Source organism: Paraburkholderia sp. EG286B, assembly GCF_040965655.1.
In the GTDB taxonomy this organism is placed as follows: domain Bacteria; phylum Pseudomonadota; class Gammaproteobacteria; order Burkholderiales; family Burkholderiaceae; genus Paraburkholderia.
In genome coordinates, this window is sequence record NZ_JBFRCF010000004.1 from 57,218 (window position 1) to 283,073 (window position 225,856).

At 66.5% G+C, this 225,856-nt stretch carries 200 protein-coding genes, 2 tRNA genes, 3 pseudogenes and 2 riboswitches (2 of these 207 cut by a window edge); of the genes and pseudogenes, 102 read left to right on the plus strand and 103 right to left on the minus strand.

Annotated features, from left to right (window positions below; all coding sequences use genetic code 11):
• The 4 genes from AB4Y42_RS09175 to AB4Y42_RS09190 form a co-directional block, all read left to right on the plus strand.
• Positions 1-64: the 3' portion of a ribonucleoside-diphosphate reductase subunit alpha gene (locus tag AB4Y42_RS09175; RefSeq protein WP_368694012.1), read on the plus strand. The gene continues 2,927 nt to the left of window position 1, outside the view; the window shows 64 of its 2,991 coding nt (coding positions 2,928-2,991); its start codon lies off the left edge, out of view; it ends in the stop codon at positions 62-64.
• Positions 65-618: 554 nt separating this feature from the next.
• The gene (locus AB4Y42_RS09180; protein WP_368687520.1) at positions 619-1,842 is read left to right on the plus strand and encodes a ribonucleotide-diphosphate reductase subunit beta; all 1,224 of its coding nucleotides are present in this window, start codon (positions 619-621) and stop codon (positions 1,840-1,842) included.
• Between the two features lie 93 nt (positions 1,843-1,935).
• Positions 1,936-2,262: a hypothetical protein gene (locus AB4Y42_RS09185; RefSeq protein WP_083245612.1), complete on the plus strand. Its 327-nt coding sequence runs from the start codon at positions 1,936-1,938 to the stop codon at positions 2,260-2,262.
• A 28-nt stretch (positions 2,263-2,290) separates the two neighbouring features.
• The gene (locus tag AB4Y42_RS09190; RefSeq protein WP_069268515.1) at positions 2,291-2,869 is read left to right on the plus strand and encodes a histone H1-like DNA-binding protein; all 579 of its coding nucleotides are present in this window, start codon (positions 2,291-2,293) and stop codon (positions 2,867-2,869) included.
• Between the two features lie 261 nt (positions 2,870-3,130).
• On the opposite strand, the gene AB4Y42_RS09195 is transcribed toward AB4Y42_RS09190, so the two are convergent.
• The 10 genes from AB4Y42_RS09195 to AB4Y42_RS09240 form a co-directional block, all read right to left on the minus strand.
• Positions 3,131-3,607: a glycine zipper 2TM domain-containing protein gene (locus tag AB4Y42_RS09195; RefSeq protein WP_368694013.1), complete on the minus strand. Its 477-nt coding sequence runs from the start codon at positions 3,605-3,607 to the stop codon at positions 3,131-3,133.
• A gap of 43 nt (positions 3,608-3,650) precedes the next feature.
• A complete protein-coding gene (locus AB4Y42_RS09200) occupies positions 3,651-4,592 on the minus strand; it encodes a carbohydrate kinase family protein (RefSeq protein ID WP_368694014.1) in 942 nt (313 codons plus the stop codon).
• 101 nt (positions 4,593-4,693) lie between these two features.
• Entirely contained in the window at positions 4,694-5,194 is a 501-nt protein-coding gene (gene tpx / locus AB4Y42_RS09205) for a thiol peroxidase (protein WP_133182953.1), read from the minus strand.
• Between the two features lie 106 nt (positions 5,195-5,300).
• Positions 5,301-6,671 carry a zinc-ribbon and DUF3426 domain-containing protein gene (locus tag AB4Y42_RS09210; protein WP_368694015.1) on the minus strand — a complete coding sequence of 457 codons (1,371 nt, stop codon included), beginning with the start codon at positions 6,669-6,671 and terminating at the stop codon, positions 5,301-5,303.
• A gap of 136 nt (positions 6,672-6,807) precedes the next feature.
• Positions 6,808-7,704, minus strand: a complete 897-nt coding sequence (prmA, locus tag AB4Y42_RS09215; protein WP_342924475.1) for a 50S ribosomal protein L11 methyltransferase — start codon at positions 7,702-7,704, stop codon at positions 6,808-6,810.
• Positions 7,705-7,707: 3 nt separating this feature from the next.
• Positions 7,708-9,075 (minus strand): acetyl-CoA carboxylase biotin carboxylase subunit, encoded by a 1,368-nt coding sequence (gene accC, locus AB4Y42_RS09220; protein ID WP_042270391.1) that lies wholly within the window; start codon positions 9,073-9,075, stop codon positions 7,708-7,710.
• 197 nt (positions 9,076-9,272) lie between these two features.
• Positions 9,273-9,740 carry an acetyl-CoA carboxylase biotin carboxyl carrier protein gene (gene accB / locus AB4Y42_RS09225; RefSeq protein WP_368694016.1) on the minus strand — a complete coding sequence of 156 codons (468 nt, stop codon included), beginning with the start codon at positions 9,738-9,740 and terminating at the stop codon, positions 9,273-9,275.
• A 97-nt stretch (positions 9,741-9,837) separates the two neighbouring features.
• A complete protein-coding gene (aroQ, locus tag AB4Y42_RS09230; RefSeq protein WP_042270394.1) occupies positions 9,838-10,290 on the minus strand; it encodes a type II 3-dehydroquinate dehydratase in 453 nt (150 codons plus the stop codon).
• Between the two features lie 194 nt (positions 10,291-10,484).
• Positions 10,485-11,057, minus strand: a complete 573-nt coding sequence (locus tag AB4Y42_RS09235) for a TlpA family protein disulfide reductase (protein ID WP_368687525.1) — start codon at positions 11,055-11,057, stop codon at positions 10,485-10,487.
• A gap of 11 nt (positions 11,058-11,068) precedes the next feature.
• Positions 11,069-11,713 carry a UDP-N-acetylmuramate--alanine ligase gene (locus AB4Y42_RS09240; RefSeq protein WP_368687526.1) on the minus strand — a complete coding sequence of 215 codons (645 nt, stop codon included), beginning with the start codon at positions 11,711-11,713 and terminating at the stop codon, positions 11,069-11,071.
• A gap of 249 nt (positions 11,714-11,962) precedes the next feature.
• Here AB4Y42_RS09240 and mpl point away from each other — a divergent pair, with 249 nt between their 5' ends.
• The 5 genes from mpl to mtgA all read left to right on the plus strand — a co-directional run bounded on the left by mpl (position 11,963) and on the right by mtgA (position 17,815).
• Positions 11,963-13,354, plus strand: a complete 1,392-nt coding sequence (gene mpl / locus AB4Y42_RS09245) for a UDP-N-acetylmuramate:L-alanyl-gamma-D-glutamyl-meso-diaminopimelate ligase (RefSeq protein WP_368694017.1) — start codon at positions 11,963-11,965, stop codon at positions 13,352-13,354.
• The gene (locus AB4Y42_RS09250) at positions 13,351-13,926 is read left to right on the plus strand and encodes a YqiA/YcfP family alpha/beta fold hydrolase (RefSeq protein ID WP_368694018.1); all 576 of its coding nucleotides are present in this window, start codon (positions 13,351-13,353) and stop codon (positions 13,924-13,926) included. Before mpl ends, AB4Y42_RS09250 begins: the two co-directional genes overlap by 4 nt.
• 80 nt (positions 13,927-14,006) lie before the next feature.
• A complete protein-coding gene (locus AB4Y42_RS09255) occupies positions 14,007-16,133 on the plus strand; it encodes a ribonuclease catalytic domain-containing protein (RefSeq protein ID WP_368694019.1) in 2,127 nt (708 codons plus the stop codon).
• Positions 16,130-17,005 (plus strand): shikimate dehydrogenase, encoded by an 876-nt coding sequence (gene aroE / locus AB4Y42_RS09260; protein ID WP_368687530.1) that lies wholly within the window; start codon positions 16,130-16,132, stop codon positions 17,003-17,005. Before AB4Y42_RS09255 ends, aroE begins: the two co-directional genes overlap by 4 nt.
• 36 nt (positions 17,006-17,041) lie before the next feature.
• Positions 17,042-17,815: a monofunctional biosynthetic peptidoglycan transglycosylase gene (gene mtgA / locus AB4Y42_RS09265; RefSeq protein ID WP_368687531.1), complete on the plus strand. Its 774-nt coding sequence runs from the start codon at positions 17,042-17,044 to the stop codon at positions 17,813-17,815.
• Between the two features lie 81 nt (positions 17,816-17,896).
• On the opposite strand, the gene queF is transcribed toward mtgA, so the two are convergent.
• The 3 genes from queF to ilvA are packed head-to-tail and all read right to left on the minus strand — an operon-like array spanning position 17,897 to position 21,189.
• Positions 17,897-18,721: an NADPH-dependent 7-cyano-7-deazaguanine reductase QueF gene (gene queF, locus AB4Y42_RS09270; RefSeq protein ID WP_368694020.1), complete on the minus strand. Its 825-nt coding sequence runs from the start codon at positions 18,719-18,721 to the stop codon at positions 17,897-17,899.
• A complete protein-coding gene (locus AB4Y42_RS09275; protein ID WP_368694021.1) occupies positions 18,718-19,650 on the minus strand; it encodes a 5'-nucleotidase in 933 nt (310 codons plus the stop codon). Before AB4Y42_RS09275 ends, queF begins: the two co-directional genes overlap by 4 nt.
• 12 nt (positions 19,651-19,662) lie before the next feature.
• Entirely contained in the window at positions 19,663-21,189 is a 1,527-nt protein-coding gene (ilvA, locus tag AB4Y42_RS09280; RefSeq protein ID WP_368694022.1) for a threonine ammonia-lyase, biosynthetic, read from the minus strand.
• Positions 21,190-21,738: 549 nt separating this feature from the next.
• Here ilvA and AB4Y42_RS09285 point away from each other — a divergent pair.
• The 18 genes and pseudogenes from AB4Y42_RS09285 to AB4Y42_RS09370 all read left to right on the plus strand — a co-directional run bounded on the left by AB4Y42_RS09285 (position 21,739) and on the right by AB4Y42_RS09370 (position 44,271).
• The gene (locus AB4Y42_RS09285; RefSeq protein ID WP_368694023.1) at positions 21,739-25,785 is read left to right on the plus strand and encodes a DUF3683 domain-containing protein; all 4,047 of its coding nucleotides are present in this window, start codon (positions 21,739-21,741) and stop codon (positions 25,783-25,785) included.
• A gap of 41 nt (positions 25,786-25,826) precedes the next feature.
• A complete protein-coding gene (locus AB4Y42_RS09290) occupies positions 25,827-26,252 on the plus strand; it encodes an HIT family protein (protein WP_342921248.1) in 426 nt (141 codons plus the stop codon).
• A 78-nt stretch (positions 26,253-26,330) separates the two neighbouring features.
• A complete protein-coding gene (locus tag AB4Y42_RS09295; protein WP_368694024.1) occupies positions 26,331-26,744 on the plus strand; it encodes a gamma-butyrobetaine hydroxylase-like domain-containing protein in 414 nt (137 codons plus the stop codon).
• Positions 26,745-26,834: 90 nt separating this feature from the next.
• Positions 26,835-27,566, plus strand: a complete 732-nt coding sequence (gene ubiE, locus AB4Y42_RS09300; RefSeq protein WP_133182926.1) for a bifunctional demethylmenaquinone methyltransferase/2-methoxy-6-polyprenyl-1,4-benzoquinol methylase UbiE — start codon at positions 26,835-26,837, stop codon at positions 27,564-27,566.
• A gap of 36 nt (positions 27,567-27,602) precedes the next feature.
• Positions 27,603-28,619: a Tim44 domain-containing protein gene (locus tag AB4Y42_RS09305; protein WP_368687536.1), complete on the plus strand. Its 1,017-nt coding sequence runs from the start codon at positions 27,603-27,605 to the stop codon at positions 28,617-28,619.
• A 171-nt stretch (positions 28,620-28,790) separates the two neighbouring features.
• Positions 28,791-29,426 (plus strand): SCP2 domain-containing protein, encoded by a 636-nt coding sequence (locus tag AB4Y42_RS09310; protein ID WP_368687755.1) that lies wholly within the window; start codon positions 28,791-28,793, stop codon positions 29,424-29,426.
• 18 nt (positions 29,427-29,444) lie between these two features.
• On the plus strand, positions 29,445-31,022 hold the full coding sequence (gene ubiB, locus AB4Y42_RS09315; protein ID WP_368687537.1) for a ubiquinone biosynthesis regulatory protein kinase UbiB: 1,578 nt from the start codon (positions 29,445-29,447) through the stop codon (positions 31,020-31,022).
• Between the two features lie 27 nt (positions 31,023-31,049).
• Positions 31,050-31,700, plus strand: coding sequence for a methyltransferase domain-containing protein (locus AB4Y42_RS09320; RefSeq protein ID WP_368694025.1), 651 nt, complete (start codon positions 31,050-31,052; stop codon positions 31,698-31,700).
• A gap of 217 nt (positions 31,701-31,917) precedes the next feature.
• Entirely contained in the window at positions 31,918-32,265 is a 348-nt protein-coding gene (locus tag AB4Y42_RS09325; protein WP_368694026.1) for an FmdB family zinc ribbon protein, read from the plus strand.
• Between the two features lie 96 nt (positions 32,266-32,361).
• Entirely contained in the window at positions 32,362-33,003 is a 642-nt protein-coding gene (locus AB4Y42_RS09330; protein WP_042266455.1) for a DUF502 domain-containing protein, read from the plus strand.
• A gap of 63 nt (positions 33,004-33,066) precedes the next feature.
• Entirely contained in the window at positions 33,067-34,872 is a 1,806-nt protein-coding gene (aspS, locus tag AB4Y42_RS09335; protein WP_368687540.1) for an aspartate--tRNA ligase, read from the plus strand.
• Between the two features lie 148 nt (positions 34,873-35,020).
• Positions 35,021-35,497 (plus strand): dihydroneopterin triphosphate diphosphatase, encoded by a 477-nt coding sequence (gene nudB / locus AB4Y42_RS09340; RefSeq protein ID WP_368687541.1) that lies wholly within the window; start codon positions 35,021-35,023, stop codon positions 35,495-35,497.
• Between the two features lie 103 nt (positions 35,498-35,600).
• A pseudogene (locus AB4Y42_RS09345) lies at positions 35,601-36,893 on the plus strand (phosphatidylserine/phosphatidylglycerophosphate/cardiolipin synthase family protein); the annotation flags it as partial.
• 242 nt (positions 36,894-37,135) lie between these two features.
• Positions 37,136-37,735: a TetR/AcrR family transcriptional regulator gene (locus AB4Y42_RS09350; RefSeq protein ID WP_028206015.1), complete on the plus strand. Its 600-nt coding sequence runs from the start codon at positions 37,136-37,138 to the stop codon at positions 37,733-37,735.
• A 69-nt stretch (positions 37,736-37,804) separates the two neighbouring features.
• Complete coding sequence (locus AB4Y42_RS09355) at positions 37,805-39,592, plus strand: acyl-CoA dehydrogenase C-terminal domain-containing protein (RefSeq protein WP_368694027.1); 1,788 nt, start codon at positions 37,805-37,807, stop codon at positions 39,590-39,592.
• Positions 39,593-39,721: 129 nt separating this feature from the next.
• Positions 39,722-42,163: a 3-hydroxyacyl-CoA dehydrogenase/enoyl-CoA hydratase family protein gene (locus tag AB4Y42_RS09360; protein WP_368694028.1), complete on the plus strand. Its 2,442-nt coding sequence runs from the start codon at positions 39,722-39,724 to the stop codon at positions 42,161-42,163.
• 34 nt (positions 42,164-42,197) lie between these two features.
• The gene (locus AB4Y42_RS09365) at positions 42,198-43,397 is read left to right on the plus strand and encodes an acetyl-CoA C-acyltransferase (RefSeq protein ID WP_368694029.1); all 1,200 of its coding nucleotides are present in this window, start codon (positions 42,198-42,200) and stop codon (positions 43,395-43,397) included.
• Positions 43,398-43,500: 103 nt separating this feature from the next.
• Positions 43,501-44,271, plus strand: a complete 771-nt coding sequence (locus AB4Y42_RS09370) for an enoyl-CoA hydratase (protein ID WP_368687545.1) — start codon at positions 43,501-43,503, stop codon at positions 44,269-44,271.
• Positions 44,272-44,286: 15 nt separating this feature from the next.
• On the opposite strand, the gene fdhD is transcribed toward AB4Y42_RS09370, so the two are convergent.
• Positions 44,287-45,156: a formate dehydrogenase accessory sulfurtransferase FdhD gene (gene fdhD / locus AB4Y42_RS09375; protein ID WP_368694030.1), complete on the minus strand. Its 870-nt coding sequence runs from the start codon at positions 45,154-45,156 to the stop codon at positions 44,287-44,289.
• A 174-nt stretch (positions 45,157-45,330) separates the two neighbouring features.
• Here fdhD and AB4Y42_RS09380 point away from each other — a divergent pair, with 174 nt between their 5' ends.
• Both AB4Y42_RS09380 and AB4Y42_RS09385 read left to right on the plus strand, forming a co-directional pair.
• Positions 45,331-45,813: a nitrate reductase associated protein gene (locus AB4Y42_RS09380; RefSeq protein WP_342921235.1), complete on the plus strand. Its 483-nt coding sequence runs from the start codon at positions 45,331-45,333 to the stop codon at positions 45,811-45,813.
• A gap of 248 nt (positions 45,814-46,061) precedes the next feature.
• On the plus strand, positions 46,062-49,574 hold the full coding sequence (locus tag AB4Y42_RS09385; RefSeq protein ID WP_368694031.1) for an EAL domain-containing protein: 3,513 nt from the start codon (positions 46,062-46,064) through the stop codon (positions 49,572-49,574).
• Between the two features lie 39 nt (positions 49,575-49,613).
• Here AB4Y42_RS09385 and AB4Y42_RS09390 read toward each other — a convergent pair whose 3' ends face one another.
• Complete coding sequence (locus AB4Y42_RS09390) at positions 49,614-50,009, minus strand: acyl-CoA thioesterase (RefSeq protein WP_028206008.1); 396 nt, start codon at positions 50,007-50,009, stop codon at positions 49,614-49,616.
• 279 nt (positions 50,010-50,288) lie between these two features.
• Between AB4Y42_RS09390 and AB4Y42_RS09395 the strand changes: the two genes are divergently transcribed.
• Positions 50,289-52,217 carry an ABC transporter ATP-binding protein/permease gene (locus tag AB4Y42_RS09395; RefSeq protein WP_368694217.1) on the plus strand — a complete coding sequence of 643 codons (1,929 nt, stop codon included), beginning with the start codon at positions 50,289-50,291 and terminating at the stop codon, positions 52,215-52,217.
• Positions 52,218-52,264: 47 nt separating this feature from the next.
• Here the strand turns inward: AB4Y42_RS09395 and murU are convergent, their stop codons facing one another.
• Complete coding sequence (murU, locus tag AB4Y42_RS09400; protein ID WP_368694032.1) at positions 52,265-53,026, minus strand: N-acetylmuramate alpha-1-phosphate uridylyltransferase MurU; 762 nt, start codon at positions 53,024-53,026, stop codon at positions 52,265-52,267.
• Between the two features lie 11 nt (positions 53,027-53,037).
• On the minus strand, positions 53,038-54,111 hold the full coding sequence (locus AB4Y42_RS09405; RefSeq protein WP_368694033.1) for an aminoglycoside phosphotransferase family protein: 1,074 nt from the start codon (positions 54,109-54,111) through the stop codon (positions 53,038-53,040).
• Between the two features lie 247 nt (positions 54,112-54,358).
• Between AB4Y42_RS09405 and AB4Y42_RS09410 the strand changes: the two genes are divergently transcribed.
• From AB4Y42_RS09410 to rsmA, 4 genes are all read left to right on the plus strand, one after another.
• The gene (locus tag AB4Y42_RS09410; RefSeq protein ID WP_368687550.1) at positions 54,359-56,743 is read left to right on the plus strand and encodes an LPS-assembly protein LptD; all 2,385 of its coding nucleotides are present in this window, start codon (positions 54,359-54,361) and stop codon (positions 56,741-56,743) included.
• A 94-nt stretch (positions 56,744-56,837) separates the two neighbouring features.
• On the plus strand, positions 56,838-58,205 hold the full coding sequence (locus AB4Y42_RS09415) for a peptidylprolyl isomerase (RefSeq protein WP_368687551.1): 1,368 nt from the start codon (positions 56,838-56,840) through the stop codon (positions 58,203-58,205).
• 21 nt (positions 58,206-58,226) lie between these two features.
• Positions 58,227-59,249, plus strand: coding sequence for a 4-hydroxythreonine-4-phosphate dehydrogenase PdxA (pdxA, locus tag AB4Y42_RS09420; RefSeq protein WP_368694034.1), 1,023 nt, complete (start codon positions 58,227-58,229; stop codon positions 59,247-59,249).
• Positions 59,250-59,264: 15 nt separating this feature from the next.
• On the plus strand, positions 59,265-60,092 hold the full coding sequence (rsmA, locus tag AB4Y42_RS09425; RefSeq protein WP_368694035.1) for a 16S rRNA (adenine(1518)-N(6)/adenine(1519)-N(6))-dimethyltransferase RsmA: 828 nt from the start codon (positions 59,265-59,267) through the stop codon (positions 60,090-60,092).
• Positions 60,093-60,140: 48 nt separating this feature from the next.
• Here rsmA and panE read toward each other — a convergent pair whose 3' ends face one another.
• Positions 60,141-61,091: a 2-dehydropantoate 2-reductase gene (gene panE, locus AB4Y42_RS09430; RefSeq protein ID WP_368694036.1), complete on the minus strand. Its 951-nt coding sequence runs from the start codon at positions 61,089-61,091 to the stop codon at positions 60,141-60,143.
• Between the two features lie 184 nt (positions 61,092-61,275).
• On the opposite strand from panE, the gene gloA reads away from it, so the two are divergent.
• Positions 61,276-61,662 carry a lactoylglutathione lyase gene (gene gloA / locus AB4Y42_RS09435; RefSeq protein ID WP_368694037.1) on the plus strand — a complete coding sequence of 129 codons (387 nt, stop codon included), beginning with the start codon at positions 61,276-61,278 and terminating at the stop codon, positions 61,660-61,662.
• A 108-nt stretch (positions 61,663-61,770) separates the two neighbouring features.
• Here gloA and AB4Y42_RS09440 read toward each other — a convergent pair whose 3' ends face one another.
• The 12 genes from AB4Y42_RS09440 to AB4Y42_RS09495 form a co-directional block, all read right to left on the minus strand.
• Positions 61,771-62,670 (minus strand): SprT family zinc-dependent metalloprotease, encoded by a 900-nt coding sequence (locus AB4Y42_RS09440; protein ID WP_342921257.1) that lies wholly within the window; start codon positions 62,668-62,670, stop codon positions 61,771-61,773.
• A gap of 169 nt (positions 62,671-62,839) precedes the next feature.
• On the minus strand, positions 62,840-63,601 hold the full coding sequence (locus AB4Y42_RS09445) for a 1-acyl-sn-glycerol-3-phosphate acyltransferase (RefSeq protein ID WP_133182884.1): 762 nt from the start codon (positions 63,599-63,601) through the stop codon (positions 62,840-62,842).
• A gap of 41 nt (positions 63,602-63,642) precedes the next feature.
• A complete protein-coding gene (gene gmhB / locus AB4Y42_RS09450; protein WP_368687556.1) occupies positions 63,643-64,206 on the minus strand; it encodes a D-glycero-beta-D-manno-heptose 1,7-bisphosphate 7-phosphatase in 564 nt (187 codons plus the stop codon).
• 30 nt (positions 64,207-64,236) lie between these two features.
• Positions 64,237-66,336 (minus strand): glycine--tRNA ligase subunit beta, encoded by a 2,100-nt coding sequence (glyS, locus tag AB4Y42_RS09455; protein WP_368694038.1) that lies wholly within the window; start codon positions 66,334-66,336, stop codon positions 64,237-64,239.
• A gap of 16 nt (positions 66,337-66,352) precedes the next feature.
• Complete coding sequence (gene glyQ, locus AB4Y42_RS09460; protein ID WP_368687558.1) at positions 66,353-67,360, minus strand: glycine--tRNA ligase subunit alpha; 1,008 nt, start codon at positions 67,358-67,360, stop codon at positions 66,353-66,355.
• Positions 67,361-67,610: 250 nt separating this feature from the next.
• Positions 67,611-69,302 (minus strand): apolipoprotein N-acyltransferase, encoded by a 1,692-nt coding sequence (gene lnt, locus AB4Y42_RS09465; protein ID WP_368694039.1) that lies wholly within the window; start codon positions 69,300-69,302, stop codon positions 67,611-67,613.
• A gap of 198 nt (positions 69,303-69,500) precedes the next feature.
• Complete coding sequence (locus AB4Y42_RS09470; protein WP_368687560.1) at positions 69,501-70,394, minus strand: HlyC/CorC family transporter; 894 nt, start codon at positions 70,392-70,394, stop codon at positions 69,501-69,503.
• A 179-nt stretch (positions 70,395-70,573) separates the two neighbouring features.
• Positions 70,574-71,263 (minus strand): gamma-glutamylcyclotransferase, encoded by a 690-nt coding sequence (locus tag AB4Y42_RS09475; RefSeq protein ID WP_368694040.1) that lies wholly within the window; start codon positions 71,261-71,263, stop codon positions 70,574-70,576.
• A gap of 9 nt (positions 71,264-71,272) precedes the next feature.
• Entirely contained in the window at positions 71,273-71,734 is a 462-nt protein-coding gene (ybeY, locus tag AB4Y42_RS09480; RefSeq protein ID WP_028205986.1) for an rRNA maturation RNase YbeY, read from the minus strand.
• A 35-nt stretch (positions 71,735-71,769) separates the two neighbouring features.
• Positions 71,770-72,903: a PhoH family protein gene (locus AB4Y42_RS09485; protein WP_368694041.1), complete on the minus strand. Its 1,134-nt coding sequence runs from the start codon at positions 72,901-72,903 to the stop codon at positions 71,770-71,772.
• A gap of 45 nt (positions 72,904-72,948) precedes the next feature.
• A complete protein-coding gene (gene miaB / locus AB4Y42_RS09490; protein WP_368694042.1) occupies positions 72,949-74,322 on the minus strand; it encodes a tRNA (N6-isopentenyl adenosine(37)-C2)-methylthiotransferase MiaB in 1,374 nt (457 codons plus the stop codon).
• Between the two features lie 280 nt (positions 74,323-74,602).
• Complete coding sequence (locus AB4Y42_RS09495) at positions 74,603-75,586, minus strand: LysR family transcriptional regulator (protein ID WP_368687565.1); 984 nt, start codon at positions 75,584-75,586, stop codon at positions 74,603-74,605.
• A gap of 113 nt (positions 75,587-75,699) precedes the next feature.
• On the opposite strand from AB4Y42_RS09495, the gene AB4Y42_RS09500 reads away from it, so the two are divergent.
• The 4 genes and pseudogenes from AB4Y42_RS09500 to ribB all read left to right on the plus strand — a co-directional run bounded on the left by AB4Y42_RS09500 (position 75,700) and on the right by ribB (position 79,480).
• On the plus strand, positions 75,700-76,104 hold the full coding sequence (locus AB4Y42_RS09500) for an extradiol dioxygenase (protein WP_368694043.1): 405 nt from the start codon (positions 75,700-75,702) through the stop codon (positions 76,102-76,104).
• A gap of 57 nt (positions 76,105-76,161) precedes the next feature.
• The gene (locus AB4Y42_RS09505) at positions 76,162-77,349 is read left to right on the plus strand and encodes an MFS transporter (protein WP_368694044.1); all 1,188 of its coding nucleotides are present in this window, start codon (positions 76,162-76,164) and stop codon (positions 77,347-77,349) included.
• A 202-nt stretch (positions 77,350-77,551) separates the two neighbouring features.
• A pseudogene (locus AB4Y42_RS09510) lies at positions 77,552-78,196 on the plus strand (helix-turn-helix domain-containing protein); the annotation flags it as partial.
• Positions 78,197-78,414: 218 nt separating this feature from the next.
• Positions 78,415-78,588, plus strand: a riboswitch (FMN riboswitch).
• A 163-nt stretch (positions 78,589-78,751) separates the two neighbouring features.
• Positions 78,752-79,480, plus strand: a complete 729-nt coding sequence (ribB, locus tag AB4Y42_RS09515) for a 3,4-dihydroxy-2-butanone-4-phosphate synthase (protein WP_368694045.1) — start codon at positions 78,752-78,754, stop codon at positions 79,478-79,480.
• Between the two features lie 116 nt (positions 79,481-79,596).
• Here ribB and AB4Y42_RS09520 read toward each other — a convergent pair whose 3' ends face one another.
• Together AB4Y42_RS09520 and glpK are read right to left on the minus strand one after the other, a co-directional pair.
• Positions 79,597-80,283 carry an HAD family phosphatase gene (locus AB4Y42_RS09520; protein WP_069262876.1) on the minus strand — a complete coding sequence of 229 codons (687 nt, stop codon included), beginning with the start codon at positions 80,281-80,283 and terminating at the stop codon, positions 79,597-79,599.
• Positions 80,284-80,427: 144 nt separating this feature from the next.
• Positions 80,428-81,963 (minus strand): glycerol kinase GlpK, encoded by a 1,536-nt coding sequence (gene glpK / locus AB4Y42_RS09525; RefSeq protein WP_368694046.1) that lies wholly within the window; start codon positions 81,961-81,963, stop codon positions 80,428-80,430.
• A 220-nt stretch (positions 81,964-82,183) separates the two neighbouring features.
• On the opposite strand from glpK, the gene AB4Y42_RS09530 reads away from it, so the two are divergent.
• On the plus strand, positions 82,184-82,561 hold the full coding sequence (locus tag AB4Y42_RS09530; protein ID WP_368694047.1) for a hypothetical protein: 378 nt from the start codon (positions 82,184-82,186) through the stop codon (positions 82,559-82,561).
• 258 nt (positions 82,562-82,819) lie between these two features.
• Here the strand turns inward: AB4Y42_RS09530 and AB4Y42_RS09535 are convergent, their stop codons facing one another.
• Entirely contained in the window at positions 82,820-83,017 is a 198-nt protein-coding gene (locus AB4Y42_RS09535; RefSeq protein WP_028205977.1) for a hypothetical protein, read from the minus strand.
• Positions 83,018-83,647: 630 nt separating this feature from the next.
• Here AB4Y42_RS09535 and AB4Y42_RS09540 point away from each other — a divergent pair.
• Complete coding sequence (locus AB4Y42_RS09540) at positions 83,648-84,481, plus strand: ferritin-like domain-containing protein (protein ID WP_368687571.1); 834 nt, start codon at positions 83,648-83,650, stop codon at positions 84,479-84,481.
• A gap of 66 nt (positions 84,482-84,547) precedes the next feature.
• On the opposite strand, the gene AB4Y42_RS09545 is transcribed toward AB4Y42_RS09540, so the two are convergent.
• From AB4Y42_RS09545 to AB4Y42_RS09560, 4 genes are all read right to left on the minus strand, one after another.
• Positions 84,548-86,221, minus strand: coding sequence for a DEAD/DEAH box helicase (locus AB4Y42_RS09545; RefSeq protein ID WP_368694048.1), 1,674 nt, complete (start codon positions 86,219-86,221; stop codon positions 84,548-84,550).
• 257 nt (positions 86,222-86,478) lie between these two features.
• On the minus strand, positions 86,479-87,099 hold the full coding sequence (locus AB4Y42_RS09550; protein WP_368687573.1) for a hemolysin III family protein: 621 nt from the start codon (positions 87,097-87,099) through the stop codon (positions 86,479-86,481).
• Between the two features lie 270 nt (positions 87,100-87,369).
• Positions 87,370-88,665: a c-type cytochrome gene (locus AB4Y42_RS09555; protein ID WP_368687574.1), complete on the minus strand. Its 1,296-nt coding sequence runs from the start codon at positions 88,663-88,665 to the stop codon at positions 87,370-87,372.
• Between the two features lie 22 nt (positions 88,666-88,687).
• Entirely contained in the window at positions 88,688-89,455 is a 768-nt protein-coding gene (locus AB4Y42_RS09560) for a cytochrome c (protein ID WP_368694049.1), read from the minus strand.
• Between the two features lie 609 nt (positions 89,456-90,064).
• On the opposite strand from AB4Y42_RS09560, the gene AB4Y42_RS09565 reads away from it, so the two are divergent.
• Entirely contained in the window at positions 90,065-90,991 is a 927-nt protein-coding gene (locus tag AB4Y42_RS09565; protein ID WP_368687575.1) for a CopD family protein, read from the plus strand.
• A gap of 17 nt (positions 90,992-91,008) precedes the next feature.
• On the opposite strand, the gene AB4Y42_RS09570 is transcribed toward AB4Y42_RS09565, so the two are convergent.
• Complete coding sequence (locus AB4Y42_RS09570) at positions 91,009-91,308, minus strand: hypothetical protein (RefSeq protein WP_368694050.1); 300 nt, start codon at positions 91,306-91,308, stop codon at positions 91,009-91,011.
• Positions 91,309-91,592: 284 nt separating this feature from the next.
• Positions 91,593-92,741 carry a galactonate dehydratase gene (gene dgoD / locus AB4Y42_RS09575; RefSeq protein ID WP_069262869.1) on the minus strand — a complete coding sequence of 383 codons (1,149 nt, stop codon included), beginning with the start codon at positions 92,739-92,741 and terminating at the stop codon, positions 91,593-91,595.
• A gap of 73 nt (positions 92,742-92,814) precedes the next feature.
• Here dgoD and AB4Y42_RS09580 point away from each other — a divergent pair, with 73 nt between their 5' ends.
• Positions 92,815-93,570: a FadR/GntR family transcriptional regulator gene (locus AB4Y42_RS09580; protein WP_368687578.1), complete on the plus strand. Its 756-nt coding sequence runs from the start codon at positions 92,815-92,817 to the stop codon at positions 93,568-93,570.
• Positions 93,571-93,744: 174 nt separating this feature from the next.
• Complete coding sequence (locus AB4Y42_RS09585) at positions 93,745-94,761, plus strand: diguanylate cyclase (RefSeq protein WP_368694051.1); 1,017 nt, start codon at positions 93,745-93,747, stop codon at positions 94,759-94,761.
• A 99-nt stretch (positions 94,762-94,860) separates the two neighbouring features.
• Here AB4Y42_RS09585 and AB4Y42_RS09590 read toward each other — a convergent pair.
• The 4 genes from AB4Y42_RS09590 to AB4Y42_RS09605 form a co-directional block, all read right to left on the minus strand.
• Positions 94,861-94,937, minus strand: a tRNA-Met gene (locus tag AB4Y42_RS09590).
• 111 nt (positions 94,938-95,048) lie between these two features.
• The gene (locus AB4Y42_RS09595; RefSeq protein WP_368687580.1) at positions 95,049-96,707 is read right to left on the minus strand and encodes an MFS transporter; all 1,659 of its coding nucleotides are present in this window, start codon (positions 96,705-96,707) and stop codon (positions 95,049-95,051) included.
• Positions 96,708-97,027: 320 nt separating this feature from the next.
• Complete coding sequence (locus AB4Y42_RS09600; protein WP_368694052.1) at positions 97,028-98,677, minus strand: sensor histidine kinase N-terminal domain-containing protein; 1,650 nt, start codon at positions 98,675-98,677, stop codon at positions 97,028-97,030.
• Between the two features lie 12 nt (positions 98,678-98,689).
• A complete protein-coding gene (locus AB4Y42_RS09605; RefSeq protein WP_342921200.1) occupies positions 98,690-99,442 on the minus strand; it encodes a response regulator transcription factor in 753 nt (250 codons plus the stop codon).
• A 248-nt stretch (positions 99,443-99,690) separates the two neighbouring features.
• On the opposite strand from AB4Y42_RS09605, the gene recA reads away from it, so the two are divergent.
• The 8 genes from recA (at position 99,691) to AB4Y42_RS09645 (ending at position 108,307) form a co-directional block, all read left to right on the plus strand.
• On the plus strand, positions 99,691-100,767 hold the full coding sequence (recA, locus tag AB4Y42_RS09610) for a recombinase RecA (RefSeq protein ID WP_069262865.1): 1,077 nt from the start codon (positions 99,691-99,693) through the stop codon (positions 100,765-100,767).
• A 32-nt stretch (positions 100,768-100,799) separates the two neighbouring features.
• Positions 100,800-101,708 carry a recombination regulator RecX gene (recX, locus tag AB4Y42_RS09615; protein ID WP_368687582.1) on the plus strand — a complete coding sequence of 303 codons (909 nt, stop codon included), beginning with the start codon at positions 100,800-100,802 and terminating at the stop codon, positions 101,706-101,708.
• A 119-nt stretch (positions 101,709-101,827) separates the two neighbouring features.
• Positions 101,828-102,523, plus strand: a complete 696-nt coding sequence (locus AB4Y42_RS09620; protein WP_324160523.1) for a DUF2889 domain-containing protein — start codon at positions 101,828-101,830, stop codon at positions 102,521-102,523.
• Between the two features lie 50 nt (positions 102,524-102,573).
• Entirely contained in the window at positions 102,574-103,740 is a 1,167-nt protein-coding gene (gene sucC, locus AB4Y42_RS09625) for an ADP-forming succinate--CoA ligase subunit beta (RefSeq protein ID WP_368694053.1), read from the plus strand.
• A gap of 97 nt (positions 103,741-103,837) precedes the next feature.
• On the plus strand, positions 103,838-104,719 hold the full coding sequence (gene sucD, locus AB4Y42_RS09630) for a succinate--CoA ligase subunit alpha (RefSeq protein WP_069262862.1): 882 nt from the start codon (positions 103,838-103,840) through the stop codon (positions 104,717-104,719).
• 186 nt (positions 104,720-104,905) lie between these two features.
• Positions 104,906-105,628, plus strand: coding sequence for a TerC family protein (locus tag AB4Y42_RS09635; RefSeq protein WP_368687583.1), 723 nt, complete (start codon positions 104,906-104,908; stop codon positions 105,626-105,628).
• A gap of 126 nt (positions 105,629-105,754) precedes the next feature.
• Positions 105,755-106,369: a pilin gene (locus AB4Y42_RS09640; protein WP_368687584.1), complete on the plus strand. Its 615-nt coding sequence runs from the start codon at positions 105,755-105,757 to the stop codon at positions 106,367-106,369.
• 144 nt (positions 106,370-106,513) lie between these two features.
• Positions 106,514-108,307 carry a Wzy polymerase domain-containing protein gene (locus AB4Y42_RS09645; protein WP_368694054.1) on the plus strand — a complete coding sequence of 598 codons (1,794 nt, stop codon included), beginning with the start codon at positions 106,514-106,516 and terminating at the stop codon, positions 108,305-108,307.
• A 3-nt stretch (positions 108,308-108,310) separates the two neighbouring features.
• On the opposite strand, the gene AB4Y42_RS09650 is transcribed toward AB4Y42_RS09645, so the two are convergent.
• Together AB4Y42_RS09650 and moaC are read right to left on the minus strand one after the other, a co-directional pair.
• Complete coding sequence (locus AB4Y42_RS09650; protein WP_368694055.1) at positions 108,311-108,661, minus strand: nucleotide pyrophosphohydrolase; 351 nt, start codon at positions 108,659-108,661, stop codon at positions 108,311-108,313.
• A 4-nt stretch (positions 108,662-108,665) separates the two neighbouring features.
• A complete protein-coding gene (gene moaC / locus AB4Y42_RS09655; protein WP_042266308.1) occupies positions 108,666-109,145 on the minus strand; it encodes a cyclic pyranopterin monophosphate synthase MoaC in 480 nt (159 codons plus the stop codon).
• Between the two features lie 168 nt (positions 109,146-109,313).
• Between moaC and AB4Y42_RS09660 the strand changes: the two genes are divergently transcribed.
• Positions 109,314-111,119, plus strand: coding sequence for a M48 family metalloprotease (locus AB4Y42_RS09660; protein ID WP_368694056.1), 1,806 nt, complete (start codon positions 109,314-109,316; stop codon positions 111,117-111,119).
• Between the two features lie 8 nt (positions 111,120-111,127).
• On the opposite strand, the gene AB4Y42_RS09665 is transcribed toward AB4Y42_RS09660, so the two are convergent.
• The 6 genes from AB4Y42_RS09665 to AB4Y42_RS09690 form a co-directional block, all read right to left on the minus strand.
• A complete protein-coding gene (locus AB4Y42_RS09665) occupies positions 111,128-111,766 on the minus strand; it encodes a DUF2946 family protein (RefSeq protein WP_368694057.1) in 639 nt (212 codons plus the stop codon).
• Positions 111,759-112,829 (minus strand): YheT family hydrolase, encoded by a 1,071-nt coding sequence (locus tag AB4Y42_RS09670; RefSeq protein ID WP_368694058.1) that lies wholly within the window; start codon positions 112,827-112,829, stop codon positions 111,759-111,761. Before AB4Y42_RS09670 ends, AB4Y42_RS09665 begins: the two co-directional genes overlap by 8 nt.
• 27 nt (positions 112,830-112,856) lie before the next feature.
• On the minus strand, positions 112,857-113,303 hold the full coding sequence (locus AB4Y42_RS09675; RefSeq protein ID WP_069262853.1) for a nuclear transport factor 2 family protein: 447 nt from the start codon (positions 113,301-113,303) through the stop codon (positions 112,857-112,859).
• A gap of 303 nt (positions 113,304-113,606) precedes the next feature.
• The gene (gene waaF, locus AB4Y42_RS09680; RefSeq protein ID WP_201695308.1) at positions 113,607-114,632 is read right to left on the minus strand and encodes a lipopolysaccharide heptosyltransferase II; all 1,026 of its coding nucleotides are present in this window, start codon (positions 114,630-114,632) and stop codon (positions 113,607-113,609) included.
• 207 nt (positions 114,633-114,839) lie between these two features.
• Positions 114,840-115,034 (minus strand): zinc-finger domain-containing protein, encoded by a 195-nt coding sequence (locus tag AB4Y42_RS09685; RefSeq protein WP_028205950.1) that lies wholly within the window; start codon positions 115,032-115,034, stop codon positions 114,840-114,842.
• 60 nt (positions 115,035-115,094) lie between these two features.
• Entirely contained in the window at positions 115,095-116,018 is a 924-nt protein-coding gene (locus AB4Y42_RS09690; protein WP_368687590.1) for a branched-chain amino acid transaminase, read from the minus strand.
• A gap of 500 nt (positions 116,019-116,518) precedes the next feature.
• Here AB4Y42_RS09690 and AB4Y42_RS09695 point away from each other — a divergent pair, with 500 nt between their 5' ends.
• From AB4Y42_RS09695 to AB4Y42_RS09725, 7 genes are all read left to right on the plus strand, one after another.
• Positions 116,519-117,718 (plus strand): phosphoglycerate kinase, encoded by a 1,200-nt coding sequence (locus AB4Y42_RS09695; protein WP_368694059.1) that lies wholly within the window; start codon positions 116,519-116,521, stop codon positions 117,716-117,718.
• 429 nt (positions 117,719-118,147) lie between these two features.
• Entirely contained in the window at positions 118,148-119,584 is a 1,437-nt protein-coding gene (gene pyk / locus AB4Y42_RS09700) for a pyruvate kinase (RefSeq protein ID WP_368687592.1), read from the plus strand.
• 383 nt (positions 119,585-119,967) lie between these two features.
• Positions 119,968-121,032, plus strand: coding sequence for a class II fructose-bisphosphate aldolase (gene fba, locus AB4Y42_RS09705; RefSeq protein WP_368694060.1), 1,065 nt, complete (start codon positions 119,968-119,970; stop codon positions 121,030-121,032).
• A gap of 231 nt (positions 121,033-121,263) precedes the next feature.
• The gene (locus AB4Y42_RS09710) at positions 121,264-122,154 is read left to right on the plus strand and encodes a phosphoribosylaminoimidazolesuccinocarboxamide synthase (RefSeq protein ID WP_368694061.1); all 891 of its coding nucleotides are present in this window, start codon (positions 121,264-121,266) and stop codon (positions 122,152-122,154) included.
• Between the two features lie 26 nt (positions 122,155-122,180).
• Positions 122,181-122,699 (plus strand): 5-(carboxyamino)imidazole ribonucleotide mutase, encoded by a 519-nt coding sequence (gene purE, locus AB4Y42_RS09715; RefSeq protein WP_028205944.1) that lies wholly within the window; start codon positions 122,181-122,183, stop codon positions 122,697-122,699.
• 56 nt (positions 122,700-122,755) lie between these two features.
• Positions 122,756-123,973, plus strand: coding sequence for a 5-(carboxyamino)imidazole ribonucleotide synthase (locus AB4Y42_RS09720; RefSeq protein WP_368687594.1), 1,218 nt, complete (start codon positions 122,756-122,758; stop codon positions 123,971-123,973).
• Positions 123,974-123,987: 14 nt separating this feature from the next.
• On the plus strand, positions 123,988-125,040 hold the full coding sequence (locus AB4Y42_RS09725) for an L-threonylcarbamoyladenylate synthase (RefSeq protein WP_368687595.1): 1,053 nt from the start codon (positions 123,988-123,990) through the stop codon (positions 125,038-125,040).
• A gap of 106 nt (positions 125,041-125,146) precedes the next feature.
• Here the strand turns inward: AB4Y42_RS09725 and AB4Y42_RS09730 are convergent, their stop codons facing one another.
• The 3 genes from AB4Y42_RS09730 to dacB all read right to left on the minus strand — a co-directional run bounded on the left by AB4Y42_RS09730 (position 125,147) and on the right by dacB (position 129,602).
• Positions 125,147-126,526 carry an acylhydrolase gene (locus tag AB4Y42_RS09730; RefSeq protein WP_368694062.1) on the minus strand — a complete coding sequence of 460 codons (1,380 nt, stop codon included), beginning with the start codon at positions 126,524-126,526 and terminating at the stop codon, positions 125,147-125,149.
• Positions 126,527-126,708: 182 nt separating this feature from the next.
• Entirely contained in the window at positions 126,709-127,683 is a 975-nt protein-coding gene (locus AB4Y42_RS09735) for a sterol desaturase family protein (RefSeq protein WP_368694063.1), read from the minus strand.
• Positions 127,684-128,012: 329 nt separating this feature from the next.
• Positions 128,013-129,602, minus strand: coding sequence for a D-alanyl-D-alanine carboxypeptidase/D-alanyl-D-alanine-endopeptidase (gene dacB / locus AB4Y42_RS09740; protein ID WP_368694218.1), 1,590 nt, complete (start codon positions 129,600-129,602; stop codon positions 128,013-128,015).
• A gap of 512 nt (positions 129,603-130,114) precedes the next feature.
• Here dacB and AB4Y42_RS09745 point away from each other — a divergent pair.
• The 6 genes from AB4Y42_RS09745 (at position 130,115) to AB4Y42_RS09770 (ending at position 135,990) form a co-directional block, all read left to right on the plus strand.
• Complete coding sequence (locus tag AB4Y42_RS09745; protein ID WP_028205939.1) at positions 130,115-130,777, plus strand: response regulator; 663 nt, start codon at positions 130,115-130,117, stop codon at positions 130,775-130,777.
• A gap of 86 nt (positions 130,778-130,863) precedes the next feature.
• Positions 130,864-132,165, plus strand: a complete 1,302-nt coding sequence (locus tag AB4Y42_RS09750; protein WP_368694064.1) for an ATP-binding protein — start codon at positions 130,864-130,866, stop codon at positions 132,163-132,165.
• 136 nt (positions 132,166-132,301) lie between these two features.
• Positions 132,302-133,819 carry a DegQ family serine endoprotease gene (locus tag AB4Y42_RS09755; protein WP_368694065.1) on the plus strand — a complete coding sequence of 506 codons (1,518 nt, stop codon included), beginning with the start codon at positions 132,302-132,304 and terminating at the stop codon, positions 133,817-133,819.
• Between the two features lie 195 nt (positions 133,820-134,014).
• On the plus strand, positions 134,015-134,521 hold the full coding sequence (locus tag AB4Y42_RS09760) for a carboxypeptidase regulatory-like domain-containing protein (RefSeq protein ID WP_368687600.1): 507 nt from the start codon (positions 134,015-134,017) through the stop codon (positions 134,519-134,521).
• A gap of 321 nt (positions 134,522-134,842) precedes the next feature.
• On the plus strand, positions 134,843-135,208 hold the full coding sequence (locus tag AB4Y42_RS09765; RefSeq protein ID WP_368687601.1) for a DUF427 domain-containing protein: 366 nt from the start codon (positions 134,843-134,845) through the stop codon (positions 135,206-135,208).
• Between the two features lie 32 nt (positions 135,209-135,240).
• Positions 135,241-135,990 carry a CoxG family protein gene (locus AB4Y42_RS09770; protein ID WP_368687602.1) on the plus strand — a complete coding sequence of 250 codons (750 nt, stop codon included), beginning with the start codon at positions 135,241-135,243 and terminating at the stop codon, positions 135,988-135,990.
• 48 nt (positions 135,991-136,038) lie between these two features.
• On the opposite strand, the gene AB4Y42_RS09775 is transcribed toward AB4Y42_RS09770, so the two are convergent.
• Positions 136,039-137,025 (minus strand): helix-turn-helix domain-containing protein, encoded by a 987-nt coding sequence (locus tag AB4Y42_RS09775; protein ID WP_368687603.1) that lies wholly within the window; start codon positions 137,023-137,025, stop codon positions 136,039-136,041.
• A gap of 138 nt (positions 137,026-137,163) precedes the next feature.
• Between AB4Y42_RS09775 and AB4Y42_RS09780 the strand changes: the two genes are divergently transcribed.
• A complete protein-coding gene (locus AB4Y42_RS09780) occupies positions 137,164-137,805 on the plus strand; it encodes a cysteine hydrolase family protein (RefSeq protein ID WP_368694066.1) in 642 nt (213 codons plus the stop codon).
• 68 nt (positions 137,806-137,873) lie between these two features.
• On the opposite strand, the gene AB4Y42_RS09785 is transcribed toward AB4Y42_RS09780, so the two are convergent.
• A complete protein-coding gene (locus AB4Y42_RS09785) occupies positions 137,874-138,527 on the minus strand; it encodes a TetR family transcriptional regulator (protein WP_368687605.1) in 654 nt (217 codons plus the stop codon).
• 434 nt (positions 138,528-138,961) lie between these two features.
• Between AB4Y42_RS09785 and AB4Y42_RS09790 the strand changes: the two genes are divergently transcribed.
• From AB4Y42_RS09790 to AB4Y42_RS09800, 3 genes are read left to right on the plus strand one after another with little or no spacing between them, the layout of a single operon-like run.
• Positions 138,962-140,224 carry an efflux RND transporter periplasmic adaptor subunit gene (locus AB4Y42_RS09790; protein ID WP_368687606.1) on the plus strand — a complete coding sequence of 421 codons (1,263 nt, stop codon included), beginning with the start codon at positions 138,962-138,964 and terminating at the stop codon, positions 140,222-140,224.
• A gap of 15 nt (positions 140,225-140,239) precedes the next feature.
• On the plus strand, positions 140,240-143,515 hold the full coding sequence (locus AB4Y42_RS09795; RefSeq protein ID WP_368694067.1) for an efflux RND transporter permease subunit: 3,276 nt from the start codon (positions 140,240-140,242) through the stop codon (positions 143,513-143,515).
• Position 143,516: 1 nt separating this feature from the next.
• A complete protein-coding gene (locus AB4Y42_RS09800; RefSeq protein ID WP_368694068.1) occupies positions 143,517-145,067 on the plus strand; it encodes an efflux transporter outer membrane subunit in 1,551 nt (516 codons plus the stop codon).
• Positions 145,068-145,298: 231 nt separating this feature from the next.
• Here AB4Y42_RS09800 and AB4Y42_RS09805 read toward each other — a convergent pair whose 3' ends face one another.
• Positions 145,299-146,753, minus strand: a complete 1,455-nt coding sequence (locus tag AB4Y42_RS09805; RefSeq protein WP_368687609.1) for a nucleobase:cation symporter-2 family protein — start codon at positions 146,751-146,753, stop codon at positions 145,299-145,301.
• Positions 146,754-147,350: 597 nt separating this feature from the next.
• Here AB4Y42_RS09805 and AB4Y42_RS09810 point away from each other — a divergent pair.
• Positions 147,351-148,829, plus strand: coding sequence for a xylulokinase (locus AB4Y42_RS09810; RefSeq protein WP_368694069.1), 1,479 nt, complete (start codon positions 147,351-147,353; stop codon positions 148,827-148,829).
• A gap of 40 nt (positions 148,830-148,869) precedes the next feature.
• The gene (locus tag AB4Y42_RS09815; RefSeq protein ID WP_368694070.1) at positions 148,870-149,976 is read left to right on the plus strand and encodes an S-(hydroxymethyl)glutathione dehydrogenase/class III alcohol dehydrogenase; all 1,107 of its coding nucleotides are present in this window, start codon (positions 148,870-148,872) and stop codon (positions 149,974-149,976) included.
• A 71-nt stretch (positions 149,977-150,047) separates the two neighbouring features.
• On the opposite strand, the gene AB4Y42_RS09820 is transcribed toward AB4Y42_RS09815, so the two are convergent.
• From AB4Y42_RS09820 to AB4Y42_RS09830, 3 genes are read right to left on the minus strand one after another with little or no spacing between them, the layout of a single operon-like run.
• On the minus strand, positions 150,048-150,830 hold the full coding sequence (locus AB4Y42_RS09820; RefSeq protein WP_028205927.1) for a metal ABC transporter permease: 783 nt from the start codon (positions 150,828-150,830) through the stop codon (positions 150,048-150,050).
• On the minus strand, positions 150,823-151,794 hold the full coding sequence (locus tag AB4Y42_RS09825; protein WP_368687612.1) for an ABC transporter ATP-binding protein: 972 nt from the start codon (positions 151,792-151,794) through the stop codon (positions 150,823-150,825). The genes AB4Y42_RS09820 and AB4Y42_RS09825 overlap by 8 nt, the downstream gene beginning before the upstream one ends.
• Positions 151,795-151,818: 24 nt before the next feature.
• Positions 151,819-152,802: a metal ABC transporter solute-binding protein gene (locus tag AB4Y42_RS09830; protein WP_368694071.1), complete on the minus strand. Its 984-nt coding sequence runs from the start codon at positions 152,800-152,802 to the stop codon at positions 151,819-151,821.
• Positions 152,803-153,128: 326 nt separating this feature from the next.
• Between AB4Y42_RS09830 and AB4Y42_RS09835 the strand changes: the two genes are divergently transcribed.
• The 6 genes and pseudogenes from AB4Y42_RS09835 (at position 153,129) to AB4Y42_RS09860 (ending at position 159,184) form a co-directional block, all read left to right on the plus strand.
• A complete protein-coding gene (locus AB4Y42_RS09835) occupies positions 153,129-153,932 on the plus strand; it encodes an L-iditol 2-dehydrogenase (protein WP_368694072.1) in 804 nt (267 codons plus the stop codon).
• An 84-nt stretch (positions 153,933-154,016) separates the two neighbouring features.
• The gene (locus AB4Y42_RS09840; protein ID WP_342921163.1) at positions 154,017-155,351 is read left to right on the plus strand and encodes a sugar ABC transporter substrate-binding protein; all 1,335 of its coding nucleotides are present in this window, start codon (positions 154,017-154,019) and stop codon (positions 155,349-155,351) included.
• 232 nt (positions 155,352-155,583) lie between these two features.
• Positions 155,584-156,441: pseudogene (locus AB4Y42_RS09845) on the plus strand (carbohydrate ABC transporter permease); the annotation flags it as partial.
• Positions 156,438-157,307 (plus strand): carbohydrate ABC transporter permease, encoded by an 870-nt coding sequence (locus tag AB4Y42_RS09850; RefSeq protein WP_254317055.1) that lies wholly within the window; start codon positions 156,438-156,440, stop codon positions 157,305-157,307. The pseudogene AB4Y42_RS09845 and the gene AB4Y42_RS09850, both read left to right, overlap by 4 nt.
• Before the next feature lie 11 nt (positions 157,308-157,318).
• Entirely contained in the window at positions 157,319-158,005 is a 687-nt protein-coding gene (locus tag AB4Y42_RS09855) for an HAD family hydrolase (RefSeq protein WP_368694073.1), read from the plus strand.
• Positions 158,006-158,074: 69 nt separating this feature from the next.
• A complete protein-coding gene (locus tag AB4Y42_RS09860) occupies positions 158,075-159,184 on the plus strand; it encodes an ABC transporter ATP-binding protein (protein WP_368687616.1) in 1,110 nt (369 codons plus the stop codon).
• 114 nt (positions 159,185-159,298) lie between these two features.
• On the opposite strand, the gene AB4Y42_RS09865 is transcribed toward AB4Y42_RS09860, so the two are convergent.
• From AB4Y42_RS09865 to mutL, 5 genes are all read right to left on the minus strand, one after another.
• Positions 159,299-160,246 (minus strand): sugar-binding transcriptional regulator, encoded by a 948-nt coding sequence (locus tag AB4Y42_RS09865; protein ID WP_368687617.1) that lies wholly within the window; start codon positions 160,244-160,246, stop codon positions 159,299-159,301.
• 43 nt (positions 160,247-160,289) lie between these two features.
• The gene (gene xylB / locus AB4Y42_RS09870; RefSeq protein ID WP_368694074.1) at positions 160,290-161,771 is read right to left on the minus strand and encodes a xylulokinase; all 1,482 of its coding nucleotides are present in this window, start codon (positions 161,769-161,771) and stop codon (positions 160,290-160,292) included.
• Positions 161,772-161,893: 122 nt separating this feature from the next.
• Positions 161,894-163,300, minus strand: a complete 1,407-nt coding sequence (gene dalD / locus AB4Y42_RS09875) for a D-arabinitol 4-dehydrogenase (RefSeq protein WP_368687619.1) — start codon at positions 163,298-163,300, stop codon at positions 161,894-161,896.
• A 256-nt stretch (positions 163,301-163,556) separates the two neighbouring features.
• Positions 163,557-164,537: a tRNA (adenosine(37)-N6)-dimethylallyltransferase MiaA gene (miaA, locus tag AB4Y42_RS09880; protein ID WP_368694075.1), complete on the minus strand. Its 981-nt coding sequence runs from the start codon at positions 164,535-164,537 to the stop codon at positions 163,557-163,559.
• Positions 164,534-166,657, minus strand: coding sequence for a DNA mismatch repair endonuclease MutL (gene mutL / locus AB4Y42_RS09885; RefSeq protein ID WP_368694076.1), 2,124 nt, complete (start codon positions 166,655-166,657; stop codon positions 164,534-164,536). Before mutL ends, miaA begins: the two co-directional genes overlap by 4 nt.
• A gap of 224 nt (positions 166,658-166,881) precedes the next feature.
• On the opposite strand from mutL, the gene AB4Y42_RS09890 reads away from it, so the two are divergent.
• Entirely contained in the window at positions 166,882-167,568 is a 687-nt protein-coding gene (locus tag AB4Y42_RS09890) for a DedA family protein (RefSeq protein WP_368687622.1), read from the plus strand.
• Between the two features lie 100 nt (positions 167,569-167,668).
• On the opposite strand, the gene AB4Y42_RS09895 is transcribed toward AB4Y42_RS09890, so the two are convergent.
• Positions 167,669-168,484 (minus strand): mechanosensitive ion channel family protein, encoded by an 816-nt coding sequence (locus tag AB4Y42_RS09895; RefSeq protein WP_368687623.1) that lies wholly within the window; start codon positions 168,482-168,484, stop codon positions 167,669-167,671.
• A 273-nt stretch (positions 168,485-168,757) separates the two neighbouring features.
• Here AB4Y42_RS09895 and AB4Y42_RS09900 point away from each other — a divergent pair, with 273 nt between their 5' ends.
• Positions 168,758-169,444: a ParB-like protein gene (locus AB4Y42_RS09900; RefSeq protein ID WP_368687624.1), complete on the plus strand. Its 687-nt coding sequence runs from the start codon at positions 168,758-168,760 to the stop codon at positions 169,442-169,444.
• A gap of 100 nt (positions 169,445-169,544) precedes the next feature.
• Here AB4Y42_RS09900 and AB4Y42_RS09905 read toward each other — a convergent pair whose 3' ends face one another.
• Positions 169,545-170,474 (minus strand): LysR family transcriptional regulator, encoded by a 930-nt coding sequence (locus AB4Y42_RS09905; RefSeq protein WP_368687625.1) that lies wholly within the window; start codon positions 170,472-170,474, stop codon positions 169,545-169,547.
• A gap of 118 nt (positions 170,475-170,592) precedes the next feature.
• Here AB4Y42_RS09905 and AB4Y42_RS09910 point away from each other — a divergent pair, with 118 nt between their 5' ends.
• From AB4Y42_RS09910 to AB4Y42_RS09920, 3 genes are all read left to right on the plus strand, one after another.
• Entirely contained in the window at positions 170,593-171,156 is a 564-nt protein-coding gene (locus tag AB4Y42_RS09910) for a cytochrome b (protein WP_368687626.1), read from the plus strand.
• Positions 171,157-171,217: 61 nt separating this feature from the next.
• On the plus strand, positions 171,218-171,805 hold the full coding sequence (locus tag AB4Y42_RS09915) for a YceI family protein (protein ID WP_368687627.1): 588 nt from the start codon (positions 171,218-171,220) through the stop codon (positions 171,803-171,805).
• Between the two features lie 54 nt (positions 171,806-171,859).
• Positions 171,860-172,450, plus strand: coding sequence for a YceI family protein (locus AB4Y42_RS09920; protein ID WP_368687628.1), 591 nt, complete (start codon positions 171,860-171,862; stop codon positions 172,448-172,450).
• 106 nt (positions 172,451-172,556) lie between these two features.
• On the opposite strand, the gene AB4Y42_RS09925 is transcribed toward AB4Y42_RS09920, so the two are convergent.
• The 10 genes from AB4Y42_RS09925 to ydfG all read right to left on the minus strand — a co-directional run bounded on the left by AB4Y42_RS09925 (position 172,557) and on the right by ydfG (position 179,751).
• Positions 172,557-173,003: a hypothetical protein gene (locus AB4Y42_RS09925; RefSeq protein WP_368694077.1), complete on the minus strand. Its 447-nt coding sequence runs from the start codon at positions 173,001-173,003 to the stop codon at positions 172,557-172,559.
• Between the two features lie 161 nt (positions 173,004-173,164).
• A tRNA-Lys gene (locus AB4Y42_RS09930) sits at positions 173,165-173,240 on the minus strand.
• Positions 173,241-173,416: 176 nt separating this feature from the next.
• Positions 173,417-174,166, minus strand: coding sequence for a tol-pal system protein YbgF (ybgF, locus tag AB4Y42_RS09935; protein WP_266231215.1), 750 nt, complete (start codon positions 174,164-174,166; stop codon positions 173,417-173,419).
• A gap of 23 nt (positions 174,167-174,189) precedes the next feature.
• Positions 174,190-174,696 carry a peptidoglycan-associated lipoprotein Pal gene (gene pal, locus AB4Y42_RS09940; protein WP_042266217.1) on the minus strand — a complete coding sequence of 169 codons (507 nt, stop codon included), beginning with the start codon at positions 174,694-174,696 and terminating at the stop codon, positions 174,190-174,192.
• A gap of 18 nt (positions 174,697-174,714) precedes the next feature.
• Positions 174,715-176,007: a Tol-Pal system beta propeller repeat protein TolB gene (tolB, locus tag AB4Y42_RS09945; RefSeq protein ID WP_342921148.1), complete on the minus strand. Its 1,293-nt coding sequence runs from the start codon at positions 176,005-176,007 to the stop codon at positions 174,715-174,717.
• A 136-nt stretch (positions 176,008-176,143) separates the two neighbouring features.
• Positions 176,144-177,142 (minus strand): cell envelope integrity protein TolA, encoded by a 999-nt coding sequence (tolA, locus tag AB4Y42_RS09950; RefSeq protein WP_368694078.1) that lies wholly within the window; start codon positions 177,140-177,142, stop codon positions 176,144-176,146.
• Positions 177,139-177,585 carry a protein TolR gene (tolR, locus tag AB4Y42_RS09955; RefSeq protein WP_324152869.1) on the minus strand — a complete coding sequence of 149 codons (447 nt, stop codon included), beginning with the start codon at positions 177,583-177,585 and terminating at the stop codon, positions 177,139-177,141. Before tolR ends, tolA begins: the two co-directional genes overlap by 4 nt.
• Positions 177,586-177,609: 24 nt before the next feature.
• Entirely contained in the window at positions 177,610-178,287 is a 678-nt protein-coding gene (tolQ, locus tag AB4Y42_RS09960; RefSeq protein WP_028205324.1) for a protein TolQ, read from the minus strand.
• Positions 178,288-178,441: 154 nt separating this feature from the next.
• Positions 178,442-178,936 carry a tol-pal system-associated acyl-CoA thioesterase gene (gene ybgC / locus AB4Y42_RS09965; RefSeq protein ID WP_069262809.1) on the minus strand — a complete coding sequence of 165 codons (495 nt, stop codon included), beginning with the start codon at positions 178,934-178,936 and terminating at the stop codon, positions 178,442-178,444.
• A gap of 68 nt (positions 178,937-179,004) precedes the next feature.
• Positions 179,005-179,751: a bifunctional NADP-dependent 3-hydroxy acid dehydrogenase/3-hydroxypropionate dehydrogenase YdfG gene (gene ydfG / locus AB4Y42_RS09970; protein ID WP_368687631.1), complete on the minus strand. Its 747-nt coding sequence runs from the start codon at positions 179,749-179,751 to the stop codon at positions 179,005-179,007.
• Between the two features lie 160 nt (positions 179,752-179,911).
• Positions 179,912-180,049: riboswitch (ZMP/ZTP riboswitch) on the plus strand.
• Positions 180,050-180,209: 160 nt separating this feature from the next.
• Between ydfG and glyA the strand changes: the two genes are divergently transcribed.
• The 7 genes from glyA (at position 180,210) to AB4Y42_RS10005 (ending at position 184,844) form a co-directional block, all read left to right on the plus strand.
• The gene (gene glyA, locus AB4Y42_RS09975) at positions 180,210-181,457 is read left to right on the plus strand and encodes a serine hydroxymethyltransferase (protein WP_028205321.1); all 1,248 of its coding nucleotides are present in this window, start codon (positions 180,210-180,212) and stop codon (positions 181,455-181,457) included.
• A gap of 15 nt (positions 181,458-181,472) precedes the next feature.
• Positions 181,473-181,952, plus strand: a complete 480-nt coding sequence (gene nrdR, locus AB4Y42_RS09980; protein ID WP_133182723.1) for a transcriptional regulator NrdR — start codon at positions 181,473-181,475, stop codon at positions 181,950-181,952.
• A 157-nt stretch (positions 181,953-182,109) separates the two neighbouring features.
• Positions 182,110-182,646, plus strand: a complete 537-nt coding sequence (locus AB4Y42_RS09985; RefSeq protein WP_368687632.1) for a GspH/FimT family pseudopilin — start codon at positions 182,110-182,112, stop codon at positions 182,644-182,646.
• A complete protein-coding gene (locus tag AB4Y42_RS09990) occupies positions 182,643-183,071 on the plus strand; it encodes a hypothetical protein (RefSeq protein WP_368687633.1) in 429 nt (142 codons plus the stop codon). The genes AB4Y42_RS09985 and AB4Y42_RS09990 overlap by 4 nt, the downstream gene beginning before the upstream one ends.
• Positions 183,068-183,859, plus strand: coding sequence for a PilW family protein (locus tag AB4Y42_RS09995; protein ID WP_368687634.1), 792 nt, complete (start codon positions 183,068-183,070; stop codon positions 183,857-183,859). Before AB4Y42_RS09990 ends, AB4Y42_RS09995 begins: the two co-directional genes overlap by 4 nt.
• On the plus strand, positions 183,856-184,392 hold the full coding sequence (locus AB4Y42_RS10000) for a hypothetical protein (protein ID WP_368687635.1): 537 nt from the start codon (positions 183,856-183,858) through the stop codon (positions 184,390-184,392). Before AB4Y42_RS09995 ends, AB4Y42_RS10000 begins: the two co-directional genes overlap by 4 nt.
• Before the next feature lie 20 nt (positions 184,393-184,412).
• Entirely contained in the window at positions 184,413-184,844 is a 432-nt protein-coding gene (locus AB4Y42_RS10005; RefSeq protein WP_368687636.1) for a type IV pilin protein, read from the plus strand.
• Between the two features lie 29 nt (positions 184,845-184,873).
• Here the strand turns inward: AB4Y42_RS10005 and AB4Y42_RS10010 are convergent, their stop codons facing one another.
• The 3 genes from AB4Y42_RS10010 to AB4Y42_RS10020 form a co-directional block, all read right to left on the minus strand.
• Complete coding sequence (locus AB4Y42_RS10010; RefSeq protein ID WP_368694079.1) at positions 184,874-185,344, minus strand: DUF3318 domain-containing protein; 471 nt, start codon at positions 185,342-185,344, stop codon at positions 184,874-184,876.
• A 15-nt stretch (positions 185,345-185,359) separates the two neighbouring features.
• A complete protein-coding gene (locus AB4Y42_RS10015; RefSeq protein WP_028205315.1) occupies positions 185,360-185,746 on the minus strand; it encodes a phage holin family protein in 387 nt (128 codons plus the stop codon).
• 212 nt (positions 185,747-185,958) lie between these two features.
• The gene (locus AB4Y42_RS10020) at positions 185,959-186,261 is read right to left on the minus strand and encodes a YqjD family protein (protein WP_007584918.1); all 303 of its coding nucleotides are present in this window, start codon (positions 186,259-186,261) and stop codon (positions 185,959-185,961) included.
• Positions 186,262-186,621: 360 nt separating this feature from the next.
• Here AB4Y42_RS10020 and AB4Y42_RS10025 point away from each other — a divergent pair, with 360 nt between their 5' ends.
• Entirely contained in the window at positions 186,622-187,260 is a 639-nt protein-coding gene (locus tag AB4Y42_RS10025) for a peroxiredoxin (protein ID WP_368694080.1), read from the plus strand.
• A 107-nt stretch (positions 187,261-187,367) separates the two neighbouring features.
• Here the strand turns inward: AB4Y42_RS10025 and AB4Y42_RS10030 are convergent, their stop codons facing one another.
• A complete protein-coding gene (locus tag AB4Y42_RS10030; protein WP_254317026.1) occupies positions 187,368-188,558 on the minus strand; it encodes an acyl-CoA dehydrogenase in 1,191 nt (396 codons plus the stop codon).
• Positions 188,559-188,685: 127 nt separating this feature from the next.
• Between AB4Y42_RS10030 and AB4Y42_RS10035 the strand changes: the two genes are divergently transcribed.
• Positions 188,686-189,486 (plus strand): IclR family transcriptional regulator, encoded by an 801-nt coding sequence (locus tag AB4Y42_RS10035; RefSeq protein ID WP_368694081.1) that lies wholly within the window; start codon positions 188,686-188,688, stop codon positions 189,484-189,486.
• A 78-nt stretch (positions 189,487-189,564) separates the two neighbouring features.
• Here AB4Y42_RS10035 and argF read toward each other — a convergent pair whose 3' ends face one another.
• Positions 189,565-190,494 carry an ornithine carbamoyltransferase gene (gene argF, locus AB4Y42_RS10040; RefSeq protein WP_368687640.1) on the minus strand — a complete coding sequence of 310 codons (930 nt, stop codon included), beginning with the start codon at positions 190,492-190,494 and terminating at the stop codon, positions 189,565-189,567.
• A gap of 632 nt (positions 190,495-191,126) precedes the next feature.
• Between argF and AB4Y42_RS10045 the strand changes: the two genes are divergently transcribed.
• Entirely contained in the window at positions 191,127-191,474 is a 348-nt protein-coding gene (locus AB4Y42_RS10045) for a DUF3579 domain-containing protein (RefSeq protein WP_324159890.1), read from the plus strand.
• 141 nt (positions 191,475-191,615) lie between these two features.
• Here AB4Y42_RS10045 and rpsT read toward each other — a convergent pair whose 3' ends face one another.
• Positions 191,616-191,888, minus strand: coding sequence for a 30S ribosomal protein S20 (gene rpsT, locus AB4Y42_RS10050; RefSeq protein WP_069262794.1), 273 nt, complete (start codon positions 191,886-191,888; stop codon positions 191,616-191,618).
• A 421-nt stretch (positions 191,889-192,309) separates the two neighbouring features.
• On the opposite strand from rpsT, the gene murJ reads away from it, so the two are divergent.
• Complete coding sequence (gene murJ, locus AB4Y42_RS10055) at positions 192,310-193,860, plus strand: murein biosynthesis integral membrane protein MurJ (RefSeq protein WP_368687641.1); 1,551 nt, start codon at positions 192,310-192,312, stop codon at positions 193,858-193,860.
• 5 nt (positions 193,861-193,865) lie between these two features.
• Positions 193,866-194,705 carry a SirB1 family protein gene (locus tag AB4Y42_RS10060; RefSeq protein ID WP_035513442.1) on the plus strand — a complete coding sequence of 280 codons (840 nt, stop codon included), beginning with the start codon at positions 193,866-193,868 and terminating at the stop codon, positions 194,703-194,705.
• 75 nt (positions 194,706-194,780) lie between these two features.
• Here AB4Y42_RS10060 and AB4Y42_RS10065 read toward each other — a convergent pair whose 3' ends face one another.
• The 5 genes from AB4Y42_RS10065 to lpxK form a co-directional block, all read right to left on the minus strand.
• On the minus strand, positions 194,781-195,539 hold the full coding sequence (locus AB4Y42_RS10065) for a 3-hydroxyacyl-CoA dehydrogenase (RefSeq protein WP_368687642.1): 759 nt from the start codon (positions 195,537-195,539) through the stop codon (positions 194,781-194,783).
• Positions 195,540-195,738: 199 nt separating this feature from the next.
• Complete coding sequence (adk, locus tag AB4Y42_RS10070; RefSeq protein WP_368694082.1) at positions 195,739-196,401, minus strand: adenylate kinase; 663 nt, start codon at positions 196,399-196,401, stop codon at positions 195,739-195,741.
• A gap of 299 nt (positions 196,402-196,700) precedes the next feature.
• A complete protein-coding gene (gene kdsB, locus AB4Y42_RS10075; RefSeq protein WP_368687643.1) occupies positions 196,701-197,504 on the minus strand; it encodes a 3-deoxy-manno-octulosonate cytidylyltransferase in 804 nt (267 codons plus the stop codon).
• Between the two features lie 160 nt (positions 197,505-197,664).
• Positions 197,665-197,868 carry a Trm112 family protein gene (locus AB4Y42_RS10080; RefSeq protein WP_042266182.1) on the minus strand — a complete coding sequence of 68 codons (204 nt, stop codon included), beginning with the start codon at positions 197,866-197,868 and terminating at the stop codon, positions 197,665-197,667.
• The gene (lpxK, locus tag AB4Y42_RS10085) at positions 197,849-198,928 is read right to left on the minus strand and encodes a tetraacyldisaccharide 4'-kinase (protein WP_368694083.1); all 1,080 of its coding nucleotides are present in this window, start codon (positions 198,926-198,928) and stop codon (positions 197,849-197,851) included. Before lpxK ends, AB4Y42_RS10080 begins: the two co-directional genes overlap by 20 nt.
• Positions 198,929-199,487: 559 nt before the next feature.
• Here lpxK and xseA point away from each other — a divergent pair.
• Complete coding sequence (gene xseA, locus AB4Y42_RS10090; protein WP_368694084.1) at positions 199,488-200,864, plus strand: exodeoxyribonuclease VII large subunit; 1,377 nt, start codon at positions 199,488-199,490, stop codon at positions 200,862-200,864.
• Between the two features lie 388 nt (positions 200,865-201,252).
• On the plus strand, positions 201,253-201,831 hold the full coding sequence (sodB, locus tag AB4Y42_RS10095; RefSeq protein ID WP_042266176.1) for a superoxide dismutase [Fe]: 579 nt from the start codon (positions 201,253-201,255) through the stop codon (positions 201,829-201,831).
• 107 nt (positions 201,832-201,938) lie between these two features.
• Here sodB and AB4Y42_RS10100 read toward each other — a convergent pair whose 3' ends face one another.
• Positions 201,939-202,514, minus strand: coding sequence for an isochorismatase family protein (locus AB4Y42_RS10100; RefSeq protein WP_342921129.1), 576 nt, complete (start codon positions 202,512-202,514; stop codon positions 201,939-201,941).
• Between the two features lie 63 nt (positions 202,515-202,577).
• Between AB4Y42_RS10100 and AB4Y42_RS10105 the strand changes: the two genes are divergently transcribed.
• On the plus strand, positions 202,578-203,228 hold the full coding sequence (locus AB4Y42_RS10105) for a TetR family transcriptional regulator (RefSeq protein WP_368687646.1): 651 nt from the start codon (positions 202,578-202,580) through the stop codon (positions 203,226-203,228).
• 25 nt (positions 203,229-203,253) lie between these two features.
• On the opposite strand, the gene clpP is transcribed toward AB4Y42_RS10105, so the two are convergent.
• Entirely contained in the window at positions 203,254-203,898 is a 645-nt protein-coding gene (clpP, locus tag AB4Y42_RS10110; protein WP_368687647.1) for an ATP-dependent Clp endopeptidase proteolytic subunit ClpP, read from the minus strand.
• A gap of 175 nt (positions 203,899-204,073) precedes the next feature.
• Here clpP and AB4Y42_RS10115 point away from each other — a divergent pair, with 175 nt between their 5' ends.
• The gene (locus tag AB4Y42_RS10115) at positions 204,074-205,186 is read left to right on the plus strand and encodes a sigma-70 family RNA polymerase sigma factor (RefSeq protein ID WP_368694085.1); all 1,113 of its coding nucleotides are present in this window, start codon (positions 204,074-204,076) and stop codon (positions 205,184-205,186) included.
• A gap of 24 nt (positions 205,187-205,210) precedes the next feature.
• Here AB4Y42_RS10115 and AB4Y42_RS10120 read toward each other — a convergent pair whose 3' ends face one another.
• The 3 genes from AB4Y42_RS10120 to AB4Y42_RS10130 form a co-directional block, all read right to left on the minus strand.
• Positions 205,211-206,482 (minus strand): EAL domain-containing protein, encoded by a 1,272-nt coding sequence (locus AB4Y42_RS10120; protein WP_368687649.1) that lies wholly within the window; start codon positions 206,480-206,482, stop codon positions 205,211-205,213.
• A gap of 330 nt (positions 206,483-206,812) precedes the next feature.
• Entirely contained in the window at positions 206,813-208,288 is a 1,476-nt protein-coding gene (mdtD, locus tag AB4Y42_RS10125) for a multidrug transporter subunit MdtD (protein WP_368687650.1), read from the minus strand.
• 98 nt (positions 208,289-208,386) lie between these two features.
• Entirely contained in the window at positions 208,387-209,835 is a 1,449-nt protein-coding gene (locus tag AB4Y42_RS10130) for a PLP-dependent aminotransferase family protein (RefSeq protein ID WP_368694086.1), read from the minus strand.
• Positions 209,836-210,060: 225 nt separating this feature from the next.
• Here AB4Y42_RS10130 and AB4Y42_RS10135 point away from each other — a divergent pair, with 225 nt between their 5' ends.
• A complete protein-coding gene (locus AB4Y42_RS10135) occupies positions 210,061-210,441 on the plus strand; it encodes a DUF2917 domain-containing protein (RefSeq protein ID WP_368687652.1) in 381 nt (126 codons plus the stop codon).
• 14 nt (positions 210,442-210,455) lie between these two features.
• Here the strand turns inward: AB4Y42_RS10135 and AB4Y42_RS10140 are convergent, their stop codons facing one another.
• Positions 210,456-211,706 (minus strand): citrate synthase family protein, encoded by a 1,251-nt coding sequence (locus tag AB4Y42_RS10140; RefSeq protein ID WP_368694087.1) that lies wholly within the window; start codon positions 211,704-211,706, stop codon positions 210,456-210,458.
• Positions 211,707-211,850: 144 nt separating this feature from the next.
• On the opposite strand from AB4Y42_RS10140, the gene AB4Y42_RS10145 reads away from it, so the two are divergent.
• Positions 211,851-213,278 carry a CoA transferase gene (locus tag AB4Y42_RS10145; RefSeq protein WP_368694088.1) on the plus strand — a complete coding sequence of 476 codons (1,428 nt, stop codon included), beginning with the start codon at positions 211,851-211,853 and terminating at the stop codon, positions 213,276-213,278.
• A gap of 21 nt (positions 213,279-213,299) precedes the next feature.
• On the opposite strand, the gene AB4Y42_RS10150 is transcribed toward AB4Y42_RS10145, so the two are convergent.
• On the minus strand, positions 213,300-214,046 hold the full coding sequence (locus AB4Y42_RS10150) for a GntR family transcriptional regulator (protein ID WP_368604054.1): 747 nt from the start codon (positions 214,044-214,046) through the stop codon (positions 213,300-213,302).
• A 158-nt stretch (positions 214,047-214,204) separates the two neighbouring features.
• On the opposite strand from AB4Y42_RS10150, the gene AB4Y42_RS10155 reads away from it, so the two are divergent.
• Positions 214,205-215,050: an aldo/keto reductase gene (locus AB4Y42_RS10155; protein ID WP_368694089.1), complete on the plus strand. Its 846-nt coding sequence runs from the start codon at positions 214,205-214,207 to the stop codon at positions 215,048-215,050.
• Positions 215,051-215,287: 237 nt separating this feature from the next.
• Here the strand turns inward: AB4Y42_RS10155 and AB4Y42_RS10160 are convergent, their stop codons facing one another.
• From AB4Y42_RS10160 to fusA, 8 genes are all read right to left on the minus strand, one after another.
• Entirely contained in the window at positions 215,288-216,169 is an 882-nt protein-coding gene (locus tag AB4Y42_RS10160; RefSeq protein WP_368694090.1) for a hypothetical protein, read from the minus strand.
• 542 nt (positions 216,170-216,711) lie between these two features.
• Positions 216,712-218,808, minus strand: coding sequence for a dipeptide ABC transporter ATP-binding protein (locus AB4Y42_RS10165; protein WP_368694091.1), 2,097 nt, complete (start codon positions 218,806-218,808; stop codon positions 216,712-216,714).
• Positions 218,805-219,689 (minus strand): ABC transporter permease, encoded by an 885-nt coding sequence (locus tag AB4Y42_RS10170; RefSeq protein ID WP_368687658.1) that lies wholly within the window; start codon positions 219,687-219,689, stop codon positions 218,805-218,807. The genes AB4Y42_RS10165 and AB4Y42_RS10170 overlap by 4 nt, the downstream gene beginning before the upstream one ends.
• Before the next feature lie 5 nt (positions 219,690-219,694).
• Positions 219,695-220,717, minus strand: a complete 1,023-nt coding sequence (locus AB4Y42_RS10175) for an ABC transporter permease (RefSeq protein ID WP_368694092.1) — start codon at positions 220,715-220,717, stop codon at positions 219,695-219,697.
• Positions 220,718-220,749: 32 nt separating this feature from the next.
• The gene (locus AB4Y42_RS10180) at positions 220,750-222,438 is read right to left on the minus strand and encodes an ABC transporter substrate-binding protein (protein WP_368687660.1); all 1,689 of its coding nucleotides are present in this window, start codon (positions 222,436-222,438) and stop codon (positions 220,750-220,752) included.
• A 260-nt stretch (positions 222,439-222,698) separates the two neighbouring features.
• Entirely contained in the window at positions 222,699-223,715 is a 1,017-nt protein-coding gene (locus AB4Y42_RS10185; protein WP_368694093.1) for a HoxN/HupN/NixA family nickel/cobalt transporter, read from the minus strand.
• Between the two features lie 34 nt (positions 223,716-223,749).
• A complete protein-coding gene (locus AB4Y42_RS10190; RefSeq protein ID WP_069262769.1) occupies positions 223,750-224,256 on the minus strand; it encodes a cupin domain-containing protein in 507 nt (168 codons plus the stop codon).
• 141 nt (positions 224,257-224,397) lie between these two features.
• A protein-coding gene (gene fusA, locus AB4Y42_RS10195; RefSeq protein ID WP_342948498.1) for an elongation factor G crosses the window boundary here: on the minus strand, positions 224,398-225,856 show its 3' portion. It continues 650 nt past the right edge of the window; the window shows 1,459 of its 2,109 coding nt (coding positions 651-2,109); its start codon lies beyond the right edge, outside the window — the gene reads right to left on this strand; its stop codon occupies positions 224,398-224,400.

The window sequence follows — 225,856 nt, forward strand, 5'->3', positions numbered from 1 at the left end:
CGGTCCGGTGTGCATGATGCGTCCGGGCGACCCCGGCTTCGAAGAGTGCGAGGCTTGCCAGTAAAGCTGGCTGCGCATGATGCGTGCGGTGCAACGCCGCTCGCATCATGCGAGGACCGCAGCATCCGTAGTAAACAGTAGTCGAAGCAGCCGTAGCGAGATGTAACAACGAACGAGGCGCGCGCAATGCGCGCCGACTCTCCCGGCAACTCGCGCCACGCGCGTTGCGCTACGCGAAAGAGGCAACAGGAAGGAATCCCTGGAGTTTCTCGCAGGGACAAGACTCAAGGCCGCGCGAGCTTCCAGCGCCGCGCGCGGCAGGCAGTGAGCGGCGAGTGAAAACGCACTCGCAGCGCGAGCGAAAAACGCGCGGCGAACCCCGTCTTTCACACACGCTCTCGATGTCGCGAAGACCTTCGAAGCACCTCGCACATGCGAAGTGAGCACGACGAATGAGTGCTCTCTACACAGTGCTCACGCGATGCAATCGACACGATGCGATAACAAAGTGTTGTATCGAGGTCGCAACGCGAATCGAAAACAGGATTTTTCGTGTGCGAACCCTTTTATCGCTCACGAAAAGATGGTACAAACCGATCTAAATTGATGGTGACATTTATGCTCAACTGGGATGACGAGATCACGGCCGTAACTCCGTCGAGCGGTGCGCAGCAAAACGCAATGCGCAACCCCGCGGGTCAGGCTGTCCAGGCTGCCGAGGTGCAGTTTGGTCTGCGTTCCGCTCCACAGGCTTCCACGGCGACCAACATCTTCGCCAGCGACTTCGCCGTCGCACCGCCGCCGCAAGCGCCGGTCTCGACCGAAGCGCGCGTGAATGTCGCCGACAAGCGCATCATCAACGGCCAGACCGACGTGAATCAGCTGGTCCCGTTCAAGTACAAGTGGGCTTGGGAAAAATACCTGGCGGGCTGTGCGAACCACTGGATGCCGCAGGAAATCAACATGTCCCGCGACATCGCACTGTGGAAGGACCCGAACGGTCTGACCGAGGACGAGCGCCGCATCGTCAAGCGCAACCTCGGCTTCTTCGTGACCGCCGACTCGCTCGCCGCGAACAACATCGTGCTCGGCACCTACCGGCACATCACGGCGCCCGAATGCCGCCAGTTCCTGCTGCGCCAGGCGTTCGAAGAGGCGATCCACACGCACGCCTACCAGTACATCGTCGAGTCGCTGGGTCTGGACGAGAGCGAGATCTTCAACGCGTACCACGAGGTCAAGTCGATCCGCGACAAGGACGAGTTCCTGATCCCGTTCATCCAGACGCTGACTGATCCGTCGTTCAAGACCGGCACGCTCGAAGCCGACCAGAGCCTGCTCAAGTCGCTCATCGTGTTCGCCTGCATCATGGAAGGCCTGTTCTTCTATGTCGGCTTCACGCAAATTCTCGCGCTCGGCCGCCAGAACAAGATGACCGGCGCCGCGGAGCAATACCAGTACATCCTGCGTGACGAGTCGATGCACTGCAACTTCGGCATCGACCTCATCAACCAGATCAAGCTTGAAAACCCGCACCTGTGGACCCCGGCGTTCCGTGCGGAGATCACCGAACTGTTCAAGCATGCGGTCGACCTCGAGTACCGCTACGCCGAGGACACCATGCCTCGCGGCGTGCTCGGTCTGAACGCATCGATGTTCAAAAGCTATCTGCGCTTCATCTGCAACCGCCGTTGCCAGCAGATCGGTCTCGATCAGCTGTTCCCGAACGAAGAGAATCCGTTCCCGTGGATGAGCGAGATGATCGACTTGAAGAAGGAACGCAACTTCTTCGAGACGCGCGTGATCGAATATCAGACGGGCGGTGCGCTGTCCTGGGAATAACCCGGGCGCACTGCGGTGCAAGTCTTTTGGGGTTGCCGCGAGGCGCCGTGCAGGCGCCTCGACCGGCATGATGATTAGGAGCAGGAACGCCTGATGCAAAGCATGCCCGGAGCCAGGCTGGCTCACCGACGTGACAGGCACTTTGCGAACCCTTCAGAGGGATGGGCAAACTTCCCCCCGGAAAAGCGCGCAGGCTTCGCGTGTCGTGAGGCCGCCGCTTTCAACGAACGTTGCCCGGTGTCGGTAGCCGACGCCGGAATGACCTGGCGCGCTGTGCCTCGTGGCACGGCGCGCCTTACCGCATTCATTAGCGTAAGCGCGCGGGATCAGCGTACGCCGATGAATAGCCCGCTTCGCAGCGTGCGCCGTGAGAAGCGTTCGCGGGAAGCGGGTTTTGACGAAGGGTGTAGTTTGAACTGACTCTCATCTGAACCTGAAGGAGAAAAAAATGGCTACTGCCAAGAAGAAACCGGCGGCTAAGAAGGCCGCAGTGAAGAAGGTTGCAGCGAAGAAGGCAGCTCCGGCGAAGAAGGCCGCAGCGAAGAAGGTCGCGGTCAAGAAGGTTGCAGCCAAGAAAGTCGCCGTGAAGAAGGTTGCTGCGAAGAAGGCAGCACCGGCGAAGAAGGCCGCAGCGAAGAAGGTTGCAGCCAAGAAAGTCGCCGTGAAGAAGGTTGCTGCGAAGAAGGCAGCCCCGGCGAAGAAGGCCGCAGCGAAGAAGGTTGCAGCCAAGAAAGTCGCCGTGAAGAAGGTTGCTGCGAAGAAGGCAGCGCCGGCGAAGAAGGCCGCCGCCAAGAAGGTTGCCGCGAAGAAGGTTGCAGCCAAGAAGGCGCCTGCGAAGAAGGCTGCTGCCAAGAAGGCTGCGCCTGCGAAGAAGGCTGCCGCCAAGAAGGCTGCCAAGAAGGCACCTGCGAAGGCCGCTGCCGCACCTGCTGCCCCTGCTGCGCAACCGTCCGCGCCCGCAGCAACGGTCAAGACTGCCCTGAATCCGGCCGCAGCATGGCCGTTCCCGACCGGCAGCCGTCCGTAAGCAGTCCGAGACGAAGCGCGCAGGCTACGTCGTACGCGCGCTTCGTTGGCCGGGCCGGGCGGCATGATGCGCAAGGCTCGATCCCGATCCCGTCGCTGGGCTGTCCGCGACGGGATTTTTTTCGTCTGGAGTTCGTAATAATCGGTGTGAGGCCACGCGCATGCCGCGCGCGGGCATGAAAAAAGGCGCATGCACAGGGGAGCACATGCGCCTGAGGTTCCGCATCCAGCGCGAGGCGCCGCTGCGGTACAGGGGAAACCGTTAGTGCGTGACGCGCGTCACGCCGCCGCTCGAGAGCAGCCGCACGCGGTCGCCCGCGTTGAAGACTTCGCCGGTCGCGGATTGCGTAATGGCGCGGTAGTCGCCGTTGTCGAGGCGCACCGTGATCTCGAGGCCGTCGCGCATGGCCACGCCGTTCTCGACCGCGTTGCCGGCCACGGCGCCCGCAATGCCGCCGATGATGCCGGTGACGATCGAGCCCGTGCCGCCGCCGATCTGGCTGCCGGCCACCGCGCCGAGCGCGCCGCCACCGATCGCGCCAAGGCCGCTAGGCTGGCCGTTGTTCGAGCTGATCTTTACCGCGCGTACGCTTTCGACCGTGGCCATGCGCACCGATTGCTCGCGCTGCGCCTGCGAGGCCGTGTACACATCGGCGGAACTGCTGTTGTAGGCGCAGCCCGACATCGCGAGCGACCCCGCGAGCATGGCTGCAACAATCAGACGACTTGTTATTTTCATTCCCGTAGCTCCAATGGGCGCCGTTCGTGTGCGGCTCCCGCGTTCAGTTCGGCAGTTCGTAGCCGAATGCCTCCTTGAACCGTTCGTTGATCTGCGCTCGCGTGGGCGCATAGTTTTGCGGACCGAGATGCTCGATCTTGAGCGCGCCCATCAGGCTCGCGAGACGCCCCGTGGTTGCCCAGTCGAGGCCGTTCTCGATGCCGTAGAGCAGGCCGCCGCGGAAAGCGTCGCCGCAGCCGGTCGGGTCGAGCACCTGAGCGGCCTTGACCGGAGGAATCTCCTCGATCTTGCCGCCGTGGTAGATCTGCGAGCCGTGCTCGCCGCGCGTGATGATCAGCGCGTCGACATGGCTGGCGATTTCGTCGAACGACCAGCCGGTGCGATGGCTGACAAGATTGGCTTCGTAGTCGTTGACCGCTACGTAGGTCGCAAGTTCAATCGCACGGCGCAAAGAGGCGCCGTCGAAGAGCGGCAGACCCTGGCCCGGATCGAAGATGAACGGCACGCCGGCCTTCGCGAACTGCTCGACGTGCTGGACCATGCCGTCGAAGCCGTCCGGGGCGACGATGCCGAGCTTGATGCCGGGTGCTTCGTCGGCGCGGTTCAAATGCGATTGCATCATCGCGCCCGGGTGGAACGCGGTGATCTGGTTGTTCTCGAGGTCGGTCGTGATCATCGCCTGCGCGGACCACGTATCTTCCAGCACGCGCACGTGCGCCTTCGAGAGGCCGAGTGTATCGAGGCGTTCGAGGTACGGGCGTGCGTCGGCGGCGCCGAGCGTCGCCATGATGCGGGCGTCGCCGCCGAGCAGATGCAGCGCGTACGCGATGTTGCCGGCACAGCCGCCGAACTCGCGGCGCATCGTCGGCACCAGAAAGCTCACGTTCAGGATGTGCACCTGCTCGGGCAGGATGTGCTCCCGAAAGCGACCCTCGAAGGTCATGATGTTGTCGTAGGCGAGCGAGCCGCAGATCAGCGTAGCCAAGGCGGAAATTCCTGTAGGGCGTGGTAGGGGAAGGGGCGGCGCACCGGCCTGCGCATTGGCATCAGCAAGCAGGCTCTGAGTGAGTGTGCGCCGCCGCCGGATTACTTCAGCGCGGCGAGTGCGGCGTCGTAGTTCGGTTCGTTCTTGATTTCGCCGACGCGCTCGGCGTGCAGGACGTTGTCGTTTTCGTCGAGCACGACGACGGCGCGCGCGGTCAGGCCGGTGAGCGGGCCGCTCGTCACGTCCACGCCATAGGCTTGCGCGAATTCATGGCCGCGGAAGGTCGAGGCCGTGACGACGTTGGCGATGCCTTCGGTCGTGCAGAAGCGCGCGGCGGCGAACGGCAGGTCGCCCGAGATCACGACGACAGCCGTGTTGTTCAGGCCGGCGGCGGCTTCGTTGAACTTGCGCGTGGAGGTGGCGCAGGTCGGCGTGTCGAGGCTCGGCACGATGTTCAGCACCTTGCGCTTGCCGGCGAAATCGGCGAGCGAGACAGGCTTCAGATCCTTGCCGACGAGCGAGAACGCCGGGGCCTTCTGGCCGACGCTCGGGAAGGTGCCGGCGACGTCGATCGGGTTACCGCCTAGCGTGACTTGACTCATGATGTGCTCTCCGGGAATGCATGGTGTGGTGAATGGCGCACCCGCGCGATGCGGGACGCCGGGAAACGCGCGGGGCACGCCAGTGCACCCGCGTACAGACGGAAAATCAGGGGTAGAAAATCTCGATGCGGAAGTTCGACGCCACCACGTCGCCCGTGTCGAGCCGCACGATCATGGTCTGCGTGGTGCGTGCGGGCAGACCGGCTTCGATGGACGTGCCGGGCGTGACGTAGTCCTGCGGCCATAGCACGCGCCGCACGACGATGTTGTTCTGCCGGTCGAGCAGCGACAGCTCGATCGCGGGGTACGCGAGCGCCACGTTGAAGCGGTTGCGCAGCGGCACTTTCAGTTCGAGGTGATGCGGCTCGTTGTCGACCTGGCGCAGATCGGACGGCTCGACCAGCAGGCCGTCGATGTCGCGCGGCGGCAGCACGCGGCAGCCGAGCTGCTCGCACGCCTGCTGATAGAGCGACTGCGAGTCGGGCCAGTAGACCATGACCGTTTCGCGCTGCCACCACGCGAGCTGCACGACGAGCAGCGCGAGCAGCAGGATGGCGATGAGCGTGCCGAGAATGCGCCAGACGAGGCCGCGCGAGCCGCGCGGGCGGGCGGGCGCTTCACGGGTGACGGCGAACGGTGAGGCGCCGTCGTTGGGCGAGAGCGCGCTGAACGCGGGCTCCGGTGCGGCTTCGCGGGTGCGCGGGCCGAGTGCGGGCTCCGGGTCGTTCATGCGAGCCGCAGCCGATGCTTCGTTGGCCGAAAAGGTCGGCTCGGTCGGGCCGCCCGTGCCCAGGTTCGGCTCGCTGCGCGTCCAGCGCGCGGCGGGCGGGAACGGTTCGGCGGCTGCGGGCTGCCGGGGCGGCGGTACCGGTGCTGCTGCGGGTGCCGCCGGCGCGTGCGGCGCAGCTTGTTGTGGTGCGCGCCCGAGCGTCGGTTCGTCGTCGAAGGCGACCCGCGACTCGGCTGCGGGCGCGACCCCTGGCGAGGCGCCACGGGCAACGCTTGCCCCTGGCAGTTTGTCGGCGTCGTATTTCAGGCGTGGATCGCGCTGGCTGTCCTGCGGCGGTGCCCACGGGTCCCACGTGCGATTCGTGAAATTGGGTGTGGCGCCCAGCGTGGGGGGCGGCTCTTGCGATGGCGCTGCTGCGGGCTGATCCGCCTGATCAGGCTGAACATTGGGCTGCTGCGAAGTGGACTGTGACTGCGATGCGAACTGTGAAGCGAGTCCCGAAGCGGGCTGCGCAGCAAAGCGTGAAGCGGGCTCCGATGGCGGCGAGGTCAGGCTGGCCGCGATTTCGGCAGCAACGGGCACCGCGCGCGTGAAGTCGCCACCTTCGGGCATCTCGTACAAACTGCCCGACGCGTCGAACGCTTCCTGACAATGTCCGCAACGCACGAGGCCTCGCCGCACGGCAAGCTGCGTGGGCTGGATGCGGAATACGGTTTCACAGAAGGGGCAGCGCGTTGCCAGAAGCATGTGGGCCGAGGATCTGGGTAGACCGGAGGATTGGTGATACCCGCATTCTACTGGCAATCCACCGCAGCCTACGACTTCGGTCTTGCCGCTTGGGGCGCGATCAGGCTCGTGCGAGCCCGATCGGAACGCACAGGGATTACGCGCGCCGCGTGCCCGCGAGGCAGACCCAGCCTTCGTGTTCGCGCCAGACCGAGATGTCGATCCACTGCGCGTACACCTGCGCGACTTCCTCGGCCTGGCGCGCGAGGATGCCCGAAAGTGCGATGCGTCCGCCCGGCTTCACGCGCGAGGAGAGCATCGAGGCCATCAGCTTGAGCGGATTCGACAGAATGTTGGCGACGACGATGTCGAACTCGCCGGCGGGGCAATCGTCGGGCAGGCCGTAAGTGACCTCCGCGCGATTGCGCTCGCTGTTGTGGCGCGCCGAGTCGACCGCCTGCGGGTCGATGTCGATGCCGATCACCGGATTCGCTCCGCACTTCTTCGCGAGGATCGCGAGGATGCCCGAGCCGCAGCCGTAGTCGAGCAGCGAATTGCCGGGCTGCACGTGCTGTTCGAGCCATTCCATGCACAAACGCGTGGTGGGATGGCTGCCCGTGCCGAACGCGAGGCCCGGGTCGAGTTCGAGCACGAGCGCGTTCGGGTCCGGGGCATCGTGCCACGACGGCACGACCCAGATGCGCTCGCCGATCTGGATCGGGTCGAACTGCGATTGCGTCAGACGAACCCAGTCCTGCTCCTCGACTTCGCGCAGCGAGAACTTCGGCGTTTGCGTGAGACCCAGCTCGTTCGAAGCGGCCATGAGCAGCACGGCGGGATCCTGATCGGCGCCGATCAGCGCAATCACGCGCGAATGCTGCCACGCAGTGCGCTCGGGTGTGAGGCCCGGCTCGCCGAAGAGCGGCTGCTCGTCGGGCGTGTCGGCGTCGGCGTCTTCCACCGACACCGAGAGGGCGCCAAGCTCGATCAGCGCGTCGGAAAGTTCTTCCGCGCGGTCACGCTCTAGCTCGACGATCAGTTCCCGGTAGCTCATGAATTACGCTTCGTCCTTCTTCACTGCCTGACGTTCGGCCAGACGGCTTTCGAGGTAGTGAATACTCGTGCCGCCCTCGACGAACTTCGCGTCGAGCATCAGTTCGCGGTGCAGCGGGATGTTGGTCTGGATGCCTTCGACCACCATTTCCGAGAGCGCGATGCGCATGCGCTGAATGGCCTGCTCGCGCGTCGCGCCGTAGGTGATCAGCTTGCCGATCATCGAATCATAGTTCGGCGGCACGAAATAGCCATTGTAGGCATGCGAGTCGACGCGCACGCCAGGACCGCCCGGCATGTGCCACGACGTGAGCCGGCCCGGCGACGGCGTGAACTTGAACGGATCTTCCGCGTTGATGCGGCACTCGATCGCGTGGCCCTTCAGCTGGATGTCGCGCTGGCGGAACGAGAGCTTCTCGCCCGCGGCGATGCGGATCTGCTCCTGCACGATGTCGATGCCCGTGATCAGCTCGGTGACCGGGTGCTCGACCTGCACGCGCGTGTTCATTTCGATGAAGTAGAACTCGCCGTTTTCATACAGGAACTCGAACGTGCCCGCGCCGAGGTAGCCCATCTTCTTGCACGCGTCGGCGCAACGATCGCCGATGCGGTCGAGCAGGCGGCGCGCGATGCCCGGCGCCGGCGCTTCCTCGATCACCTTCTGGTGGCGGCGCTGCATGGAGCAGTCGCGCTCGCCGAGCCACACGGCGTTCTTGAACGAGTCCGAGAGAATCTGGATCTCGATGTGACGCGGGTTCTCGAGATACTTCTCCATGTAGACCTGCGGGTTGCCGAACGCACGGCCGGCTTCCTCGCGGGTCATGTTGACCGCGTTCACGAGCGCCGCTTCCGTGTGCACGACGCGCATGCCGCGCCCTCCGCCGCCGCCCGCCGCCTTGATGATGACGGGGTAGCCGATCGCGCGCGCGATCTTCACGATTTCCTTCGGATCGTCGGGCAGTGCGCCTTCCGAGCCCGGCACGCAGGGCACGCCGGTCTTGATCATGGTCTGCTTCGCCGTGACCTTGTCGCCCATCATGCGGATCGTTTCCGGGCGCGGGCCGATGAACGTGAAGCCCGACTGCTCCACACGCTCGGCGAAATCGGCGTTCTCGGAGAGGAAGCCGTAACCGGGGTGGATCGCTTCTGCGTCGGTGACTTCGGCCGCGCTGATGAGCGCCGGCATGTTCAGGTAGGAGAGGTTCGAAGGCGCCGGGCCGATACAGACCGCCTCGTCCGCGAGCTTCACGTACTTGGCTTCCTTGTCGGCTTCCGAATAGACGACGACCGTCTTGACGCCGAGTTCGCGGCACGCGCGCTGGATGCGGAGCGCGATTTCGCCACGATTGGCAATGAGGATTTTTTCAAACATGGTGGGTATTCGACTCATCAATGGGCGTCGCAAGTCGTATGTGCGTACGCCTGTCGATCGGAGTTAGCGCTTTAGCGGTTACTGCGATCCCATGTAAAACGCAGAGGATCGGTCGCGTGCGTCGCCGTCATGGGGCGCCAAACGCGACGAACGCGGCGCGGCCAAAAAAGAAAGACCGCTGCCGCGCGCAGAAATGCTTAGGCGATCACGTAGAGCGGCTGGCCGTATTCGACTGCCTGGCCGTTCTCGACGAGGATTTCCTTGACCACGCCGGCCGTATCCGACTCGATCTCGTTGAGCAGCTTCATCGCTTCGATGATGCAAAGCGTCTGGCCTTCCTTGACCGTGTCGCCAACCTGGACGAACGGGTCGGCGCCCGGCGACGGCGCGCGGTAGAACGTGCCCACCATCGGCGAGGTCACGACGTGGCCCTGCGGCACGGCGGGCGCGGCGGGAGCCGCAGCGGCGGCTTCGCCGACATGGGCGGGCGCTGCGAGCGGAGCACCCATGGCCGGCGCCGCGTATTGCGGGGGGCCCGGCTGCACGTAAACGGGCGGCGCGTTCTTGACGATGCGCACCTTGCCTTCACCCTCGGTCACTTCGAGCTCCGAGATGCCCGATTCGGAGACGAGGTCGATCAGAGTCTTCAGCTTACGTAGATCCATGGTGCAGCCCCTTTTACTTTGAATACGTGAAGTGCCGGGGCGCGCGCGTCCCGGCACGGGTTGTTGTTCAGGTATTGGCGGTCATCCGGCGCGGGAATCAGGCCGCCGACCGGGCAGCGAGCCGGTCGAGCGCGTATTCGAGCGCGTAGAGATAACCCTTCCAGCCGAGGCCGCAAATCACGCCTTCGGCCTGGTCGGAAAAATACGAATGGTGCCGGAAGGACTCGCGGCGATGCACGTTCGACAGGTGAATCTCGACGAACGGGATGCCGACGCCTGCCAGCGCATCCCGGATCGCCACGCTCGTATGCGTGTACGCGGCCGGGTTGATCAGGATGAAGTCGGTCTGCTCGGTGCGGGCCGACTGGATGCGGTCGACCAGCGCGCCTTCGTGGTTGCTCTGGAAGGTCGCGAGCTCGACGCCGGCGTCCGCGGCACGGTCGGAGAGCGCCTGATCGATCTGCGGCAGCGTCACGCGCCCATACACCTCCGGTTCCCGGGTGCCGAGAAGATTGAGGTTGGGGCCGTGCAGAACCAGCAGTCGCGTCATGGTCGCTTCTTTTTCCGTGGAATTGCGCGAACTTTAGCGCCGATTAGAGAAATTTGTCTAGTTTTCCGATAAGGGGATATGGCCCTGACTACGTCTTGCGGCGAGGGTCTGGGTCGATCTTCAGTCAAATCACAGGATTCTCACGGCAAAAGCTACGTTATGGCGCTTAAGATTGTGTCAAACATTCCGCTGCGTCAAAGCGCGTCGAGCGTGCGCCGAAGCTCGTCCGGCTTGATTTGCCCTAATTTTGTCGCACGAACGGCGCCGTTCGCGTCGATTACCACCGTGTAAGGTAAGCCGCCTGCGTTGTTGCCGAATGCGCGCGCGACGTCCGCGCCGCCGAAGCCGGCGATGTAGATCGGGTAATCGACGGGCACCTTCTTGAGGAACGTCTTGATGTTCGCGGCCGAATCCACGCCGACGCCGACGAACTGAATCCCCTTCTTCGCGTACTCGCGCTGGAGCGCGGAAAGCTCCGGCATTTCCTCGACGCACGGGCCGCACCAGGAGGCCCAGAAGTTGACCACGATCGGCCGGCCCTTGTAGATGGCGAGCGATTGCGCCTTGCCGTCCGGGTTCGTGACCGCCGCCGACCAGAGCTGGCCGACCGCATTCTGCTTGCCGCTCGCGCTCGCCGAGGCCGCGCTTACCGAGGCCGCGTCGGCCACGCCGGCGCTGCCGCTCGTGGCCCAGTGCCCAGCCAGTATGCCGCCGCCTGCGGCGATTGCCGCCACTGCCACGCCGGCCAGAATCCGCTTCGTATTCATCGCTGCCGTTATCAGGTTGTGGAAGAAGTGGCGCCGCTCTCGTCGATCAGCGCCTGGAGGGCCTGCGCATTGGCGCGCGGCAGCCTGCCACGCGCGTCGGCGCGCACGGCGCCGCGCAAGTCGTCCGTATTGTAGAGTGCAACGTGTATGCCCACCGGCTCCTCAGCGCGTGACGGACGCCACATGAAGCTCAGTGTCTCCACGAAGCCGCGCGCCGCGAAATGGCGCGTTTCCGACACGTCGTACTGCACGTTCGCGTTCAGGAGCCAGATCGCGACATCCTTCGCGTTGTCACAAAAAATCTGCAGATGGATGTCGGAATGCTCGCCCGCTGTGCCGTTGAGCACCGCGCCGGTCAGGAACGGATTGAACGCCTCGAGCCGCTGCATCCATTCGAGCGCGATCTCGCGCAGGCGGCGCAGCACCACCGGCTGGCTGTCGCTCTGAAAGAGGGCCTGATATTCGCGGATCTCTTCCTCGATTTGGTCGTTGTCGGGCAGCCAGGTGCCTTCGATACGCGTTTCCCCGACCACCTGCCGGGCTGCCTTGCGTTTGGCGGTGGCGTAGTCGAGGCCGTCCTCGGCGATCATCCTTGCTGCCGCGATGGCGATTTCCTCGCGCACGCGCTGGGGATCGAAATGTGATCTGCGAACCATCCTTGAATGATACTAGAGATCGCCTTGGGCTCCTGCAGGCGGCCACTGCGCCGCACCTGCTGCCGGGTGCCCAGGGATTTTCCGTCGCTGCGGGGGCCGAGGTCGAGCCAATAGGGCTCAGGGCCTCGGGTACAATACCGGTTCTTTGCTGCGGCGGCGCAGGGCTGCCGTCGTTCCAGCTTCCCCGTCCTTTTCAACCCGATCAAACCGATCAACGCGTTCACGACGCCCGCGCGGCGCGACAGGCTTATGCACATCCATATCCTCGGCATCTGCGGCACGTTCATGGGCGGACTCGCGGTGCTCGCGCGCAGCGCGGGCCACACGGTGACCGGCTGCGACGCCGGCGTGTACCCGCCGATGAGCACCCAGCTCGAAGCGCAGGGCATCCGCCTCATCGAGGGTTACGACGCGAGCCAGACCGAACTCAAGCCCGATCTCTACGTGATCGGCAATGTGGTCACGCGCGGCAACCCGCTGATGGAGGAGATCCTCAATCGCGGCTTGCCGTACACGTCGGGTCCGCAATGGCTCGGCGAACACGTGATGCGCGACAAGTGGGTGCTCGCGGTGGCGGGCACGCACGGCAAGACCACCACGAGCTCGATGCTCACGTGGCTGCTTGAAGACGCGGGCCTCAATCCCGGCTTCCTGATCGGCGGCGTGCCGCTGAATTTCGGCGTATCCGCGCGCCTGACCGATTCGAGCTTCTTCGTGATCGAAGCCGACGAGTACGACACGGCGTTCTTCGACAAGCGCTCGAAGTTCGTTCATTACCGTCCGCGCACGGCGCTGCTCAACAACCTCGAATTCGATCACGCCGACATCTTCCCCGATCTCGCGGCGATCGAAACGCAGTTCCATCACCTAGTGCGCACGATTCCGGGCGTGGGCCGCATCGTCACGAACGGCCGCTCGGACGCGCTCGAGCGCGTGCTCACGCGCGGCGTATGGAGCGACGTGGAGCGCTTCGGCGTGGATGGCGGCTGGCAGGCGCTGCCGGCGGAAGACGGCGTGGCCGTGGACGAGCGCTTCGCCGTCTATCACAACAGCGAACGTGCAGGCGTGGTGGACTGGCAGATCCAGGGCGAACACAACCGCCTGAACGCGCTCGCGGCGATTGCCGCCGCGCGCAGCGTGGGCGTGCCGCCCGCGCAGGCCGCCGCCTCGCTCGCCACGTTCCGCAACGTGAAGCGCCGCATGGAAGTGCGCGGCAGCGTCGACGGCGTGACCGTCTACGACGACTTCGCGCACCATCCCACGGCCATCGAAACGACGATCGCCGGCCTGCGCACGCGCGTCGGCCACGAAAACACGCGCATCCTCGCCGTGCTCGAGCCGCGCTCGAACACGATGAAGCTCGGCGTGATGAAGGCGCAGCTGCCCGTCAGTCTCGCCGACGCCGACCTCGTGTTCGGCTACGGCGCAGCGAGCGGCAAGGACGCGCTCGGCTGGGACCTCGCCGGTGCGCTTGCGCCGCTCGGCGAGAAGGCCCGCGCCTTCCACGATCTCGACGCGCTCGTGAAGGCGGTCGTCGCAGCCGCACGCCCCGGCGACCAGGTGCTCGTGATGAGCAACGGCGGCTTCGGCGGCGTGCATCAAAAGCTGCTCGATGCGCTGTCGGCACGGAGCGCGGCGTGATCGTCTATCTGCACGGCTTTCGCTCGTCGCCCCAGTCGTTCAAGGCGCGCCTCTTGGCGGCGCGCATGGCCGAGCTGGGACGCAGCGGCGAGTGGCTGTGCCCGACGCTGCCGGTTTCGCCGCGCGACGCGATTGCGCTCGCCGAGCAGGAGATCGGCGCGCAGTGGAAGCCGGGCGAGCGCGTCACGCTCATCGGCAGTTCGCTCGGCGGCTACTTCGCCACGCATCTCGCGGAAAAGCACGGCTGGCGCGCTGCGCTGCTGAACCCCGCCGTGGTGCCTGACCGCGATCTGTCGAAGTATCTCGGCGAGCAGCCGCTCTGGCACGGCGGCGGCAGCATCGTCGTCGAACCGCGTCACCTGGAAGAGTTGCGCGCGCTGGCCGTGACGAAGGTGACGCAACCCGCGCGCTACTATCTGGTCGCCGCGACCGGTGACGAAGTGCTCGATTACCGCGAGATGCTCGCGCACTATCCGGGTGTGCCCACACACCTGATCGAAGGCAGCGATCATGGCATCAGCGAGTTCGCAGATTACGTCGACGAAGTGATCCGTTTCTGCGATGCCGCCTGATGCGTGCGAACGCCTATATGTATACAGCACCGCCCGCGCGCCGCGCCGGCGGTCGAAGCAAGTCTGAACGAGAGTATTGAGTGAACGTTTTCTTTGAGGAATCGGGCAGTTTCAAGGCCGGCAGCGTGCTGTCGCGCCAGGGCGATGCGTTCCAGGTCGAGCTGCCCGGCGGGCGGCGCGCCAAGGTGCGCGCGAAGGACGTGCTGATCGAGTTCGAAAAGCCGGCTGCGAGCGAACTGCTGGAGCAGGCGGACGCCGCCGCCCAGGAGATCGATCTCGACTTCCTGTGGGAGTGCGCGCCCGCCGAGGAATTCGCCTACACGGCGCTCGCGAGCGAGTACTTCGGCGAAACCTACGGCCCGGTCGAGCGCGCCGCGCTCGTGCTGCGCCTGCATGGCTCGCCCGTGTACTTTCGCCGCAAGGGGCGCGGCCAGTATCAGCGCGCACCCGAAGAGCAGCTCAAGATGGCGCTCGCCTCGCTCGAGCGCAAGCGTCAGCAGGCGCTGGTGCAGGCCGGCTACGAAGAGGAGCTGAAGGCGGGTGGACTGCCCGAGGCCTTCAAGGGCAAGGCTCTCGGACTCCTCACGAAGCCGGACAAGAACGCCATCGAATACAAGGCGCTCGAAGCGGCGGCTGCCGCGCGTGGCATTTCGATGCCGCGCCTCATGCTCGAAAACGGCGGCATCGCTTCGCCGCGCGCGCTGCACGAGGCACGCTTCCTCGCGGACTTCTTCCCGCACGGCACGGGTTTTCCGCCCGTCGAAGTGGGCACGCTGCCCGAGGATCTGCCCGACGCCGCCGAGCACGTGCAGGCGTTTTCGATCGACGACGTCACGACGACCGAAATCGACGACGCCTTCTCGATCGAGCATCTGGCCGACGGCCGCGTGCGCATCGGCATTCACATCGCGGCGCCCGCGCTCGGCATCCAGCGCGGCGACACGGCGGATACGATCGCGCGCACGCGTCTTTCGACGGTCTACATGCCCGGCGACAAGATCACGATGCTGCCCGACGATTTCGTCGACGCCTTCACGCTCAAGGAAGGTGGTCTGCGCCCGGCGCTGTCGCTCTACTGCATCGTGAACCGCGAGACGCAGGAGATCGTCGCGACCGAAACGCGCGCCGAGCGCGTGTTCGTGAAGAGCAATCTGCGTCACAACACGCTCGACGAAGTCGTCACCGAAGAGACGCTCGCAGCGGGCACGGGCGAGTATCCGCACAAGGACGATATCGCCGTGCTGTGGCCGTTCGCGCAGGCGCTGTTCGAGAAGCGCCAGCAGGCACGCGCCGGTTACGGCCTGCGCCGCGAGGTCCAGCGCAACACGGACTTCAACTTCTACGTGGAAGGCGAGCATGTGACCATCTCGCCGCGCCGCCGCGGCTCGCCGCTCGACCTGATCGTCGCGGAGCTGGCGATTCTCGCGAACTCCACGTGGGGCGCGTTCCTGCACGACCATGGCGTGCCGGGCATCTATCGCTCGCAGCGCGCGTTCGGCGCGCCGACCGGTCCCAAGCGCACGCGCATGCAGACCAACGCCGCGCCGCACGAAGGCCTCGGCGTCGCGCAGTATGCGTGGAGCACCTCGCCGCTGCGCCGCTACGTGGACCTCGTGAACCAGTGGCAGTTGCTCGCCTGCGTGGAGCACGGCGTGGCCGCCAAGCTCGTCGCGCCGTTCAAGCCCAAGGACGCCGATCTGTTCGCCGTCGTGCAGGGCTTCGACGAGACTTACACCGCCTATGCCGACCATCAGCGCCGCATGGAGTACTTCTGGTGCCTGCGCTGGCTGCAGCAGGAGATGCGCGGTGAGGCGGGCCGCGAGCCGCGCCGCGAATTCCCGGCGAGCGTGGTGAAGGACGACCTGGTGCGCTTCGAGGAAGTGCCGCTGCTCATGCACGTGCCCGCACTCGGCGTGCACGCGCGCGGCACGCGCCTGATGATGGAAGTGCTGTCGATCGACGAGCTGACCATCGAGGCTTCGGTGCGCATGCTGCGCGTGCTCGACGCGCCCGTCGTGACGAGCGGCGAGCCGGCCGAAGAGGATACGGGCGAAGACGAAGAGCTGATCGAAGCCGCCGACGAGTCCGCGCAAAGCGAAGCGGAAGCTGTCGCGGAAGCGGGCGAAGCGGAAGGCGAGGCGGCAAGCGACGCGCCCGCGGCAGAAGAACAATCGAGCGAACAACACGCCACGGAGCCGCGCGAATGAGTGCCAGCGAGTCGAAGCCGGTTGTGAGCGCCGACCGCTACGCCGTCGTCGGCAACCCGGTGGCGCACAGCAAGTCGCCGTACATCCACGCACAGTTCGCGCTGCAAACGGGTGAGCGCGTCGAATACGACCGGCTGCTCGCGCCGCTCGACGGTTTCGTCGAGCATGTGCAGGCCTTTCACGCGGCGGGCGGTCGCGGCCTGAACGTGACCGTGCCGTTCAAGCTGGAAGCGCACGCGCTTGCGCACAAGCTCTCGCCGCGTGCGGCGGCGGCGGGCGCGGTCAACACGCTGCGCTTCGACGCGGACGGCATTTTCGGCGACAACACCGACGGCTTCGGCCTCGTGCGCGACATCGAGGTGAACCTCGGCGTTGCGCTCGAAGGGGCGCGCGTGTTGCTGCTCGGCGCGGGCGGCGCGGCGCGCGGCGTCGTGCTGCCGATGCTCGAGCGCCGGCCGCGCGAGATCACCATCGTGAACCGCACGGCGCCCAAGGCGCACGCGCTCATCGAGCAGTTCGCAGGCGCGGCGGGCGAGTTCGGCTGCCTGCTCAACGGCGGTGGCCCTCATGCACTCGATCCCAAGCCCTACGACGTGATCGTGAACGCGACGGCGGGCAGCCTCGATGCGGCCTTGCCCGAGTGCGACGAGCGCGCGTTCGGCACCGGTACGCTCGCCTACGACATGATGTACGGCGCGCAGCCCACCGTGTTCATGCGCCACGCGCAGGCACTCGGCGCGCGCGCGGCCGACGGCCTTGGCATGCTGGTCGAGCAGGCCGCCGAGTCGTTCTTCTTGTGGCGCGGCGTGCGGCCCGAGGGCGCGCCGGTGCTGGCGGCATTGCGCGCGCAGCTCGCCGCGCAGGCCGCGTAACGCGCAGCGCCGCTCGCACAAAACGGAGACGACGCCATGCGCAGGCAAGCCATCGGTGCGCAGGCCGCGGCGGTCGCGAGCGGCAGCGGGCGGCGCGCGCAGTCGCGCAAACGTCCCGGCGCGCTGCGCTGGCTGACCTGGGTCGTCTCGGTGTGCGCGATGGCGTGGATCGCCACGCAACTCTTCTACTTCGCGCAAATCGCGCTGTGGAACTTCGTCGATCCGCAAACCACGGCGTTCATGCGCACCGACGCCGCGCGTCTTTCCGCCGAGCGCGCCGGTCTCACGATCCAGCACGAATGGGTGCCGTACGAGCAGATCTCGCGCAACCTGAAGCGCGCGATCATCGCGTCCGAGGACGCGAACTTCGTCAACAACAACGGCTACGAAACCGACGCCATTCTCCAGGCGTGGGAAAAGAACAAGCAGCGCGGCCATATCGTGCGCGGCGGCTCGACCATCACGCAGCAGCTCGCGCGCAACCTGTTCCTCTCGCGCGAACAGAGCTACATCCGCAAGGGCCAGGAGTTCATCATCACGTGGATGCTGCAGACGCTGCTCGACAAGGAGCGCATCTTCGAGATCTATCTGAATTCGGTGGAGTGGGGCAACGGCGTGTACGGCGCGCAAGCCGCTGCGCGCTACTACTACCGCACGAGCGCCGCGAAGCTCACGCCGTGGCAGTCGGCGCGGCTCGCAGTGATGCTGCCGCGTCCCAAGTACTTCGACGAGCATCGCAACTCGACCTATCTCGCGCAGCGCACCGCCGTGATTGCGCGGCGCATGGGGGCGGCCGAGCTGCCGCATTGAAGCGCCATCGCATCGCCACGCCAATGAAAAACGCGCCGTCTTTGCGGCGCGTTTTCGTTTGCTTGCCTGCGTTGCTTCCGCTTACTGGCGCGCGAGCCGCGCGTTATCCGGCATCGGCATGTTGAAGTTGGTGCGAAACGGATTGATGTCGAGGCCGCCGCGCCGGGTGTAGCGCGCGTAGACGGCGAGCCGGTCCGGTTTACACTCGCGCAGGATGTCCATGAAGATGCGCTCGGCGCACTGCTCGTGAAAGCCCGTGTGATTGCGGTACGAGATGATGTAGCGCAACAGGCCCGCCTGATCGATCTGCGGCCCGACGTAGTGGATCTGCACGCTGCCCCAGTCGGGCTGGCCCGTCACCGGGCAGTTCGACTTGAGCAGGTTCGAGATCAGCGTTTCTTCTACCGGGGCTTCGTCGAAGGCCGCCTTCAGCAGCGTCGGCTCCGGGTGATAGATCTCCGTGTCGAGATCGAGGCGATCGAGCGAGAGTCCGTCGAATTCCTCGAACGGGATCTTGCCGAACGCGCCCGGCTGCTCGAGCCGCACCGATACCGATGCGCCGCAAGCCGCCGTCACATCGCGCCTGATCGTGTCGCGCACCACGTCGGCGGATTCGAACGGCGTTTGCGCAAACGAGCCCAGATAGAGCTTGAACGACTTCGATTCGATGATGTTCGGCGAGTCGGCGGGAATGAAGAACGTGGCGATCGCGATCTGCGGCTTACCGCGCGCGTTGAGCCACGAAAGCTCGTAGGCGTTCCAGATATCGCTGCCGAAGAAGGGCAGTTGCGCGCCAATGCCGATCTGCTCGCGCGCACCCGCGCGCGGGATCGGGAACAGGAGCGAAGCGTCGTATTGCTCGGTGTAGGTGGAGGCCTTGCCGAGCGGCGATTGGTCGGGAGTCATGATGCGTTGGCTTCGGTTGCGAGATTGGTCACGCCGCTTGCCACGTGCCCGGTGGCCGTGACCGAGCGCGCGGATTCGCAGGTGCGGATCTGGTCGTCGAAGAAAAAATCGGGTTCGAACTCGCGCAGGAACGGGCCTTTGTCGAGTCCGCCAAGGAACATCGCTTCGTCGATCTCGATGTTCCAGGCCATCAGCGTACGGATTGCGCGCTCGTGCGCGGGCGCCGAGCGCGCGGTGACGAGGGCGGTGCGGATGCGCATTTGCGCGTTCGCGTCGGCGAGCTTCTGCAGACGGTTGAGTGCGGCCAGCAGCGGCTGCAGCGGGCCTTGCGCGAGCGGCAGTTCGCGGTTGTCGCGCTCGTGGCTTACGAAGGCGGACAGCCCCTTGCTCTGGAAGATCTGCTCGGCTTCATCGGAAAACAGCACCGCATCGCCGTCGAACGCAATGCGAATCTCGTGCGCGTTGCGTTCCGCCATTGTCGCCGAATTTTGGTCAATGCGCGGAAAGACGCGTGCGGCGGGGAATCCGGCGTCGAGCGCGCTCTTCACGTCGGCCGGATTCGCGGAGAGAAACAGCGACGCATTGAGCGGCTTGAGGTAGTGCCAGGGCTCGCGTCCGCGCGTGAACACGCCGCGCTGAATGTCGAGCCCGTGCTCGCGGCACGAGCTGAACGCGCGCAGACCGCTGATGGGATCGCTGCGCGAGAGGATCACCACTTCCACGTGATGTGCGCCGTCATTGAGCGCGAGCAGCTTGCGGATCAGCGCGAACGCCACGCCTGGCCGCGCGGGCACGTTCAGGCGCTCGCGCTGGAGCGCCTCGTAGGCTCGCAGGTCGCCGGCCTCGAACACGTGGTTTTCCTCCTCGAAATCGAAGAGCGCACGTGACGAAATGGCGACGACGAGCTTGTCGGAAAGCGATACGGACACGATGGCCGCTCGTTACGCGAGGAACAACCGATACGCCGGATTGCTCGTCTCTTCCCAGTGCGGATAGCCGAGCGTGGCGAGGAAACGGCGGAACTCGGCGTCTTCGGCGGCGGGCACCTGGATGCCCACCAGAATCGAGCTGTAGTCGGCGCCCTGGTTGCGGTAGTGGAACAGGCTGATGTTCCAGTTCGGCGCCATCGACGAGAGAAAGCGCATGAGCGCGCCCGGCCGTTCCGGAAACTCGAAGCGGAACAGACGTTCGTCGTGCGCGAGCGGCGAGCGACCGCCCACCATGTAGCGGATGTGCTGCTTCGACAGTTCGTCGCCGGTCAGATCGACGCTCGGAAAGCCGTGATCGACGAAGGTCTTCGCGATCTGCTGCGACTCGCCGCGGTTGCGGATCTGCACGCCCACGAAGATGTGCGCGCGTTCGGCGTCGTCGATGCGGTAGTTGAACTCGGTCACGCTGCGCGTGCCGACCAGTTCGCAGAAGCGCTTGAAGCTGCCGCGCTCCTCGGGGATCGTCACCGCGAACACCGCCTCGCGCGCCTCGCCCACCTCGGCGCGCTCGGCCACGAAGCGCATGCGGTCGAAGTTCATGTTCGCGCCCGAGGTGATCGCCACCAGCGTCTGGCCTTCAATGCCCTCGCGCTCCGCGTACTGCTTCGCGCCCGCCACGGCCAGTGCGCCTGCGGGTTCGAGCACGCTGCGGGTGTCCTGGAAGACGTCCTTGATCGCGGCGCAAAGCGCGTCCGTATCGACCGTGAGCACTTCGTCGAGATACTGCTGGCACAGGCGGAAGGTTTCCTCGCCCACCAGTTTGACGGCCGTGCCGTCCGAGAACAGGCCGACTTCGGTGAGCTCCACGCGCCTGCCGGCCTGGATCGACTGCGCCATTGCGCAGGAATCGTCGGTCTGCACGCCGATCACCTTGATCTCCGGACGCACGGCCTTCACGTAGGCCGCCACACCCGCAGCCAGCCCGCCGCCGCCGATCGGCACGAAGATCGCATGAATCGGGGCCTGATGCTGGCTCAGCACTTCCATCGCCACGGTGCCCTGGCCGGCGATCACGTGGGGATCGTCGAACGGATGCACGAAGGTCAGGCCGCGTTCTTCCTGCAGGCGTACGGCGTGGGCGTAGGCGTCGCTGTACGACTCGCCGGCCTGCACGACCTCGACGGTCGCGCCGCCGTGGGCGCGCACGGCATCGACCTTCACCTGCGGCGTGGTCACCGGCACGCAGATCACGGCCTTCACGCCGAGCTTCGCCGCCGACAGCGCCACGCCCTGCGCGTGATTGCCCGCGGAGGCGGTGATCACGCCGCGCTCGAGCTGCGCGGGCGAGAGATGCGCCATCTTGTTGTAGGCGCCGCGCAGCTTGAAGGAGAACACCGGCTGGTTGTCCTCGCGCTTGAGGAACACGGCGTTGCGCAGACGCGCCGAGAGGTTCGGGGCGCGCTCGAGTTCGGTCTCGCGGGCAACATCGTAGACGCGGGCGGTGAGGATTTTCTTCAGGTAATCGTCGTGGGAGGCCATGCGAGGGCGCGCCGGGCGCGGGTTCAGGGCGGGAAAGCGTAAATGATAGCGCCAACGGCTCCCGCGCTGGCAGCACGGGAAGGTGGCTGGCGTTGGATGCGGCGGCGCGATTCGCCGACCGGCCGGAAGGCAAATCATCGTCAAAGCGCACGCAATGAGGCGCAAACTACCCGTCAACGCAAGTGAATCTTGTGTGTTCACCAGGTTCCCACGCGGCGTCAGCGCGGGTGCGGATCATGCGGTAAAATCCTTTTTCGAAACAAGGATCGGATGATGCACTGGCAACCTCGGACAGCCCATTTGATGCCCGCACGGCGCGTAACCCGCCCGGCGGCGCAGCGGCACGCCCGCCACGCACGATCGTGTCGCTAAATCCGAGCGCCGGGGAACCATCGGCGTGAGCGTTGCCGCCATGTGCCTCCCCACCCCTTTCGTCCGCAGCCTGCCACAGGCGGACACGATTTCAGAATAGCGCCCCACGCGCCCCGTCAGTATCCGTCGCAGCGGCCGCGAGCCGTGCGCGGGACTGGCCCAAAGAGTCGTCCAACCATGAACGCACCTCAAGTTTTCGATCCTCACGGCGCCGCCGCCGCCGTGGCCACCGACATCGAACCGCGCCTGCGCGAGATTCCCTATAACTACACGTCGTTTTCGGACCGCGAGATCGTCATCCGCCTGCTCGGCGAAGACGCATGGAACGCGCTCGCCGAGCTGCGCGCGGAGCGCCGCACCGGCCGCTCGGCGCGCATGCTCTACGAAGTGCTGGGCGACATCTGGGTCGTGCGCCGCAACCCGTATTTGCAGGACGATCTGCTCGACAATCCGAAGCGCCGCGCGCTCCTGATCGAGGCGTTGAACCACCGCCTCGCCGAAATCGAGAAGCGCCGCCGCGCCGACCTGCAGGAGCACACCGACAAGGAAGGCGTGGACCGCGCCGCGCGCGTGGAAAAGCTGGTCGGCGCCACGCGCCGCGCCATCGACGCCTTCGCGGGCGAGTTCGAGAAGATGGCCGACCTGCGCCGCCGCGCGACCAAGGTGCTCGGCAAGCGCACGGCCAAGGACAACATCCGCTTCGACGGCCTCGCGCGCGTCTCGCACGTGACCGACGCGACCGACTGGCGCGTGGAATATCCGTTCGTCGTCCTCACGCCCGATACCGAAGCCGAAATCGCCGGCCTCATCAAGGCCTGTTTCGAACTCGGCCTCACCGTGATTCCGCGCGGCGGCGGCACGGGCTACACGGGCGGCGCGGTGCCGCTCACGCCGTTCTCGGCCGTCATCAACACCGAAAAGCTCGAGCAGCTCGGCCCCGTCGAAATGACCGAGCTGCCGGGCGTGAACCGCAAGGTCGCGACCATTTTTTCGGGCGCGGGCGTGGTCACGCGCCGCGTGACCGAGGCCGCCGACGCCGCGGGCTTCGTCTTCGCCGTCGATCCGACTTCGCTCGATGCGTCCTGCATCGGCGGGAACGTCGCGATGAACGCGGGCGGCAAGAAGGCGGTGCTGTGGGGCACGGCGCTCGACAATCTCGCCTGGTGGCGCATGGTCGACCCGCAGGGCAACTGGCTCGAGGTCACGCGTCTTGACCACAACATGGGCAAGATTCACGACACTCCCGTGGCGCGCTTCGAGCTGAAGTGGTTCGACGGCGAATACGCGCCGGGCGAAAAGCTGCTGCGCTCCGAATCGCTCGATATCGAAGGCAAGCGCTTCCGCAAGGAAGGCCTCGGCAAGGACGTCACCGACAAGTTCCTCGCCGGCCTGCCGGGCGTGCAGAAGGAAGGCTGCGACGGGCTCATCACGTCCGCGCGCTGGGTGCTGCACAAGATGCCCGCGCATACGCGCACGGTGTGCCTCGAGTTCTTCGGCCAGGCGCGCGAGGCGATTCCGAGCATCGTCGAGATCAAGGACTACCTGTTCGAAACGTCGAAGCAGGGCGGCGCGATTCTCGCGGGCCTCGAGCACCTCGACGAGCGCTATCTGCGCGCCGTGGGCTACGCGACCAAGAGCAAGCGCAACGCGTTTCCGAAGATGGTGCTGATCGGCGACATCGTCGGCGACGACGCCGATGCCGTGGCCGCCGCGACCTCGGAAGTCATTCGCATGGCCAACGGCAAGAGCGGCGAAGGCTTCGTCGCGGTGTCCGCCGAGGCGCGCAAGCGCTTCTGGCTCGACCGGAGCCGCACGGCCGCCATTGCCAAGCACACCAACGCGTTCAAGATCAACGAAGACGTCGTGATCCCGCTCAACCGCATGGGCGAGTACACGGACGGCATCGAGCGCATCAACATCGAACTGTCGATCAAGAACAAGCTGCAACTGGTCGACGCCCTCGAAGCGTTCTTCAAGGCGGGCAAGCTGCCGCTCGGCAAGACCGACGACGCGAACGAGATTCCCTCCGCGGAACTGCTCGAAGACCGCGTCCAGCAGGCGCTCGACCTGCTCAAGCGCGTGCGCGAGCGCTGGACCTTCGTGGGCGAGAAGCTCGATCTGTCGCTGCGCGAGGCGCAGCACTATCTCGTGCAGCTGGGCTACGAGGCGCTGGCGGAGAAGTTCGCCGACCGCGTGGATGCGCAGCCCGACGCCAACGTCTTCCACGTGACTCAGGACCGCACGGTGCGCATCTCGTGGAAGCAGGAGATCCGTGCGGAACTGCGCAAGATCTTCAACGGCGGCGAATTCAAGCCGATCCTCGAAGAGACCCAGGCGATCCACAAGAAGGTGCTGCGCGGCCGCGTGTTCGTGGCGCTGCACATGCACGCCGGCGACGGCAACGTGCACACGAACCTGCCGGTCAACTCCGACAACTACGAGATGCTGCAGGACGCGCACCATGCGGTCGCGCGCATCATGAAGCTCGCGCGTTCGCTCGACGGCGTGATTTCGGGCGAGCACGGCATCGGCATCACGAAGCTCGAATTCCTCACGGACGAAGAGATCGCCGAGTTCCGCGCCTACAAGCAGCGCGTCGATCCGCAAGGCCGCTTCAACGCGGGCAAGCTGCTCGAAGGCGCCGACCTGCGCAACGCCTACACGCCGTCGTTCGGCCTGATGGGCTACGAGTCGCTCATCATGAAGCAGTCCGACATCGGCGCGATCGCCGATTCGGTGAAGGACTGCCTGCGCTGCGGCAAGTGCAAGCCAGTGTGCGCGACGCACGTGCCGCGCGCGAACCTGCTCTACAGCCCGCGCAACAAGATTCTCGCGACGTCCTTGCTGGTCGAGGCGTTCCTGTACGAAGAGCAGACGCGCCGCGGCGTGTCGATCAAGCATTGGGACGAGTTCAACGACGTGGCCGACCACTGCACGGTCTGCCACAAGTGCGTGACGCCGTGCCCGGTCAAGATCGACTTCGGCGACGTGACCATGAACATGCGCAATCTGCTGCGCAAGATGGGCAAGAAGAAGTTCAACGCGGGCAACGCGGCGGGCATGTTCTTCCTGAACGCCACGAACCCGCAGACCATCAACCTCGCGCGCACCGCGATGATGGGCGTGGGCTACAAGGCGCAGCGCCTCGGCAACGACCTGCTCAAGAAGGTCGTGAAGAAGCAGACGGCGCTGCCGCCCGCATCGACGGGCAAGCCGGCCGTGGTCGAGCAGGTGATCCACTTCGTCAACAAGAAGATGCCGGGCAACCTGCCGAAGAAGACGGCGCGCGCGCTGCTCGACATCGAAGACAACAAGATCGTGCCGATCATCCGCAACCCGAAGACGACGAACGTCGATTCGGAAGCGGTGTTCTACTTCCCCGGCTGCGGCTCGGAGCGTCTGTTCTCGCAAGTGGGCCTCGCCACCCAGGCGATGCTCTGGCAAGCGGGCGTGCAGACGGTGCTGCCGCCGGGCTACCTGTGCTGCGGCTATCCGCAGCGCGGCTCGGGCCAGTACGACAAGGCCGAGAAGATCGTCACCGATAACCGCGTGCTGTTCCACCGCGTCGCGAACACGCTCAATTACCTCGACATCAAGACCGTCGTGGTGTCGTGCGGTACGTGCTACGACCAGCTTGCGGGTTATGAATTCGACAAGATTTTCCCGGGATGCCGCATCATCGACATCCACGAGTTCCTGCTCGAGAAGGGCATCAAGCTCGACGGCGTGACGGGCACGCGCTACATGTACCACGACCCGTGCCACACGCCGATCAAGACGATGGATCCGGTCAAGCTCGTCAATGAGCTGATGGGTTCTGAAAAGGACGGCTACAAGATCGAGAAGAACGATCGCTGCTGCGGCGAATCGGGCACGCTGGCCGTGACGCGCCCGGACGTTTCGACGCAGGTGCGTTTCCGCAAGGAAGAGGAAATCCGCAAGGGCGCGGCGAAGCTGCGCGGCATTCCGATCGTCGGCAACGGCGCGAACGGGGTGCAGCCGGCGACGCAGCAGGAAGCGGGCGGGCAGGGTACGACGCAGGACGTCAAGATTCTCACGTCTTGCCCGTCTTGCCTCCAGGGTCTGTCGCGGTACAACGAAGACGCCAACATCGAAGCCGACTACATCGTGGTGGAAATCGCCCGCCACATACTTGGCGAAAACTGGATGGCGGACTACGTTCAGAACGCGAACAATGGCGGAATCGAGCGCGTGCTGGTCTAATGGCAGCGCTCAATTTTCCGTGAACGGGTTCGAGGACGACGATGACATGCGTATTCTGCAGTGAGGAAGGCGGCGATCTGCTATGGCAGGACGAGCGCATGCGCGTCGTGCTCGCGACTGCCGAGGCCGACTATCCCGGCTTTTGCCGGGTCATCTGGAATGCGCACGTCGCCGAATTCTCGGACCTGGGCGCGGCCGACCGGGAACATCTGATGCGCGCCGTGTACGCCGTCGAGCGTGCGCTGCGCCGCGTCATGCAGCCATCAAAGGTGAATCTGGCGAGCCTCGGCAACCAGGTGCCGCACGTGCATTGGCACGTCATTCCGCGCTTCACGAACGATGCCCATTTCCCGCTGCCCGTCTGGGCGCCGCGCCAGCGCACGGTGTCCGAGGCGATGCTGGGCCAGCGCCGCGCGCAGGCTACGCTGCTGCGCGACGCGGTACGCCAGGAAATGGAGCAGGCTTAAGGCCTGAGCAGGCGGGGGCGGTGAGCGTCCAATGCGCGTCCAATTGCGTCCAGTACGCGTCCAACAGCGGGAACGAACATGAGTGGACTGAAATCCGATACGCCGGTGCCGACCGGCGTCGTGGTGCACGCCGTTTCGCGCGTGCTGGAACTCCAGTATGCGAACGGGGAGAGCTACCGCGTGCCCTTCGAGCTGATGCGCGTGTATTCGCCCTCGGCCGAGGTGCGCGGGCACGGCGCCGGCCAGGAAACGCTGCAGACGGGCAAGCGCGAGGTGACGATCACGGCGCTCGAAGGTGTCGGCAACTACGCGCTGCAGCCCACGTTCTCCGACGGCCACAACACCGGCATCTACTCGTGGGACCAGCTCTACGAGCTCGCCACGCGCCAGGACGAACTCTGGGCGGAATATTTCGCCAGACTGAAGGCGGCGGGCGTCGAGCGCGACGCCCCCATGGCGGCGCCCCCTGCCGCGCATGGCCACTGCCACTGACGCTTCCTGTTACGATCCAGCCCCGCCGCATCTCTGACAGAGGCGGCGCAGCACACCAATAGAACACCCTTCCGCGAAAGGACGAGCGCGATGAGCAAAACCCACTTCGGCTATCAGACAGTCGACGAACAGGACAAGGCGAAGAAGGTGGCCGGCGTGTTTCACTCGGTCGCCTCGAACTACGACCTGATGAACGATCTGATGTCGGGCGGGCTGCACCGCGCGTGGAAGGCGTTCACGATCGCGCAGGCGAACATCCGGCCCGGCGCGAAGGTGCTCGACATCGCCGGCGGCACCGGCGACCTTTCCATGGCGTTCGCGAAGAAAGCGGGCCCGACAGGCGAGGTCTGGCACACCGACATCAACGAGTCGATGCTGCGCGTGGGCCGCGACCGCCTCATCGACAACGGCGTGATCACGCCGGCGCTCCTGTGCGACGCCGAGAAAATCCCCTTTCCGGACAACTACTTCGACGTGGTGACCGTGGCTTTCGGGCTGCGCAACATGACGCATAAGGACGCCGCGCTCGCCGAGATGCGCCGCGTGCTCAAGCCGGGCGGGCGCGTGCTCGTGCTCGAATTCTCGAAGGTCTGGGAGCCGCTCAAGAAGGCGTACGACGTCTACTCGTTCAAGGTGCTGCCGTGGCTCGGCAAGCGCTTCGCCCAGGACGCGGACAGCTACCAGTACCTCGCGGAATCGATCCGCATGCATCCGGACCAGGAAACACTCAAGACCATGATGGAACAAGTCGGCCTCGACGCCGTCAAATATTACAATTTGTCAGCTGGCGTGGTAGCCTTACACGTCGGCACAAAGTATTAGTGTTCCCAACTCACTGTCTTTAAAGGAATTTCCGCCATGTCTGAGCCCTGCAACGTTGCTTCCAAAAAGCTTTCATCGTCATGGGCCAGACGAATCGGCGTCCTGGCCCTTGCCGGCGTGATGATTGCCGGCAGCCTCGCATCGTTCGATGCAGAGGCTCGCCGCATGGGTGGCGGCCGCAGTTTCGGCAAGCAGTCGTCCACGGCTACGCAGCGCAGCACCACGCCGCCGCCGGCCCAGCCCACCCCCACGAATCCCGCGCAGCAGGCCGGAGCCCAGCGCGCTCCCGGCACGCCGGCTCCCACGCCTGCGGCCGCACCGGCGCGCAATCGCTGGCTTGGACCGATCGCGGGCCTCGCGGCCGGTCTCGGCATCGCCGCGCTGCTTTCGCACTTCGGTCTTGGCGAGGCGTTTGCCGGCATGATGGCCAACATGATCGTGATCGCGATCATCGCCTTTATCGCCGTCTGGCTGATCCGCAAGTTCATGAGCCGCCGTCGTGCCGCGGAACCCGCGTACCAGGGCGGGTACTCGTCGAACAGCATGAACCCGTCGTCGGGCGGGTATCAGCCGCAGGAGCCGCGCTACACCGCGCCGCCCACGGGGCAGTACCTCGCGCCTGAAGCCAATCCGGTCAGCACGCCGAACATCGATACGCCGGCAGCTGCATCGATTCCGGCCGGCTTCGACACGGAAGCCTTCGTGCGCAATGCGAAGGTCTACTTCGTGCGCCTGCAGGCCGCATGGGACGCCGGCAACATGGACGACATCCGCGAATTCACGACGCCCGAGATGTTCGCCGAAATTCGCGTCGATCTCGCGGGCCGCGGCGCGCAGCCCAACCAGACCGACGTCGTGCAGCTCAACGCGGACCTGCTCGGCGTGGAAGACCGCGGCAGCGAATACCTGGCGAGCGTGCGTTTCTCCGGCCTGATTCGCGAAGCCATGGGCGAGCCGGCCGCGCCGTTCGTCGAGGTGTGGAATCTCTCGAAGTCGCGCACGTCGGGCGAAGGCTGGCTGCTCGCGGGGATCCAGCAGGTCGAATCTCACTGAGTCGGCACCCGGGCCGCGCGGCTCGTGACTTGATCCAGATCGGCGTGCGGCGCCTTCCGGGCGCCGCGCCGCATGAGACAGGGCAGGGCGGCGGCGCGATACTGTGGCTCGAACGTTACAATAGGAACCCGCCCGGGCTTGTGCCCGAGCGGGTTTTCTTATTCCATGCCGATGACTCTTGCCGCCAAGCCCTTCGCTGCTGCCGTCAACCACCTGCTCGCCCGCGAAACGTGGGCACGCGAGCGTCTCGCCCCCTATGCCGGCAAGACGGCCCGCCTCACCTGTCCGCCCGTCGTGCTCACGCTGCTCGTGCAGCCGGACGGCTATCTGGGCGCGGTCGAGGATCACGATGCGGGCGACGTCGATGTGACGCTGTCGCTGCCCGCGGGCGCGCTCTCGTCGTTCATGCAGGGCGGTCAGGCGGCCGTGATGAAGCACGTGAAGATCGAGGGCGATGCCGAGTTTGCGCAGGTCATCGGCAAGCTCGCCGAGCATCTGCGCTGGGAGCCCGAAGAGGACCTCGCGAAGCTGATCGGCGACGCGCCGGCTTCACGCATCGCCACGCTCGCGCGCGCCGCAAGCGAGCAGGCCCTGCGCACCGGGCGCAACGTGCTCGGCTCGGTCACGGAATATCTGCTTGACGAAAATCCGCAGCTCGTGCGGCGCGCCGAGCTCGACGGCTTCAACGAGGAGCTGTCGCGCGCACGCGATGCGCTGGCGCGCGTGGAAAAGCGCATCGAGCGGCTCGAACAAAAATCACCGGCCGGCGGCGGGAGCCAAAGCGCTGCGCCGCGCGGTTCGCGCTAGTCAACAGGCCCCCCAGACATGCGTTTTCTGCGTTTCCTCAAGATTTTCTTCACCGTCATCCGCTTCGGCCTGGACGAGATGATGTTGAGCCGGATCAACGACCGGCGTGTCGCGCTGCTCCTGCGCATCACCACGATCGGCCGTCGCTTCGACGATCCGCCCGGCTTGCGTCTGCGTCTCGCGCTGGAAAGCCTCGGCCCGATCTTCGTGAAATTCGGCCAGGTGCTGTCCACGCGCCGCGACCTGCTGCCGCCCGATATCGCCAACGAACTGGCGAAGCTGCAGGACCAGGTGCCGCCGTTCGATTCGAACGTGGCGATCGGCCTGATCGAGAAGTCGCTGGGCGCACCGGTCGACACGATCTTCGACGAGTTCGAGCGCGTGCCGGTGGCGAGTGCGTCGATTGCGCAGGTGCACTTCGCAAAGGTGAAGTCGGGCCAGCACGCGGGCAAGCCGGTGGCCATCAAGGTGCTGCGGCCGAACATGCGTCCGGTGATCGACTCCGACCTCGCGCTGCTGCGCGACATCGCCGTGTGGGCCGAGCGGCTGTGGGCCGACGGCAAGCGCTTGAAGCCGCGCGAAGTGGTCGCCGAGTTCGACAAGTACCTGCACGACGAGCTCGACCTCATGCGCGAGGCCGCCAACGGCAGCCAGTTGCGCCGCAATTTCGCGGGCCTCGATTTGCTGCTCGTGCCGGAAATGTACTGGGAATTCAGCACGGCCAACGTGCTCGTGATGGAGCGCATGGTCGGCGTGCCGATCAGCCAGGTGGACAAGCTGCGGGCGGCGGGCGTGGACATTCCGAAGCTCGCGCGCGAGGGCGTGGAGATCTTCTTCACGCAGGTGTTCCGCGACGGCTTCTTTCATGCCGACATGCACCCCGGCAACATTCAGGTGAGCCTCGATCCCGCGCATTTCGGCCGCTATATCGCGCTCGATTTCGGCATCGTCGGCGCGCTGTCGGACTTCGACAAGAATTATCTAGCGCAGAACTTTCTCGCGTTCTTCAAGCGCGACTATCACCGCGTGGCGACGCTGCATATCGAGTCGGGGTGGGTGCCGCCCAATACGCGCGTGGAAGAACTGGAAAGCGCGATTCGCGCCGTGTGCGAACCGTATTTCGACCGGGCGCTGAAGGACATCTCGCTCGGCCAGGTGCTGCTGCGCCTGTTCCAGACCTCGCGGCGCTTCAACGTTGAAATCCAGCCGCAGCTCGTGCTGCTACAAAAGACCATGCTCAACGTCGAGGGCCTCGGGCGTTCGCTCGATCCGGAGCTCGATCTCTGGAAAACGGCGAAGCCTTATCTCGAGCGCTGGATGACCGAGCAGATCGGCCTGCGCGGCTGGTACGAGCGCTTCAAGATCGAGGCGCCGCAATGGAGCAAGACGCTGCCGCAATTGCCGCGCCTCGTGCATCAGGTGCTGCTGCATCGCCAGGAGCCGGGCGGCTTCGCGAACGACGAGACGATCCGCGCGATGCTCGCCGAGCAACGCCGCACGAACCGCCTGCTGCAGGGCCTGCTCGTGTTCGGCGTGGCCGTGGGCGTGGGCATGGTGGCGGCACGCGTGTGGCTCGCGTTCGCGTACGGCGGCTGACGGACCACGAGAACAAGGAGTGAGACGATGAGCGACCCGACCCTGCCGCCGCAACCGGGCGACGTGCCCGAGTTCGAAACCCGCGACCCGGCGTCGCCCTCGTTCTGGGACGAGCGCTTTGCGCGCGGCTTCACGCCCTGGGATCAAGCGGGCGTGCAGCGCCAGTTCGAAGCCTTCGCCACGGCGCACCCCGAGGCCGCGGTGCTGGTTCCGGGCTGCGGCAACGCCTGGGAGGCCCGCTGGCTCGCCGAGCGCGGCCGCACGGTGCGCGCCATCGACTTCGCGCCGGCCGCGATCGCGAGCGCGCGCGCGGCGCTGGGGCAGTATGCGGGTGTCGTCGAAGAGGCGGACTTCTACGCCTACACGCCGCCGTTCACGCCGGCCTGGGTGTTCGAGCGCGCGTTCCTGTGCGCGCTGCCCAAAGCGCAGCGCGCGAGCTACGCCACCCGCATGGCCGAGCTGTTGCCGCCCGGTGCGTTGCTCGCGGGCTACTTCTTCATCGGCGAGACGCCCAAGGGGCCGCCGTTCGCGATCGCGCGCGACGAACTCGACGCCTTGCTCACGCCGTACTTCACGCTGGCCGACGATCAACCCGTGGCCGACTCGCTGCCCGTGTTCGTCGGGCGCGAGCGCTGGCTCGTGTGGCGCCGCAACGACGTCGCGCCGTCGCCCGGTTGAGCGGTCCGACGCACTCACGCCTTGCGCTCGCCGCCCTCCATGGCCGCGCGCGCTCTTGATGTGCGCGCAACCTGCCCTCATCTGTATTGAGACAGCCGCAACCCGCCGACCTCCCCGCTGGACACCCAACCCCGGTAAATGCCAGGGGCGATCCTGGTTTGCGGCTATAATTCAAGGCTTTGCAAGCAATTATCAGATTTTCATCAGGATAGAGATCATGCCGATCTACGCTTATCGCTGCGAGTCGTGCGGCTTCGACAAGGACGTGCTCCAAAAGATGAGCGATGCGCCCTTGACGCAGTGCCCGAGCTGTGGCGCGGACACGTTTCGCAAGCAGGTCACCGCAGCGGGCTTCCAGCTGAAGGGTTCGGGCTGGTACGTCACCGATTTCCGCGGCGGCAACGGCGGCAAGAGCGCTGCGGCGGCCGGCGCGCAGGCGGGTGGCGAAAATGCGTCGGCGGAGGGCAGCAAGCCGGCCGGCGAGGCCGCTGCGAGCGCTTCCAGCGATGCGGGCGCAGCCGCGAGCAGCCCAGCGAGCACGCCCAGTCCGGCAGCCTCGACCTGAAAAACCTGCGGCGCGATTCCCGCATTCCCGGGGACACGCGCCGCGCCGAAGCCGCGCCGGCAGCCCGTTTGCCGCGCGGTCCGCATGGCGGTGTACATGACGATCAAGAAAGCGACGTTCAAATCGGTATTCCTGACCGGCCTGCTGGTGCTGGTGCCGCTGGCCATCACGCTGTGGGTGCTGAACCTCGTGATCGGCACGATGGATCAGACTCTGCTGCTGCTGCCCGAATCGTGGCGGCCGGAGCGCATGTTCGGCGTGCGCCTGCCGGGACTCGGCGCGGTGCTCACGCTCGCGTTCATCTTCGGGGTCGGTCTGCTCACGCATAACTTCATCGGCCAGAAGCTGGTGGAGTGGTGGAACGCGCTGGTGCGCCGCATTCCGATCATCGGACCGCTGTACGGCAGCATCCAGCAGGTTTCCGATACACTGCTTTCAAGCAACGGCAATGCATTTCGCAAAGCGCTCCTGATCGAGTACCCGCGCAAGGGTTCGTGGACGATCGCGTTTCTCACCGGCATTCCCGGCGGCGACGTGGTCAACCACCTGCAGGAAGATCACGTGAGCGTCTATGTCCCGACTACGCCGAATCCGACGTCGGGCTTTTTCCTGATGGTGCCAAAGAGCGAGGTGGTCGAGCTGGACATGACCGTCGACGCCGCGCTCAAGTATATTGTTTCGATGGGCGTGGTCGCGCCGGCAACCTCACCACGCCGCCCCATCGATCCTCCGCTTTAATACCGGACGACGCGCTGCCGCGCGCCGCTCCCGTTCATTCATGCATAACGAAAGACGAACATCATGTCGATGAGATCTGAATACTGCGGTCTGGTGACCGAACAGCTGCTGGGCCAAACTGTTTCGCTGTGCGGATGGGTGCAGCGCCGCCGCGACCATGGCGGCGTCATCTTCATCGACCTGCGCGACCGCGAAGGCCTCGTTCAGGTCGTCTGCGATCCGGACCGCGCGGAAATGTTCAAGATCGCCGAAGGCGTGCGCAATGAGTTCTGCGTGCAGGTCAAGGGTCTCGTTCGCAATCGTCCGGAAGGCACGGTCAACGCGAACCTCACGAGCGGCAAGATCGAAGTGCTGTGCCACGAAATCGTGGTGCTCAACGCGTCGGTCACGCCGCCGTTCCAGCTCGACGACGACAACCTCTCGGAAACCACGCGCCTCACGCATCGCGTGCTCGACCTGCGCCGCCCGCAAATGCAGCACAACCTGCGTCTGCGCTACCGCGTGACGATGGCCGTGCGCAAGTATCTCGACGCGCTCGGCTTCATCGACATCGAAACGCCGATGCTCACGAAGAGCACGCCGGAAGGCGCGCGCGACTACCTCGTGCCGTCGCGCGTGAACGCGGGCCAGTTCTTCGCACTGCCGCAGTCGCCGCAGCTCTTCAAGCAGCTCCTGATGGTGGCGAACTTCGATCGCTACTACCAGATCGTCAAGTGCTTCCGCGACGAAGACCTGCGCGCCGACCGTCAGCCCGAATTCACGCAGATCGACTGCGAAACGTCGTTCCTCGGCGAGCAGGAAATCCGCGACCTGTTCGAAGACATGGCGCGTCACGTGTTCAAGGAAACGATCGATGTCGAGCTCGACGCGAAGTTCCCGATCATGCCGTACGCGGAAGCCATGAGCCGCTTCGGTTCGGACAAGCCGGACCTGCGCGTGAAGCTCGAATTCACCGAACTGACCGACGCCATGAAGGACGTCGACTTCAAGGTGTTCAGCTCACCGGCCAACACGAAGGACGGCCGCGTCGCGGCGCTGCGCGTGCCGAAGGGCGGCGAGCTGTCGCGTGGCGACATCGACGGCTACACGGAATTCGTGCGCATTTACGGCGCGAAGGGTCTCGCGTGGATCAAGGTCAACGAAGTCGCGAAGGGCCGTGACGGTCTGCAAAGCCCGATCGTCAAGAACCTGCACGACGCTGCGATCGCCGCGATCCTCGAGCGCACCGGCGCGCAGGACGGCGACATCATCTTCTTCGCGGCAGACCGCGCGAAGGTCGTGAACGACAGCCTCGGCGCACTGCGCCTGAAGATCGGCCACTCGGAGTTCGGCCGTGCCAACGGCCTCGTCGAGAAGGGCTGGAAGCCGCTGTGGGTGATCGACTTCCCGATGTTCGAGTACGACGAGGAAGAAAACCGCTACGTGGCCGCGCACCACCCGTTCACGAGCCCGAAGGACGAGCACCTGGAATACCTCGAAACGGATCCGGGCCGCTGCCTCGCCAAGGCTTACGACATGGTGCTGAACGGCTGGGAAATCGGCGGCGGCTCGGTGCGTATCTATCAGGAAGACGTACAGAGCAAGGTGTTCCGCGCGCTCAAGATCAATGCGGAAGAAGCACGCGCGAAGTTCGGCTTCCTGCTCGACGCGCTGCAATACGGCGCGCCGCCGCATGGCGGTATCGCGTTCGGCCTGGACCGCATCGTCACGATGATGGCCGGCGCCGATTCGATTCGCGACGTGATCGCGTTCCCGAAGACGCAACGCGCGCAGGATCTGCTCACGCAGGCGCCGAGCCCGGTGGACGAGCGCCAGCTGCGCGAACTGCACATCCGTCTGCGTCAGCCTGAGCAGAAGACGGCGCAGTAAGCCGCATTCCTGCCGCGAAGGCCCGTCAGGGCTTTTGCATCGCAACAACAAAAAAGGCGCATCGTGCGCCTTTTTTGCTTTTTGCGTTAAATTACCTTTAGACGCGCCGCAAGCGCGCAGCGCGCGTTCCTCCCCACGCTCCATCACCATGCAGAAGCCGCCGAAGATTCCGGAATCCGTACTCGTCGTCATCCATACGCCGCAACTGGAGGTCCTGATCATCGAACGTGCCGACCGGCCGGGTTTCTGGCAGTCGGTCACCGGCTCGAAAGATCGCCTCGACGAGCCGTTCGCCGAAACCGCCGTGCGCGAGGTGGGCGAGGAGACGGGTATTGCCGTCGGTGCGGTGGAGGTTCCGCAGGCGGCGCTGCTCGACTGGCACCACGAGATCGAGTACGAAATCTATCCCGTGTGGCGCCATCGCTATGCGCCCGGCGTCACGCGCAACACCGAGCACTGGTTCAGCCTGGAAGTGCCCACGGGCACAGTCGTCACGCTCGCGCCGCGCGAGCATACGGCGTATGTGTGGCTGCCCTACGAGCAGGCGGCGGCGAAGTGCTTCTCGTGGTCGAACCGCGAGGCCATTCTGCAACTGCCCATGCGGCTACGTGAAGGACGCGGGTGAGCGCAACATGAGCGAAACCAGTACCGATCCCGGCATTGAATCGCAGCGCGTGGTGAGGCTGCGCGAGGCGCTGCTTGGCCGGCGCTATCGTTCGCGTTATCGCTTCACGAGCGGCAACGACGTGCGCCTGTTCGGCTCGAGCGCCGGGCTGTTCGGCGCGATGATCGAACGCATCGACGCCGCCGAGCGTGACGTCGCGCTCGAAACCTATATCTTCTGCGACGACGAAATCGGCCGCGCGCTCTCCGACGCGCTCATGCGCGCAGCGGCGCGCGGCGTGCGCGTGCGCGTCATCACCGACGGCATCGGCTCGCCGCGCATCGCGCTGTTCGAGACCTGGCCGGGCGCGGGGGTGGAGCACCGCGTCTACAACCCGCACATCTTCGGGCGCTTCGGCTTTTCGCGCACGCACCGCAAGCTCGCCGTGATCGACGACCAGTTCGCCTTTTGCGGCGGCATCAACGTGATCGACGATTTCGAGCAGGACGGCCACCGGCTGCCGTATGCGCGCTGGGATTTCGCCGTCGAGCTGTCTGGCCCCGTGGTCGTGGACGTGCGGCTCGCGATCGAGCAGCAGTGGCGGCGTATCCGGCTCGGCTACCGGCCGCCGCTGCCCCAGCAGGTCTCACCCGGCGTGCCCGCGAGCGCGGGCTTCATGTCGCCGCATCCCACCGGCCACACGGTGGGGCGCCCCACGCAGATCGTCGACGACGCGCTGCGCGCGCTTGCGCCCACGGTGCGCTCGTCGCGCGCGAAGCGCTTCTTCACGCGTCTGCGCGAGCGCCTGCGCGCGAGCGTGCGCGATCCGCGCGCGGCGCAGGTGCCCTGCGTGGCGTTCGTCGCGCGCGACAACGTGGTGAACCGGCGCGCGATCGAAAAGGCTTATCTCGACGCCATCGGCGAGGCGCGCAAGGAAGTGCTGCTCGCCAATCCGTATTTCATGCCGGGCCGGCGGCTGCGTCGCGCGCTCGTGAGCGCCGCGGAGCGCGGCGTGGCGGTCAAGCTTCTGGTCGGACGAAAGGAATTCAAGGTACTCGACTACGGAGTGCCGTTCCTCTATCACCAGCTCCTGAGCGCGGGCGTGCAGATTGCCGAGTACGAGAAAACGATGCTCCACGGCAAGGTGGCCGTCGTCGATTCGAGCTGGGGCACCGTGGGTTCCTCGAACCTCGACGCGCTCAGCCTCGTGCTCAATAACGAGGCCAACGTGCTGCTCGTGCAGCATCCGCAGATCGAACAGCTGCGCTGCGAGATCCTCGCGGCGTTCGGCGACGCTGCACAGATCGACCGTGCGCGCTACGAGGCGCGGCCGTGGCACGTACGCGCCGTGAACTGGCTCGCCTGGGCGTTCTATCGTGCGCTCATGAAGCTCATCACCGTGGGCGGCTACGACTAGAAACAGAAAGCTGCCATACGAATCCCCGCTCGTGCAATCGAGAGAATGTCGGCTTGCGCGCGGCGCACGAACCTCGAAAATTAGAGTACCGGTTAGAAATCGGTTTCTAATAAAGTCCTTGTTTCGCGGACGGCCGTCCTCAACAATAGTACGGCCGTTCGATTTAATTCGGGCCCAGATGTAAGCAGTTAATTAGCAGTTGACAGCGACATCGCGGCCACATCGTTACGGTAAAGAAAGCTATGCGAAAAGGCGAACAGACACGAGCCGCCATTCTGGATGCAGCACTCGACCTCGCAGGTCGCGATGGCCTTGAAGGCTTGACCATCGGCCTGCTCGCCGAGCGCATGCAGATGAGCAAGAGTGGCGTCTTCGCTCACTTCGGGTCTCGGGAAGACCTGCAGGTCGAGGTGGTGCGCGAGTACCACCGTCGATTCGAGGAAGAAGTCTTCTTTCCGAGTTTGCGCGAGCCACGCGGTTTGCCGCGTCTGCGTGCGATGCTGTCGCGATGGTTCGAGAAGCGCATTCACGAAGTCACGACCGGCTGCATCTACATCAGCGGCGCCGTCGAGTACGACGACCGCGCGGACAGCCAGGTGCGCGAGACGCTGGTCGCCAGCGTGTCGATGTGGCGTGCGGCGCTCCTGAGGGCCATTTCGCAGGCAATCGAAGAAGGCCATTTGCGCAAGGAGACCGATCCCGCGCTGATGCTCTTCGAACTGTATAGCGTGACGCTCGGCCTGCATCATGACGGCCGCTTCCTGCATCTGCCGGACGCGGTCGAGCATACGTGGGCTGCGTTCGAAAAGCTGATTGTTTCGTATCAGAGCGAGACCCAGTAGCGCCCGGCCGCAACATCGAAGTCGCGGCGGCGCGCGAGGGACCCGAAGCTCAAATTTTGGAGAGAAGACATGGGACAGTACACCGCGCCGCTGCGCGACATGCAGTTCGTTCTGCACGAACTGCTGAACGTGGAAGGCGAAGTGAAGCAGATGCCGAAGCACGCCGACCTCGACGCCGACACCATCAACCAGGTGCTCGAAGAAGCCGGAAAATTCTGCTCCGAGGTGCTGTTTCCGCTGAACCAGGTCGGCGACCGTGAAGGCTGCACGTATGCCGGCGACGGCGTCGTCACCACGCCCGCTGGTTTCAAGGAAGCGTACAAGCAATACGTCGAAGCGGGCTGGCCCGCGCTCGGCTGCGATCCCGAATACGGCGGCCAGGGCCTGCCCGCGTTCGTGAACAACGCGCTCTACGAAATGCTGAACTCGGCGAACCAGGCGTGGACCATGTATCCGGGTCTCTCGCATGGCGCCTACGAGTGTCTGCATGCGCACGGCACGCCCGAACTCCAGAAGGCTTATCTGCCGAAGCTCGTCGAAGGCGTGTGGACCGGCACGATGTGCCTGACCGAGCCGCACTGCGGCACCGACCTCGGCATCCTGCGTACGAAGGCCGAGCCGAACGGCGACGGCTCGTACGCGATCACCGGCACGAAGATCTTCATCTCGAGCGGTGAGCACGACATGGCCGAGAACATCATCCACCTCGTGCTCGCTCGACTGCCCGATGCGCCGCCGGGAACCAAGGGCATCTCGCTGTTCGTCGTGCCGAAGTTCATCCCCACGGCAGCCGGCGAAGTGGGTGAGCGCAACGGCATCAAGTGCGGCTCGATCGAGCACAAGATGGGCATTCACGGCAACGCGACCTGCGTGATGAATCTCGACGGCGCGAAGGGCTGGCTCGTGGGTGAGCCGAACAAGGGCTTGAACGCCATGTTCGTGATGATGAACGCGGCGCGCCTGGGCGTGGGCATGCAAGGTCTCGGCCTCACCGAAGTCGCGTACCAGAACTCGCTTGTGTACGCGAAGGAGCGTCTGCAGATGCGCGCGCTGACCGGCCCGAAGGCGCCCGAGAAGGCCGCCGACCCGATCATCGTGCATCCGGACGTGCGCCGCATGCTGCTCACGCAGAAGGCCTGGGCCGAAGGCGCGCGCGCCTTCACGTACTGGTCCGCGCTGCAGATCGACAAGGAGCTTTCGCACGGCGACGAAGGCGAGCGCAAGGAAGCGGCGGACCTCGTCGCGCTGCTCACGCCGATCATCAAGGCCTTCCTCACCGACAACGCGTTCGAGAGCACCAACCTCGGCATGCAGGTGTTCGGCGGCCATGGCTTCATCTCCGAGTGGGGCATGGAGCAGTACGTGCGCGACGCGCGTATCAACCAGATCTACGAAGGCACGAACACGATCCAGTCGCTCGACCTGCTGGGCCGCAAGGTGCTGGGCGATATGGGCGCGAAGCTCAAGAAGTTCGGCAAGCTCGTGACGGATTTCGTCGAAGCCGAAGGCGTCAAGCCGGAAATGCAGGAGTTCGTGAATCCGCTCGCCGACATTGGCGACAAGATGCAGAAGCTCACGATGGAAATCGGCATGAAGGCGATGCAGAACCCGGACGAAGTGGGCGCGGCCGCGGTGCCGTACCTGCGCACGGCGGGCCATCTCGTGTTCGCGTACTTCTGGGCGCGTATGGCGCGCATCGCGCTCGACAAGGAAAGCTCGGGCGATCCGTTCTACAAGTCGAAGCTGGCCACGGCGCGTTTCTACTTCGCGAAGCTGCTGCCCGAAACGGCCACGTCGATCCGCCAGGCGCGCGCGGGTTCGAAGACGCTGATGGAAGTCGACGAAGCGCTGTTCTAAGAGCCAACGGGCGCGCGCTTTTCGAAGGCGCGCGCCCAGTCAACACGATGTCCAGAGGTGGCCCACGTCGATGCGCGCCGCCCTCACACCTCAATCCGCTCGACATTGCATACCCGCTGGAGGAACAACGTGAGCAACCTCAATATTCGCAAGGTGGCCGTGCTCGGCGCCGGCGTGATGGGCGCGCAGATCGCCGCGCACCTGATCAACGCCCGCGTGCCCGTGCTGCTGTTCGATCTGCCCGCGAAAGAAGGCCCGAAGAACGCCATCGCGCTGAAGGCGATCGAGACGCTCAAGAAGCTCTCGCCCGCGCCGTTCGGCGTGAAGGACGACGCGCAATACATCACGCCCGCGAACTACGAAGACGACATCGCGAAGCTCGCGGAATGCGACGTGGTGATCGAGGCGATCGCCGAGCGCATGGACTGGAAGCACGACCTCTACAAGAAGGTCGCGCCGCACCTCGGCCCGAAGGCGATTTTCGCGACCAATACCTCGGGCCTGTCGATCACCGAACTCTCGCATGGCTTCGACGATGCGTTGAAGGCGCGCTTCTGCGGCGTGCACTTCTTCAACCCGCCGCGCTACATGCACCTCGTCGAGCTGATCCCGACGACGCAGACGAAGCCCGAAATCCTCGACCAGCTCGAATCGTTCCTCACGAGCGTGGTGGGCAAGGGCGTGGTGCGCGCGAAGGATACGCCGAACTTCATCGCGAACCGCGTGGGCGTGTTCTCGATCCTCGCGGTGATCGCCGAGGCGAAGAAGTTCGGCCTGCGTTTCGACGAAGTCGATGATCTCACGGGCGCGCGCCTTGGCCGCGCGAAGTCGGCGACGTTCCGCACGGCCGACGTCGTGGGTCTCGACACGATGGCGCACGTCATCAAGACGATGCAGGACAACCTGAAGGACGATCCGTTCTTCCCGGTCTACGAGACGCCGGCCGTGCTCGCAGGTCTCGTGGCGAAGGGCGCGCTCGGCCAGAAGACGGGCGGCGGCTTCTATCGCAAGGAAGGCAAGGCCATCAAGGTGCTCGACGCCGACACGGGCGAGTACGTCGACGGCGGCGGCAAGGCCGACGAGCTGGTGGGCCGCATCCTCAAGCGTCCGCCCGCCGAGCGTCTGAAGCTGCTGCGCGAAACGCAGCATCCGCAGGCGCAGTTCCTGTGGTCGATCTTCCGCGACGTGTTCCACTACATCGGCGTGCATCTGCAGTCGATCGCGGACAACGCGCGCGACGTCGATCTCGCGATCCGCTGGGGCTTCGGCTGGAACGAAGGTCCGTTCGAAGGCTGGCAGGCCGCGGGCTGGAAGCAGGTCGCCGAGTGGGTGAAGGAAGACATCGACGCGGGCAAGGCGCTGTCGAATGCAGCGCTGCCCGCCTGGGTGTTCGAAGGCCCGGTCGCGGCGAACGGCGGCGTGCACGGCGCGGAGGGCTCGTGGTCGCCCGCCGAAGCGCGCTTCCTGCCGCGCTCGACGCTGCCGGTGTACGAGCGCCAGGTGTTCCGCGCGGCGCTGTTCGGTGAAACGAGCGCACGCGATCCGAAGACCTGGGGCAAGACGCTGTTCGAGAACGACAACCTGCGCGCCTGGGTGGACGACCGTGCGGGCGAGGACGACGTCGTCATCGTCTCGTACAAGAGCAAGATGAACACGATGGGCCCGGCCCTGCTCGACGCCCTCGTGAAGGCCATCGACATCGCGGAAGACGGGTACAAGGGCCTCGTGATCTGGCAACCGACGTCGCTCAAGCTCGGCGCGCCGGGCGGCCCGTTCTCGGCCGGCGCGAACCTCGAAGAGGCGATGCCCGCGTTCATGATGGGCGGGGCGAAGGGCATCGAGCCGTTTGTGAAGAAGTTCCAGGACACGATGCTGCGCGTGAAGTACGCGAACGTGCCGGTGATCACGGCGGTGTCGGGCATCGCGCTCGGCGGCGGCTGCGAAATCATGCTGCAAAGCGCGAAGCGCGTCGCGCACGTCGAGAGCTATGTCGGCCTCGTGGAAGTGGGCGTGGGTCTCGTGCCCGCTGGCGGCGGCCTGAAGGAAGCGGCGATTCGCGCAGCCGAAGCCGCGCAGGTGATCGGCGCGGCACCGAGCGATCTGCTCCGGTTCCTGCAGAAGTCGTTCGAAAACGCGGCGATGGCGAAGGTTTCGGCCTCGGCGCACGAAGCCCGCGCAATGGGCTACCTGAAGCCTTCGGACACGATCGTCTTCAACGTGTTCGAACTGCTCGACACGGCGAAGAAGGAAGCGCGCGCACTCTCCGCCGCGGGCTACCGTCCGCCGCTGCGCGCCACGCAGATTCCGGTGGCGGGCCGCTCGGCGATCTCGACCATCAAGGCATCGCTCGTGAACATGCGCGACGGCCGCTTCATCAGCGACCACGATTTCCTGATCGCGAGCCGTATCGCGGAAGCGGTGTGCGGCGGCGACGTCGAGGCGGGCAGTCTCGTCGACGAAGAATGGCTGCTCAAGCTCGAGCGCCGCGCCTTCGTCGATCTGCTCGGCACGCAGAAGACGCAGGAACGCATCATGGGCATGCTGCAAACCGGCAAGCCGGTGCGCAACTAAGCGGCACGACGCACACCAGATACTGGAGTAAGAGATGAGCAAACAGTTGCAGGACGCATACATCGTCGCCGCGAGCCGCACGCCCATCGGCAAGGCGCCGCGCGGCGTGTTCAGGAATACCCGCCCGGACGAGCTGCTGGTTCACGCGATCAGGTCGGCCGTGGCGCAGGTGCCCGGCCTCGACACGAGCGTGATCGAAGACGCCATCGTCGGCTGCGCGATTCCCGAAGCCGAGCAGGGCCTGAACGTGGCGCGTATCGGCGCGCTACTCGCGGGTCTGCCGCAGAGCGTGGGCGGCGTGACCGTCAATCGCTTCTGCGCATCGGGCCTCACGGCGCTCGCCATGGCCGCGGACCGCATCCGCGTGGGCGAGTCCGACGCGATGATCGCAGGCGGCTGCGAGTCGATGAGCATGGTGCCGATGATGGGCAACAAGCCGTCGCTCTCGCCGCACATCTTCGATCGTAACGAAGACATCGGCATCGCCTACGGCATGGGCCTCACGGCCGAGAAAGTGGCGGAGCGCTGGAAAGTGAGCCGCGAGGCGCAGGACGCGTTCTCGGTCGAATCGCACCGCCGCGCGCTCGCCGCGCAGCAGGCCGGCGAATTCAAGGACGAGATTTCGCCGTACACGCTCATCGAGCGCACGCCCGATCTCGCCACGGGCGAAGTGAAGGTGAAGGAGCGCCTGATCGAGCTCGACGAAGGCCCGCGCGCCGATACGACGCTCGAAGGCCTCGCGAAGCTGCGCGCGGTGTTCGCGAACAAGGGCTCGGTCACGGCCGGCAACAGCTCGCAGACTTCGGACGGCGCGGGCGCGCTGATCGTCGTCTCCGAGAAGATCCTCAAGCAGTTCAACCTCACGCCGCTCGCGCGTTTCGTGAGCTTCGCGGTGCGCGGCGTGCCGCCGGAGATCATGGGCATCGGTCCGAAGGAAGCGATTCCGGCGGCGCTCAAGGCAGCGGGCCTGAAGCAGGACGATCTCGACTGGATCGAGCTGAACGAAGCGTTCGCTGCGCAGTCGCTGGCGGTGATCCAGGACCTGGGCCTCGATCCTGCGAAGATCAATCCGCTTGGCGGCGCGATCGCGCTGGGCCACCCGCTCGGCGCGACGGGCGCGATCCGCGCCGCGACGGTCGTGCACGGCCTGCGCCGCCGCAACTACAAGTACGGCATGGTGACGATGTGCGTCGGCACCGGCATGGGTGCGGCGGGCATCATCGAGCGGCTGTAAGCGTCTATCTGACTGACGCATTGGCGTTATCGACACGGTTCGCAGACTTCGCGGTCTGCGGGCCGTTTTTCGTATCACGATTGGGATGCGAGGAGACAGGTACATGAGCAACGAAATCCTGCTAGCACACGAAAACGGCGTGCTCACGATCACCATCGACCGGCCTGCGCGCAAGAACGCGCTCACGCCCGCGATGTATCAGGCGATGGCCGACACGCTCAACGGCGCGAACAAGGACGCCTCGGTGCGCGCGGCGCTGCTGCGCGGCCACGCCGAGATCTTCACGGCCGGCAATGACATCGAAGACTTTCTGAAGGGGCCGCCCGCAGCCGCCGATTCGCCCGTGATCCGCTTTCTCGACGCCATCGCGGCGTTCGAGAAACCGCTCGTCGCCGCCGTGAAAGGGCCGGCGATCGGCGTGGGCACGACGCTGCTGCTGCATTGCGACATGGTCTATGCCGCCGACAACGCGCGTTTCGCCGTGCCGTTCGCGCAACTCGGGCTGTGCCCCGAAGCGGCTTCGTCGCTGCTGTTGCCGCGCATTGCGGGCCACCAGGGCGCGGCGGAAAAGCTGCTGCTCGGCGAGACCTTCGACGCGGCGGAGGCGCATCGCATGGGCTTCGTGAACCGCGTGCTGCCGGCCGCCGAGCTCGACGCGTTCGTCGCCGGGCAAATGGCGAAGCTCGTGGCGCTGCCGGCGTCGTCGCTGCGCGTGACGAAGTCGCTCATGAAGCGCGCGGACACCCACGAGGTCAAGACGCGCATGAGCGAAGAGTTCGTGCACTTCGGCAAGATGCTGCTCGCGCCCGAAGCGCGCGAGGCGTTCACGGCGTTCCTCGAAAAGCGCAAGCCGGATTTCCGGCAGTTCGATTAAGCCGCGAGTGATGACTCAGGCCGTTGCGTAATCGACGTACCCGGACTCGCGGCAAAAGCTCACGAGCCGCAGTCCGGCGCGCTTTGCGATGGCGATGGCTAGCGAGGAGGGCGCCGAGATCGTTGCGACCATCGGAATGCCTACGCGCGCGGCCTTGCGCACCAGCTCGTAGCTTGCGCGGCTCGACAGGAAAACGAAGCCCTGCTGCGTGTCTGCGCGCTCCATCACGAGCTGGCCGATGAGTTTGTCGAGCGCGTTGTGGCGGCCTACGTCTTCGAAGGCGCGCAGGATCGCGCCGTGTTCGTCGCACCACGCGGCCGCGTGCAGGCCGCCCGTGAGCTTCGTGAGCGCCTGATGCTGCGGCAGTTCGCGTGCGGCGCGCGCGATGGCGTCGGGCGCGAGGCGCGCAATGAAGCCCGTATCGGGCACCTGCTCGGGTTCGAGATCGAGCAGGTCGATGCTCTCGATGCCGCACACGCCGCAGCCGCTGCGCCCGGCGAGCGCGCGGCGCTTTTCCTTGAGCTCGACGAACGCCTGCTGCACCACGGTCAAGTGGACTTCGGCATGCGGCAGGTCCGCATCCTCGTGCCAGTACACCTCGATGTCCTGAATATCGGCGTTGCGCCCGACGATGCCTTCGGAGATCGCGAAGCCCACGGCGAACGCTTCGAGGTCGCGCGGCGTGCACATCATGACCGCGTGCGAGATGCCGTTGAAGACCAGCGCGACGGGCCATTCCTGGCCCACGTGGTCCTCGCGCGTTTCCACGGCGCCGCCGCGGTGCCGATGCACGCGCAATTCGATGGCGCCAGGCTGGCCTTCGGTTTCGAGGGGATGCGTCGGCGGATTCGTCGTCGTGATCTGCGGCCGGTCTGCGGTGCTCATTGGCGTGCGGGTTGGGGTGCGAGTTGAGAGGGGCAAGCGCAAAATCCATCAGTCCTTGTGCGGCGCGGTACCGCAGCGCCGCCGGGGGACAGCGGGGCCGCGCCGCGCGCGGAAGGTTCTAAAATACCTCAAGCGGGCCGCCCGCGCTTATGCCCGCCTCGCGAGGATACCGTCATGGCATTGAACGAAGCTCCGCTGCTTTTCCGGTTCGAGGTCGACTCGTCGGAAAACCTCACCTTTATCCCGATGTGCGTGCGCTTCAACCTGGATCGCTTTGGTCTGCGCATTTCGCTCGCGCAATGGCAACTGCTGCCTTACGAGGACCGCCGGCTGCTGGCGTGTTTCCCCGTGGACGAGGACACGCAGATCGAGCCCAATTTCGACCACGCGCTCTTCGAGATGATGCGCACGCACGCGAACGTCGAACCCGAATGGTTCGCGCCCGAAGAAGCGCCGGCCTGGCGCGACGTGAATGCGGTGCCCGGCGGCATTGCGCTGCAGTCCGAGCTTGCCAGCCTGCAGGCGCCCGGCCTCGAGGACTGGGCGCAGCTCGATCCGTTCCAGCGCTACGTGCTCGCGAAGCTCGCGCGCAAGCCCGAGAGCAATCACGACTTCGCGCCGGCGATGCACGAGTTCGGGCTGGCGGTGCCGCGGTGATGCTCATCCGCTGATTCCCGCTGCGCCTGCCCGTCACGATTCATCGCCGATCCCTACCCGATTCCCGCTGACCGCGGCAGCCTCGCGCCGCCGCGGGTCGTTTTCCGCTTCTTTCTCCACCTTGACCCTCAAGACCCGGCCGGCCCTGCCGTTATTTCGGGTTGGCGCGTCAGGCGCCGACCGGTCGCGCGCAGTCGTGACCCATCATCCCGCGCTCACGGCGCGGGCGCGAACGACGCTCGGCATTCATGAACCTTCTTTTTTCGAAGCGCCAACTCATCAATCTGGCCGTCGTCGCGGCGGCCGTTGGCGCGAACGCTTTTGTCGCCTGGACGCAGATCGACGGTCAGCGCGAGATCGACCAGCGCGCGAGCCAGGCGGCGACGATCCGTCACGACCTCGACCGCTATCGCGATGCGCTTGGCAGCGGCGTGAGCGCGCTGGGCCGTTTCGCCGTGCAGGGCCAGCCGGAGTCAGCCGCCGCGCACGACGCGCGCGCCGCCATGCTCGACGAAACCACCCGCGCCCTGCGCGCGGAGCTGGCCGGCAACGCCGACCTCGCGGCCCGTTTCGACGCGCTGGCGGCGCAGGGCGCCACGCTTGCGAACGAGATCGACGTGACACTTGCGCGCGCCGAGCAACGCGTTACCGACGAGGGCGGGCAGGCGGCCGTGGCGGCGGGGGCGAGCGGGACCGTGGCAGCGCAGGCCGTACCGGCTGATGGCGCGGCCAGCCAGGAATTCGGCACGGCCATGCCCGCGAATGCCGCGCGCTCGCCCGCGGCGCCGTGGGGCGCGCCCGAGGCGACCGCCCGCAACGCCGCCGCGAAGACGATTCAACCCGGGAACACCGCGGACGCGCGCATGGCCGGTCATGTCGTGACCGGCACGATCCTGCCGCTGCACGCCGCAGCGGATGAGGCGGCGAGCGCCGTGACGCTGGATACCCTGACGGTGGCACCGGCTGTCACCAACGGCGCCCAGAACCCCATCACGGCGACCGCTGCGCTGCCCGACCCGGCAACGCCGTCGCCCGCCACGGCCGCGTGGCTCGCCGGCGAATACATCCGCATCGACAACCTCGTGGACCAGCTCGACGGACAGCTCGCGTCGCTGCAACGCGCCGAGGATCTGGCGCTCGCCGCCGCGCTCGCCGACTCGGCGCGCTCGGGCGGCCGCGCGCTGTTGCTGCTGATCGTGACGATGCTCGCGGGCGCGACGCTCCTCATCTACACGTTCGGCGCGCGCGAGAGCGCCGCCCGCGAGAAGCTGCGCGCCGTGAGCGGCATGCGCCTGCGCAGTGAGCGCTTTCAGGGCCTGTTCGACGCGCATCCGGTGCCGATGTACGTGTTCGACCGCGAAACGCTGCGCTTTCTCGCCGTGAACGCCGCCGCGATCCAGCAGTACGGCTACAGCGAGGAAGAGTTCCTCACCATGACGATCCGCGATATCCGTCCCGCCGAAGACGTTTCGCGGCTCGAGCAACACCTCACGCGCTCGGACATGGTCACGCAGAACGTGCGCATGATGGCCGGCATCTGGCACCATCGGCGCCGCGACGGCTCGATCATCAGCGCCGACATCTCGCATCACTCGCTCACCTTCCTCGGCCGCGATGCCGTGTTCGTGCTCGCCGACGACGTGACCGAGCAGATCAAGGCCGAAGCGGAGGCGCAGCGCTCGAACCAGATGCTCGAGTCGGTGATCGACAATATCCCGCAGCGCATCTTCTGGAAGGACGCGCAGTCGCGCTATCTCGGCTGCAACATGACCTTTGCGCGCGACGCGGGGCTCGCGTATCCCGAGCAGATCATCGGCAAGTCCGACGACGACCTGCCGTGGCGCGCCTACGCCGACGGCATGCGCGAACAGGACCGCGAGGTGATCGAGTCGGGGCTGCCGCGCATCAACTATGAAGACAACCATACGATCGACGGCCTGCACCGCACGACGCTCACGAGCAAGCTGCCGCTGCTCGACGGCGACGGCCGCGTGATCGGCGTGCTCGGCTCGTACTCGGACACCACCGAAAGCAAGCGCGCCGACCTCGCGCTGCGCCTGCAAAGCCGCGCGCTCGACGCGTGCGTGAACGCAATTCTGATCACCGCGCCGGGCCCGGGCGGCAGCAATCTGATCGAGTACGCGAATCCGGCGTTTCGCCGCATCACGGGCTTCGATCCGGCCGAGGTGATCGGCCAGGACTGCCGCCTCCTGCAGCGCGACGACCGCGATCAGGACGGCCTCATCGCGGTGCGCAAGGCGCTGCTGTCCAATCGCGAAGTGAGCGCGGTGCTGCGCAACTACCGCAAGGACGGCGCGCTTTTCTGGAACCAGCTGCTGATCGCGCCGGTGCCCGATCTCGATGGCCGCATCACGCATCACATCGGCATCATCAACGACGTGACCGAGCTGATCCGCTACCAGGAGCAGCTCGAATACCAGGCGAACTACGACAGCCTCACGCTGCTGCCCAACCGCAACCTGCTGCGCGACCGTCTCCAGCACGCCCTGCTCGCGGCGCAGCGGCACGACACGGGCGTGGCCGTGGTGTTCATCGACCTCGACGGCTTCAAGAACGTCAACGACAGCCTCGGCCACAGCGTGGGCGACCGGCTGCTGGGCGTGGTGGCCGAGCGGCTCCAGCGCTGCACGCGCACGACCGACACGGTCGCGCGCCACGGCGGCGACGAGTTCGTGATCGTGCTCACCGACACCATCGACGAGAAGTCGCTGATCGGCTGGATGGAGCGGGCGCGCTCGCTGATCTCGGAGCCGGTGTGGATCGACGGCACCGAGCTGTATGTGGGCTGCAGCATGGGCGCGAGCGTCTACCCGCAGGACGGCAACGACGCCGAAACGCTCATGAAGAAGGCCGACGTCGCGATGTACCGCGCGAAGGACATGGGCCGCAACACGTTCCAGTTCTTCGAGCCCGAAATGAACGCGAATGTGGGCGCGCGCCTGAATCTCGAGCGGCGCCTGCGCCGCGCGCTGCGCGACAGCGAGTTCCTGCTGCACTACCAGCCGCAGGTGGAGATCGAGGGCGGGCGCATCATCGGCATGGAGGCGCTGGTGCGCTGGCGCGATCCGGAGGTTGGGCTCGTCTCGCCTGCGCAGTTCATTCCCGTGGCCGAGGAGAGCGGCCTGATCGGCCCGCTTTCCGACTGGGTGCTGCGCGAGGCCTGCCGGCAGAATCGCGCATGGCAGCTCGCGGGGCTGCCGCCCGTGCGCGTGTCCGTGAACTTCTCGGCGAAGACGTTCCACCAGCGCGACATTGCGCAACTCGTGAAGGACGTGCTGCAGGAAACCGGCCTCGAAGCCTGCTGGCTCGAGATCGAGCTGACCGAGAGCACGCTCATGCGCAATGCCGAAGAGGCCGTGTCGATGTTGAACGAGCTGCACGCGCTGGGCATCGGCATCGCCATCGACGACTTCGGCACCGGCTATTCGAGCCTGAGCTATCTGAAGCGTCTGCCGGTGGACCGGCTCAAGATCGACCGCTCGTTCGTGGCCGACATCGGCACGAGCAGCGACGACGAAACGATCACGGCGGCCATCATCGCGCTGGCGCACGAGCTGCAGTTGCAGGTGATCGCGGAAGGGGTGGAGACTTCGGCGCAGTTCGCCTTCCTGCGCGAGCGCGCGTGCGACGAGCTGCAAGGCTACTTCTTCGCGCCGCCGCTACCCGGCGACGAGGCCGCGGCACTGTTGCGCGCGAGCGCAACCTACGAGGAAGCGCCCGGGCTCGCCTGGACGGGCTGAGCCCGGCGCCGCGGCCGGGCGTTCGCGGCTGCGTTGCCTTTATTCGATCGGCGGCAGCTGGCGCGGGCGGCGGTCCGCGCCGGTCGCGACATAGGTGAGCGTGGCTTCCGTCACCTTGACGACTTCCTCCTGGAGGCGCATGCGCTGCGCGTACACCTCGACCTCGACGGTCACCGAGGTGTTGCCGGTCTTGACGATGTCGGCGTAGAAGCTCAGCAGATCGCCCACGAACACCGGTTGCTTGAACACGAACGAGTTCACGGCGACGGTCGCGACGCGCCCGTTGGCGCGGCGGCTCGCCGGAATCGAGCCGGCAATGTCGACCTGCGCCATGATCCAGCCGCCGAAGACGTCGCCGTGAACGTTGGCATCCGAAGGCTGCGGCACGACGCGCAGCGCAGGCGATTTTTGGGGGAGCGGGAAGGAGTCGGTCATCGGGCTTCCATGAAAAGGGATCGAACGGCGCAAGGCGTTGCGGCGCGGGCCTGGGGCGCCCAGCGGCGCGCGCCGCCTTCTGCGACAATACGTTGATCAGGAATTGTACGGGAAAGCATCAGGCGCGGCGGGTGGTCGATTCGAGCCCTCCACCTTCGCGAAACCCGTCGCCAGGAACCTCACAACAGCCCCACATGACTCGCCGGGCCGTTTGCGCCGCGCCAGCTTCCGGTCCCCGAACCGGCCCTGGCGCGCCAAATGGCACAGGCATCTCGCCCCATGCGCCGCTTTCCCGCTTCCAACGAACCCGCGCTGCCCGCCACCGGGCCGCGCAACGACTGGCAGACGATCGTTTCGCTGCTGCCTTACCTCACGGCCTACAAATGGCGCGTGGCGTTCGCGCTCACCTGCCTGATCGGCGCGAAGGTGGCCAACCTCGGCGTGCCGATCGTGATGAAGCACATCGTCGACGGTCTCGCCTCGGTGCGCCATCTCACGGCGCTCGGTCGCGCGGAGCACGCGCCCGGCATCGTGCTCGCGGGCGGCATCGGACTGCTCGTGGTGGCGTACGCCGTCGTGCGTCTGTCGACGTCGCTGTTCACCGAACTGCGCGAGATCCTCTTTTCGAAGGTGACCGAGAGCGCCGTGCGCCAGCTCGCGCTCAAGGTGTTCCGCCATCTGCATGCGCTCTCGCTGCGCTTTCACCTCGAACGGCAGACGGGCGGCATGTCGCGCGACATCGAGCGCGGCACGCGCGGCATCACGCAGCTCATTTCGTACTCGCTCTACAGCATCCTGCCGACGCTCGTGGAAGTGGGCCTCGTGCTCGGCTTCTTCGCGGTGAAGTACGAGGCGTACTACGCGATCGTCACGCTCATCGCGCTCGTGGCGTACATCGTGTTCACGGTGAAGGTAACCGAGTGGCGCACGCATTTCCGCCGCACGATGAACGAGCTCGATTCGCGCGCCAACGCACGCGCGATCGATTCGCTGATCAACTACGAGACCGTGAAGTACTTCGGCAACGAAGAGTGGGAGACGAAGCGCTACGACGAGAACCTGCACCGCTACCGGCAAGCCGCGATCAAGTCGCAGCACTCGCTTTCGGCGCTCAACTTCGGACAGCAGGCAATCATCGGCACCGGGCTCGTGTTCATCCTCTGGCGCGCCACCCAGGGCGTGATGGCGGGGCGGCTCACGCTCGGCGACCTCGTGCTCATCAACACCTTCATGCTGCAGCTCTACATTCCGTTGAATTTTCTCGGCGTGGTGTATCGGGAGCTCAAGCAAAGCCTCACCGACATGGACCGCATGTTCACGCTTCTCACTGTCGAGCGCGAAGTGGCCGACGTGCCCGGCGCGCAGGCGCTTGCGGTGCGCGGCGGCGAGGTGCGCTTTGCGCACGTGAACTTCGCGTATGAGCCGTCGCGCCAGATTCTGCACGACCTGAGCTTCACGATTGCGGCGGGCACGACCACGGCCGTGGTGGGGCATAGCGGCTCGGGCAAGTCCACGCTCGCGCGGCTCCTGTTCCGCTTCTACGATCTCGATCGCTCCGATCCTGCCAAAAGCGGCGGGGCGATCACCATCGACGGCCAGGATATCCGCGATGTGACGCAGGATTCGTTGCGCGCCTCGATCGGCATCGTTCCGCAGGACACGGTGCTGTTCAACGACTCGATCTACTACAACATCGCCTATGGCCGGCCCACGGCGAGCCGCGAGGAAGTCATTGCGGCGGCGCGCGCGGCGCACATTCACGCGTTCATCGAGAGCTTGCCCAAGGGCTACGACACGTCCGTGGGCGAGCGCGGCCTGAAGCTTTCGGGCGGCGAGAAGCAGCGCGTGGCGATCGCGCGCACGCTGCTCAAGAATCCGCCGATCCTGCTGTTCGACGAGGCGACGTCAGCGCTCGATTCGCGCTCGGAGCGCGCCATCCAGCACGAGCTCGACCAGATTGCGCGCGAGCGCACCACACTCGTGATCGCGCACCGGCTCTCGACCGTCGTGCACGCGCAACAGATCATCGTGATGGATCACGGGCGCATCGTCGAGCGCGGCACGCATGCGCAATTGCTGCACGCGGGCGGCCACTATGCGCAGATGTGGGCGCTTCAGCAGCAGAAGGCGGGTGAAGCGCCCCAGTCGCAGTCACAGTCCCAGGCACAACAGGGGCAGGTGGAGTTGCCGGCGGCGGGTGGAAACTGAAGAAGCGCGCCGCGCCCGCGTTGGTACGGCGCGCCGTGTTGCCCGTTTCAGCCGTGGTGCGCGCTCGTCGAATTTCGCAGCGCGGCGTCGAGCGCTTCGAGCTGCGCGGGCGTGCCGACGTTTTCCCAGACGCCTTCATATAGCTCGCCGCTTACGCGTCCCTGCGCGATCGCCTCGCGATAGTACGGCGTGAGCGCGCGCTTCGTGCCGCGCGCGAGATCGCGGAACATGCGCGTGTCATAGAGGCCGATATTGCCGAACGTGTAACGCGGCGCGCCTTCGAGCGCGAGCCGGCCGTCGGCGCCCAGCGCGAAGTCGCCCTTCGGGTGGAACGGCGGGTTCGGCACCATCACGAGATGCATACCCGGCTGTTCTTGCGCCGCGAGCGCTTGCGCGTGCGTGTTCAGGCGCGCGAAATCGTAGGCGCTGTAGACGTCGCCGCTCACTGCGAGGAATACCTCGGGCGTGCCCGTCGACTCGATCAGCGGCAGCGCCTGGGCAATGCCGCCCGCCGTTTCGAGCGCGTCGGGCTCGGGCGAATAGTGGAGCGTCACGCCAAAGCGCTCGCCGTCGCCGAGCGCGGCTTCGATCTGCGCGCCGAGCCAGGCGTGATTGATGACGATGCGCGTGTAGCCCGCCGCGGCGAGCCGCTCGATCTGCCACACGACGAGCGGTTTGCCGCCCACGGCGAGGAGCGGCTTCGGGCAGGTGTCGGTGAGCGGGCGCATGCGCTCGCCGCGTCCGGCGGCGAAGATCATGGCGGTGCGGCCGTGGCCCGCCGTGGCCGGCGTGTGATTCGATTGGGTCATGACGGCCCGTTTCAGAAGGTGTAAGCGACTTCGACGGCGCTGCCCTGCAGCTCGTCGATGAGCCGCGCGAACGGCGCGAGCGGGCGGTAGCGGTGCGCGACCTTGCTCGCGTAGGCGAGAAAGCGCGGCAGGTCGGCCATGTAATGCGGTTTGGCGTCGCGATAGTTGATGCGGCAGAACAGGCCGAGCACCTTGATGTGGCGCTGCAGGCCCATCCACTCGAGCTGGCGGTAGAACTCGCCGAAGTCGGCATCGACGGGCAGTCCCGCTTTCTTCGCGCGCTCCCAGTAGTGCGCGAAGCAGTCGAGTTCGAACTCCTCGTCCCAGCTCAGGAACGCGTCGCGCAGCAGCGAGACGACGTCGTACGTGATCGGGCCGTACACGGCGTCCTGGAAGTCGAGCACGCCGGGGTTGGGCGTGGCGATCATCAGGTTGCGGGGCATGAAGTCGCGCAGCATGAAGCTGTGCGGCTGCGCGCGGGCGCTCGCCACGAGCAGGGCGAAGGTGCGATCGAGCACGCCGCGCGTGGCTTCGTCGACCTTGCGGCCCAGATGGCGCTCCAGATACCACTCGGGCATCAGCTCCATCTCGCGGCGCATGAAGGCTTCGTCGAACTCCGGCAGCACGCCCGGCCGCGAGCTGAGCTGCCAGCGGATCAGCGCGTCGATGGCGTCGCGCATCAGCTCGCGCGAGCGCGCGCCGGGGCCGGCTTCCTGCAGCGCATTCAGGTAGGGCGCGGTGCCGAGATCGGTCACGAGCATGAAGCCCGCGCCGAATTCGGCTTCGAGCACGCGCGGCACGTGCACGCCGGCCGCCTCGAGCAGCTGCGCGATCTGGGCGAATTCGCGGCTTTTTTCGGGCGGCGGGGCGTCGACGGCGATCAGCGACGTGCCGTGTGCGCCCGCACTCGCGAGGCGGAAATAGCGCCGAAAGCTCGCGTCGGCCGAGGCCGGGGCGAGCGTTGCGAGGTCGAGGGCGTACTGGCCGGCGTGGCTGCCGAGCCAGGCGGCGAGCAGGTCGCGGCGATTGTCGGTCGGAGAGGCGCCAGGGGCAGCGGCGGGAGAATGCGCGGCAGAAAAGGTCATGAAAGCCAGAGGCAAAATCAGTGGATCAACGTCTTGCCATATAATACCCCACGACTTTTTTGACGCGACTCGCGCCAAAGCCCGCATGACGGTTCGCTCGCCGCATTCATCGTCGCTCCAGGGGGGCGATGAATTGTAATTATTTGTTTGCAGCCCGGCCTCGATCCGGTTCATCGGGAGGCGGGTGCCCAGGCGGGCCACCATCATGGAGAGGGCAGGCGGCCGGGCCGATTCGCCAAAACCATACATGCCGCCCAGACAGTTTTTCCAGACGATCTCCCCTAGTGACGACGGCGTGCCGGGCAAGCGGCGGCTCATCGCGGCACTCCTGGCCGTACCGGGTCTGGTGCCCGCGCTCGCGCACGCCCAGCTTTCGGGCGCGGCCGCGCAGCCCGAGCAGCTCGACGGCCCGTGGAGCCTGCGGATCGCACCGCAACTCGAAGATCACCCCAATGCGTCGGGTCAGCACCCGGCGACGTTCGTGCTCGGCGATTCGACGACGGGCACGGTGGACACCGACCTCGCCGTGAAAGGCGCGTCCGAGCTGCGTCAGGGTTCGAACGTGGTGAAGGGCGACGCCCTGCACTACGACCAGGACACCGACATGGCCAATGCCTACGGCAATGTCACGGTCGTGCAGAACGGCACGACGTTCTCGGGGCCCGAGGCGCATTTGAAGGTCGAGGCGAACGAGGGCTTCATGCCCGCGCCGAAGTACCATTTCACGCTCACGGGCGGCTCGGGCAGCGCCGCGCGCGCCGACCTGCTGGACAGCGAGCGCTCGGTGCTCACGACCGGCACCTACACCGCGTGCCACTGCTCGACCAATCCGGCGTGGTACATCAAGGGCAGCGAGTTCGATTTCGACACCGGCAGCGACGAAGGCGTCGCGCACAACGCCGTGCTGTTCTTCCAGGACGTGCCGATCTTCGCGAGCCCGTGGCTGTCGTTCCCGCTTTCGGGCGACCGCCGCAGCGGCCTGCTGCCGCCGACGTTCTCGGTCAGCTCGACGAACGGCTACGAAATCTCGCTGCCGTATTACTTCAACATCGCGCCGAACCGCGACTTCACGTTCACACCCGAGATCATCTCGAAGCGGGGCGTGTTCCTGCAGGGCAACTACCGGTATCTCTCGACGAATTACTCGGGCTCGATCACCGGAACGTTCCTGCCGGACGACGCGATCACGAAGACGAACCGCTACGCGCTGTTCATCCAGCACAACCAGAACTTCGGCAACGGGTTCGGCGGTTACGTCTACTACAACAAGGTCTCGGACAACACCTATCCGTCGGACCTGTCGTCGCCGGCCAACCAGTTCCTGAACGGCACGCAGACGCTGTACCAGCAGGAAGCCGGGCTCACGTACAACAACGGGCCGTGGTCCGTGCTGGGCCGCTACCAGCACTGGCAGACCGTCGAGTCGTCGACGCCGCCGTACGGCCGCGAGCCGCAGTTGAACGTGAAGTACGCGAAGTACAACGTCGGCGGCTTCGACTACGGCATGGAAGCCGACTACTCGCGCTTCCGCATCACGGAAGACAACGCGACCGAAGGCGACCGCGTCGTCTTCAATCCGTACGTGTCGTACTCCCTGATGGGGCCGGGTTACTTCGTCACGCCGAAGGTGCAGTGGCACTTCGCGTCGTACAACCTGAGCAACATCGGCCCGGCGGGCACGACCTTCGGCTCGCCGGTCGGTACGCCGAAGAGCTTCACTGAATCGATCCCGACCTTCAGCTTCGACACGGGCCTCGTGTTCGACCGCTCGGTCCACCTGTTCGGTCAGGATTACATCCAGACGCTGGAACCGCGCCTGTACTACGTGTACACGCCGTACCGCAACCAGCAGTTCGCGCCCCTTTTCGATACCGCCGAGTCGGACTTCGGCCTCGCGGAAATCTTCACGCCGAACACCTTCGTCGGCAACGACCGCATTGCCGACGCGAACCGTCTGACGGCCGCACTGACCACGCGCTTCATCGACCCGGCTTCGGGCGACGAGCGCGCGCGTTTCGTGATCGCGCAGCAGTACTACTTCCAGGATCAGCGCGTCACGCTCAACTCGGGCGAAAGCACGAGCCAGGCGACGCATTCGGACCTGATTGCGGGCGCCGCCCTGAAAATCGGGGCCGGTTTCGCTTCGGAAACGGCGTTCCAATATAATGCGGACAGCAACCAGCTCACCAAGGCGAGCATCGGTTTCGGGTACAGCCCGGGAACGAGCCGCGTGCTGAACGTGGCCTACCGCTACACGCGCGCGAACACGACGCTCGACTTCCAGCCGATCAATCAGGTTCTGATCTCGGCTCAATGGCCGTTCTCGCACCGGGTGTACGCCGTGGGCCGCTTCAACTACGATCTGAACGGCCATCGGATCGTCGACGGCCTGGTCGGCATGCAGTACGACGCCGACTGCTGGGTGCTCGGGGTCGGCCTGCAGCGTTACGCGAACGGGCTCAATACGTCGGGCACGCCGAATTCGTCAACGCGGTTTCTCGCGCAGCTTACGCTCAAGGGACTGTCGAACGTCGACAACGGGCTGGTGGCGGCGTTCCGGACCGCAGTGCCGGGGTACACGCAGCTACCGGGTCAGGCGCCGCCGGACTCGCGCTTCACTGATTATCAATAACGCGTGATCCGGAGCGCATGGCTTGCGCCTCGGGGCAACGCGGTGTCGGTTGCATAGAGACGGGCGAAGCGTGCCCGCCAACATTGGAGTATCTGTGGGAATCATGAAAAAGCTTCGCCTGGCAGCGTACGCTGCGAGTCTCTTCGCCGTCGCAGGCGTGTTGCCGGCCGCGCCGGCGCAAGCTCAAGGTCTCCCGGCCGGCAACGGCCAGACGGTCGACACGATCGCCGCAGTCGTCAATGACGGCGTGATCACCCAGCGCGAGCTCGACAGCCGCGCCGAAATGATTGCTCACCGGCTGCAGCAGCAGAACGCGCCGGTTCCGCCCGACGAGCAGCTGCGCGCGCAGGTGCTCAACCAGATGGTGCTCGAACGCATTCAGCTCCAGAAGGCCAAGGAAGACGGCATCACCGTCGACGACGCCGGCGTGCAGCGCACGCTGGAGCGCCTGGCCCAAGCCAACGGCATGGATCTCGCCACCTATCGCGCACGCATCGAGGCGGCCGGCGTGCCCTGGACCACCTTCACGCGCGACGCACGTACGGAGCTCACGCTCTCGAAGCTGCGCGAGAAGGAAGTGGACAGCAAGGTCACGGTGACCGACGCCGAAGTCGCGAACTACATCGCGAGCCAGCGCGGACCGAACGCGGGCCAGTCGAGCGACCTGCACTTCCAGCACATCTTCATCAAGGCGCCGCTGAACGCCTCGGAAACCGACATCGAAGCCGCGCAGGCGAAGGCCAATGCGCTGCTCAAGGAAGCCCAGTCGGGTGGCAAGTTCGAGAGCCTCGCGAAGTCGAACTCGCAGGCGAGCGACGCGGGCAAGGGCGGCGACATGGGTTTCCTGCCGCAGTCGAAGCTGCCGCCTGAATTCGTGACCGCCGCTTCCACGATGCGTCCGGGCGAGGTGAACCCGTCGGTGATCCGCACCAACGACGGCTTCGAGATCGTGCGCCTCGTCGAGCGCCGCCAGGGCCAGGGCACGGCCGCCGATGCGCCCAAGCTCGTGCAAACCCACGTGCGCCACATCCTGCTGCGCGTGGGCGACGGCATGTCCGAGCCCCAGGCGCGCCAGAAGCTGCTCGAAATCCGCCAGGAAATCGCGGCGGGCGGCGACTTCGCGAAGTTCGCGCGCACCTACTCGCAGGACGGCTCGGCTTCGCAGGGCGGCGACCTCGGCTGGATCAGCCCGGGTGAGACCGTGCCTGAATTCGAGCGCGCCATGAACACGCTGCAGGACAACCAGCTGAGCGAGCCGGTGCGCACCGAGTACGGCTACCACTTGATCCAGGTGCTGGGCCGCCGCGACGCCGAAGGCTCGATCGCGCAGCAAATGGAACTCGCGCGCCAGGCCATCGGCCAGCGCAAGGCGGAGCAGGCCTACGCCGACTGGCTGCGCCAGCTGCGCGACAGCGCCTACGTCGATTACAAGATCGCGGGCATGACGCCGCCGCACAACTAAGAGTCATCAAGGGATCGAGCCATGAACGCCTCCGCATCGTCGTCGCCGGCTCCGCGGAGGGCGGGGCCGATCCGCATTGCCATCACCACGGGTGAGCCGGCCGGCGTCGGCCCCGAGCTGACCGCCGCCGCACTGGCGGGTGCCTCGGCACATTGGCCCGACGCGCAGTTCGTCGTGCTAGGCGACAGCGCGCTGCTCGAAGCGCGCGCGCAGGCCGCGAAAGTCGACTGGGCCGCCGTGCTGGCAAACCAGCCCGTGCAGGTCGAGCATGTGGCGCTCGCCACGCCCGCCAAGGCCGGCAAACTCGACGCCGCCAACGGCCGCTATGTGCTGGCGCTGCTCGACCGCGCCATCGACGGCGCACTGGCCGGCGAGTTCGACGCCATCGTCACCGCGCCGCTGCAAAAGAGCACCATCAACGACGCCGGCGTACCCTTCACCGGCCACACCGAATACCTCGCCGAACGCACGCACACGCCGCGCGTGGTCATGATGCTGGCGGGCACCGGCGCGCGCCCGCTGCGCGTGGCGCTCGCGACGACGCATTTGCCGCTCAAGGACGTGTCGGCGGCGCTCACCGTCGAGGGGCTCGTCGAAACCCTTGGCATCATCGACCATGACCTGCGCCATCATTTCGGCGTGCCGCTGCCGCGCATCCTCGTGACCGGCCTCAACCCGCATGCGGGCGAGAATGGCTACCTGGGGCGCGAGGAAATCGACACGATCTCGCCGGCGCTGGCCGCCGCCGCCACGCAAGGCATCGACGCGCGCGGTCCATACCCCGCCGACACGCTGTTCCAGCCGCGCTACCTCAAGGACGCCGACTGCGTGCTGGCGATGTTCCACGACCAGGGCCTGCCGGTCCTGAAATACGCGACGTTCGGCGAAGGCATCAACGTCACGCTCGGCTTGCCGATCGTGCGCACCTCGGTCGATCATGGCACCGCGCTCGACCTCGCCGGCACTGGCCGCGCGGACGCGGGGAGCCTGATCGCCGCCCTCGACACCGCCGTTTCGATGGCGCGCCACCGGCGCGCTATCTGATTGATTCCAGAGAAGATGTCCAATAGCAGCAGACAGCACCAGGGCCACTTCGCGCGCAAGCGCTTCGGCCAGAACTTCCTCGTCGACACGGGCGTGATCGATTCGATCGTCGACGTGATCCGGCCGCAGCGCGGCGAGCGCATGGTCGAAATCGGGCCGGGTCTCGGCGCGCTCACCGAGCCGCTCATCGAACGGCTCGCCACGCCCGAGTCGCCGCTGCACGCGGTCGAACTGGACCGCGACCTGATCGCGCGCCTCACGAAGAAGTTCGGCCCGCTGCTCGAACTCCACGCGGGCGACGCGCTCGCGTTCGACTTCGGCTCGCTCGCTGAGCCGGGCGAGAAGCCCTCGCTGCGCATTGTCGGCAACCTGCCGTACAACATTTCGAGCCCGCTGCTGTTTCACCTCACCACGTTCGCCGAGCGCGTGATCGACCAGCACTTCATGCTGCAGAACGAAGTGGTCGAGCGCATGGTGGCGGAGCCCGGCAGCAAGGCGTTCGGCCGTCTCACGGTGATGCTCCAGTACCGCTACGTGATCGACAAGCTGATCGACGTGCCGCCCGAATCGTTCCAGCCGCCGCCCAAGGTGGATTCGGCGATCGTGCGCATGATTCCCTACGCGCCGCACGAACTGCCGAAGGTGAACGACGCCATGCTCGGCGAACTCGTGACGGCCGCCTTCTCGCAGCGCCGCAAGATGCTGCGCAACACGCTCAGCGATTACCGCGAGCGCCTCGATTTCGACGCGCTGGGCTTCGACCTGGCGCGCCGTGCCGAGGAAGTGCCCGTCGAGGAGTATGTGAGTCTCGCGCAGGCGCTGGAAGGGGCTGGCGGCGCGTGATATGCGCGTGGTGCGCCGCCGCCTTGCCGGTGCACTAAGCGTCGTCGCTCAGGCCGCCTCGGCGCGCTGCGCCTCGTAGGCCTTGAGCTGGCTGTAGACGACGCGCAGCACCGAAAGCTCGCTCGACGCGTGCGGTGCCGCGCCGCCACGCTGGATCAGGTCGCCGAGCACGTGATCGGCCTCGATGCGCGAACCGTTCTGCACGTCGCGCAGCATCGAGGCGGTGAGCGACGAACCCTTGGCGAACAGCATCGCCCGCGAACGCTCGAGGAAGCTGTCGCGCACGGCGTGGCCGTGTCCGGCTGCGATCGCGCGGCATTCGGCGAACAGGCGCTCGATGATCGCGGCGCCATCGGGCGTGGCGAGAATCGCGCCGATGGGCGCACGGAAAAGACACGTGCTGCCCGCGAGCGACGCGAGGAACACCCACTTCTCCCACATCTCCTGAAGGATGTGATCGCTCGCCTTGACGTGAAAGCCGGCATTGCCGAACTGATCCGCCACGGCTTGCACACGCGCCGAGACGCCGCCGCCGAGTTCGCCGAACGTGATGGCCTGCACGTCGTTCAGATGGACGATCTCGCGCTTGTCGTTAAGCGTGGACGCGATGAGGCAGACGCCGCCCAGCACTGCCTGCGTACCGAAGCGAGCCTGCAGGACTTCGAGATGACGCATGCCGTTGAGCAGCGGCAGGATCAACGTGTTGGGCCCGACCGCTGCGGCGAACGAATCGATGGCATTGTCGAGGTCGTAGGCCTTGCAGCTCAGCAGGACGAGATCGAACGGCTGGCCGCCTTGCGAGTCGAGCGCTTCGCGCGTGACGGTCTTGACGTCGCGCAGCGTCAGATCGCCCGCCGGACTGCGGATGACGAGCCCCGCTTCGCGCAGTTGCGCGGCGCGCGCCTCGCGTACCAGAAACGTCACGTCGCGCCCCGCAGCGACGAGCCGGCCGCCGAAATAGCCGCCCGTCGCACCCGCACCGACTACCAGAATTCGCATGTCTACTCCTTGATCCTTATGTTCGTTGCTTGCGCGCGTTGCTTACGCCTGGCTGGCGAAATTGCAGCGGCAATTTCGGGATGGCGTCCATGCTAGAGCAAATCGGCGCATCTTGCCGGCGCCGGCAGGGCCGGCGTGTTTTTGGTACAGTCCGTTTTTTGACGACGGCAAAACGGAGTACACCATGCGCCTGCTGCACACGATGATCCGGGTCGGCGACCTCGATCGCTCGATCAAGTTCTATACCGAACTGCTCGGCATGAAACTGCTGCGCCGCGAAGACTACCCCGATGGCAAGTTCACGCTGGCCTTCGTCGGGTACACGGACGAGCGCGACGGCACCGTGCTCGAACTGACGCACAACTGGGATACGGCTTCCTACGATCTTGGGACGGGCTTCGGCCACCTGGCGGTCGAAGTGGAAGATGCCTACGCTGCCTGCGCCAAGATCAAGGAGCAGGGTGGGACCGTGGTGCGCGAAGCCGGCCCGATGAAGCACGGAACTACGGTGATCGCGTTCGTGACCGATCCGGATGGGTACAAGATCGAGTTTATTCAGCGCAAGAAGTAAGGACGTTGGTAGTACAGGCTGGCAGTCCAGCCTGTTTCTTCGATGAATTGCTTCGAACTGCGAATGAATTGAAATTCAGCTGGAATTCGCGCACTCGCAATGGAGATATCACATCCCCGGCACCATCTCGGGCGGATGCTGCTTAAGCTGCTTCCTCGCCTCGCGAAATTCCGGAAAAATCGACTCCACCGTTTGCCAGAACCTCGGGCTGTGATTCATCTCGCGCAAATGCGCGAGTTCATGCGCCACCACGTAGTCCACAACTGAGAGCGGAAAATGAATCAGCCGCCAGTTCAAGCGAATCCTGCCTTCGCTTGAACAGCTGCCCCACCGCGTCGCCGCCGAAGAAAGCGCATAAGACCGGAACGAGACGCCAAGCTTCTCGGCATACACCTCGAGGCGCTCACCGAAAATCCGCGTCGCTTCGCCCTGCAGCCATCCAGTCACGCGGTCCTTGATCTGCTGCGCGTCGGCATGCGGCGGCAGCGGCAACGCAAGCACGCGCGTCTCGTGATCGAACGCGAGTAAAGAAGCCCCCAGCTTCACCGTAATCGGCTTGCCAAGAAAAGGCAGTTCAGCCCCGTCGCTCCATTCCACGCGCGGCAAGGCGCGCTGCTCCGTGCGCGTCTGCCATTCGGCGATCTTGGCGAAGATCCACCGCTGCTTCTCGGCGATAGCGGTTTCGATATCGGCGATCGTGACCCACCGGGGCGCCGTGATGCTGAGCCCGGTACCATCGATCACGAACCCGATCGATTTACGCGACGAGCGCTTGAGCCGGTAATGCAGCGTGCGCGCGCCAAGCACGACAGTACGCAGCCGCGTGCCATCGGGCGCAAGCGGTGCCTTGCCGGGCTTTTCGGGCGACAGCGGCGTTCCGGGCTGCGGTGTGAGAGTGGGGGAGGACGCATCGGGCGCCACAACAGGCGCCGGTTCAGCAAAGAGCGGCAAGTCGAGCTGCCGGTTGTCGAGTGCCGCGTTTGGGCGCGGCGTGGGGGACTTCTGCATCGTCAGGCCTGGTGCGGGTGGGCGTGCGCGGCGTGGACGTGTGCCGTTCGCGGGGCGTTTGCGCGGGGCTGCTGGCGCCGTGTCGCGCGGCGCGCTCAGCCGTGCGGCGAGCAGCGCCCACATCCGCGCCACGACGCTTCGTGCGACGCGGGTCAGCCCGCCCTGCGCCTCAAATCCGTGCCGCTTTCGCCGCTGCGCCATCCGTTTCGCGATATGCCTCAGGATCGATCCGCCGCATTTCCGTTTCGATCCACGTTTCCACGCGCGTGTTCACTTCGTCGGGCGTGAGTCCGGTCGTCTCGATCGGCTTGCCGATCGACACCGTGACTATACCCGGATATTTGATGAACGAGTTTCGGGGCCAGACGTGGCCCGCGTTGTGCGCGATCGGCACCACGGGCGCGCCCGTTTCGATGGCGAAACGCGGGCCGCCGGTCTTGTACTTGCCCTGCTTGCCCACCGGAATACGCGTGCCTTCGGGGAACATGATCACCCATGCGCCTTCGGCCATGCGCTGCTTGCCCTGGCGGATCACCGAGGTGAATGCGTTCTTGCCTTCCTTGCGGTTGATGTGAACCATCTTCAGCATGCCCAGCGCCCAGCCGAAGAACGGCACGAACAGCAGCTCGCGCTTGAACACGTAGCACATTGGCCGCGGCATGAGCGCGGGGAACGCCAGCGTCTCCCATGCGGACTGGTGCTTCGAAAGCAGCACGGCCGGCCCGTCGGGCAGGTTCTCCATGCCCTCGATGCGGTAGCGAATGCCATTGAGGTGGCGCGCAACGAAGAGCGTGGAGCGGCACCAGCCCACGGCCATCCAGTAGCGCCGCGTCGCGTTCATGAACGGGAACGCGATAAAGCACGCCGTGGCGTACGGCATCGTGTAGACGATGAAATAGATGAACAGCAGCAGGGAGCGGAGAAAGCGCATCGGTCGAGCCGGTTTAATGTTCGCGTAAGCCGCCTGCGCCTTTACGCAGTGACGTTCGCGAGAAAGTCGAGCGCGAAAGCGCGCAGGTCGTCGTGGATCAGCGTGCCTTCGGGCAGGCCGCCGGCGGCGAGCGTCTTCTCGCCCTTGCCCGAACGCACGAGGTGCGTGCGAAAGCCGAGTGCCGCGCCTGCCTGCAGATCGCGCAGCGAGTCGCCGACCACCGGGGTATCGGCCGGTTCGATCTCGAAGCGTTCCGCGATCATCTTGAGCATGCCCGGTTGCGGCTTGCGGCACTCGCAGTGGTCCTGCGCCGTGTGCGGGCAGAAGAACACGGCGTCGATGCGTCCGCCCACGGCTGCCGCCTGGCGGTGCATCTTCGCGTGCATGGCGTTGAGCGCGGCCATGTCGAACAGTCCGCGTCCGATGCCCGACTGGTTCGACGCGACCGCGACGCGATAGCCCGCCTGATTCAGGCGCGCGATCGCTTCGAGGCTGCCGGGTATCGCGACCCATTCGTCCGGCGACTTGATGAACGCGTCGGAGTCGACGTTGATCACGCCGTCGCGGTCGAGGATCACGAGTTTTCTGGTGGTGCTGGTCGGCATGGCGTTTCGCTCAGTTCCGCATGTTTCCGCTTATGCAGCGAGCCGCGAGATGTCCGCGACGCTGTTCATCTGGCGATGCAGCGCCTTGAGCAGCGCGAGGCGGTTCGCCCGCAGCGCCGGGTCTTCGGCGTTGACCATCACGTCGTTGAAGAACGTGTCGACGGTCTCGCGCAGCGCCGCGAGCGCGGTGAGCGCGCCCGTGTACTCGCGCGCGGCGAGTTGCGTTTCCACGCGCGGCGCGACCTGTTCGAGCTGCGCGAAGAGCGCCTTCTCGGCGGATTCGACGAAGAGCGCGATCTGCACGCCGGCGTCTTGCGCACCCTCGGACTTCTTGAGGATGTTCGAGATGCGCTTGTTGGCCGCCGCGAGCGAGGCCGCTTCCGCGAGCGCAGCGAATTCGCGCACCGCGTCGAGACGCGAGACGATGTCGTCGAAGCGCGTGGGGTTCAGCGCGAGCACCGCGTCCACTTCGGTGGCCGCGAAGCCGCGTTCGCGCAGCATGCCGCGCAGGCGGTCCATGCAGAACTCGTAGATGGCCTGGGTCGATTCCGCCACGGCCTCGATGCCGGCAAATTGCGCGGAGGTGGCGCGCAGCAGCTCGACGAGGTCGAGCGGCAACTGCTTCTCGACGAGAATGCGCAGCACGCCCAGCGCGTGACGGCGCAGCGCGAACGGGTCCTTCTCGCCCGTGGGCGCGAGGCCGATGCCCCAGATGCCGACGAGCGTTTCCAGCTTGTCCGCGAGCGCGACGATCGTGCCCGTCGTGGTGGCGGGCAGGGCGTCGCCGGAGAAGCGCGGCTGGTAGTGCTCGGAGCACGCAATCGCCACTTCTTCGGGCTCGCCGTCGTGGCGCGCGTAGTAGGTGCCCATCGTGCCTTGCAGCTCGGGGAACTCGCCCACCATGTCGGTCAACAGGTCGGCCTTCGCGAGGCGCGCGCCGCGTTCCGCGAGCACGATATCGGCGCTGCACATCAGGGCGATCCGGCCGGCGAGCGCTTCGAGGCGCTCCACGCGCTGCAGCTGCGAGCCGAGCTTGTTGTGATACACCACGTTCGCGAGCAGCGGCACACGGTCGGCCAGCGGCTTCTTCTTGTCCTGCTCGAAGAAGAACTTCGCGTCGGCCAGACGCGGGCGCACCACGCGCTCGTTGCCCTCGACGATCTCGTCGGGCGTTGGCGTCGCGATGTTCGAGACGATCAGGAAGCGCGAGCGCAGCCGGCCCTGGTCGTCGGTGAGCGCGAAGTACTTCTGGTTCGTCTGCATCGTAAGGATCAGGCATTCCTGCGGCACTTGCAGGAACTCGTCCTCGAACTTGCACGCGTACACGACCGGCCATTCGACGAGCGAATTCACTTCGTCGAGCAGCGACTCGGGCATCACGACCTTGTCGCTGCCGGCCTGTTCGATCAGTTGCGCGCGAATCGATTCGCGGCGGTCGGCGTAGCTCGCGATCACGAAGCCCTTGTGCTGCAGCGTGTGCGCGTACTCGTCGGCGTGCTGGATGGCGATCAGGCCTTCGGAGAGGAAGCGGTGGCCGCGCGTGGTGTCGTCGGCGTCGACGCCGAATGCCGTGACCGGCACGATCTGGTCGCCGTGCAGCACCGTGAGGCGATGCACCGGGCGCACGAACTGCACGTTGCTGCCGTCCGGGCGCTGGTAGGTCATGACCTTCGGGATCGGCAGCTTGCCGAGCGCTTCGTCGAGCACGGCCTGCAGGCCGTCGGCGAGCGTGGCGCCCGGCGCCGAGTAGCGCAGGAAGAACGCTTCGTTCTTGCCGTCGCTCGCGCGCTCGAGGTCGCTCACGGGGAAATCGGGGAAGCCGAGCGCCGCGAGCTTCTTCGCGAGCGGGGCGGTGGGCTGGCCGTTGGCGTCGAGCGCGACCGAAGCGGGCAGCACTTTTTCGCGCACCTGCTTTTCGGGCGCGACGCTGCGCACGTTCCTGATCGTGACGGCGAGGCGGCGCGGCGTGGCGTAACGTTCGAACGAGAGATCGCCTTCGATCAGGTCGCGCGCGGCGAGGCGCTGCGCGATGCCTTCGGCGAACGCGTCGCCGAGGCGCGCGAGGGCCTTCGGCGGCAGTTCCTCGGTCAGCAGTTCGACGAGGAGAGTGGCGTGATGAGCTTGCGTCATTGTTCTTGAGATCCGGTCATGCCTCGTCGAACTTGCGTTCGACCTTCAGCGGCGGCGCCCAGGCGGGCATCGCGGCGTCCTGTTCGTCGGTAGTGAGGCCCGGCACGCCGTGCACGGGGTTGCCGAGCATCGGGAAGCCAAGCTTTTCGCGCGACTCGTAGTACGACTGCGCCACGCTGCGCGACAGCGCGCGAATGCGGCCGATGTACGCTGCGCGCTCCGTCACGGAGATCGCGCCGCGCGCGTCGAGCAGGTTGAACGTGTGGCCGGCCTTGAGCACGAGTTCGTAGGCGGGCAGCGCGAGTTGCAGGTCGATCATGCGCTTCGCTTCGGCTTCGTACGCGTTGAAGAACGTGAACAGCAGGTCGACGTTCGCGTGCTCGAAGTTGTAGGTCGATTGCTCGACTTCGTTCTGGTGGTAGACGTCGCCGTAGGTTAGGCGGCGCATTTCCGCGCCGTTCGGGCCTTGTTCTTCCCACTCGGTCCAGACGAGGTCGTAGACGTTCTCGACCTTTTGCAGATACATCGCGAGACGCTCGAGACCGTAGGTGATTTCGCCGAGCACCGGCTTGCAGTCGATGCCGCCCACCTGCTGGAAGTAGGTGAACTGCGTGACTTCCATGCCGTTGAGCCACACTTCCCAGCCGAGGCCCCAGGCGCCGAGCGTGGGGTTCTCCCAGTCGTCTTCGACGAAGCGCACGTCGTTCTGCTTCAGGTCGAAGCCGAGCGCCTCGAGCGAGCCGAGGTACAGGTCGAGAATGTTCTCCGGCGCGGGCTTGAGGACCACCTGGTATTGGTAGTAGTGCTGCAGACGGTTCGGGTTCTCGCCGTAGCGGCCGTCCTTCGGGCGGCGCGAAGGCTGCACGTAGGCCGCGCGCCACGGCTCGGGGCCGATTGCGCGCAGGAAGGTGTGGACGTGCGAGGTGCCGGCGCCGACTTCCATGTCGATCGGCTGGAGCAGTGCGCAGCCCTGCTTGTCCCAGTAAGACTGGAGCGTCAGGATGATTTGCTGAAACGTGAGCATGTGTGCCTGCAGTGTCTTTCGGGCTTTCGGGGGCGGAATGCGGCGGCCGGAGCCAGGCGAGCGCGCCGGCCGGGCGGCGATGCTCCGCCTTGCCCCTTCCCCTTGCGTGGCCCGGGCCGGGAGCCGGCCAGGTGCTAAAACGTTGAATTTTACCGGATTGCCGGCGCCTTGAGACCTGGACGGGGTTCGGGCGGCCGGCAGCGGTGTGGTGGCGTCGTCAGCGCGAGGTTGCGTGCGCTTTGTGCGCGGCTTATTTTTCGTTCGCCGGCTTGCGCTCTTTCGCGCCCTTGAACGCCGGTCCGAACGCAAAGCCGAGCGCCAGCAGCAGCAACGAAACGGCGATCACCGTGTTGTTGCCGCTCGTCACGTAGGGCGTGAAGCCGCTCGTGCCTTCCACCTTCACGTCGAGCGAGCCCACCGTGAACGTCGGCAAACGTGCGATCACGCGGCCTTTCGCGTCGATGGCGGCGGTGGCGCCCGTATTGGTCGCGCGCAGCATCGGGCGGCCGGTTTCGAGCGAGCGCATGCGCGCGATCTGCAGGTGCTGGTCGAGCGCGATGGTGTCGCCGAACCACGCGAGGTTCGTCGAGTTGATCAGGATGCCCGGCGAGGTCGGGCTCTCGCGCACGGTGCGGGCGATCTCCTCGCCGAAGATGTCCTCGTAGCAGATGTTCACCGCCACGAGCTCGCCGTGCACGCGGAAGGGCGGCTGCACGGGCGCCCCGCGCGCGAAGTCGCCGAGCGGGATGTTCATGAGATTGACGAACCAGCGGAAGCCCCAGGGCACGAATTCGCCGAAGGGCACGAGGTGATGCTTGTCGTAGCGATAGAGGCCGTTCTGGCCCGGCGTGATGCCGAAGAGGCTGTTGGTGTAGTCGATCACGCGGCCGTCGGACGTGATCGTGCCGCCCACGGCGCCGAACAGGATAGCGGTGTTGGTGCCGTCGGCGAAGGCGCGGACATCGCGGCCGAACTTCTGGGGAATTTCCTGCACGAGCACCGGCACCGCGGTTTCGGGCGTGACGACGAGATCGGCGGGCTTTTCGGTAATCAGCTTCTGGAACTCGTTGAGCGCGTCGATCATGCCCTGCTCGGAGAACTTCATGTCCTGCTTGACGTTGCCTTGCAGCAGCCGCACGTTCAGCGGCGTGCCGGAGGGTTGCGTCCACGAGACGAGCGAGAGCAGCAGGCCGGCGGCGATGACGGCGAGAGCAAGCAGCGCCGGCGTCGCCACTGCGCCGCGCCGGGGCGCCATGCCGCCTTGGCCTTTCACGTCGCCCGCACGCAAAACCGCCTGCGCGATGAGCGCCGCGACGAGCGCGAGCACCCAGCCCACGCCATACACGCCCACGATCGGCGCAAAACCGGCGAGCGGACCGTCCACTTGCGCGTAGCCGCTCGCAAGCCAGGGAAAGCCGGTGAACACATAGCCGCGCGCCCATTCGCCGAGCGCCCACGCGCTTGCGAACGCGAACGCGCCGTGCCACGTGGGCGAGAACGGCAATTCGCCGCTACGCCCGTTCTTCGCGTGTCCCGCGCAAAACGACCAGACGAGTGCGGCGAGCGCCGGATACAGCCCGAGGTAAAGCGAGAACAGCACGAGCGCGGCGCCCGCGAGCACCGCGGGCATGCCGCCGTAGAAGTGCATGCTCACGTAGAGCCACCACACGCCGCTCACGAAGTTGCCGAAGCCGAACGCCCAGCCAGTGAAGAGCGCGCTCTTCCAGCCGGTGGTGCGCGTGAGCCAGACGTAGAACAGCGCAAAGATCGCAATGGCGAGCCAGCCGCCGTGCGGCGTGGGCGCGAACGACAGCGTGTTGAGCGCACCCAGCCCGGCGGCGGCGAGATAGTGCCAGAAGGGCAGCGCGCGGCGCGCGGCGCCGTTGGTGGTTTCGCTCGCGCGCGTCTCGGTGTGCGTGCGGGTATCGATCGGTTCGGCCATGCGGTGCGGTGGAAGGCGATGGAAAGCGCGCTGAAAAGCGCGAGCGCGGATTGCGCGACGAGCGCAACGATAGCACTTTCGTGCGACGGTACCGGGATGGTCTCCCGGGGACGGATCGAAGCGTCGGCGCGCTCGAAGCAAAAACGCCAGCCCGAAGGCTGGCGTCGTTTGCGCGAGAGCCGGCGCGCTCGCGTTGGGTCAGGTGCCCGGCGGCTGCAGCGCGGCTTCGCGCTGTCCTGCCATCGGGTCGCGCCGCACCAGCAGCATGTGAACCTGGCGCGCGTCGGCGCGCAGCACCTCGAAGATCAGGTCGTCGATGCGCACCTTCTCCCCGCGATGCGGCACGTGCCCGAAGTGATTCGTGACGAAGCCGCCGATCGTATCGACTTCTTCATCCGGGTAATGGGTGCCGAACGCCTCGTTGAACTGCTCGATTTCGGTGAGCGCGCGCACGCGGAACCGCCCGTCGGGCGAGGCGATGATGTTGCCGCTTTCCTCGTCGAAGTCGTACTCGTCCTCGATGTCGCCGACGATCTGTTCCAGCACGTCTTCGATCGTGATGAGGCCGGCCACGCCGCCGTATTCGTCCACGACGATGGCGATGTGATTGCGGTTCTGACGAAAGTCGTGCAGCAGCACGTTCAGGCGCTTGGACTCGGGGATGAACACGGCCGGGCGCAGCATGCCGCGCACGTCGAATTCCTCTTCGGCGTAGTAGCGCAGCAGGTCTTTCGCGAGTAGCACGCCGATCACGTTGTCGCGGTTGCCGTCGTACACGGGGTAGCGCGAGTGCGCTTTCTCGAGCACGAACGGAATGAATTCGTCAGGACTTTCGGCGATGTTGATCGCGTCCATCTGGGCGCGCGGGATCATGATGTCGCGCGCGCATAGCTCGGACACCTGGAACACGCCTTCGATCATCGAAAGCGAATCGGCGTCGATCAGGTTGCGCGCGTGCGCGTCCTGGAGGATTTCGAGAAGCTCGCTGCGCGAGTCGGGCTCGGGCGAGATGAAGTCGGTCAGCCGCTCGAGTAGCGAGCGCTTTTCCTGCGGTTTGTCGGTCTGGCGTCGACTGGGATAAGAGTCGTTCATGGCGGTGCGCCCTTTGCCGCTGGGGGCAGGGCGCGCTGTTGCGGAAGGTTAAGGATACAACATGCCTGTGGCGCTACCGTGTATTGCCACACAAAGGACACACACCGGCAGATCAATCCTAACGCAGATGCGGCGTGGCCGCCCGGTGGACGAAAAAGCGGCGCGGCGTGAGTCCGGCCTCAAGCGCAGCGCGCGAGCAGCCGCTCCAGCGCGCGGTCGCGCATGCCGCTCTCGCGCAGTGCATCCACGGTGCGGCGCACGTAGTCGAGCGTCGAGCCGTAGCGGCCCGACGCGCAGCCGAACACGGTGCGCACGGTGGCTTCGGAAAGCTTGCCGGTGTAAGACGCCACATCACGGCGCATGACGAAGGCGAGCGCGTCGACGCGGCGGCCGTCTGCGAGCACACAGGGCAGCCAGGCGGGGCGGTACGAGCCCATCGGCATCTCGCGGCGCCAGAGCGCTTCGAGGTGCGGCATCACGCCTTCGGCCGCAAGCCGGAACGCGACGCCCGCGCACGAGCCGCCGCGGTCGAGCGCGAGCACGAGGCCGGGCTGCTCAGGCGTGCCGCGGTTCACGCGCGACCACAGATACAGCCCGCGATGGTAGCCGTGCACGCGCGAACGCACGTTCTCGACGGTGGGCAGCCCAGGGTTCCAGATCAGCGAGCCATAGCCGAACAGCCAGATGTCGCTCGCGCTGTCCCAGCCTCGCGCTTTCAGCGTGCAGTCGAGCGAGGCGCGCAACTCGTCTTCGCTCAGGAGCCGCGACTCGCCGAGTGCCGGCGGGTAGCCGGGGCAGGGCACGCTCGCATCGCCCGCCTCGGGCAGTGCTGAGGGTTCGGCGAAATCGGGCGTGCGTTTGTCGTTCATGACGGGGGCTTACTTGTACGGATCAGGAAAGCCTAGCGAGTTGAGGACCTCGGTCTCGATGCCTTCCATCTCTTCGGCTTCGGTCTCGTCTTCGTGATCGTAACCCTGCGCGTGCAGCGCGCCGTGCACGAGCAGATGCGCGTAGTGCGCGGCGAGCGGCTTGCCCTGCTCGGCGGCTTCCTTTTCCACCACGGGGCAGCACAGGATCAGATCGCCCGTGACCGGATCGTCCTCGCTCTCCGCATAGGCGAAGGTGAGCACGTTGGTCGCGTAGTCCTTGCCGCGATACGTGCGGTTCAGCGTGCGGCCTTCCTCGGCGTCGACGAAGCGCACGGCCAGTTCCGCGTCCGCGAATAGCGCGGCCTTGAGCCACGCCGCCACGGTGGCGCGCGGCAGCGCGGCCTTGTGCTCGGGGAACGCCTTCGCGGCGGGGAACTGCACGGTCAGTTTGAGTTTTGGTGCGCGGGGCATGGGGCTAAAGCTGTGAGACGACGCAGGCGGCGGCGTTAGCGCGCGTCGCCAACGCCTTCGTCTTTTTTCGAATGCGCGTCATAAGCCTCGACGATACGCGCGACGAGCGGATGGCGCACGACGTCCGCGCTCGTGAAGTGCGTGACGGCGATGCCGCGCACGTCCTTCAGCACATGCTGCGCTTCGATCAGGCCGCTCTTGTGGCCGCGCGGCAAGTCGATCTGCGTGGTGTCGCCGGTCACGACCGCCTTCGAGCCGAAGCCGATACGCGTGAGGAACATCTTCATCTGCTCGGGCGTGGTGTTCTGCGCCTCGTCGAGAATGATGAACGCGTGATTGAGCGTGCGCCCGCGCATGTAGGCGAGCGGCGCGATTTCGATCATCTGGCGCTCGAACATCTTCGCGGTCTTGTCGAAGCCGAGCAGATCGTAAAGCGCGTCGTACAGCGGACGCAGATACGGATCGACCTTCTGTGACAGATCGCCGGGCAGGAAGCCCAGACGCTCGCCCGCTTCCACGGCCGGACGCGTGAGCACGATGCGCTTGACCTGGTCGCGCTCGAGCGCGTCCACCGCGCAGGCCACGGCGAGATAGGTCTTGCCGGTGCCCGCAGGGCCGATGCCGAACGTCACGTCGTGCGAGATGATCTGCTTCAGATATTCGCGCTGCGCAGGCGTGCGGCCGCGCAGGTCGGCGCGCCGCGTGTAGAGCTTCGGGCCCAGTTCCTCGACATCGACGCCTTCGCCCGCGGGCTCGTCGAACGGATGATCGGGGTCGCCGCGAAAGCGCGGGTCGATCTCGGCGGCGTCGTTGCCACCGCTATTGCCGCCGTTCACATTGCCGCGCACGCCGCCGTGGCCATTGCCGCGCGGATCGTTCGCCGAGTTGCTGCGGAAGTTCGCAGGGTGCCGGGCTTCGACGAGCGCCAACTGAATGTCGTCGACGGAGAGCGGATCGCGCGCCTGGTTGTAGAAGTTCTCGAGCGCCGCGAGCGCCAGCCTGGCGCCACGCCCGCGAATCGTGATGCGATGGCCGCGCCGCGCGAGCGTCACGTCGAGCGCTTGCTCGATCTGGCGCAGGTTTTCGTCGAGCGGGCCGCAGAGGTTGGCGAGCCGCGCGTTGTCGTCGCGCGGCGCGGTGAATTCCAGATGCTGCTGATTGGGCTTCAAGGTGTCTCTGAACTCCTGAATTCCTGGCTGGGTGCGCCGAGCCGATTAATGCGCGAGCGTCGAAGCGTCTTCGTGCGCGAGCACGAGTTCGCCGCGCAGCGAGTGCGGGTACGCGTGGTTGATCTTCACGTCGATCATCTGGCCGATCAGGCGCGCGTGCGAAGCGCGCGGCGCCGGGAAGTTCACCACCCGGTTGTTCTGCGTGCGGCCCGAGAGTTCGCTCGGGTCCTTGCGCGAAGGGCCTTCCACGAGAATGCGCTCGACCCGGCCGACCATCGACTGGCTGATGCGCGCGACGTTCTCTTCGATCGTGGCCTGCAGGTGCTGCAGGCGCTTGAGCTTCACTTCGCGCGGCGTGTCGTCTTCGAGATTCGCGGCGGGCGTGCCCGGGCGCGGGCTGTAGATGAACGAGAAGCTCGTGTCGTAGCTCATCTCCTCGACGAGCGCCATCATCTTCTGGAAGTCCTCTTCGGTCTCGCCGGGGAAGCCGACGATGAAGTCCGTGGAGAGCGACAGGTCCGGGCGGATCGCGCGCAGCTTGCGGATGATCGACTTGTACTCGAGCACGGTGTAGCCGCGCTTCATCGCCATGAGCACGCGGTCCGAGCCGTGCTGCACCGGCAGATGCAGGTGGCTCACGAGCTTGGGCACCTTCGCGTAGGTGTCGATCAGGCGCTGCGTGAATTCCTTCGGGTGCGAAGTCGTGTAGCGGATGCGCTCGATGCCGGGGATTTCGGCGACGTATTCGATCAACGTGGCGAAGTCGGCGACGTCGTGCGCGCCATTCGTGAGCGCGCCACGATAGGCGTTGACGTTCTGGCCAAGCAGCGTGACTTCACGCACGCCCTGGTCGGCGAGGCCCGCGATTTCGGTGAGCACGTCGTCGAGCGGACGCGAGACTTCCTCGCCGCGCGTGTAGGGCACGACGCAGTAGCTGCAGTATTTCGAACAGCCTTCCATGATCGAGACGAACGCGCTCGGGCCTTCCACGCGCGCGGGCGGCAGATGGTCGAACTTCTCGATTTCGGGGAAGCTGATGTCCACCTGCGCGCGGCCCGAGGCGCGGCGCGCGTCGATCATCTGCGGCAGGCGGTGCAGCGTTTGCGGGCCGAACACGAGGTCCACGTACGGCGCGCGCGCGACGATCGCCGCGCCTTCCTGGCTGGCCACACAGCCGCCCACGCCGATCAGCAGGTTCGGGTTCGCTTCCTTGAGCTCGCGCACGCGGCCGAGGTCGGAGAAGACCTTCTCCTGCGCCTTTTCGCGCACCGAACAGGTGTTGAAGAGGATGACGTCCGCGTCTTCGGGGGTGTCGGTCTTCACGAGACCTTCGGCAGCGCCGAGTACGTCGACCATCTTGTCGGAGTCGTACTCGTTCATCTGGCAGCCAAAGGTCTTTACATAAACTTTCTTGGTCATCGGGTTTCGCCGTTCGCAGTGGTTGACCTGGGGGCGTCGTCCGCTTGATGCACGCGCGTGATGCACGGTCTGCACGTCAGGACTACGGTGTTCTATGGGGGCCGAATCGAGATGCAGGGAAGCCGGCTATGAGGCCGGCGTTGGCATCCTGTTTCTGGCCATGCGCGTGTGGCAACTTGGGACGTTCCGGGTTGCTCTTTTGTTCTGTTTGCCGGTGCCGCATTTGCCGATATTGGCCAATGCGGACGCGCCTGCGGATCGCTTTCTGCGCAATCCGACATTATATCCGTTTGCGTCTGCGGCTTTGCGTCGCTTCGGCCGGATCCGTGCAGGGGACGAGCGCCTCGAGTTCGCCCGAAGTCTGCGCGAAGCGCTCGGTGAGGAAATCGAGCAGCGCCCGCACGCGCGGCGCGAGAAAGCGATTGCGGTGGTAGAGCGCGTGCAGCGGCGCGTCGGGGTAGCGCCACTCGGGCATCACGGTCTTGAGCCGCCCGGCGCGCAGATCCTCCGCGACATCCCAGATCGACTTCACCGCGAGGCCATAGCCGCACAGCGCCCACTGGCGCGCGACTTCGCCATCCGTCGACTCGAGCGCGCCATCGAGCGGCACCGTATAGGTCTGCGTTTCGGTTTGCGATCCGCTGCCGCGCGTGAAGCGCCACTCGTTCACCGGCCCCGCCGCCGAACCGATCACGATGCAGTCGAAACGGGCCAGATCGTTCGGCTCCCGCGGCTCGCCGCAGCGTGCGAGGTACGCGGGCGAGGCGCACAGCACGCGGCGGTTCGGCGCGAGCCAGCGCGCCACGAGCGAACTGTCCTGCGGCGTGCCGAAGCGGATCGCGAGATCGATGTCTTCGAGCACGAGATTCGAGAGCGAGTCGGTCAGCATCAGCGCGAAACGCACGTCGGGGTAGAGCGCGCGGAATTCGTCGAGCCAGGTCATCAGCAGATTGCGGCCGAAATCCGAGGTCGCCGAAATGCGCACCTTGCCGCGCACCGCGTTCTGGCCCTCCTGCAAGGCCGCCTTGGCGTCGTCGAGCGAGCGCAGCGCGTGCTCGCTGCAGGTGAGGTAGAGGCGGCCTTCGTCGGTGAGGCGCAGCTGGCGGGTGGTGCGGTCGAACAGACGCGCGCGCAGCTCCGCTTCGAGCCGCGCGAGCCGGGCGCTGGCCGCCGCGGGCGTGAGGCCGAGCTTGCGGCCCGCCGCGGAAAGGCTGCCGAGGCGTGCCGCCTCTACGAACAGGCGCACGTCGCCGAGGTTGTCCATCGCGATTATTAGAAATGGATTGAAAATGATTCAAATGCTACGCCAATTATCAAATTCGAGCGTAGCCGCGACAATGCGCGTGTTTTCAGGACAGCCGCCCAGGCCTGCACGCCATGCAACTCGATCACGTCACGCTCGTCACGCCCGACCTCGAAGGCACATGCCGCTTCTTTCGCGACGTCGTCGGCCTCGAAGACGGCCCGCGTCCGCCGTTTCGCGTGGACGGCCACTGGCTCTACGCGCACGGCCGCCCGGTCATCCATCTGGTCGAGGCGACCGGGCCCGCGCGGTTGCCAGGCGGTGCGTCTGCGCTCGTCGCGCCGCGCATCGACCACGTGGCGTTTCGCGTGGCGCCGGGCATCGAGTGGCGCGCGCTCGTCGAGCGGCTTGCCGCGCACCGCGTGCCGTACCAGCTGGCGGAGGTGCCCGCGAGCGCGGAAGTGCAGCTGTTCGTTGCGCTCGCGCCCGGTGTCGTCGTCGAGTTCGTGACGTCGCTGGCGGCCGGCGCGGCGGCTTGATGGCCGCTGGCTGCCACTGAAGCCCATTTGAATCCAGGCTGATTTTCGGAGATTTCGATGCCTATCCCCTTGCTCGCGCTGGCCATCAGCGCCTTTGCCATCGGCACCACCGAGTTCCTCATCATGGGCCTGTTGCCCGACGTGGCGCGCGATCTGAACGTGACGATTCCCGCCGCGGGCCTGCTCGTGACGGGTTATGCGCTCGGCGTGGCGGCCGGCGCGCCGCTGCTTGCCGCGCTGACGAGCCGCATGCCGCGCAAGCTCGCGTTGCAACTGCTGATGGGCGTGTTCATCGTCGGCAACGTGATGTGCGCGGTCGCGTCGAACTATTCGCTGCTGATGGTTGCGCGTGTCGTCGCGTCGTTCGCGCACGGCTCGTTCTTCGGCATCGGCGCCGTGGTGGCCGCCTCGCTCGTGCCGCAGGAAAAGCGCGCGAGCGCCATCGCGCTGATGTTCACGGGGCTCACGCTCGCCACCGTGCTGGGCGTGCCGTTCGGCACCGCCATTGGCCAGCAGTTCGGCTGGCGCGTGGCGTTCTGGATCGTGAGCGGCCTTGGCGTGATTTCGCTCGTCGGCGTGACGGCGCTGGTGCCCAACCAGCACGATAGCGGCCCGGCCGGGCTCGGCCACGAAGTGCGCGTGCTGCGCGACCCGCAGGTGTGGCTCGCGCTCGGCATGACGGTGCTGGGGTTCGGCGGCGTGTTCGTCGTGTTCACCTACATCGCGCCGATTCTCGAGCAGGTGGGCGGCTTCTCGCCGCGCGGCGTGACGCTGATGCTCGTGCTGTTCGGCGTGGGCCTGACGCTCGGCAACACCCTGGGCGGCAAGCTCGCGGACCGCGCGCTGATGCCTTCGCTGATGGGCATTCTCGTCGTGCTCGCCGTGGTCATGGCCATCTTCACGAAGACGAGCCACGCCATGTGGCCCGCCGCGATCACCGTGTTCGTATGGGGCATCGCCGCGTTCGCGACCGTGCCGCCGTTGCAGATGCGCGTGGTCGCGAAAGCCGCGGCGGCGCCGAATCTCGCTTCGACGCTGAACATCGGCGCGTTCAACGTGGGTAACGCAATGGGCGCGTGGATGGGTGGCCTCGCCATCGCGCACGGCGTGGCGCTCGACTCGCTGCCGTGGGTGGCCGCGGCCGTCTCGGTGGCGGCGCTCGTGCTCACCTGGGCGGCGGCGCGGCTCGACACGCGCGCCGTACCGCTGCGCGACGCGCACGTGGCGGCGCGGCAGAATACGTGAGCGCCCGACGAGGGCAACGCGCAAGGCCGCGCAGAAGGCAGCGCGCCTTATGCGCAGGGCGCGAAAGCAATCCACGAATCGCGCTCTGCAATGCTGATAACAGTGTGAAGATAACTTCGTTGGGCGTGGCAAATCGCGATGCTAGTCTTGCCTCCATTCATGCTCTTGCGCCGCAATGACGCGGCGCTGCCTGGAGGCAGCCATGCATTCACCCCTCGCGCTCGTACGCGATGCACAACCCGATAGTGCGCACACCGAAGGACCTTACGAGACGCTGGAGCATCTCGTGGGCGTGAACCTCGCCCGGCTGCGCGCCGAACGCCAGCTTTCGCTCGATGCGCTCGCACGCGCCTCCGGCGTCTCGCGCGCGATGCTCGCCCAGGTCGAGTCGGCGCGCAGCGTGCCGTCGATCAAGGTGCTGTGCAAGGTGGCGGCGGCGCTCAAGGTCTCGGTGTCGGCATTCCTGCGGCGGCATGCCGTGAACGGCTTCGAGCATTTGCCCGCCGAGCGGGCGTCGCGCCTCGTTTCCGCCGACGGCCGTTATTCGGCGCGCGCGCTCTATCCGGAAGCGGAGCCCGCCGCCGCCGAATTCCACGAACTGCGCATCGCGCCGCTGCATACCGAGTCCGGCGTGCGCCGCCCGCCCGGCACGACGGTGAACCTCGTGGTGAGCGAGGGCACGCTCGAAGTGAGCGTGCACGATCGGCGCCAGCTGCTCGCCACCGGCGATGCGATCGTATTTGACGCCGACCAGCCGCACAGCCTGCGCAACCCGGGCGACACCGAGGCGCGCGTGTTTCGCGTGACGCTCAACGCCGAGACGCCGCCGCGCTGGGACGTGCCGGCCGCGACGGCTGGCGGCGAAGCGGCGTCGGCAGTCGAAGCGATCAGGACGGTTGAGGCGGTGGATGCGGTCGAGGCGGTCGCAGCCGTGGCGGCGCAGCCGGCATGAGCCGTGTCGCATCGTCGAGAAAATTCTCTAGTCGTACTTTTTTGCGCTGCACAGTTGCGCAGCCTGTTGTATCCTTTGCCCGCCGGTTAAGTCAGGTAATAAGCCGGTAATCAGTGCGTCTTCAGGGCGGGGTGAAATTCCCCACCGGCGGTATGCCGGCCGCGCCGCAAGGCAAGGTCGACGAGCCCGCGAGCGCCTGCGCGAGCCTCATTGTGTCGTGCGCAGGGTCAGCAGATCTGGTGCGAAGCCAGAGCCGACGGTCATAGTCCGGATGAAAGAAGATGTGCAGATGGTCATGTTTGCCCATCCGCCGCGGCGTTTCGGCCGATGTGCGTGCGTCCCCATTTTCGGGGCGCGCGGCATCCGTGCGAATCGCGCGTGCCGGGGATTCCTGTCTGTTTGCAATGCCCTGAAACGTTTTTCGCCTAACTCTCGCGAGGAGCGTTTCACATGTCCCTTACTGCCAGTACCCCTCTCGCTGCATCCCAGGGCGCGCCGCTCGACGCCGCCGCCGATCTCCCGTTCATCGATTCCGAGCCGGTGCCGCCGCGCATTGCCGCCGCGTTGCAAGCCATGCGCGAAGGCCGCCCGGTCGTGCTGCAGGACGATCACGACCGCGAGGACGAGGCCGACCTGATCGTCGCCGCCGAGCGCCTCACGCCCGAAACGATGGCGCTCTTTATCCGCGAATGCAGCGGCATCGTGTGCCTGTGTCTGTCTGACGAAAAAGTGCGCGCGCTCGAACTGCCGCCGATGGTGGCCCACAACGAGAGCCGCAACCGCACTGCGTTCACGGTCTCGATCGAAGCGCGCGACGGCGTGAGCACGGGCGTGTCGGCCGCCGACCGCGTGACGACGATCCGCGCCGCGATCGCCGCGGACGCAAAGCCTGCCGATATCGTGCGCCCCGGCCACGTGTTCCCGCTGCGCGCGCAGAAGGGCGGCGTGCTGACGCGCCGCGGCCACACCGAAGGCACCGTCGATCTGGCGGTGCTCGCGGGCCTCGCGCCCGCCGGCGTGCTGTGCGAGCTGATGAACCCGGATGGCACGATGGCGCGCGGCAAGCAGGTCGACGACTTCGCGAAGCTGCACAATCTGCCGGTGCTCTCGATTGCCGAGCTGGTGGCGTTTCGCGAGTCGCTCGCCGTGGCGCGCGAGCGCTGTGCCGAGCCGGCCTGAGTCACGCTGAAAGTCGCAAGGTGAGGTGAGGGACGTGACGCCGACGGGCGCCGCGTCCCGTTTTCATTGCGGCATGCGCGATTTGTGCGATCTGTGCGCCGGTGGCGCGCGCAGCCTTACGACTGCACGTCGCCGAATTCTCCGCGCACGCCGGCCTCGACGAGCGCCGGCAGTTCTTCCATGTGCGCCATGATGCGTGTGATGCCCATCTCGCGCAGCACGTCGGCGTAGCCCGAAGGAATGTGGCTCGCGCCCACGAAGGCAATCGTCTTCATGCCTGCGGCGCGCGCGGCGTTCAAACCCGAAATGCTGTCTTCGACGACGATGCACCGCGCCGGCTCCACGCCGAGCTGCTTCGCCGCGTGCAGGTACACGTCCGGATAAGGCTTGGGCCGCGCGACCTGCTCGGCGCTGAAGATGCGCTCGCCGAAGATCGTGTCGAGCCCGGCGCGCCGCACCGAAGCGTGCACGCGCGTGAGCCGGCTGTTCGAAACGACGGCGGCAGGCAGCGTGACCCGGCGCAAGGCGTCGCGCACGCCGTTGATCGGGCTCACCGACTCGGCAATCGCGGCTTCGCAACGATGTTCGATGGTCTCGAGAAAGTCCTCGGGCATCGTGAGGTCGAAGCGCGCGGCGACGTCGGCGAGAAAGCGCGAGGTCTGCTGGCCGAACGCTGCATTCACGGCGGCGTGAAAATCGATGCCGGGAAAGGTGCTGCTGAGCGTGTCGAACAGAACGCGGTCGGCGATGACTTCACTGTCGACGAGCACGCCGTCACAGTCGCAGATGAGATGGTCGATCATGCGTGAAACGAGAGCCCGGGCGCAGCGCGCGGCCAGAGGTCAGCGGCCGGTGCGTGCGCCTGAGCCAGGCAGGCGGGAAGGTGGAAACCCCCAATCATACGTGCTTTTGCTTTTTGCACGCAGTGCACTCGCGGCCTGCAAGGCTCAGCCGTCGTCCGCGGCGTTTGCCGAGCCGGCGTCGGCCCACGCTTTTGCCGCGCTGATCGCGCGCTGCCAGCCGGCCACGCAACGTGCGGCCGCGTCGCTCGGCAACGAAGGCGTGAAGCGGCGCTCGAGGCTCCAATGCTGCTGGAGTTCGTCGATATCGCGCCAGAACCCCACCGCGAGCCCGGCCAGATATCCCGCGCCCAGCGCGGTGCTTTCGCTCGAGCGCGGCCGCAACACGTTCACGCCCAGCAGATCGGCCTGGAACTGCATGAGCAGATCGTTCGCGCTGGCGCCGCCATCCACGCGCAGCTCGTTTATGCGCATACCGGAATCGGCCTCCATGGCGGCGAGCACGTCGAACGACTGATAGGCGATCGAGTCGAGCGCCGCGCGTGCGATATGCGCCGCAGTCGTGCCGCGCGTGAGCCCGAACAGCGTGCCGCGCGCGTGCGCGTTCCAGTGCGGCGCGCCGAGGCCGGCGAACGCGGGCACGAGGTACACGCCGTCGCTGTGCGGCACGCTGGCCGCGAGCGGTTCGATTTCCGCTGCGCTGCGAATGATGCCGAGTCCGTCGCGCAGCCATTGCACCACCGCGCCCGCGATAAAGATGCTGCCCTCCAGCGCGTATTGCGTCTGCCCGAGCGCTTGCCACGCGATGGTCGTGACGAGGTGGTGGCTCGACTCGACGGGTTGCGCGCCGGTATTCATCACGAGAAAACAGCCGGTGCCGTAGGTGTTCTTCACCATGCCGGGGCGCATGCACATCTGCCCGAAGAGCGCCGCATGCTGGTCGCCGGCCACGCCGGCGAGCGGGATTTCGGCCGCGAAGAGCGACGCCGCCGTGCGCGCATAGACCTCCGACGACGAACGCACCTCCGGCAGCATGCTGCGCGGAATCTCGAAGAGCGCGAGCAGGTCGTCGTCCCAGCGCAGCGTGTGGATGTCGAAGAGCATCGTGCGCGCGGCATTGGTGACGTCGGTGGCGTGCAGCGCGCCGCGTGTCAAGTGCCACAGCAGCCAGGTGTCTACGGTGCCGAAGGCGAGCCGGCCCGCGCGCGCTTTTTCGCGCGCGCCCTCGACATGATCGAGAATCCAGCGGATTTTCGTGGCCGAAAAGTACGCGTCGATCGGCAGGCCGGTTTTCGCGCGCACCATCGGCTCGAGCCCGCGCGCTTTCAGCTCGTCGCAATAGCCGGCCGTGCGGCGGTCCTGCCAGACGATCGCGTTGTACACGGGCTGACCCGTTGCACGGTCCCATACGATGGTCGTTTCGCGCTGGTTCGTGATGCCGATGCCCGCAATCGCGGCGGCCCCGACACCCGCGCGCGTGAGCGCTTCCGCCGCGACGCCAGCCTGGCTCGACCAGATGTCGCGCGGGTCATGCTCGACCCAGCCGGGCCGCGGGTAGCGTTGCGCGAACTCCTTCTGCGCGAGCGCGACGATCGCGCCGCTGCGCTCGAGCAGCAGGGCGCGCGAACTCGTCGTGCCCTGGTCCAGCGCGAGGATGTACGACTCGGCGTGCGAGTGAGGCATCGTGCAGTCTCCCTGGAGGGGCGCGGCGGTACGCGCGTCGATCGGCCGTCGACCGGCGCGCACTGAAGCGCGTGGCATCGAACCCAGCATAGCCCGAAAGCGGTTTGCGCTCGCTTCGGCGCAACGGAACGGCCAGGGTGTCGCTCGCGCGGCGCGGTGCGACAATGACCGAGTCGGGATGCAGTCGTTCCAACCAGTCGAAAACGATAACGAGGCAATCATGCGTGCAATTGCAATGATCGGTGCGGCCGTGCTGCTCGCGGGGTGCGTGGGCGCGCCGCCGGGCCCGGAAGGCGGGGGGCGCGCGCCGTCGCTCGCCGCCTTGCAGCAGATGTGCGGCGGCCAGACGGTCGATTTCGGCGCGTATGCGCCGGGCGTCTACGCGGCCATCTTCGACGCGTGGGTCGCGAATCGGCGCGGCAGGCTGCCCCAGGACCAGTTTTGCGGCTTCCAGGCTCAGCTCGCGCAGCAATACACCACGCTCGGCAAGAGCGCCAATGGCGAGGCGCGGGGTGAGTGGGTGAACTTCCTCAATGCACAGCGCGCCCAGGCGCTGAGCTGGCGGTCGGCGGTCGACCCCACGCTGAGAGCCGGGTAGGCGAACAGGCGGATGGCGCTGCGGCAGGGTGCGCGCGTACGCGCGCTGCACGGAGGCATGCGCAAAAAAATGGTCACGCGGGCATGAAGCGCGCGGGTCCGCGTGACCATGCACTGCAGGCGCGTACGTCTACAGCCGTGCGCCTGCATCGGGGACGTGCCCGACAAGTCGGGCTGGCGGACGACCCATGCGTCCGCGCAAATCGATAAAGGGCAATGGAGCCTGTGGCTGCGCGGGTGCTCGGCCCGCGGGATCAGGCTACGAACACCGTTTGATGGCGCGCAACGCAGAGTCGCCGATTTCGGTTAGTCGCCATTGCTGAAGGCCGGATGCAAGGCGCTCCAGTTGGACGAGCTGTCGTTCGAGCAAGGCGTCCAGTTCTTCTCGCTCCATGTCGAGCTGGTTGGGGGCGTCCTGTACTAGCAGCAGGGTGGCGAATTCATGCGGACTCAGCATCGTTCTCTCCGTGTTGCCGCATCAGAGGTCGCCGGTTGCGGCCCGCAGGGCGGCGCAGCGACAGGAATGCGGTGGTGTGAGCGAAAGCCTGCGACCGGGCAGGTCGACTGGCTGGAGGGACCGGCCGCCCGGACCGCCTGTGCGCGGCCCAAACGACACCCAGCCCGGGATCTACCTCGGGGAACTGGAGTGTAGTCAACGCCGCTGCGTTGTACAAACCACGCCCCGAAAATTTTCCCTTTGACATTCGAGCCCGCACGCAGCGGTCGTGCGAGCCGCCTGGATTCGCGAAATCACTTGAAGTTCGTGCCGCAGCGCGGCACGCAGCGAGCGAATCCGCTTCGATTCGCTACGCATCAAACGCACGGAAGGCCCGCGGGTATTGCGTTTGCGCGTCGGCCAGTGATCGTCACATGACGTAACGCGGAGAGGTCGTCTATTCCCGGAACTGCGGGAAGCGGGCCCGGTCTGTGCTTTGTGACTGCAGCTGCGCGAAAGTACAGCTAAGATGGAATTAGGGATGGCTTGTAACGTTCGCCGCGCGTGACTGGCGCAGCTCGCCGGGCCTCGGGCTTCCGGCTGGGCGCCGCGCGGCGTGAGCGTAAAACGCCGCTTCGGGAGTAGGACACAATGCGTAACGACAATGAGCCTCGCCATGTGATGCCCTGGCGCATCGAAGACATCGATCTCACCCGTATCGACCGTCAACGTGCCGCCGCCAACGAAGACCTGATGCTGCTCCTCGCCGCCTCTTCGTTCATTGAAAGCGGTTCCGATCTTTACACGAGCAACCTGAACGTGTTCTTCAACGGCGACCCCGAGGTCTCCGAGTGGCTCAACCGCGAATGGGAGCCCGAGGAGCTTCAGCATGGACGCGCGCTGAAGACGTACATCCAGTACGTGTGGCCCGAGTTCGACTGGGACGCGGCGTTTCAGACCTTCATCGAAGAGTATTCGAAGACCTGTTCGTTCGAGGAATTCGAGAAAACGCGCGCGCTCGAAATGGTCGCGCGCTGCGTCGTCGAAACCGGCACCGCCACGCTCTATCGCGCGATCGGGGAGTATTCGGATGAGCCCGTGCTCAAGGAAATCACCGACAACATTCGCAGCGATGAAGTGCGCCATTACAAGCACTTTTTCCGCTATTTCAAGAAGTACAACCAGATAGAAGGGCACGGGCGTCTCGCCGTGCTCGGTGCGCTCATGCGCCGCGTGATGGAGATCAAGAACGAAGATTCCGAGATCGCGCTGCGCCATGTGTACGCGGGCCGCTACCCCGACCGCGTGCGCGACGACGCCTATAGCCGCGAACTCACCGCGCGCGTGAACAGGCTGGTGCGCCACAATCTTTCCGCCGACATGTGCGTGAAGATGCTGCTCAAGCCGCTCAACCTGCCCGCGAAGATCCGGCCCGGCGTGCACTATCCGCTCGCGAAGATCACGCAACACGTCTTCTTCCGCTAGGACATCCGCACGCGAAAACAAAAAGCCCGCTGCTGGAGCGGGCTTTTTCGTTTCTGGGCGCAAAGATCAGCGATCGCGCTGGCCGTTGCCGTCGCGGCGCGCATTGCCGCCTGGGCGGCCGCCGAGCAGCGCGCCCGGGTTGCCTTGCGACTTGCGTTGTTGCGGGCGGCCCAGTGCGCTTTCGTGCGAAACGCCGCGCTGGCTTTCGCGACGCGTATGCTCGCCGCGCGCGCCTTGTGCGCCGTGATTCGCGCCTTGCTGTTTCACGGGCTTGGCGGTGCGCACGCCGCCGTTCGAGGCCGGCTTGGCCGGGCGCTGGCCGCCGTTGCCGCCACCGTTGGCTGCATGCGCGCGGTTGCCGTCGCGGCCACCTTCACGGTTGCCTTCGCGATTACCGCCGCGCGGCTCACGCGATTCACGCGATTCACGCGATTCACGCGATTCACGCGGCTCACGCGGCTCACGCGCCTGCGCAGGCCGTCCGCCGTTCGCGGCATTGGCGCCATTCGACGCACCACGGCCCTGGCCCTGGCCTTGCCCCTGGCGCGGCGAGCGCCCTTGGGGCTGGCTGCGGCGCTGGATCGGCTCGGGCTTCGCGTTCGGGTCCGGCTCGAAGCCCGCGATGACCTCCTGGGGCACCGCGCGCTTGATGAGCTTTTCGATGTCCTTGAGCAGCTGATGCTCGTCCACGCAGACGAGCGACACGGCTTCGCCCGTCGCGCCCGCGCGGCCGGTGCGGCCGATGCGGTGGACGTAGTCCTCGGGCACGTTCGGCAGATCGTAGTTGACGACGTGCGGCAGCTGGTCGATATCGATCCCGCGCGCGGCGATGTCGGTCGCGACGAGCACCTGGAGCGTGCCGTCCTTGAACTCGCTCAAGGCGCGCGTGCGTGCCGACTGGCTCTTGTTGCCGTGAATCGCCAGCGCGCTGATGCCGTCCTTCGAGAGCTGCTCGGCGAGGCGGTTGGCGCCGTGCTTGGTGCGCGTGAACACGAGCACCTGAAACCAGTTGTGCTGGCGGATCAGGTGCGTCAGCAGGTCGCGCTTGCGGTCGCGGTCGACGGGATAGATCTTCTGCGCCACGGTTTCGGCCGTGGTGTTGCGGCGCGCGACTTCGATCAGCGCGGGCGAGTCGAGCAGGCTGTCGGCGAGCGCCTTGATCTCATCGGCGAAGGTGGCTGAGAAGAGCAGGTTCTGGCGCTTGGGCGGCAGCTTCGCGAGCACGCGCTTGATGTCGTGGATGAAGCCCATGTCGAGCATGCGGTCCGCTTCGTCGAGCACGAGAATCTCGAGCTGCGACAGATCGATCGTCTTTTGCTGCATGTGATCGAGCAGGCGACCCGGCGTCGCGACCACGATATCCACGCCGCGCCTGAGCGCGTCGATTTGCGGATTGATGCCCACGCCGCCGAACATCACCGTGGACTTGAGCTTCAGATACTTGCCGTAGGCGCGCACGCTCTCTTCGACCTGCGCGGCGAGTTCGCGCGTGGGCGTGAGGATCAGCGCGCGCACCACGCGCTTGCCACCTGCGGCCGGCGCCATGTCCGTGAGGCGTTGCAGGATCGGCAGCGTGAAGCCGGCAGTCTTGCCGGTGCCGGTTTGCGCGCCGGCGAGCAGGTCGCCGCCGCCGAGCACGGCGGGAATCGCTTGCGCCTGGATAGGCGTGGGCGTGCTGTACCCAAGTTCGTTGACTGCGCGGACCAGCGGTTCGGACAAGCCGAGAGAATCGAAAGACATAAACACCTGTTGTATTGCAGTAGCGCGGGCGTCGCTTCGCGGCCCGAAGGCGCGCTGCGCAGCCAAAGCGGTGTTGCCGGGTTCGAATGCGCCCGGTGAAGCCGCCTTTTCGCGTTGTTCGGACGGCGCGCCAGTGCGCGCGCCGCGTTTTTTCTTCATGGAACGGACAGGTCTATCGAGACCTGTCGTCTGGCGTTAAGTTGCATCGTGCGGCCGCGGACACTGCGGCAGCCGTACGATGTCTTCGCATTGACGCGTCACGCGACGTAGCGCGCGACGCTCACGAATTGACAGACGCTCCCGGCGAGCACGAACAGATGCCAGATTCCATGTCCGTGCCGGATGCGTTCGTCATTGACGAAAAAATAAATACCGACGCTGTAAATGACGCCGCCGGCCAGCAGCCACGCCGTGCCCGCGGCCGGCAAGGCTTCGATGAGCGGTCGAACCGCCACCACCGCGAGCCAGCCCATCACCACATAGAGCACCATCGACAGCGCTCTCGTGCGCCGCCCGAGCGTGAGTTCCTGAACGATGCCGAGGGCCGCGAGCCCCCAGCTCACGCCGAAGAGCGACCAGCCCCAGGGACCACGCAGCGTCACCAGCGTGAACGGAGTATAGCTGCCCGCGATGAGCAGATAGATCGCGGCGTGGTCGCACTTTTGCAGCACTGCCTTCAGGCGGATGCCGCGCACGCCGTGATACAGCGTCGAGATGGTGTACAGCGCGCACAACATCGCCCCGTATACCGCAAAGCTCACGACCTTGTACGCGTCGTGATCCAGCGCCGCGAGCGTCACGAGCGAGACGAGTCCCGCCACCGACAACATCGCGCCCACGAGGTGAGTCATGCTGTTCAGACGCTCACCGGCGTGCATGACGACCACTCCTTGTTCTTCCTGGGCGCGACGCGCGCCGGCGGAACAGTGTTCCACCGCGTACGGCGCCGTGCCCGAGCGCAGCGTTCAAAACCAGGCCTGACGGGCCACGGAGCCGCTTTCACCACACGGCGCCGGCGCCAAATAGCGAAGGGCGCAGCCCGCGCTGTGCGGACTGCGCCCTTATCAGGCAACCGTCACTATAACAGTAACCACTTGCGTGGGACCGCCGCAAGGGCTCCGGCCCCTACGGCCGTGGACGGCTTTGCGTCAGTCGAGCGGCGACGAGCGCAGGTCCGCGACCTGCTGCGGCGACACCGGCGTGCCCTTGTTGCCCCAGGACATGCGGATGAACGTCACCACCGCCGCAACCTCCTGATTCGAGAGCGACTGCGCGAACGGCGGCATGCCGTACGGGCGCGGATTGCCCCCCGTGCTCGGCGGATAGCCGCCGTTGAGCACCATGCGGATCGGGTTCACGGCCGAATGCATCTGGATCGACTGGTTGTTCGCAAGCGGCGGGAAGTTCGGCGGCATGCCGAGACCGTTCTCCGCGTGGCACTTGGCACACTGGTCGTGGTAGATCTTCTGACCTTGCTGCAAGAGTTCGCCGCCGAACGCTTCCGACGTCTCCATCTGCATCGTTTCGGGCGCTTCCTTCTTCTGCGGGATGGTCTTCAGATACGAGGCCATCGCGTGGATGTCGTCGTCCGAGAGGTATTGCAGACTGTTGTGGATCACGTCCGCCATCGGGCCGAACACGGCGCCGCGCTCGGACACGCCGGTCTTCAGGAGGCTTGCGATGTCCCTGATGTCCCAGTCGCCGAGGCCGCCTTCGCTGCCCGTGAGCGACGGCGCGTACCAGTTCTGCAACGGGATCAGGCCGCCCGCGAAGGCCGCCGAGTTGACCGGGCCGCCCACCGCGTTGATCGACGTGTGGCACATGCCGCAGTGGCCGAGGCCTTCGACGAGATACGCGCCGCGGTTCCATTCGACCGACTTGGTCGGATCGGGCTTGTACTCGCCCTCGCGGAAGAACAGCGTGCGCCAGCCGATCAGCAGGTTGCGGTTGTTGAACGGGAACTTGAGTTCGTGCGGGCGGCTGGGCGCGTTGACGGGCGGGACCGAGCGCAGATAGGCGAAGATCGCGTCGGCGTCGGCGCGTGTGACCTTGGTGTAGCTCGCGAACGGGAACGCCGGATAGAGCAGGCTGCCATCCTTCGAGCGGCCCGTGTGCATGGCGCGATAGAAGTCGTCGGCGCTCCACTTGCCAATGCCGTACTGGTCGTCGGGCGTGATGTTCGGGGTGTAGAGCGTGCCGAACGGCGTGGCCATCGGCAGGCCGCCCGCGAACATCTGGCCGCCGCGCACGGTGTGGCAGGCGATACAGTCGCCGGCGCGCGCGAGGTACTCGCCCTTCTTGATGAGATCGCCCTGGTCGACGGGCGTCGCGGCCTGCGCCGCGCCGTTGTGCAGATAGTGGGTGCCCGACCAGAGCACCGGTACGAGGGCCGCGGCGGCGGCCACGATGACGGCGGAAAGTGCGAACAGGGACTTGCGGTTCATATTGGCTGTCTCCCCCGGCGCCTTATTGCGGTTCGCTGCCGCAGGCAAGCGGCGTCTTGAGTGAGCCAGCCGGCGCCGGCACGGGGTTCTGCGGCGCGCTCCGCGTGGAGAGCCAGGCCGCGACCGCGTTCACGTCTTCGTCGGTGAGACGCGTGGCGATCTCATGCATGCAGTCGGGTGCCTTCGCATGCCGCGAGCCCGAGCGCCAGGCGCCGATCTGCGCGCTGATGTAGTCCATGTGCAGACCGACCAGACCCGGAATGGCCGGCTCCATGCCGGTGAGCTTCGCGCCGTGGCAAGCTGCGCAGGCGGGCACCTGCTTGGCCGGGTCGCCGTGCAGGACGATCTGCTGACCGCGCGCGAGCGTGTCGCTGCCGACCGAAGGTTTCGCCGGCGGCGGGTAGGGCGGCCGCTGCTGCGAGAAGAACGTCGCGATCTCGTGCAGGTAGTCGTCGGAGAGATAGGTGACCAGATAATTCATCGGAGGGTACTTGCGGCGCCCCTCGCGAAAGTTCATTAGCTGGTTGAACAGGTACTCGGCCGGCTTGCCGGCGAGACGCGGGAAGTAGTCGTTGTCGGTGCCCTGCCCGTGCGAGCCGTGGCACGCGGTGCAGCCCTGCACGCGTGCGGCGATCGTGTCGGGGGCTTTGGCCTGCGGCGCGGAGGCCGCCGTCTGGGCATGTGCAGCGCTGAGAACGCCGGTCGTCCCGAGCAAAAGTGCTGCTGCCAGAGGCGCGACGAGCGGAATGAGCGGTCGGAAGATACGTCTTGGGGACACGCGTAACTCCATCTTTATCGTGGACCTGACCAGGCTTCGAACGGCCCGGCTTCCAGGCTGCGCGCGATGAAAGCAGAAGACGTGCGCGCTGCGGCGACGCAGCAGATTCTAGCATCGGGAACTCATAGTGACCATTTGCCGCATGCGCCACAAGCGCCCTCCGATGGCTTCGAGGCGCCACCGGGACGTGCTTGCGGCCGATCGTCGCGTCGGTGCCGGTTATGATTCTGCACCTGTTCGCCAATCGGTGACACGGGGTTGTCCCGCACCCGCGCCACACTCGGCGAGCCGCTCGTTGCCGGCTGCATGCGTGACCCGATGCCGGGCGCATGCCGCCGCCGCTTACGGTCTCGTGCCTTCGCTCGATGCTCGCGCATGGAATGCGCGTTGAAGCCGCATCGAGCCCGCATTGAACCGAATCGCGCGGCGGCTATCGAAGCAGGCACCCTGGCGGGACACGCGATGTGATGCGTGTGCGTGTTGCTGTTGCCGTTTTCATGTTGTTTCCTTGCCACTTGTCTCGATGACTCCAATTGCACTTTCCCTATCGTTGCATCAAGCCGACCGATCCCCTTCGCGCGAAGTCCGCGCGACCCGCAACACGCGGGAGGGCGAGGTCCGATGAAAGCTGACTGGCTCTGGATCGGGCAGGTCGCCATGGCGGCCATCGTCAACATCGCCTACGCATTCGCGCTCGGCTCGGCGTTCTATGGCGCGTGGCTCGACAAGGACGGCCGCACGCCGGTCGCGCCCGCGCGCCTCGCATGGCTGCGTGCGCAACGCTCGCTGCGCGCCGCGGCGTTCGTGCTCGTGGCGGCGCTCATCATGTGGATGCTTTACGAGAGCGCGTCGGTCAGCGGCGAACCGTTGCCCAGCGCGTTCGGCGTGGTCGGCACGGTGCTCTCGCAAACGCACGTCGGCCACGCGTGGACCGTCGCGTTCGTCGGCGCGCTCGTGTTGCTCGGCTGCGCGTTCGCGGCTTCGAGTGTGGCGCGCGACGGCGTGCTGTGGCTCGCGCTCGTCGCCATCGCCGCGGGGCGCGCGGGGCTCGGCCACGCCGCCGATGCGGGCTTCGCCTCGGCCGCGCTCGGGCTGCACACGCTCCATTTGCTCAGTGCGAGCGCGTGGAGCGGCATCGTCATGGCGGGGGGGCTTGCCGTGCTGCCGGCGCTCGGCGCATCGACGGCACGCGGCGTGCTGATCCGCACGGCGGGCCAGATTTCGAACGTGGCGTTCTTCGCGGTGGGCTTCGTGATCGCGACGGGCGTGTTCGATGCGCTGCGCGGCAGCGGCGGCTCGATCGACGCGATCGTCGGTAGTACCTGGGGCCGCGTGCTGATGCTCAAAGCCGTGCTCGTGCTGCTCGCGCTCGCGATGGGCGGCTTCAACCGGCTCGTGGCGATGCCCGAGTTGCGGCGCGCGGCGTCGACAGCGGCGGCGCGCCGTTTCGTCAACGTGATCCATCTCGAAGCGATCGTGATGATCGGTGTGCTCGTGACCGCGGCCGCGCTCGCGCACAGCGTGCCGGCCTACGTGTTGCAGGGCTGAAACGTCGTCGCTGCAACTTATTCGTAGCCGAGCCGGTGACTCAAGATCGGTGAGAAGAAGAGGGCGAGGGCGCAGCCCGTGGCATTGCCTTCGAGTTCCGCGAGTGCGGCCACGGACGCTGGATTGGCGATCAGCGCGATCAGCTGCGGCGCGCACCACAGCGCCGCGGCGCCGATCGCGGCGTACTCGATCCAGCGAATGGGCCAGCCGCGCGTGCAGGCGACTGCGGCAGCGAGCACGCGCAGGAAGCCGAAGGCGACGAGTGCGCCGACGGCGGCTTGTTCGCGGATCAGATAGTCGGGAAGCGACGCGTCCATGGAGTCCCTTGCAACACCGAGGTTGGGTTGCAAAGGAATCAGCAAGGAGCAGGCCAGTTGGGGGCGTTCGCGCTCGGCGCGTGCGTTCGATGACGGTCGCGCCTTGCGCGGCGCGGCTTTCCATGAACTGGCTGTGTGCGCAAACGACATAGGCCGTGCGCGCGTCTCGCGAGCGAGCGCGCCTGGGCGCGCAAAGCCACGCGAAACGTTACTTCGCCGAAACGCGCGATGGCCAGCGTGTCACGGCACGCTGCGCGCCGCGCGTTTCGGCGTTCATTTGCGCATCACCATTCGGCGACGCTGCCATCCTCGTGACGCCACACCGGATTGCGCCAGCGGTGACCCGTCTTCGCCATCTCCCGCACCTTCTCCTCGTTCACGTCGATGCCGAGACCCGGGCCCTGCGGAATCGAGACGAAGCCGTCTTCGTACTTGAAGACTTCGGGATTCCTGATGTAGTCGAGCAGGTCGTTGCCCTTGTTGTAGTGGATGCCGAGGCTCTGCTCCTGGATGAACGCGTTGTAGCTCACCGCGTCGATCTGCAGGCAGGTGGCGAGCGCGATCGGCCCGAGCGGGCAGTGCAGCGCGAGCGCGACGTCATAGGCTTCGGCCATCGCGGCGATCTTGCGGCACTCGGTGATGCCGCCCGCGTGCGAGGCGTCGGGCTGGATGATGTCCACGTAGCCGCCCGCGAGAATGTGCTTGAAATCCCAGCGCGAATACAGACGCTCGCCCAGCGCGATCGGCGTGCTGGTCTGGTTGACGATGTCGCGCAGCGCCTCGACGTTTTCGGAGAGCACGGGCTCTTCGATGAACATCAGCTTGAACGGATCGAGTTCCTTGGCGAGCACCTTGGCCATGGGCTTGTGCACGCGGCCATGGAAGTCCACGCCGATGCCGACGTTCGGGCCCACGGCCTCGCGCACGGCCGCGACGTTGTTGATGACGCCCTGGACCTTGTCGAAGGTGTCGATGATCTGCAGCTCTTCCGAGCCGTTCATCTTCACGGCCTTGAAGCCGCGCTCGACCACGGCGCGCGCGTTGTTGGCGACGTCGCTCGGACGGTCGCCGCCAATCCACGAATACACCTTGATCTTGTCGCGCACCTGGCCGCCGAGCAGCGCGTGAACGGGCACGCCATGATGCTTGCCCTTGATGTCCCAGAGCGCCTGATCGACGCCGGCAATGGCGCTCATCGAGATCGGGCCGCCGCGGTAGAAGCCCGCGCGATACATCACCTGCCAGTGATCCTCGATGAGGAGCGGGTCCTTGCCGATCAGATAGTCGGCGAGTTCGTCGACGGCCGCGGCCACCGTGTGCGCGCGACCTTCGACGATCGGCTCGCCCCAGCCGACGATCCCCTCGTCCGTTTCGATCTTCAGAAAGAGCCAGCGCGGCGGGACGACAAAGGTTTCGAGCCTGGTGATTTTCATGCGGTGTCTCCATGACCTTGAGCGGTAAGGCGGCGCTCGCACCACGCGCGAGCGGCGACGTCTTCAAGCGCACATGCTACTGCAAAATTCGCCTTTAAGTGCTATTAATAGTATTATTTCGCAACGCTTCCCAATATCCAGGAGAACGGCGATTCAACGCGATCTGCACGGCACGGTGGCCTACGAACTCGGCAGCGCGATCCTGCGCGGCGACTACCCGCCCGCGACGGTCCTGCCGCGCGAGGCCGAACTCATGGCAACGTTCGGCGTGAGCCGCACGGTGCTGCGCGAGGCGCTGCGCACGCTCACCTCGAAAGGGCTCGTGGAGTCGCGCCCGCGCGTGGGCACGCGGGTGCGCGCGCGCGAAGCGTGGAACCTGCTCGATGCCGACGTGCTCGACTGGTACGCGCGCGTGGCGCCGCCGCTCGCGTTCGCGCTCAAGCTCCAGGAAATGCGCGAGATGATCGAGCCGTTTGCGGCAGCCCTCGCCGCGAAGGCGCACGATGCCGATGCGCTTGCCTCGATCGCCGCCGCGCATGAGGCCATGGCCGAGGCGCGCAACGTGGACGAATGGGTGCGCGCCGACCTGCGCTTTCATCTCGCGGTGCTGGGCGCCTGCCGCAACGAATTGCTGGTGCCGCTCGGCACGCTGATCGCGCGCACGCTCGAAGGCCAGCTGCGCGTGAATGCGAAGCGCGCCGACGTGTTCAACGCCGCGCTGCCCGACCACACCCTCGTGTACGACGCGATTGCGCAACGCGACGCCTATGCGGCGAGCCGCGCGATGGCGGCGCTGCTGCGCCTGACGCGCGAGCGCATCGAGCGCTGAACGCGTATGCCCAATGGGTGTCTTCGCAACGAATCGCATCAAGCGCAGCGAATTGCGGATGTCAAACGTTTGCGCTGGTGCAATCAATAATGTTTGCTATGCTTTAGGCCGATCGAACGGCGCTTTGGCTTTCAGTGCCGTCAGCAAGTCGGAGGCAAGGCTAACGGTTGAGCGATGAAGAAGAGCAAAGCGAAAGACACGCAACTGGACAACGCAACCCTGCTGGAAATCATCAAGGCGCAGTCGGACATCGCGAAGCTCGGGCTCGATCTCGGCGGCGTAATGGCCTACGTGGCCGAGCGCACCGAGCAGCTCACGCGAGCGCAGGGCGCGGTCGTCGAGCTCGCCGAGGGCGAGGACATGGTCTACCGCGCGGCCTCGGGCAATGTCGCGGACCTCCTTGGACTGCGCCTCGCGCGTGAAACGAGCCTGTCGGGCCTGTGCGTGCGCGAGGGCGAGATCCTGCGCTGCGACGACTCCGAAACCGATCCGCGCGTGGACCGCGAAGCCTGCCGCCGCGCCGGCCTGCGCTCGATGATCGTCACGCCGCTCAAACACCTCGAGACGACCGTCGGCGTTCTGAAAGTCACGAATTCCGAAGTCGACGCCTTCAAGGACGAGGACATCCGCACGCTCTCGCTGATGTCCGAGCTCATCGCCGCGGCGATGTTCCATGCCGCGCAACATGAGACGAGTGAGCTCTATCTGCGCGCGACGCATGACGCGCTCACCGGTTTGCCCAATCGTGCGCTCTTTTACGATCGCCTGCGCCAGTCGGTGGATCTCGCGGTGCGCTCGTCGGGCGGACTCGGCGTGCTCAATCTCGACATGGATGGCCTCAAGCCGATCAACGACCGCTACGGCCATCGCGCCGGCGACGCGGCGATTCGCGAGACCGCGACGCGCATCGCGCGTCACAGCCGCCGCGTGGACACGGCCGCGCGCGTGGGAGGGGACGAGTTCGCCGTGATCTTGCCCGGCATCGCGGGGCGCAGGGACGCCGAGGCATACAGCCGCCGGCTTGTGAACACGGTGGGCGAGCCGTTCGAGTTCGAAGGACACCGCATCGATCTCGGCGTGAGCATGGGCGTTGCCATCCTGCCCGAAGACGGCACCGAGATGACGGCGCTGATCGAATACGCGGATCGTTCGATGTACGAAACGAAGCGGGAGCGCAAGCAGATTAGGTAAGTTCTGTTCGGCTTGGCGGGCTCAGGGTTTTCGGTTCGCCAGGCGCGCGGAAATGAAAAAAGCCGCTGTCCTTGTGGGACAGCGGCTTTCTTTTGCAACTGGTGGCGAATCAGGGATTCGAACCCCGGACCTGCGGATTATGATTCCGTCGCTCTAACCGGCTGAGCTAATTCGCCGAAGAAGAGAATTATCGCGACACCGCCGCAGGCTGTCAACCCCCTTCGTCATCTTTTTTGCAGGGAAGGCGGCCGCCGGGCGAGAGGCCCCGCCCGGCGCCGCTCACAGCCTCAATCCTGCGCGTAAATATCCGAGTCCTTGGTTTCCTTCACGAACAGCATGCCGATCACGAAGGTGCCCAGTGCGATGATGATCGGATACCAGAGGCCCGAGTAGATATCGCCGCGCGCCGCCACGATCGCGAACGCCGTTGCCGGCAGGAAGCCGCCGAACCAGCCGTTGCCGATGTGATAGGGCAGCGACATCGAGGTGTAGCGGATGCGGGTCGGGAACATCTCCACCAGCATCGCCGCGATCGGCCCGTACACCATGGTCACGAAGATCACGAGGATCGTGAGCATCACCACCGTCATCGGCCAGTTGAGCTGCGCGGGGTCGGCCTTGAGCGGATAGCCCGCCGCTTTCAGTGTGGCCGCGAGCGTCTTCTCGAACAGCGCGCCGGCTTCCTTGGCGCCAGGCGCCCGCCCGTCGAACGTGTCGATGGTCGTGTCGCCCACCTTGATCTGCGCGCGCGTGCCTGCCGGGGCGGCCACGTTGTCGTAGTTCAGGCCGGCCTTCGAAAGCGCGCTCTTGGCGATGTCGCACGAGCTCGTGAACTTCGAGGTGCCGACCGGGTTGAACTGGAACGAGCATTCGGCCGGATCCGCGATCACGACGATCGGCGCGCGCTGCGTGGCGGCTTCGAGCGCCGGGTTCGCATAGTGCGTGATTGCCTTGAAGATCGGGAAGTAGGTGAGCGCCGCGATCAGGCAGCCAGCCATGATGATGGGCTTGCGGCCGATCTTGTCCGACAGCGCGCCGAAGAACAGGAAGCACGGCGTGCCGATCAACAGCGCCAGCGCGATCAGGATGTTGGCGCTCGAGCCGTCGACCTTGAGCGTTTGCGTGAGGAAGAACAGCGCGTAGAACTGGCCCGTGTACCAGACCACGGCCTGGCCGGCCGTGAGGCCGAAGAGGGCGAGCAGCACGACCTTGAGGTTCTTCCACTGGCCGAACGCTTCCTTGATCGGCGCCTTCGAGACCTTGCCTTCCGCCTTGATGCGCTTGAACGCCGGCGATTCGTCGAGCTGCAGACGGATCCATACCGAAACGGCGAGCAGCAGGATCGAGGCGATGAACGGAATGCGCCAGGCCCACGCGGCGAACTGTTCTTCGCCGACAAACGTGCGCACGCCGAGGATCACGAGCAGCGAGAGGAACAGGCCGAGCGTGGCGGTCGTCTGGATCCACGAGGTGTAGAAGCCGCGGCGTCCGGGCGGCGCGTGTTCCGCGACGTAGGTCGCGGCGCCGCCGTACTCGCCGCCGAGCGCGAGACCCTGCAGCAGACGCATGCCGATGAAGATCACCGGCGAGGCAATGCCGATCGACGCGTAGCCGGGCAGGAAACCGACCACGAAGGTTGAGATACCCATGATGACGATCGTGACGAGGAACGTGTGCTTGCGGCCCACGAGGTCGCCGAGGCGCCCGAACACGATCGCGCCGAACGGACGCACGGCAAAGCCGGCGGCGAAGCCGAGCAGCGTGAAGATGAAGCCGGCCGTGGGATTGACGCCGGAAAAGAAGCTCTTGCTGATGAAGGCCGCGAGCGATCCGGCCAGGTAAAAGTCGTACCACTCGAACACGGTGCCGAGCGACGACGCGAAGATCACGCGTTTTTCGTCGCTGGTCATCGGCGCGTGCGAGACTTGTCCGCCAACGGTTGCCATAGATGTCTCCAGTATTGATATGCGTGTGGTCCGTCGGGCAGGCGATTCGTAGACCCGCGGTCCTGCGGAGCATTATTGGAATGGAAACTTACGGGCTTCTGACGCGCGTGTGGGTTTCCGACTGACGTATCGGAGTGGGGTTTAATCGGTTATGTTCGCTGAATACGCAGGCAAAATCGCGCATGTCGATTTGAACATCTTCTAAAGTTCGCTCTTTGATTCCCGTGCCGCGGATCGGATAAGGGTAAGTCCCATCCCGGTTTCTGACGCGATCTGTCAGTTTCGCGGTGATTTCGCCGTGAAAGCGCCGTCGATGCCGCTCAGGCGTGCGCGCGCAGCCGCAGCGTCACGCGCACGAGCGTGCCGGCGAGGCGCGGCGCGTCTTGATAGACGTGATCCTCGATGGCGAGCGTGCCGCCGTGCATCGTGGCGATCTCGCGCACGATCGCGAGCCCGAGCCCGCTGCCTTCGCCGTCGCGCCCGAGAATGCGGTAGAAGCGCTCGAGCACGCGCTCGCGCTCGGCGGACGGAATGCCCATGCCGGTGTCTTCCACCTCGAGATGGACCGCGCCCGCCGCGGGCTCGGGCCGCACGCGCACGGTGATGCGGCCGCCCGCGGGCGTATAGCGGATCGCGTTGTCGATGAGGTTCGAGAGCATCTCGCGCAGCATCACCGGGTTGCCGTCCACTTCGATGCGCGCCGCCGCTTCGCCATCGTCTTCCTCGCTGTCGCAGGCCGTTTCGGGGCCTTCGTAGCCGAGGTCCATCTGTTTGGCGAGCGCCGGCTGCACCCAGTCGCGCACGGCGTGGCGTGCCACGTAGGCCACGTCCACGGGCGTGAAGACCTGTCCGGACATACGGTTTTCCGCGCGCGCGAGCGCGAGCAGCTGCGTGACGAGCCGCGCGGCGTGCTCGGAGCTCGTCGCGATCTGCTCGAGCGAGCGGTGCACTTCGGCGGGCGCGTTCTGGCGCAGCGCGAGCTCGGCCTGGGTGCGCAGGCCCGCGAGCGGCGTTTTCATCTGATGCGCGGCGTCGGCGATGAAGCGCTTTTGCAGCTCCATGTTCTGTTCGAGCCGCGTGAGCAGGTCGTTGAACGAGGTGACGAGCGGCTCGATTTCGGGCGGCGCGCGGCGCGCTTCGAGCGGCGATAGATCGTCGGGCCGACGCATGCGGATGTTCGACTGCAGCGCGTGCAGGGGCGCGAGGCCGCGCGAGAGGCCGAACCACACGAGCAGGATCGCGAGCGGCAAGATCACGAACTGCGGCAGGATCACGCCCTTGATGATGTCGTTGGCGAGCTGGCGGCGCTTGTCGAGCGTTTCCGCGACCTGCACGAGCACGGGTTGACCTTGCCGGTCGTCGGCGCCGGGATGCTTCGGCTCCACCGTCGTGTAGGCGACGCGGATGTCGATGCCATGCAGCGTGTCGTCGCGGAACTCGACGAGGCCCGGCGGCGGGCGGTCGTCATCGTGCGGCAGCGGCATGTCGCGATCGCCGCCGATCAGCTCGCCGCGGCTGCCGAGCACCTGATAGAACACGCTGTCGACGTTATCGGCGCGCAGGAAGTCGCGCGTGGAGGCGGGCAGCGTCAGTTCGGCCACGCCGTTCACCGGCTGGATCTGGCGCGCGAGCACATAGGCGTCGGTTTCGAGCGCGCGGTCGAAGGGGCCGTTGGCGATCGACTTTGCCACGAGATACGTGACCGCGATGCTCATCGGCCAGAGCAGCAGCAGGGGCGCGAGCATCCAGTCGAGAATCTCGCCGAAGAGCGAGCGCGGGCGCGCCTCGGCGGCGGCTTCGGCTTCGTCGGGCGGGGCGAACGGATTGGCGTAGCGGGCGTCGCGCGCGTCGTCGTCGAGGGCATCGGCCGCGAATGCGGTCGCGCCCGGGGCGCTGTCGCCGGCCGAACCGGCCACGCCTGCGGCGCCCTTGGGCGGCACGGCGCGCGCGATGGGAGGACGCCCGGCCATCGTCGATCCCGCCTACTTGAAGTAGTGGCTGGCGGGCATCGCCGGCGCGGCGTCGGGCGTGCCGGCGGGTGTCTGGCTTGCGCCGGCCTGCGTGTCCTTCGCCTCCTTTTCGAGGCAGTAGCCGAGCCCGCGCACGGTCACGATGCGCACGCCGCCCGCTTCGATTTTCTTGCGCAGCCGGTGCACGTAGACTTCGATGGCATTGTTGCTGACTTCCTCGCCCCATTCGCACAGGTGGTCGACGAGCTGCTCCTTCGAAACGAGCCGCCCGAGCCGCTGCAGCAGCACTTCGAGCACGCCCAGTTCGCGCGCGGAAAGGTCGAGCACCTGGTCATTGATGCGCGCAATGCGTCCCACCTGGTCGAACGCCAGCGCGCCATGCCGCACGACGGTCGGGCCGCCGCCCGCGCCGCGCCGCGTGAGCGCACGCACGCGCGCTTCGAGCTCGTTGAGCGCGAAGGGCTTGGCCATGTAGTCGTCGGCGCCGAGGTCGAGGCCTTTGACGCGCTCGTCCACGCTGTCGGCGGCGGTGAGGATCAGCACGGGCAGGTTGGAATTGCGCGCGCGCAAACGGCGCAGCACCTCGAGGCCCGGCATTTTCGGCAGGCCCAGATCAAGGATCAGGAGGTCGAACGACTGCATCGACAAGGCGGTATCGGCATCCACGCCGCTACGCACGTGATCAACGGCATAGCCTGATTGGCGGAGTGATCTCACGAGCCCGTCCGCGAGTATGCTGTCGTCTTCGGCAATGAGGATTCGCATGTTGCGCCAGCGTCGCCTTCGAGGCGTTTTGACCTCGTAGTCAGGCTCGTAACACCCGCGCCGCGCCGCGTCCTTGAAGGCGCGGCCAGGCGACGCGCGGCGGTCTCCCGAAATTCGCGGTTCTGGATCGCCAGAAAGGCTTGCCAAAACCACTGTTTTTTTATACAGTGTCTGCGTTCGTGTGCATTAGCCCGAATGAGGCGTGCGCAAGGTCACGAGACGCCGTTCATCATAGCAAAGGACGATTCATGGAAGATAGCAAGAAAGGCTCGGCTGGGCTGACTGCTGAAAAGAGCAAGGCGCTGGCCGCCGCGCTCGCGCAGATCGAAAAGCAGTTCGGCAAAGGGTCGATCATGCGACTCGGCGACGGCGAAGCGGTCGAGGACATCCAGGTAGTCTCCACCGGTTCGCTCGGCCTCGACATCGCACTCGGCGTGGGCGGTCTGCCGCGCGGCCGGGTGGTCGAGATCTACGGTCCGGAATCGTCGGGCAAGACCACGCTCACGCTGCAGGTGATCGCCGAAATGCAAAAGCTCGGCGGCACGGCGGCGTTCATCGACGCGGAACACGCGCTCGACGTGCAATACGCCGCCAAGCTCGGCGTGAACGTGCCCGAACTGCTCATCTCGCAGCCGGACACGGGTGAGCAGGCGCTCGAAATCACCGACGCGCTGGTGCGCTCGGGCTCGATCGACATGATCGTGATCGACTCGGTCGCGGCGCTCGTGCCGAAGGCCGAAATCGAAGGCGAAATGGGCGACTCGCTGCCGGGTCTGCAGGCGCGTCTGATGTCGCAGGCGCTGCGCAAGCTCACCGGCACGATCAAGAAGACGAACTGCATGGTGATCTTCATCAACCAGATCCGCATGAAGATCGGTGTGATGTTCGGCAACCCGGAAACCACCACGGGCGGCAACGCGCTCAAGTTCTACTCGTCGGTGCGTCTGGACATTCGCCGCATCGGTTCGATCAAGAAGAACGACGAAGTGATCGGCAGCGAAACGCGTGTGAAGGTCGTGAAGAACAAGGTCTCGCCACCGTTCCGCGAAGCCGTGTTCGACATTCTCTACGGCGAGGGCATCTCGCGTCAGGGCGAAATCGTCGACCTCGGCGTGCAGGCCAAGATCGTCGACAAGGCGGGTGCGTGGTACAGCTACAACGGCGAGCGCATTGGCCAGGGCAAGGACAACGCACGCGAATTCCTGCGCGAGAACGCGGACATTGCTCGCGAGATCGAAAACCGCATCCGCGAATCGCTTGGCGTGAGCACGATGCCGGACGGCGTCAAGGATTCCGGCGAAGTCGAAGTCGCTGACGAAGAGTAAGTCCACCAGGCTCTCGTAGATAAGGCAAGTTGATGCGCAAGGGCGGGTCACCCACGTCCTCGCCTTCCGGCGAGCAGGCTAACCCGCGAGCGGGTTCGCCTGCGGACAGGGGCGCCGAGCGGCGCTCCGCCGACAAGCCTGCCGACTCGCGCACGAGCCGCTCAAGCCATTTGAGCCGCGACGCCCAGCCGGGCGATCGCGGCTTTGCGCATTCTGGCGCCGCGTTTTCCTCGCCCACCGATCTCAGCGACGATGGCGGCGCGGTCTTCGAAGTCCCGTTCGAGGCTTTCTTCGACGGGGCGGATGAAGCGGCGGCAAACCTGCCGCCAGAGCCGCTGTCCGAACCAACATTCAAGCGATCGCGTCGCGCGCCTCTCGAAACGGCGCGCGAATCCAGCGCACCGCAAGGCGACCAATACGAGCGCAGCTCGGCCAGCCGCGCCGCACGCGCCAGCGAGCGCGAAAAGTCGTCCACGGCGAAGCAGCGCCCCGAGCGCTCCCTCAAGGGCCGCGCGCTCGGCTATCTATCGCGCCGCGAATACAGCCGCGCCGAGCTCTCGCGCAAGCTCATGCCGTACACCGAGGACGCCGACGCACTCGAAGTGCTGCTCGACTCGCTCGAACGCGAGGGCTGGCTCTCCGACGCGCGCTTTGCCGAAAGCGTCGTGCACCGGCGCGCGTCGCGCGTGGGGGCGGGGCGTATCGTCAGCGAACTCAAGCGCCATGCGGTGGGCGAAGCGCTCATCGAAGAGGTGAGCTCGCAACTGCGCGAGACCGAGCTCGTGCGTGCCCGCACGGTCTGGCAGAAGAAGTACGGCCAGTTGCCAGAGACGCCTGCCGAGCGCGCGCGTCAGGCGCGCTTTCTCGCGGCGCGCGGCTTCTCGATGTCGATCATCGGCAAGATCCTCAAGGGAATCGACGAAGACTGGTCCGACAACTGAGCCGGCCGTCTCGAAAAATCCACGCAGGCAAGTCCCCGCCCGGCCTGTGTGTTCGCGGCTGTCTCAAATACCCGGTATGTTAAAATCACGAGGTTTTCCAATCCGGTCTTACCTTTAGCATGCCGCTTTCTCCGCCCGTGCCCCGCCAGTTGCGCCATCAGCGCGCCATCCGGGCGGTTGCCTATGAGCGCGAAGACGGCCTGTGGGACATCGACGCGTGCCTGACCGACCACAAGCCACGCGACGTGCCGCTCGCCGCCGGTGTCCGGCCCAATGGTCTGCCGATCCATGAACTCTGGCTGCGCATTACGATCGATCGCAAGCTCAACGTCGTCGACGCCGAAGCGTCGTCCGACTGGGTGCCTTACGACGGTCAGTGCCAGAACGCCAATCCCGCCTATCGGGCCCTTATCGGGCTCAATCTCCTCGACAATTTCCGCCGTGAAGCGGGCCGGCTCCTCGCCGGCACGGTCGGCTGCACACACCTCACAGAAATGTTGGGCGTTTTGCCGACCGCTGCGATCCAGGCGTTCGTCGGGGCAGTGTGGGACACATCGAATGGCTCGCCGGGCGAAGCGCCCGGACCGGAACTCGGCAAGACCGCCGGAGGCAATGAGGCCGCCGGTGAAAAGCCGCCCTTCCAGCTTGGCCGCTGCCATGCGCTGCGGTTCGACGGGGAGGCGGTGAAGCAGTTTTATCCGCGCTGGTATGGCCATGTGCCGCGTTCAATCGCACGCGGCGCGGAAACCCCCAGCGTGCGCGACAGCCGGAGCCCGGGCCAAGAGGGCAGGGCCGACGCCGTCTCGCATGAATAACAACAGCGGAATCGAAGTTCACTCCAACTCTCAGACTGAAGGAATCACGCATGAAGATTCACGAGTACCAGGGTAAGGAAATCCTGCGGAAATTCGGAGTCGCGGTCCCGCGCGGCATCCCGGTGTTTTCGGTGGATGACGCGGTCAAGGCCGCTCAAGAGCTGGGCGGTCCGGTTTGGGTCGTCAAGGCGCAGATCCACGCTGGCGGCCGCGGCAAGGGCGGTGGCGTGAAGGTGGCCAAGACGATCGAGCAAGTCCGCGAATACGCGAACCAGATCCTCGGCATGCAGCTCGTCACGCACCAGACCGGTCCGGAAGGCCAGAAGGTCAACCGTCTGCTGATCGAAGAAGGCGCCGACATCAAGCAGGAACTGTATGTCAGCCTCGTCGTTGATCGCGTGTCGCAAAAGATCGTTCTGATGGGTTCGAGCGAAGGCGGCATGGACATCGAAGAAGTCGCCGAAAAGCACCCGGAACTGATCCACAAGGTCATCGTCGAGCCGTCGACGGGTCTGCTCGACGCCCAGGCCGACGACCTCGCCGCGAAGATCGGCGTGCCGGATGCTTCGATTCCGCAAGCCCGCGCCATCCTGCAAGGCCTGTACAAGGCATTCTGGGAAACCGACGCTTCGCTGGCTGAAATCAACCCGCTGAACGTCTCCGGCGACGGCAAGGTCATCGCGCTCGACGCGAAGTTCAACTTCGACTCCAACGCGCTGTCCCGTCATCCGGAAATCGTCGCTTACCGCGACCTGGACGAAGAAGATCCGGCCGAAATCGAAGCCTCGAAGTTCGACCTCGCGTACATCTCGCTCGACGGCAACATCGGCTGTCTCGTGAACGGCGCAGGCCTCGCCATGGCGACGATGGACACCATCAAGCTGTTCGGCGGCGAGCCGGCCAACTTCCTCGACGTGGGCGGTGGCGCCACGACCGAGAAGGTCACCGAAGCGTTCAAGCTCATGCTCAAGAACCCGGGCCTGAAGGCGATCCTCGTGAACATCTTCGGCGGCATCATGCGCTGCGACGTGATCGCAGAAGGCGTGATCGCTGGTTCGAAGGCCGTGAACCTGAACGTGCCGCTCGTCGTGCGCATGAAGGGCACGAACGAGGACCTCGGCAAGAAGATGCTGGCCGAATCGGGCCTGCCGATCATCTCGGCAGACAGCATGGAAGAAGCCGCGCAGAAGGTCGTCGCGGCTGCCGAAGGCAAGTAATTTTCACCGGACACGAATGGCGGCGTGCCGGCGCGAAATCCGCAACGCAAGGCGCGGATGACGCGACGCGCGACGCCAAACGAAAAGAGGTCAATACATGTCGATTCTGATCAACAAAGACACCAAGGTCATCACGCAGGGCATTACCGGCAAGACCGGTCAGTTCCATACCCGCGCGTGCCGTGAGTACGCAAACGGCCGCGAAGCGTTCGTCGCTGGCGTGAACCCGAAGAAGGCCGGCGAAGATTTCGAAGGCATTCCTATCTACGCGAACGTGCGTGAAGCAAAGGACGCCACCGGCGCGACCGTTTCGGTCATCTACGTGCCGCCGGCAGGCGCTGCCGCTGCGATCTGGGAAGCCGTCGAGGCCGACCTCGATCTCGCGATCTGTATCACGGAAGGCATTCCCGTCCGCGACATGATCGAAGTCAAGGACCGTATGCGCCGCGAAGGCCGCAAGACGCTGCTCCTCGGCCCGAACTGCCCCGGCACGATCACGCCGGACGAGCTGAAGATCGGCATCATGCCGGGTCACATCCACCGCAAGGGCCGCATCGGCGTCGTGTCGCGTTCGGGCACGCTGACGTATGAGGCGGTTGCCCAGCTGACCGCGATCGGCCTCGGCCAGTCGTCGGCAGTCGGTATCGGCGGCGACCCGATCAACGGTCTGAAGCACATCGACGTCATGAAGATGTTCAACGACGATCCGGATACGGACGCCGTGATCATGATCGGCGAAATCGGCGGTCCGGACGAAGCGAACGCCGCCGAGTGGATCAAGGACAACATGAAGAAGCCGGTGGTTGGCTTCATCGCGGGCGTCACGGCGCCTCCGGGCAAGCGCATGGGCCACGCCGGCGCGCTGATCTCGGGCGGTGCGGATACGGCCGACGCGAAGCTGGAAATCATGGACGCGTGCGGCATCAAGGTGACGCGCAACCCGTCGGAAATGGGTCGTCTGCTGAAGGCGATGCTGTAAATTCGAAATGCGCCGCCACTCGTGCATCATGTATGCGCGGGCGGCCGGCGTTTTTTGATATGCTTGCGGAATCCTTTCACGAGGTTTCCGAACAAAAGCGAGGGAGCCAGTCATGGCCTCCTCGCTTTTTTATTTGGCTCGCCGCTTGAGCCGCCCATCCTGAGTCACGGCTGAGTCTTCGTCTCCATGCTCGAGTTTTTCGCGACGCTCCATTGGGGCGCTGTCATCCAGATCATCGTCATCGACATCCTGCTCGGCGGCGACAACGCCGTGGTGATCGCGCTCGCCTGCCGCGATCTGCCTGCGCAGCAGCGCATGCGCGGCATCCTGTGGGGCACCGCCGGCGCGATCGCGCTGCGCGTGGTGCTGATCGCGTTCGCCGTGGTGCTGCTCAACGTGCCGTTCCTCAAGTTCACAGGCGGCCTGCTGTTGCTGTGGATCGGCGTTCGGCTGCTCGCGCCCAGTCAACTCGAGCACGCCAACGTGAAGCCTGCCGAGCAGCTGATGGGCGCAATCAAGACGATCATCGTCGCCGATGCGGTGATGAGCCTCGACAACGTGGTCGCGATTGCGGGCGCTGCCGAAGCGGCCGATCCGCGCCATCGCATCGCGCTCGTGATCTTCGGGCTGATGGTGAGCATTCCGCTCATCGTGTGGGGCAGTCAGCTCGTGCTCAAGCTGCTCGACCGCTACCCGGTGATCGTGACGCTCGGCGCGGCGCTGCTCGGCTGGATCGCGGGCGGGCTCATCATCAACGACCCCGCCGGCGACCGCTGGCCGCTGCTCGATACGCCCGCGGCCGAATACGGCATGAGCGCGGCGGGGGCCGTGTTCGTCGTCGCGCTCGGGTCGTGGCTCAGGCGCCGCAACGCGCGGCGCAGCCAGGCGCAGGGGCCGCAGTCGCACTGAGCGCGCAGGGCTGTGCCATAGCGCCTGGGCCATCCGGCCGACTGCTGCGCAAAGCGGGCCGCCGATACGATCAAGACGCCTGTTCACGACTGTGAGCAGGCGTTTCTTGTTTCAGGAGCCCTGACGATGACCGTATCCGCCCTTCCCATGAGCCCGCCGCCGCGCAACGGCTGCGCGTGTTTTGCAGCCAGACTGTCGCGTCTCGCTGGCGTTGCCGCGCGCTGGACCGCGCGCGGCTTCACACTGATCGAACTGATGATCGTGCTCGCGATCGTCGGTGTGATCGCCGCCTACGCCATTCCCGCGTACCAGGATTACCTCGCCCGCAGCCGCGTGGGCGAGGGCCTTTCGCTCGCGTCTTCCGCACGCCTTGCCGTGGCGGAGAACGCCGCGAGCGGCAACGCCTTCGGCGCGGGCTACACGGTGCCGCCCGCCACCCGCAACGTGCAGTCGCTGCATATCGACGATACGACCGGCCAGATCACGGTTGCTTTCACCTCGCGTGTGGCGCCGGTGGGCAGCAACACCATCGTGCTCGTGCCTTCGGTGCCCGACAACGCCGATCAGCCCACCGCGCGTGTCGCGCTCGCGCAGGGCGGCGTGCAGGGCGGCACGCTCACGTGGGAGTGCTTCGCTGCCGGCAAGACGGCTTCGTCGCTGGGCGCGCCCGGCACGGGCCCGTCGCCGGCGGACGCCGCCACGCTGGCGGGCAATCTCGCGCCGCCGGAGTGCCGCGCATAAGGTTTGCGCACAGGTGCGGGGGCAACGGTGAGCGCCTTCGAGCGCATTCGCGCAGCGCACGCCGATGCGAGCCAACCGGCCGCAACCGCACAGCGGGGGAAAAGTTTTGTATAGTGCCCCGTTGCTGAACGCCCCCGCCCAACCATGCCTTCCAATTTTGCGCGTTACCTTACGTTCGTCTTGCTGGCCCTCGCGTTGACGCTGCCCTATGCGGTCGTCAACCACACCTATCCGATTCCGACTTTCTACGCGGAATTCGTTGCACTGACACTTTATGTGCTGATGGGCGCCGCCGCGTTGCTGCTCGTTCGTCCGGCGCGCACGGGCGAGGGCTTCGCGTCGCCCACGGTCGCGCTCGTGCCGTTTTTCTTTGGTCTGGTGCTGATCGTGCAGACCTTCGCGCTGCCGCTCGCCGAGCCTTCGATGAACTGGCTCGGCGCCGGTTATCTGCTCGCCGCGTTTCTCGCGACGCACGCCGGCTACACCATCACGCGCGCGCGCCTCATGCAGTCCGCGCTCGTGTGGGGAGCGTTCGCGCTGCAGTTCGGCGGCCTCTTCGCCGTGTTCACCCAGGTGATCCAGCTCTTTCACCTGGAGACGAAGGTCACGCCGCTCGTGGTGGCGTACAACATTACCGTCGAGCGCCGGCCGTTCGGCAACATGGCGCAGGCCAATCACCTGGCCACCTATATCGCCTTCGCGATGGCGGGTGCGATGTACCTCGTGCTCACGCGGCGTCTGAACATCCTGCTCTGGGGCGTGTTGACCGCGATCTATTCGGGCGGTCTCGCGCTCACCGTGTCGCGCGGGCCGTGGCTGCAGATGGGCGTGATTTTCGTCGCGAGTCTGTGGATCGCGCTCGCGGGCTGCCGCAGCGAAGCCGACGAGGGACGTGGTGCGGGTGCGCAAGGCCTCGGATCGGCAGCGGGCTCGGGCCGCAAGGCCGGCGGCGTGCGCGCCTGGGTCATCCCGGTCGTGCTCGTGCTGATTTTCTTCGGCATGAATGCGTACGTGCGCTGGGCCAACGTCCACTACGGCCTCGACCTTGCGCAGTCGGCCGCCGAGCGCATGAAGGACGCCAGCCAGATCGCGCCCCGCCTCGCGCTGTGGCGCTACGGCTGGACGATGTTCAAGTCGCATCCGGTGCTGGGCGTCGGCTGGGGCGATTTCCCGGTGCACCAGTTCGAGCTGGCGCGCTCGCTTGGCGGCGTCGAGATCGCCAACAACGCGCACGACATCTTCCTCGACCTGCTCGCGAAGACCGGCCTCGTCGGTCTTGCCATCGTCGTGATCGGGCTCATTGCGTGGTTCGTGCGCGGGCTGCGCGCGCCGCACACCGCCGAGCGCGTGTTCGGCTACATGCTGATCGGCGTGCTCGTCATGCATGCGCTCGTCGAATATCCGCAGCAGTACATGTTCTTCCTGCTGCCGGCGATGTTCGTGTTCGGTCTGCTGGAGACGAAGCCGCTGCGAGTCGTGCCGTCGCGCGTCTCGCTCGGCGTGTATGCGGTGGTCGTGTTCGGCGGCGTCGCGGCGCTGTACCCGGTGCTGCGCGACTACGGCGACGATCCTTCGCGCCTGTTCGGCGCGTGGGGCGACTACGGCATGGCCACGCTGTTGCCGCTGAACGCCGCGAGCCTGCCGAGCAAGCTCTACGCGCATCAGCGCGCCATCGCGCTGCTGCCCGGCGAGACGGTGCTGCGCCGCTACGCGGTCTTGCAGGCGCTGGACGGCGATACGGCGGGCGCATTCGATACGGTGGAGCGCCTGCGCATCTTCGCCACGGAGCTGCACGACTGGCAGACGCAACTCGCTTCGCTCTATGGCCTGCTCGACGAGCAGCCCACGCTCGCCGACTTCAAGGCGCAACTCGTCAAGAAATACGGGATGCCGGCGAAGTCGGTCGAACAGGACGACGAGGACGATTCGGACGATTGAGCCTCAAAGCTCGGAATATTTCGCGGCGCTGCCTTTTGCCTTCTCCACGGGATAGCGCTGCGCGTTCAGCTCGAGCTTCTCCGCTGCCGCATCGACCAGATCGATCCCGGCGGTATGCGCGACCAGCAAGAGGTAGATGAACACATCCGCGCATTCGTGCTTGAGATGCGTGAGTTGCGCGGGATCGGCGAGCTGTGCGTCGATTTGCGCATCGGTCTTCCACTGGACCGTTTCCAACAGCTCGCCTGCCTCGATACTGGTGGAGACGATCAGGTTGCGCAACGTGTGAAACTGCTTCCAGTCGCGCTCGTCGCGAAAGGCCAGAACCTGCGCGAGCAGTTCGTCGAGCGTCATGGCGTCAGCGCTCCGCCACCCAATCCCCCGACTTCCCGCCGTGCTTTTCCAGCACGCGCACATCGGTGATCGTCATGCCGCGGTCCACCGCCTTGCACATGTCGTACACGGTCAGCAAACCGACCTGCACGGCGGTCAGCGCTTCCATCTCCACGCCCGTGCGGCCGAGCGTTTCCACCTGCGCCGTGCAGTGAACCCCGGGCAGCGCTTCGTCGAGCGCGAAGTCCACTTTCACGCGCGTGATCGCGAGCGGATGGCACAGCGGAATCAGATCCGACGTGCGCTTCGCCCCCTGGATCGCGGCGATGCGCGCAACGCCGATCACATCGCCTTTTTTCGCGTGGCCGTCGCGGATCAGCGCGAAGGTTTCCGGCAACATGCGGATCGTGCCGCTCGCGAGCGCAATGCGCTTCGTCTCTGCCTTGCCGCCGACATCGACCATATGGGCGTCGCCGGCTGCATCGAAATGCGTGAGTTCAGGCATGGTGGGTTTTTCCTTGAGGGGTACCTATCTTAACAGTGCGGCACGCCGCGCTTTCTGCGCGTCTTGCCTTGCCGCAAGAGTTGTAAGGCGGGCTACAATCGATCGATTGGCGGTCCGCACCGGGCGCGCCGCCGCGCCAGTGCCCCGCATTCCCCGATCCTGTCATCAATGCGTCTGAAACGGCTGCTTGCTGCATGGTTGTGCGCGTCGCTCGCGGTTTCGCCGCAAGCGAACGCGCAGGCGTCGAATGCCGCCGTGCTCAAGCTCGGCGCGGCCCCGCCGACCGCCACGCAGCCCGCACCGGCCCCCTCCGGCCCGGCACCGAATGCAGCCAATGCGGCGCCCGCACTCGTCAGCGGTCCGTTCGACGACGCGGCGGACCCCGTCGTCCCCGCCTCGATCGCGCAGGGCGTGTTCGGCACGTACGGCGGTGCGCAGAGCCGCTTTTCTTCCCAAGGCCAGGCCAGCGCAGCGTCCTCGACTTCGAGCGGCAATACCAGCGTGCGCGCCCCCGCCTGGGTGCCGCAACTGCCCGACCTCGGCGACGGCTCGGGTGGCGCGCTCACGCCGCAGGCCGAGCGCCGTATCGGCGAGCGTGTGATGCGCGAGATTCGCCGCGACCCCGACTATATCGGCGACTGGCTCGTGCGCGACTACCTCAATTCGGTCGCCGCGCGCCTCGCCGCGGCCGCTAGCGCGCAGTTCATCGGCGGCTATCGGCCCGACTTCGAGCTGTTCGCGATCCGCGACGGCCAGATCAACGCGTTCTCGCTGCCGGGCGGCTTCATCGGCGTGAATTCGGGGCTCATCGTCGTCACGCAAACGGAGTCCGAGCTCGCCTCCGTGCTCGGTCACGAAATGGGCCACGTCTTGCAGCGGCACATCGCACGCATGCTTTCGCAGAGCGAGCGCACGGGCCTGGCCGCGCTGGCCGGCGTGCTGTTCGGCATTCTCGCGGGCGTGCTCGCGCATAGCGGCGATCTCGGCGCCGGGATTGCGCTCGGCAGCCAGGCGTATGCCGTGGACAGCCAGTTGCGTTTCTCGCGCGCTGCGGAGCACGAGGCCGATCGCGTGGGCTTCCAGCTGCTTACGGGGGCGGGCTACGACCCGTGGGGCATGGTGGCGTTTTTCGAGCGGCTCGAGCGCGATTCGATGGAAGACACGGGCGTGCCGGCCTACGCGCGCACGCACCCGCTCACCGGCGAGCGCATCGCCGACATGCAGGACCGCGCGCGCCGCGCCGCTTACCGGCAGCCGCGCCAGGCGCCCGAGTACGGTTTCGTGCGCGCACGCGTGCGGGTGCTTCAGGACCGCACGCGCAACGAGTACATCGACGAGGTTTCGCGCTTGCGCTCGGAGCTCGAGGACCGCACGGCGCTCAACGTCGCCGCGAACTGGTATGGCATTGCCTACGCGCAGATGCTGCTGGAGCGCTACGACGACGCCACGGCGTCGCTAGCGAACTCTCGCGCGGCGTTCGCGCAGTTCGAGGCGGCAGATGGCAGCAAGACGCGCAACTCGCCGAGCCTCGACGTGCTCGCCGCGGACATCGCGCGCCGCGCGGGCCGCACCGACGACGCCGTGCGGCAGGCCCTGGCCGCGCACCAGGCGTGGCCAGGGTCACACGCGGCCACCGATGCGCTGCTGCAGGCGCTGATCGCGGCGCGGCGCTTCAAGGAGGCGCAGACGCTCGCGCGCAGCGAAACCGAGGCCGAACCGCAGCAGGACGCATGGTGGCTCTATCTGGCGCAGGCGAGCGCCGGACTCGGCGACGCGCTCACCCAGCATCGGGCGATGGCGGAGAAGCTGGCGCTCGACGGCGCCTGGCCCTCGGCCATCCGTCAGCTCAAGGAGGCGCGCGACATGAAATCGGTGGGCTACTACGACCTGTCGACGATCGAAGCGCGTCTGCACGACTTCGAGGCGCGCTACCAGCAGGAGCGCCAGGACGAGAAGGACGAGGGCCGCGGCTGAGGCGGCGCTCAGTCCGCGGAGGCCGGCGGCGTGCTGCTCGCGCCTTGCTGCGCGGCCTGCGCGTCGCGCTCGGCGCGCGCCGGGCTCGTCACGAAGGCAAAGCGCGCGCTCACCTCGGCGCGCTTCACCGGCTGCAGCGGCAGCGCGGTGCCGGCGCGCCAGTGGAACGTACCGCTGTGGGCGTCGTCCGCGAGCGTCGCGTGGTCGGTGAAGAGATCGAGGTCGTGGTCGTGCAGCAGCGCCGCGCGCGGCGGCGTGCCCGCGTCGGCGAAGATCACGCTGCCGGCTTCGTCGAGGTAGACGGCCACGGGCTCGAACGCCTGACCGCCCTGATCGGTGAGCGTCAACGCGTCGTCGCCGCCGTCATGACCCGCGGCGAGGCGCACGATCCACGGCGTGTATTCGAGCTCGACGTACACGCGCTGCGGCCCGTTCTGGAAGTACCACTGGCCCTGTTCGTCGCGCTCGTAATTGCGGTTGATGAAGCCGAGCAGCGCTTCGTGGCGGATCGCCGTGCCGGGGGCGTTCTGCGCCTGGACGGCCTCGTCGCGCATGCGCCAGTTGCCGCGTGCGTCGAGCAGCAGCCAGCCCGTGCAATGCGGGACGTTGGGCCAGCGCGCGAGCGCCTGTTTGACGATGTCATCCATGAGAGACGAAAGGCGAGAGATAAGTGAACACGCGCTGCGAAAGCCAGTCGCTGCGGCCGGGGAACGGTCCGGTCATGAAACCGACGTGGCCGCCGTGCGCGGGCTGATCGAGCTCGACCGCGGCGCTCACTTCGTGGCGAGCGGGCAGCGCGCGGCCAGGCAGGAACGGATCGTTGCGCGCATTCAGAATGAGCGTGGGGACGGCGATTTCGCCGAGCTTCGGGCGGATCGTCGCCTGGGTGTAGTAGTCGTGGGTGTCGCGAAAACCGTGCAGCGGCGCGGTCACAACATTGTCGAATTCGTACATCGTCCGGCTGGCGAGCACGGCTTGCGCGTCGAACAGGCCGGGGTACTGCTCGAGTTTCTGGAGCGCCTTCACCTTCAGCGTCTTCAGGAAGCTGCGCGTGTAGATCATGCCGAAGCCCTGCGTCAGCATCTCGCTGCCTGCATGCACATCGAGCGGCGTGGAGATCGCGGCGGCCGCGGCGACGATCGCGGCGTCTTCGCGACGCTGGGCGAGCCAGTGCAGCAGCACGTTACCGCCGAGCGACACGCCCGCGACCACGAGCGGGCCTGCGTGGCGGGCGGCGAAGCGGCGCAGCACCCAGTCGACTTCGGCGGAATCGGCGAGATGGTAGAAGCGCGGCAGCAGGTTCAGCGGACCGCTGCAGCTGCGAAAGTGGGGGATCGCCGCATGCCAGCCGCGCGCCTGCGCAGCGGCAGCGAGCGCGCGCGCGTAGTGGGAGCTCGAGCCGCCTTCCAGGCCGTGGAACAGGACGAACAGCGGGGCGTTGTGTGAATCCGCACCGGCACGCTTGCCGTCCAGCCAGTCCACTTCGATGAAGTCGCCATCGGGCGTGTCCCAGCGCTCGCGCCGGTAGGCGGGCGCGGGCAGGCGCGAGAACAGCGCCGGCACGATGGTCTGGATGTGCGCACCGGGCAGCCAGAACGGCGCGCGGTAGTCGTTGTCATAGTGGGGGCCGAGCAGGGCAGTCTGGGCTTCGAGCGCGGCCGCGACGCGGGCTGCCTCGCCGGGCCTGCGGGTGTCGTCGGTCGTACTCATCACTGCCCCCTGCTTTGCGCCCTTATGTCAGTGCAGCGCGCCCTGGCCGTGGCGCAATCTGGCCGAGAACTGGGTAGCTGCGTCGTCGGGCATGCGGCTCGCGTGAATGTGCGCAATGCGCCACTCGCCGCGCTCGTGAACCATCACGTAGGTCGTGAAGACCATGGTGGGAATCGCGCTGGGATCGACCGGGCGGTGCGCTTCCACGATCGCATAGACCACGGTGCCGAGGCTGTCGTACACGCGGATGTCGAGCGGCTCGATCGACACCGGCGCCGCTTCGAGCTGCGCGGCGAGGCCCGCGCGGATGCTCGGCAGGCCGTGCAGATGCGCGCCTTCCGCCGTGATGCAGCTCACGAACTCTTCATCGATCCACAGACCCATCAAGCTGTCGATGTTGACTTCCGCGACGGCCTGGTAGTACGCGTTGAGGGTGTCCGCGGCGGCTTCGAAGATGTGGGCAAAACGTGGCATGGCTCGTTGGTCTTGTGCGCTCGGTGGCGTCTGCCTGGGCGCGGGTTGGCGATTGATCGGTTGCGTCGCTGCGCGGCTGTCGCTACATGCCGCGCGTTTGCCGCGAGCATGCCGCTTTCGCGAGACAGGCCTGTGACGTGCTCCGATGCGGCGCTTTGGTCTCTCCCGGGCCTCCGATGCCTCTATTGGGCGCGCGCAACGCGCATGGCGTCCGTTGCGTGGCGCACATCCATTTGTGTGCGCGATGTTTTCAGCGTGGCGGGCGGCACATAGCCGCCCCACGCTGTCGGCGATGCCTGTTGCTTATCGCTGCCCGAGCAGCATGCCGCGCAGATCGCCGAAAACCTGCTCCGGGCTCAGTTCGCGCAGGCAGTTCAGATGCCCGAGCGGACACTCGCGCGCAAAGCACGGACTGCATTCGAGATGGAGCCATTGTACCTTTGCAAGCTCGGACAAGGGCGGCGTGTGGCGCGGATCCGTCGAACCGTACAGCGCGACGAGCGGCCGGCGCAGCGCGGCGGCCACGTGCATCAGGCCCGAATCGTTGGTGACCACGGCGTTCGCGCGCGAGATCAGCGCGCACGCTTCGCCGAGCGCGGTTTGCCCGCACAGGTTGCGCACGTTCGGCGCGCGATCGGCGATGGCCTGGGCGAGCGGGGCGTCCTTCGGCGAGCCGAGCGCGACGATCTGCGTGTACGGGAACGACTGGCCCACCATCTTCGCGAGCGCCGCGAAATGCTCGGGCGGCCAGCGCTTGGCGGGGCCGTACTCGGCGCCGGGGCAGAACACGAGCAGCGGCACGCGCGTATCGAGATTGAAGCGCGCCGACACGCGCGACGCCTCGTTCGGGTCCGACTCGAGGCGCGGCATTGGCAGGTCGTCGGGCACGCTCGCGCCGGGCGCGTAGGCGAGCGCGGCGTAGTGCCTGACCATCGGCGGGCGCTCGTCCTTCGGCGGATTCGCGTGGCGCACGTTCAAGAGGCCGTAGCGGTTCTCGCCCGTATAGCCGATGCGCAGCCCGATATTGGCGAGCCACGGGATCAGCGCGGACTTGAGCGAATTGGGCAGCACGTAGGCGGCGTCATAGCGCTCGGCGCGCAAGTCGCCCGCCAGTTGCCAGCGGCGCAGCAGCTGCAGCTTGCCGTGGCCGAGGTCGGTGGCGTAGACGTCGCGGATCTCGGGCATACGCTCGAGCACGGGCGCAACCCAGGTTGGCGCGAGCGCATCGATCTGAATGCGCGGGTGCAGTTTCACGAGCCGCGAAAAAAGCGGCTGCGCCATCAGTGCGTCACCGATCCAGTTCGGTGCGATTACCAGCGCGCGGCGCATCGGGAGTCAGGGTCCGGAGAGGGTAAAGGTTGCACGTGCGGCTTGCGCGCCCGGGGCCGGCACTGGCCGGCATGGGGGCGTATTGGGCCGCGCGCGAAACACGGTTGGGAAAATGACGAACAGCCGCGCGCCGGTGAACGGGCGGCGGCATGACGTAAGACGCGCCGCCGCATGCACGGCGGCGCGCCGCGAATGAGGCGAAACGCGTCAGTGGCCGTGGACGACCTCGCCCGCGCGCAGCTTGTAACGCGTGCTGCAGTACGGGCACTTCGCTTCGCCGTGCGTCACGTCGAGGAACACGCGCGGGTGGTTGCTCCAGCGCGGCATCGACGGATTCGGGCAGTAAGCGGGCAGATCCTTGGCCGAAAGTTCGACCAGCGGCATTTCCTTAATTTCGCTCATGAGGACGATTCTCTGTGTAGCTGTGGGGGCCAGGCGTTGGCGCGCCCGGACCTTTAATTCTTAGACCTTCGCGAGCCAGCGCGCGTACTTGTCGTTCTTGCCCGAGACGACGTCGAAGAAGGCCGATTGCAGCTTCTCGGTGACCGGGCCGCGCGAGCCGCTGCCGATGGTGCGGTTGTCGAGCTCGCGGATCGGCGTGACTTCGGCGGCGGTGCCCGTGAAGAACGCTTCGTCGCAGGTGTACACCTCGTCACGCGTGATGCGCTTTTCGATCACGGGAATACCCATGTCGCGCGCAAGCGTGATGACGGTGTCGCGCGTGATGCCGTCGAGGCACGACGCGAGGTCCGGCGTGTACAGCTTGCCGTTGTTCACGAGGAAGAAGTTCTCGCCCGAGCCTTCCGAGACATAGCCGTCCACGTCGAGCAGGAGCGCTTCGTCGTAGCCGTCGGCGGTGGCTTCCTGGTTGGCGAGGATCGAGTTCACGTACCAGCCCGAAGCCTTGGCGCGCACCATCGACACGTTCACGTGATGGCGCGTGAACGACGACGTCTTCACGCGGATGCCCCTGGCAAGGCCGTCTTCGCCGAGATAGGCGCCCCACGGCCATGCGGCGATGGCCACGTGAATGGTGTTGCCCTTGGCCGAAACGCCGAGCTTTTCCGAGCCGACCCAGATGATCGGGCGGATGTAGCACGACTCGAGCTTGTTCGCGCGCACGACTTCGAGCTGCGCGTCGGCGAGCGTCTTTGCGTCGAACGGCACGTCCATCTGGAAGATCTTGGCCGAGTTGAGCAGACGCTTGGTGTGCTCGGCGAGGCGGAAGATGGCCGTGCTGCCGTCGGCGGTCTGATAGGCGCGTACGCCTTCGAAAACACCCATGCCGTAGTGCAACGTGTGGGTCAGCACGTGAATGTTGGCGTCGCGCCAATCAATCAGCTTGCCGTCCATCCAGATCTTGCCGTCGCGGTCGGCCATTGACATACGATTCTCCAGACAAGTGCAGTAAATATCGGGCTTATACAGGGGTTTCGCCGCGCGCTGCGTGGCTGCGATTGGCAAAGACGATTATTTTAGCGTCATTTGACGCCTGCCAGCGCGCCCGCGGGCGCATGGGGCGGGGTTTTCGGGCGATTTTAGGGTCGTTTCGCACCGCCTCCCGCCGATTTTTTTCGGGTTTCGCGCGTGCTGCAACGCAGCAAATCGCGCGAACGCCCGCCCGGCGAGCAGCGTCTGCCCAAATACGGGAGATTCGCCTGGACACGTCTCAGATCGTCCTGGCTATCAGCTAAAATACCGATCTCGCAATTCGATGCCGGCTCGTGCCAGCGACGAGCAGCCGACACGGCGATCCGGGACAGCGTTCAAACCCGGATCCCGCGCCGTGCCGCTGCGCACGCTGCGCACGTCTTGCCGCGCCAGAGTATGGCTTGCGGCGCCGCATCGCCTTGCCACCGCCTTCCCACCATCAAGATGACATGCCCATGAACAAGGTTCTGCGTCTTTCCGATCTGATCTCCGAAGGCAAATTGAAGGGCAAGCGCGTATTCATCCGCGCCGACCTGAACGTGCCGCAGGACGACAACGGCAACATCACCGAAGACACCCGCGTGCGCGCCTCCGTGCCGGCCATCAAGGCCGCACTCGACGCCGGCGCGGCCGTCATGGTCACCTCGCACCTGGGCCGCCCGACCGAAGGCGAATTCAAGCCCGAAGACTCCCTCGCGCCGGTCGCGAAGCGCCTCGCCGAACTGCTCGGCCGCGACGTGCCGCTGGTCGCGAACTGGGTGGAAAACGGCGTGAACGTCGAGCCGGGCAACGTGGTGCTGCTCGAAAACTGCCGCGTCAACAAGGGCGAGAAGAAGAACTCGGACGAGCTTTCGCAAAAGATGGCGAAGCTCTGCGATATCTACGTGAACGACGCGTTCGGCACCGCCCACCGCGCCGAAGCCACGACCTACGGCATCGCGAAGTACGCGCCGACGGCCTGCGCGGGTCCGCTGCTGGCCGCCGAACTCGACGCGCTCGGCAAGGCCCTCGGCGCGCCGAAGCGCCCGCTGGTGGCGATCGTCGCCGGCTCGAAGGTCTCGACCAAGCTCACCATTCTCAAGTCGCTGGCCGAGAAGGTCGACCAGCTGATCGTGGGCGGCGGCATCGCCAACACGTTCATGCTCGCGGCAGGCCTGAAGATCGGCAAGTCGCTTGCCGAGGTCGATCTCATCGACGACGCGAAGGCCATCATCGACGCGGCGCGCGCACGCGGCGCCTCGGTGCCGATCCCGACCGACGTCGTGACCGCCAAGGAATTCGCGCCGACGGCCAGGGCCGAGACGAAGACCGTGGCCGACGTGGCCGACGACGACATGATCCTCGACATCGGTCCCGTCACCGCCAACGCACTCGCCGCGCAACTCGCGCAGGCCGGCACGATCGTGTGGAACGGCCCGGTCGGCGTGTTCGAGTTCGACCAGTTCGGCAACGGCACGAAGACGCTCGCGGATGCGATCGCCGGTTCGGGCGCGTTCTCGATCGCCGGCGGCGGCGACACGCTCGCGGCCATCGCGAAGTACAACATTGCCGACAAGGTCAGCTATATCTCCACCGGCGGCGGCGCCTTCCTCGAGTTCCTCGAAGGCAAGAAGCTGCCGGCGGTCGAAGTGCTCGAAACGCGGGCGGCCGGCTAAGTGGCGCCGCGCGCCCCGGCCGGGAAGGCCATGAGCAAACTTCCTCGTGCAGGCGCACAGAAGTCGCGCAGCGCAGCCGGGGCCGCAGCAAACCAGAAGGGGCGCGCAGCGCCCCAGGCAGAGACGGAAAAGGCGAGGGCCGACGCGACCCCCGCCGCCGCTGCCGAAAAGGACATTGCGGCGACGCAGTCGACTGCTGAATCGACAGCCGCACAGATTCCGACAGGGCGCCCAGCCACGCCCGCATCGAATACGACTACGCATGTAGATAGCGCCGCAGCGGCTCATGTGAGCCCCGCGGCGCCCTCCAAGAAAGCGACGCCGGGTAGACCCGGTGCGCGTTCCGGCGCCTCCGCACCCGCGGCTCAGCCGGCCAGCACTTCTCGCAGCAACGGTTTTCCCAGCGATCCTATCCAGACGAGGAGACTCATGCATCGCGCCACCAAGATTGTCGCCACCATCGGTCCGGCTTCCAGCACGCCGGACATCCTGCTGAAAATGATCCGCGCAGGACTGGACGTGGTGCGCCTCAACTTTTCGCACGGCACCGCCGACGATCACCGTCAGCGTGCTGAAATGGTGCGGGACTGCGCCCGCCAGGCTGGCCGAGAAGTTGCGATCATGGCGGACCTGCAAGGCCCGAAGATTCGCGTCGGCAAATTCGAGAATGGCAAGACGACGCTCGAGCCGGGCCATCCGTTCATCCTCGACGCCGAATGCGAGCTCGGCAATGACGAGCGCGTCGGTCTCGACTACAAGGACCTGCCGCGCGACCTGAAGCCGGGCGACATCCTGTTGCTCAACGACGGCCTGATCGTGCTCGACGTGTCGCGCGTGATCGGCAGCGAGATCCACACGACCGTGAAGGTCGGCGGCGAGCTGTCGAACAACAAGGGCATCAACCGCCAGGGCGGCGGCCTGACGGCGCCCGCGCTCACCGCGAAGGACATGGAAGACATCCGCACGGCGATGTCGCTGGGCGCGGACTTCGTCGCCGTGTCGTTCCCGAAGAACGCCACCGACATGGAAATGGCGCGCCAGCTCGCGAACATCGCGGGCGCGCCGTACGGCATCAAGCCGAAGATGATCGCGAAGATCGAGCGCGCCGAAGCGATTCCGGCGCTGCAGGAAATTCTCGATTCGTCGGACGGCATCATGGTCGCGCGCGGCGACCTGGCCGTGGAAGTGGGCAATGCCGCCGTGCCGGCGCTGCAAAAGCGCATGATCCGCATGGCGCGCGACTCGAACAAGCTCGTCATCACGGCCACGCAGATGATGGAGTCGATGATCCACGCACCGGTGCCCACACGCGCCGAGGTCTCGGACGTCGCCAACGCCGTGCTCGACGGCACGGACGCGGTGATGCTCTCGGCCGAATCGGCGGCGGGCAAGTACCCGGTGCAGACCATCGAGGCCATGGCCGCGATCTGTCTGGAAGCGGAGAAGTCGGAGCAATCCGAGCTGGACAAGGACTTCCTCGACCGCACCTTCACGCGCATCGACCAGTCGATCGCCATGGGCGCGCTGTTCACGGCCTACCACCTGGGCGCGAAGGCGATCGTCGCGCTCACGGAGTCGGGCTCGACCGCGCTCTGGATGTCGCGCCACTGGACCCACGTGCCGATCTTCGCGCTCACGCCGCGCGCAGGCAGCGAGCGCGCCATGTCGCTCTACCGCAACGTCACGCCGCTGCACCTCGACACGAGCAGCGACCGCGACACGGCGCTTCAGCAGGCCATCGAGGTGGTGGTGAGCAAGGGCTATGCGTCGCGCGGCGACATGGTCGTGCTGACCGTGGGCGAGCCGATGGGGCAGCCGGGTGGCACGAACACGCTGAAGATCGTGCGCGTCGGCGACGTGCTGTAATCTCGCGACGATTTTTTTCGCTTTATTTTCGCGACTCCCGAAAATAAATGCGGTGGGCGCCGACTGGTATCACACTGGTATCAGATCGGCGCCAGATCGGTGCCACTTAGACGCCTTTTCCCCGCAATTGCAGCCCGTACGCCGGAGAAACGGCGCGCGGGCTGTCAACTCCTTTTGCACCTTCTCGCGCTTTTGACGCTCCGATACGCCAATTTCATGCCAGTTACGTGCCTGGCGCCGGGAACGGACGCGCTTCGCGATAAAATCACGCCATCGAGCCCGCGGCAGGTCACGCGGGCGGCGGCTGCCAGGCCGCCCTCGACCGGCTGCGCAAGACAGCCGGCGGCAGAAGCATTTCGTTTCAAATCAAAGGAGTAGCAACAATGCCTCTCGTATCAATGCGTCAACTGCTCGACCATGCGGCTGAACACGGTTATGGCCTGCCCGCGTTCAACGTGAACAACCTGGAACAGGTCCAGGCGATCATGGAAGCCGCGAACCAGGTCGGTTCGCCGGTGATCATGCAGGCATCGGCCGGCGCGCGTAAGTACGCGGGCGAGCCCTTCCTGCGTCACCTGATCGAAGCCGCGGTCGAGTCGTATCCGCATATTCCGGTCGTGATGCACCAGGACCACGGCCAGTCGCCGGCGGTCTGCATGGCGGCGATCCGCAGCGGTTTCACCAGCGTGATGATGGACGGCTCGCTCGAAGCCGACGGCAAGACGGTCGCATCGTATGAGTACAACGTCGAAGTCTCGCGCAAGGTCGTCGAAATGGCGCACTCGATCGGCGTCACGGTCGAAGCGGAACTGGGCGTGCTCGGTTCGCTGGAAACGATGAAGGGCGACAAGGAAGACGGTCACGGCGCCGAAGGCACGATGACGCGCGAGCAGCTCCTGACGGATCCGGAGCAGGCCGCCGACTTCGTGAAGCTCACGCAGTGCGACGCGCTGGCCATCGCCATCGGCACCTCGCACGGCGCGTACAAGTTCTCCAAGAAGCCCACGGGCGACATCCTGTCGATCCAGCGCATCAAGGAAATCCACGCGCGCATTCCGAACACGCACCTCGTGATGCACGGTTCGTCGTCGGTGCCGCAGGAACTGCTGGCCGAGATTCGCGAATTCGGCGGCGACATGAAGGAAACGTACGGCGTGCCGGTCGAAGAGATCCAGGAAGGCATCCGTCACGGCGTGCGCAAGATCAACATCGACACCGACCTGCGTCTGGCGATCACGGGCACGATCCGTCGCTATATGTATGAAAACCCGTCGAAGTTCGACCCGCGCGACTACCTGAAGCCGGCTCGCGAAGCCGCGAAGAAGGTGTGCGTGGACCGCTTCCTCGCGTTCGGCTCGGAAGGCCAGGCCGGCAAGATCAAGCCGGTCGCGCTCGACAAGATCGCCGAAAAGTACAAGTCGGGCGAATTCGCGCAGATCGTTCGCTAAGCGGGCTTCTGCGCCAGGCGCGTCGCGCGTTGCCGGCCGCGCCTCGAGTAGTCAAAACATCGCCGTTTCCGCCTGTTTTGGGGGAACGGCGATGGGCTTTTCCGGGAAATTTGCCGGTTTTTGGTTTACCCTCGCATTACCTCCGGTTTTACGGTTTCCTGGCGCGGTTGCAACCGCGGTTCTGGACCGAACCCGCCTCCGTTTCGATTGTCCTTTTAGCGAATCACGACGATGTCTACCCTCTACGAATCCACGCTCCGCTCGCTGCCGCTTCTCGGCCGCGGCAAGGTCCGCGACAACTATGCCGTGGGCAACGACAAGCTGCTGATCGTCACCACCGACCGTCTGTCGGCGTTCGACGTCATCATGGGCGAGCCGATTCCGCGCAAGGGCGAGGTGCTCAACCAGATGGCCGACTTCTGGTTCGAAAAGCTCAAGCACGTCGTGCCGAACCACCTCACGGGTGTCGCGCCGGAAACGGTCGTGGCCGCCGACGAAGTCGAGCAGGTCAAGGGCCGCGCCGTCGTGGTGAAGCGCCTCGAGCCGATTCTCGTGGAAGCCGTGGTGCGCGGGTATCTGGCCGGCAGCGGCTGGAAGGACTATCAGGCAACGGGTGCCGTGTGCGGCGTCGAACTGCCGCCGGACCTGCAGAATGCACAAAAGCTGCCCGAGCCGATCTTCACGCCCGCAGCCAAGGCCGAAATGGGCCACCACGACGAGAACATCACGTACGAAGAGATGGAGCGCCGCATCGGCACCGAGCTGTCGCGCACCATCAAGGAAATTTCGATCAAGCTGTACAAGGAAGCCGCCGACTACGCGGCCACGCGCGGCATCATCATCGCTGACACGAAGTTCGAATTCGGTCTCGACAACCACGGCCAGCTGTATCTGATGGACGAGGCGCTCACCGCCGACTCGTCGCGCTTCTGGCCGGCCGACCAGTATCAGGTGGGCTCGAACCCGCCGTCGTTCGACAAGCAGTTCGTGCGCGACTGGCTCGAAACCCAGGACTGGAAGAAGGAGCCGCCGGCGCCCAAGCTGCCGGACGACGTGATCGCCAAAACGTCGGCGAAGTATCAGGAGGCGCTCGAGCGTCTCACGGGTCAAAAGCTCGCGTAAGCGAGAAGAGGGAAGAAGGAAGCACAATGAGCGAAGTTCAGACGGCTCACCAGCATGCGGCGCCGCTCGTCGGCGTGTTGATGGGCTCCAGCTCCGACTGGGACACGATGAAGCACGCGGTCGCGATCCTGCAGGAGTTCGGCGTCGCGTACGAGGCCAAGGTGGTCTCGGCGCACCGCATGCCCGACGAGATGTTCGAGTACGCGGAAAAGGCGCGCGAGCGCGGCCTGCGCGCGATCATCGCCGGCGCGGGCGGCGCGGCGCACCTGCCAGGCATGCTGGCGGCCAAGACCACGGTGCCCGTGCTGGGCGTGCCGGCGGTCAGCAAGTATCTGAAAGGCGTGGATTCGCTCCACTCGATCGTGCAGATGCCCAAGGGCGTGCCGGTCGCGACCTTCGCCATCGGCGAGGCGGGCGCGGCCAATGCGGCGCTGTTCGCCGTCTCGATCCTGAGCGTGACCAACACCGAATACGCGAACAAGCTCGCGGCTTTCCGCGTGCGCCAGAACGAAGCGGCGCACGCCATGGTGCTGCCCCCGCTTTGATTGCCCCGCTTTGATCGTCCCCACGCGCCGCGGCCATCCCGCGGCCGACCACGAAGATGACTCCTGACAATTCACCGGTTTCACCGATCCTGCCCGGCGCCTGGCTGGGCATGGTGGGTGGCGGCCAGCTCGGCCGCATGTTCTGCTTTGCCGCGCAGGCGATGGGCTACCGCGTCGCCGTGCTCGATCCCGACGCGACCAGCCCCGCGGGCACTGTGGCCGACCGCCACATCTGCGCCGCGTACGACGACGAAGCGGCGCTCACCGAACTCGCGCGCCTGTGCGCGGCCATCTCGACCGAGTTCGAGAACGTGCCCGCGGCGAGCCTCGACACGCTCGCGAAGTCGACCTTCGTGAGCCCGGCCGGGCGCTGCGTGGCGGTGGCGCAGGACCGCATCGCCGAGAAGCGCTTTATCGCGGCGGCCGGCGTGCCGGTCGCGCCGCACGTGGTGATCGAGTCGTCGCAGGCGCTCGCCGGCATCGACGACAAGGCGCTCGCCGCCGTGCTGCCGGGCATTCTCAAGACCGCGCGCATGGGCTACGACGGCAAAGGCCAGATTCGTGTCTCCAACGCCGAGGAAGTGCGCGAGGCGCATGCGTCGCTCGGCGGCGTGCCGTGCGTGCTCGAAAAGCGCCTGCCGCTGAAATTCGAGGTGAGCGCCCTGATCGCGCGCGGCACGAACGGCCAGGCCGTGGTCTATCCGCTCGCGCAGAACACGCACCGCAACGGCGTGCTCTCGCACACCATCGTGCCCGCGCCGGACGCCAGCCCCGCGCTCGTGCAGCAGGCCCAGCAGGCCGCGATCCAGATCGCGGCGAAGCTCGGCTATGTGGGCGTGCTGTGCGTGGAATTCTTCATCCTCGAAGACGGCTCGCTCGTCGCCAACGAAATGGCGCCGCGTCCGCACAACTCGGGCCACTACACGACCGATGCGTGCGCCACGAGCCAGTTCGAGCAGCAGGTGCGCGCCATGACGGCCATGCCGCTCGGCGACACGCGCCAGCACTCGCCGGCCGTGATGTTGAACATTCTCGGCGACGTGTGGTTCCCCTGCGCCGTGGGCGAGGCGAAGCCCCAGAAGGGCGCCGCGCCCGTCACGCCGCCGTGGGACCAGGTGGCCTCGATGCCGGCCGCGCGTCTGCATCTGTACGGCAAGGAAGACGCGCGTCCGGGCCGCAAGATGGGCCACGTGAACTTCACCGCGCCGACGCTCGACGAAGCGCGCACGGCCGCGCGCGACTGCGCGCGCCTGCTGCACATCGCCACGAGCTGAGGTTGGGCCGCATCATGTCCGATCAGCAGAACGCGCCGCACGATGGCGCGCCGCCTCTGACCGATGCCGACATCGAGCACGCCGCCGCGCTGCTCGACGCGGGCGAACTGGTCGCGTTCCCGACCGAGACCGTCTACGGTCTGGGCGGCGATGCGGCGAGCCCCGAGGCGGTCGCGCGCATCTACGCGGCCAAAGGGCGGCCGGCGAACCATCCGGTGATCGTTCACCTGCCGCCCGGCGGCGACCCGCAGTACTGGGCCGCTCAGTGGCCCGAGGCGGCGCAAAAGCTCGTCGACGCCTTCTGGCCCGGCCCGCTCACGCTGATCGTCAAGCGCCACGAACGCATTCCCGACGCCGTGAGCGGCGGCCAGGATTCGGTGGGGCTGCGCTGCCCGTCGCATCCGGTCGCGCAGCAGTTGCTGGCGGCGTTTTCCGCGCGTCGCGGCGGCCATGGCGGCGTGGCGGCGCCGTCGGCGAACCGCTTCGGCCACGTGAGCCCGACCACGGCGCAGCACGTGCGCGACGAATTCGGCGCGGCGGTGCATGTGCTCGACGGCGGCGCATGCGACGTGGGTATCGAATCGACGATTCTCGATCTCTCGCGCGGATTTCCCGCGTTGCTGCGGCCCGGTCACGTGACGCCGCACGACATCGCGCGCGTGCTGGGCGAGGCGCCGCGCTTGCCCGACGGCTCGGACGCCACGGCGCCGCGCGCCTCGGGCACGCTCAAGGCGCACTACGCGCCGCGCACGCCGCTCGCGCTGCTGCCGTTCGAGGCGCTGGAGCCGCTGCTTGCGGCGGCGCGCGATGCGGGCGAAACGGTGGCGCTGGTGGCGCGCGCCTCGCGCGCGGGCGTTTGGGCGCAGGCCCAGGGCGTGCACTTCGTCGTCGCGCCGGAAGAGCCGCAGGAATATGCGCGTGAACTGTATGGCTTGCTGCGCGCGCTCGATCGCGCGAACGTCTCGCGCATTCTCATCGAGAAGCTGCCGGAGACGATCGAATGGATCGCGGTCAATGACCGGTTGGGGCGGGCGGCGGCGGCGTTCGAGGCGCAGCAGCAGGGCTGATCACGTTCTTTCGCGTTCAATGAAAAACACCCCATGAGCCTGACGGTTCGTGGGGTGTTTTTTCTTGCACCGGAAGATCCGGTGCAAGCGGCTCAAGCGACGCTTGTCACGGCGCCTTGCCAATGCCCGCAGCAGCCAGCTGCGTTTCAGCGAAGTTCGCGAACTGCGCGTGCAGCGAGGTGGTCGGGTGCACGAGATCCGCGAACATGTAGGTCGTGGGCGCGTTGGCCGTCGTCAGCGTTTGCGGCGAGCAGAACAGCGAGCTGCCGAAGTTGCTGCCGTATTGCGCTGCCGCAGCCTTCAGGATGGTCGGATCCGTCGTGGCCGGCAGTCCGAGCGTCGCTTGCGGATTCGCGAGGGCGTAGTTCGTGGCGTCGGTTTGCATCTGCGCGATGTTGCACGCCGTGCCCGTGTTCGTCACCGTGAAGCCAAGGCTCGCTGCGTTCTGGATCGTCTGGTCGAGCCACGAGAACGTATCGATCACGACGGCCTTCTTTGCCACCAACGTGGGTTGCAGCGTCTCCAGCAGCGTGAGGTTGTACATTGCCGAGATGAGCGTGAGCGCGGTGTCAGCCGCGGTCGCCGAGCCAGGCACTGTCCCGGGCGTCGCCGCATCGGCTGCCAATGCGGCCGGCGTCTTGCCGATATCGGGCACCGTTGCGACGGCGACTTTGGGCGTCCCGGCAATCTGCGTATTGACGAGGGTCGCCAGCGTTTTGGCTGCAGTGATCACCGGCAGCACCGTCGCGAAGTTGGCTGTGTAGGTCGGGTTGGCGACAAGTTGGAGCGCGATGGCTGCCGGCACCAGGGCTGTCGCCTGCGCTTGCGTGAAACCGGCCTGCATCAGGGTTGTAACCGTGCTCTGCTGCGTCGCGGGATCGTTGACGAGCGTCGAAAATGGAGTGGCCGCGAGCGCCGTGCCGAATGCCGTCAGACCTGCACCGTTGTTGTCCAGCAGGTTCAGGATTTCATTCGCGCCGCCTTCCACGAGCACGAGCTGATTCGCATTGAAGCTGCCGTGCTGCGCCAGATACTGCTGGAGCTGCCAAGTGACCGGCTGCTCGCTCGCGGCAGGGATCACGGCGCTGGTATTCGCCACGCCGCCGCCCGTCACCAGCGCGCCGCCTTGCGCGTAGTCCAAGCCGCCCGTTGCCGTCAGCGGCAGACCGAAGCCGCCTTCGAAGGCCGGCGAAAGCGTGTTGCCGAAGTATTCGGACACATGCTGCGCCCAGACTTCGCCCGGGTTGGTCGTGAAGCGGCCGCCGCCGAAGCCCGGCAGAATCTGCTCCGAATACGTGCCCGCGTCGGTCAGGCTCGTGCCGAACGCCACCACCTGCATGTTGACGCCCGACGGCGGCGGCGTGCTCGCGTTGTTGTTCCCCCCGCTGCCGCCACCGCAGGCGGCGAGCAGCGCAAAGGCGGCGCTCGCGGCAGCGATCTGGGTGGCGCGCAACAGCGTACGGTGTCTCGGTCCTTGATGCTTCATATTCACTTCATCTCCTCTGTGTGTGGCCTTTGATGCCATGCTTGCCTACTCATGCAACGGGTGCTCGTGGCACGAGCGGCTGCCCCGTTGTCGATGTTTTTCTCGATCGCCGGCCTTGCATGCAACCCCCTGCTTGCTGCTGCCCCAGGGTCAGGGCCAAGGCCGACAGACTACGCAATCTCTCAGCTATTGCGCGACCCGAACTCACCCTCGGTGTTGTTTTCCGGCACGCCGTAGCGCGTTCCCGCGGGTGTCGCCGGCGCCGTCACGGAGGCGAGGCCGAGCGCGTCGTGGCGCTCGCACCAATCGGGCGGCGCGAACAGCGCGGCGAGACGCGAGCGCCAGCCGGACATGCGCGCGAAGTCCCGCGCCATCGCGAGCCATTCGTGAAATGTCGCGTTAAGCGGATTGCATGATGCAAGCGGCTTGACGATGCCGTAATCGGGCGCGTCGTGCGCGTCTTCCTCGACATAGCTGCCGAACAGGCGGTCCCAGATCGCGAGCACCCCGGCGTAGTTGCGATCGATATAGCGCGCGTTGCGCGCGTGGTGGACGCGATGCATCGACGGCGTGTTGAACACGTTTTCGAGCCAGCCGAGCTTGCCTACGGCCTGGGTGTGCACGAAGAACTGGAACGCGAGATTGACGAGCACGATCGCGACGATCTGCTCCGGCGTGAAGCCGAGCATGGCGAGTGGAATCCAGAAGATCCACATGCCCGCCACGGGGTACATGAGGCTCTGGCGAAACGCCGTGGAAAGGTTCAGGCGCTCCGACGAATGGTGGACGACGTGCGCGGCCCAGAGCCAGCGCACGCGATGGCTCGCACGGTGAAACACGTAGTAGAGCAGGTCCTGCGCGATAAAGAGTGCGAACCATGCGACGAGCCCCGGCTGCCACGCAACGAGCCGGAAGTGCCGGTAGACATAGGCGTAGACGGGCACCGCGACGAGCCACGCAAGCTTGTCGGCGCCCTGGTGCATGAGCGCGAGCGCGGCGTTGCACAGCGTATCGGGCCAGGCGTAGCGGGCGCTGTCGGGGGTGGTGTTCGATGCAGCGCGCGGCCGTGTGCGGGAGAGATGCCACGCTTCCCAGCCGATGCAGGCGAGAAACACGGGGGCGAGGGCGAGCAGCAGCCATTGCGCGTCGAACTGCACGAACGTCGTCCTCCTTGTCCCGTGGGCGGCGCTGGCGGGCAGCGCGGCGTTTGTTGTCTCGTATCGTATTGGCCGCGTTGGTGTGCGTTCGCAGGGTGCGCGGCTCGATGGCCGGGCACGCAAGATAAAACTTTCAATGCATTACCGGCCTTTGCTCGCCAGAGTACACGCCCCGGGCCCCGGACGGGCGGGGCTTTGCTAGAGGAAAACTTCGAGCCCGACGCATCGCGGCGAACTCGGATGAGGCGTGCGGGGACAGGTCCACGGCGCCCGCCGGGCGCGGAAACGGCGTGCACGCCGTGTGCAAGCAACGTGCGCGTAGCGCGTGGTCAATGCGCGCCGCGTCGTCTGGCCGGAGCCTTGTACGTGGCCTTCGCGACCTTCGACCCTTTTGCCGCGCGCTTCGGATGCGGCTCGACGTACACGGGCTTTTCTTCGGGCATGCCCTTGTAGACCCACTCGAGCAGCGCGTCGTGCGCGGCGCGCGCCGCTTCGGCGTGCGGATCGTTGATGAGGCTCACCACGATCCAGCTCTCGCCGTTCTCGGCTGCCACGTAACCGGCGATGGCGCGCACGTCGCGCAGCGTGCCCGTCTTGATATGCGCGTTGCCTTCCACGCCCGCGTTGGTGAGGCGGTTGCGCATCGTGCCGTCCACGCCGACGACCGGCAGCGAGTCGATGAACACCTGCGCGACCGGGCTCGCGTTCGCGTTCTGCAGCAGGTTCGCAAGAGAGAGCGCGCTGACGTGCTCTTCGCGCGAGAGGCCGCAGCCGTTGTCGAGCACGAGTTCGGGCATGTTCAGGCCGCTGCGCCGGAGGTACGTATTGACGGCCGTCGCGGCCTTGCCCGTGGTCGCAGGCGGTTTGCCCTCGACGGCGCCGAGCGTGAGGAACAGATTGCGCGCCATCACGTTGTTGCTGAACTTGTTGATGTCGTGCACGACGTCCGATAGCGGCGGGCTCTGGTGCACGGCGAGCAGACGCGCGCGCGGCGGCACGACGCCTTCGCGCACCGCGCCGGCCGGCGTGGCGAAGAGGCTGCCGCCCGTTTGCTGCCAGAGGGCGAGGAAGCCGTCCGCGAAGAACGTGCTGTGGTCCACGGGCGCGGCCATGTTGAGCGTGCGCTCGCCGCAGCGCATCGCGTAGCTGCCCGCGAAGCTCGCGGTGACGACGCCGTTGCCGCCCGGCGAAACCTGCGGGCTCGGCAGCATGCCGCCGCAGGCGCCGGCGCGCTCGCGGATCTGGTTGTCGATCTGCCACTGCGCAACGGGCGGCACCACGTCGATCGACACGCCCTCGCGGGAGGGCGAGAACGTGAACGAGACCGACTTGAACGCGTACATCAGCGGATCGGGGCCGACGTTGTAGGGCGCGCTGTCGTCGCCGTCGAACGAGGGCAGGTCGCGCGTGGACGGATCGAACTCGCTCTTGTCGAGCACGAGCGCGCCGTCGATGCGCGCGACGCCCGCCGTGCGAATCTTCTGCACGAGGTCGATCAGCTCTTCGGGCACGAGCTTCGGGTCGCCTGTGCCCTTGATATAGAGGTTGCCGTGCAGCGTGCCGCTCGCATCGAGTTCGCCGTCGGTATAGGCGCTCGTTTTCCAGCGATAGTCGGGACCGAGCATCGCGAGGCCGCTCCACGTCGTGACGAGCTTCATCGTCGAGGCTGGCATCATCGGCTGGCCGGCATTCACGGCGACGCTGGGCTGGCGGTCGCCGACCTTTTCGATCACCACGCTGACCGACGAGAGCGGCACGTGCGCGCGCTCCAGACCCGCCATCACGGTGGGCGGCAGCACGGTGGTCACGTTGACCGAGGGAATGCGCGCGCCTTCGGGCTGCGCATACGCGGCCGGCGCGGCGGCGAAGCCCGCGGCGAGCGTGGCGCAGGCGAGAGCGAGGGCGAGCGGTCGAGGCAGGCGCGCAGTGGCGGCGGCGCGATGCGTGCGGTCGGTGTGCGAGGCAGGCAGTCTGAACAAGGAGCGTAGGCGGGACAGCGATGCGGGCAGCATGAAATGCGTTCGGGCGAGTGCAGGGGCGGTGCTTGGGCCGCGCGCGGCGTACGGAAAGCGGAGACTCTCCGGTGCTGCGCGCGGACGCGAAAATTGGGGCGGCGTGTGATTCGTGGTGCGCGCGCGATGCGCTCGCTTGAACGTACTGTACAAGCCCGCACGCGCGCATCGCGGCCGAATCACGAGTGGAGCGCCGCAAAAGCGCACATTGTAAAGACCTCGCGCCGCGTGCGCGCATTGCCGCAAGAAAACGTTGCACATTGCGTGGCGTGATGCAAACACTGCCCACCCCGCGCGCCATTGCAGCGCGACCGGCTGCGTGCCGCAGCGGCGCGGCGCCCCTGTTCAGGCGCTAGAATGCTCGCATCCTCATCCACTCACGCAGCGCGGCGCAGCGGCGCCGCCCGGCCAACATTACGATGCGCATACTGCTAGTCGAAGATGACCGCATGATCGCCGAAGGCGTGCGCAAGGCGCTGCGCGGCGAAGGCTTCGCGGTCGACTGGGTCGAAGACGGCGATGCCGCCCTCTCCGCCGCGAGCGCGGATTCTTACGATCTCATGCTGCTCGATCTCGGATTGCCGCGGCGCGACGGTCTCGACGTGCTGCGCACCCTGCGCGCGCGCGGCGCGGCGCTGCCCGTGCTGATTCTCACCGCGCGCGACGCCGTCGCCGACCGCGTGAAGGGTCTCGACGCCGGCGCGGACGACTACCTCATCAAGCCCTTCGATCTCGACGAACTGGGCGCACGCATGCGCGCGCTGATCCGCCGCCAGGCGGGCCGCAGCGATTCGACCATCCGCCACGGCTCGATCACGCTCGATCCGGCCTCGCACCAGGTCACCCAGGACGGTTCGCCCGTTGCGCTTTCGGCGCGCGAATTCGCGCTGCTCGAAGCGCTGCTCGCGCGTCCGGGCGCGGTGCTCTCGAAAACCCAGCTCGAAGAGAAGATGTACGGCTGGGGCGAGGAGATCGGCAGCAATACCGTCGAGGTCTATATTCACGCGCTGCGCAAGAAGCTCGGGGCCGACCTGATCCGCAACGTGCGCGGCCTCGGCTACATGATCGCCAAAGACGCATGAAGCAGGTAATCAAGCGCGGCCATGCGTGGGACCGGAGTAAGCGCCAAAGCGCTAACCCCAGATCGACAGGGAGACCCCTTTAGCCGATGAGTTCCATCCGACGACAACTGCTGTTCTGGCTGCTCGCGATCGTCGTCGCGGGCGTTGGGCTCGCGGGCTGGCTGATCTATCGCCAGGCGCTCGCCGAAGCCAACGAGCTGTTCGACTACCAGCTGCAGGAAATCGCCGAGGCGCTGCCCTCCGAGCCATTCAACGAGATCCTCAGTTCGCGCGACACGGGCGACGAAGGCATCGTGCTGCAGATCTGGAATCGCAACGGCGTGCTCATGTACTACTCGCATCCGCGTGCGCCGCTCGCGCCGCGCGCGGAACTCGGCTTTTCGACGGAGCGCACCGATCGCGGCGACTGGCGCGTGTATGGCGCGATCGTCGGCGACAACGTCGTGCAGCTCGCGCAGCCCGTTTCGGTGCGCAACCGGCTCGCCGCGAACGTCGCGTTGCGCACGCTCTGGCCGCTCATCGTGGTGCTGCCGTTTCTCGGCATCGCGGTCTGGATCATGGTGGGTCGCGGGCTCAGGCCGCTCTCGCGCGTCGCGCGCGCGCTCGACACGCGTCATCCCGAAGCGCTTGATCCGCTGCCCGAAGAGCGTTTGCCGCGCGAAGTCACGCCGCTCGTGCATGCGTTGAACGCGCTGCTCGATCGCCTCGCGCAGGCCATCGATACGCAGAAGGCCTTCGTCGCCGATGCCGCGCATGAGTTGCGCACGCCGCTGGCCGCCGTGCAGATCCAGGCGCAACTCGTTGCGCGCGCAAGGGATGACGAAACGCGCCGCGAAGCGCTCGTCGATCTGCAGGCGGGCGTGACGCGCGCCACGCGTCTTGCCGAGCAGCTGCTTGCGCTCGCGCGTTCCGAACCCGACGGTCATGCGCGTGCGCAGAACGTCGATCTGCATGCGCTGCTCGATGATTGCGTGCTCAACTATGCGCCGCTCGCGCAGCAGCGCGGTGTCGATCTCGGCATCGAGGAAAGCGCGGCGGCGAGCGTGCATGGCGACGCCGATGCGTTGCGCGTGATGCTCAACAATCTGCTCGACAACGCGACCAAATACACGCCCGCGGGTGGCCGCGTGGACGTGAGCCTCGCGGTCGTCGACGGGCATCCGCGCGTGCGCATCGCGGACAGCGGGCCGGGCATCCCGGAAGAGGAGCGTGCGCGCGTGTTCGATCGCTTTTATCGCGTGGGCGCGGGCGCGAATCGCGCACGCACCGATATCGCCGGCACGGGCCTCGGGCTCGCTATCGTGCGACGAATTGCAGATCAGCACGACGCGACCATCACACTCGGCGATTCGCCCGCCGGCGGCCTGCTCGTGGACGTGCGGTTCTGATTCTCAATCGCCCGCAAATGCCCGCCGCGCGGGCGTTTGCGCGATTGTTGCGATTTCCGCGTACTTAAGACTCCTTTAAGCGACACGGCTTACTCTTCGGTACGTCGTGATGAGTACCCCGCGCAAGGAGTCCGCAATGAATACAAAAGTTCTTTCCCGCAGTGCCGTGGCAGCCGCCGTGGTCGTCGCATTGTCGGCGGGCTACGTAGCAGGGCACCGTGATCTGCCTGCTCCGCAGGTCATCTCGCAGGCCCAGGCCGCGGCGATGATGCCGGCCGAAGCCGCAGCCAAGACTGGCATTCCCGACTTCTCGGGTCTCGTGGAAACCTACGGGCCCGCGGTGGTCAACATCAGCGCCAAGCACGTCGTGAAGCAGACGGCGCTGCGCAGCGGCGGCAGCGGCAGCGGCAGCGGTTCGCAACAACTGCCGATCGATCCGAGCGATCCGTTCTACCAGTTCTTCAAGCACTTCTATGGCGGCGCGCCCGGCATGGGCGGCGGCGACAATGGTCCGCAGGCCGACCAGCCGAGTGCGAGCCTCGGCTCGGGCTTCATCGTCAGCCCGGACGGCTACATTCTCACGAACGCGCACGTCGTGGACGGCGCCAACGTCGTGACGGTGAAGCTCACCGACAAGCGCGAATACAAGGCGAAGGTCGTGGGCGCGGACAAGCAGTCGGACGTCGCCGTGCTCAAGATCGACGCAAGGGACCTGCCGACCGTGAAGATCGGCGACCCGCGCCAGAGCAAGGTTGGCCAGTGGGTGGTGGCGATCGGCTCGCCGTACGGCTTCGACAACACGGTGACCTCCGGCATCATCAGCGCGAAGTCGCGCTCGCTGCCGGACGAAAACTACACGCCGTTCATCCAGACCGACGTGCCGGTCAACCCCGGCAATTCGGGCGGCCCGCTGTTTAATCTGCAGGGCGAAGTAATCGGCATCAACTCGATGATCTATTCGCAGACGGGCGGCTTCCAGGGCCTTTCGTTCGCAATCCCGATCAATGAGGCGATCAAGGTCAAGGACGAACTCGTCAAGACCGGTCACGTGAGCCGTGGGCGTCTCGGCGTCGCGGTGCAGTCGATGAACCAGACGCTCGCCAACTCGTTCGGCATGGACAAGCCGCGCGGCGCGCTGGTTAGCTCGGTGGACGCGAGCGGTCCGGCCGCGAAGGCGGGCCTGAAGCCCGGCGACGTGATCCTGTCCGTGAACGGCCAGGCCGTGGACGACTCGTCCGCTCTGCCTTCGCTCATCGCCGGCATGAAGCCGGGCACGAAGGCCGATGTTCAGGTGTGGCGTGACAAGAGCACGAAGGACCTCACCGCAACCATCGGCACGCTGGGCGACGCGAAGGTGGCTTCGAACGAGGCACCGCAGGCGCAGATGCAAGGGCGCCTCGGCGTCGCCGTGCGCCCGCTCACGCCGGAAGAGAAGAGCAGCGGCTCGCTCGATCACGGTCTGCTCGTTCAGCAGTCGGGTGGTGCAGCCGAAAACGCGGGTGTCCAGCCCGGCGACGTGATTCTCGCCGTGAATGGCCGCCCGGTGACGAGCGCCGATCAGCTCAAGCAAATGGTTTCCAAGGCTGGCAACAGCATTGCGCTCCTGATCCAGCGAGACGACGCACAGATTTTCGTGCCTGTCGATCTCGGCTGATCCCTGCTGTCGCGAGTCCGGCTCCGTGCGCCGGATTCGCGGCGAGAGCAGGTTTCATTACGTTGTACCCGCGCTGCCGCCGTTGGCCTCTGGCCCCGGCGGCAGCGGTTTTTTGGGGCGCACAAACCTTCGACGCGCTGATCGGGCATGCCCCTTGCGGGAGCATTACATCGGACAACCTGAAAGGAGCGATCGATGAAGCGTTTCCACAACTCGCGCCCCGTTCATGCCACCGCTTACGCGACGGTTCTCGCGGCCACGCTTGCGCTCGGCTACGCGGGAGGCGCGGCGGCGCAGCAGGCCGATGCCTCGGGCACGGTCGGCGGCTCGACCACCGACAACACGAGCGCCGGCAACACCAACGGCGGCGGCATGCCCCAGGTTCAGCAGCAGGGCGACGTGTCGTTCGTCTCCGGCGGCGTGGGTCTCGACGAATCCAGGGCGCTGCTCGGCGCGGAGCGCGACTGGCCACTGGCGTTGCGCTTTACCCAGCGCAGCGGCGAGTACGTGGCGGACGTGCGCGTGCAGATCACCGACTCGCACGGCGCGAGCGTGCTCGATACGACTTCCCGCGGGCCGTACATGCTCGTCAAGGTGCGTCCGGGCCGCTACAACGTGCATGTGAGCCATGCGGGCGTCGACAAGACGAGCGCCGTGACGGTGGGCTCGAACGGCAGCGCGCGGGCGGCGTTCATCTGGTAAGCCGCCTGGCCGGGCCCCGCCGCGTTTGCGCACTGCCGCACGCGCGCCGCGCATAAGATTCACGCAGCCAGGACGAGTTTGGCCGATAATGAGGCCGAGGGGAGGCCGCGATCGCTCAGGCGTTTCGCGAGCAGGTTCGCGTGTTGCCGTCGGTCGCCGTCGCTTGCGTGACCGGCGCGGCAACAGGCGGCTGGCGAGCGGCCATCCCGTGGCATTGCACGGCACGCGCCTTCGTGGCGGCGGGCCACGCGAACCGGTGCGGCCTGCCGCCCGGCGAGGGCAGGGCGCCGCGGGCGCCGCCTACCAACAGGGGAGCCGAACATGGCGGTCGAACCGGATGCGGACCATCGCATCGAACTCGTCGCGAACCGTCACCGCGTGCGCGTGATTCATGGCGGCATCACCATTGCCGATACGCTGCACGCCGTCACCCTTTGTGAAACCGGCTACCCCGACGTCTTCTACTTTCCGCGCGCCGACGTGAACATGGCGCGACTCGAACGCTCCGGACAGATCTCGCATTGCCCGTTCAAGGGGGAGGCGACGTATTTCCATTTGCGTACCGAAGACGGGCGCGTCGACGACGCGGCCTGGAGCTACGAAGCGCCGCTCGATGACGCAAGCGGCATCAAGGGGTATCTGGCCTTCTACGCGACTCGCGTGGACCGGATCGACCAGACCTCCTGAAATGGCCCGGTAGCTTGCATAGGGGAGCCGCCATGGAACTGAACGATGCGTTGAGAATTCCGCTCGAACCGGCCGCCGTCTGGGCGGCGCTGCAGGACGTGGCGCTCGTGCGCGCGAGCATGGAGCATTGCGAGTCGTTCAGGCGGCTCGGCCCCGGCGAATACGCGATCACGCTCACGGTGCCGCTCGGGCCGCTGCGCGCACGCTACGAAGTGCGCGCCCACATTGCCAGTGACACGGCGCAGGTGCCGCTCACGCCCCGGCGCGTGCTGAGCTTTCGCGCCCGCGCCGACGGCATCGGCTCGCTGCGCGGCCAGATCGACGTCGCGCTGCGCCCCGAAGAGCGCGCCACGACGCGGGAGCCGGGTACGGGCAAGGATGTGAGCACGCGAATCGACTACTCGGTGTGGGCCACGCTCACGGGACCGCTTTCCGAACTGCCGCCGCGCCAGATCGAGAACGCGCTGCACGAGCTCGCCGACGACTTCTTCACGGAGTTCTGCGCCGTAGTTGCGGTCAAGCACGGCCAGGCGCCGAACCGCGTGGCGGGCGAGCAGCCGCGCCGGCAGCACGTGTTCCTGCGGCCGATCAACCTCGCCGGTCTGGCCCGCCGCGCGCATATCCTGCCGCAGCACCATGCGGGCGGCACGCTTTCGGGCCGCGCGGCAAGCACGCTGAATCACGAACCGCCGCCGCATGCCATGCCGTATTGGGCGTGGGCCGCGATGATCTTTTTCGTCGCGTTGCTGCTCTATGCGGCCCGCTGGTTTACCGCGACCTGAAATAGGCGGCGGGCGGCGCGCCGCCCGCCGGACCGCGCAAAGAAACGTTCACGCGCCCCGAAACTCCCGCCGCCACGCCGACGGCGAAATCCTGAACGCCTCCACGAAATGCTGACGCAGCGACGCCGCCGAGCCGAAGCCCGCGCGCTGGGCGATCGCGTCGATCGGCTGATCGGTGCTTTCGAGCAGTTGCTGCGCGCGGGCGAGGCGCTCGCCGAGCAGCCACGCGCTCACCGTCGTTCCCGTCGTCGAACGGAACTGGCGCGTGAAGGTGCGCCGGCTCATCAGGGCGCGCTGCGCGAGCGAGTCGAGCGTGTGGGGCGCGTCGAGGTGGGCGCGAATCCAGTCGAGCAGACCCGGCAGACGCTCGCCGCGCCCGGCTGCCGCGAGCGGCTGCTGGACGTACTGGGCCTGGTTGCCCTGGCGATGCGGCGGCACGACGAGCCTCCGCGCCACGTAGTTCGCGGCGCCCGAGCCGCACAGGCGCCGCATGAGATGCAGGCAGCAGTCGAGTCCCGCCGCCGTGCCCGCCGAGGTCAGCAGGTCGCCGTCGTCGATGTAGAGCACGCCGGGGTCGAAGCGCACGGCCGGAAAGCGCTGCGCGAAGTCGTCGGCGGCGGCCCAGTGCGTGGTGCCCGGGCGGTCGTCGAGCAGGCCCGCGTGCGCGAGCACGTAGGCGCCGAGACAGAGCCCGACGAGGATCGCGCCGCTCGCGTGCGCGTCGCGCAACGCGTCGCAAAGCGCGGCGGGCGGCGCCTCGTGGGTGTCGCGCCAGCTCGGCACGACGATCACGTCCGCGTCGCGCAGCCCCTCGAGGCCGTGTGGCGCGCCGATCGTGAAGCCGGCCGTGGTCGTGAGCGCGCCGGGCTCCGCCGCGCAGACGGCGAGTTCGAACGGCGGCACGCCGCCTTCGCTGCGGTCTTCGCCGAACACGACGCAAGGCACCGAGAGATGGAACGGGCTGATGCGGTCGAACGCGATCACGGCGACGCGCAAGGGGGCCGGTGAAGGAGCCTGACGGATAGCAGTGGCCATGACGAGTCCGAAGAGGAATGGCCCGATTCTAGCGAAAGTTGTCATCCGGGCCACTGTCGCGTGGGCGCACGCAGCGCCACAATCCCGCCATCGACTGCGCGTCTTCGGACCGGTCGGTTTCACTCAACCCCAGGAGGCATGGCCATGTCCGCAAATCCGCGCCGGGCGCTCGTCGTCATCGACGTGCAGAACGAATATGTCAGCGGCGATCTGCCGATCGAATATCCCCCCATCGAGACGTCGCTCGCCAATATCGGCCGCGCGATCGACGCCGCGCGCGCCGCCGGCGTGCCGGTCGTGGTGGTGCAGAACGTCGCCCCGGCGGATTCGCCGCTCTTCGCACGCGGCAGTGTGGGCGCCGAGCTGCATCCGGTCGTGGCCTCGCGCGAGCGCGATCACTACGTCGAAAAAGCGCTGCCTAGCGCCTTCGCGGGCACCGATCTCAAGGCCTGGCTGGCCGGGCGCGGCATCGACACGCTCACGGTGGTGGGCTACATGACGCACAACTGCGATGCGTCGACGGTGTTCGAGGCGACCCACGCGGGTCTTGCCGTGGAGTTTCTGGCCGATGCGACCGGTGCGGTGCCGTATGCAAACGAGGCGGGAACGGCGAGCGCCGAGGAGATCCACCGCGCGTTCAGCGTGGTGATGCACACGCGCTTCGCGGCGGTCGTGAGCACGGATGCCTGGCTTGCCGCCGTCGAAAAAGGTATGCCGCTCGCGCGCGACAACATCTACGCGTCGAATCAGCGGGCCCGCGCGAACCGCGTGCCGGCCTGAGCGCTCAAGAAAAAGGCGGCCTCGTCAGCGGGCCGCCTCGGTCGATCCGGGAACTGCGCGCGCAGGGCTCAGGCGTCCGGCTCGGCCGCCCCGATGCGCAGTGACGGGCTGAAGCGCAGCGCGTCGAGCATGGCGTCGACGTGCAGTTCGGCGTTGCTCGCCACGTCGAACACGTCCGGCAGGATCGCCATATCGCGCAGCGCGCCGCCGATGAACGAATGGAGCACGCGCGAAGCGCGCTTCGGGTCGAGGTCGGCGGGCAGCTGACCCTTCGACATCGCATTGCGCAAACCCTGCTCGATGCTGGCCAGCCCCTCGCGCATATCGGTCTGATGGCGCGCCATCACGGGGCCCATTTCCTCGACGAACTCGCACTTGAGGAACAGGATCTCGAACACGCGGCGGCGGCGCACGTCGGTGGCCGTATTGCGCAGACACAGAATACATAGATCGCGCATGCGCCCGAGCGGGTCGGGCTCGCCGGGATCGGTCGATGCCACCTTCAGCTCGTCGAGCGGCAGCACCACGCGGTCGAACATGGCCGTGAACAGGTCGCCCTTGTTCTCGAAATGCCAGTAGATCGCGCCGCGCGTCACGCCCGCAGTCTGGGCGATGTCGGCCAGCGAAGTGCGCGACACGCCCTTTTCGTAAAAGACGTGTTCGGCGGCGTCGAGGATCCGGTTGCGCGTCTCCAGCGCTTCCTCTTTCGTTCGGCGGACCATTTTGTAAAGTCAGTGCGTTGCAGTGGGTTAGGGGAATAAATGTATTTGGGGTGCGAACCGTAATGTATTGATTTGTAATATGGAGGTGATGCGAGGATCGCTCCTGAAGTACCACTCAACGGTTACGTAACGTCCTTTTACATTCGTTCGCGAATGTATCTATAATAGCACCCCACCACTTGGGTGCCTCAAGTGGTGATGTCCGGTTAATATCCGTCCTTGGCCAAGTGGTCGTAGAAACCCCAATGCGCGACGCCTCTCGCGGCGGCGCGCGGCAGTATCGCCCGGACGGATATGCAGACCGGAACGCACCTTTCTAGAAGAAGTACCGGGTTTATCCGTCAGGTATTTGCCAGATGCTGGCGTGCGTGGTCGTCCTCCTCGTTGCAGGACGCCGCACGCTTTTATTGTCAGTTATAGACAGAGGTCGCTCCATGCGCGTCGAACGGGTTCCATTCCGCCTAATCAGTGTCGCGACGGCTGCCATCGTGCTCGCAGCCTGCGGGCAAAAGCAGTCGGCGCCGCCGCCGCAAACCCCCGAAGTGGGTATCGTCACCCTCCAGCCGACCGCCGTGCCGGTCGTCTCCGAGCTGCCCGGCCGTACCAGTGCCTACCTCGTCGCGCAAGTGCGCGCACGGGTGGACGGCATCGTGCTGCGCCGCGAATTCACCGAAGGCGCGCTCGTCAAGGCGGGCCAGCGGCTCTACAAGATCGACCCGGCGCCGTACATCGCCGCGCTCAACAACGCCAAGGCCACGCTCGCCAAGGCGCAGGCCAACCTCGTCACGCAGAACGCGCTGGTTGCGCGCTACAGGGTGCTCGTGCAGGCCAACGCGGTGAGCAAGCAGGACTACGACAACGCCGTTGCCGCCCAAGGCCAGGCCGCAGCCGACGTCGCCGCCGGCAAGGCCGCCATCGACACGGCGCAGATCAACCTCGGCTATACCGACGTCACTTCGCCTGTCTCGGGCCAGGTCGGTATCTCGCAGGTCACGCCGGGCGCCTACGTGCAGGCGAGCGCGGCCACCTTGATGTCGACGGTGCAGCAGCTCGATCCGATGTACGTGGACGTCACGCAGTCGAGCCTCGACGGCCTGAAGCTGCGCCGCGAAATCCAGGAAGGACGCCTGAAGACCAACGGCCCGAACGCCGCCAAGGTTTCGCTCGTCCTCGAAGACGGCCGCACCTATTCGGAAAAGGGCAAGCTCCAGTTCTCCGACGTCACCGTTGACCAGACCACGGGCTCGGTCACGGTTCGCGCGATCTTCCCGAACCCCGACCGCGTGCTGCTGCCGGGCATGTTCGTGCGCGCGCGCATCGAAGAAGGCATCAACAACAACGCGTTCCTCGTCCCGCAGGTCGGCGTGCAGCACGACCAGAAGGGCCAGGCATCGGTGTACGTCGTCAACCAGGACAACAAGGTCGTGCCGACGCCGATCACCACGGCGGGCACGCAGGGCCAGGCCTGGGTCGTCCAGAGCGGTCTGAACGCCGGCGACCGCGTGATCGTCCAGGGCACCGACAAGGTCAAGCCGGGATTGCAGGTCAAGCCGGTTGCCGCGCAGCTGCCGCCGCCGCCGCCGCAGGGCGCGCCTTCGGCCGACATGGCAACGGCTTCGGGCTATGCGAACGCCGCCAGCGCCGCATCGGGGCCGAAGGCTGCCTCGGCTGCACCTGCCGCCTCCGCAGCGCAATAACGGGGAGCCTGCTTCATGGCAAAGTTCTTTATTGATCGCCCAATCTTTGCATGGGTGATCGCCATCATCCTGATGCTGGCGGGCGTGGCTTCGGTGTTCACGCTGCCGGTCGCGCAGTATCCGACCATCGCGCCGCCTTCCATCCAGATCAGCGCGAACTATCCGGGCGCGTCGGCCAAGACGGTGGAAAACACGGTCACGCAGGTGATCGAGCAGCAGATGAGCGGTCTCGACCACCTGCTGTACATCTCGTCGACTTCCGATGACTCGGGCACGGCCACGATTACGCTGACCTTCGCGGCGGGCACCAACCCCGACATCGCGCAGGTGCAGGTGCAGAACAAGCTGCAGCTCGCCACGCCGATTCTGCCGCAGGTGGTGCAGCAACTCGGTATCAGCGTCACGAAATCGAGCAGCAGCTTCCTGCTGGTGCTCGCGTTCGTGTCCGAAGACGGCAGCATGACCAAGTACGACCTCGCGAACTACGTCGCGTCGAACGTGAAAGACCCGATCAGCCGTATCGACGGCGTGGGTACGGTCACGCTGTTCGGCTCGCAGTACGCGATGCGTGTCTGGCTCGATCCAAACAAGCTCACGAACTTCCAGCTTACGCCATCTGATGTGACAGCGGCGATCACCGCGCAGAACGTGCAGATCGCGGGCGGCCAGCTGGGCGGCACGCCGGCGGTGGCAGGGCAGTCGTTCCAGGCGACCATCACCGAAGCGACGCTGCTGCAGACGCCGGCACAGTTTGGCGACATCCTGCTGAAGGTGAACCAGGACGGCTCGCAGGTGCGTCTGAAGGACGTGGCGCGCATCACGCTGGGCGGCGAAAACTATAACTTCGACACGAAGTACAACGGTGCGCCGACCGCCGGCCTCGGCATTCAGCTCGCGACGGGCGCCAACGCGCTGCAGACCGCGAAGCTCGTGCGCCAGAAGATCGACGACCTCTCGAAGTACTTCCCGCACGGTCTCGTCGTGAAGTACCCGTACGACACCACGCCGTTCGTGCGCCTGTCGATCGAGGAAGTGATCAAGACGCTGCTGGAAGGCATCGTGCTCGTGTTCCTCGTGATGTATCTGTTCCTGCAGAACCTGCGCGCGACGTTGATTCCGACGATCGCGGTGCCGGTGGTGCTGCTGGGCACGTTCGCGATCATGGCGATGGTGGGCTTCTCCATCAATACGCTGTCCATGTTCGGTCTCGTGCTCGCCATCGGCCTGCTGGTGGACGACGCGATCGTGGTCGTGGAGAACGTCGAGCGGGTGATGGTGGAAGAGGGCTTAGGGCCGAAGGAAGCCACGCGCAAGGCCATGGGCCAGATCACCGGCGCACTGGTGGGCGTGGCGCTCGTGCTCTCCGCGGTGTTCGTGCCGGTGGCGTTCTCGGGCGGCTCGGTCGGCGCCATCTACCGGCAGTTCTCGCTCACGATCGTGGCGGCGATGGTGCTGTCCGTGCTCGTCGCGCTGATTCTCACGCCGGCGCTGTGCGCGACCATCCTCAAGCCGATTCCGAAGGGCCACCACGAAGAGAAGAAGGGCTTCTTCGGCTGGTTCAACCGTACGTTCGAGACGAGCCGCGACAAGTACCACAGCGGCGTGCACCACGTGATCAAGCGCTCGGGCCGCTGGCTCATCATCTACCTCGCGGTGATCGTCGCGGTCGGCCTGCTGTTCGTGCGCCTGCCGAAGTCGTTCCTGCCCGATGAAGACCAGGGCACGATGTTCGTGATCGTGCAGACGCCTTCGGGCTCGACGCAGGAAACCACGGCGCGCACGCTCGCGAACATCCAGGACTGGCTGCTCAAGGACGAAGGCAGCATCGTCGAATCGACCTTCACCGTGAACGGCTTCAGCTTCGCGGGCCGCGGCCAGAACTCGGGTCTCGTGTTCGTGCGTCTGAAGGACTACAAGGTACGTCAGCACGCGGACCAGAAGGTCCAGGCGCTGGTGCGCCGCATGTACGGTCACTTCGCGAACTACAAGGACGCGATGATCTTCCCGGTGAATCCGCCTTCGATTCCTGAACTCGGCACCGCGTCGGGCTTCGACTTCGAACTGCAGGATCGCGGCGGCGTCGGCCACGAAAAGCTGATGGAAGCGCGCAACATGCTGCTCGGCATGGCCGCGAAGGACCCGTCGCTTGCGCTCGTGCGCCCGAACGGCCTGAACGACACGCCGCAGTTCAAGGTGGATATCGACCGCGAGAAGGCCAATGCGCTCGGCGTGACGTCGGCGGCGGTCGACCAGACGTTCTCGATCGCGTGGGCATCGGCGTACGTGAACAACTTCCTCGACACCGACGGCCGTATCAAGAAGGTGTACGCGATGGCCGACGCGCCGTTCCGCATGAATCCGGAAGACCTCGGTCTCTGGTACGTGCGCAACAGCTCGGGCGGGATGGTGCCGTTCACCTCGTTCGCGAGCGGCCACTGGACGTACGGTTCGCCGAAGCTCGAGCGTTACAACGGTATTTCGGCGATGGAAATCCAGGGTCAGGCGAGCCAGGGCAAGTCGACCGGCCAGGCCATGACGGCCATGGAGCAGATCGCGGCGAAGCTGCCCGCGGGTATCGGCTACGAATGGACGGGCCTGTCGTACCAGGAGCGTCAGTCGGGCTCGCAGGCGCCGATCCTGTACGGCATCTCGATCCTCGTCGTGTTCCTGTGTCTCGCGGCGCTGTATGAAAGCTGGTCGATTCCGTTCGCGGTCATCATGGTGGTGCCGCTCGGCGTGCTCGGCGCGCTGCTGGCGGTGACCTTGCGCGGCCTCGAGAACGACGTGTTCTTCCAGGTGGGTCTGTTGACCACTGTGGGTCTGTCGGCGAAGAACGCGATTCTGATCGTGGAGTTCGCGCGCGACCTGCAGGCCGAAGGAAAGATGGGACCGATCGAGGCGGCGCTCGAAGCTTCGCGACTGCGTCTGCGGCCGATTCTCATGACGTCGATGGCGTTCATTCTCGGCGTGCTGCCGCTCGCGATCAGTAACGGCGCGGGTTCGGCTTCGCAGCACGCGATCGGCACGGGCGTGATCGGCGGGATGATCACGGCCACGTTCCTCGCGATCTTCATGATCCCGATGTTCTTCGTGGTGATTCGCGCGAAGTTCGCCGGCGAGAAGGAAGACGCGGACGTCGCGCTGCAGCACTACGAAGAGCACCACGCGCACGACCATGACCAGGACAATGGCGCGAATGGTGGCGGCGCCGGCGGTCAGGGTGGCAGGGGTGGCAACGACCGTGGTGGCGAAGGTGGCAACGGCGACGGCCCGGGCAAGGAAGGACATTGAGATGCATAAACTATCCGTAATTGCAACGGCCGCCGCAGCGGTGGCCGCCGCGCTCCTCGCGGGTTGCACGATGGAGCCTTGGTACCACCGGCCCGAAGCGCCGGTGTCGCAGAGCTTCCCGCAGGGCGGCGTGTACGCTACGCAGCCCATTGCTGCGGGCGCGAATGGTCAGAACGGCCAGGCAGCCCCGAGCGCCAATGGCGCCGTGGCGACCGACATCGGCTGGCGCGAATTCTTCGTCGATCCGCGCCTGCAGCAGCTCGTCGACATCGCGCTGAAGAACAACCGCGACTTGCGCGTGTCGGTGCTCAACGTCGAGGCGGCGCGCGCGCAGTATCAGATCACGCGCGCCGAGCTGTTCCCGGCGATCAACGGTGTGGCTTCGGACACGCGCACGCGCGTGCCGAGGAACTTTCAGACCACGGTGAATAATCCGTACAGCGTCTACAACGTGGGCGTGCAAGCGTCGTGGGAAATCGACTTCTGGGGGCGCATCCGCAGCCTGAAGGACCAGGCGTTGGCGCAGTACCTCTCCACGGCGTATGCGCGCAAGTCGGCCGAGATCACGCTGGTTTCGGAAGTCGCGGATCAGTACCTGACGATGCTCTCCGACGACGACCTGCTCAAGGTCACGCAGGAAACGCTCAAGACGGCGCAGGACTCGTACAACATCGCGAAGGCGCAGTTCGATACGGGCACCGGCACCGAACTCGATTTGCGTCAGGCGCAGACCGTGGTCGAGAACGCGCAGGCCAACATGCAGGCGCAACTGCGCGCTCGTGCCCAGGCCGAAAACGCGCTCGTGCTGCTGATTGGCGAGCCGCTGCCGGCGGATCTGCCGCAAGGTCTGCCGCTCGACGGCCAGGCGCTGCTCAACGACATTCCTGCAGGCCTGCCTTCGGATCTGCTCACGCGTCGTCCGGACATCATGCAGGCCGAAGAGACGCTGCTCGCGGCAAACGCCAACATCGGCGCGGCGCGTGCGGCGTTCTTCCCGAAGATCTCGCTCACGGCGGCGTTCGGCACCGAAAGCCTGTCGCTCGGTGGGCTCTTCAAGGCCGGCACGGCGGCGTGGAGCTTCGTGCCGCAGATCACGCTGCCGATCTTCGAGGGCGGTTCGAATATCGCGAACCTGCAACTCGCGAATGTCGAGAAGCGCATCGAGATCGCCAACTACGAGAAGTCGATCCAGTCGGCGTTCCGCGAAGTGGCCGATGGTCTGGCTGCACGCGGCACCTACGACGAGCAGATCGCCGCGCTCGAGCGCAGCACCTTTGCGAACCAGCGCTCGCTCACGCTTTCGGAACTGCGCTACAAGAACGGCGTGGACAGCTACCTGCCGGTGCTGGCGGCGCAGACCAGTCTGTACACGGCGCAAACGTCGCTCGTCACGGCGCGTCTGGCGCGCCTGACCAACCTCGTCGATCTGTATCGCGCGTTGGGCGGCGGCTGGATCGCGCATGCGGGCGAGACGCCGCGCGAGCCCGATGCGCCGGCCGATTACGGCGCGGCCAGCGCGCCGGCGGCGGCTTCGGCGGCTACGGCGGGGTAACGCGCTTCGGTTTCGGAACCGGAAGCCAGAACGCCACGGGAGACCGTGGCGTTTTTTTTGCGCGTGGGCGTGCGCAACGCAAGGACGAAAAAAAAGCGCCATGGTTTCCCATGGCGCCGAACCAGCAAAAGACCCCGCCCGCCTGTGTATGGATGGGCACCTGCGAGCGGGGCACCTCTCGCGTCAACTCAATACGTTCAAACCCGCTTCGATCAGTACAGCGAGATCGACTCAGTGCGCGGCCGAGCGCGGCATTTCGTGGCCCGTATCCGGCGCCTGCTCCGTGTCGAGACGGCCTTCGAGATCGTGTCCGGCGCGGCGGATGGCGCGCTCGGCGGCTTTCTCGCTCTTCGCACCGTTGAAGATCAGGTTCAGCACCACCGCCGAAACCGAGGCGAGCAGGATGCCGCTATGGAGCAGCGGCGAAAGCGCGGGCGGCAGCTTGGCGAAGAAGTGCGGCGACACCACCGGCACGAGGCCGAAACCCACGCTCACGGCCACGATGAAGAGGTTGTGCTGGTTCTTCACGAAGTCCACGCGCGAGAGCACCTTGATGCCGTTCGCCGCCACCATGCCGAACATCACGATGCCCGCGCCGCCCAGCACGAAGGCGGGCACGGAGGCGACCATCTGCGCCATCTTCGGAAAGAGGCCGAGCAGCACGAGAATAACGCCGCCCATCGCGCACACATAGCGGCTCTTCACGCCCGTCACGCCGATGAGGCCCACGTTCTGCGAGAACGACGTATGCGGGAACGAGTTGAAGATGCCGCCGATCATCGTGCCGAGACCGTCCACGCGCAAGCCGCGCACGAGTGTGGCCTGATCGACGGGGCGCTCGACCATGTCGCCCACGGCGAGGAACATGCCCGTCGATTCGATGAAGGTCACGAACATCACGATCACCATCGTCGCGATCGGCAGGATGTGGAACTTCGGCATGCCGAAGTGGAACGGCATGACGATGCCGACCCACGGCGCGGTGGCCATGCCTTCGAGATTCACGCGGCCGAGCGCGAGCGCGATGGCGAAGCCCGCGACGATACCGAGCAGCACCGAGATATTGGCGATGAAGCCGCGCCCGAACTTGTTGATGAGCAGGATCAGCATCAGCACGAGCAGCGAGAGGCCGAGGTAGATGGGGTTCCCATAGTCGGGGTTGCCCACGCCGCCCGCGGCCCAGTTGATACCCACTTCCATCAGCGAGAGGCCGATCACCGCGATCACGGTGCCCACCACGACCGGCGGGAAGAAGCGCAGCAGCTTGCCGATCATCGGCGCGATCACGATGCCGATCGCGCCCGCCGCGATGGTCGAGCCGAAGATGTCGAGCAGGCCGAGCGAGGGATTGGTACCGATGGCGATCATCGGGCCCACCGAGGCGAACGTGCAGCCCATGATCACCGGCAGGCGGATGCCGAAGATCCACAGGCCGAGCGTCTGGATCAGCGTGGCGATGCCGCAGGCGAACAGGTCGGCGCTGATGAGAAAGGCGATCTGGTCCTTCGGCAGCCCGATCGCGCCGCCGACGATGAGCGGCACGGCCACCGCGCCTGCGTACATCACGAGCACGTGCTGGATGCCGAGTGTCAGCAACTGGCTAAACGGCAGGCGCTCGTCGCAGGGGTGGACCTGCTTCTGGCCAGACCGCTGGGCGGCCTGGTCCTCAATGCCCTTGGCTTGCATGTCGTCTGTCTCCGTCTCTTGGTTTAAGGATATGGCCTCCAAGGTATGCGGTAAGAAAATAGGCAACAAGACCACTGGAGACTATTCCGTGCTTTCCGGCGACGATATGCGCGCGTCGGTATGGGCCGCCGACATAAGGGTGGGATCGGCGTGCGGCGGCCGTGCGCGGCCGCGTCGTGGCGGCTTCACCAGGCGCCGTTTTGGACCGCGCGCGTGGCGGCGCAAGGCGGGAAGCTCCCTGTTTGCGGCGGTTGAGCGCGTGCGCGCGGTGGGCACCGCGGCGCGGGCGTGGCGGAACGGCGCCATGACGGAGCGTGTGAGGGTGCGTCGAGCGCAGGGCGGCGATGCCCAGCGGGTCATGTCACATATGGCCGCGCCGTTATGATCTCTATTTCGAATGCGCAATGTGAGCCATTTTGCATCGCGCGCGCACTCACCGGGTTAACCCGCGAAAGAGCGTTTTTCGCGTCGAAATCGGCTGTGTTGCACGCGGGTTCGCGGCAGGTTTGAAGGCCCCGCTTAACGCGCATTTGGCACCGCGCATCTCGCCGTTATGATGGCTTTTCCCGTTCTCACCCACCTCGCACATCGTTCCTCATGAGCCCATCGCAGACGCGTTTCCTCGGCATCGACCTCGGCACTGGTTCACTCAAGCTCGGCATCATCGATGGCGATGGCGTCGAGCGCGCCGCCGCGAGCGTGGCCTACGCGCTCGAAACGCCGCAGCCCGGCTGGGCCGAGATCGCCGTGGATCGCTGGTGGGACGCGCTCGTCACGGCCTGCGCGCGGCTGCCCGAGAGCGAGCGCGCCGCGGTGCGGGCGATTGGCTTTTCCGGACAGATGCACGGCGTCGTGCTCACCGACGAAGCGGGCCGCGCGTTGCGCCCCGCGATGCTCTGGCCCGACACGCGCGCGCATGCGCTGCTCGATGCCTGGCCCGACGACGCCGAACACGCGCAGCCCAACCCCGTTGCGCCCGGCATGGCGGGGCCGCTGCTGCGCTGGGTCCTGCAGCATGAGCCGCAAGTCGCGCAAGCCGCGCGCTGGGCGCTGCAGCCGAAGGACTGGCTGCGTGTCGCGCTGGGTGGCGCAGTCAAAGCCGATCCCTCGGACGCGTGCGCGACGGCGCTCGCCGCGCCCGATGGCGCGTGGGACTTCGCGCTGATCGAGCGGCTGAGATTACCGGCGCGGTGGTTCGCGCCGCTGGCCGCGTCGCATGAAGCGAGCGGCGCGCTGAGCGCGCAAGCGGCGCAGGCGCTCGGGCTGCCCGCCGGCATCGTGCTCGCGACGGGCGCGGGCGACACGCCTTGCGCCGCGTTCGGCAGCGGCCTCGCCGACGAAGGCGACGCGCTCCTCACGACCGGCACGGGCGGCCAGATCGTCGTGACCGCGCGCAGCGAGCCGCCCGCGCGGCGCGGGCTGCATCGCTACCGCTCGGCGACGGGCGGCTGGTACTCCATGGCGGCCATGCAGAACGTGGGCGTGGCGCTGGAGGCGGCGCGCGGCTGGCTGGCCTACGACTGGGCTTCGGCTTATGCGGACGCGTTCGCCGTGCCGCCATCGGCGACGCTCGCGTTCCTGCCTTACCTGAGCGGCGAGCGCTCGCCGTGGCTCGACCCGGCGGCGCGCGGCGGCTGGCTCGGCGCAACGCTCGGCGACTCGCGCGGCACGCTCATGCGCGCGGCGTTCGAAGGCGTCGCGTTCGCGTTGCGCGCGGGCCTCGACGCCGTGCGCAGCACCCATGAAGCCGCCGATGGAGGCACGCGGGATGCGCGCAGTGTGCCGACGCTCAAGCTCGCGGGCGGCGGCTCCGTGGACGCGCGCTGGCGGCAATTGCTCGCCGACACGCTCGACGCGGACCTCTACGCGATCGACTGCCCGAACGCAGCGGCGCGCGGCGCCGCGATGCTGGGCGGCCTCGCCTGCGGGCACTGGCGCATGAGCGACCTCGCGGCGCTTGCGCCGGCCGCGGCGCAGGTGGCGTCGCCGCGCGAGGACGCCGCGCTCGCGCAGCGCTATGCGCGCTTCATCGATCTGTATGGCCGCGTGCGAACCTGGTTTGCACCGGCACCGTGATGAGGCGTATCGACATCACCGAGACACAGGAGCAGCGAAGATGAAGACGAAAGCCGCCGTCGCATGGAAAGCCGGGATCCCGCTGACGATCGAGGAAGTGGATCTGGAAGGTCCGCGCGCCGGCGAGGTGCTCATCGAGGTGAAGGCGACGGGCATCTGCCATACCGATTACTACACGCTCTCGGGCGCGGACCCCGAAGGGATCTTTCCGGCGATCCTCGGTCATGAAGGCGCGGGCATCGTGGTCGATGTCGGTGCGGGCGTGGATACGGTGAGGAAAGGCGATCACGTGATTCCGCTTTACACGCCGGAATGCCGCCAGTGCAAATTCTGTCTCTCGCGTAAAACGAACCTGTGTCAGGCCATTCGCGCGACGCAAGGCAAGGGCCTCATGCCCGACGCCACCTCGCGCTTCTCGCTGGGCGGCAAGCCGCTCTATCACTACATGGGCACGTCGACGTTCTCGAACTACATCGTCGTGCCGGAAATCGCCGTGGCGAAAATCCGTGAAGACGCGCCGTTCGACAAGGTCTGCTATATCGGCTGCGGCGTGACGACGGGCGTGGGCGCCGTGGTGTACTCGGCGAAAATGGAAGCGGGTGCGAACGTGGCGGTGTTCGGCCTCGGCGGCATCGGCCTGAACGTGATTCAGGGCGCGAAGATGGTGGGCGCCGACAAGATCATCGGCGTGGATATCAATCCGAAGCGCGTCGAACTCGCAAAGCAGTTCGGCATGACGCATTTCGTCAATCCGAACGACGTCGAGAACATCGTCGATTACATCGTGCAACTGACCGATGGCGGCGCCGACTATTCGTTCGAATGCATCGGCAACACGAAGGTGATGCGCGAGGCGCTCGAATGCACGCACAAGGGCTGGGGCCAGTCGTTCATCATCGGCGTGGCGGGAGCGGGCGAGGAGATCAGCACGCGCCCGTTTCAGCTCGTCACGGGCCGCCAATGGAAAGGCTCGGCGTTCGGCGGCGCGCGCGGGCGCACCGACGTGCCGAAGATCGTCGACTGGTACATGGAAGGCAAGATCAACATCGACGATCTGATCACGCACACGCTCGCGCTCGACCAGATCAACCACGGCTTCGACCTCATGAAAAAGGGCGAGTCGATCCGCTCGGTCGTGCTCTACTGAGCGAGGCGTAACAGCAAAAAAGGCGTTGCCACCGCGAGGGGCAACGCCTTTTTCATGGCGGGTACAGCGTGCTAGCGACGCCCGATCAGACTCGCGCCGTAGACGAGTGCGGCGAGCGCCGTGATCCAGAAGCTGGTGGGCCAGTCGGTGTAGAACGCGAGCGTCACGCCGAGCCAGGCCTGCACGAGCGCGAGCAGCGCGGCGAGCACGAGTCCGGTGGACAGACGCGTGGTGAGATTCTGCGCGGCGGCGGCCGGACCGACCATCAGCGTGAAGACGAGCAGCACGCCGACGATCTGCGTGCACGCGGCCACCGCGAGCGCTGCGATGGCGAGGAACAGCATCGAGACCGCGCGCAGCGACACGCCCTTCGCTTCGGCGAGTTCGGGCTGCAGCGAGGCGAACAGCAGCGGCCGCATGATGGCGGCCAGCGCCGCGAGGCTCGCCACGGCGAGGGCGGCCAGCACGCCGAGCGTCTCGCGGTTCACGCCGAGCACGTTGCCGAACAGCAGCGCCGTGACCTGCGTGGCATACGACGTGAAGAAGTGCAGAAACAAGAGGCCGAAGCCGAGCGCCAGCGAAAGGATCACGCCGATCGCGACATCGCGGCCCGCGAGCTTTTCGCCGAGCGCGCCCATCGAAACGCCGGCGGCGAGCGTGAAGCCCACCATGCCCCACATCGGCGAGACGCCTAGCAGTACGGCGCCCGTCGCGCCCGTGAAACCCACGTGCGAGAGCGCGTGGCCCGCGAAGGTCTGACCGCGCATCACGAGGAAATAGCCCACCACGCCCGCGAGCACCGCGACGATGCCCGACGCCGCGAAGGCGTTCACCATGAAATCGTATTCAAGCATCGTGCGTGTGGCCGTGGGTGTTGTCGTTGTTGTTGCCGTGGGCGTGACTGTGTCCGTGCGCGTGGCCGTGGCCGCCATGGTCGTGGCCATGATCGTGCTCATGCTCGTGGTCGTGCTTTTCGACTTCCACGTCGCCCGACATCACGAAGATGCGGCCCTTCATGCGCATCACTTCGATCGGCGAGCCGTAGAGGCGCGAGAGCACGGGCGCGGTGATGACTTCATCGACGCTGCCGAGCGCGGCCACGCCGTTGCCGAGATAGAGCACGCGGTCGAGCGCGTTGAGGAGCGGGTTGAGTTCGTGCGCGGAGAACAGCACCGCGATGCCGAGCTCGCGCTGCACGCGGCGCACGAGTTCGACCACGCCGCGCTGGTGGTTGGGGTCGAGGCTGATGAGCGGCTCGTCGAGCAGCAGCAGCTTCGGGTCGCCGAGCAGGCATTGCGCGAGCAGCAGGCGCTGGCGCTCGCCGCCCGACAGCTCCGAAAGCGGACGGTCCGCGAGCGCGGTCGCCCCCACGAGGTCGAGCACGCGCGCCACGTCGGCGCGGGTGGCGGCGTCGGCGCGCGGCAGGCCCCAGCGGTGGCCGTCGGCGGCCATCGCCACGAAGTCGCGGCCGCGCACGCGGCGGCTCGCGAGCGCCGTGCGCGTTTGCGGCATGTAGCCGATTTTCGCGTTGCCGCGCGCGACCGGCTCGCCCAGCACGCGGATCGCGCCGTGCGAGGCCGGCACGAGGCCGAGAATCGCCCGCATGAGCGTGGTCTTGCCCGCGCCGTTCGGCCCGAGCACGCCGATGAATTCGCCCTGGTTCACCGCGAAGTTCGCGTCGCGCAGGATCGTGCGTTCGCCGAGCGTCAGCGTCACGCCCGCCAGCGTGAGCACAGGCGTGGGCGCGCGGTGGGCGCCGTTGTGCTGTGCGTGGTGCGATGAAGCGATATCGGTGGGCGAAGAGCCGGCCCCGGTCATGACGTCTGTCCTTGCTGAATACGGTTAGTGTTGCCCTGCTGTTCCCGCTGCCAGCGCCTTGTCGAGCGAGTCGAGCTGCGCGAGCATCCATTGCTGGAAGTTCACGCCGGCCGGCTCGGTCTCGGTCACGCTCACGGACGGCACCTTCGACTGCTTCGCCAGCGCCAGCATGCGCCGCGTGAGCGCTTCGGTCGCCTGGCTGTTATAGATCAGCACGCGCACGCGGCGCTCGCGCAGGTCGCGCTCGAACGCGGCGATGTCCGAGGCGCTCGCCTCGGTGTCGTTCATCGTCGCAAGCTGGAAACGCAGGTTGCGCATGTCGAGGCCGATCGCATCCGACATATAGCCGAACACCGGCTCCGTGGCCGTGACGGGCTGCCCCTGGTAGCGCGCGCGCAGCGCCGCGACCTTGGCGTCGACCGGTTGCAGCGAGGCGAGGAACGTTGCCAGGTTGGCATCGTACACGCTCTTGTGCGCGGGGTCCGCTGCGCCGAGCGCGGCGCTCACCGCGCGCGCCACGGCGGGCATGGTCTTCGGGTCGTACCAGAGGTGCGGATTGTCGCCCGCTTTCTTGCCGACGAGGTCCGCCGCGACGATCGTCGTGCGGTTGGCGCCGTTCTTGCCGGCGCCCGTGGCGCCGAGCAGCTTGGTCATCCACGGGTCGTAATCGGCGCCGTTGTACACCACCACGCGCGCATTCTGGAGCGCGCGGGCGGTCTTCGGGCTGGCCTCGAAGAGGTGCGGGTCCTGGTCGGGGTTGCTCAGGATGCTCGTCACGTCCACGTAATTGCCGCCGATCTGCTTGACGACGTCGCCGTAGAAGTTCTCCGCCGCAACGACGGGAATCGTGGCGCTGCCGGCCTGCGCCGCCAGGGCCGCGTTCGCGCCGCCGATCGCGCCGACCAGCGCGAGAGCGAGCCCGCCCGCGAGGCGCGCGAGCGTGACGCGACGGCGCGCGCCGGTTGTGGCAGCCCGGGGCGTGCAGTTGGCACGGCTGAACGTGATCATGGTTCTATCCTTGTCTATAGGGAGCCTGAAAGCGGACGCGGGCGCGTCGGCGTCGCGAAGGCGAGATGATATAACGTATCACTTCGATTGGCGAGTCAGCTCGCCATCCGGTCAGGGGGCCGGATCTGCAGGCCGCAGCCCGTCGAGGCTTGCGCGTCGCACCATCGAAATCTCGGCCAATCGCGTTTGTTCGCCTTGACAGTCTCCGACTCGTATCCGATCATTCGATCAACGACAGAGCAAATGCTCACATGTCGGGCGATCGCTCAGCGGCTCCTCGGGAGTGCCTGCCGCGCGCCCCGCACGAACGAAATTGGAGACAACCTGTGGCACACACCGCGACCCCAGCGGCCGAACGTTTGCAGGACAAGGTAGCCGTGCTGACTGGCGCGGCGAGCGGCATTGGCGAGGCGGTCGCGCAGCGTTATCTGGACGAAGGCGCGCGCTGCGTGCTCGTCGACGTAAAGCCCGCCGGGTCCGTCGCGCCGGCGCTGGCCGCCGCGTACCCCGAGCGCGTGCTCGCGATCTCCGCCGACGTCACCCGCCGTGAGGACATCGACCGCATCGTGGCGAGCGCGGTCGAACGCTTCGGCCGCATCGACATCCTCTTCAACAACGCGGCGCTCTTCGACATGCGCCCGCTCCTCGACGAATCCTGGGACGTGTACGACCGCCTCTTCGCAGTGAACGTGAAGGGCATGTTCTTCCTCATGCAGGCCGTGGCGCGCCGCATGGTCGAGCAGGGCCAGGGCGGCAAGATCATCAACATGTCCTCGCAGGCGGGCCGCCGCGGCGAAGCGCTCGTCTCCCACTACTGCGCAACCAAGGCCGCCGTGCTGAGCTACACGCAGTCGGCGGCGCTGGCGCTCGCGCCCCATCGCATCAACGTGAACGGCATTGCGCCTGGCGTGGTGGATACGCCCATGTGGGAGCAGGTCGACGCGCTCTTCGCACGCTACGAGCATCGTCCGCCCGGCGAGAAGAAGCGCCTCGTGGGCGAGGCCGTGCCGCTCGGGCGCATGGGCCTGCCCGGGGATCTCACGGGCGCCGCGCTCTTTCTCGCTTCCACCGACGCCGATTACATCACCGCGCAGACCCTCAACGTCGACGGCGGAAACTGGATGAGTTGACCTTTCCCGCAACCCTTGCACAACGCATCACGACAGCAGCCCGGCTGCAGCAAGACATAACGCAACGAACAAGGAGACAACGTCATGAAGCCAGCAATGAAGACCGCCGCAAAGTGCATAAGTCGAGCGGTGAGTGTGGGTGCACTCGTCGCCGCGGCGAGCGCCGCGCACGCGCAGACCGTCACGATCGCCATGTTGAACAACCCGGACATGATCGAGCTGAAGAAGCTCTCGCCGGCCTTCGAAAAGGCCAATCCGGGCATCAAGCTGAACTGGGTGATTCTCGAAGAAAACGTGCTGCGCCAGCGCGCGACCACCGACATCACGACCAACAGCGGCCAGTTCGACGTGATGATGATCGGCACCTACGAGGCGCCGCAATGGGGCAAGCGCGGCTGGATCGTGCCGATGACGAACCTGCCCGCGAGCTACGACCTCGACGACGTGGTGAAGACCGCGCGCGACGGCCTCTCGTACAACGGCACGCTTTACGCGCTGCCGTTCTACGTCGAAAGCTCGATGACGTATTACCGTAAGGACCTGTTCGACAAGAAGGGCCTCAAGATGCCCGAGCAGCCGACCTATGACCAGATCAAGGACTTTGCCGACAAGCTCACCGACAAGTCCGCCGGCACCTACGGCATCTGCCTGCGCGGCAAGGCCGGCTGGGGCGAGAACATGGCGTACGTGACGACGGTCGCGAACACCTTCGGCGGCCGCTGGTTCGACGAAAAGTGGCAGGCGCAGCTCACCTCGCCCGAGTGGAAGAAGGCGGTGAACTTCTACGTCGACATGCTGAAGAAGGACGGCCCTCCGGGAGCCAGCTCGAACGGCTTCAACGAAAACCTCACGCTGATGTCGTCGGGCAAGTGCGCGATGTGGATCGACGCGACGGTGGCGGCCGGCATCCTCTACAACAAGCAGCAGTCGCAGGTGGCCGACAAGATCGGCTTCGCGGCCGCGCCGACCGAAGTCACGCCCAATGGCGCGCACTGGCTGTGGTCGTGGGCGCTGGCCGTTCCGAAGTCGTCGAAGTCGCAGGACGCCGCGAAGAAGTTCATCGAATGGGCCACGTCGAAGGAATACGTCCAGATGGTCGCGCAGGACGAGGGCTGGGCTTCGGTGCCGTCGGGTACGCGGATTTCGACCTATCAGAATCCCGAGTACAAGAAGGCCGCGCCGTTCTCCGAGTTCGTGCTGAAGGCGATCCAGACCGCCGATCCGAACCATCCGACCGCGAAGCCGGTGCCGTACACGGGTATCCAGTTCGTCGGGATTCCTGAGTTCCAGTCGTTCGGTACGGTCGTGGGTCAGAGCATTGCAGGCGCCGTGGCAGGGCAGATGAGCGTCGACCAGGCGCTCACGGCGGGTAACGCCGCAGCCAACCGCGCCGTGGCGCAAGCCGGGTATCAGAAGTAACTGCGAGACGTCAGGCTGCGCCGTTCAGGCAGCCAGTGTAGTAGCGCGAAGTGCGCGCCGGGCCACCCGGCGCGGCGCGCACCCTCGCGACAGCCGATGCCGCGCCGTGCCCCGCACAGGCGCGCAACCGAGAAGGGTGGTCCTCATGCGTCATCTCCATCTCCCCATGCCTATATTCAATCGAGCGCGCACGCCACAGAAACCGCAGCAGGTCGAATCGCGCCGCTCGGCCTCACGCTGGCTCGTGACGCCGTCCGTGGCGGTGCTGCTGCTGTGGATGACGATCCCGCTCGCGATGACGATCTGGTATTCGTTCACGCGATACAACCTGCTGAACCCCGACCTCAAGGGTTTCGCGGGCTTCGACAACTACAGGTTCCTCGCCACCGATCCCTCGTTCGTGCCGTCGATCGTGCACACCATCGAGCTGATCGTGGCGGTGCTCGTGATCACCGTGGTCGGCGGCGTGCTGATGGCGGTGCTGTTCGACCGCAAGTTCATCGGTCAGGGCGTGGCGCGCCTGTTCGCGATCGCACCGTTCTTCGTGATGCCTACGGTGAGCGCGCTGATCTGGAAGAACATGATCCTGCATCCGGTGTACGGCCTCGTGGCCATTGCGATGCGCTCGATGGGCATGACACCGATCGACTGGTTCGCCGTTTATCCGCTCACCGCGGTCATCATGATCGTGGCGTGGCAGTGGCTGCCGTTCGCGTTCCTCATTCTCTTCACGGCGATCCAGTCGCTCGACCAGGAGCAGAAGGAAGCCGCGAAGATCGACGGCGCGGGCCCGATCGCCCTGTTCTTCTATATCACGCTGCCGCACCTGCGGCGCGCGATTGCCGTCGTCGTGATGATGGAAACCATTTTCCTGCTGTCGATCTTCGCCGAGATCTACACGACCACGGGCGGCGGTCCCGGCAACGCAACCACCAACCTCACTTACCTGATCTACTCGATGGGCCTGCAGCAGTTCGACGTGGGCATCGCTTCGGCTGGCGGCATTCTCGCCGTCGTGCTGGCGAACATCGTGTCGTTCTTCCTTGTGCGCATGCTCGCGCGCAACCTCAAAGGGGAGTACGAAAAATGAGCCAGATTACCGCTACGCCCGCGCAATCGCCCGACGCGGTCAACCATTCTTCGCCCATGCAGTTCATCGGGCGCGTGCTGCCGGGGCTGCTTGCCTGGCTGATCGCGATCGCACTGTTCTTCCCGATCTTCTGGATGACGATCACGGCGTTCAAGACCGAGCAGCAGGCCTATATCCCGACGATCTTCTTCCTGCCGACGCTCGACAGCTTCCGGGAGGTGTTCGCGCGCAGCAACTACTTCGCGTTCGCGTGGAATTCGGTGATGATTTCGGCCGGCGTGACGATCGTCTGCCTGATCCTCGCCGTGCCCGCGGCCTACGCGATGGCGTTCTTCCCGAACAAGCGCACGCAGGGCATTCTGCTGTGGATGCTCTCCACCAAGATGATGCCTTCGGTGGGCGTGCTCGTGCCGATCTACCTGCTGTGGAAGAACTCGGGGCTGCTCGACACCGTGAGCGGACTGGTGATCGTCTACACGCTCATCAACTTGCCGATCGCCGTGTGGATGGCGTACACGTATTTCAACGAGATTCCCAAAGACATTCTCGAAGCCGGACGCATGGACGGCGCGGCCACCTGGCAGGAAATCGTCTATCTGCTCATGCCGATGGCCGTGCCGGGGCTCGCATCCACCGCGCTGCTGTTGATCATTCTTTCGTGGAACGAAGCGTTCTGGAGCATCAACCTCTCCAGCTCGAACGCCGCGCCGCTGACGGTGTTCATCGCGTCGTACTCGAGTCCTGAGGGGCTCTTCTGGGCGAAGCTCTCCGCGGCGTCACTGCTCGCGGTCGCGCCGGTGCTGATCGTCGGCTGGCTGTCGCAGAAGCAATTGGTGCGGGGCCTTACCTTCGGGGCAGTCAAGTAATGGCCAATGCGATGTCCATTCAAGCCCTGATCTGCGATTGCGACGGCGTGCTGATCGACAGCGAAGCGGTGGCGGCCCGCGTGCTGGTGCGCGAACTCGAAGCGCGCTGGCCCGGCGTGGACGCGGCGCCCGTCGTCATGCCGCTGCTCGGCCAGCGTATCGAGCGCGTGCTGAGCGGCGCGGGCGAAGCGCTCGGGCGCAGCCTCACCGCCGCCGACGTCGATGCGATCCGCACCGTGGCCGAGGCCGAAGCGCGCGAGGCGCCGCTGTTCCCGGGCGTCGTGGCGGCGCTGGAAGCCGTGGCGCTCACCAAGGCCTGCGCGAGCAACAGCTACACGGCGGTGGTGCGCGAGGTGCTGACGCGCAACGGCCTCGACCGCTTCTTTGGCGCGCGTGTGTACTGCGCCGATATCGTCGCCCGGCCGAAGCCCGCGCCCGACGTTTATCTCGCGGCGGCGCAGGGCATGGACGTCGCGCCCGCTGCGTGCCTCGTGGTCGAGGACAGCGTGACGGGCGTGAGCGCGGCGCGCGCCGCGGGCATGACGGTGCTCGGCTTCGTGGGCGGCACGCATGTGGGCGGCGACGCGCACGCGCACGAGTTGCGCGAAGCGGGCGCAATCGAGATCTTCGACGACATGACGACGCTGCCCGCGCGGGTGGCGTACTGGATGAATCAGGCGCAAACGCGTTCGAACTGAACCGGCTTAAGCAGACTTAAGCTGACTTAAGCTGACTTAAGCTGACTTAAGCAGAAACGGAGACACATCATGGCAAGCGTGATCCTCAGAGACGTACTGAAGCGCTACGACGACAACGAAGTGCTGCGCGACGTGAACCTCGACATCGGCGACGGCGAATTCGTCGTGTTCGTGGGCCCGAGCGGCTGCGGCAAGACCACGCTCATGCGCATGATCGCGGGGCTGGAGGACATCAGCGGCGGCGACCTGATGATCGACGGCACGCGCATGAACGACGTGCCGCCGGCCAAGCGCGGCATCGCGATGGTGTTCCAGTCGTACGCGCTGTATCCGCACATGACGCTGTACGACAACATGGCGTTCGGCCTCAAGCTCGCGGGCGCGAAGAAGCCCGAAATCGACGCGGCCGTGAAGAACGCCGCGAAGATCCTGCACATCGACCACCTGCTCGACCGCAAGCCCAAGCAGCTCTCGGGCGGCCAGCGCCAGCGCGTGGCGATCGGGCGGGCGATCACGCGCAAGCCGAAGGTGTTCCTGTTCGACGAACCGCTCTCGAACCTCGACGCCGCGCTGCGCGTGAAGATGCGCCTCGAATTTGCGCGCCTGCACGACGAACTGAAGACGACGATGATCTACGTGACGCACGATCAGGTCGAAGCGATGACGCTCGCCGACAAGATCGTCGTACTCTCGGCGGGCAATGTCGAACAGGTCGGTAGTCCGAACCGTCTCTATCACGCGCCGGCGAATCGCTTCGTGGCGGGCTTCATCGGCTCGCCGAAGATGAATTTCCTCGACGGCACGGTGCAGCAGATCGGCAGCGACGGCGTCGTCGTGCGCTACGAAACGGGCGATACGCAGAAGGTGGGCGTCGAGCCGGGCAAGGCGCGCGAGGGCGACAAGGTGACGGTGGGCATCCGCCCCGAGCACCTGCACATCATGACGGGCGCGGAAGGCGTGAGCGCGAAGGCGATGACGGTCGAGTCGCTCGGCGACGCCGCCTATCTCTACGCCGAATGCCCGGTCGCGCCCGATGGCCTGATCGCGCGCATTCCGCCGCTGGAGCGGCACGAGCGCGGCGAGGCGTTCAAGGTGGGATCGACGCCAGACCATTGCCATCTCTTCGACGCGAACGGCCTGGCGTTCGAGCGTCGCTTCGCGCAGCAACTGGCTGCGTGAGTTCACTGGCTTGCCGGACGCACCGCCTCGGAGGAGGGTGAGGCGGTGTCTTGTGTGGCGAGGTACCTGAGGTTGCCTTTGTCAGCCCGCTTCGTGCGGGCTTCTTTTTGGGGCTTAGCGTTCGATCGCGGCGCGCGCGCACTGCTCGTCGGTGACGAGCCCCGAGAGCCAGCCGCCGTTGAGCGCCGCGATCACCGCTTCGCGCTTGCGCGCGCCGCCGGCGAAGCCGATGGTCGGACGTCGCGGCGGCGAATCGAGGTACACGCTCGTGACGCGGCGGCCCGTGGGCGAATCGACGCGCTTGCCGGCGGCGTCGATCGGCAGGCCGAGCATTTCGGCGATGGCACCCTGGTCCATCAGTTCGCGCACTTCGTCGGAGGTGATGAAGCCGTCCTCATGCAGCGGGCAATGCTCGCCGATGTTGCCGATGCCGACGAACGCGACATCGGCCTCGCCCGACAGTGACTCGACGATGCGATAGAGCCGGTGATTGCACCATTGCGCGCGCTCGGCCTCGTTATCCGCGATGAGCGGCGCGGGCAGCAGAAAGTGCTTGCCACCCGTCTTCTCGGAGATGTGCAGCGCGACGTCGTAGCGGTTCGACGAGCCGTCCTGGGCGATCGCGCCCACCATCGAAACCAGCCGATGCTGTGGCCGCTCCAGTTGCGCGATCTGATCGACGGCGGCCTTGAGCGTGCGACCGCTGCTCACGGCCACCACCATCGGCCGCTCTTCGGTGAGGTAGCGCTCCATCACCTGCGCGCCTGCAACGGCGAGCTTGCGGTCGATTTCCTCGGGCGTGTCGTTGTCCACGGGCACCACTTCGCAGACCGAAAGGCCATAGCGCTTCGAAAGCGCGTCGGCGAGCGCGAGACAATCGGCGAGACGATGATCGACACGCACGCGAATGAGGTTCTTCTCGACCGCGAACGCGACGAGGCGCTGCGCCACCGGGCGCGACACCTGCAGCTTCTCGGCGATTTCGTTCTGGGTGTTGCCGGCCACGTAGTAGAGCCAGGCGGCGCGGGTCGCGAGATCGAGTTTTTCGGTGGACTTGGGCACGGTGGTGGTCGGGGGGATGCGGGGCCGAAGTGTACTGCACGCGTTACGCGAGGCGTTCGCGCGAGGGCTCGAAGAGCGGGCGCACGTGGCGGTACAGCGCGCGGTAGGCGGTGAGCCGCTCGCGCAGCGCCGCGTGGCGCGCGGCGTTGGGCGTGTACTCGGCCACCACGGGTGGCTTGGTCAGCACCTCACGCGCGTCGCCGCCCGCCGCGAGCCAGCCAAGCCGCGCCGCGCCGAGCGCCGCGCCCGTCTCGCCGCCGCCGTGCTGGCGCGTGGGCGTGTCGAATGCGTCCGCAACCAGTTGCGCCCAGTAGCCGCTGCGCGCGCCGCCGCCCAGCATCGACAGCGCACCCACTTCGGTGCCCGCGGCCGCGAGCGCGTCGAGGCCGTCGGTGAGCGCGAGCGTCACGCCTTCGAGCACGGCGTAGCCGAGCAGCGCGCGGTCGGTCGCGTGCGTCATGCCGAAGAACACACCCTGCGCATACGGGTCGTTGTGCGGCGTGCGCTCGCCCGAGAGATACGGCAGGAAGAGCGGGGCCTCGGCGAGGGTCGGCGCGTTGAGCTGCTCGACTTCGGCGAGCAGCGTGGGCTCGTTCGTGCCCGTGAGCTTGCAGACCCAGCGCAGGCAGCTCGCCGCCGAAAGCACGACGCTCATCTGGTGCCAGCGGTCCGGAATGGCATGGCAGAACGCGTGCACGGCGGAAGCGGGATTCGGCCGGAAACGGTCGCCCACCACGCAGAGCACGCCCGAGGTGCCGAGCGAGACGAAGCCGTCGCCGGGCTGCGTGGCGCCGATGCCGATGGCGCTCGTCGCGTTGTCGCCGCCGCCCGCCGCCACGACCACGTCCTCGCGCAAGCCGAATTCGCGCGCGAGCGCGGGCAGGAGCGTGCCGGACGGCGCACTGCCTTCGGCGAGCGCGGGCATTTGCGCGCGCGTCATGTTGCAGGCGTCGAGCAGCGCGTCGGACCAGTCGCGTTTGGCCACGTCGAGCCAGAGCGTGCCCGCGGCATCCGATGGATCGGAGACCTTGCCGCCGGTGAGCTGCAGGCGCAGATAGTCCTTCGGCAGCAGCACACAGGCCGTTGCGCGAAAGACTTGCGGCTCGTGGCGCGCGACCCACAGCAGCTTGGGCGCGGTGAAGCCCGGCATGGCGAGATTGCCCGCGATGCGATGCAGCTGCGGCGCGCGCGCGGTGAGCTCGGCGCATTCGTCCACGGCGCGCATGTCGTTCCAGAGGATCGCGGGGCGCAGCACGTTGTCGTGCGCGTCGAGCAGCACGGCGCCGTGCATCTGCCCGGAAAGGCCAATGCCGCGCACCTGCGCGAATTCGTGCGGATGCGCCTCGCGCAGCGCGGCGAGCGCGCGGCGCGTGCCGTCCCACCAGTCGGCGGGATTCTGCTCGGACCAGCGCGGGTGAGGGCGCGAGACGACGAAGGGCGTGCCGGCGGTGCCGATCACGCGGCCGTCGGGCGCGAGCAGCAGGACTTTCACTTCGGAGGTGCCGAGGTCGATGCCGAGATACATAGGCGCGCTGAAGTCGTGAAGAGAGTTGCGCTACTTTAGCCGCGCGCCGGGCGCGACGCCATGCGCGCCGACCCGGAGGGCGCGCGTGGCGCGGGTGTTGCGGATTACGGTGCGGTCTGTCTTCAAACGCTGCAGCCGCGCGAGGCGAGCCACTGGTCGACGCGCGTGAGCGCGCCGCGCACCGCGCCGCCCAGTGTCGGGTTGCCGGCGAGGCCGCCCCACAGCAGCTTGTCGCCGAGAAACGCCGAGACGGGGTCGCCGCTCTCGAACATGCGGTGCACGGCCGCTTCGTCCATGACGCCGTCCTGGTAGCGGTAGGGCAGCGTGCCCTTGTGCCAGCGTTCCAGAAAGCGCAGGAAGAGCGCGGGCAGCATGGCCGTGGCGGCGGGCGTCGCGCCCCCGGCGATGCGTTGCGCGAGCGTGGGCGCGATGAAGCCGGGGATCTTCGAGTAGCCGTCGGCGGCCACGCGCTGGTTCGTGTCCTGGATGTACGGATTGCTGAAGCGTTCGAGCACGACGTCGCGATACTTCGCGAGATCGAGCGGGCTGGGCGTGAGGCAGGGAATCACGTCCTCGCTCACGTACTCGCGCGCGAAGGTGCGGATGTCGGCGTCGTGGGTGCCTTCGTGGATGAAGTCGAGCCCGACGAGCGTGCCCGCCCACGCTATGCAGCTGTGCGTAGCGTTGAGGATGCGGATCTTCGCTTCCTCGTAGGGCATCACCGATTCGACCATCTCCGCGCCGGCGCGCTCCCAGGCGGGCCGCCCTGCGCAGAAGTGATCCTCGATCACCCACTGGATGAACGCCTCGCCCATCACCGGGCAGGCGTCGTCCACGCCGGTCGCCGCTTTTACGCGCTCGCGCACGTCGGGCGTGGGGCGCGGCGTGATGCGGTCGACCATGGAGTCGGGGCACGCCGTGTTCGCGTCGAACCAGTCGCGCAGATCCGTTGCGCCGCGCAGCGCGAGGAATTCGCGCATGCCCGCATGAAAGCGCTTGCCATTGCTGCGCAGGTTGTCGCAGGTCTGCAGCGTGACGGGGCCGCCGTCGCGCGCCTTGCGCGCTTCGAGGATCGCGGCGAGCGCGCCGTAAATCGTCGTGCGGCCGCCCTTGAGGTCGGCGGCGAGGTCGGGGTTCGCGGTGTCGAGGCGGTCGTGTTCGTCGAGGTAATAGCCGCCTTCGGTCACGGTGAACGCGACGATCCTGCAGTTCGCGTCGGCGCCTGCGTCGATCAGGCTAGCGAGATCGGCGGACCACGGCAGCACGCGCGTGATCGAGCGGATCGTCTCGTAAGCGCGCTCGCCCTGCGGCGTGACCGTTTCGAGCGTGTAGACGCCGTTCTGCGCGGCCAGCGCGTCCATCACGGCGTTCATGTCGGAGCGGATGTTGCCGACGGTGAGCGACCAGGCGGCCTCGTCGGGCTTGCGCGCGAGGTTCACGCGATGCAGGTACCACGCCTGATGCGCCCGGTGAAACGACCCGGCGCCGATGTGCAGGATCACGTTCGCATTGCTGCGTTCGGTGTTCATTCGGTGTCTCCTTACTCAAAGCGGCCGATCGGCTCGAGCCTGAGCAATTGCTCTAGTGATGAACGAATGATCGTATCCGGTCGATCGAAAGTCAAGCGGGCGAGGGCGGTTTTCGGTGGCGCGCTGCGGCGGGGGAGGGCGCGCGTGCGCGTGCAGCGCACGGACGTGCCCCACCTGCGGGCCGAGCGAGGATGTTGTGGCGCACAAAGCGCCCGGGGTAGAAAGCGGGGAAAAAGGGTCGGCGGGGGCGGCGGCCTCAGCCGCCGATCTGCGCGACTGCCGCGACGGCCTGTTCGGTCGCATCCTGCGCGCAGCAATCCACGACGATGCGCTCCGGCATGGCGCGCAGCCACGTGAGCTGGCGCTTGCAGAGCTGGCGGGTGGCGAACACGCCCTTGTCGCGCATGGTGTCGTAATCGACCTCGCCATCGAGGTATTCCCAAACCTGGCGATACCCCACGCAGCGCATCGACGGCAGGTTCGGGTTCAGGTCGCCGCGCGCACGCAGCGCCTTCACCTCGTCGATGAGACCGCCCGCGAGCATCGCATCGAAGCGCGCTTCGATGCGCGCGTGCAGCACGCTGCGATCGGACGGCTCGAGCGCGACGGGCACGAAGCGGTAACGCGCGGCTTCATCCTCGCGTGTGGACGGCGCGGCGAGCAGCACCGACATCGGCTGCCCGCTCAGCATGAAGATCTCGAGCGCACGCTGGATGCGCTGCGAGTCGTTCGGGGCGAGGCGTGCAGCCGTGGCCGGATCGACCTGCGCGAGGCGGGTGTGCATGGCGGGCCAGCCGTCGCGTGCGGCTTCGGCGTCGAGTTGCGCGCGCACGGCCGGATCGGCCGAGGGCAGGTCGTTGAGGCCTTGCGTGAGCGCCTTGTAGTAGAGCATCGTCCCGCCCACGAGCAGCGGCACGTGCCCGCGCGCGACGATCTCGCCCGTCACGCGCAGTGCGTCGGCGCGAAAGTCCGCGGCCGAATAGGCATCCTGAGGATCGACGATATCGATCAGATGATGCGCGGCGGCCGCACGCTCCGCGGCGCTCGGCTTCGCCGTGCCGATGTCCATCTCTCGATACACAAGCGCCGAATCGACGCTCACGATTTCCACCGTGCGCCCGCGCGCCGCCGACTGCGCGGCATACGCGAGCGCGGCCGCCGTCTTGCCCGAGGCAGTGGGGCCGAGCAGACACGCGACGGGCAGCGCTGCGTCGGTTGGTTCCGTAGACTGCGTCATTGACCGCGCATGAAGAGCCGATCGAGATCGGCGAGCGTGAGCTGGTACCAGGTCGGCCGGCCGTGGTTGCACTGGTCGGCGCGCTCGGTGGCTTCCATCTGGCGCAGGAGCGCGTTCATTTCGTCGAGCGTGAGACGCCGGTTCGCGCGCACCGCATGATGGCAGGCGAGCGTGCCGAGCATCTCGTGCTGGCGCTCGGTGAGCACGCGCGAGCCGCCGTACTCGTGCAGGTCGGCGAGCACGGCGCGCGCGAGCGCCTGGAGATCGGCGTCCTTGAGGAGCGCGGGCACCGCGCGGATCGCAATCGAGGTGGGCGAGAGGACGGCGAGATCGAAACCCAGCGCTTCGAGCGTGGCCTTTTCTTCCTCGACGGTGCCGGTTTCGACGGGATCGGCCGTCATCGAGATCGGGATCAGCAAGGGCTGCACCGCGAGCGAGCGTTCGGCGAGGGCCTGCTTGAACTGCTCGTACAGGATGCGCTCGTGCGCGGCGTGCATGTCGACGATCACGAGGCCGCGCGCGTTCTGCGCGAGCACGTAGATGCCATGGACCTGGCCGAGCGCGAAGCCGAGCGGATGGTCCTCGCCGGCTTCGAAGGCGGCGTTCGGCGCGCCGGCAGCGAACGCATCCACTGCGCCGTCTTGCGCCTGCAGCACGGTCGAACCTTGCGCCGTGCCGGCGCCGACATCCTTGCGGCCGAACAACGCGTCATACAGTGCAAGCGGCTGCGCGACGGGCAGGCTGCCTTGCGTCATGCGCGACTGGCGCAGCCAGGTGTTGCCGCTGCCCGCGCTGGCAGCGCCGCCGCCTGGCTGGCCGAATCCCGACGCGCGCGAGAGCGCGCCACCCATGCCGCCGCCAAAGCTGCTCGCCACGCTCGCAGTGCCGAACTTGCCGTCGGCGCCGAAGCCGCCCCTGGCGCCGGGCGCTGCGCCTCCACGCGCGGAGTCGGCCGCGCCCGAAGCCAGCCCCACCGAGGCGCCCAGCACCCCGGCGCCCGGCAGCGCCCGCGGCTCGATCAGCGCAGCGGCATGGCCGCCCGAGGTGGTCTCGGGCGAGGCACCCGCGTGGCGGGCGAGCGCGCGCTGCACGGCATGAAACACGAACTGGTGAATCGAGCGCGAATCGCGGAAACGCACTTCGATCTTCGAGGGATGCACGTTCACGTCGACGGCTTCGGGCGGCAGGTCGAGGAACAGCACGTACGACGGGTAGCGGTCGCCGTGCAGCACGTCCTCGTACGCCGAGCGCACCGCGTGCGTGAGCAGCTTGTCGCGCACGAAGCGGCCGTTCACGAAGAAGTACTGCTGGTCGGCGCGGTTGCGGCTCGCCGTCGGCAGCCCTGCACAACCGTACACGGCGAGCGGACCGGCGCGCTCGTCGAGCGGCAAATGCGCCGTGGCGAACACTTCGCCGAGGATCTTCGAGACGCGCGTGGCCGGATCGCTCGCGTTCCAGTGCTCGACCGCGCGGCCGTTGTGCAGCACCGAGATCGCGACGTCCGGGCGCGCGAGCGCGCTGCGGCGGATCATCTCGAGGCAATGGCCCAGTTCGGTCTGCTCGCTCTTGAGGAACTTGCGGCGCGCGGGCGTGTTGAAGTACAGCTCGCGCACTTCGATGGTGGTGCCCTGGCCGCCCGCAGCCGGCGAGATCGCGCCGGTGTGCCCCTCGATCTTCACGGCGTGCGGCGCGTCGGCGCTACGGCTCGTGATCGACATCTCGGCCACCGAGGCGATCGACGCCAGCGCTTCGCCGCGGAACCCGAGCGTCGCGACGCTCTCCAGTTCGGCAAGCGAGCGGATCTTGCTCGTGGCGTGGCGCATGAGCGCGAGCGGGAGTTCGGCTTCGGGAATCCCGCAGCCATCGTCGGCGATGGAGATCCGCTTGACGCCGCCCTCGTCGAGCAGGATGCGCAGCGTGCTCGCGCCCGCGTCGAGCGCGTTTTCGAGCAGTTCCTTGACGACGGAGGCGGGCCGCTCGACCACTTCACCCGCGGCGATCTGGCTGATGAGCTGGTCGGGCAGCGCCTGGATCGCGCGCGCGGGCTGCGCGGCGCGCGATGCGACGGCGGCGCTGGCGGAATCCGGCGCGGCGCCGGTGGGTTCGGAATTCGAAGACATGCGCGCAATTATAGCGAGTCGGCGCCTGCGGACCCGACGCGCTTGAGCGCCCGCGAAACCCTCATCTAGCCGCGCTTTGTGCGCAAATTCACCGAAATTGACGGGATATTTTCGTGACGCGCGGGCACTTTCGGTATCATGGCGCGGTCAATTTGGCTTCTCGCGCAACACAGGGCGAACGCGCTTTTTTCAGGCGCGCGGCCCGCGATCAATAAGGGACACTTTTGGATACGCTCCTGCAGTTCGTCAATCTTGTCTTGCATATCGACAAGTTTCTCGGTGTCTTCATCCAGCAATACGGCGGCTGGGTCTACGCGGTGCTGTTCCTGATCGTGTTCTGCGAAACCGGGCTCGTGGTGCTGCCGTTTCTGCCCGGCGACTCGCTGCTCTTCATCGGCGGCGCGTTTGCCGCGACGCATGAAATGAATCTCGGCGTGCTGATCGTGCTGCTGCTCGTGGCGGCAGTCCTCGGCAATACGGTGAACTTTCTGATTGGGCGCGCCATCGGGCCGAAGGTGTTCAATACGCACATTCCCGTGCTCGAACGCTTCCTCGACCGCGCCGCACTGCAGAAAACCCACGAATTCTACGAGCGCCACGGCGGCAAGACCATCGTGCTCGCGCGCTTCATTCCTGTCGTGCGGACGTTCGCGCCGTTCGTGGCGGGCGTCTCGCAAATGCCTATGCGACGCTTTCAGTTTTACACGGTCACGGGCGCGCTGTTCTGGGTGTTGCTGCTCGTGCTGCTCGGCTACTTCTTCGGCAACATTCCGTTCATTCGCCAGTACCTCAACGTGATCGTGCTCGTCGGCATCGGCGCGGCGATCGTGCCGATCCTGATCGGCGGCGTGTGGAAGATGCTGCGCAAGGACTCGCGTGGCGGCGCCGTGCGCAAGCCCAACGGCGGTTGAGCGTCCGGCGCCTCGCCTCCAGGCGGCAACGCAAAGAAAAACGGCATCGCCTGCGAAGGCGATGCCGTTTTGTTTTGGCGGGTGCGTCGAACGCGGCGCGCTAGGCGCCCACGCGGCGAATGATCGAGGGCGTCTCGGGCGTCGGGTAGCCCGCGTCCTTGAAGGTCTCGACTATCGTGCGGTTGGTGTCGAAGTACACCTGCCAGTAGCTGTCATTGCTGGTGTAAGGCCGCACGGCCAGCAGCGGGCCTTCGGGCGTGAACGAGAGAATCTCGACGTCGGGCGGCGGCTCCTGCGCGACGTTCGGAATCTTCGCGATGGCCGCGCGCAGGCGGCTGGCCGCATCGACGGGATCGACGCCGTTGGCGATCTTCGCGGTCAGCTCCACGCGGCGCACGGGCGTCGCGCTGTAGTTCGAGATGGTGTCCGAGAAGATCTTGTTGTTGCCGACGATGTTGACCACGTTGTCCGGCGAGATGATGGTCGTGCCGAAGATGCCGAGTTCCTTCACGGTGCCCGTCACGCCTCCGGCCGTCACGAAGTCGCCCACCTTGAACGGGCGCAGCACCTGCATGAACACGCCCGCCGCGAAATGCGCGAGCAGGCCGCCCCACGCGGTACCGATGGCGAGGCCGAGACCGGCGAGGAGCGCCGCGAACGAGGTGGTCTGCACGCCGAACACCTGCAGGATCGCGAGGACCAGCAGCAGGTTCAACACGGCGGCGAGGATCGAACTGAGGTAATGCGCGAGCGTGGGATCGACGCGCTCGTTGCGCGCGAGCACCTTGCGCAGCACACCGGCGACGAGGTTGATGGCCCAGCGTCCGATGATCCACAGGACGATCGCCGCCAGGACCTTGGTCCCGAAGTCGATGCCCCGGGTCATGATGAATACGCGGATAGTTTCGAGATCCAAAATGCCCTCGCTTGTGTCGTTGGTTGAGCCTGGAAGACGTGCAACTGACAGCGGCGGGAGCATGACGGGCGCGGTGGTTCGCGCCGACTGTCCCTTGGCGCATTTATAGGCGAAGCGGCGAAAGCGTGCATCCAGCGTGCCCGGCGGTCTCAGGGTTGACCCTGTGCACGGAGCGCGCGGCGCGCGTCCGCTCGATGCGGCATGCATGACCGTTCGGCTGTATCGTTGCGCGATCGACCCCGACACCAACCGACACTAAACAGGAGGCCCGCCATGAACCTGCCGAACACCGATCTCCATCTCATCACCGTGAAGCTCGACGAGTTGCGTCCCACGCAGATCACGGTGGGCTTTCGGGAGGTGAACGCCAAGCGCGCGCACTGGCAGACGCTCGACAAGAAGGGGCGCGCGGCGGCCATCGACTCGCACTGGTTTCCCGCCGTGCTCGGGCCGAAGTCGCGCTACTACGTGGTGGATCATCACCACCTCGGCCGCGCGTGGCTCGAAGAATCGGTCGAGAGCGTGCGGGTGACCGTCCTCAAGGATCTCTCGTGGCTCGAGCCCACCATCTTCTGGCGCATGATGGAGCACAACCAGTGGGTGCATCCGTTCGATGCCGCGGGCGAGCGCTGCGAATTCGACCAGTTGCCCAGGCAGCTCCTTGGGCTTGCCGACGATCCGTATCGCAGCCTCGCGGGCGAGTTGCGCACGTCGGGCGGCTACGCGAAGGACACGACGCCGTTCAGCGAATTCCTGTGGGCCGACTATCTGCGCCGCAAGGTATCAGAAACGCGCCTGCGCAAGGACTTCGACGCGGCGCTCGCCGACGCGCTGTCGCACGCACACGATCCCGACGCGCGTTATCTGCCGGGCTGGTCGGGCGTGGTGCCAGCCGCGCCGGCAGCGCCGTCGGCGGCGCCGGCTAAGGCTGACAAGCCTGCCAGGGTCAAGAAGGGCTGAAGCGGGCGGCGCACCCTGCCTCGCCAAGGCGAGATGCAGGCGTGCGCGGGGTGGCGTTCGTACCACCCGCACGCGCATCGCTTGCGCGCCAGTTCAGCGTTCAGCGGGCGTCGGGCAACGGCGACTGCGGCGGCGCGCCCTTCGTGAGGTAGTGGCAGAGCCACTCGCTGGCGGGGCCGCGCGCCGCGTCGGTGCGATGAATCAGCGAGATGTTGTAGCTCACCGAGCGCCGGTCCGCGAGCGCGACGCGCACGAGCCGCCCGGCTTCGAGATCGCCTTCCACGAGGTGCTTCGGCATCGACCCCCAGCCGAGGCCCGCGAGCAGCAGCCGGTGCTTCGCGCCGAGGTCGCCGAGCTTCCACGCGCGATTGCTGTACACGCCGAAGTTCTGGCCTTCGGTCAGGCGGCTGCGGTCGGTGAGCACCAGCTGCGTGTGCTCGCGCGCGTCCGAAATGCGCACGGGGTGCTCCGCCTTGGCGAGCGGATGGCAGGGGGCGGCCACGAGCACGAGTTCCACGGTGCCGATGGACTGCGCCTCGATCACGTGCGGCCAGTTGTGGTTCGGCCCGCTGATCCCCACCGCGCAGTCGCCGTCGAGCACGAGCTTGAGCACGCCGCCGAGCGCTTCCATGGTGAGATTCAGCGCGACGGTGGGAAACGTGAACGCGAATGCCTGCAGCGCCTCGACGAGGCGCTGCGACGGAAACATCACGTCCACGGCCAGCGAAACCTCGCCCTCGAGCCCCCTCTGCAGGCCGGCCGCCTTGGCGTTAAGCTGACCCATGAGCAGATCGAGGCGGCGCGCGTCGGCGAGGATCGCGCGGCCCGCGGCCGTGAGTTCCGGCTTGCGCTTGCCGCGCTCGAACAGCGCGACGCCCAGCAGCGCCTCGAGATTGGCGATCGTATAGCTGACCACCGACTGCGCGCGGTCGAGCTGGCGCGCCGCCGCCGAGAAGCTGCCGGTTTCGGCGACGGCGATCAGCGCGCGCAGCTGCTCGAGGCTAGGGGAGCGGTCCGAGGTGCGGTCCACGAGGTACGGTCCTTTTCGATCTATCGAAAAAATGGATGATAACCATCCATTTTAGACGATTGTTTGAATAGGTTTGGCCGGGTAAAGTGCACACCTCGAATAATGGAGTCGTATGCCGATGAACCCTGACGTCAAGCCCGCCGAGCGCTATAACGGCGTCGCCATGCTGCTGCACTGGCTGATCGCCGCGCTGATCGTCTGGGGCTTTGCGCTCGGCTGGATCATGACCGACATTCCCGGCATCACGCCCACCAAGCTGCGCTACTTCTCGTGGCACAAGTGGATTGGCGTGACCGTGCTCGCGCTCGTGCTCGTGCGCATTCTCTGGCGCGTCACGCACAGGGCGCCCGCGATGCCCGGCTCCATGCATGGCTGGGAACGGCTCGCCGCGCACCTGGGCCACACCGCGCTTTACGTGCTAATGGTCGCGATTCCCGTGACGGGCTACCTCTATAGCTCGGCGGCGGGCATCCAGGTCGTGTACCTCGGCATCTGGCCGATGCCTGTGCTGATCAGCCCCGACACCGCGCTCAAGGGCGTGCTGCGCGTCGTGCATATCTCGTTGAACTACACCTTGCTCACCGTCGTCGTGCTGCACGTGCTCGCCGTCATCAAGCATCAGCTGATCGACCGCCAGAACATCCTCTCGCGCATGCTGCCGTTCGGCACACCGCGTGACTGACTTCGCGGCGCGCATGCGCCGACTCCGTTTCCCGATGCCTCCCACCTTGGACCGACTGCCCATGATCCAGCGTCTTGCCCATTCCGCCTCCGTCGTCGCGCTCGGCGCGGCGCTCGCCGCCGGCGCGGCGTTTGCCACGACCTTCGCCACCAACGCCAACGCTGCTGCCGAAGCCGCGAAGAACTCCGTGAGCGCCGTGTTCAAGCAGATGAACGTGCCGGTCGAAGGCCGCTTCAATCACTTCACCGCCGACGTGCGCTTCGATCCGGCGAACGTCGCGGCATCGAGCGCGAAGCTCGACGTGGAGGTGGCGAGCTTCGACCTCGGCGCGCCGGAATACAACAAGGAAGTCGCCGGCGACGAGTGGTTCGACGCCTCGCACTTCCCGCACGCGACCTTCGTCTCCACGCAGATCAAAGCCGGCGCGAACGGCGCGTTCACGGTGGCTGGCAAGCTGACCATCAAGGGCAAGACGACCGACGTCGTCGTGCCGGTGCAGTACCGCAAGGACGGCGCCACCCAGGTGTTCGACGGCACGCTGCCCATCAAGCGCCTCGCGTACGGCATCGGTTCGGGCGAGTGGAAGGACACCTCGATCGTCGCCGACGACGTGCAGATCAAGTTTCACATCGTGTCCGCCGCGCACTGACGCGCGTACGGCAGCGCTTTTTCACCCCGTTTCTCCCGCACCAGGAATCGATTCATGAAGACCACGATTTTCGCCGCGGCCGTTGCCGCCTCGCTCGCCGCCTTCGTCGCTACGCCGGCGCTGGCAGCCGCCACGACCTACAACCTCGATCCGATGCACACCTATCCGAGCTTCGAAGCCGATCACTTCGGCGGCGTCTCGGTGTGGCGCGGCAAGTTCACGAAGAGCTCGGGCACGGTCACGCTCGACCGCGAGGCGAAGACGGGCACGGTGGACGTGACGATCGACGCAGCGTCGATCGATACCGGCAACGCGAAGCTCGACAAGCATGTGAGCTCGGCCGAATTCCTCGACACCGCGAAGTACCCGACGGCCACCTACAAGGGCACGTCGATCCGCTTCGACGGCGACAAGCCCGTGGAAGTGATCGGCACGTTCACGCTGCATGGCGTGACGAAGCCGCTGAACCTGAAGATCGACTCGTTCAAGTGCTTCCAGAACCCGATGCTCAAGCGTGAGGTGTGCGGCGCGGACGCGTCGGCGCAATTCGACCGCGCGGACTACGGCGTGAACTGGGGCCAGTCGTATGGCTTCAAGACGGCCACGACGCTGCAGATCCAGGTGGAAGGCGTCAAGGCAGACTGAGTTTGCGCGCGGCATGGACCGCGCGTCGCTCGATGCGAAGCCCGTGCGCTGTCAGGCGCGCGGGCTTTTTTTTGTTGCGGGCAGCGATAAGGACGACGAAGTGTCGTCACTGGATCGGCGAGGTTGCGTGCGTGCTGCGCGGCGACAGCGCGACATCGACGACATGCGAATGCCAGATGCCGCAGGTGGCCTTCACGGGCACCCAGGCGTACTTGCCGCGGACCTTGGCGAAGGCGCGCAGATGGATCAGCGTGTCGATGGACGGGACCGGCGTGAGCGTGTCGCTCGCGGCGGGCGCGGGCGTGGCATTGGCGCGCACTGGCTGCTCGATCGTCGCCGAGAGCGCGCGCCGATCGGGCACGAGCAGCGAATCGTAGCGCTGCGCCTTGTGCACCCACTGGTCGAGCGCGGCGACGCAATTGACGACGGCGTCCGGCACGCGAATGCGGCGCAGGTATGCGTAGTCTTCGGGTTGCGGCTGGATTTGCGCCTGAACGCGCAGACTGAGCCAGAATAGCGCGAGCAGGGCGCAGGCAAGGGTCGTGAACTTCATGATGACGTGGCCTGTGCAGCGGGGATGTGACGGCGGGGGAGCAGGGAGTATACATGCTGGGCGCATGCTCGCGCGCCGAGTCACTCAAACCGCTTGAGCTTGCGCCGTACGCTGCAAGGCAAAAAGCCCAGTCCGGAGACTGGGCTTTCTGTTTGATGCTTTGGTAGGCCGTACGGGATTCGAACCTGTGACCAACGGATTAAAAGTCCGCTGCTCTACCAGCTGAGCTAACGACCCAAAAGAGAAGCGGGATTATAGCGGCGCCGGGTCAACACGTCAACCTTTGCCGTCATAAAACCGATGGAAACGCCCGGAGCACGCCGTGCCCCGGGCCTTCCCTGTATGCGAGAGGCGCATTTCGCGGCTTTGGCATTACACCAGCGCCACGTCACGCCAAAACCAGCCAGCAGCGCTTATTTGAGCTGTGCAAGCTTGCTCTGCGCCGTCTGGGCGACATCCGAGTTGCCGTACTGCGAAACGACCTGTTCGAGCGTGCGTTTGGCCGCAGCCTTTTGCCCCTGCTCGATCTGGTTGTTCGCAATGGCCAGCAGCGCCTCGGGCGCACGCGGATGCTGCGGGTATTTGTTGACGACGTTCTGCCACGTCGCGGTCGACCCCTTGTAGTCCTTCAGCGCATAGAGCGCGTTGCCGAGCCAGTACTGCGCGGTCGGCTGGTAAGGACTCTGCGGGAACTTCGCGATGAAGCTGCGGAACGATGCCGCCGCGTTCTTGAAGTCGCCGTTGCGGAACTGCTGCGAAGCGGCGTTGAACGCGTCCATCTCGCCCGGCTGAACCGTGCCTTGCATGCCGTCCACGGTCTCCTGCTGCGGCTCGAACTTCTTGAGTCGCGTGTCGAGATCCGTGTAGTAGTCCTTCTGTTGCTTCTGCAGGGTCGCCAACTGGTTCGCCATATCCTCGTTCTGTCCGCGCAACGTCGCGACCTGCTGGTTGAGCTGGTCGAGGTGGTTGGACTGGTCGAGGATCGTGCGTTGAGCGGCGGACAGCTGGCTGGACAGGCTGTCCGTTTTCGCGCGCAGGTCGAGAATCGCCTGGCGCGCCTGATCGTCATCGAAGATACCCGCGTGGGCCGGCAGCGCCGCAAAGGCGACGCCAGCCACGCAGGCGGCTGCGGCTGCGCGCAGCGGGGAGAAACGGTGCGACATACGCCCCTTCATCCAATGCTCAATTACTGTTGATACACGAGGTCAGCACGGCGGTTCTGCGCCCACGATGCTTCGTCGTGGCCCGTTGCGACCGGCTTTTCCTTACCGAGGCTGACAGCTTCCATTTGCGAATCGGGCACGCCCATCAGCGAGAGGGCGCGACGGACCGCTTCAGCACGCTTTTGACCCAGCGCCAGGTTGTATTCGCTCGTGCCGCGCTCGTCGGTGTTGCCCTGGATCAGGACGTGACGTTCCGGGTGCGTCTTGAGGTACTGTGCGTGAGCTTGCAGCAGCGACTGGTAGTCGTCCTTGACGGCGTAGCTGTCGAAATCGAAGTACACGCTGCGCTTGGCGAGCGGGCTGTTCGGGTTGTTCAGCTCATCGACGTTCACCTGGGCGACCGCGTTCGGGTTCGGCTGGGTGTTCATCGCACCGGCGTTCGGGTTCGTTTCCTTGACACCCGACTTGCACGCTGCCAGTGCACCGATCATCAAAACGGCCAAGGCCAGGCGTACTTTCTTCGACATCATTTTTTCTCTCCTGAAGTGTTATTGCATAAAAGGACCCCAGGACGGCTCGCGTACGCTGCCGCCCTGAACGGACAGGATTTGCCGCGTACGACCGTCGGTCGATACTGCGGCCAGCACGCCACGGCCGTTCACCTGTGTGGCGTAAAGAATGTACTGACCGTTCGCCGCGAAGCTGGGCGATTCGTCATGTGTCGTGTCGGTGAGCGCAGTGGCGACACCGGACTGCAGATCTTGAATGTACAGCTTAAATCCGCCGCCCGTGCGTGAGATGTACGCCAGTTGCTTACCGTCCGGGCTGACCTTCGGGCTCGTGTTGTAGTTGCCCGTGAACGTCACACGCTGTGCCGCTCCGGCGCTTTCGCCCTGGGCCGGCATCTTGTAAATCTGAGGCTGGCCGCCGCGGTCGCTCGTGAAATAAATCCAGCGTCCGTCAGGAGAGTAGTTGGGTTCGGTGTCGATCGTCGTGCCTTGCGTGAGGCGGTGCAGGCCGGAGCCGTCGGCATTGACGGCGAAGATTTGCGTGTTGCCCGTGCGCGACAGTGCTACCGCGAGCGTGCGGCCGTCGGGAGACCAGGCCGGCGCCGAATTGTTGCCCTTCTGGTCCGAAATGATCACGCGGCGACCCGTCGGCAGGTCATGCACGTAGACGATCGGCTTCTTCTTTTCGAAAGATACGTAAGCGACCTTGGTGCCGTCGGGCGACCAGGACGGCGAGATGATCGGCTCGGGGCTCGACAGCGCGATGTGCGCGTCTTGTCCATCGGAGTCCGAAACCTGCAACTGGAAGCGGCCGCCCGTCTTGATCACGTATGAAAGACGCGTGGCGAACACGCCGCGATCGCCGAGCAGCTTCTGATAGATGTAGTCGGCAACCTTGTGCGCGCTCATGCGCAGGCCGCTTGCCGGGCTCGTGAGCACGAGGCCGCCGAGGCTTTCGCCCTTCACGGTGTCGTAGAGCTTGAAGCGCACTTCGTACTGGCCGTTGGCGAGCTTGTTCACGCTGCCCGCAACGAACGCGTTGGCGCCCTTGGCCTTCCAGCTGCCGAGGTCGACGGAGTCGTTTTCCGAGATCGGTGCGCTGCCGGCGTCGATATTGGTAAATTTCCCGCTGCGTTGCAGGTCGGCGCGGACGATGGCCGCGACCTGCTCGGGCGAATTCGCTTCACCGGCAAAGTTAGCCGTGGCGATGGGGAACTGGGTAGAGCCCACGCCGGTGACGAGGACGTTGAGTTGTGCGTTCGCCGCTCCGCCCGCCGTGATCAGGCAGGACGCGACGAGGGTTCGCAGGCCAAGCTTCGTCATCAATGTCATGCTGTGATATTTCCTGAAAAAAGCAATTTTGTCATAACGCGCAACAGCAGACTGACCCGAAAACGTTCGAATCGTTCCTTTTTAGCCACTGTTGCGCGGCGGCTTTCCTCAACCTTTCTGCGCCTTGCGCTCGCCATTAACCTGCCGGGCGCAAGGTGATCTTGAAGCTCGAAGGCGCCTTGCCGTCGGTATCGACCGGCATCGGATCCGAGCGCTGAACTGCCCGCAACGCGGCGTCGTCCCACGACGAGTTGCCGCTGCTGCGCGAGATCGTCGCCGAAAGCAGCGTGCCGGTCGGCGAGCAGCGCACCGCGATCTCCGTCTCGAGACCCGACGTTTCGCCCGACCACACGATGTTCGGACGCACGCGGCGGCGCACCTTGTCGGCGTAGCCCGGCGACGTCGCGTTGCCGCCCGAGCCGCTGCCCGTGCCGCTCTTCGCAAGACCGTTGCCGCTCGAGCCTTCGCCGCCGCCCATCGCGCCTTGCATCTGCGCGATGCGGGCGCGGCGTTCCGCGTCGAGCTTCTTCGCCTGGGCGTCAGCTTGCGCTTTCGCCTTGGCCGCCTTCTCCGCATCGGCCTTCTTCTGCGCGTCGAGCTTCGCCTGCTTCTGCTGCTCTTCTTCCTGCTGCTGCTTCTTGAGCGCGTCCTGCTGCTGTTGCTGCTGCTTTTGCTTCTCCGCCGCGGCCTGCTGCTGTTCCTGCTGCTGCTTGAGCTTTTCCGCCTTCTGCTGCGCGGCGAGCTGCGCAGCCTGCTGGGCCGCGAGCTGCTGACGCTTCGCTTCGGCTTCCTGCTGGGCTTTCAGACGCTGCTGCTCGGCCAGTTGCGCCTCGCGCTGCGCTTCCTGCTGCTTACGCTTTTGCTGTTGCAGCGCAATGTCGGCTTCCTCGGTTTGCGGCGGCGGCGGGGCAGGAGCGACCGGCGCGGGCGGCGGCAGCGGCTTCGGTGTCGACAGGTCCGGCACCTCGGTCCACAGTTCCGCCTCTTCACCCGCCGGCGTGCTGTTCTGCCAGTGGATGCCGTGATAGAGGAACAGACCGAGCAGCACGTGCATGAGCACCGCGAGGGCGATAGCACGTCCCGTGCCACGCTCTCGCGGAGGCTGCAGCGGATACGAATCGTTCTTGCGGATCATTGCGATTTGACGAGCAGTCCGACACGTTTGACGCCATGCGACTTCAGGTCGGACATCACGTTCATTACCGTCTCGTATTTGACGGACTTGTCGGCGGCGATCACGACGGGCTGGTCGGGATGGCTCTGCTCGCGATCGGCCACGAAGCCATTGAGATCGGCGCGCGACATGGTCTGCTGCTGCGTGGCGCCGGAGTCATCCTTGTAGCGTACGCTCAGATTGCCGTCGGGGCGAATATTGACCACGACGGGCGGCACCTGCTGCTGCTGCGACGCGCCGCCGACGGTCGGCAGGTTGACGATGGACGGCGCCACGAGCGGCGCGGTCACCATGAAGATCACGAGCAACACCAGCATCACGTCGATGTACGGCACGACGTTGATGTCGGCCATCGCACGGCGCGAGCGGCTGCCTCGCATGCTCGAACGGACTGAGCCTCCCATCTTCGACTCCTTGCTTCGTGAAGATTAGTGGGCCTGACGCTGCAGGATGTTCGAAAACTCTTCGATGAAGGTTTCGAAGCGGATCGCCAGACGGTCGATGTCGTGCGCGTAGCTGTTGTACGCGACCACCGCCGGAATGGCGGCGAACAGACCGATCGCGGTCGCTGTCAGCGCTTCGGCGATGCCGGGCGCGACGTTCGCGAGGGTGGCCTGCTGCACGTTCGCGAGACCGCGGAACGCGTTCATGATCCCCCAGACGGTGCCGAAAAGACCGATGTACGGACTCACCGAGCCGACCGAAGCGAGGAACGAGAGGTTCGCCTCGAGCGCGTCCATTTCGCGCTGGAAGGCGGCGCGCATCGCGCGGCGGGCGCCGTCGAGCACGAGGCTCGGATCGTTCAGGCGCTTCTCTTTCGCCTTCAGGAATTCGCGCATGCCCGACTCAAAGATACGCTCGAGCGCGCCGATCGTGTGACGGTTGTTGGCTGCGCTCTGGTAGAGCGCCTGCAGGTCGCCGCCTGACCAGAAGTCGCGCTCGAAGCGCTCTGTCTGGGAGCGCGCCCGGCGGATCGCAAACCACTTGCGGAAGATGAAAGTCCAGGAAATCAGCGACATGAGCAGAAGAAGCCCCATCACCGCCTGTGCCAGTATGCTCGCATTAAGAACGAGAGAAATGATCGACAGATCTTGTGTAGTGTTCATATAGGTTCGTTGTGACGTCCCGAAAGGGGCGAGCGGCTGCAAGACAACGCAAGGCTTCCTGTAGGCGGTTGGGAAGCTCTCGCGCCGTCGCGGCCGAACCCTGCTTGGTCCTGCATTGACCGGCGCGAGTTCACTGGCGTCGTATCAACGGTAATTACTGCACTGCCGTTGACACGGCGTACAGGTCTTTCTGGGGTCCACGTTGCAAGGCTTCATGAACGGGGGCCGGAATGGGTGCGGGCCGCATGGCCGTGCTGTCGACGCAGGCGACACGAATGGTGCCCGTGGCGAGCAGCGTGTTCTCGCGCCACGCTTCCTGCATGAAGTCGACCGAGGCGCGGCCCAGCTTCTCGACGCGGCTTACGGTGGTGACGACGTCGTCGAGGCGCGCGGGCGAACGGTAGTCGAGCGCGGTGCTGCGCACGACGAAGAGCACGCCCGTTTCCTCGGCGAGCCGACGCTGATCGACGCCGCACGCGCGCAGCCATTCGGTGCGCGCGCGTTCGAAGAACTTCAGGTAATTCGCGTAAAACACGATGCCACCGGCGTCGGTGTCCTCGTAGTAGACGCGCACCGGCCACGTAAAGCCGCGCCCGGCCGGTGACGACGCCGCGTCCGGCTTGCTGGTGGAATTTTCCATGCCGCGCATTCTACCGGAACGCGAGGCCCCTACGTCTTTCGTACGACTGACGTAAGTATTAAATTTGTAAGGTAATTTTAGCCGCGGTGGATACTGGTGCCGGCGAACGTCTGGGCCACGGGCATCAGTTCGATCGTGTTGATGTTGACGTGCGCGGGGCGCGTGGCGATCCAGTAGATCGAATCGGCGATGTCCTCGGCCGTGAGCGGCTGCACGTCCTTGTAGACGCCGGCCGCCCGGGTGTCGTCGCCGCGAAAGCGCACGTTCGAGAACTCGGTGCCGCCGCACAGGCCAGGCTCGATGTCGGTCACGCGCAGTGCCGTGCCCGCGAGGTCTGCGCGCAGGTTCAGGCTGAACTGGCGCACGAACGCCTTGGTCGCGCCATAGACGTTGCCGCCCGCATACGGCCAGCGGCCCGCCACCGAACCGAGGTTGAAAATATGGCCGCGGTTGCGCTCGACCATGCCGGGCAAAAACGCGTGAGTGACCTGCACGAGGCCCGTGCAGTTGGTGTCGATCATGGTTTCCCACTCGTCGAGGTCGGCCTTCTGCGCCGGCTCCACGCCGAGCGCGAGGCCGGCGTTGTTGACCAGCACGTCGATGCCGGCGAACCCGGGCGGCAGCGCGCCGGGCGCAGCTTCGACCGCCGCGCGGTCGCGCACGTCGAGCTCGATGGGCAGCAGGGCGTCGCCGAGTTCGGCGGCGAGGGCGTCGAGGCGGTCCTTGCGGCGAGCGGTGGCGACGACGCGATGGCCGCCCTTCACGAAGGCCCGGGCGATGGCGGCGCCGAATCCTGCGGAAGCGCCGGTGACGAAAACGATCATGGTGGCTCTTTGGTCTATAGAAGGCGAGAAAAGGGGAGAGCCTACTTGCAATGCCGCATTGCGGCAAGAAAGGGACAGTACGCGCACGGGCCGCATGGCTACGGGCGCACTGGGGGCGGGCGGTTGCCTATTCCCGGCCGTTCCAATAAACTAACGCGCTCAATCCCTGCGTGACTGGCGATAGGGTTCCGGAACGGCGGCATTGGCGGTAGCCATGCGCTCGTTATTGGGGACCCAAGGTGGAACGACCCACCGTGAAGCGCAGGGTGCCGTTTTGCCGTTCGCCTGGGCAGCCTGATTTCGCGCGCTTTCGTTTGCGCTGCGGAGGCTGTCCTGCCTCGCGTGTGCGGCACCTCCTTCCGCCACGTCAAGGCTGGCCTCTTCGCCAGCAGCGCCGCGTACCCGCTACGCGTTCCGCGCGAGACCCGGTCAACCTGAACACACTTAACGGAATCCGTATGTTTGACAGAGCCGAAAGCACCATCGCCAACGTCGATCCCGAACTCTTCAAGGCGATCGAACTCGAGAACCGCCGCCAGGAAGAGCACATCGAGCTCATCGCGTCGGAAAACTACACCTCGCCCGCGGTCATGGCCGCGCAGGGCTCGCAGCTCACCAACAAGTACGCCGAAGGCTACCCCGGTAAGCGCTATTACGGCGGCTGCGAAAACGTGGATATCGTCGAGCAGCTCGCGATCGACCGCGTGAAGCAGCTGTTCGGCGCCGAAGCCGCGAACGTTCAGCCGAACTCGGGCTCGCAGGCCAACCAGGGCGTGTTCTTCGCCGTGCTCAAGCCGGGCGACACCATCATGGGCATGAGCCTCGCCGAAGGCGGCCACCTCACGCACGGCATGGCGCTGAACATGAGCGGCAAGTGGTTCAACGTCGTGAGCTACGGCCTCGACGCCAAGGAAGACATCGACTACGAAGCACTCGAAAAGCGCGCGCACGAGACCAAGCCGAAGCTGATCATCGCCGGTGCGTCGGCATTCGCGCTGCGTATCGACTTCGAGCGCATCGCCAAGGTTGCCAAGGCGGTCGGCGCGTACTTCATGGTCGACATGGCGCACTACGCGGGCCTGATCGCCGCCGGCGTCTACCCGAACCCGGTGCCGCACGCTGACTTCGTCACCACGACCACGCACAAGAGCCTGCGCGGCCCGCGCGGCGGCGTGATCCTGATGAAGGCGGAGTTCGAGAAGCAGATCAACTCGGCCATCTTCCCGGGCATCCAGGGCGGTCCGCTCATGCACGTCATTGCCGGCAAGGCCGTGGCGTTCAAGGAAGCGCTCTCGCCGGAATTCAAGACCTACCAGCAGCAAGTGGTCGACAACGCGCGCGTGCTGGCGGAAACGCTGGTCAAGCGCGGTCTGCGCATCGTTTCGGGCCGCACGGAAAGCCACGTGATGCTGGTGGACTTGCGCGCCAAGAACATCACCGGCAAGGCGGCGGAAGCCGTGCTCGGCACCGCGCACATCACGGTCAACAAGAACGCGATCCCGAACGACCCGGAAAAGCCGTTCGTGACGAGCGGTATCCGTCTCGGTTCGCCGGCCATGACGACGCGCGGCTTCGGCGTGAAGGAAGCCGAGCAGGTGGGCAACCTGATTGCCGACGTGCTCGACAATCCGGAAGACGCCGCGACGATCGAGCGCGTGAAGGCGCAGGTCGCCGAGCTGACGAAGCGTTTCCCGGTTTACCGCTAAGCCACGCGATAACCCATGCGCTGCCCCTTTTGCCGGCACGAAGACACGCAGGTCGTCGACTCGCGCGTGTCCGAAGACGGCGCCGCGATCCGGCGCCGCCGCCGCTGCCCGGCCTGCGACAAGCGTTTCACGACGTACGAGCGGGTCGAGCTGGCGATGCCTTCGATCGTCAAGAAGGATGGCAGCCGCACGGAATTCGACCGCCGCAAGATCATGGCGAGCATGCAACTGGCGCTGCGCAAGCGCCCGGTTGCGGCCGATGCGATCGACGCGGCGGTTGCCCGTATCGAGTATCAACTGCTCGGCAGCGGCGAGCGCGAAGTGCGCAGCGAGCGCCTTGGCGAGCTCGTCATGGGCGAATTGCGCGAACTCGACAAGGTCGCGTTCGTACGGTTTGCTTCGGTGTATCGACGCTTCGAGGACGTCTCCGAATTCGAAGACGTGATCGAGGAATTCCGCCGCGCGGGTGCCAACAACCCCGCGAAAAAGCGCTGAGCGCATTCGCATTTTTCTTCCTCCCTGCCAGGCCGCGGTCGTAACGCTTGCATTCTCGCGAGCCGACGCTGCGCGCACCAGCTAGCCGTTCGGCTAATTGTTTCGTTTCGCTTTCGTCCGTAGATTGATGGCAATCCGCTCGAACTAAGGATTGCTCATGAAGTCCGGAGGATTCACGCTCATTGAGACGATGGTCGTCATCGTCCTGCTGGCGATCTGCGCAACGGTTTCCACGCCCGTTTTCACCGCATGGCGCGTGCGCGATCAGGTCGACGCGCGCGCCAATGCCATGCTCGGCACGCTCGCCTATGCACGCAACGAGGCCATACGGCGCAAGTCGCGCGTTACCGTTTGCCGCGTCGACGCCGCGCGCCATTGCCTCGAGGCGGGCAAAGCGTGTCCGTCCGGTATTGCCGACTGGTCCTGCGGCTGGGCCGTCATGATCGAGCGCGCCGGAGCGTCTATCCCGTTGCGCACCCAGCCGGCGCTCGACGCGATTTCCGTGGCGTCGGGGCTCGCTGCCATCACGTTTTCGCCGCCGGCGGGGCAGACCATCGGCAGTTTGCGCAACTTCGAGATCGCCCCGCGGGCGCCGTCGGCGGCACAACGCGGCGCGGGCTGGCGGCGCTGCATACGCATCGCGCAGGGAGGCCGGGCACGCATCAGCGACGGCGCATGCACGGGGGCGCCATGAGCCGCGTGAGCGAGCGCGGCGCGCGCGGGTCGACGCTGCTGGAAGTCGCCATTGCGCTCGGCGTCATGGCGATGTGCGGGCTCGGCCTCATGAGCACGCAGCTTGGGCTGGTCCGGCACGCGCAACTGGCAGCGGCGCGCGAGCGCGCGGCCTTTGCCGCTGACGCCATGGCCGAAGCGGCGCACGTGGCGGGGGCAACGCCCGCAGCGACTGATCGATGGAAGGCGCTGGCGGCGAGCGTCGTGCCCGAAGGGCGGCTGACCCTGTCGAGCGCGGGCGGCGACGCATCGATCGCGTCCGTGAGTTGGGCGGCGACACCGCTCGGCGCAGCGTCGGGATCGACCGCGCTTTCGCGGGTTGCGCCGTGTCTCGATGCCACGTCGCCCGCCGGACGCGCCTGCGTCGCGCTGGCGTTTTTGCGATGAACAAGCGTTTCGCTCACGTGCGCCAGCAGGCCGGCCACACCCTGCTCGAACTGACGATCGCCGTGGCGCTGGGCCTCGTGGTGACGCTTGGCGCGCTCTCGGCATATCGCACGCAGCGCCAGGCCTATGCGCAGGCGAACGACGCCGCGCACATCCACGAGGCCGGCATGAATGCGTTGATGCTGATCGGCGAGCAGATCCAGATGGCCGGCTTCGTTGCCGCGGACGCACGCTCGCCACTCGCCGGCCCAGCGATCTTCGGCTGCGCGGCTGGGCGCCCGGTCGACGCCGATGTGGCGCTTGTCTGCAAGCCGCTGCCGAGCCGCTCCGATGGGTTGGCCGTGCGCTATCAAGGCGACAGTGTATCGACGTGGCCTACCGTAAACGGCCAGGTAACCGACTGCCTCGGGCAGGGGGTTGGCGTGGCAGGCGTGGAAATCGTGAACCGCTATTACGCCGATGTGGCGAGCCAGACGACTCGCGGGAGCGAGCTTTACTGCGCGGGCGCTGGCAAGCCGCAGCCGCTCGTCGAGGGCGTCGAGCGTTTGCGCCTGCGCTACTGGACAGCGGGCGCGGCGCAGGCGGTCGACGCTTCGGCGCTCGCGCGCGATCAGTGGGCGTCGGTCGTCGCGGTCGATCTGTGCGTGCTGGTGCACGGGGCGGCCTTTGCGCGGCGCATGCGCTACGTCGATTGCGACGGTGTGCAGGCTGTCGGCGCGGATGGGCGTGCGCGACAGGCGTTCTGGCGGCACATCGTGCTGCGCAACGTTGTGCCGGCAGCGTCATGAAAACGAACCTGCGCGGGAAGCGTCGCATACGCGCCGCGTGTCGGGGCGTGGCGCTCCCGGTCGTGCTGCTCGTCGTCGCGATGATGCTCGTGACCTCGGCGGCGTGGTTCGAGGCCGCGCTGCTCGCGCGGCGCAACGCGGATGCCGTCGCCGATCATCTGCAGTCCTTCCATGCCGCCGACGCCGCGCTCGTGTTGTGCGCGCGTGCGCTGACGAATGGCTCACTGGCCGCGCCTGTGGCGGCCGCGCAGCCCGGCGAGCCGCAAGCCTGGCGATGGCAGGACAGCTTCGAGCGGCAGGCGGTCGTGCCCGTTGCCGCGTGGCCGGGGTCCGTGCGCTTGCCGCGATGCATCGTCGAGGCCTGGCGCATCGAGAGCCGTCCGCTGGTTCGCGCGTATCTCGTCACGGCGCGAGGGTTCGGCGCATCGGAAGACACGCAAAGCTGGCTGCAGGACCAGGTGGTCATCGAAACCGCGGGTGGCGCGACGCGCGTCGAGCATCACTGGCGTCGCGTCGTCGCGAGGCCATTTTGACGACGCCAACGGGAGGAAAGGTGAAGAGCAATCGGTACAACGCGTTCACACTGCTCGAACTGGTCATCGCGCTGGCGGTGGCCGCTATCGTCGCCGCCTTCGCGATGCCGGGGTGGAGCGCGCAGATCGCGCGGGGACATCGCACCGACGCCGTGGCCGCGCTCTATCGCGCGGCGCAGCTCGTCGACACGCAGAGCGCGTCGTTGGCGCTCTTGCCCACTGGGTTCGATCAGGCTCCGCCAACCGGAAGGCCCATCTACCGCTTGCGGCTGATGCCCGCCGACGATTCCAACGGCGGCTACGCCCTCGTAGCCGATCCGGTGGAAGCGGGACCGATGCGTGGCGATGCGTGCGGCGCCTTCGTGCTCGATGCAACCGGCGCGCGCAGCAATCACACAGCAGGCGGCGGCGCTGTCGCGGCGGCGACGCAGATGTGCTGGAGGGATCGGTGAACGCCCCGGAGGGCGGGCGCGGGCGGCGGTTAGCCGGTGAGGTCGTCTTCGTCGGACCTGTTGCGGGCAGGCGGGTTCGCCGAGGTGCCGCGCTGGCGCCGCACCTGCTGCCACACGCGATACGCTTCCCACGCCGTAAAGGCGAGGCCGCCCCACTTGATCACGGGGCGCGCAGCCGAAACGATGCTCGTACGCAGCGGCTTCGCCACGATGAGCGAGATGAGCGAACTGACCAGCGGATATTCCTTGAGCAGGCTGCCGAGGCCGGAAGCCACGCGGCTATCGCCAGAGCGACCGAATCCGGGCACCACGAAGCGCAGCCAGCTGAAGTTCGTGACCGTCGCGCGGATGTCCACAATCGCTTCGGCCATTTCGGCGCGCTCGACGCTCGCTCGCACGAGCAGCAGTTCCTTGCGCAGGGCGCGCAACTGCGGCGTCGAGAGGTCGTGCGCGCGGCCGCGGCGGGGGCGAAAAGCAGTGTCCGGTCGGGGTTGGTTCATGGCGTCGGCTCGCGGCTAGGGGTTGCGCAGGGCGTCTCGGTCTTTCTCGAATTCCTCGAGCGTCGCCTGGAAGACGAGCGGCGCGGTGTGCAGCCCGCGGCGCGCCTTCAGGCCGCAGAAAATCGCCGCGATCGCATAGACGATCGTGAGACCGGCGAGCGCCTCCCAGCGGTACGTGTCCCAGAAGGCGATGGCCACGAGCGCCGTGAGCGCGATCAGGGCAAGCATCGCGAACATCATCCCCGCGAGGCCAAGAAAGAGCACGCCGATGAGGCGGTCCTTCTCCTCGGCGAGTTCGATGCCGATCAGTTCTAGCCGCGTCTGTAGCATCGCGGACGCGGAGCCGAGCAGTCGGCGCAACGGCCCGTGTTCGTGTCGCTGCGAGTGGGTGTCTGTCGTCATGGCGATGGCAGGTGGCGCAGGCGGAGGCGGAGGCCCGAGCAATGCGCAAGAAAGAACGCAAGAAAAGACAGCGGGCTCAATCGGCCCGGCGAGACTAATCAGTGCGGCTGGCGGCGTGAGCAAATAGCCGTCAGCCAACCGCTGCCAGCCGGCTGGTCGAGCCGCGCCGCGCGAGCGGCCCGGAGACCGTCCGCGTGGTACGGCGAGCCGCTTTATTTGCGGTTGATCAGCAAGCCGACCAGCACGCCCACGCCGGCGGCGATCCCGATCGACGCCCACGGATGCTCGTGGACATAGTCGTCGGTGGCGCGTGCCGCTTTCTTGCCTTTCTCGACCACGACCACCTGGACGTCGGCGGCCTTCTCTTTTGCCTGCTTCAGACGCGAGAGTGCCGTTTCGCGCAATTCCGAAGCGCGCTCGCCCGTAGCGCTCGCAGCCTGCTTGAGCAGGTCCTCTGCATCCGCGAGGACGGTTTTGATATCGGACATCAGCCTCTCCTTGTTGACCTCTGACATTGACTGGCTCCCATCGTGTCACATCACGCGTGAATCGTAACAAAGATCCGGGCGCTGGCAAGCGTGGCGCGCCGCCACGACCTGCGAATTCGCACGAACCGTTCCCGCGAGCGTGCGTGGACGGGGTTCTGGATCTCGCTCACAAAAAATCGCGTGGTGAGAGTCATTGATTTGATCCGGCACCTAAAGTTTCCTCCAACCGGTTCAAAATTACAAAAACTCATACCGGTGTGAGGCGATGTTCGTTCGCGGGGCGCAGCCAGGGCCTGTATGCTTGAATGTTGTAAACGTCCACTGGATCAACGGCCCGCGCGCGCCGTTTCGATCAAACCCGTTCACCTCGTTCAAAGGAACCGCACCATGAGTCTACGTCTTGGCGATATCGCACCCGACTTCGAGCAGGATTCGAGCATTGGCCGCATCAAGTTTCACGAGTGGCTCGGCAATAGCTGGGGCGTGCTGTTTTCACATCCGGCCGACTTCACGCCGGTCTGCACGACCGAGCTTGGCCTGACCGCCAAACTCAAGGACGAATTCGAGAAGCGCAACGTGAAAACGATCGCGCTTTCGGTGGATAGCGCCCAGTCGCACAACGAATGGATCAAGGACATCAACGAGACGCAGGCCGCGAACGTCGGCTTCCCGATTCTCGCGGACGGCGACCGCACGGTGTCCACGCTGTACGACATGATTCATCCGAACGCGAATGAGACGCTCACCGTGCGCTCGCTCTTCGTGATCGACCCGAACAAGAAGGTGCGCCTCATCATTACCTATCCTGCGAGTACGGGCCGCAACTTCGACGAGGTGCTGCGCGTGATCGACTCGCTGCAGCTCACCGACAACTATCAGGTCGCGACGCCCGGCAACTGGAAGCAGGGCGACGACGTCGTGATCGCGCCGTCGCTGAAGGACGAAGAAGTCCTCAAGCAGAAGTTCCCGAAGGGCTACAAGGCCCTGCGTCCGTATCTGCGCATGACGCCGCAGCCGAACAAGTAAGCCGTTCGGCCAGCGTCCGCGCAAGAGAGGTGCAATAACAAAAACGCCGCACGAAACGAATCGTGCGGCGTTTTTTTATGCGCCGGCGATGCCTGGCAGGGCGGCGATCAAAAGAACGCCTGAATGCCCGTTTGTGCGCGGCCGAGGATCAGCGCGTGGATATCGTGCGTGCCCTCGTACGTGTTCACGACTTCGAGGTTCACGAGGTGGCGCGCCACGCCGAACTCGTCGGAGATACCGTTACCGCCCAGCATGTCGCGGGCGAGACGCGCGATGTCGAGTGACTTGCCGCACGAGTTGCGCTTCATGATCGACGTGATCTCGACGGCCGCCGTGCCTTCGTCCTTCATGCGGCCAAGACGCAGGCAACCCTGCAGGCCAAGCGTGATTTCCGTTTGCATGTCGGCGAGCTTCTTCTGGATCAGCTGGTTCGCGGCAAGCGGGCGGCCGAACTGCTTGCGGTCGAGCACGTACTGGCGCGCAGTGTGCCAGCACGATTCAGCAGCGCCGAGCGCGCCCCAGGCAATGCCGTAGCGCGCCGAGTTCAGGCAGGTGAACGGACCGCGCAGGCCCTTCACGCCCGGCATGAGGTTTTCTTCGGGCACGAAGACTTCATCGAGCACGATTTCGCCGGTGATCGAGGCGCGCAGACCCACCTTGCCATGGATGGCCGGCGCCGACAGACCCTTCCAGCCTTTCTCCAGGATGAAGCCGCGGATGTCGTCCTTGCCGTCTTCCTCGAGCTTCGCCCAGACGACGAACACATCGGCGATCGGCGAGTTCGTGATCCACATCTTCGCGCCCGAGAGCGAGTAGCCGCCGTTCACCTTCTTCGCACGCGTGACCATGCTGCCCGGGTCCGAGCCGTGGTTCGGCTCCGTGAGGCCGAAGCAGCCGATCCACTCGCCGCTCGCGAGCTTGGGCAGGTACTTCTGCTTTTGCGCTTCCGAGCCGAATTCGAAGATCGGCACCATCACGAGCGACGACTGCACCGACATCATCGAGCGATAGCCCGAGTCGATGCGCTCCACTTCGCGCGCGATCAGGCCATAGGCGACGTAATTGAGGCCGGGCCCGCCGTACTGCTCGGGAATCGTCGGGCCGAGCAGGCCGACTTCGCCCATCTCGCGGAAGATCGAGGCGTCCGTCTTCTCGTGGCGGAACGCTTCGAGCACGCGCGGCGCGAGCTTGTCCTGGGCATACGCGGCGGCGGCGTCGCGCACCATGCGCTCCTCTTCGGTGAGCTGCTGGTCGAGCAGAAGCGGGTCTTCCCAATGGAACTGGGCGTGTGCGGCCATGGTGTCTCTCCTTTCCTCAAATCCTTGAAATGGGCAAATTTGCGCTTGACGCGAGTTCCGCTATGCGGAACAATGTTTTGCAAATTGACTTTAGTGTAGCACCAGGGCGCCCATGTCTGCATCCGGAATGACTACGACTTCTTCTTTTTCTGCTTCGCTGGCCGAGGGGCCGGTCGACGAGCGCAAGTTCGTCGTGGCGCTCGCTCGCGGGCTCGACCTGCTGCGCGCGTTCCGTCCCGGCGAGACGCTGCTCGGCAACCGCGACTTCGTGGAGCGCACGGGCCTGCCCAAGGCGACCGTGAACCGGCTGGCGTACACGCTGACCGTGCTCGGCTATCTGCGCTTTGACGAATCGCTAGGCAAATATGCGCTCGACGCCGGGGTGCTGTCACTCGGCTTCGCGCTGCTCTCGGGCACGGACACGCTCGAACTCGCACGCCCGCATATGCGCGTATTCGCGCGCGAGGTGGGCGCCGCGGTGTCGCTGGGGTGCCGCGACGGCCTCGACGTGATCTATCTGGAGACGATCCGCAGCGAGACGGCGCTCACGCTCGGCCTCGCCTCGGGCTCGCGGCTGTCGATGCTCACGAGCTCGATGGGCCGCGCCTATCTGGCGGTGCAGCCCATCGATGTGCGGATGGCGTTGTTCGCGGAGCTGGAGAAGACAGCGGGCGCCGAAGGGCCGGCATTGGTTGCGGCCGCGAAACGCGAGATCGAGGTGTTCGGCAAGGAAGGGTGCTGCTATTCGTTTCGCGACTGGCACGAAGACGTCAACGCCGTGGCGGTGCCGTTTCGCGAGCCGCGCGAGCGTCGCTGGCTCGTGCTCAGTTGCAGCGGGCCGGCTTCGTCGATGGGGCCTGACGTGTTTCGCGAGCGCGTGGCGCCGCTTTTGAAGTCGCTGGCGCGTCGTCTCGGCGAAACGGTCTGACGCGCGCGCCGCGGGCCGCAGCGGACACAAAAAAGCCGACCCGAAGGTCGGCTTATTTCATGTTGGCGCACGCCGGGCTCAGTGGTTCAAGCGCCCGAGCAGCAGGAACTCCATCAACGCCTTCTGCACGTGCAGGCGGTTTTCCGCCTCGTCCCAGACCACGCTCTGCGGACCGTCGATCACCTCGGCGCTCACTTCCTCGCCGCGGTGCGCGGGCAGGCAGTGCATGAACAGCGCATCGGCGTTGGCGCGGGCCATCATCGGCGCGTCCACGCACCAGTCGGCGAAGGCCTGCTTGCGCGCTTCGTTTTCGGCCTCGAAGCCCATGCTGGTCCAGACGTCGGTCGTCACGAGGTCGGCGCCGTCGCAGGCGTCGTGCGGGTCCTCGAACACTTCGTAGAACGGCTTGCTTTCCGGCGCGACCAGCGCCGGATCGAGCGGATAACCGGGCGGCGTGGAGATGCGCAGCTTGAAGCCGAGGATCTGCGCCGCTTCGATCCACGTGTAGAGCATGTTGTTGGCGTCGCCGACCCACGCCACGGTCTTGCCGCGGATCGGACCGCGCTGCTCGTAGTACGTGAAGATGTCGGCCAGCACCTGGCAGGGGTGGTACTCGTTCGTGAGACCGTTGATGACCGGCACGCGCGAGCTTTCGGCGAAGCGCTGCAGGATGTCCTGGCCGAACGTGCGGATCATGATGATGTCGACCATGCGCGAGATGACCTGCGCCGAATCTTCGATCGGCTCGCCGCGGCCGAGTTGCGTGTCGCGCGTGTTCATGAACACCGCGTGGCCGCCCAGCTGGAAGATACCCGCTTCGAACGACAGGCGCGTGCGCGTGGAGCTCTTCTCGAAGATCATCGCCAGCGTGCGGTCGTGCAGCGGGTGATAGGTCTCGTAGTTCTTGAACTTGCGCTTCAGGATGCGCGCGCGCTCCAGCACATATTCATATTCGTCAAGGGAGAAATCCTTGAACTGCAGGTAATGGCGTATGGTCCGGGAGGTCATGAAACAAAAACGGCGCCCGATCCGGCCTCGAACTGCAGGATTGGGCCGGCGACGCCGCTGCGGTTGGTGGTAAGTCAAAGCAGCATAAAGGATTTTGCGCATTTTGACGAGTTGCCCAAAATTTAGGCAGGGGTGCCCTGGCGCACGATGGGCGGCGCTTTCGTGACGGCTTTCGCGACTGTTTCGCGGGCGTCGCTCAGGCCCGGATCCAGCCTTTCAAGTGCCTTGTGTGCACTGCGTCAAAACGGTCAGTGCGCTATAATCCCAGAGATTTCTTAGGCACGACAAACGGGCCCTGAACGTGTGGTGGCAACACCATCGGCCAAGGTGGCGACACCTCGCGGCGACGGCAGGCCCGCGGGAGCGGCCTGTGCGCTGGCTGGCAGTGCGCCGCGAAATCGCCCTGTCGATCCCGTTGCGAGACCTGCTTGTGACACGCGTCGGCGGCGATTTTCGAGACTTCACGCCAGGCGGGGTGCGCGGCAGCCGTTCCCTATCCATCGGACTGTCCATGCGTGTGGCAGCGGGCGATCCCGCGGCCGGCGTTCCGCGGTACCCGCGCGGGCGCAGCGCTCGTGCCGCCGTTACACGCTGCAAACGCACCCAGCAGCTACACACACAGGTACTCCTGCATGGCCGACGAAGCTCCAACCGAATACTTCATTCAAGGCATCACCAGCGCGGGGAAGAAGTTTCGTCCGAGTGACTGGTCGGAGCGCCTCGCCGGGGTGATGTCGAGCTTTGGTCCGAAAGCGTCGGCCAATGCTCGCGGCCCGAACGCCTATCTGCGCTACTCGCTCTATGTGCGCCCGACGATGATCGGCGACCTCAAGGTCGTCGTGCTTGACTCGCGCCTGAAGGACGTCGAGCCGATGGCCTTCAATTTCGTGATGAACTTCGCAAAGGACAACGACCTCGTCGTGACGGAGGCGTGCGAACTGCCTCACGACCACGCCACGCAGCAAGCCAACGTGCGCTGACGGCGCGGCGACGGCCACGGACGGACCCGCCTCGGCGGGTTTTTTTGCGCCCGGCAGAAACAAAAAAACCCGCCGAAGCGGGTTTTTTGTGGTGCAGCTCAAAGAGGGGGCTGCCAGCCGTGGCCGGCAATCCGAAGCTCTTTACTGCGCGGCTTGCATTGCCTTGACGGCAGCAGCCAGGCGGCTCTTATGGCGAGCGGCCTTGTTCTTGTGAACGATCTTCTTGTCGGCGATGATGTCGAGCGTCTTGCCCGATGCCTTCAGAACTTCAGCAGCCTTAGCCTGGTCGCCGGCGTCGATTGCCTTGCGAACAGCCTTGATGGCGGTGCGGAACTTCGAGCGCAGTGCCGAGTTGTGCGAGTTTGCCTTCGCAGCCTGACGGGCGCGCTTGCGTGCTTGTGCGGAGTTTGCCATTGCGATTCCTTGTGATTGCGGAGCGTGGTGCGACCGACGCTCTTTGCCTGGATTTGAACGACCGGCAGGATGCCTGAGACGTTCAAAACGGTATTTGCCGGCTGAGTTTCGCTCAACCAGCCGCGCCTTTTGTGCCAGAGCGGGTTTCTACCTCTTTCCTGCCCCCTTTCCAAGACGCGTTTCGAGCCCTCCGGGAGAACTCGAATCGATGATTATAGCAACAGAATCATGCGAGTGGCAATCACGACACGATAGCGAAGCCAGACGCTGCGGGACGTGAACGCCTTTCACGCAGCACGGTCACAATCAGCGCGCTTTGTCTTTGCCACCCGTTCGCCTGCGGCGTCGCGCGGGGTTGTGCGCCGACCTTTGCGCTGCGCATCCGCGATGGAGCGGACGACGCCCGTATAATGACCGCCCCATGAATCTATTCCGAGCCCTGCTGACAGTCAGCGGCTTCACGCTGCTGTCGCGCGTGACCGGTCTGGCCCGAGAAACGCTGATCGCGCGCGCCTTCGGTGCGAGCCAGTACACCGACGCTTTCTACGTCGCGTTTCGTATTCCCAACCTGCTGCGCCGCATCTCGGCGGAGGGCGCATTTTCGCAGGCCTTCGTGCCGATTCTCGCGGAGTTCAAGAACCAGAAGGGCCACGACGCCACGCGCGCGCTCGTCGACGCCACCTCGACCGTGCTCGCCTGGGTCCTCGCGATCCTCTCGCTGCTCGGCATTTTCGGCGCGACGTTCGTCGTTATCGTGGTCGCTTCGGGCTTGAAGAGCGACGGGCAAGCGTTCCCGCTCGCCGTCACGATGACGCGCATCATGTTCCCCTATATCGTGTTCATCTCGCTGACGTCGCTCGCGTCCGGCGTGCTCAACACGTACAAGCAGTTCTCGCTGCCCGCGTTCGCGCCGGTGCTGCTCAACGTCTCGTTCATTACCGCGGCCGTGGCCTTCGCTCCGCACATGAAGCAGCCGGTCTACGCGCTCGCGTGGGCCGTGATCGTCGGCGGCGTGCTGCAGTTCATCGTGCAGCTGCCGGGCTTGAAGCGCATCGACATGATGCCGCGCATCGGCCTGAACCCGCTCAAGGCGCTCGCGCACAAAGGCGTGAAGCGGGTGCTCGCGAAGATGGTGCCCGCCATGTTCGCCGTCTCGGTCGCGCAGATCAGCCTCATCATCAACACCAATATCGCCTCGCGTCTCGGGCCCGGCGCGGTGTCGTGGATCAACTACGCCGACCGCCTGATGGAGTTCCCGACCGCGCTGCTCGGCGTGGCGCTCGGCACGATCCTGCTGCCGAGCCTCTCGAAGGCGCACGTCGATGCCGATCCGCACGAGTATTCGGCGTTGCTCGACTGGGGCCTGCGCGTGACGTTCCTGTTGGCTGCGCCTTCGGCCGTCGCGCTCTTTTTCTTCGCCGAGCCGCTCACGGCCACGCTGTTTCACTATGGCAAGTTCGACGCCACGTCCGTCATCATGACGGGCCGCGCGCTGGCGGCCTACGGCGTGGGGCTCGTCGGCCTCATCCTCATCAAGATCCTCGCGCCCGGCTTCTACGCGCGCCAGGACATCAAGACGCCGGTCAAGATCGGTGTGGGCGTGCTGATCGCCACGCAGATCAGCAACTACATCTTCGTGCCGATCTTCTCGCACGCGGGCTTGACGCTCTCGGTCGGCCTCGGCGCCTGCATGAACGCGCTGCTGTTGTTCATCGGGCTGCGCCGCCGTGGCATCTATATGCCGTCCTCCGGCTGGGCGACGTTCTTCGTGCAGCTGCTCGGGGCATGTCTCGTGCTGGCCGGGGCGATGCACTGGTGCGCCATCAGCTACGACTGGATCGCACTGCGTCATGCGCCGCTCGAGCGCATCGCCTTGCTTGGTGCGTGCCTCGTCCTGTTCGCGGCGCTATATTTCGGTATGCTTTGGCTGATGGGCTTCAAATACGCGTACTTCAAGAGGCGGGCGAAGTGACCACGATGACTACGCGGGTTCTGGATTATTTCAGCGCGCTCGTTGCCGACGACGAGAGCCTGCCGCTCACCGAGGCGGCACTCGCGATCGCGCAGGACGCTTATCCCGACCTCGATCTGCAAGGCACGCTCGCCGAGATCGACGAACTCGCGCTGCGTGTGCGCCGCCGCATGCCCGAAGGGGCGGACGTGCGCCAGCAGGTGGCCGTGCTCAACCGCTGCTTCTTTCGCGAGATGGGCTTCGCGGCCAATCTCAACGACTTTCTCGACCCCGAAAACAGCCACCTGAACGCCGTGCTCAAGCGCCGGCGCGGCATCCCCATTTCGCTCGCGGTGCTGTATCTGGAAATGGCGACCCAGCTCGGCCTGCCCGTGAAAGGCGTGTCGTTTCCGGGGCATTTTCTGCTGCGCGTGGCGTTGCCCGAAGGCGACGAGATGCTCGATCCCACCACCGGCCGCACGCTCACCGAATCCGACATGGTGGAGATGCTCGAACCGTTCGTGGCCAACGCCGGCGATTCCGTGGCGCGCGCGCTGCGCATGCTGCTCGAGCCGGCCACCCGCCGCGAGATCGTCGCGCGCATGCTGCGCAACCTGAAATCGGTCTATCTGCAGACCGAGCGCTGGCAGCGCCTGCTGGCCATCCAGCAGCGGCTCGTGATCCTGCTGCCGGAGAACATCGAAGAAGTGCGCGACCGCGGCTTCGCTTATGCGCGGCTCGACTATCTGCGACCGGCGCTCGAAGACCTCGAACACTATCTCGACGAGCGCCCCGACGCGGAAGACGCAACCGTCGTCGAGTCGCAGTTGCATGAGTTGCGCCAGCGCACGCTCGATAACGACTGAAGCCCGCGGCCAGGCCGCAGAAAAAAGCCCGCGATTTTCGTCGCGGGCTTTTTTTGCGCGGGGCAGGGCGCGCCGTTACTTCGGCTGCATGCGGATCGCGCCGTCCAGGCGGATCACCTCGCCGTTGAGCATCGGATTCTCGACGATCTGCTTGACGAGCATCGCATATTCATCCGGCTTGCCGAGGCGCGGCGGGAACGGGACCATCGCGCCGAGCGCGTCCTGCACCTCCTTGGGCATGCCGAGCAGCATTGGCGTTTCGAAGATGCCGGGCGCGATCGTCATCACGCGGATGCCGCTGCGCGACAGGTCGCGCGCGATCGGCAGCGTCATCGCGACGACGCCGCCCTTCGAAGCGGCGTAGGCCGCCTGGCCGATCTGGCCGTCGTAAGCGGCCACCGATGCCGTGTTGACGATCACGCCGCGCTCGCCGCCCTCGCCGGGTGCGGTCTGGGCGATGGCGGCCGCCGCGAGGCGGATCATGTTGAAGGTGCCGATCAGATTGACCGAAATGGTCTTCGAGAACGTCTCGAGCGGATGCGGGCCGTCCTTGCCCACGGTCTTCACGGCGGGCGCGATGCCCGCGCAGTTCACGAGGCCGCGCAGCGTGCCGAGCGCGGTCGCCGCGGCCACGGCACGCGCGCCGTCGTCCTCGTCCGCCACGTTGCACTTCACGAACGCGCCGCCCAGTTCTTTCGCGAGCGCGTTGCCGGCGTCCTCGTTGAGGTCGGCGATGACGACCTGGCCGCCTTCGGCCGCGATCAGACGCGCGCTGGCCGCGCCGAGCCCCGACGCGCCGCCGGTGATGAGAAATACGTTGCCGCGGATCTGCATCTTTCGTCTCCTGTCGTTGTGGCCATGCTGTCTCGCGTAGAGAGGCAATGCGCGCGAGACTCACCAAAAACAAAACGGGCCGGCTGGCGTCGCGTCCCGAACCACCTCGGGAGTGCGGCGCCAGCCGGCCCGCAGGCAAACCAGCAAGTGTGCCGAAACCGGCTTCGGGTCGGACTTCGACCCGTGGATTTTGACCCGCTTACTTGAGCGCTTCGAACGCGCGCTCGCGAATTTCGTCGACGCTGCCGAGGCCCGAGATCGCGCGATACTGCGGCGCCTGCAGGCCGTTTTCCTCACCGCGCTTCGCCCAGTCGCTGTAGTAGGCGATGAGCGGCTTGGTCTGGGCGACGTACACGTCCAGACGCTTGCGCACCGTTTCTTCCTTGTCGTCGTCGCGCTGGACGAGCGGTTCGCCCGTCACGTCGTCCGTCATGTCCACTTTCGGCGGATTGAACTTGACGTGATACGTGCGGCCCGAACCCGGGTGCATGCGCCGGCCGCTCATGCGCGTGATGATTTCGTCGAACGGCACGTCGATCTCGAGCACGTAGTCGATCGCGACGCCCGCCTGCTTCATCGCTTCGGCTTGCGGCAGCGTGCGCGGGAAGCCGTCGAACAGGTAGCCGTTCTGACAGTCGGGCTCCTGAAGGCGTTCCTTCACGAGATTGATGATGAGCTCGTCGGTCACGAGCTCGCCGGCGTCCATGAATCGCTTCGCTTCGAGGCCAAGCGGCGTACCGGCCTTGACGGCCGCGCGCAGCATGTCGCCCGTCGAGATTTGCGGAATGCCGAACTTTTCCTTGATGAAGGTTGCCTGGGTTCCCTTGCCCGCGCCCGGGGCGCCCAACAGGATCAAACGCATGTGAACAATCTCCGATCTGTGTGAATTCTTGCGGCGCGGCGGCTGCCCGCACGCGCGGTGGGGCGGCATCGTCAGCGTCGTGCGTCTCCTCGCCCGTTCGCTCACGGCCGTCGAGGCAGTGCTGGCGGGGGCGACGGCACGTCCCGCGCGGCTTTCGCCCGATGTTCATGACCTGCACTGGACACGGGGCGGCGCTGCAAGACGGTGCCGAAAAGCGGGGAAACCCCGACGCACAAAGGCTTTAGACGGCTCGCGCAAACAATTGATTATGCCATGGGATTTTTGCCCCACGGACGGAATTAAGGCCGGTATAACGCCTGCACACGGGCGAGGTCGGCGGGGGTGTCGACGCCCGGCGCGGGTGCCTCGGTCGTCACGAGCACGGCGATGCGCTCGCCGTGCCACATCGCGCGAAGCTGTTCCAGCGCCTCGACCTGCTCGATCGGCGAATGCGCGAGCGAGGGGTAGCTGCGCAGGAATTTCGCGCGGTACGCGTACAGGCCGATGTGGCGATAAACGGTCGCGGGAGCCGGCGGGGCGGCCATTGCGCCGAGATCGAGGCGCGCCGGCGACCAGTGCGGCTGCCAGGCGTCACGGGCCCAGGGAATCGGCGCGCGCGAAAAGTAGAGGGCAACGCCGCGGGCGTCGAGCACGACCTTCACGACGTTCGGGCTGAAGATTTCGTCGGGCGCCGTGATCGGATGCGCGGCGGTGGCGATCGCGCATTCGGGGTGCGCGGCGAGGTGCGACGCAACGTCGCACACGAGTGCCGGGTCGATCAGCGGCTCGTCGCCCTGCACGTTGACCACGATCGTCTCGTCGCTCCAGCCGTAGTGCTCGGCGACCTCGGCTAAGCGGTCGGTGCCCGACGGGTGGTCGGCGCGCGTGAGCACGGCCTCGAAACCGTGGGCACGGGCGGCGTCGAGCACGCTCTGGGCGTCCGAGGCGATCAGCACCTGCTGCGCGCCCGAATCGCGTGCGCGCTCGGCCACGCGCACCACCATGGGCTTGCCGCCGATGTCGGCGAGCGGTTTGTTCGGCAGCCGCGTGGACGCGAGACGCGCCGGGACGACGGCGATGAAGGGTTGCACGGGAGCGATCATGGCCAGTTGGAGCTAGGACAGGAAAGGGGATTGGGAAACCGGTTCGGGAAACCGCCTTGGGAGACGACAGCGCGCCGGGGGGCGGCGCGCGTGATCCGGTTTCGAGCCGATAAGACGAGATGAGCGGAGCAAGCGGCGCGCACGGCGCCGCCCGCACGCCTTACGCGGCGCTCGGCCCGTGCGGATCGACCGGCGTGCCTTCCACGGTTTGACGCGCTTCGTCGACGAGCATGACCGGAATGCCGTCGCGGATCGGGTAGGCGAGCTTGTCGGCGTTGCAGATCAGCTCCTGCGCGGCGCGGTCATAGCTGAGCGGGCCCTTGCAGATCGGGCAGACCAGGATTTCAAGCAGACGAGCGTCCACGAAGTTTCTCCACAACCAGGGTAATGAGGCGATGATCGAGCGCGGCTTCAACGGGGACGACCCAGATGCGCGCATCGTTCCAGGCCCCCAATTTTACTGCATCCTTTTCGGTGACCAGGATGGCGTCGGCGGTGACGTCGGCGAACGGGTTGCTGGCGTAGGCGTAGTGGTCCGGCAGCGGCAGGGTTTGCGGCGCGAGGCCGGCCGCGCGCAGCGTCGCGAAAAAGCGCTCCGGCGAACCGATGCCGGCCGCCGCCACGAGGCGCAGCGCACCCTGCGATCCCTGTGTGCCTGCGCCTTGTCCCGCTGCGGCCGTGCCCGTGGCAAACTGCGCGAGCGGTCGGCGCAGCGCCGGATTGGCGAGATGCCAGGCGTCGCCGGGTTCGAGCTTGAGCGCGAAGGTATTGGGCCAGGCGGGCAGCGTACGCTCGAACGGATTGTTCACCAGCGTGGCGTCGCGCCGACGCGAGAGCGGCTCGCGCAGCGGGCCCGCCGGCAGCAGAAAGCCATTGCCGCCCAGGCGATGGTCGATCACCACGACCTCGACGTCGCGCGCGAGGCGGTAGTGCTGCAGGCCGTCGTCGCTCACGATCACGTCGACGTCGCTGTGGGCGCCGCACAGCGACGTGGCCGCCGCCACGCGGTCGGGCGAGACCCAGACGGGCACGCCCGTGCGGCGGGCGATCAGCAGGGGTTCGTCGCCGCACAGGCGCGCGGGCGTATCCGCCGTGACGGGCGTGGGGCGGGCGATTTTCGCGCCGTACCCGCGCGAGACCACGCCCGGCGAGAAGCCGGCGGCGCGCAGCGCCTCGACGAGCGCGATCACGGTGGGCGTCTTGCCCGTGCCGCCTACGGTCACGTTGCCGACCACCACCACGGGCACGCCCACGCGCACGCGCTTGAGCCAGCCCGCCGCAAAGGCGGCGCGGCGCGCACCGCTCACGGCGGCGAACACGGCGGCGAGCGGGGTGAGTGCCCAGGCGAGCGCGCCGCGGCGTTGCCAGGCGTGCGCAAACTGCGCTTCGAGGCGTTCCTTGAGACTGGAGACGGGGCCGCTCATCGGCAAGTTGCGCGCGAAGCGCCGCACGCGGCATGCGGGAAGCAGACAGGCAGGGCGGGCATCGGGTCGGTTCTCCGGTTCCAGGTGAGCTGAGCGACAAACAAGACGGCAGACGAATGACCTGCGCAGGCGAGCAACCGGCGCTTCGCGTGATGCGGCACAGGCGCTCGTGAACCCGGCACTCTAGCGCGGGTAGGCGTTACGCGGCAAGTTGCCGGGCCGTACGCAATTGTCGGTTGCCTGCAAGCCGCGCGAAACGCCCGAAAATTCGCCGCCTGTGGATAACTTTGTGGAGAAGTAGGTCCCGGGAAGGCGCAAAGGCCCATTCGTCGGCCTCTCCATCGGCCTGTAAGGATGTGATATCGATAAAAGACGTATAAAAATCAACGGTATGAGCCGTTTTTTCAGCGTTTGCGGGCCAGCCGCGGCCATCATGCCGCATGACAGCGCCGATGTGGACACTTCGCGGGGCTTGCGGGCCGGGTCTCATTCATGCTGGACTACCGCCCCCCGAACGGTCTATCGTCTGTCCGGCCAAGGTTTCTCCACACCCTTACGCATGCTATCCGACCGTTTTTCCGCTTCCTCCGCGCCTTCGGGCGACGTCGTCGTGCCGGTCTCGGCGCTCAACCGGGCGATCGCCTCGATGCTCGAGCGCACGTTCCCGCTGGCATGGATTTCCGGCGAAGTTTCCAACTTTACGCGCGCCGCGAGTGGCCACTGGTACTTCTCGATCAAGGACGCCCAGGCGCAGATTCGCTGCGTGATGTTCCGCGGCCGCGCGCAGTACGCCGAATTCACGCCGCGTGAAGGCGACCGCATCGAAGTGCGCGCGCTCGTCACGATGTACGAGCCGCGCGGCGAACTTCAGCTGAACGTCGAGGCCGTGCGGCGCACCGGCCAGGGCCGCCTCTACGAAGCCTTCCTGCGGCTGAAGGCGCAACTCGAGGCCGAAGGGCTCTTCGACCCGGAGCGCAAACGCCCGCTGCCCCCGCATCCGCGCGCGATCGGCGTGATTACGTCGATGCAGGCCGCCGCGCTGCGCGACGTGCTCACCACGCTGTGCCGCCGCGCGCCGCACGTGCCGGTGATCGTCTATCCCGCGCCGGTGCAGGGCGCGGGCTCGGCAGAAAAGCTCACGGCGATGCTGGCGACCGCGAATGCGCGCAACGAGGTGGACGTGCTCGTGCTGTGCCGCGGCGGCGGCTCGATCGAGGACCTGTGGTCGTTCAACGACGAGGCGCTTGCCCGTGCGATCGCGGCCAGCGCCATTCCGGTGGTGAGCGGCGTGGGCCACGAAACCGATTTCACGATCGCCGATTTCGCCGCCGACGTGCGCGCGCCGACGCCCACTGGCGCGGCCGAACTCGTCAGTCCGCAGCGCACGCTGCTGCTGCGCGACCTCGACCAGCGCCATGCCTCACTGGCCCGCGATTTCGGCCGTCTGCTCGAGCGACGCGCGCAGCAACTCGACTGGCTGGCGCGCCGGCTCGTTTCGCCCGTCGAACGGCTTGCGCAGCAGCGCACCCACTTGCGCCAGTTGACGATACGGCTCGCCTCGGCGGGTTCGCGTGCCAGCGCCGAGGCGCGTGCGCGCCTGAACGTCATGCAGATGCGCTGGCAGCGCGCGCGGCCCGACGCCGCCGCGCAGCGCGCCCGGCTGGAGTCGCTCGGCCGGCGTCTGGACGGCGCCTTCGCGCGCCAGCGCGAGCGCGAAGCGGCGCGCGTTTCGGAACTCACGGCGCGGCTCGAAGTGCTGAGCCCGCAGCGCACGTTCGAGCGCGGCTACGCGGCGCTGCTCGACGCGCAAAGCGGCGCGGCCGTGCGCTCGCCCGCCACGCTCAAACCGGGCAAGCGCCTCACCGTGCATCTCGCCCAAGGCAGCGCCGACGTCGCGCTCGCCGATGTCCAGCCGCGCCTCGCCGACGGTTTCTGACCCGGGTTCGCGGGCGGCCTGTCGGGCCCGTTGCTTGCTGCTCAGCGAGGCACCGGCGCCATCGCCCGATCGCTTCGCCTCGACGAACAATCGTGGCGGCGAACGATTGTTGCAGTCTCGTTGCAGGAAGTTTGCACGCCGGTTGCGCGGAGATTGCAACGCGATTGCAGCCGTCCTGCCTGCGTGCAAATCCGGCATGGAAAGCGTTGTTGGATCGGCGAAAAACCGCATCGCGGTTGATGCGGAAAAGCCCCGCGCAAACGATATCCGGCATAAAGGCCGCTCGTTTGCGGGGTTATTCCAACTCGCCTACAATCGAGTGCTCCATGCCGGCGAATTTGTAGAACTTCACGCAGAACTCCCCATAACACGACGAAGGAACCGCATCATGTCATTTACGCTCCCGCCGCTGCCGTTCGCGAAGAACGCCCTCGCTCCGCACATGTCGGAAGAGACGCTCGAGTTCCACTACGGCAAGCACCACCAGGCTTACGTCACGAATCTGAACAACCTGATTCCGGGCACCGAGTTCGAAAAGCTCTCGCTCGAAGAGATCGTCAAGAAGTCGTCGGGTGGCGTGTTCAACAACTCGGCGCAGATCTGGAATCACACGTTCTTCTGGAACAGCCTCTCGCCGCAAGGCGGCGGCGCACCGTCGGGCGCGCTCGGCGACGCGATCAACGCGAAGTGGGGCTCCTACGACGCGTTCAAGGAAGCCTTCACGAAGGCTGCCGTGGGCAACTTCGGTTCGGGCTGGACTTGGCTCGTGAAGAAGGCTGACGGCTCGCTCGACATCGTGTCGACCAGCAACGCCGCCACGCCGCTCACGACCGACGCGAAGGCGCTCCTCACGATCGACGTGTGGGAACACGCTTACTACATCGACTACCGCAACGCGCGTCCGAAGTTCGTCGAAGCGTTCTGGAACATCGTGAACTGGAACTTCGCAGCACAGAACTTCGCGTAATACGAAGCCCTGCTGAATGCGCCGCACTGGCTGCGGCACATGCAAAAAGCCCTCGATGCGAATCGAGGGCTTTTTTGTTTTGAGCGAAGCGTTTTACACAAACGGATTTACACAAACGCGGCGATGGTTTCCTGCGTCGAGCGCACGTGGCCCATATGGCGGAACAGCTTCTCGAACGAGAAGTGATGCATCTCTTCGTTCAGACCCGAGGTGGCGTCTTCGACGAACACGAGCTTGAAGCCGAGATCGAACGCCGCGCGCGCGGTGGATTCGACGCCGAAGTTCGTGGCGATGCCGCCGATGACGATAGTGTCGATGCCGCGGCGGCGCAGCTGCTGCTCGAGGTTGGTGCCGTAGAACGCGCCCCATTGGCGCTTCGCGACGATCACGTCCTCGGGTTGTGCGCCGATTCCGGGCACGAGTTCGGAGGCTTCGGCTGGTGCGGGCGGGGTGTCGGGCGTGCGGCCGGGCGCGTCGGCGGGCAGCGCGAGCAGTTCGTTCAGGAGCACGTGCACCCAGACGACGGTGCCGCCCTTGGCGCGCAGCGCGTCGGCGAGCGGTTTGGCGTTGGCCACGACCTGCGCGCCGCTATAGGGCGCGATCTGGCGGCCTACGATGCCGTGCTGAAGGTCGATCATCACGAGCGCCGTGGTGCGCGCGTTCAGTGAAAGTGCTTGCGTCATGGTTCACCTATATGTGAGGATGGCTTCACATAATCATACACGAATGTGAGGGAGGCTTCAGATATGGCGGCAGATCCGCTCGCGCGCAAGGAGGCGCAAAAGGAAGCGGCACGCGAAAACGCCCGGCGCGTGCCGCGCCAGGAACGCGCGGCGCGCACGGTCGACGCGCTGCTCGAGGCCGCGGGCGAGGCCTTCGCCGAGCGCGGCTTCGAAGCGGCGACGATGACGCAGATCGCGCAGCAGGCGGGCGTCTCGGTGGGCGCGGCGTACCAGTATTTTCCGAACAAGGAGGCACTGGCTCTCGCACTGCGCAAGCGCTACGGCGACGAAATGGACGCGCGCTGGAGCGCGCTCATCGCCGCGCACGACGATGCAGGCAAGCTGCCGCTCGCGCAGCTAGTCGAGCGTCTGTTCGACCTGATGGTCGATCTGATGCACGACTATCCCGCCTATTTGCCCCTGCTTTCCGTGCCGCTCGGCTTCAAGCGCGATGCGGCCGTGCGCAATCTGCTGCGCCAGCGGTTCACGGCGCTCTTCCTGCGTTATCAGCCGGCGCTTGCGTCCGATGAGGCCTATCGCGTGGCCGAAGTCATGCTGCAGGTCATCAAGAGCCTCAACCCACTATACGCCGCGGCGAAACCGAAAGAGCGCAAGCTGCTGGTCGCCGAGTACAAGGGCGTGCTGGCGGCGTGGCTCGCCGTGCGGCTCGCGTGAGCCCGCGAGCCGCGGACACCGCGCCCTAGCGCAGTAACGGGTCGTCGCGCGACTCGATCACGCGGTCGATCAAGCCGTACTCGGCGGCCGCGTGGGCCGACATGAAGTTGTCGCGGTCGCTGTCGTGCGCGATCTGCTCGATGCCGCGTCCGGTGCGCGCGGCGAGCATCGCGTTCAGGCGCTCGCGCAGGTACAGGATCTCGCGTGCCTGCAGCTCGACATCGGCGGCGGTGCCCTGGCCGCCCCCCGAAGGTTGATGGATCATGATGCGTGCGTTCGGTAGTGCGAAGCGTTTTCCCTTGGCACCCGCGGCGAGCAAGAACGATCCCATGCTGGCGGCGAATCCCGTGCACAGCGTCGAGACATCGGGCTTGATGAACTGCATCGTGTCGTAAATGGCGAGTCCGTCGTAGACCGAACCGCCCGGCGAGTTGATATAGAGGCTGATGTCCTTGTCCGCGTTTTCCGCTTCCAGAAAGAGCAGTTGCGCGACCACGAGGCTCGCGCTCTGTTCGGTCACCGGCCCGACGAGGAACACGATGCGCTCGCGCAGGAGGCGCGAGTAGATGTCGTAGGCGCGCTCGCCGCGCCCCGAGGTTTCGATCACGGTCGGGACGAGATTGAGCGCGCTCGGCGGCAATGCTGCATGATTCAGTGCAAGGGATGGCATGACTGGCCTCGTGGTTTTTCCGTTGACGGCGCGATTGCGCCGCTGCTGTCATGACGCACGGCGCGCCTCGCGCGTGACGAAAATATTTTTGCGTGGGGCTGTCACGCCGGCCGCGTGCCGGACGTCATGAGGGAAACGGGCGGCAGCGAGCACGCATGGCGAAGGAGCGAAGCGAATGACGCAGGCGATCGACACAATCGAAGGAACGAGTCTGGAGGGCGCTGGGCGCAATGAGGCTGCGACCCCAGTGAGCGACGAAGCCGGGCCTGGCGCAGCAGCGTGGACCGACGCGCGCCGCGCCGCCGCCTTCGGCGAGGCGCGCGGGCGGCTCATTGCGCTGGCCGCACGCGTGCTGGGCAGCCGTGCGGAGGCCGAGGATGTCGTGCAGGACGCGTGGTTTCGCTGGCGCGACGCCGACGCGCAAGCCTTGCGCGCACCGCGGGCGTGGCTCGCCACGGTCACCGTGCGCCTCGCGATCGACCGGCTGCGGCGCCTGCGTCGCGAGCATGCAGGCGAACACGAGGCCGCGTGGCTCGACGACGCGGCGCCTTCGGCGGAAGAGGCGGGCTTGCGTACGCGGCGCTTCTCGGACGCGCTGCTGCTCCTGCTCGAAAGGCTGGGACCCCTCGAGCAGGCGGTGTTCGTGCTGCGTGAGGCCTTCGACTGCGACTACGCGCAGATCGGCGCGCTCACCGGGTGCACGAACGAGCATTGCCGGCAGATCGTGCGGCGTGCCCGCGTTCGACTCGCCCGCGAGGCCGCGCCGCAGGCGGCGCTGGCCGACAAGGTGCAGCACGCGCGCACGGTCGAGCGTCTGCGCGACGTGCTGCATGCACAGGATCGCGTGGGATTGATGGACTTGCTGGGAGTGACGGCAAACGCGCTGGTCGCGGCGAGCGTGGCGGAGGCGGCTCACGGCGAGTCCCGGCAAGAAGCGCCCGCCGCGCATGTTCTGCGTGCCGAGGCGCTAGCGCTGGACGGCGAGCCCGGCGTGGCGCTCGTCGCGCAGGACGGCGCGCTCGCCGCCTGGCTGCATGTGCGCGACGACCGCGACGGGCTGCCCGAGCCGGTGGTTTGTGTCGCGGCGCTGGAAGAGGGGAGCGCGGGGCCGGCCAACCGGCTTCAGGCAGCCAACCGGGCTTTCGGCGGCGAGGCGGTGCGCAGGATGCTGGCCCGGCTCGCCTCGAGCGACGGCGCGGCGTGCGTGTCTACGCTTACCGTCAGCGCTCGCGCGTCCGCCACGCACGACTGCGCGACGCTGCACACGCAGCCGCTCGTCTTCGCGTGAGCCCGGCCTCGGCCTGAACGCGCGCTAGCCGCGCAAGGCGGCGTCCCAGTTGATATCGACGCACAGCACCTGCACGCCGTGCTCCGTCTGCACGGCGACCGAGGCCGTGACGCACAGGTGCGCCTCGTTGATCGACAGATAGGGCGGCGTGAACTGCACGCGGCCCGGCGCCTTCATGGCACCGATGAAGTAAGGCCGCCGTTCCCAGCTTGCGCCCTCGGAATGCAGCAGCGGCCGGAAGCGCTTGGCGCGCTGCGACGTGCGGCCGTCGGGCAGCACGTTGTCGCCGATCTGGCGGCCCGACGCGTCGAGCAGGAAGCAGCGCGCCGTGTCGTCGAGGCCGAGCAGCGGCAGCGTGGCGTCGTTCATGTTCGCGCCCTCGGCAAGCTGCTTCGCCGCCGCTTCGATGGCGCTCACGTACGGCGCGAGACGCGCCGACTGCGAACGCTCGCGCGCGGCCACGCGCTCGCGCAGGCGCGCCGAAAGATCGTCCATGAGCTGCGCGGCCCTGGCCGGCGGCACCGGCTCGACGTCGGGCCGCGCGAAATACGCGCCCTGCACGAAGTCGGCGTTGCTCTCCAGCGCGATCAGCGCGTCGCGCTCGGTCGAAAGTCCGCCCACGAGCACGAGCTGACCCGACTCGTGCAGCATCGAGACGAGCCCCGGCAGCACGCGCTCAATATGCGCGTGGCGGCTCGCCTGGGCGAGCAGGCTGCGGTCGAGCGTAACGATGTCGGGCCGCAGCTGCCAGACGCGGTCGATGTTCGAATGCTTCGCGCCGAAGCCATCCAGCGCGATCACGAAGCCCGCCTTGCGCAATCCGTCGATGATTTCCGCGAAGCGCGAATTCTCGCCGCCCGCCTGCTCCGACACTTCCAGCACCACCCGCTGCGGCTGCAGGCCGAGCGCCTTGAGGCCGGCGAGCAGCGCGTCGCCGTAGCTCGTATCCATGAGCGCGGCCGGGTGCAGGCTCAGAAAGAGCCATTCGTCATGCGAATCGAACGCGTTGAAATTGCCCAGATGCAGCGATTCCGCGAGGCGCCCCAGCTCGAGCAGGTCGCCGCGGCGCGCCGCCTGCGTGAACACTTCCTGCGAGGGCGCCTGCTGGCCCTGCTCGTCGTGTGCGCGCAGCGACGCGTGATAGCCGATCGCGCGCCGGTGCGCGACCGAAAACACGGGCTGGAACACGCTGAAGACGGTGTAGCCGCCGTACAGCACGGTGCGGCGGGCACCTTCTTCGCCGGCGATGGGGCGAGACTGGAAGCCGGGGGGATCGAGGTCGATCATGCTGGTCATTTCGTTTCGATGGCGCGCGGGACGGACGTGACGGGCGGGACGCGTGAGCGTCAAGTTTACAGGATAGGGCAGCAAAAAGTATGCGAGTGCCTGGTCCCGTGGCCATAGGCCCGTGCGATGGGGCACGCGCCATTTCGGGATGGTGTGCGGGTTGGTGCGCGAATCCGGCGCGAACCCGGGCGGCGCACGGCCACGAGGCGTGCCGCACCTTTGCGGTGCGCGCGCCCTCGGCGAAGATGCGACCGCAACGACCGCAACGACCGCAACGACCGCAACGACCGCAACGACCGCAACGACCGCAACGACCGCAACGACCGCGGCCCCGGCTTGTCAGGTCCGCTCGGACGGATCGGTCTTCTTCGCGGTGCGGCGCAGGTCCGGCGAGAGCTGCGCGAAGATCCACGACGAACCCGCCGTGATGATGCCCACGCAAATGAAGGTCGCGTGGAACGCCGGAATCACGTTCTCGCCCGTCTTGTGGCCCATGATGCCCGTGAAGGTGGTGAGCAGCGCGCCCGCGACGGTCACGCCAAGGCTCATCGAGAGCATTTGCACGAGCGAGAAGAGGCTGTTGCCGCTGCTCGCGCCGCCGGTGCCGAGGTCCTTGAGCGTGAGCGTGTTCATCGCCGTGAACTGCATCGAGTTCACGGCGCCGAAGATCGCCAGTTGCGCGATGCGCATCCACAGCGGCTCGTGGGGCGTGGAAAGCGCGAAGCTCGCCATCATGAGGCCCACGAGCACCGTGTTCGAGACCAGTACGCTGCGGTAGCCGTAGCGCATGATGAGATACGTCACGAGGCGCTTCGAGAACATGCCCGCGGCCGCGGTGGGCAGCATCATGAGGCCGGCCTGGAAGGCCGTGTAGCCGAGCGCCACCTGGAGCAGCAGCGGAATCAGATACGGCATCGCGCCGCTGCCGATGCGCGCGAACAGGTTGCCGAGCAGGCCCACGCTGAAGGTGTGGATCTTGAAGAGATCGAGCGAGAAGATCGGCTGTGGCGTGCGCACCGCGTGCAGACCGTAGGCCACGAACGCGGCGAGCGAAAGGATGAAGAGCACGAGCACGGTGGCGTGCTGGATGCCGAACTCGCTGCGCCCGTCGAGCGCGAACGAAATCGCGAGCATGCCGATTACGAGCAGCAGGTAGCCCGGCAGGTCGAAGCGCGGCGTATCGGGGTTGCGGCTGTCGGGCATGAAGATGAAGGTGGCGACGCAGCCCACCACGCCCACCGGCACGTTGATGAGAAAGATCCAGTGCCACGAGGCGATCTGCACGAGCCAGCCGCCGAGCGTCGGGCCGATGAGCGGGCCGATCAGCCCCGGAATCGCCACGAACGAGAGCGCGGGCAGATAGCGTTCGGCGGGAAACGTGCGCAGCACGGCAAGCCGGCCGACCGGCAGCAGCATCGCGCCGCCCACGCCTTGCGCGATGCGCGAGACCACGAGCTGGTTCAGCGTATGCGCGCTCGCGCACAGGAGCGAGCCGACCGTGAACACGAAAATCGCGCCGAGGAACACACGCCGTGTGCCGAGCTTGTCCGCGAGCCAGCCCGATACGGGGATCATCACCGCCATCGTGAGCGAATACGCGATCACGACTGATTGCATGCGCAACGGTAGTTCGCCGAGGCTCCTCGCCATCGCCGGCAACGCCGTGTTGACGATGGTCGAATCGAGGGTCTGCATGAAGAAGCCGGTGGCGACGAGCCACAGCATCACGGACAACGAGCGGGGCGACGGGGCGGTGCTGGACGCAGCGGTGGATTCGGACATGGGCGAGGACTGGGGCGCGCAGGCAAGCGCCATTGTAGGGAAAACGGCGTGCCCACGCAGACGGACGGCCCCGCTGCCGCAAATGTGGCGCAGGCGGCGTGAGCGCCGGGGGCGACCCGCGCCTTGCGCGTCTATCCGTCGAGGCGCGCGGCCGCCGCGAAGAAGGCCTGGGCGCGCGGGTCGAGCGTGAGCGCCACGTTGATGCGAATCCACGGGCTCGGCTCGCCTTGCGGGCGGAAGTGGCTGCCCGGCGAGACCGCCACGCCGAGCGGCTCGCCGCAGGCGGCGAGGCGGGTGGAATCCTCCACGTGCGGCACGCGCGCCCAGACGAACTTGCCGCCCGTTTGCGCATAGCCGCGCGCCGCGCTCGCCGCGGTGGCCGACGCCGCGCTGCCGAACAGCTCCCACCCATGCGCTTCGAGTGTGCGCGTGGCCGACCCTTGCGCCTCGGCGATGCGCCGGCGCAGCCGTTCGAGGTATTTGCGGTACGCGCCGCGCTCGAGCAGCGTGGCGGCCACGGCCTGCGAGAAGCGCGAGCCGCTGATGCTGGTGAGCGCCTTGATGGACGCGAGATCGCGCACGATCGCCGGGTTGGCGACCACGTAGCCCACGCGCAGCGCCGAGGAGAGCGTCTTCGAAAGCCCGCCTACATAGACGACGTGCTCGAACTGGTCGAGCGCCGCGAGCCGGTCGGTGGGGTCGGCCTGGAAATCGGCGTAGATGTCGTCCTCGACGATCGTGAAGCGGTGCTCGCGCGCGAGTTGCAGCAGGCGGAACGCGACAGGCGGCGAGATCGTCGAGCCGGTCGGGTTGTGGAACACGGTGTTGACGAAGAACGCGCGCGGATGGTGCTCGGCGAGCATCGCGTGCAAATGGTCGAGATCGGGCCCGCTTGCCGTGCGGCGGATGCCCACGAGGCGCACGCCGTGCAGCTTGAGCAGACCGTACAGGTTGTAGTAGCCGGGATCTTCGACGAATACCGTGTCGCCGGGCTTGAGCATGTAGCGCATGAGCAGGTCGAGGCCTTCGCTCGCGCCTTCAGTGATGAGGATCTGCTGCGTCCCGGCGACGATGCCAAGCGGCGCGAGCCGGTTGCACAGATGCTCGCGCAGCGTGGCGTCGCCCGTTGGCGTGCCGTAGTCGACGAGGCTCGCCGGGTCGCTGCGCGACACATGGCGGATCGCCTGACCGAGCGCGTCGATGTCGCGCCACGCCTGCGGGATCGAGCCGCTGTCGAGCTGCAGCAGCTCGCCCGCGCGTTCGAGCTGGCTGAGCAGGTGGCCCGATTCGTCGGCGGCGTTCGAGAGGTCGCAGGTACCCATGCCGGAGAGTCCCGCGCGCGCGTGCTCGCTCACGTAGAAGCCCGAGCCGTGGCGCGAGTCGAGATAGCCGAGCGAGACGAGCCGGTCATAGGCCTCGATCACCGGAAAGCGGCTGATGGCGTAATCGGTGGCGAACTGGCGGATCGACGGCAGGCGCGAGCCCGGGTGCGCCGCGCGCGAGCGGATCCACGTCTGCACGCCGCTGACGATTTGTTCGGTGAGCGGCACGTCGCTCGCGCGGTCGAGTTCGAGTTTCATCTGGGTCTCGCTGGGTAGGGCGCTTCAGGCTGCGGTTTGAAACGGCAGTGACTGTTCGGTTTTTTGGCTGCACAGTTCCAGATGAACTGTTCGGAACTGTACATGGGATCGTCCGTCACTGATCGCAATAATGCTCCTACCGGGAAGGCGCTTCAAGTCCTTGTCAGCCAGCCTTCCGGTGGCCGTCCGAGGGGACTCGGCGGCCAGTCTGCAAGGAGCACGGCAATGCGCGAAATCCGAATCTTCGAACTGGAACACGGCGAGCCCGTCGAAACCTGGCGGCTCGCGCAGGCAATGCAATTGCATGTAAGCGAAGGCGAACTCTGGCTCACGATCGCGGGCGACGCCGGCGACTACTGGCTGCGCGCCGGCGAGTCGATCGGGCTCGCCGCGGGCGTGTGCGTGCACGTGAGCGCGGGCCACGAAGGGGCGCGTTTCGTGCTGGCGCTGGGCGGCGCAAGCGCCGCTGCGCCAGCGTGGACGGTGGCGCCGGTCGACGTGGAACGCGTGCGCGCGGCAGGGGCGAGCGGCGTGGCGGCGCGCATCGGCGAGACGTTGCGCGGCTGGGTGCAGCGCGGGCAGTGGGGTGTGCGGGCGGCGGGTTGAACTAGCGGCGCGTGTTACGCGATGTGCGGCACGGCATGCCTCGTTTCGCCCTCCATTTCCCCTACGTACCTTGCGCGCGGACGGATCAGCCGGCCATCGGCGGTCTGTTCGAGCGCATGCGCGATCCAGCCCGTCACGCGGCCGGCGGCGAACAGCGTAAATGCCGCGCCGCGCGGCAGCCCCAGCACGCGCTCGATGGCCGCGAGCGCGTAGTCGAGCGTCGGGCGCGCGCCGCTCGTCTCGGCCACGGCCTGGGCGAGCGCGTCGACTTCGTCCATCGGCGAGCGCGCCGGCGCGCGCTGTGCGAGCAGGTCCAGCAACAGGCGCGCGCGCGGGTCGCCAGCGGGATAGAGCGGGTGGCCGAAACCGGACAGCGGCACGGCCGCGCCGAGTTCGTCGGGCGCGAGACGGTCGGCGAGATAGCGATGCAGATCGTCGGCGCGCGCGGCTTCGTCGAAGAGCGCGGCGACGCGCGTGGTCTCGCCGCCGTGGCGCGGCCCGGCCAGGGCGGCCAGGCCGCCCGTCGCCGCGCCGAACAGATGCGTACCCGTGGAGGTGATGCAGCGCACCGTGAACGTCGAGGCGTTCAGCTCGTGGTCGGCGCACAGGACGAGCGCGGCGCGCAGCAGGTCGGTTTGCGCGCGCGAGCGCACGCCCCATGCCTCGCCTAGCTGACGGTGCAGCGGCTCGTTCGACGGCGCCGCGGAAACGAGCGCCGCCGCGAGCAGGCGCATGAGCATCGCACCGGTGTCGATTTGCGCGTCGCGGCCCTGCGCCCAGATGCGCGGCATTTGCGCGGCGGCGGCCGGCAACAGAACGAGCGCGCGCTCCAGCGGCGTGTGCCCGCTCCAGATCTTCAGCCATGCCGACCATTGCGCGGCCGCGATGGGCGCCTCGGGCGCCTGCAGCACGCGGCGCGGCGCGCATTGCCACAGCAGCGCCGCGACCTCCTCGAGCGAGGCCTGACGCGCGAGCGCGATGGCGTCCTCGCCGCGATAAAAGAGCTTGCCGTCGGCGATCAGCGTGATCGACGATTCGAGCACGGGCACGCCCCAGTCGAGCACCTTCTGCGCGACCTTGCCCGCGCGCTTGCCGTCGGCCTTGCGGCGCGCGAGGCGGCGCACCTCGGCGGCGTCGTAGCGGTTGTGGCGGCCATGAGGCGAAGGCGCCGAGGCGATGAGTCCGCGGCTCACATAGGCGTAGAGCGTGGCGCGGCTGATGCCGAGTTCGGCGGCGGCTTGCTCCGCGGTCATATAGCTGGACATGGTGGCTCGCCTCCCGGAACCGGAGAAATCAATCTATGTTGATCATGATAATCAAGATTGATCCGGGATTCGAGTGGCGCGACGATGCGTGACATCACTTCGGCTCGCTTTCTCCCCGCTTCCCTCGCAAAAGGACTGCACGCCATGACGCCACGCGACGCGCTCGAACACCTCTGGATGTTGGCGGGCTGCGACCCTTCCGCTCTCGACTGGCTCGACGTCGAAGGCGTCGATCCGGGCCTGCCCTCGATCTTTCGCGTGGGCACGCTCGCGGCGGCGAGCATCGGCGCGGCGGGGCTCGCCGCCGCGCAACTGCACGCGCTGCGCACGGGCCGGACGCAGCGCGTGGCGATCGACGTGCGCCGCGCGCTCGCCGCGTTTCGCAGCGAGCGCCATTTGAGCGTGGACGGCCAGCCGCCCACGGAGCTGCGTCATCCGGTGACGGGTCACTTCCCGACCGGCGACGGTCGCTGGGTCCAGCTGCACGCGAACTTTCCGCATCACCTTGCGGGCATCCTGCGCGTGCTCGAATGCGCGGACGAGCGCGACGCCGTGGCGCGCGCGATCCTTGGCTGGGAAGGCGCGGCGCTCGACGACGCGCTCGCGCAAGCGGGCCTGTGCGCCGCGCTCGTGCGCGCGCCGCGCGAATGGGCCGCGCACGAGCAGGCGAAGGCGGTGGCGAGCCTGCCGCTGTTCGAGATCGAGCGCATTGGCGACGCGCCCGCCGAGGCGCCGCGGGCGGGCGCCGGCGCGCGTCCTCTGGAAGGCGTGCGCGTGCTCGACCTCACGCGCATCATCGCGGGGCCGGTGGCGGGGCGCACGCTCGGTCAACACGGCGCGGACGTGCTGCTCATCAACGGCGCGCATCTGCCGAACATCGCGCCGCTCGTGATCGACAACGGCCGCAGCAAGCGCTCCGCCACGCTCGACCTGCGCGACGCAGCCGCGTGCGAGCAGTTGCGCGCACTCGCACGCGATGCCGACGTGTTCGTGCAAGGCTACCGGCCAGGTGCGCTCGCCGCGCGCGGCTTCGCGCCCGAGGCGCTTGCGCAGGTGCGGCCCGGCATCGTGTGCGTGTCGATCAGTGCGTATGGGCATCGTGGGCCGTGGCGCGAGCGGCGCGGCTTCGACAGCCTCGTGCAGTCGGCGAGCGGCATCGTGTGGGCCGAGAGCGTCGTCGCAGCGAGGCACGGCAGCGCCGCAGCAGGCGCGCCGCCGTTCACTACGGCTCGCCCGCTGCCGTGCCAGGCGCTCGATCACGCCACGGGCTATCTGGCCGCGTTCGGCGCGATGGTCGCGCTCGCGCGGCGCATGCGCGAAGGCGGCAGCTGGCACGTGCGCCTGTCGCTCGCGCAAACGGGCCGCTGGCTGCAGACGATGGGCACGCTCGAAGACGGCCAGCAGGCGCCCGAGGTGGGCGCCGCCGATCTCGCCGATTGTCTGGAGGAAATGGCTTCGCCGTTCGGGCGCGTGCGCGCAGTGGCGCCCGCCGAGCGGCTCGAATTCACGCCGGCGTTTCATGCGCGGCCGCCGGTGCCGATCGGCAGCGATGCGCCGGCATGGAACGACTAGACGACACCGCGTTTTCGCGCGCTACTTGCGCAGTTCCGCGACGAAATCGTAATAATCGTTGCGGCAGTAGGTATCGGTGAGTTCGATGGCGCGCTGATCGGCCGTATAGCCCACGCGCGTGATGAGCAGCAGCGCCTCGTTGGGCGCGATGCTCATCTGCCGCGCGATTTCGTCGCTCGCGTTCACGGCGCGAAAGTGTTGCAGCGCGCGCACGATCGAAAGCCCGCGCTGTTCGAGAAAGCTGTAGAGCGAGTCGCCGATCGCGTTCGGGTCGGGAATCAGCGCGGCGGGGAAGGTGGAGTTCTCGACGGCCATGACGATGCCGTCGGCCAGACGCAGGCGCTTCAGGCGCGTGACGGCCGCCGCCGGCGAGAGCCCGAGCTGGATCACCTCGTCGCGGCTCGCGGGCTGGATTTCGCGCGAGAGCCAGCGCGAGCTCGGCGTGAAGCCGCGCTGGCGCAGCATCTCGCTGAAGCTCGTGAGGCGCGAGAGCGGGTCTTCGATGCGCGGCGTGATGAAGCTGCCCGCGCCTTGCGTGCGGCGAATCAGGCCCTGCTCGACGAGCAGTGCGATCGCCTTGCGCGCGGTGATGCGCGAAACGCCGAGTGACTCCGCGAGGACGCGCTCGGAGGGCAGGGCTTCGCCCGCGTTCCAGCGATTGTCGTGAATCGCAAGGCTCAGCTTGCGCGCGAGCTGCAGATAGAGCGGCGTGTCGTTGTCCGGGTCCGGGCGCAGGTCGCGCCAGCGGTCTTCCGTGGGTGCGTTCATGGGAGGCAGGCATGAAAGGCGAACGGCAATTTTATGTCATCGATGCGCAATCGCGGAAATGAACGGCTTGCGAGAGTGCGTATGACCGCATTGCGCGCCAGGCGATACACTGGCCGTTCTTTGCCAGTTGGCGCGGTTGCAGCGCGCAAAGGGAGATCATGACGACCGATATCGCAAGCGTCGCATTGCCGGACGGCGAACGCATTCCGAAGCTGGGGCAGGGCACGTGGGAAATGGGCGAGCGCAGTGCACACCGCGCGGCGGAAATCGCCGCGCTGCGCGAAGGCGTGGCGCTCGGCATGACGCTCATCGACACCGCCGAGATGTACGGCGACGGCGCGACCGAGCGGCTGGTCGGCGAGGCCTTGCAGGGCCTGCGCGACGAGGTGTTTCTCGTGAGCAAGGTGTATCCGCACAACGCGAGCCGCAGCGGCGTCGCGCGCGCGTGCGAGGCGAGCCTGAAACGCCTCGGCACCGACCGGCTCGATCTCTATCTGCTGCACTGGCGCGGCGGGGTGCCACTCGAAGAGACGGTCGAAGGGTTCGAAGCGCTCGTGCGCGCGGGCAAGATCCGTCACTGGGGCGTGAGCAATTTCGACACCGACGACATGGAGGAACTGTTCGCCACGCCTGGCGGCGACGCGTGCGCGACCAACCAGATTCTCTACAACATCGCGCGGCGCGGCGCGGAATTCGACCTGCTGCCGTGGAGCGCCGCGCATCGCATGCCGGCGATGGCGTATAGCCCGGTCGATCACGCGCGCTTGCCGAGGCGCTCGCCGCTCGACGACATCGCTCACGCCCACGGGGTGTCGGTCTATCGCGTGGCGATGGCGTGGGTGCTGGGCCAAAGCGGGGTCTGCGCGATTCCGAAGGCGGGGCGCGTGGAGCACGTGCGCGACAACCGCGCGGCGCTCGATCTCGTGCTCGGTGCTGACGAGCACGCGGCGCTCCACGCGCATTTCAAGCCGCCGCGCAGCAAGCGTCCGCTGGAGATGCTGTAGGGCGCGAGTGGGATGCGCGCTTGCGCGCGCGGTCATGGTTTGTGCCGGCGTATGGCGAGCAGACAGCCGCTGTGGTCGCCCGGGAACGCCACGCGCATCGCGCATCCGGCGACCGGCCCACGGCGGCGGTGCCCGGCCGGGGGACCGGGACGCCGCCGCCGACGCCAGGACTGGCGCGCCTGGCCGTCGCGCCAGATCGGAGTGGCTGCAGCGCTCTGCCTGCACCGCCGTACAGGTTCAATGACCGCTGCCATGGCCGCCACCGTGTCCGCCGCCGTACCCGCCGCCCGGGCCGCCCGACGGTCCACCTTTGCCGAATCCACCTCCGAAGCCACCGCCGAATCCGCCGAAACCCCCGCCAAAGCCGCCGCCGAATCCGCCTGCTGGGCCGCCCGAAGGGCCGCTAGCCGATCCGCCGTGGCTGCCGCAGCCACAGCCGCCTGAACTGCCGCCGTTGCTGCTTCCGCCGCCGCTGTTGCCACCGCCGTTGTTGCCGCCACCGTTGTTGCCACCGCCGTTGTTGCCGCCACCGCTGTTGCCACCGCCGTTATTGCCGCCGTTGTTGCCACCGCCGTTGTTACCACCGCCTCCTTTCCCACCACCGCCTTTGCCGCCGCCGGAGTTGCTGGAACCGCCTCCCGAACCGCTCGGTCCCGTCCCTCCCACGCCAGAGCTGCCGCTGCGGCCAAGCCCTCCCGTGCTGGCCGTCGCGGCGCCCGCGCCGCCGCCGCTTCCGCTGCTGCCGCTCGACGCACCCGAGCCGCCATGGCCGCCGCCGCCGTTGCCCCGGAAACACGCGCTGCCCGTACGGCTAATGCAATCGTTCGGCGCGAACACCATAGAAACGTCGCTCGCCAGCGTAGCCGAATCGGACTCCGAATCAGTCTTCGACGAGATGCTGGCGGCAGGCGAATCCGCAGCAACCGGCGCGCCGAAAGCCCCGAAGCCCTCGGCCCCGCTCGCCGGCAGAGGTGCGTCGGCGAGCAGGATTACCGGATTGATGGCATCGCCTGCGGCGTGCGCAGAGATCACGGGGAATAAAACGCCCGCGCCCACCGCGCACACGCCTGCTCCCCATCTTATCCAATCGCAGTACTGATGAATGTTGGTCTTTTTCATCTTGTTCTCCCCGCAAGGCGGCAGCGTGATGCGCTGTCGTCTCCCATGCCCCCGTGCCGGCCGCACGCCTTGTGCGCGTGCGCCGACTCCGTCAGGCTCGCAACCCGCTTCGCGCCGGCGTATTGGGTTCGATCCGGCTGTAACGGTACTCGCCAAAAACGGCACCCGGTCAGGCCGCGCGCAGGATGACCGGTTTGCGCAGGACTACTTGTGGATTGTCGGAACCCATGGCGTGGGACCGCAGATTACAAGCGCGTCGAGCGGCCGGTCATCCGTGTGCCCGGTGCGCCGCCCCGCGCGTGTGTCGGGGCGCATTGCACTGGATTGCGGCGGCCGGATGCCTGGTGCCGATATAGCCAGTTTTGTGCCATCGGCCGGGGAGGGGCGTGCGGGGTGGACTTGACAATTGATGTGTCGCCCGCGTGGCAGAAAAAACGCGGAAAACGTTACGGCGATGAAACGCGCGCACTGGATGGCGCGATTCGCGTTGCGAAAGCGGACAGCGCAACGAAGCCGGATGCGATATGCGCGCTATCGCACCGTCAGGTCGCCGCTTGCGTGGCTGTGGTGGCGCTCTGTTGTGTGCGCAATTCGTCTACGGGAATATGGCAGAGAATGCGATGGCCGCCGCCCGCGTCGGCGAGTGGTGGGGGCGCTTCGTCGCAAATGGCGCCGAGCTTGCGCGGGCAGTGGGCGCTGAAAATGCAGCCGCGCGCCGCGGCCTGCGCGCCGTTGGCCGTTGCCGCGCCGAGCGCGCGCGCGGCCAGCAGCGTTTCTGTATACGGATGCCAGGGGCCGTCGAACACCGCGCCGGCCGGACCGCTTTCCACGACACGGCCCGCGTAGAGCACGACGATGCGATCGGCGAGATAGCGCACGACATCGAGGTCGTGCGAAATGAACAGGTAGCTCACGCCGCGTTCGCGCTGCAGGCGTGCGAGCAGGTTGAGAATCGCGGCCTGCACGGAGACGTCGAGCGCCGAGGTGGGCTCGTCACAGATCACGATGCGCGGCTCGCCCGCGAACGCCTGAGCGATCGCCACGCGCTGCTTGAGGCCGCCCGAGAGTTGCCGCGCGCGCGCCACGAGATAGCGCGCCGGCACGCGTACGGCTTCGAGCAGTCCCGCGATGCGCGATTCGTCTGAGGCCTGGTGAGCGGCCGGCGTGGCGTCGTGCGCCCGGGACAGCGCGCGCTCGATCAGCCGTTTCACCGGCAGTGCGCGATTGAGCGAGGCGTCCGGATGCTGGAACACGACGCGCAGCGCTGCGCGCTCGTCGGCGCGACGCCGCGCGACGTGGGCGTGCAGGCGTTTGCCGTCGAGCTCGACGGCGCCGCCCGCATCGGGCGCATGCAGGCCGAGCAGCATGCGCGCGAGTGTCGTCTTGCCGCTGCCCGATTCGCCCACGACGCCGAGCGTCTCGCCCGCATGCAGCTCGATCGATACGCCGTCGAGCGCGCGCACGGCTTGCGCGCCGTGTCCGAAGGTGCGCGAGACGTCGAGCGCGCGCAATACGACGCGCGGTTCGGATTCACCATTCGAAGCGCCATCGCTCGAGGTCTGCGATCCGTCGCCGCCTCCGATCAGGTTGCCGAACGGCAATTCCATCGCACGTTCGTGATAGTGGCAGCGCGACATCTGCTCGCCGTGCGGCGCGGTCATGCGATGCGGCGGCGGCGCTTCCACGCGGCAACGCGCGTCGGCGAGGCGGCAGCGCGGTGCGTAGATGCAGCCGGGCGCACTCACGCCAGGCGCCGGCAACTCGCCCGGTATCGTGTCGAGCGCGCCCGCATGCTTGTTGCGGCCCTGCGCCGGCAGGCAGCGCAGCAGGCCGACCGTGTACGGATGGCGCGCACGCTCGAACACGTCGCGCGTGGCGCCTTCCTCCACGAGCCGTCCCGCGTAGAGCACGCCCACGCGTTCGCACATGCGCCCGATCACCGCGAGGTCGTGGCTGATGAGCAGCACCGCCATGCCCAGCTCCGCACGCAGCTTCGCGATGAGGTCGAGCACCTCGGCCTCGACGGTGGCGTCGAGGCCGGTGGTCGGTTCGTCGAGGATCAGGAGCGGGGGGTTCGACGCGAGCGCCATCGCAATCACCACGCGCTGCTGCATGCCGCCCGAGAGCTGGTGCGGATAGCTCGCCAGCACGCGGCCCGGATCGGCAATGCGCACGCGCTCGAGCATCGCGTGCGAGCGCGAGCGGGCCACGCTCGCGTCAGCGCCCGCGGCTTCGAACGCTTCGATCAGCTGGCGCGCAATCGTGAGCGTGGGATTGAGCGCGCTGGCGGGGTCCTGATAGACCATCGACACGGCGTTGGCGCGCAGCGTGCGCAGGCCGTCGACGTCGAGCGCGAGCACGTCGTCGCCCGCGATCGCGATGCGCCCGGCCTTCACACGGCCGTTGCGCGGCAGATAGCGCAGCGCGGCGAGCGCGACCGTCGACTTTCCGCAGCCCGATTCGCCTACCAGCCCATACGCTTCGCCGCGCCGGATGCGCAGCGAGACGTCGGTGAGCACGTCGCGGTCGCGCCCGCGCACGCGGTAAGCGACGGTGAGGCCGACGAGCGCGAGCGCGTCGTCGTTGCGCGGCGCGCTGAAGGTGGCGAGAGCGGGGCGTGACGAAGCGGGGCGGTTCACGATTGGAGCACCTCGCGCAGGCTGTCGGCGATCAGGTTCACGGCCACCACGAGCGAGGCGATGGCGAGCGCGTCGAATGCCACGGTCCACCATGCGCCGCCCGCGAGCAGCGTGTACGACTCGGCGAGCGCGAGCCCCCAGTCGGCGGACGGCGGCTGGATGCCGAAGCCGAGGAACGAGAGCGTCGCGACCGCGAAGATCGCATAGCCGAGGCGCACCGTCGCCTCGACGACGATGGGCGGCCAGACGTTCGGCAGGATCTCCGTGAACATCACGGCGAGCGCATTCGCGCCGCGCAGGCGAGCCGCCGCCACGTAGTCGAGATGACGCTCGGCGAGCACCGCCGCGCGCACCGTGCGCGCGATGAGCGGCGCAAACGTAATGCCGATCACGAGCACCACGGCGAGATTCGAGGCGCCCACGGCCGCGAGCACGAGCAGCGCGACGATCACGAGCGGCAGCGCGAGCACCGCGTCGAGCGTACGCGCGACGAGCGTGCCGAACGCGCCTTCGAAATAGCCCGTGACGAGCCCGAGCGCCGCGCCCGCGAGCGTGCCGACGAGCGTGGCGAGCGGCGCGATCGTGAGGATGTCGCGCGCGCCCACGATCACGCGCGAGCAGATGTCGCGGCCGAGCTGATCGGTGCCGCACCAGTGCGTATGGTCGGGCGGCAGGAGCGAGCTGAGCGGATCGGACGCGTAGGCGTCGTGCGGTGCGAACCACTGGCCCGCGAGCCCGCAGACGATCCACCACACGAGGATCAGCGCGCCCGCGACGAACGAGGGCGAGCGCAGCAGCAGATGCAGCGTGTCGCGCCAACGCGTGTCGGCGAGCGCTTCTTCGCCCGGTTCGCCGCCCGGAGAAATTGTTTCGGAAGCCATATCGTTCATGCGCCTCCCGGCGCGCGCAGGCGCGGGTCGAGCAACGCGTGCAGGGCGTCGGCGGCGAGATTGGCGAGCGTATAGACGGCGCCCACCGCAAGCACGCCCGCTTCGAGCAACGGGAAGTCCTTGGCCTTCGCGGCGTTGAAGATGAGGGAGCCTACGCCCGGATAACGGAACAGCGATTCGACTACGACGAGCCCGCCGATCAGATAGCCGAGCTGGGTGGCTGCCACCGTCACGCTGGGCAGCAGCGCGTTGCGCAGCACGTGCCGCACGATCACGACGTGGCTCGGCAGCCCCTTGAGAATCGCGGTGCGCGTGTAGTCGGCGTCGAGCGCCGTGATGGTGCCCGCGCGCGCAATCCGCGCGAGATAGCCGAAGAACACGAGCACGAGCGGCAGCACGGGCAGCACGAGGTGCCGCAATTGTTCGAGCACGCCCGCGCCGCTCGGTGCGGTCGCCTCGATGGGCAGCCAGCGCAGCCACACGCCGAAGATGAGGATCAGCACGATCGACGAGACGAATTCCGGCACGGCACTCGCGCACAGGCCGCCCGTGCTGATCGCGCGGTCGATCAGGCGGCCTTCGTGGAGCGCCGCCCAGACGCCGCCCGCAATGCCGAGCGGCACCACCACCACGAACGCGAGCAGGCCGAGCCTGGCCGACTGCAGGAGCGCGTCGCCCACGAACGGCGCGACGGGCTGCTTGTAGCTCCACGACATGCCGAAGTCGCCGCGCAGCGCATGAGTGATCCACGAAATGTACTGGTCGAGCACCGGTCGGTCGGCGCCAAGTTCGTGATTGAGCGCGGCCACGGCGCGCGCGTCGGCGAGCGGGCCCAGCACGGCGCGGCCGATATCGCCGGGCAGCAACTGGCCGCCCGCGAACACGAGCACCGAGAGCAGCCAGAGCGTGAAGATCGCCCAGGCGGCGCGCCGGCCGAGAAAGCGCGCGACGCCCGCGCGCGGGGCGAAGGCGCGCGCGGTGCCAGCCGAATTCGACATGGGCGGGAGCGGAGTAGCCATCGGACCTCCGTTTCGGGTGCGCTAGAGCCGGTTCAGGCGGCGAGCGTCGCGCGGTCGAAATAGAGCTGGGCGAGCGCCGTGAAGCGCACGCCCGAAAGCACGGCGCGCTGTGCGATCAACTGGTCGTAGAAGTACGGGATGATCACGGGCGTCTCGTCGAGCAGCAGCGTCTGGATCTGCCTCGCCACCTGCTTCTGGGCCGCCACGTCGAGCGTCGCCGCGAACTGCGCGACCAGCTTGTCGTACTGCGCGTTGCGAAAGTGCGCAGCATTCCACGTGCCGCCCGAGGTGAGCGGCGCGTTGAGAAACACGTTCGGCACGCCACGGTGCCCATAGTCGGTAATGCCGAGCGGCGAGTCGAGCCAGTCCGATTTGCCGAACGTGCCCGCGCCGTAGTACTGCGACTGGCTTTCCACCTTGAGCGCGATGCGAATGCCGACCGCCTTCGCCGCGTTCTGCACGACCACGGCGAGGTCCGGTATCTCCATGTACTTCTCGGTGGTGAGCGTCACGTCGAAGCCGTTGGCCACGCCCGCCTGCGCCAGCAACTGGCGTGCCTTCGCGACATCGATCTTGCGCTGGGGCACGTCGGTCGCCGTGGAAGGGAAGATGGGCGCGAACGGGCTGTCGTTGCCCACCACGGCGCGACCCTTGAACAGCCCGCGCACGAGCACGTCGCGATCGAGCGCCAGCGCGAGCGCCTGGCGCACGCGCTTGTCCTTGAAGGTGGGCGAGTCGTTGCGCATGTGGATCTGGCGGTGCGCGCTCGAGCGCACGCCGATCACCTTGAAGTCGGGATTGTTCAGGATGCCGATGCCGCCCTGCACGGTGAAGGTGCCCATCACGTCGGCCTGGTGGCCCTGCAGCGCGAGCAACTGTGCCTGCTCGTCGGCGTAGAAGGCGAACTCCACGCGCGCGGGCAGCGCCTTGTCGCCCCAATAGTCGGGATTGCGCACGAAGCTCACGCCACGCCGCGCCTCGAATTTGTCGAGCTTGAACGGCCCGGTGCCGATAAAGCTCTTTTCGTAATTGCCCGCATAGTTGGCGGGCAGCATCACGGCGTTGTAGTTGTCCGAAGAAACGTAGTAGGCGAAGTTGCCGTTGGGCGCGTCGAGATGGAACTCGACGGTGTGATCGTCGACGGCCTTCGTGCCGCCTTTCGAGAGCACGCCCTTGAGCACCGAGAGCGCCGCCGAGCCGGTTGCCGGGTCGGCGAGGCGATCGAAGGTCGCCACTACGTCCTTCGCGCCGAACGGCTGGCCGTCGTGGAATTTCACGTTGGGGCGCAGCTTGAACGTCCAGACGTCCGCTTTGGCGTTGGCTTGCCACGAGAGCGCGAGGGCGGGTTGCAGATGGCCTTGCGCGTCGTCGTTGGCGAGGAATTCGCCGGTCTGGTTCAGGAGACACAGCGCGCCCGCATCGGTCACGGTGAGCGGATCGACGGCGCCCGCGGGCATCAGGTGCGCCACGCGGATCGTCTGCTCGCCGGGCTTCGCCGCGCCCTGGGCGTGCGCCCCGCGCGGCACGGCGAGTCCCGCAAGCGCAGGCAGTGCCGTGAGGCCTACCGCGCTGGCGTAGCGCAGCAGCTCGCGGCGCGTGAGGCGGCCGGCAGCGAATTCGTCGAGGGCGTGGTTGCCGTGATCGCCGGCCTGGGGGCGCAGCGCTTCGAGGCGGGACGGGTTGGACACGTCATGTGGACGGCGGGACTGCGGTCGTTTCATCGGTGCGGGTTTCCGTGCGATTCCGTTCAGGGGACGCGCGAGGCCCGGGGGCGTGCGCGACGGCGGCATGCGGTACGGCAGACGACGAATGGGTGCAGCAAGGTGAAACGATTGACGGGGCTATCGAGCACGGCAGGCGCGCAATAGCTGGGCCTAGTTTACGCGCTTTCGGCAAACGAGGCGAAGGGTAGGGGTTTCGCGGGGTTGCGCGCGCATGGCGCGCCGTGCAGTCGTGCAGTCGCGAGAGGGGCGTGAGCGCTTTAGCGGGCCGCGGCGGGCCGGCGCCAGCGATGGAACAGCACCGAGCCGATCCAGCAGGCGATGAATACCGCGACGATGCCGTAGCCCAGCTCGCCGAAGCGCTCGTTGAGACCTGCGATGAGCGTCCACACGCCGCCGCTCGCGCCGAGCTTGTCGGCGATGAGCCCGAGCGCTTCCACGCCGCCGATCACGATCGCCACCAGCGCCGAGACGAACGTGATGCTCGCGTTGTAGTAGAGCTTGCGTCTCGGATCGTCCATCGCCCAGCCGTAGGCATGGACCATCAATACGTTGTCGGTGGAATCGACGAGCGTCATGCCCGCCGTGAAGAGCGCGGGGAACACGAGAATCGAATAGATCGGCAGGCCCTTGCCCGCTTCGGCGGCGGCAATGGCGAGCAGGCCGATTTCGGTGGCCGTGTCGAAGCCGAGGCCGAACAGCACGCCCACGGGGTACAGATGCCAGCTCCTGGTGACGAGAGCGAAGAGCGGTCGCAGCGCGCGCGAGAAGAGGCCGGCGGGCGCGGGTGCTCCGGCGGCGAGCGCTGCGTCGTCGCCTTGCTGCGCGCGGCGGTAACGCCTCCACACGTCGCGCAGGATCACGAGGTTCACGCCCGCGAGCACGAGCAGGAACGTCGACGAAACGAGCGTGCCGATGGTCGAGCCGATCTCGTGGAAGTCCTCGAAGCGGCCATGCAGCGAGAGCGCCGTGAGCGCGATGCCGAGCGTGGCAGCGACCACGACCGTCGAATGGCCGAGTGAGAACGCGAGTCCCACGCCGAGCGGGCGCTGGCCCTGCTGCATGAGCTTGCGCGTGACGGCGTCGATGGCGGCGATATGGTCGGCGTCCACCGCGTGACGCAGGCCGAAGCCGTAGGCCAGCAACGCCGTGCCGAGCAGCAGCGGATAGTGACGAAACGCGATCAGCGCCCACGCCCACGCGCCGAGATTGGCGGCGATGAGCGCGGCGTAGAGCGGAATCAGGCGGGCGCGGAGCGAGGCGGCGGGCGTCGTCATTGCGTCGTGGTGGGCGATAGGGGCTGCCGGGCGCTCAATGGTCGTGCGGATGACGGTGGATGGGATCGACCCAGTACACGGTTTCCGGGGCTTCGACGGCGTCGATGTTCAGGTTCACGACGACGGCCTCGTTGTCGCTGCGCACGAGCACGCATTCGAGCGGATCGTCGGTGCTGGCGTTGATTTCCTGGTGCGGCACGTAGGGCGGCACGAAGATGAAGTCGCCCGGGCCCGCCTCGGCCGTGAACTCCAGATGCTCGCCCCAGCGCATGCGCGCGTGACCACGCACGACGTAGATCACGCTTTCCAGCGCGCCGTGATGATGCGCGCCGGTCTTCGCGTTCGGATGGATCGTCACCGTGCCCGCCCAGATCTTCTGCGCGCCCACGCGCGCCGCATTGATCGCGGCCGCGCGGTTCATGCCGGGCGTTTGCGCCGTGTTCGTGTCGAGCTGGTCGCCGCGTATCACCTTGACGCCGTTTTCGCGCCAATCGATCGGTGCGTCGTCGCGAGGATGCTCATGGTCGTGTTCGTGACTCATTGTCGTGTCTCCTTGACTGTGGGCGGCGCAGCGTCATCGGCGCATTGTGGCATGGTCAAAATTGCGCCGCGCGCAAGCAAAAAAGCCCGTCCGCAGGGGACGGGCTTTCGTGTGCACAGCAATGCCTGCACGTCGCCGGCTTTACGTCTTCTTCGCGTTGATGACCGCTTCGGCCACGTTCTGCGGGGTTTCTGCGTAGTGCTTGAACTCCATCGTGTAGGTGGCGCGGCCTTGCGTGAGCGAGCGCAGCGAGGTGGAGTAGCCGAACATCTCCGAGAGCGGCACTTCGGCGCGCACGATCTTGCCGCCGCCGCCCGCGATGTCCTCCATGCCCTGCACGATGCCGCGACGGCTCGACAGATCGCCCATCACGTTGCCCATGAAGTCCTCGGGCGTCTCCACTTCCACGGCCATCATCGGTTCGAGCAGGATCGGTTTGGCCTTGCGCATCGCTTCCTTGAAGGCCATCGAACCGGCCATGCGGAAGGCGTTTTCGTTCGAGTCGACGTCGTGGTAGGAGCCGAACGTGAGCGTGACCTTCGTGTCGACCACCGGGTAGCCCGCGAGCACGCCTGCCTTGAGCGTTTCCTGGATGCCCTTGTCGACCGCGGGGATGAACTCGCGCGGAATCACGCCGCCCTTGATGGCGTCGACGAACTCGTAGCCCTTGCCCGGCGTCTGCGGTTCGAGCGTGATGACCGCGTGGCCGTACTGGCCGCGCCCGCCCGACTGCTTGACGAACTTGCCTTCCACATCCTCGACCTTGTTCTTCACGGTCTCGCGATACGCGACCTGCGGCTTGCCGACAGTCGCCTCCACGCCGAACTCACGTTTCATGCGGTCGACGAGAATTTCGAGGTGCAGCTCGCCCATGCCCGAGATGATGGTCTGGCCGGACTCTTCATCGGTTTGCACGCGGAACGACGGGTCTTCCTGCGCGAGGCGATTGAGCGCGATGCCCATCTTCTCCTGGTCGGCCTTGGTCTTCGGCTCGACGGCCTGCGAGATCACGGGCTCGGGGAAGATCATCCTTTCGAGCACGATGGCATGCGCCGGATCGCAGAGCGTGTCGCCCGTCGTCGCTTCCTTCAGGCCCACCGCGGCCGCGATGTCGCCCGCGCGCACTTCCTTGATTTCCTTGCGCTCGTTCGCGTGCATCTGCAGGATGCGGCCGAGGCGCTCCTTCTTGTCCTTGGTCGCGTTGAGCACCGTGTCGCCCGAATTCACCACGCCCGAATAGACGCGGAAGAAGATCAACTGGCCGACGAACGGGTCGGTCATGATCTTGAAGGCGAGTGCGGAGAACGGCTCGTCGTCGCTCGGGTGGCGCTCGATTTCCTTGTCGTGGAGGTCGTGGCCGAGAATCGCGGGCACGTCCACCGGCGAGGGCAGGTAGTCGATCACGGCGTCGAGCATGGCCTGCACGCCCTTGTTCTTGAACGCGCTGCCACACAGCATCGGCACGATCTCGTTGGCGATCGTGCGCTTGCGCAGGCCGCCCTTGATTTCCTCTTCGGTCAGGCTTTCGTGATCGTGAAGATACTTTTCGAGCAGCGTTTCGTCGGCTTCGGCGGCGGCTTCGACCATCTTCTCGCGCCAC

What these genes read in the sequence shown, in the direction of transcription:
- sucC (WP_368694053.1), top strand. Translation starts at nt 102,574, where the DNA reads ATGAAGATTCACGAGTACCAGGGTAAGGAAATCCTGCGGAAATTCGGA.
- AB4Y42_RS09235 (WP_368687525.1), bottom strand. Translation starts at nt 11,057, where the DNA reads ATGAATACGAAGCGGATTCTGGCCGGCGTGGCAGTGGCGGCAATCGCC.
- AB4Y42_RS09805 (WP_368687609.1), bottom strand. Translation starts at nt 146,753, where the DNA reads ATGCAAGCCAAGGGCATTGAGGACCAGGCCGCCCAGCGGTCTGGCCAG.
- adk (WP_368694082.1), bottom strand. Translation starts at nt 196,401, where the DNA reads ATGCGTTTGATCCTGTTGGGCGCCCCGGGCGCGGGCAAGGGAACCCAG.
- lpxK (WP_368694083.1), bottom strand. Translation starts at nt 198,928, where the DNA reads ATGAGCGGCCCCGTCTCCAGTCTCAAGGAACGCCTCGAAGCGCAGTTT.
- AB4Y42_RS10025 (WP_368694080.1), top strand. Translation starts at nt 186,622, where the DNA reads ATGAGTCTACGTCTTGGCGATATCGCACCCGACTTCGAGCAGGATTCG.
- AB4Y42_RS09695 (WP_368694059.1), top strand. Translation starts at nt 116,519, where the DNA reads ATGAACAAGGTTCTGCGTCTTTCCGATCTGATCTCCGAAGGCAAATTG.
- AB4Y42_RS09195 (WP_368694013.1), bottom strand. Translation starts at nt 3,607, where the DNA reads ATGAAAATAACAAGTCGTCTGATTGTTGCAGCCATGCTCGCGGGGTCG.
- nrdR (WP_133182723.1), top strand. Translation starts at nt 181,473, where the DNA reads ATGCGCTGCCCCTTTTGCCGGCACGAAGACACGCAGGTCGTCGACTCG.
- tolQ (WP_028205324.1), bottom strand. Translation starts at nt 178,287, where the DNA reads ATGAACACTACACAAGATCTGTCGATCATTTCTCTCGTTCTTAATGCG.
- AB4Y42_RS09840 (WP_342921163.1), top strand. Translation starts at nt 154,017, where the DNA reads ATGAAGCCAGCAATGAAGACCGCCGCAAAGTGCATAAGTCGAGCGGTG.
- tolR (WP_324152869.1), bottom strand. Translation starts at nt 177,585, where the DNA reads ATGGGAGGCTCAGTCCGTTCGAGCATGCGAGGCAGCCGCTCGCGCCGT.
- pyk (WP_368687592.1), top strand. Translation starts at nt 118,148, where the DNA reads ATGCATCGCGCCACCAAGATTGTCGCCACCATCGGTCCGGCTTCCAGC.
- ribB (WP_368694045.1), top strand. Translation starts at nt 78,752, where the DNA reads ATGTCCCTTACTGCCAGTACCCCTCTCGCTGCATCCCAGGGCGCGCCG.
- AB4Y42_RS10105 (WP_368687646.1), top strand. Translation starts at nt 202,578, where the DNA reads ATGGCGGCAGATCCGCTCGCGCGCAAGGAGGCGCAAAAGGAAGCGGCA.
- AB4Y42_RS09325 (WP_368694026.1), top strand. Translation starts at nt 31,918, where the DNA reads ATGCCGATCTACGCTTATCGCTGCGAGTCGTGCGGCTTCGACAAGGAC.
- rpsT (WP_069262794.1), bottom strand. Translation starts at nt 191,888, where the DNA reads ATGGCAAACTCCGCACAAGCACGCAAGCGCGCCCGTCAGGCTGCGAAG.
- AB4Y42_RS10010 (WP_368694079.1), bottom strand. Translation starts at nt 185,344, where the DNA reads ATGAACCAACCCCGACCGGACACTGCTTTTCGCCCCCGCCGCGGCCGC.
- AB4Y42_RS09790 (WP_368687606.1), top strand. Translation starts at nt 138,962, where the DNA reads ATGCGCGTCGAACGGGTTCCATTCCGCCTAATCAGTGTCGCGACGGCT.
- AB4Y42_RS09440 (WP_342921257.1), bottom strand. Translation starts at nt 62,670, where the DNA reads ATGCAGAAGTCCCCCACGCCGCGCCCAAACGCGGCACTCGACAACCGG.
- AB4Y42_RS09720 (WP_368687594.1), top strand. Translation starts at nt 122,756, where the DNA reads ATGACTCCTGACAATTCACCGGTTTCACCGATCCTGCCCGGCGCCTGG.
- AB4Y42_RS10160 (WP_368694090.1), bottom strand. Translation starts at nt 216,169, where the DNA reads ATGAAAAAGACCAACATTCATCAGTACTGCGATTGGATAAGATGGGGA.
- sodB (WP_042266176.1), top strand. Translation starts at nt 201,253, where the DNA reads ATGTCATTTACGCTCCCGCCGCTGCCGTTCGCGAAGAACGCCCTCGCT.
- AB4Y42_RS09795 (WP_368694067.1), top strand. Translation starts at nt 140,240, where the DNA reads ATGGCAAAGTTCTTTATTGATCGCCCAATCTTTGCATGGGTGATCGCC.
- AB4Y42_RS09640 (WP_368687584.1), top strand. Translation starts at nt 105,755, where the DNA reads ATGACCGTATCCGCCCTTCCCATGAGCCCGCCGCCGCGCAACGGCTGC.
- AB4Y42_RS09390 (WP_028206008.1), bottom strand. Translation starts at nt 50,009, where the DNA reads ATGACCGACTCCTTCCCGCTCCCCCAAAAATCGCCTGCGCTGCGCGTC.
- pdxA (WP_368694034.1), top strand. Translation starts at nt 58,227, where the DNA reads ATGAACGCCTCCGCATCGTCGTCGCCGGCTCCGCGGAGGGCGGGGCCG.
- AB4Y42_RS09985 (WP_368687632.1), top strand. Translation starts at nt 182,110, where the DNA reads ATGAAGTCCGGAGGATTCACGCTCATTGAGACGATGGTCGTCATCGTC.
- AB4Y42_RS10190 (WP_069262769.1), bottom strand. Translation starts at nt 224,256, where the DNA reads ATGAGTCACGAACACGACCATGAGCATCCTCGCGACGACGCACCGATC.
- aroE (WP_368687530.1), top strand. Translation starts at nt 16,130, where the DNA reads ATGAGTGCCAGCGAGTCGAAGCCGGTTGTGAGCGCCGACCGCTACGCC.
- AB4Y42_RS09925 (WP_368694077.1), bottom strand. Translation starts at nt 173,003, where the DNA reads ATGAAGTTCACGACCCTTGCCTGCGCCCTGCTCGCGCTATTCTGGCTC.
- AB4Y42_RS09900 (WP_368687624.1), top strand. Translation starts at nt 168,758, where the DNA reads ATGAACCTGCCGAACACCGATCTCCATCTCATCACCGTGAAGCTCGAC.
- AB4Y42_RS09650 (WP_368694055.1), bottom strand. Translation starts at nt 108,661, where the DNA reads ATGACGCTCGACGAACTGCTCGCGCAGGTTCTGGCCTTTCGCGACGAG.
- rsmA (WP_368694035.1), top strand. Translation starts at nt 59,265, where the DNA reads ATGTCCAATAGCAGCAGACAGCACCAGGGCCACTTCGCGCGCAAGCGC.
- AB4Y42_RS10130 (WP_368694086.1), bottom strand. Translation starts at nt 209,835, where the DNA reads ATGAAACTCGAACTCGACCGCGCGAGCGACGTGCCGCTCACCGAACAA.
- ybeY (WP_028205986.1), bottom strand. Translation starts at nt 71,734, where the DNA reads ATGCCCCGCGCACCAAAACTCAAACTGACCGTGCAGTTCCCCGCCGCG.
- AB4Y42_RS09775 (WP_368687603.1), bottom strand. Translation starts at nt 137,025, where the DNA reads ATGGCCACTGCTATCCGTCAGGCTCCTTCACCGGCCCCCTTGCGCGTC.
- AB4Y42_RS09495 (WP_368687565.1), bottom strand. Translation starts at nt 75,586, where the DNA reads ATGGACAACCTCGGCGACGTGCGCCTGTTCGTAGAGGCGGCACGCCTC.
- fdhD (WP_368694030.1), bottom strand. Translation starts at nt 45,156, where the DNA reads ATGAGCACCGCAGACCGGCCGCAGATCACGACGACGAATCCGCCGACG.
- AB4Y42_RS09185 (WP_083245612.1), top strand. Translation starts at nt 1,936, where the DNA reads ATGCAAAGCATGCCCGGAGCCAGGCTGGCTCACCGACGTGACAGGCAC.
- murJ (WP_368687641.1), top strand. Translation starts at nt 192,310, where the DNA reads ATGAATCTATTCCGAGCCCTGCTGACAGTCAGCGGCTTCACGCTGCTG.
- AB4Y42_RS09860 (WP_368687616.1), top strand. Translation starts at nt 158,075, where the DNA reads ATGGCAAGCGTGATCCTCAGAGACGTACTGAAGCGCTACGACGACAAC.
- AB4Y42_RS10180 (WP_368687660.1), bottom strand. Translation starts at nt 222,438, where the DNA reads ATGAAACGACCGCAGTCCCGCCGTCCACATGACGTGTCCAACCCGTCC.
- AB4Y42_RS09395 (WP_368694217.1), top strand. Translation starts at nt 50,289, where the DNA reads ATGCGCCGCTTTCCCGCTTCCAACGAACCCGCGCTGCCCGCCACCGGG.
- AB4Y42_RS09475 (WP_368694040.1), bottom strand. Translation starts at nt 71,263, where the DNA reads ATGAACGACAAACGCACGCCCGATTTCGCCGAACCCTCAGCACTGCCC.
- sucD (WP_069262862.1), top strand. Translation starts at nt 103,838, where the DNA reads ATGTCGATTCTGATCAACAAAGACACCAAGGTCATCACGCAGGGCATT.
- xylB (WP_368694074.1), bottom strand. Translation starts at nt 161,771, where the DNA reads ATGTATCTCGGCATCGACCTCGGCACCTCCGAAGTGAAAGTCCTGCTG.
- ubiE (WP_133182926.1), top strand. Translation starts at nt 26,835, where the DNA reads ATGAGCAAAACCCACTTCGGCTATCAGACAGTCGACGAACAGGACAAG.
- tolA (WP_368694078.1), bottom strand. Translation starts at nt 177,142, where the DNA reads ATGATCCGCAAGAACGATTCGTATCCGCTGCAGCCTCCGCGAGAGCGT.
- AB4Y42_RS10150 (WP_368604054.1), bottom strand. Translation starts at nt 214,046, where the DNA reads ATGAACGCACCCACGGAAGACCGCTGGCGCGACCTGCGCCCGGACCCG.
- AB4Y42_RS09580 (WP_368687578.1), top strand. Translation starts at nt 92,815, where the DNA reads ATGCTACTGCAAAATTCGCCTTTAAGTGCTATTAATAGTATTATTTCG.
- AB4Y42_RS09555 (WP_368687574.1), bottom strand. Translation starts at nt 88,665, where the DNA reads ATGAACCGCAAGTCCCTGTTCGCACTTTCCGCCGTCATCGTGGCCGCC.
- AB4Y42_RS09620 (WP_324160523.1), top strand. Translation starts at nt 101,828, where the DNA reads ATGCCGCTTTCTCCGCCCGTGCCCCGCCAGTTGCGCCATCAGCGCGCC.
- AB4Y42_RS09780 (WP_368694066.1), top strand. Translation starts at nt 137,164, where the DNA reads ATGGCCATGTCCGCAAATCCGCGCCGGGCGCTCGTCGTCATCGACGTG.
- AB4Y42_RS09410 (WP_368687550.1), top strand. Translation starts at nt 54,359, where the DNA reads ATGCCGCCCAGACAGTTTTTCCAGACGATCTCCCCTAGTGACGACGGC.
- AB4Y42_RS09995 (WP_368687634.1), top strand. Translation starts at nt 183,068, where the DNA reads ATGAACAAGCGTTTCGCTCACGTGCGCCAGCAGGCCGGCCACACCCTG.
- AB4Y42_RS09665 (WP_368694057.1), bottom strand. Translation starts at nt 111,766, where the DNA reads ATGGATGACATCGTCAAACAGGCGCTCGCGCGCTGGCCCAACGTCCCG.
- AB4Y42_RS09645 (WP_368694054.1), top strand. Translation starts at nt 106,514, where the DNA reads ATGCCTTCCAATTTTGCGCGTTACCTTACGTTCGTCTTGCTGGCCCTC.
- AB4Y42_RS10000 (WP_368687635.1), top strand. Translation starts at nt 183,856, where the DNA reads ATGAAAACGAACCTGCGCGGGAAGCGTCGCATACGCGCCGCGTGTCGG.
- AB4Y42_RS09290 (WP_342921248.1), top strand. Translation starts at nt 25,827, where the DNA reads ATGACATGCGTATTCTGCAGTGAGGAAGGCGGCGATCTGCTATGGCAG.
- gloA (WP_368694037.1), top strand. Translation starts at nt 61,276, where the DNA reads ATGCGCCTGCTGCACACGATGATCCGGGTCGGCGACCTCGATCGCTCG.
- glyS (WP_368694038.1), bottom strand. Translation starts at nt 66,336, where the DNA reads ATGACGCAAGCTCATCACGCCACTCTCCTCGTCGAACTGCTGACCGAG.
- AB4Y42_RS09540 (WP_368687571.1), top strand. Translation starts at nt 83,648, where the DNA reads ATGCGTAACGACAATGAGCCTCGCCATGTGATGCCCTGGCGCATCGAA.
- AB4Y42_RS09685 (WP_028205950.1), bottom strand. Translation starts at nt 115,034, where the DNA reads ATGAGCGAAATTAAGGAAATGCCGCTGGTCGAACTTTCGGCCAAGGAT.
- AB4Y42_RS10030 (WP_254317026.1), bottom strand. Translation starts at nt 188,558, where the DNA reads ATGGCCGCACACGCCCAGTTCCATTGGGAAGACCCGCTTCTGCTCGAC.
- AB4Y42_RS09520 (WP_069262876.1), bottom strand. Translation starts at nt 80,283, where the DNA reads ATGATCGACCATCTCATCTGCGACTGTGACGGCGTGCTCGTCGACAGT.
- AB4Y42_RS10140 (WP_368694087.1), bottom strand. Translation starts at nt 211,706, where the DNA reads ATGTCCAGCTATATGACCGCGGAGCAAGCCGCCGCCGAACTCGGCATC.
- AB4Y42_RS10115 (WP_368694085.1), top strand. Translation starts at nt 204,074, where the DNA reads ATGACGCAGGCGATCGACACAATCGAAGGAACGAGTCTGGAGGGCGCT.
- AB4Y42_RS09545 (WP_368694048.1), bottom strand. Translation starts at nt 86,221, where the DNA reads ATGTCTTTCGATTCTCTCGGCTTGTCCGAACCGCTGGTCCGCGCAGTC.
- AB4Y42_RS10100 (WP_342921129.1), bottom strand. Translation starts at nt 202,514, where the DNA reads ATGACGCAAGCACTTTCACTGAACGCGCGCACCACGGCGCTCGTGATG.
- nudB (WP_368687541.1), top strand. Translation starts at nt 35,021, where the DNA reads ATGCAGAAGCCGCCGAAGATTCCGGAATCCGTACTCGTCGTCATCCAT.
- fba (WP_368694060.1), top strand. Translation starts at nt 119,968, where the DNA reads ATGCCTCTCGTATCAATGCGTCAACTGCTCGACCATGCGGCTGAACAC.
- AB4Y42_RS10045 (WP_324159890.1), top strand. Translation starts at nt 191,127, where the DNA reads ATGGCCGACGAAGCTCCAACCGAATACTTCATTCAAGGCATCACCAGC.
- AB4Y42_RS09825 (WP_368687612.1), bottom strand. Translation starts at nt 151,794, where the DNA reads ATGACCGGGGCCGGCTCTTCGCCCACCGATATCGCTTCATCGCACCAC.
- AB4Y42_RS09755 (WP_368694065.1), top strand. Translation starts at nt 132,302, where the DNA reads ATGAATACAAAAGTTCTTTCCCGCAGTGCCGTGGCAGCCGCCGTGGTC.
- AB4Y42_RS09350 (WP_028206015.1), top strand. Translation starts at nt 37,136, where the DNA reads ATGCGAAAAGGCGAACAGACACGAGCCGCCATTCTGGATGCAGCACTC.
- AB4Y42_RS09535 (WP_028205977.1), bottom strand. Translation starts at nt 83,017, where the DNA reads ATGCTGAGTCCGCATGAATTCGCCACCCTGCTGCTAGTACAGGACGCC.
- moaC (WP_042266308.1), bottom strand. Translation starts at nt 109,145, where the DNA reads ATGCCTGAACTCACGCATTTCGATGCAGCCGGCGACGCCCATATGGTC.
- mutL (WP_368694076.1), bottom strand. Translation starts at nt 166,657, where the DNA reads ATGTCTTCGAATTCCGAACCCACCGGCGCCGCGCCGGATTCCGCCAGC.
- AB4Y42_RS09660 (WP_368694056.1), top strand. Translation starts at nt 109,314, where the DNA reads ATGCGTCTGAAACGGCTGCTTGCTGCATGGTTGTGCGCGTCGCTCGCG.
- ydfG (WP_368687631.1), bottom strand. Translation starts at nt 179,751, where the DNA reads ATGATCGTTTTCGTCACCGGCGCTTCCGCAGGATTCGGCGCCGCCATC.
- AB4Y42_RS10155 (WP_368694089.1), top strand. Translation starts at nt 214,205, where the DNA reads ATGACGACCGATATCGCAAGCGTCGCATTGCCGGACGGCGAACGCATT.
- dgoD (WP_069262869.1), bottom strand. Translation starts at nt 92,741, where the DNA reads ATGAAAATCACCAGGCTCGAAACCTTTGTCGTCCCGCCGCGCTGGCTC.
- AB4Y42_RS09180 (WP_368687520.1), top strand. Translation starts at nt 619, where the DNA reads ATGCTCAACTGGGATGACGAGATCACGGCCGTAACTCCGTCGAGCGGT.
- AB4Y42_RS09355 (WP_368694027.1), top strand. Translation starts at nt 37,805, where the DNA reads ATGGGACAGTACACCGCGCCGCTGCGCGACATGCAGTTCGTTCTGCAC.
- AB4Y42_RS09585 (WP_368694051.1), top strand. Translation starts at nt 93,745, where the DNA reads ATGAAGAAGAGCAAAGCGAAAGACACGCAACTGGACAACGCAACCCTG.
- pal (WP_042266217.1), bottom strand. Translation starts at nt 174,696, where the DNA reads ATGATGTCGAAGAAAGTACGCCTGGCCTTGGCCGTTTTGATGATCGGT.
- AB4Y42_RS09505 (WP_368694044.1), top strand. Translation starts at nt 76,162, where the DNA reads ATGCCTATCCCCTTGCTCGCGCTGGCCATCAGCGCCTTTGCCATCGGC.
- AB4Y42_RS09815 (WP_368694070.1), top strand. Translation starts at nt 148,870, where the DNA reads ATGAAGACGAAAGCCGCCGTCGCATGGAAAGCCGGGATCCCGCTGACG.
- AB4Y42_RS09990 (WP_368687633.1), top strand. Translation starts at nt 182,643, where the DNA reads ATGAGCCGCGTGAGCGAGCGCGGCGCGCGCGGGTCGACGCTGCTGGAA.
- gmhB (WP_368687556.1), bottom strand. Translation starts at nt 64,206, where the DNA reads ATGCCGACCAGCACCACCAGAAAACTCGTGATCCTCGACCGCGACGGC.
- accB (WP_368694016.1), bottom strand. Translation starts at nt 9,740, where the DNA reads ATGGATCTACGTAAGCTGAAGACTCTGATCGACCTCGTCTCCGAATCG.
- AB4Y42_RS10145 (WP_368694088.1), top strand. Translation starts at nt 211,851, where the DNA reads ATGACGCCACGCGACGCGCTCGAACACCTCTGGATGTTGGCGGGCTGC.
- ubiB (WP_368687537.1), top strand. Translation starts at nt 29,445, where the DNA reads ATGCGTTTTCTGCGTTTCCTCAAGATTTTCTTCACCGTCATCCGCTTC.
- AB4Y42_RS09320 (WP_368694025.1), top strand. Translation starts at nt 31,050, where the DNA reads ATGAGCGACCCGACCCTGCCGCCGCAACCGGGCGACGTGCCCGAGTTC.
- AB4Y42_RS10060 (WP_035513442.1), top strand. Translation starts at nt 193,866, where the DNA reads ATGACTACGCGGGTTCTGGATTATTTCAGCGCGCTCGTTGCCGACGAC.
- AB4Y42_RS09675 (WP_069262853.1), bottom strand. Translation starts at nt 113,303, where the DNA reads ATGCCACGTTTTGCCCACATCTTCGAAGCCGCCGCGGACACCCTCAAC.
- AB4Y42_RS09690 (WP_368687590.1), bottom strand. Translation starts at nt 116,018, where the DNA reads ATGTCAATGGCCGACCGCGACGGCAAGATCTGGATGGACGGCAAGCTG.
- AB4Y42_RS09710 (WP_368694061.1), top strand. Translation starts at nt 121,264, where the DNA reads ATGTCTACCCTCTACGAATCCACGCTCCGCTCGCTGCCGCTTCTCGGC.
- AB4Y42_RS10020 (WP_007584918.1), bottom strand. Translation starts at nt 186,261, where the DNA reads ATGTCAGAGGTCAACAAGGAGAGGCTGATGTCCGATATCAAAACCGTC.
- AB4Y42_RS09380 (WP_342921235.1), top strand. Translation starts at nt 45,331, where the DNA reads ATGGCATTGAACGAAGCTCCGCTGCTTTTCCGGTTCGAGGTCGACTCG.
- AB4Y42_RS09605 (WP_342921200.1), bottom strand. Translation starts at nt 99,442, where the DNA reads ATGCGAATCCTCATTGCCGAAGACGACAGCATACTCGCGGACGGGCTC.
- AB4Y42_RS09370 (WP_368687545.1), top strand. Translation starts at nt 43,501, where the DNA reads ATGAGCAACGAAATCCTGCTAGCACACGAAAACGGCGTGCTCACGATC.
- AB4Y42_RS09550 (WP_368687573.1), bottom strand. Translation starts at nt 87,099, where the DNA reads ATGCACGCCGGTGAGCGTCTGAACAGCATGACTCACCTCGTGGGCGCG.
- AB4Y42_RS10135 (WP_368687652.1), top strand. Translation starts at nt 210,061, where the DNA reads ATGCGCGAAATCCGAATCTTCGAACTGGAACACGGCGAGCCCGTCGAA.
- AB4Y42_RS09530 (WP_368694047.1), top strand. Translation starts at nt 82,184, where the DNA reads ATGCGTGCAATTGCAATGATCGGTGCGGCCGTGCTGCTCGCGGGGTGC.
- ilvA (WP_368694022.1), bottom strand. Translation starts at nt 21,189, where the DNA reads ATGGCCTCCCACGACGATTACCTGAAGAAAATCCTCACCGCCCGCGTC.
- prmA (WP_342924475.1), bottom strand. Translation starts at nt 7,704, where the DNA reads ATGAGCTACCGGGAACTGATCGTCGAGCTAGAGCGTGACCGCGCGGAA.
- AB4Y42_RS09830 (WP_368694071.1), bottom strand. Translation starts at nt 152,802, where the DNA reads ATGATCACGTTCAGCCGTGCCAACTGCACGCCCCGGGCTGCCACAACC.
- AB4Y42_RS09365 (WP_368694029.1), top strand. Translation starts at nt 42,198, where the DNA reads ATGAGCAAACAGTTGCAGGACGCATACATCGTCGCCGCGAGCCGCACG.
- AB4Y42_RS09285 (WP_368694023.1), top strand. Translation starts at nt 21,739, where the DNA reads ATGAACGCACCTCAAGTTTTCGATCCTCACGGCGCCGCCGCCGCCGTG.
- AB4Y42_RS09385 (WP_368694031.1), top strand. Translation starts at nt 46,062, where the DNA reads ATGAACCTTCTTTTTTCGAAGCGCCAACTCATCAATCTGGCCGTCGTC.
- recX (WP_368687582.1), top strand. Translation starts at nt 100,800, where the DNA reads ATGCGCAAGGGCGGGTCACCCACGTCCTCGCCTTCCGGCGAGCAGGCT.
- AB4Y42_RS09750 (WP_368694064.1), top strand. Translation starts at nt 130,864, where the DNA reads ATGAGTTCCATCCGACGACAACTGCTGTTCTGGCTGCTCGCGATCGTC.
- AB4Y42_RS09670 (WP_368694058.1), bottom strand. Translation starts at nt 112,829, where the DNA reads ATGAGTACGACCGACGACACCCGCAGGCCCGGCGAGGCAGCCCGCGTC.
- queF (WP_368694020.1), bottom strand. Translation starts at nt 18,721, where the DNA reads ATGACTCCCGACCAATCGCCGCTCGGCAAGGCCTCCACCTACACCGAG.
- ybgC (WP_069262809.1), bottom strand. Translation starts at nt 178,936, where the DNA reads ATGCGCGGCATGGAAAATTCCACCAGCAAGCCGGACGCGGCGTCGTCA.
- tolB (WP_342921148.1), bottom strand. Translation starts at nt 176,007, where the DNA reads ATGACATTGATGACGAAGCTTGGCCTGCGAACCCTCGTCGCGTCCTGC.
- AB4Y42_RS09850 (WP_254317055.1), top strand. Translation starts at nt 156,438, where the DNA reads ATGAGCCAGATTACCGCTACGCCCGCGCAATCGCCCGACGCGGTCAAC.
- AB4Y42_RS09920 (WP_368687628.1), top strand. Translation starts at nt 171,860, where the DNA reads ATGAAGACCACGATTTTCGCCGCGGCCGTTGCCGCCTCGCTCGCCGCC.
- dalD (WP_368687619.1), bottom strand. Translation starts at nt 163,300, where the DNA reads ATGAACACCGAACGCAGCAATGCGAACGTGATCCTGCACATCGGCGCC.
- AB4Y42_RS09600 (WP_368694052.1), bottom strand. Translation starts at nt 98,677, where the DNA reads ATGGCCGGGCGTCCTCCCATCGCGCGCGCCGTGCCGCCCAAGGGCGCC.
- AB4Y42_RS09295 (WP_368694024.1), top strand. Translation starts at nt 26,331, where the DNA reads ATGAGTGGACTGAAATCCGATACGCCGGTGCCGACCGGCGTCGTGGTG.
- AB4Y42_RS09565 (WP_368687575.1), top strand. Translation starts at nt 90,065, where the DNA reads ATGAAAGCTGACTGGCTCTGGATCGGGCAGGTCGCCATGGCGGCCATC.
- AB4Y42_RS09820 (WP_028205927.1), bottom strand. Translation starts at nt 150,830, where the DNA reads ATGCTTGAATACGATTTCATGGTGAACGCCTTCGCGGCGTCGGGCATC.
- waaF (WP_201695308.1), bottom strand. Translation starts at nt 114,632, where the DNA reads ATGCGCCGCGCGCTGGTAATCGCACCGAACTGGATCGGTGACGCACTG.
- mdtD (WP_368687650.1), bottom strand. Translation starts at nt 208,288, where the DNA reads ATGGCGCTTGCCTGCGCGCCCCAGTCCTCGCCCATGTCCGAATCCACC.
- AB4Y42_RS09210 (WP_368694015.1), bottom strand. Translation starts at nt 6,671, where the DNA reads ATGCTTCTGGCAACGCGCTGCCCCTTCTGTGAAACCGTATTCCGCATC.
- AB4Y42_RS09765 (WP_368687601.1), top strand. Translation starts at nt 134,843, where the DNA reads ATGGCGGTCGAACCGGATGCGGACCATCGCATCGAACTCGTCGCGAAC.
- clpP (WP_368687647.1), bottom strand. Translation starts at nt 203,898, where the DNA reads ATGCCATCCCTTGCACTGAATCATGCAGCATTGCCGCCGAGCGCGCTC.
- AB4Y42_RS09910 (WP_368687626.1), top strand. Translation starts at nt 170,593, where the DNA reads ATGAACCCTGACGTCAAGCCCGCCGAGCGCTATAACGGCGTCGCCATG.
- AB4Y42_RS09745 (WP_028205939.1), top strand. Translation starts at nt 130,115, where the DNA reads ATGCGCATACTGCTAGTCGAAGATGACCGCATGATCGCCGAAGGCGTG.
- AB4Y42_RS09785 (WP_368687605.1), bottom strand. Translation starts at nt 138,527, where the DNA reads ATGGTCCGCCGAACGAAAGAGGAAGCGCTGGAGACGCGCAACCGGATC.
- AB4Y42_RS10120 (WP_368687649.1), bottom strand. Translation starts at nt 206,482, where the DNA reads ATGACCAGCATGATCGACCTCGATCCCCCCGGCTTCCAGTCTCGCCCC.
- AB4Y42_RS09190 (WP_069268515.1), top strand. Translation starts at nt 2,291, where the DNA reads ATGGCTACTGCCAAGAAGAAACCGGCGGCTAAGAAGGCCGCAGTGAAG.
- kdsB (WP_368687643.1), bottom strand. Translation starts at nt 197,504, where the DNA reads ATGATCGCTCCCGTGCAACCCTTCATCGCCGTCGTCCCGGCGCGTCTC.
- glyQ (WP_368687558.1), bottom strand. Translation starts at nt 67,360, where the DNA reads ATGCTCACGTTTCAGCAAATCATCCTGACGCTCCAGTCTTACTGGGAC.
- AB4Y42_RS09560 (WP_368694049.1), bottom strand. Translation starts at nt 89,455, where the DNA reads ATGGAGTTACGCGTGTCCCCAAGACGTATCTTCCGACCGCTCATTCCG.
- accC (WP_042270391.1), bottom strand. Translation starts at nt 9,075, where the DNA reads ATGTTTGAAAAAATCCTCATTGCCAATCGTGGCGAAATCGCGCTCCGC.
- AB4Y42_RS09730 (WP_368694062.1), bottom strand. Translation starts at nt 126,526, where the DNA reads ATGAAGCATCAAGGACCGAGACACCGTACGCTGTTGCGCGCCACCCAG.
- lnt (WP_368694039.1), bottom strand. Translation starts at nt 69,302, where the DNA reads ATGGCCGAACCGATCGATACCCGCACGCACACCGAGACGCGCGCGAGC.
- aspS (WP_368687540.1), top strand. Translation starts at nt 33,067, where the DNA reads ATGTCGATGAGATCTGAATACTGCGGTCTGGTGACCGAACAGCTGCTG.
- ybgF (WP_266231215.1), bottom strand. Translation starts at nt 174,166, where the DNA reads ATGTCGCACCGTTTCTCCCCGCTGCGCGCAGCCGCAGCCGCCTGCGTG.
- AB4Y42_RS09595 (WP_368687580.1), bottom strand. Translation starts at nt 96,707, where the DNA reads ATGGCAACCGTTGGCGGACAAGTCTCGCACGCGCCGATGACCAGCGAC.
- AB4Y42_RS09570 (WP_368694050.1), bottom strand. Translation starts at nt 91,308, where the DNA reads ATGGACGCGTCGCTTCCCGACTATCTGATCCGCGAACAAGCCGCCGTC.
- mtgA (WP_368687531.1), top strand. Translation starts at nt 17,042, where the DNA reads ATGCGCAGGCAAGCCATCGGTGCGCAGGCCGCGGCGGTCGCGAGCGGC.
- AB4Y42_RS09770 (WP_368687602.1), top strand. Translation starts at nt 135,241, where the DNA reads ATGGAACTGAACGATGCGTTGAGAATTCCGCTCGAACCGGCCGCCGTC.
- AB4Y42_RS10185 (WP_368694093.1), bottom strand. Translation starts at nt 223,715, where the DNA reads ATGACGACGCCCGCCGCCTCGCTCCGCGCCCGCCTGATTCCGCTCTAC.
- AB4Y42_RS10065 (WP_368687642.1), bottom strand. Translation starts at nt 195,539, where the DNA reads ATGCAGATCCGCGGCAACGTATTTCTCATCACCGGCGGCGCGTCGGGG.
- AB4Y42_RS09810 (WP_368694069.1), top strand. Translation starts at nt 147,351, where the DNA reads ATGAGCCCATCGCAGACGCGTTTCCTCGGCATCGACCTCGGCACTGGT.
- mpl (WP_368694017.1), top strand. Translation starts at nt 11,963, where the DNA reads ATGCACATCCATATCCTCGGCATCTGCGGCACGTTCATGGGCGGACTC.
- AB4Y42_RS09500 (WP_368694043.1), top strand. Translation starts at nt 75,700, where the DNA reads ATGCAACTCGATCACGTCACGCTCGTCACGCCCGACCTCGAAGGCACA.
- AB4Y42_RS10015 (WP_028205315.1), bottom strand. Translation starts at nt 185,746, where the DNA reads ATGACGACAGACACCCACTCGCAGCGACACGAACACGGGCCGTTGCGC.
- glpK (WP_368694046.1), bottom strand. Translation starts at nt 81,963, where the DNA reads ATGCCTCACTCGCACGCCGAGTCGTACATCCTCGCGCTGGACCAGGGC.
- AB4Y42_RS10175 (WP_368694092.1), bottom strand. Translation starts at nt 220,717, where the DNA reads ATGGCTACTCCGCTCCCGCCCATGTCGAATTCGGCTGGCACCGCGCGC.
- glyA (WP_028205321.1), top strand. Translation starts at nt 180,210, where the DNA reads ATGTTTGACAGAGCCGAAAGCACCATCGCCAACGTCGATCCCGAACTC.
- AB4Y42_RS09405 (WP_368694033.1), bottom strand. Translation starts at nt 54,111, where the DNA reads ATGACCTTTTCTGCCGCGCATTCTCCCGCCGCTGCCCCTGGCGCCTCT.
- AB4Y42_RS09635 (WP_368687583.1), top strand. Translation starts at nt 104,906, where the DNA reads ATGCTCGAGTTTTTCGCGACGCTCCATTGGGGCGCTGTCATCCAGATC.
- argF (WP_368687640.1), bottom strand. Translation starts at nt 190,494, where the DNA reads ATGACCTCCCGGACCATACGCCATTACCTGCAGTTCAAGGATTTCTCC.
- AB4Y42_RS10170 (WP_368687658.1), bottom strand. Translation starts at nt 219,689, where the DNA reads ATGGCTTCCGAAACAATTTCTCCGGGCGGCGAACCGGGCGAAGAAGCG.
- miaA (WP_368694075.1), bottom strand. Translation starts at nt 164,537, where the DNA reads ATGACGCAGTCTACGGAACCAACCGACGCAGCGCTGCCCGTCGCGTGT.
- AB4Y42_RS09915 (WP_368687627.1), top strand. Translation starts at nt 171,218, where the DNA reads ATGATCCAGCGTCTTGCCCATTCCGCCTCCGTCGTCGCGCTCGGCGCG.
- murU (WP_368694032.1), bottom strand. Translation starts at nt 53,026, where the DNA reads ATGACCCAATCGAATCACACGCCGGCCACGGCGGGCCACGGCCGCACC.
- AB4Y42_RS09310 (WP_368687755.1), top strand. Translation starts at nt 28,791, where the DNA reads ATGACTCTTGCCGCCAAGCCCTTCGCTGCTGCCGTCAACCACCTGCTC.
- AB4Y42_RS09855 (WP_368694073.1), top strand. Translation starts at nt 157,319, where the DNA reads ATGTCCATTCAAGCCCTGATCTGCGATTGCGACGGCGTGCTGATCGAC.
- AB4Y42_RS09760 (WP_368687600.1), top strand. Translation starts at nt 134,015, where the DNA reads ATGAAGCGTTTCCACAACTCGCGCCCCGTTCATGCCACCGCTTACGCG.
- AB4Y42_RS09330 (WP_042266455.1), top strand. Translation starts at nt 32,362, where the DNA reads ATGACGATCAAGAAAGCGACGTTCAAATCGGTATTCCTGACCGGCCTG.
- recA (WP_069262865.1), top strand. Translation starts at nt 99,691, where the DNA reads ATGGAAGATAGCAAGAAAGGCTCGGCTGGGCTGACTGCTGAAAAGAGC.
- xseA (WP_368694084.1), top strand. Translation starts at nt 199,488, where the DNA reads ATGCTATCCGACCGTTTTTCCGCTTCCTCCGCGCCTTCGGGCGACGTC.
- AB4Y42_RS09445 (WP_133182884.1), bottom strand. Translation starts at nt 63,601, where the DNA reads ATGCGCTTTCTCCGCTCCCTGCTGCTGTTCATCTATTTCATCGTCTAC.
- AB4Y42_RS09305 (WP_368687536.1), top strand. Translation starts at nt 27,603, where the DNA reads ATGTCTGAGCCCTGCAACGTTGCTTCCAAAAAGCTTTCATCGTCATGG.
- panE (WP_368694036.1), bottom strand. Translation starts at nt 61,091, where the DNA reads ATGCGAATTCTGGTAGTCGGTGCGGGTGCGACGGGCGGCTATTTCGGC.
- AB4Y42_RS09800 (WP_368694068.1), top strand. Translation starts at nt 143,517, where the DNA reads ATGCATAAACTATCCGTAATTGCAACGGCCGCCGCAGCGGTGGCCGCC.
- tpx (WP_133182953.1), bottom strand. Translation starts at nt 5,194, where the DNA reads ATGAGTCAAGTCACGCTAGGCGGTAACCCGATCGACGTCGCCGGCACC.
- miaB (WP_368694042.1), bottom strand. Translation starts at nt 74,322, where the DNA reads ATGACCAAGAAAGTTTATGTAAAGACCTTTGGCTGCCAGATGAACGAG.
- AB4Y42_RS10035 (WP_368694081.1), top strand. Translation starts at nt 188,686, where the DNA reads ATGACTACGACTTCTTCTTTTTCTGCTTCGCTGGCCGAGGGGCCGGTC.
- aroQ (WP_042270394.1), bottom strand. Translation starts at nt 10,290, where the DNA reads ATGACGCGACTGCTGGTTCTGCACGGCCCCAACCTCAATCTTCTCGGC.
- AB4Y42_RS09470 (WP_368687560.1), bottom strand. Translation starts at nt 70,394, where the DNA reads ATGAACGACTCTTATCCCAGTCGACGCCAGACCGACAAACCGCAGGAA.
- purE (WP_028205944.1), top strand. Translation starts at nt 122,181, where the DNA reads ATGAGCGAAGTTCAGACGGCTCACCAGCATGCGGCGCCGCTCGTCGGC.
- AB4Y42_RS09725 (WP_368687595.1), top strand. Translation starts at nt 123,988, where the DNA reads ATGTCCGATCAGCAGAACGCGCCGCACGATGGCGCGCCGCCTCTGACC.
- AB4Y42_RS09240 (WP_368687526.1), bottom strand. Translation starts at nt 11,713, where the DNA reads ATGGTTCGCAGATCACATTTCGATCCCCAGCGCGTGCGCGAGGAAATC.